Source organism: Rhodococcus sp. I2R (assembly GCF_020889545.1).
Classification (GTDB): Bacteria; Actinomycetota; Actinomycetes; order Mycobacteriales; family Mycobacteriaceae; genus Rhodococcoides.
In genome coordinates this window covers 114,452-308,481 of the sequence record NZ_JAHUTG010000003.1, presented here as the reverse complement: position 1 = coordinate 308,481, position 194,030 = coordinate 114,452, and the positions used below count along the sequence as shown (strand labels likewise).

Annotated in this window: 173 protein-coding genes, 2 tRNA genes and 2 pseudogenes (1 of these 177 cut by a window edge); 99 read left to right on the top strand and 78 right to left on the bottom strand. The window is 63.0% G+C overall.

Annotated features, from left to right (window positions below; all coding sequences use genetic code 11):
• Positions 1–189 precede the first annotated feature (189 nt).
• Positions 190–1,740, bottom strand: a complete 1,551-nt coding sequence (metG, locus tag KVY23_RS04615) for a methionine--tRNA ligase (RefSeq protein ID WP_230555489.1) — start codon at positions 1,738–1,740, stop codon at positions 190–192.
• Between the two features lie 20 nt (positions 1,741–1,760).
• On the opposite strand from metG, the gene KVY23_RS04610 reads away from it, so the two are divergent.
• The 3 genes from KVY23_RS04610 (at position 1,761) to rsmA (ending at position 4,734) form a co-directional block, all read left to right on the top strand.
• A complete protein-coding gene (locus KVY23_RS04610) occupies positions 1,761–2,594 on the top strand; it encodes a TatD family hydrolase (protein WP_230555488.1) in 834 nt (277 codons plus the stop codon).
• A 115-nt stretch (positions 2,595–2,709) separates the two neighbouring features.
• Entirely contained in the window at positions 2,710–3,837 is a 1,128-nt protein-coding gene (locus KVY23_RS04605; protein WP_230555487.1) for a resuscitation-promoting factor, read from the top strand.
• A gap of 21 nt (positions 3,838–3,858) precedes the next feature.
• Positions 3,859–4,734, top strand: a complete 876-nt coding sequence (rsmA, locus tag KVY23_RS04600; protein ID WP_230555486.1) for a 16S rRNA (adenine(1518)-N(6)/adenine(1519)-N(6))-dimethyltransferase RsmA — start codon at positions 3,859–3,861, stop codon at positions 4,732–4,734.
• A 125-nt stretch (positions 4,735–4,859) separates the two neighbouring features.
• On the opposite strand, the gene KVY23_RS04595 is transcribed toward rsmA, so the two are convergent.
• Entirely contained in the window at positions 4,860–5,840 is a 981-nt protein-coding gene (locus KVY23_RS04595; protein ID WP_230555485.1) for a YafY family protein, read from the bottom strand.
• A gap of 79 nt (positions 5,841–5,919) precedes the next feature.
• Here KVY23_RS04595 and KVY23_RS04590 point away from each other — a divergent pair, with 79 nt between their 5' ends.
• The 3 genes from KVY23_RS04590 to KVY23_RS04580 all read left to right on the top strand — a co-directional run bounded on the left by KVY23_RS04590 (position 5,920) and on the right by KVY23_RS04580 (position 9,446).
• Complete coding sequence (locus KVY23_RS04590; protein WP_206510212.1) at positions 5,920–6,855, top strand: 4-(cytidine 5'-diphospho)-2-C-methyl-D-erythritol kinase; 936 nt, start codon at positions 5,920–5,922, stop codon at positions 6,853–6,855.
• Positions 6,855–8,651, top strand: a complete 1,797-nt coding sequence (locus KVY23_RS04585) for an ABC-F family ATP-binding cassette domain-containing protein (protein WP_075837221.1) — start codon at positions 6,855–6,857, stop codon at positions 8,649–8,651. The genes KVY23_RS04590 and KVY23_RS04585 overlap by 1 nt, the downstream gene beginning before the upstream one ends.
• A 63-nt stretch (positions 8,652–8,714) precedes the next feature.
• The gene (locus tag KVY23_RS04580; RefSeq protein ID WP_230555484.1) at positions 8,715–9,446 is read left to right on the top strand and encodes a DUF4166 domain-containing protein; all 732 of its coding nucleotides are present in this window, start codon (positions 8,715–8,717) and stop codon (positions 9,444–9,446) included.
• 57 nt (positions 9,447–9,503) lie between these two features.
• Here KVY23_RS04580 and KVY23_RS04575 read toward each other — a convergent pair whose 3' ends face one another.
• On the bottom strand, positions 9,504–10,136 hold the full coding sequence (locus KVY23_RS04575) for a hypothetical protein (RefSeq protein WP_230555483.1): 633 nt from the start codon (positions 10,134–10,136) through the stop codon (positions 9,504–9,506).
• Between the two features lie 207 nt (positions 10,137–10,343).
• Positions 10,344–12,044, bottom strand: a complete 1,701-nt coding sequence (locus KVY23_RS04570) for a peptide chain release factor 3 (protein WP_206510214.1) — start codon at positions 12,042–12,044, stop codon at positions 10,344–10,346.
• A gap of 196 nt (positions 12,045–12,240) precedes the next feature.
• On the opposite strand from KVY23_RS04570, the gene KVY23_RS04565 reads away from it, so the two are divergent.
• The gene (locus KVY23_RS04565; protein WP_075837217.1) at positions 12,241–13,875 is read left to right on the top strand and encodes a fatty acyl-AMP ligase; all 1,635 of its coding nucleotides are present in this window, start codon (positions 12,241–12,243) and stop codon (positions 13,873–13,875) included.
• Between the two features lie 111 nt (positions 13,876–13,986).
• Here the strand turns inward: KVY23_RS04565 and pth are convergent, their stop codons facing one another.
• Positions 13,987–14,565, bottom strand: coding sequence for an aminoacyl-tRNA hydrolase (gene pth, locus KVY23_RS04560; protein ID WP_139317916.1), 579 nt, complete (start codon positions 14,563–14,565; stop codon positions 13,987–13,989).
• Between the two features lie 90 nt (positions 14,566–14,655).
• On the bottom strand, positions 14,656–15,303 hold the full coding sequence (locus tag KVY23_RS04555; protein WP_230555482.1) for a 50S ribosomal protein L25/general stress protein Ctc: 648 nt from the start codon (positions 15,301–15,303) through the stop codon (positions 14,656–14,658).
• Between the two features lie 239 nt (positions 15,304–15,542).
• Here KVY23_RS04555 and KVY23_RS04550 point away from each other — a divergent pair, with 239 nt between their 5' ends.
• Positions 15,543–17,597: an erythromycin esterase family protein gene (locus KVY23_RS04550; RefSeq protein ID WP_230555481.1), complete on the top strand. Its 2,055-nt coding sequence runs from the start codon at positions 15,543–15,545 to the stop codon at positions 17,595–17,597.
• 20 nt (positions 17,598–17,617) lie between these two features.
• Here KVY23_RS04550 and KVY23_RS04545 read toward each other — a convergent pair whose 3' ends face one another.
• Complete coding sequence (locus tag KVY23_RS04545; protein WP_230555480.1) at positions 17,618–18,199, bottom strand: TetR/AcrR family transcriptional regulator; 582 nt, start codon at positions 18,197–18,199, stop codon at positions 17,618–17,620.
• 60 nt (positions 18,200–18,259) lie between these two features.
• Between KVY23_RS04545 and KVY23_RS04540 the strand changes: the two genes are divergently transcribed.
• Positions 18,260–19,180 (top strand): DMT family transporter, encoded by a 921-nt coding sequence (locus KVY23_RS04540; RefSeq protein WP_230555479.1) that lies wholly within the window; start codon positions 18,260–18,262, stop codon positions 19,178–19,180.
• On the opposite strand, the gene KVY23_RS04535 is transcribed toward KVY23_RS04540, so the two are convergent.
• Complete coding sequence (locus KVY23_RS04535) at positions 19,131–20,300, bottom strand: aminotransferase class V-fold PLP-dependent enzyme (RefSeq protein ID WP_230555478.1); 1,170 nt, start codon at positions 20,298–20,300, stop codon at positions 19,131–19,133. The two genes, KVY23_RS04540 and KVY23_RS04535, sit on opposite strands and share 50 nt — an antisense overlap.
• 114 nt (positions 20,301–20,414) lie before the next feature.
• On the opposite strand from KVY23_RS04535, the gene egtA reads away from it, so the two are divergent.
• The 4 genes from egtA to egtD are packed head-to-tail and all read left to right on the top strand — an operon-like array spanning position 20,415 to position 24,716.
• Entirely contained in the window at positions 20,415–21,671 is a 1,257-nt protein-coding gene (gene egtA / locus KVY23_RS04530) for an ergothioneine biosynthesis glutamate--cysteine ligase EgtA (RefSeq protein ID WP_230555477.1), read from the top strand.
• Between the two features lie 35 nt (positions 21,672–21,706).
• Positions 21,707–23,005: an ergothioneine biosynthesis protein EgtB gene (gene egtB, locus KVY23_RS04525; protein ID WP_374108687.1), complete on the top strand. Its 1,299-nt coding sequence runs from the start codon at positions 21,707–21,709 to the stop codon at positions 23,003–23,005.
• A complete protein-coding gene (egtC, locus tag KVY23_RS04520) occupies positions 22,998–23,732 on the top strand; it encodes an ergothioneine biosynthesis protein EgtC (protein WP_230555475.1) in 735 nt (244 codons plus the stop codon). Before egtB ends, egtC begins: the two co-directional genes overlap by 8 nt.
• A 9-nt stretch (positions 23,733–23,741) precedes the next feature.
• Positions 23,742–24,716: an L-histidine N(alpha)-methyltransferase gene (gene egtD, locus KVY23_RS04515; protein WP_230555474.1), complete on the top strand. Its 975-nt coding sequence runs from the start codon at positions 23,742–23,744 to the stop codon at positions 24,714–24,716.
• A gap of 31 nt (positions 24,717–24,747) precedes the next feature.
• On the opposite strand, the gene KVY23_RS04510 is transcribed toward egtD, so the two are convergent.
• The 8 genes from KVY23_RS04510 to KVY23_RS04475 all read right to left on the bottom strand — a co-directional run bounded on the left by KVY23_RS04510 (position 24,748) and on the right by KVY23_RS04475 (position 32,259).
• Positions 24,748–26,124, bottom strand: coding sequence for an ABC transporter permease (locus KVY23_RS04510; RefSeq protein ID WP_230555473.1), 1,377 nt, complete (start codon positions 26,122–26,124; stop codon positions 24,748–24,750).
• A gap of 2 nt (positions 26,125–26,126) precedes the next feature.
• Complete coding sequence (locus KVY23_RS04505) at positions 26,127–26,906, bottom strand: ABC transporter ATP-binding protein (protein ID WP_230555472.1); 780 nt, start codon at positions 26,904–26,906, stop codon at positions 26,127–26,129.
• A gap of 99 nt (positions 26,907–27,005) precedes the next feature.
• Positions 27,006–27,674: a response regulator transcription factor gene (locus tag KVY23_RS04500; RefSeq protein WP_294634661.1), complete on the bottom strand. Its 669-nt coding sequence runs from the start codon at positions 27,672–27,674 to the stop codon at positions 27,006–27,008.
• Positions 27,671–28,870 (bottom strand): sensor histidine kinase, encoded by a 1,200-nt coding sequence (locus KVY23_RS04495; RefSeq protein WP_230555471.1) that lies wholly within the window; start codon positions 28,868–28,870, stop codon positions 27,671–27,673. The genes KVY23_RS04500 and KVY23_RS04495 overlap by 4 nt, the downstream gene beginning before the upstream one ends.
• A 25-nt stretch (positions 28,871–28,895) precedes the next feature.
• Positions 28,896–29,522, bottom strand: coding sequence for a hypothetical protein (locus KVY23_RS04490; protein ID WP_075837206.1), 627 nt, complete (start codon positions 29,520–29,522; stop codon positions 28,896–28,898).
• A 148-nt stretch (positions 29,523–29,670) separates the two neighbouring features.
• Positions 29,671–30,636 carry a ribose-phosphate diphosphokinase gene (locus KVY23_RS04485; protein WP_206510247.1) on the bottom strand — a complete coding sequence of 322 codons (966 nt, stop codon included), beginning with the start codon at positions 30,634–30,636 and terminating at the stop codon, positions 29,671–29,673.
• 14 nt (positions 30,637–30,650) lie between these two features.
• Positions 30,651–32,135 carry a bifunctional UDP-N-acetylglucosamine diphosphorylase/glucosamine-1-phosphate N-acetyltransferase GlmU gene (gene glmU / locus KVY23_RS04480; RefSeq protein WP_230555470.1) on the bottom strand — a complete coding sequence of 495 codons (1,485 nt, stop codon included), beginning with the start codon at positions 32,133–32,135 and terminating at the stop codon, positions 30,651–30,653.
• A gap of 53 nt (positions 32,136–32,188) precedes the next feature.
• Positions 32,189–32,259, bottom strand: a tRNA-Gln gene (locus KVY23_RS04475).
• A gap of 222 nt (positions 32,260–32,481) precedes the next feature.
• Here KVY23_RS04475 and KVY23_RS04470 point away from each other — a divergent pair.
• The 4 genes from KVY23_RS04470 (at position 32,482) to KVY23_RS04455 (ending at position 38,763) form a co-directional block, all read left to right on the top strand.
• Positions 32,482–33,075, top strand: a complete 594-nt coding sequence (locus KVY23_RS04470; RefSeq protein WP_230555508.1) for a TetR/AcrR family transcriptional regulator — start codon at positions 32,482–32,484, stop codon at positions 33,073–33,075.
• Positions 33,076–33,266: 191 nt separating this feature from the next.
• Positions 33,267–33,905 carry a ScbR family autoregulator-binding transcription factor gene (locus KVY23_RS04465; RefSeq protein ID WP_230555469.1) on the top strand — a complete coding sequence of 213 codons (639 nt, stop codon included), beginning with the start codon at positions 33,267–33,269 and terminating at the stop codon, positions 33,903–33,905.
• Positions 33,906–34,213: 308 nt separating this feature from the next.
• Positions 34,214–37,852 (top strand): transcription-repair coupling factor, encoded by a 3,639-nt coding sequence (mfd, locus tag KVY23_RS04460; protein ID WP_230555507.1) that lies wholly within the window; start codon positions 34,214–34,216, stop codon positions 37,850–37,852.
• Complete coding sequence (locus tag KVY23_RS04455; RefSeq protein WP_075837205.1) at positions 37,852–38,763, top strand: MazG family protein; 912 nt, start codon at positions 37,852–37,854, stop codon at positions 38,761–38,763. Before mfd ends, KVY23_RS04455 begins: the two co-directional genes overlap by 1 nt.
• 350 nt (positions 38,764–39,113) lie before the next feature.
• On the opposite strand, the gene KVY23_RS25250 is transcribed toward KVY23_RS04455, so the two are convergent.
• The 5 genes from KVY23_RS25250 to efeU form a co-directional block, all read right to left on the bottom strand.
• Positions 39,114–39,470 carry a DUF3558 family protein gene (locus KVY23_RS25250; RefSeq protein ID WP_363324669.1) on the bottom strand — a complete coding sequence of 119 codons (357 nt, stop codon included), beginning with the start codon at positions 39,468–39,470 and terminating at the stop codon, positions 39,114–39,116.
• A gap of 106 nt (positions 39,471–39,576) precedes the next feature.
• Positions 39,577–40,218, bottom strand: coding sequence for a dihydrofolate reductase family protein (locus tag KVY23_RS04450; RefSeq protein ID WP_206510227.1), 642 nt, complete (start codon positions 40,216–40,218; stop codon positions 39,577–39,579).
• Between the two features lie 221 nt (positions 40,219–40,439).
• Positions 40,440–41,690 carry an iron uptake transporter deferrochelatase/peroxidase subunit gene (gene efeB / locus KVY23_RS04445; protein WP_230555468.1) on the bottom strand — a complete coding sequence of 417 codons (1,251 nt, stop codon included), beginning with the start codon at positions 41,688–41,690 and terminating at the stop codon, positions 40,440–40,442.
• A complete protein-coding gene (efeO, locus tag KVY23_RS04440) occupies positions 41,671–42,810 on the bottom strand; it encodes an iron uptake system protein EfeO (RefSeq protein WP_230555467.1) in 1,140 nt (379 codons plus the stop codon). Before efeO ends, efeB begins: the two co-directional genes overlap by 20 nt.
• Positions 42,811–42,824: 14 nt before the next feature.
• Positions 42,825–43,646: an iron uptake transporter permease EfeU gene (gene efeU, locus KVY23_RS04435; protein ID WP_230555506.1), complete on the bottom strand. Its 822-nt coding sequence runs from the start codon at positions 43,644–43,646 to the stop codon at positions 42,825–42,827.
• A gap of 268 nt (positions 43,647–43,914) precedes the next feature.
• Here efeU and KVY23_RS04430 point away from each other — a divergent pair, with 268 nt between their 5' ends.
• From KVY23_RS04430 to KVY23_RS04405, 6 genes are all read left to right on the top strand, one after another.
• On the top strand, positions 43,915–44,592 hold the full coding sequence (locus KVY23_RS04430) for a lytic murein transglycosylase (RefSeq protein WP_083667181.1): 678 nt from the start codon (positions 43,915–43,917) through the stop codon (positions 44,590–44,592).
• 128 nt (positions 44,593–44,720) lie between these two features.
• Positions 44,721–46,007, top strand: a complete 1,287-nt coding sequence (gene eno / locus KVY23_RS04425) for a phosphopyruvate hydratase (RefSeq protein ID WP_075837202.1) — start codon at positions 44,721–44,723, stop codon at positions 46,005–46,007.
• A 29-nt stretch (positions 46,008–46,036) separates the two neighbouring features.
• On the top strand, positions 46,037–46,753 hold the full coding sequence (locus KVY23_RS04420) for a septum formation initiator family protein (protein ID WP_230555465.1): 717 nt from the start codon (positions 46,037–46,039) through the stop codon (positions 46,751–46,753).
• Complete coding sequence (locus tag KVY23_RS04415; protein ID WP_230555464.1) at positions 46,750–47,292, top strand: DUF501 domain-containing protein; 543 nt, start codon at positions 46,750–46,752, stop codon at positions 47,290–47,292. Before KVY23_RS04420 ends, KVY23_RS04415 begins: the two co-directional genes overlap by 4 nt.
• Positions 47,289–48,233, top strand: coding sequence for a Ppx/GppA phosphatase family protein (locus tag KVY23_RS04410; RefSeq protein WP_230555463.1), 945 nt, complete (start codon positions 47,289–47,291; stop codon positions 48,231–48,233). Before KVY23_RS04415 ends, KVY23_RS04410 begins: the two co-directional genes overlap by 4 nt.
• Positions 48,234–48,244: 11 nt before the next feature.
• Positions 48,245–48,321 (top strand) — tRNA-Leu (locus KVY23_RS04405).
• A 311-nt stretch (positions 48,322–48,632) separates the two neighbouring features.
• Here the strand turns inward: KVY23_RS04405 and KVY23_RS04400 are convergent.
• From KVY23_RS04400 to KVY23_RS04380, 5 genes are read right to left on the bottom strand one after another with little or no spacing between them, the layout of a single operon-like run.
• Positions 48,633–49,418, bottom strand: a complete 786-nt coding sequence (locus KVY23_RS04400; RefSeq protein WP_230555462.1) for an NAD(P)-dependent oxidoreductase — start codon at positions 49,416–49,418, stop codon at positions 48,633–48,635.
• A gap of 32 nt (positions 49,419–49,450) precedes the next feature.
• Positions 49,451–49,864 carry a carboxymuconolactone decarboxylase family protein gene (locus KVY23_RS04395; protein WP_230555461.1) on the bottom strand — a complete coding sequence of 138 codons (414 nt, stop codon included), beginning with the start codon at positions 49,862–49,864 and terminating at the stop codon, positions 49,451–49,453.
• Positions 49,861–51,246 carry an NAD-dependent succinate-semialdehyde dehydrogenase gene (locus KVY23_RS04390; RefSeq protein WP_230555460.1) on the bottom strand — a complete coding sequence of 462 codons (1,386 nt, stop codon included), beginning with the start codon at positions 51,244–51,246 and terminating at the stop codon, positions 49,861–49,863. Before KVY23_RS04390 ends, KVY23_RS04395 begins: the two co-directional genes overlap by 4 nt.
• Positions 51,247–51,275: 29 nt before the next feature.
• Entirely contained in the window at positions 51,276–52,904 is a 1,629-nt protein-coding gene (locus tag KVY23_RS04385) for an NAD(P)/FAD-dependent oxidoreductase (RefSeq protein ID WP_230555459.1), read from the bottom strand.
• A gap of 32 nt (positions 52,905–52,936) precedes the next feature.
• Positions 52,937–53,869: an alpha/beta hydrolase fold domain-containing protein gene (locus KVY23_RS04380; RefSeq protein ID WP_230555458.1), complete on the bottom strand. Its 933-nt coding sequence runs from the start codon at positions 53,867–53,869 to the stop codon at positions 52,937–52,939.
• A gap of 225 nt (positions 53,870–54,094) precedes the next feature.
• Here KVY23_RS04380 and KVY23_RS04375 point away from each other — a divergent pair, with 225 nt between their 5' ends.
• Together KVY23_RS04375 and KVY23_RS04370 are read left to right on the top strand one after the other, a co-directional pair.
• A complete protein-coding gene (locus KVY23_RS04375) occupies positions 54,095–55,159 on the top strand; it encodes an alcohol dehydrogenase (protein ID WP_230555457.1) in 1,065 nt (354 codons plus the stop codon).
• Between the two features lie 4 nt (positions 55,160–55,163).
• Positions 55,164–56,291, top strand: a complete 1,128-nt coding sequence (locus KVY23_RS04370; protein ID WP_230555456.1) for a helix-turn-helix domain-containing protein — start codon at positions 55,164–55,166, stop codon at positions 56,289–56,291.
• A 77-nt stretch (positions 56,292–56,368) separates the two neighbouring features.
• Here the strand turns inward: KVY23_RS04370 and KVY23_RS04365 are convergent, their stop codons facing one another.
• Together KVY23_RS04365 and KVY23_RS04360 are read right to left on the bottom strand one after the other, a co-directional pair.
• Positions 56,369–57,730, bottom strand: a complete 1,362-nt coding sequence (locus KVY23_RS04365) for an MFS transporter (RefSeq protein ID WP_230555455.1) — start codon at positions 57,728–57,730, stop codon at positions 56,369–56,371.
• A gap of 412 nt (positions 57,731–58,142) precedes the next feature.
• Positions 58,143–59,039, bottom strand: a complete 897-nt coding sequence (locus KVY23_RS04360) for a LysR substrate-binding domain-containing protein (protein ID WP_230555454.1) — start codon at positions 59,037–59,039, stop codon at positions 58,143–58,145.
• A gap of 87 nt (positions 59,040–59,126) precedes the next feature.
• On the opposite strand from KVY23_RS04360, the gene KVY23_RS04355 reads away from it, so the two are divergent.
• The 4 genes from KVY23_RS04355 to KVY23_RS04340 are packed head-to-tail and all read left to right on the top strand — an operon-like array spanning position 59,127 to position 63,540.
• Positions 59,127–60,305, top strand: a complete 1,179-nt coding sequence (locus KVY23_RS04355; RefSeq protein WP_230555453.1) for an acyl-CoA dehydrogenase family protein — start codon at positions 59,127–59,129, stop codon at positions 60,303–60,305.
• Positions 60,302–61,516 carry a CaiB/BaiF CoA-transferase family protein gene (locus KVY23_RS04350; protein WP_230555452.1) on the top strand — a complete coding sequence of 405 codons (1,215 nt, stop codon included), beginning with the start codon at positions 60,302–60,304 and terminating at the stop codon, positions 61,514–61,516. The genes KVY23_RS04355 and KVY23_RS04350 overlap by 4 nt, the downstream gene beginning before the upstream one ends.
• 31 nt (positions 61,517–61,547) lie before the next feature.
• Positions 61,548–62,276 carry a 3-oxoacyl-ACP reductase FabG gene (fabG, locus tag KVY23_RS04345; protein ID WP_230555451.1) on the top strand — a complete coding sequence of 243 codons (729 nt, stop codon included), beginning with the start codon at positions 61,548–61,550 and terminating at the stop codon, positions 62,274–62,276.
• Positions 62,277–62,325: 49 nt separating this feature from the next.
• The gene (locus KVY23_RS04340; protein WP_230555450.1) at positions 62,326–63,540 is read left to right on the top strand and encodes an acetyl-CoA C-acetyltransferase; all 1,215 of its coding nucleotides are present in this window, start codon (positions 62,326–62,328) and stop codon (positions 63,538–63,540) included.
• 704 nt (positions 63,541–64,244) lie between these two features.
• On the opposite strand, the gene KVY23_RS04335 is transcribed toward KVY23_RS04340, so the two are convergent.
• The 4 genes from KVY23_RS04335 to KVY23_RS04320 form a co-directional block, all read right to left on the bottom strand.
• Complete coding sequence (locus tag KVY23_RS04335; RefSeq protein ID WP_230555449.1) at positions 64,245–64,988, bottom strand: TetR family transcriptional regulator; 744 nt, start codon at positions 64,986–64,988, stop codon at positions 64,245–64,247.
• A gap of 52 nt (positions 64,989–65,040) precedes the next feature.
• The gene (locus tag KVY23_RS04330) at positions 65,041–65,826 is read right to left on the bottom strand and encodes an SDR family oxidoreductase (RefSeq protein ID WP_230555448.1); all 786 of its coding nucleotides are present in this window, start codon (positions 65,824–65,826) and stop codon (positions 65,041–65,043) included.
• Positions 65,823–66,815 (bottom strand): NmrA family NAD(P)-binding protein, encoded by a 993-nt coding sequence (locus KVY23_RS04325; protein WP_230555447.1) that lies wholly within the window; start codon positions 66,813–66,815, stop codon positions 65,823–65,825. Before KVY23_RS04325 ends, KVY23_RS04330 begins: the two co-directional genes overlap by 4 nt.
• A gap of 290 nt (positions 66,816–67,105) precedes the next feature.
• Positions 67,106–68,290 carry a serine hydrolase gene (locus KVY23_RS04320; protein ID WP_230555446.1) on the bottom strand — a complete coding sequence of 395 codons (1,185 nt, stop codon included), beginning with the start codon at positions 68,288–68,290 and terminating at the stop codon, positions 67,106–67,108.
• Positions 68,291–68,745: 455 nt separating this feature from the next.
• Here KVY23_RS04320 and KVY23_RS04315 point away from each other — a divergent pair, with 455 nt between their 5' ends.
• Entirely contained in the window at positions 68,746–69,678 is a 933-nt protein-coding gene (locus KVY23_RS04315) for an alpha/beta hydrolase (RefSeq protein WP_230555445.1), read from the top strand.
• 37 nt (positions 69,679–69,715) lie between these two features.
• Here KVY23_RS04315 and KVY23_RS04310 read toward each other — a convergent pair whose 3' ends face one another.
• Entirely contained in the window at positions 69,716–71,011 is a 1,296-nt protein-coding gene (locus tag KVY23_RS04310) for a CdaR family transcriptional regulator (RefSeq protein ID WP_230555444.1), read from the bottom strand.
• A 168-nt stretch (positions 71,012–71,179) separates the two neighbouring features.
• Between KVY23_RS04310 and KVY23_RS04305 the strand changes: the two genes are divergently transcribed.
• From KVY23_RS04305 to KVY23_RS04295, 3 genes are read left to right on the top strand one after another with little or no spacing between them, the layout of a single operon-like run.
• On the top strand, positions 71,180–71,440 hold the full coding sequence (locus KVY23_RS04305; protein WP_230555443.1) for a hypothetical protein: 261 nt from the start codon (positions 71,180–71,182) through the stop codon (positions 71,438–71,440).
• 31 nt (positions 71,441–71,471) lie between these two features.
• Positions 71,472–73,214 (top strand): DUF3556 domain-containing protein, encoded by a 1,743-nt coding sequence (locus tag KVY23_RS04300; protein WP_230555442.1) that lies wholly within the window; start codon positions 71,472–71,474, stop codon positions 73,212–73,214.
• Entirely contained in the window at positions 73,211–74,629 is a 1,419-nt protein-coding gene (locus KVY23_RS04295) for an NAD(P)/FAD-dependent oxidoreductase (protein ID WP_230555441.1), read from the top strand. Before KVY23_RS04300 ends, KVY23_RS04295 begins: the two co-directional genes overlap by 4 nt.
• A 71-nt stretch (positions 74,630–74,700) precedes the next feature.
• Here KVY23_RS04295 and KVY23_RS04290 read toward each other — a convergent pair whose 3' ends face one another.
• Positions 74,701–74,877 carry a hypothetical protein gene (locus tag KVY23_RS04290; protein WP_230555440.1) on the bottom strand — a complete coding sequence of 59 codons (177 nt, stop codon included), beginning with the start codon at positions 74,875–74,877 and terminating at the stop codon, positions 74,701–74,703.
• Positions 74,878–75,055: 178 nt separating this feature from the next.
• Here KVY23_RS04290 and KVY23_RS04285 point away from each other — a divergent pair, with 178 nt between their 5' ends.
• The 10 genes from KVY23_RS04285 to KVY23_RS04240 all read left to right on the top strand — a co-directional run bounded on the left by KVY23_RS04285 (position 75,056) and on the right by KVY23_RS04240 (position 87,751).
• Positions 75,056–75,223: a hypothetical protein gene (locus KVY23_RS04285; protein WP_230555439.1), complete on the top strand. Its 168-nt coding sequence runs from the start codon at positions 75,056–75,058 to the stop codon at positions 75,221–75,223.
• A gap of 466 nt (positions 75,224–75,689) precedes the next feature.
• Positions 75,690–77,111 (top strand): APC family permease, encoded by a 1,422-nt coding sequence (locus tag KVY23_RS04280; RefSeq protein WP_230555438.1) that lies wholly within the window; start codon positions 75,690–75,692, stop codon positions 77,109–77,111.
• Positions 77,112–77,243: 132 nt separating this feature from the next.
• Positions 77,244–78,326 carry a maleylacetate reductase gene (locus KVY23_RS04275; protein ID WP_230555437.1) on the top strand — a complete coding sequence of 361 codons (1,083 nt, stop codon included), beginning with the start codon at positions 77,244–77,246 and terminating at the stop codon, positions 78,324–78,326.
• A 10-nt stretch (positions 78,327–78,336) separates the two neighbouring features.
• Positions 78,337–79,248 carry a dioxygenase gene (locus KVY23_RS04270; protein WP_230555436.1) on the top strand — a complete coding sequence of 304 codons (912 nt, stop codon included), beginning with the start codon at positions 78,337–78,339 and terminating at the stop codon, positions 79,246–79,248.
• Between the two features lie 111 nt (positions 79,249–79,359).
• Positions 79,360–81,279: a primary-amine oxidase gene (locus KVY23_RS04265; RefSeq protein WP_230555435.1), complete on the top strand. Its 1,920-nt coding sequence runs from the start codon at positions 79,360–79,362 to the stop codon at positions 81,277–81,279.
• A 150-nt stretch (positions 81,280–81,429) separates the two neighbouring features.
• A complete protein-coding gene (locus tag KVY23_RS04260) occupies positions 81,430–81,984 on the top strand; it encodes a nuclear transport factor 2 family protein (protein ID WP_230555434.1) in 555 nt (184 codons plus the stop codon).
• A gap of 507 nt (positions 81,985–82,491) precedes the next feature.
• A complete protein-coding gene (locus tag KVY23_RS04255; RefSeq protein ID WP_230555433.1) occupies positions 82,492–83,790 on the top strand; it encodes a Rieske 2Fe-2S domain-containing protein in 1,299 nt (432 codons plus the stop codon).
• Positions 83,783–84,370, top strand: a complete 588-nt coding sequence (locus KVY23_RS04250) for an aromatic-ring-hydroxylating dioxygenase subunit beta (RefSeq protein WP_230555432.1) — start codon at positions 83,783–83,785, stop codon at positions 84,368–84,370. Before KVY23_RS04255 ends, KVY23_RS04250 begins: the two co-directional genes overlap by 8 nt.
• 518 nt (positions 84,371–84,888) lie before the next feature.
• Positions 84,889–86,082, top strand: coding sequence for a flavin reductase family protein (locus tag KVY23_RS04245; RefSeq protein WP_230555431.1), 1,194 nt, complete (start codon positions 84,889–84,891; stop codon positions 86,080–86,082).
• A gap of 289 nt (positions 86,083–86,371) precedes the next feature.
• Complete coding sequence (locus tag KVY23_RS04240) at positions 86,372–87,751, top strand: MFS transporter (protein WP_230555430.1); 1,380 nt, start codon at positions 86,372–86,374, stop codon at positions 87,749–87,751.
• Between the two features lie 234 nt (positions 87,752–87,985).
• Here KVY23_RS04240 and KVY23_RS04235 read toward each other — a convergent pair whose 3' ends face one another.
• The gene (locus KVY23_RS04235) at positions 87,986–89,434 is read right to left on the bottom strand and encodes an aldehyde dehydrogenase family protein (protein WP_230555429.1); all 1,449 of its coding nucleotides are present in this window, start codon (positions 89,432–89,434) and stop codon (positions 87,986–87,988) included.
• Positions 89,435–89,650: 216 nt separating this feature from the next.
• On the bottom strand, positions 89,651–91,147 hold the full coding sequence (locus KVY23_RS04230) for a PAS domain S-box protein (protein ID WP_230555428.1): 1,497 nt from the start codon (positions 91,145–91,147) through the stop codon (positions 89,651–89,653).
• A 137-nt stretch (positions 91,148–91,284) separates the two neighbouring features.
• On the opposite strand from KVY23_RS04230, the gene KVY23_RS04225 reads away from it, so the two are divergent.
• From KVY23_RS04225 to KVY23_RS04210, 4 genes are all read left to right on the top strand, one after another.
• Positions 91,285–92,469, top strand: a complete 1,185-nt coding sequence (locus tag KVY23_RS04225; RefSeq protein ID WP_230555427.1) for an acyl-CoA dehydrogenase family protein — start codon at positions 91,285–91,287, stop codon at positions 92,467–92,469.
• A gap of 65 nt (positions 92,470–92,534) precedes the next feature.
• Positions 92,535–92,897, top strand: coding sequence for a hypothetical protein (locus tag KVY23_RS04220; protein ID WP_230555426.1), 363 nt, complete (start codon positions 92,535–92,537; stop codon positions 92,895–92,897).
• 80 nt (positions 92,898–92,977) lie between these two features.
• The gene (locus KVY23_RS04215; protein ID WP_230555425.1) at positions 92,978–93,736 is read left to right on the top strand and encodes an SDR family NAD(P)-dependent oxidoreductase; all 759 of its coding nucleotides are present in this window, start codon (positions 92,978–92,980) and stop codon (positions 93,734–93,736) included.
• 27 nt (positions 93,737–93,763) lie between these two features.
• Positions 93,764–94,717, top strand: a complete 954-nt coding sequence (locus tag KVY23_RS04210; protein WP_230555424.1) for a PDR/VanB family oxidoreductase — start codon at positions 93,764–93,766, stop codon at positions 94,715–94,717.
• A gap of 47 nt (positions 94,718–94,764) precedes the next feature.
• Here KVY23_RS04210 and KVY23_RS04205 read toward each other — a convergent pair whose 3' ends face one another.
• From KVY23_RS04205 to KVY23_RS04195, 3 genes are read right to left on the bottom strand one after another with little or no spacing between them, the layout of a single operon-like run.
• Positions 94,765–95,391: a response regulator transcription factor gene (locus KVY23_RS04205; protein ID WP_230555423.1), complete on the bottom strand. Its 627-nt coding sequence runs from the start codon at positions 95,389–95,391 to the stop codon at positions 94,765–94,767.
• Between the two features lie 16 nt (positions 95,392–95,407).
• Positions 95,408–95,755, bottom strand: a complete 348-nt coding sequence (locus KVY23_RS04200; RefSeq protein WP_230555422.1) for a hypothetical protein — start codon at positions 95,753–95,755, stop codon at positions 95,408–95,410.
• Between the two features lie 27 nt (positions 95,756–95,782).
• Positions 95,783–97,069, bottom strand: coding sequence for an amidase (locus KVY23_RS04195; protein ID WP_230555421.1), 1,287 nt, complete (start codon positions 97,067–97,069; stop codon positions 95,783–95,785).
• Positions 97,070–97,246: 177 nt separating this feature from the next.
• On the opposite strand from KVY23_RS04195, the gene KVY23_RS04190 reads away from it, so the two are divergent.
• Complete coding sequence (locus KVY23_RS04190; RefSeq protein WP_230555420.1) at positions 97,247–97,852, top strand: TetR/AcrR family transcriptional regulator; 606 nt, start codon at positions 97,247–97,249, stop codon at positions 97,850–97,852.
• A gap of 10 nt (positions 97,853–97,862) precedes the next feature.
• On the opposite strand, the gene KVY23_RS04185 is transcribed toward KVY23_RS04190, so the two are convergent.
• The 3 genes from KVY23_RS04185 to KVY23_RS04175 all read right to left on the bottom strand — a co-directional run bounded on the left by KVY23_RS04185 (position 97,863) and on the right by KVY23_RS04175 (position 100,660).
• Positions 97,863–99,248, bottom strand: coding sequence for an NAD(P)/FAD-dependent oxidoreductase (locus tag KVY23_RS04185; RefSeq protein WP_230555419.1), 1,386 nt, complete (start codon positions 99,246–99,248; stop codon positions 97,863–97,865).
• A 626-nt stretch (positions 99,249–99,874) separates the two neighbouring features.
• Entirely contained in the window at positions 99,875–100,192 is a 318-nt protein-coding gene (locus KVY23_RS04180; protein ID WP_230555418.1) for a hypothetical protein, read from the bottom strand.
• A gap of 27 nt (positions 100,193–100,219) precedes the next feature.
• Positions 100,220–100,660: a hypothetical protein gene (locus tag KVY23_RS04175; RefSeq protein WP_230555417.1), complete on the bottom strand. Its 441-nt coding sequence runs from the start codon at positions 100,658–100,660 to the stop codon at positions 100,220–100,222.
• A gap of 294 nt (positions 100,661–100,954) precedes the next feature.
• Between KVY23_RS04175 and KVY23_RS24860 the strand changes: the two genes are divergently transcribed.
• From KVY23_RS24860 to KVY23_RS04165, 3 genes are read left to right on the top strand one after another with little or no spacing between them, the layout of a single operon-like run.
• Positions 100,955–101,080 carry a hypothetical protein gene (locus KVY23_RS24860; RefSeq protein ID WP_268994708.1) on the top strand — a complete coding sequence of 42 codons (126 nt, stop codon included), beginning with the start codon at positions 100,955–100,957 and terminating at the stop codon, positions 101,078–101,080.
• A gap of 39 nt (positions 101,081–101,119) precedes the next feature.
• Positions 101,120–101,398, top strand: coding sequence for a hypothetical protein (locus KVY23_RS04170; protein WP_230555416.1), 279 nt, complete (start codon positions 101,120–101,122; stop codon positions 101,396–101,398).
• A gap of 55 nt (positions 101,399–101,453) precedes the next feature.
• Complete coding sequence (locus KVY23_RS04165) at positions 101,454–102,425, top strand: NAD(P)H nitroreductase (RefSeq protein WP_230555415.1); 972 nt, start codon at positions 101,454–101,456, stop codon at positions 102,423–102,425.
• Between the two features lie 76 nt (positions 102,426–102,501).
• Here the strand turns inward: KVY23_RS04165 and KVY23_RS25245 are convergent, their stop codons facing one another.
• From KVY23_RS25245 to KVY23_RS25235, 3 genes and pseudogenes are all read right to left on the bottom strand, one after another.
• The gene (locus KVY23_RS25245; protein ID WP_366525961.1) at positions 102,502–102,774 is read right to left on the bottom strand and encodes an FAD:protein FMN transferase; all 273 of its coding nucleotides are present in this window, start codon (positions 102,772–102,774) and stop codon (positions 102,502–102,504) included.
• A pseudogene (locus tag KVY23_RS25240) lies at positions 102,735–102,962 on the bottom strand (FAD:protein FMN transferase); the annotation flags it as partial. The pseudogene KVY23_RS25240 and the gene KVY23_RS25245, both read right to left, overlap by 40 nt.
• Positions 102,951–103,307, bottom strand: a pseudogene (locus KVY23_RS25235) (response regulator transcription factor); the annotation flags it as partial. The pseudogenes KVY23_RS25240 and KVY23_RS25235, both read right to left, overlap by 12 nt.
• A 101-nt stretch (positions 103,308–103,408) precedes the next feature.
• On the opposite strand from KVY23_RS25235, the gene benA reads away from it, so the two are divergent.
• The 6 genes from benA to KVY23_RS04125 all read left to right on the top strand — a co-directional run bounded on the left by benA (position 103,409) and on the right by KVY23_RS04125 (position 113,714).
• The gene (gene benA / locus KVY23_RS04150; protein WP_075838239.1) at positions 103,409–104,803 is read left to right on the top strand and encodes a benzoate 1,2-dioxygenase large subunit; all 1,395 of its coding nucleotides are present in this window, start codon (positions 103,409–103,411) and stop codon (positions 104,801–104,803) included.
• Positions 104,800–105,342 (top strand): benzoate 1,2-dioxygenase small subunit, encoded by a 543-nt coding sequence (benB, locus tag KVY23_RS04145; RefSeq protein ID WP_230555414.1) that lies wholly within the window; start codon positions 104,800–104,802, stop codon positions 105,340–105,342. The genes benA and benB overlap by 4 nt, the downstream gene beginning before the upstream one ends.
• A gap of 21 nt (positions 105,343–105,363) precedes the next feature.
• Complete coding sequence (gene benC / locus KVY23_RS04140; RefSeq protein ID WP_230555413.1) at positions 105,364–108,063, top strand: benzoate 1,2-dioxygenase electron transfer component BenC; 2,700 nt, start codon at positions 105,364–105,366, stop codon at positions 108,061–108,063.
• Between the two features lie 71 nt (positions 108,064–108,134).
• A complete protein-coding gene (locus KVY23_RS04135; protein ID WP_230555412.1) occupies positions 108,135–110,882 on the top strand; it encodes a LuxR C-terminal-related transcriptional regulator in 2,748 nt (915 codons plus the stop codon).
• A 211-nt stretch (positions 110,883–111,093) separates the two neighbouring features.
• Positions 111,094–112,434 carry an aromatic acid/H+ symport family MFS transporter gene (locus KVY23_RS04130; RefSeq protein ID WP_230555505.1) on the top strand — a complete coding sequence of 447 codons (1,341 nt, stop codon included), beginning with the start codon at positions 111,094–111,096 and terminating at the stop codon, positions 112,432–112,434.
• Entirely contained in the window at positions 112,431–113,714 is a 1,284-nt protein-coding gene (locus KVY23_RS04125; protein WP_230555411.1) for a benzoate/H(+) symporter BenE family transporter, read from the top strand. Before KVY23_RS04130 ends, KVY23_RS04125 begins: the two co-directional genes overlap by 4 nt.
• On the opposite strand, the gene KVY23_RS04120 is transcribed toward KVY23_RS04125, so the two are convergent.
• A complete protein-coding gene (locus KVY23_RS04120; RefSeq protein ID WP_075838235.1) occupies positions 113,702–114,472 on the bottom strand; it encodes an IclR family transcriptional regulator C-terminal domain-containing protein in 771 nt (256 codons plus the stop codon). The two genes, KVY23_RS04125 and KVY23_RS04120, sit on opposite strands and share 13 nt — an antisense overlap.
• Before the next feature lie 157 nt (positions 114,473–114,629).
• On the opposite strand from KVY23_RS04120, the gene catA reads away from it, so the two are divergent.
• From catA to catC, 3 genes are read left to right on the top strand one after another with little or no spacing between them, the layout of a single operon-like run.
• Positions 114,630–115,490 carry a catechol 1,2-dioxygenase gene (gene catA, locus KVY23_RS04115; RefSeq protein WP_230555410.1) on the top strand — a complete coding sequence of 287 codons (861 nt, stop codon included), beginning with the start codon at positions 114,630–114,632 and terminating at the stop codon, positions 115,488–115,490.
• Positions 115,491–115,522: 32 nt separating this feature from the next.
• Positions 115,523–116,644 (top strand): muconate/chloromuconate family cycloisomerase, encoded by a 1,122-nt coding sequence (locus KVY23_RS04110; protein ID WP_230555409.1) that lies wholly within the window; start codon positions 115,523–115,525, stop codon positions 116,642–116,644.
• Between the two features lie 15 nt (positions 116,645–116,659).
• A complete protein-coding gene (catC, locus tag KVY23_RS04105) occupies positions 116,660–116,941 on the top strand; it encodes a muconolactone Delta-isomerase (protein WP_230555408.1) in 282 nt (93 codons plus the stop codon).
• A 34-nt stretch (positions 116,942–116,975) separates the two neighbouring features.
• On the opposite strand, the gene KVY23_RS04100 is transcribed toward catC, so the two are convergent.
• Positions 116,976–118,697 (bottom strand): cholesterol oxidase substrate-binding domain-containing protein, encoded by a 1,722-nt coding sequence (locus tag KVY23_RS04100; RefSeq protein ID WP_230555407.1) that lies wholly within the window; start codon positions 118,695–118,697, stop codon positions 116,976–116,978.
• Positions 118,698–118,922: 225 nt separating this feature from the next.
• On the opposite strand from KVY23_RS04100, the gene thiD reads away from it, so the two are divergent.
• Positions 118,923–119,720 (top strand): bifunctional hydroxymethylpyrimidine kinase/phosphomethylpyrimidine kinase, encoded by a 798-nt coding sequence (gene thiD / locus KVY23_RS04095; RefSeq protein ID WP_230555406.1) that lies wholly within the window; start codon positions 118,923–118,925, stop codon positions 119,718–119,720.
• A gap of 132 nt (positions 119,721–119,852) precedes the next feature.
• Here thiD and KVY23_RS04090 read toward each other — a convergent pair whose 3' ends face one another.
• Entirely contained in the window at positions 119,853–121,052 is a 1,200-nt protein-coding gene (locus KVY23_RS04090) for an MFS transporter (RefSeq protein ID WP_230555405.1), read from the bottom strand.
• A 167-nt stretch (positions 121,053–121,219) separates the two neighbouring features.
• Between KVY23_RS04090 and KVY23_RS04085 the strand changes: the two genes are divergently transcribed.
• Positions 121,220–121,687 carry a MarR family winged helix-turn-helix transcriptional regulator gene (locus tag KVY23_RS04085; protein ID WP_230555404.1) on the top strand — a complete coding sequence of 156 codons (468 nt, stop codon included), beginning with the start codon at positions 121,220–121,222 and terminating at the stop codon, positions 121,685–121,687.
• Between the two features lie 10 nt (positions 121,688–121,697).
• Here the strand turns inward: KVY23_RS04085 and KVY23_RS04080 are convergent, their stop codons facing one another.
• From KVY23_RS04080 to KVY23_RS04065, 4 genes are all read right to left on the bottom strand, one after another.
• The gene (locus tag KVY23_RS04080; protein WP_230555504.1) at positions 121,698–122,054 is read right to left on the bottom strand and encodes a thiocyanate hydrolase; all 357 of its coding nucleotides are present in this window, start codon (positions 122,052–122,054) and stop codon (positions 121,698–121,700) included.
• Positions 122,055–122,062: 8 nt separating this feature from the next.
• Positions 122,063–122,767, bottom strand: a complete 705-nt coding sequence (scnC, locus tag KVY23_RS04075) for a thiocyanate hydrolase subunit gamma (RefSeq protein WP_230555403.1) — start codon at positions 122,765–122,767, stop codon at positions 122,063–122,065.
• A 31-nt stretch (positions 122,768–122,798) separates the two neighbouring features.
• Entirely contained in the window at positions 122,799–123,638 is an 840-nt protein-coding gene (locus tag KVY23_RS04070; protein WP_230555402.1) for an SH3-like domain-containing protein, read from the bottom strand.
• A gap of 231 nt (positions 123,639–123,869) precedes the next feature.
• Positions 123,870–124,256 (bottom strand): LuxR C-terminal-related transcriptional regulator, encoded by a 387-nt coding sequence (locus KVY23_RS04065; protein ID WP_230555401.1) that lies wholly within the window; start codon positions 124,254–124,256, stop codon positions 123,870–123,872.
• 236 nt (positions 124,257–124,492) lie between these two features.
• Here KVY23_RS04065 and KVY23_RS04060 point away from each other — a divergent pair, with 236 nt between their 5' ends.
• The 3 genes from KVY23_RS04060 to KVY23_RS04050 all read left to right on the top strand — a co-directional run bounded on the left by KVY23_RS04060 (position 124,493) and on the right by KVY23_RS04050 (position 131,241).
• Positions 124,493–125,752, top strand: coding sequence for a TetR/AcrR family transcriptional regulator (locus tag KVY23_RS04060; RefSeq protein WP_230555400.1), 1,260 nt, complete (start codon positions 124,493–124,495; stop codon positions 125,750–125,752).
• 82 nt (positions 125,753–125,834) lie between these two features.
• Positions 125,835–129,647, top strand: a complete 3,813-nt coding sequence (locus KVY23_RS04055; protein WP_230555399.1) for a hypothetical protein — start codon at positions 125,835–125,837, stop codon at positions 129,645–129,647.
• A 169-nt stretch (positions 129,648–129,816) separates the two neighbouring features.
• Positions 129,817–131,241 (top strand): phenylacetate--CoA ligase family protein, encoded by a 1,425-nt coding sequence (locus KVY23_RS04050; protein WP_230555398.1) that lies wholly within the window; start codon positions 129,817–129,819, stop codon positions 131,239–131,241.
• Between the two features lie 21 nt (positions 131,242–131,262).
• Here KVY23_RS04050 and KVY23_RS04045 read toward each other — a convergent pair whose 3' ends face one another.
• From KVY23_RS04045 to KVY23_RS03990, 12 genes are all read right to left on the bottom strand, one after another.
• The gene (locus KVY23_RS04045; protein ID WP_230555397.1) at positions 131,263–133,014 is read right to left on the bottom strand and encodes a sigma-54-dependent Fis family transcriptional regulator; all 1,752 of its coding nucleotides are present in this window, start codon (positions 133,012–133,014) and stop codon (positions 131,263–131,265) included.
• A gap of 122 nt (positions 133,015–133,136) precedes the next feature.
• Positions 133,137–133,457: a putative quinol monooxygenase gene (locus KVY23_RS04040; protein ID WP_075838220.1), complete on the bottom strand. Its 321-nt coding sequence runs from the start codon at positions 133,455–133,457 to the stop codon at positions 133,137–133,139.
• 27 nt (positions 133,458–133,484) lie between these two features.
• The gene (gene groL, locus KVY23_RS04035; protein WP_230555396.1) at positions 133,485–135,134 is read right to left on the bottom strand and encodes a chaperonin GroEL; all 1,650 of its coding nucleotides are present in this window, start codon (positions 135,132–135,134) and stop codon (positions 133,485–133,487) included.
• 45 nt (positions 135,135–135,179) lie between these two features.
• Entirely contained in the window at positions 135,180–136,205 is a 1,026-nt protein-coding gene (locus KVY23_RS04030; RefSeq protein ID WP_075838219.1) for an NAD(P)-dependent alcohol dehydrogenase, read from the bottom strand.
• Entirely contained in the window at positions 136,202–136,945 is a 744-nt protein-coding gene (locus KVY23_RS04025) for an iron-sulfur cluster assembly protein (protein WP_230555395.1), read from the bottom strand. Before KVY23_RS04025 ends, KVY23_RS04030 begins: the two co-directional genes overlap by 4 nt.
• A complete protein-coding gene (locus tag KVY23_RS04020; RefSeq protein WP_075838298.1) occupies positions 136,942–137,988 on the bottom strand; it encodes an amidohydrolase family protein in 1,047 nt (348 codons plus the stop codon). The genes KVY23_RS04025 and KVY23_RS04020 overlap by 4 nt, the downstream gene beginning before the upstream one ends.
• A 55-nt stretch (positions 137,989–138,043) precedes the next feature.
• Positions 138,044–138,388 (bottom strand): propane 2-monooxygenase effector subunit MimD, encoded by a 345-nt coding sequence (gene mimD / locus KVY23_RS04015; protein WP_075838218.1) that lies wholly within the window; start codon positions 138,386–138,388, stop codon positions 138,044–138,046.
• On the bottom strand, positions 138,385–139,509 hold the full coding sequence (locus KVY23_RS04010; protein WP_075838217.1) for an aromatic/alkene monooxygenase hydroxylase subunit beta: 1,125 nt from the start codon (positions 139,507–139,509) through the stop codon (positions 138,385–138,387). The genes mimD and KVY23_RS04010 overlap by 4 nt, the downstream gene beginning before the upstream one ends.
• A 46-nt stretch (positions 139,510–139,555) precedes the next feature.
• Positions 139,556–140,599 (bottom strand): 2Fe-2S iron-sulfur cluster-binding protein, encoded by a 1,044-nt coding sequence (locus tag KVY23_RS04005; protein ID WP_075838297.1) that lies wholly within the window; start codon positions 140,597–140,599, stop codon positions 139,556–139,558.
• A gap of 85 nt (positions 140,600–140,684) precedes the next feature.
• Complete coding sequence (locus tag KVY23_RS04000) at positions 140,685–142,316, bottom strand: methane monooxygenase (RefSeq protein ID WP_230555394.1); 1,632 nt, start codon at positions 142,314–142,316, stop codon at positions 140,685–140,687.
• A gap of 142 nt (positions 142,317–142,458) precedes the next feature.
• Positions 142,459–143,223, bottom strand: coding sequence for an IclR family transcriptional regulator (locus KVY23_RS03995; RefSeq protein WP_230555393.1), 765 nt, complete (start codon positions 143,221–143,223; stop codon positions 142,459–142,461).
• Between the two features lie 5 nt (positions 143,224–143,228).
• Positions 143,229–144,728, bottom strand: a complete 1,500-nt coding sequence (locus KVY23_RS03990; protein ID WP_230555392.1) for an APC family permease — start codon at positions 144,726–144,728, stop codon at positions 143,229–143,231.
• A gap of 321 nt (positions 144,729–145,049) precedes the next feature.
• On the opposite strand from KVY23_RS03990, the gene KVY23_RS03985 reads away from it, so the two are divergent.
• The 10 genes from KVY23_RS03985 to KVY23_RS03940 all read left to right on the top strand — a co-directional run bounded on the left by KVY23_RS03985 (position 145,050) and on the right by KVY23_RS03940 (position 154,794).
• Entirely contained in the window at positions 145,050–145,631 is a 582-nt protein-coding gene (locus KVY23_RS03985) for a MauE/DoxX family redox-associated membrane protein (RefSeq protein ID WP_206509537.1), read from the top strand.
• Positions 145,632–145,664: 33 nt separating this feature from the next.
• Positions 145,665–146,279 (top strand): redoxin domain-containing protein, encoded by a 615-nt coding sequence (locus KVY23_RS03980; RefSeq protein ID WP_075838215.1) that lies wholly within the window; start codon positions 145,665–145,667, stop codon positions 146,277–146,279.
• 34 nt (positions 146,280–146,313) lie between these two features.
• Positions 146,314–147,018 carry a methylamine dehydrogenase light chain gene (locus KVY23_RS03975; RefSeq protein ID WP_230555391.1) on the top strand — a complete coding sequence of 235 codons (705 nt, stop codon included), beginning with the start codon at positions 146,314–146,316 and terminating at the stop codon, positions 147,016–147,018.
• Positions 147,015–148,328, top strand: coding sequence for a hypothetical protein (locus KVY23_RS03970; RefSeq protein ID WP_230555390.1), 1,314 nt, complete (start codon positions 147,015–147,017; stop codon positions 148,326–148,328). The genes KVY23_RS03975 and KVY23_RS03970 overlap by 4 nt, the downstream gene beginning before the upstream one ends.
• Positions 148,325–149,914 carry a multicopper oxidase family protein gene (locus KVY23_RS03965; protein WP_230555389.1) on the top strand — a complete coding sequence of 530 codons (1,590 nt, stop codon included), beginning with the start codon at positions 148,325–148,327 and terminating at the stop codon, positions 149,912–149,914. The genes KVY23_RS03970 and KVY23_RS03965 overlap by 4 nt, the downstream gene beginning before the upstream one ends.
• A gap of 10 nt (positions 149,915–149,924) precedes the next feature.
• Positions 149,925–150,260: a cupredoxin family copper-binding protein gene (locus KVY23_RS03960; protein ID WP_230555388.1), complete on the top strand. Its 336-nt coding sequence runs from the start codon at positions 149,925–149,927 to the stop codon at positions 150,258–150,260.
• 17 nt (positions 150,261–150,277) lie between these two features.
• A complete protein-coding gene (locus tag KVY23_RS03955; RefSeq protein WP_268994731.1) occupies positions 150,278–150,565 on the top strand; it encodes a biphenyl 2,3-dioxygenase in 288 nt (95 codons plus the stop codon).
• A 31-nt stretch (positions 150,566–150,596) separates the two neighbouring features.
• The gene (locus KVY23_RS03950) at positions 150,597–151,457 is read left to right on the top strand and encodes a methylamine utilization protein (RefSeq protein ID WP_075838294.1); all 861 of its coding nucleotides are present in this window, start codon (positions 150,597–150,599) and stop codon (positions 151,455–151,457) included.
• A gap of 275 nt (positions 151,458–151,732) precedes the next feature.
• Positions 151,733–153,421 (top strand): BCCT family transporter, encoded by a 1,689-nt coding sequence (locus tag KVY23_RS03945; RefSeq protein WP_230555386.1) that lies wholly within the window; start codon positions 151,733–151,735, stop codon positions 153,419–153,421.
• Between the two features lie 137 nt (positions 153,422–153,558).
• Complete coding sequence (locus tag KVY23_RS03940) at positions 153,559–154,794, top strand: YncE family protein (protein WP_230555385.1); 1,236 nt, start codon at positions 153,559–153,561, stop codon at positions 154,792–154,794.
• A 56-nt stretch (positions 154,795–154,850) separates the two neighbouring features.
• Here the strand turns inward: KVY23_RS03940 and KVY23_RS03935 are convergent, their stop codons facing one another.
• The 4 genes from KVY23_RS03935 to KVY23_RS03920 all read right to left on the bottom strand — a co-directional run bounded on the left by KVY23_RS03935 (position 154,851) and on the right by KVY23_RS03920 (position 158,883).
• Positions 154,851–155,513: a GntR family transcriptional regulator gene (locus KVY23_RS03935; protein ID WP_230555384.1), complete on the bottom strand. Its 663-nt coding sequence runs from the start codon at positions 155,511–155,513 to the stop codon at positions 154,851–154,853.
• Between the two features lie 123 nt (positions 155,514–155,636).
• Positions 155,637–156,626: a transketolase family protein gene (locus tag KVY23_RS03930; protein WP_230555383.1), complete on the bottom strand. Its 990-nt coding sequence runs from the start codon at positions 156,624–156,626 to the stop codon at positions 155,637–155,639.
• Positions 156,623–157,528, bottom strand: a complete 906-nt coding sequence (locus KVY23_RS03925) for a transketolase (RefSeq protein WP_230555382.1) — start codon at positions 157,526–157,528, stop codon at positions 156,623–156,625. Before KVY23_RS03925 ends, KVY23_RS03930 begins: the two co-directional genes overlap by 4 nt.
• Entirely contained in the window at positions 157,525–158,883 is a 1,359-nt protein-coding gene (locus tag KVY23_RS03920) for an MFS transporter (protein WP_075838292.1), read from the bottom strand. Before KVY23_RS03920 ends, KVY23_RS03925 begins: the two co-directional genes overlap by 4 nt.
• Before the next feature lie 172 nt (positions 158,884–159,055).
• Here KVY23_RS03920 and KVY23_RS03915 point away from each other — a divergent pair, with 172 nt between their 5' ends.
• Positions 159,056–159,961 (top strand): sugar phosphate isomerase/epimerase, encoded by a 906-nt coding sequence (locus KVY23_RS03915; protein WP_230555381.1) that lies wholly within the window; start codon positions 159,056–159,058, stop codon positions 159,959–159,961.
• A complete protein-coding gene (locus tag KVY23_RS03910) occupies positions 159,961–160,734 on the top strand; it encodes an SDR family NAD(P)-dependent oxidoreductase (protein WP_075838207.1) in 774 nt (257 codons plus the stop codon). The genes KVY23_RS03915 and KVY23_RS03910 overlap by 1 nt, the downstream gene beginning before the upstream one ends.
• Positions 160,735–160,776: 42 nt before the next feature.
• Here the strand turns inward: KVY23_RS03910 and KVY23_RS03905 are convergent, their stop codons facing one another.
• On the bottom strand, positions 160,777–161,454 hold the full coding sequence (locus KVY23_RS03905) for a TetR/AcrR family transcriptional regulator (protein ID WP_230555380.1): 678 nt from the start codon (positions 161,452–161,454) through the stop codon (positions 160,777–160,779).
• 163 nt (positions 161,455–161,617) lie between these two features.
• On the opposite strand from KVY23_RS03905, the gene KVY23_RS03900 reads away from it, so the two are divergent.
• From KVY23_RS03900 to KVY23_RS03880, 5 genes are all read left to right on the top strand, one after another.
• Positions 161,618–162,427: an alpha/beta fold hydrolase gene (locus tag KVY23_RS03900; RefSeq protein WP_230555379.1), complete on the top strand. Its 810-nt coding sequence runs from the start codon at positions 161,618–161,620 to the stop codon at positions 162,425–162,427.
• Between the two features lie 10 nt (positions 162,428–162,437).
• Entirely contained in the window at positions 162,438–163,337 is a 900-nt protein-coding gene (locus tag KVY23_RS03895) for an alpha/beta fold hydrolase (RefSeq protein ID WP_230555378.1), read from the top strand.
• Complete coding sequence (locus KVY23_RS03890; protein ID WP_230555377.1) at positions 163,334–164,866, top strand: FAD-dependent monooxygenase; 1,533 nt, start codon at positions 163,334–163,336, stop codon at positions 164,864–164,866. Before KVY23_RS03895 ends, KVY23_RS03890 begins: the two co-directional genes overlap by 4 nt.
• A 50-nt stretch (positions 164,867–164,916) precedes the next feature.
• A complete protein-coding gene (locus KVY23_RS03885; RefSeq protein ID WP_230555376.1) occupies positions 164,917–165,288 on the top strand; it encodes a DoxX family protein in 372 nt (123 codons plus the stop codon).
• Positions 165,289–165,429: 141 nt separating this feature from the next.
• Complete coding sequence (locus KVY23_RS03880; protein WP_230555375.1) at positions 165,430–166,503, top strand: alkene reductase; 1,074 nt, start codon at positions 165,430–165,432, stop codon at positions 166,501–166,503.
• Positions 166,504–166,575: 72 nt separating this feature from the next.
• Here KVY23_RS03880 and KVY23_RS03875 read toward each other — a convergent pair whose 3' ends face one another.
• The gene (locus KVY23_RS03875) at positions 166,576–167,484 is read right to left on the bottom strand and encodes a fumarylacetoacetate hydrolase family protein (protein ID WP_230555374.1); all 909 of its coding nucleotides are present in this window, start codon (positions 167,482–167,484) and stop codon (positions 166,576–166,578) included.
• A 77-nt stretch (positions 167,485–167,561) separates the two neighbouring features.
• Positions 167,562–168,452, bottom strand: a complete 891-nt coding sequence (locus tag KVY23_RS03870; protein WP_230555373.1) for an alpha/beta hydrolase — start codon at positions 168,450–168,452, stop codon at positions 167,562–167,564.
• A 190-nt stretch (positions 168,453–168,642) separates the two neighbouring features.
• On the opposite strand from KVY23_RS03870, the gene KVY23_RS03865 reads away from it, so the two are divergent.
• Genes KVY23_RS03865 through KVY23_RS03855 form a run of 3 tightly spaced genes read left to right on the top strand, consistent with a single transcriptional unit; the run spans position 168,643 to position 171,465 of the window.
• Positions 168,643–169,857: a CaiB/BaiF CoA-transferase family protein gene (locus tag KVY23_RS03865; protein ID WP_230555372.1), complete on the top strand. Its 1,215-nt coding sequence runs from the start codon at positions 168,643–168,645 to the stop codon at positions 169,855–169,857.
• Positions 169,857–170,801, top strand: a complete 945-nt coding sequence (locus KVY23_RS03860) for a hydroxymethylglutaryl-CoA lyase (protein ID WP_230555371.1) — start codon at positions 169,857–169,859, stop codon at positions 170,799–170,801. Before KVY23_RS03865 ends, KVY23_RS03860 begins: the two co-directional genes overlap by 1 nt.
• 31 nt (positions 170,802–170,832) lie before the next feature.
• Positions 170,833–171,465, top strand: coding sequence for a GntR family transcriptional regulator (locus KVY23_RS03855; RefSeq protein ID WP_230555370.1), 633 nt, complete (start codon positions 170,833–170,835; stop codon positions 171,463–171,465).
• Positions 171,466–171,502: 37 nt separating this feature from the next.
• Here the strand turns inward: KVY23_RS03855 and KVY23_RS03850 are convergent, their stop codons facing one another.
• Together KVY23_RS03850 and KVY23_RS03845 are read right to left on the bottom strand one after the other, a co-directional pair.
• A complete protein-coding gene (locus tag KVY23_RS03850) occupies positions 171,503–172,117 on the bottom strand; it encodes a TetR/AcrR family transcriptional regulator (protein ID WP_230555369.1) in 615 nt (204 codons plus the stop codon).
• A gap of 32 nt (positions 172,118–172,149) precedes the next feature.
• A complete protein-coding gene (locus KVY23_RS03845) occupies positions 172,150–172,923 on the bottom strand; it encodes a triacylglycerol lipase (RefSeq protein ID WP_230555368.1) in 774 nt (257 codons plus the stop codon).
• Positions 172,924–173,007: 84 nt separating this feature from the next.
• On the opposite strand from KVY23_RS03845, the gene KVY23_RS03840 reads away from it, so the two are divergent.
• From KVY23_RS03840 to KVY23_RS03775, 14 genes are all read left to right on the top strand, one after another.
• The gene (locus tag KVY23_RS03840; protein WP_230555367.1) at positions 173,008–174,867 is read left to right on the top strand and encodes a multicopper oxidase family protein; all 1,860 of its coding nucleotides are present in this window, start codon (positions 173,008–173,010) and stop codon (positions 174,865–174,867) included.
• Between the two features lie 53 nt (positions 174,868–174,920).
• Positions 174,921–175,625 (top strand): ABC transporter permease, encoded by a 705-nt coding sequence (locus KVY23_RS03835; protein WP_075838289.1) that lies wholly within the window; start codon positions 174,921–174,923, stop codon positions 175,623–175,625.
• Position 175,626: 1 nt separating this feature from the next.
• Entirely contained in the window at positions 175,627–176,469 is an 843-nt protein-coding gene (locus tag KVY23_RS03830; protein WP_206509556.1) for an ABC transporter permease, read from the top strand.
• Between the two features lie 7 nt (positions 176,470–176,476).
• Positions 176,477–177,625 carry an MCE family protein gene (locus tag KVY23_RS03825; protein WP_230555366.1) on the top strand — a complete coding sequence of 383 codons (1,149 nt, stop codon included), beginning with the start codon at positions 176,477–176,479 and terminating at the stop codon, positions 177,623–177,625.
• A 5-nt stretch (positions 177,626–177,630) separates the two neighbouring features.
• A complete protein-coding gene (locus KVY23_RS03820) occupies positions 177,631–178,650 on the top strand; it encodes an MCE family protein (protein ID WP_206509558.1) in 1,020 nt (339 codons plus the stop codon).
• Complete coding sequence (locus tag KVY23_RS03815; protein WP_268994703.1) at positions 178,647–179,645, top strand: MCE family protein; 999 nt, start codon at positions 178,647–178,649, stop codon at positions 179,643–179,645. Before KVY23_RS03820 ends, KVY23_RS03815 begins: the two co-directional genes overlap by 4 nt.
• Positions 179,642–180,847 (top strand): MCE family protein, encoded by a 1,206-nt coding sequence (locus tag KVY23_RS03810; protein WP_230555364.1) that lies wholly within the window; start codon positions 179,642–179,644, stop codon positions 180,845–180,847. Before KVY23_RS03815 ends, KVY23_RS03810 begins: the two co-directional genes overlap by 4 nt.
• The gene (locus tag KVY23_RS03805; RefSeq protein WP_230555363.1) at positions 180,844–181,992 is read left to right on the top strand and encodes an MCE family protein; all 1,149 of its coding nucleotides are present in this window, start codon (positions 180,844–180,846) and stop codon (positions 181,990–181,992) included. Before KVY23_RS03810 ends, KVY23_RS03805 begins: the two co-directional genes overlap by 4 nt.
• Entirely contained in the window at positions 181,989–183,200 is a 1,212-nt protein-coding gene (locus KVY23_RS03800; RefSeq protein WP_294634715.1) for an MCE family protein, read from the top strand. Before KVY23_RS03805 ends, KVY23_RS03800 begins: the two co-directional genes overlap by 4 nt.
• Positions 183,201–183,294: 94 nt before the next feature.
• On the top strand, positions 183,295–184,476 hold the full coding sequence (locus tag KVY23_RS03795) for an alpha/beta fold hydrolase (protein ID WP_230555361.1): 1,182 nt from the start codon (positions 183,295–183,297) through the stop codon (positions 184,474–184,476).
• Positions 184,477–184,481: 5 nt separating this feature from the next.
• Complete coding sequence (locus KVY23_RS03790) at positions 184,482–185,738, top strand: oxygenase MpaB family protein (protein ID WP_230555360.1); 1,257 nt, start codon at positions 184,482–184,484, stop codon at positions 185,736–185,738.
• A 26-nt stretch (positions 185,739–185,764) separates the two neighbouring features.
• Positions 185,765–186,817, top strand: coding sequence for a lipocalin-like domain-containing protein (locus tag KVY23_RS03785; protein ID WP_230555359.1), 1,053 nt, complete (start codon positions 185,765–185,767; stop codon positions 186,815–186,817).
• Positions 186,814–188,115 carry a homogentisate 1,2-dioxygenase gene (gene hmgA / locus KVY23_RS03780; RefSeq protein ID WP_230555358.1) on the top strand — a complete coding sequence of 434 codons (1,302 nt, stop codon included), beginning with the start codon at positions 186,814–186,816 and terminating at the stop codon, positions 188,113–188,115. The genes KVY23_RS03785 and hmgA overlap by 4 nt, the downstream gene beginning before the upstream one ends.
• Positions 188,115–189,590, top strand: a complete 1,476-nt coding sequence (locus tag KVY23_RS03775; protein WP_230555503.1) for an aldehyde dehydrogenase family protein — start codon at positions 188,115–188,117, stop codon at positions 189,588–189,590. The genes hmgA and KVY23_RS03775 overlap by 1 nt, the downstream gene beginning before the upstream one ends.
• Positions 189,591–189,661: 71 nt before the next feature.
• Here the strand turns inward: KVY23_RS03775 and KVY23_RS03770 are convergent, their stop codons facing one another.
• The 5 genes in view from KVY23_RS03770 to KVY23_RS03750 are tightly spaced (at most 12 nt apart) and all read right to left on the bottom strand, a layout consistent with a single transcriptional unit that may run on beyond the window.
• On the bottom strand, positions 189,662–191,416 hold the full coding sequence (locus tag KVY23_RS03770) for an EAL domain-containing protein (protein ID WP_230555357.1): 1,755 nt from the start codon (positions 191,414–191,416) through the stop codon (positions 189,662–189,664).
• Positions 191,413–192,105 carry a GNAT family N-acetyltransferase gene (locus KVY23_RS03765; RefSeq protein WP_294634719.1) on the bottom strand — a complete coding sequence of 231 codons (693 nt, stop codon included), beginning with the start codon at positions 192,103–192,105 and terminating at the stop codon, positions 191,413–191,415. The genes KVY23_RS03770 and KVY23_RS03765 overlap by 4 nt, the downstream gene beginning before the upstream one ends.
• Before the next feature lie 12 nt (positions 192,106–192,117).
• Positions 192,118–192,483, bottom strand: coding sequence for a DUF1330 domain-containing protein (locus KVY23_RS03760; protein ID WP_075838283.1), 366 nt, complete (start codon positions 192,481–192,483; stop codon positions 192,118–192,120).
• Positions 192,414–193,736: an MFS transporter gene (locus tag KVY23_RS03755; RefSeq protein WP_230555355.1), complete on the bottom strand. Its 1,323-nt coding sequence runs from the start codon at positions 193,734–193,736 to the stop codon at positions 192,414–192,416. The genes KVY23_RS03760 and KVY23_RS03755 overlap by 70 nt, the downstream gene beginning before the upstream one ends.
• On the bottom strand, positions 193,729–194,030 hold the final stretch of the coding sequence (locus KVY23_RS03750) for an NAD(P)-binding domain-containing protein (protein ID WP_230555354.1). The gene runs 1,048 nt beyond the window's last position; the window shows 302 of its 1,350 coding nt (coding positions 1,049–1,350); its start codon lies off the right edge, out of view — the gene reads right to left on this strand; it ends in the stop codon at positions 193,729–193,731. Before KVY23_RS03750 ends, KVY23_RS03755 begins: the two co-directional genes overlap by 8 nt.

Here is a 194,030-nt window from a genome sequence, read left to right as displayed (position 1 = left end):
CGGTCGCGTGTGAACGTTGTCCGTCGAAGCGAGAGCCGACACATCACATGAAGGACAGCCAACGGCGTCAGAGCGAAAACGAGCCAAACTCCCGCCTCAACGAACAACTCCAGTATCACTGAGTGAAAATACATAGCCCTCTATGGATTTTCACTCACATGCGTAGCGCCTACTTGACCTCGTACTCGCCTACTTGACCTCGTACTTGGGAAACACGGGCGACGGAGTGGGCAGAGCCTCGCCAGGGACGATGCGCGCCGTGATGTCTGTGAACTCACGCGCCGGATCGCCGAGCAGCTCGAGGATTCGAGCGGCAGCAGTGGGCATCACCGGCTGAACCAGGATCCCGACGATGCGCAGCACCTCGAGCGTCACGTACAGCACAGTGGCCATGCGATCCGGATCGGTCTTGCGCAGCACCCACGGTTCCTGCTGCGAGAAGTAGCGGTTGGTCTCACCGAGCACCGACCAGATCGCTTCGACCGCCGAGTGCAGGGCCTGGACGTCGAACTCGCGGCGGCAGATGCCGAGCAACGCGTCGGCGCGGGCGAGTAGGGCTTCGTCGTCGGCGGTGAACGCGCCGGGCGTCGGGACCTTCCCGTCCAGGTTCTTGGCGACCATGGTCAGCGAGCGTTGCGCGAGGTTGCCGAGTTCGTTGGACAGGTCGGCGTTCATGCGGGTGACGATGGCCTCGGCGCTGTAGCTGCCGTCCTGGCCGAAGGACACCTCACGTAGCAGGAAGAATCGGAGCGAGTCGAGGCCGAACTCGTCGACGAGTGTGAACGGATCGACGACGTTGCCGACCGACTTCGACATCTTCTCGCCCTTGTTGTTCAGGAATCCGTGTACGAAAACGCGTTTGGGCAGTTCGACGCCCGCGGACATCAGGAACGACGGCCAGAACACCGTGTGGAAGCGGGTGATGTCCTTGCCGATGATGTGCAGGTCGGCGGGCCAGTACTTCTCGAACGTCTCCGACTCGGTGTTGGGGTACCCGACGCCGGTGAGGTAGTTGGTCAGCGCGTCGACCCATACGTACATCACGTGGTCGGGATCGCCCGGTACCTCGACGCCCCAGTCGAATGTGGTTCGCGAGATGGAGAGGTCCTTGAGGCCGCTCTTGACGAAGTTGACGATCTCGTTGCGGCGCGTGTTCGGTGCGATGAAATCCGGGTTGGACTCGTACAGCTCGAGCAGCTTGTCCTGGTAGGCGGAGAGGCGGAAGAAGTACGTGGACTCCTCGGTCCATTCCACCGGCGTCTGCGTCTCGGTGGCGACGCGGGTACCGTCCTCGGCCTGCGTCGTCTCGCCCTCGGTGTAGAAGGCCTCGTCGCGCACCGAGTACCAACCGGAGTACGTATCGAGGTAGATGTCGCCTCGCTCGACCATCTTGGTCCAGATCGCCTTGCTGGATTCGAGGTGGTCGGCATCGGTGGTCCGGATGAAACGGTCGTACGAGATCCCGAGGGCCTTCTGCAGTCCCTCGAAAGCGTCTGAGTTGCGTGCAGCCAGGTCGCGGACGTCGATGCCCTCTTTGACGGCCGTCTGCTGCATCTTCAGGCCGTGCTCGTCCGTCCCGGTGAGGAACATGACGTCGAACCCGTCGAGTCGCTTGAATCGGGCGATGACGTCCGTCGCGATGTACTCGTAGGCGTGGCCGATGTGCGGGGCACCGTTCGGGTACGCGATGGCTGTGGTGACATAGAAGGAGGGCCGTGAGGCATCAGCTGGCGCAGTCATGGTGCGCCTACTCTATCGGCGTGAGCAAAGACCGCCCCGCACCGCCATTGCCCGAACGTCTCGACAGGCTCGTCGATGCGCACACCCATCTCGACGCGTGTGGCGCCGTCGACGCCGCGTCCGTGGCCGCCATCCTCGACCGGGCGGAGTCCGTCGGCGTATCACGGGTGGTGACCGTCGCCGACGATCTCGAGGCCGCGCGTTTCGCCGTCGACGCCGCTCACTGGGATGCGCGGGTGTGGGCTGCCACCGCGATTCACCCGACCCGGGCGAACGTTCTGGACGAGGACGTGAAAGCCGAGATCGAGCGACTCTCTGCCGACGAGCGGGTCGTGGCGGTCGGCGAAACGGGACTCGACTACTACTGGCCCGGCAAGCTCGAGGGCTGCGCGACGGCCCGGGAGCAGCAGGACGGTTTCCGCTGGCACATCGACCTCGCCAAACGGCTCGGGAAAACGCTGATGATCCACAATCGCGAGGCCGACGAGGACCTGTTGAAGGTGCTGTCCGAAGAGGGCGCGCCGGAGACCGTCATCTTCCATTGCTTCTCGTCCGGGCCGGAGATGGCAACTGCGTGCATCGACGCCGGCTACGTGCTCAGCCTGTCCGGGACCGTCAGTTTCAAGAACGCGCATGCATTGCGAGAGGCCGCCAGACTCATTCCCGACGGCCAACTGCTGGTCGAGACCGATGCGCCATTTTTGACCCCGCATCCGTTTCGGGGCGCACCCAACGAGCCGTACTGCCTCCCTTACACCGCACGCGCGCTCGCCGAGATCCGCGGCCAGGATCCAGTGGAGCTCGCCGCGCACGTCACCGCCAATGCCGAACGGGTCTATTCGCTGGGCGTGTGACTGTTACTCAGCGGTGCAGAGTTGCGAGATGTGCACCGATTCGTTACCGTACCGTGACCCGCCCGACGGGCTTGCCGCACGAATAGGTAACGCTCCACAATCCAGGGATTGCAACTTGACCAGTCTTGCTCGCCTAAACAACGCCAGGTCGATGACGCTGTACTTCGTTGTCGCCGCCCTGTTGGCGACGCTGATCGTCGGGGGCGCCACCGCCGTAGCTCGTCACAAAACCGTGACCATCGACGTCGACGGTGAATTGATCACACTCAGCACCATGAGCACCGACGTCAGCGGAGCGCTCTCGGCAGCGGGCTTCGAACCGGACGAGAAGGATCTCGTCGCACCGGGGCCGGACTCGTCCATCTCGGACGGCGAGACCGTCGTCCTGCGGCGAGCACGCGAACTGACCGTCACCATCGACGGAGAACCCGAGCAGATCTGGACGACGGCACTGACCGTCGACGAAGCACTGCAGCAAATGGATCTCGCTGATGACGTGCACGTCTCGGCCTCGCGCGGTGAGCGCCTGCCCCTCGAAGGAACCGACCTCGAGGTGGCACTGCCCAAGCAGGTCACCCTCGTCGACGGGGCAGCACCGGCCGCGCCGGTGACGCTGGCTGCGCCGACCGTCGCCGAGTTCCTCGCAGAGGCCGGCACGCCGCTCGAGCAGGCCGATACCGTCACGCCCGGCCCGGACGAAACCGTCACCGACGGCGCCGAGATCATCGTTACCCGCAACCGCACCGAGACGCGAACCGAGACCACCGAGGTCACCCCGCCCGCGGAGCGCATCGAGGACCCGACGATGAACGTGAGTCGGACCGTCGTCGAAAACCCGGGCGCGCCCGGCATCTCCGACATCACCTGGGAAGTCAACCTCGTCAACGGCGAGGAAGTCGGCCGCGAGAAGGTCGACGAGGTCGTCAAGGTGCCGGCCCAGCCGCAGGTCGTGCGTGTCGGTGCCAAGCCCGGCACCGAAGTACCCCCCGTCGAGAACGGCGCGATCTGGGACGCGTTGGCTCAGTGCGAGGCAACTGGCAACTGGGCGATCAACACCGGAAACGGTTACTACGGCGGCGTCCAGTTCGACCAGAACACCTGGGAGCGTCAGGGCGGGTTGAAGTACGCACCCCGTGCCGATCTGGCAACACGCGAAGAGCAGATCGCCATCGCGACCGTCACTCAGCGGTCGCAGGGATGGGGCGCATGGCCCTCGTGCACGTCTCGCCTGGGCCTCCGATGACGGGTGCGTAGAGTTTCCACAGTGCAGGAAGATGTGAGGCAACCCGTGGCGCTGCTCGGGCCCGCGGAGGTGCGATCCCTCGCCGCAGAGTTGGACGTTCGCCCCACCAAACAACTCGGACAGAACTTTGTGCACGACGCCAACACCGTGCGACGCATCGTCGCGTCCGCGGGCGTCGGGGGAGCGGATACCGTCCTCGAGGTCGGCCCCGGTCTCGGATCGCTGACGCTGGCGCTTCTCGATGTCGCCGACGCCGTGATCGCCGTCGAGATCGACCCCAAGCTCGCCGGGCGGCTACCGCAGACGGCAGCCGAGCGCGCCCCGTCGCGGGCCGGACAACTCACTGTCGTCGAATTCGACGCGCTGCGCGTGAAGGCATCGGACATCCCGGGTGCGCCGTCGGCGCTGGTGGCGAACCTCCCCTACAACGTCGCCGTGCCCGTACTCATCCACCTGTTCTCCGAGCTGCCCTCGCTGCGGACAGCGCTCGTCATGGTCCAGGCCGAGGTGGCCGACCGGCTCGCAGCCGACCCGGGCAGCAAGGTCTACGGCATACCGAGCGTGAAAGCGGGATTCTTCGGGACGGCCAAGCGCGCCGGTTCCGTCGGCCGGTCGGTGTTCTGGCCGGTGCCGAAGGTCGAATCGGGTCTCGTTCGCCTCGACCGCTATCCCGAACCCCCGTGGTCCATGGACGACAAGCATCGGCGCGCCGTCTTCGCCGTCGTCGACGCTGCTTTCGCGCAGCGCCGCAAGACACTGCGCGCCGCCTTGAGCGGCTGGGCGGGTTCGCCCGTGATCGCCGAGCGCCGCCTCCGCGAAGCCGGCATCGACCCCTCGGCGCGCGGGGAAACTCTCGATGCCGCAGCCTTCGTCAGGCTGGCCGGTACGCAGGCCTGATTTGGCACCCCTGCTTTTTGGCATGAATGGGCCATCGCAACGGTTAGACAGTTGTAGTGGTCCATTCATGCCGAAAGGTGGGGCACGAAAGGTGGGGCACGAAAGGTGGGGCACGAAAGGTGGGCTCACGAAGGCGGACGCACACTCGCGCGGTAGCGCTCGCTGAGGAAGGTGTGTCGTTCGGCCACCCGCATGCATTCCGCTTCGAGCTCGGGCGGACCGAGGATGGTGAAGTCGGTGTCGAATGCGCCGAGCCAGTGCGCTATGGACTCCAGCGAGTCGCCGGACAGGGTGACGGTGCATGTCTGGTCGGGTCCGGATTTGACTGTGCCCCAACGCTCGTCGATCATCGGCGCGATGGTCTCGATCGGCGCCTGCAGGGCAATGCTCGCTTGCACCTGGGTGAAGGGTCGGGCTAGCCCAGCCGCGACGAAGGCCGCTGCCCCGCCCTCGGGTAGCGCACGCGCGGTGAAACGAGGACCGGTGGGGACCTTCGGGGTCAACCGGTCGACGCGGAAGGATCGCCAGTCCTGACGCAGCAGATCCCATCCGAGCAAGTACCACCGCGCTCCGGAGCGGACGAGGCTGTACGGCTCCACCTCGCGCCGCGTCTCGGTGCCGTCGTGGGAGCGGTAGTCGAAACGGAGCCGCTCGCGGTTGTGGCAGACCCCCGCGACGACGGACAGGATGCCCGCGTCCACGGCGGAACGGGCTGGGCGGTCGACGACGTCGATTCGGAGGGCGTCGAGCCGATGCCGGATGCGTGAGGGCATCACCTGCCTGAGCTTCGTCAGCGCCCGCAACGACGCTTCGCCGATGCCTGCGACGGCCCCTCCCGCTGCGGACTGCAACCCGAACGCCACCGCGAGGGTCTCTTCGTCGTCGAGCAGCAGTGGCGGCATCTCCGCGCCCGGCCCGAGCTGGTAGCCGCCACCGACACCTGCCGTCGCGTTGACCGGGTAGCCGATCTCCCGGAGCTTGTCGACGTCTCGCCGGACCGTCCGCGGTGTGACGTTCAGGCGCTCGGCCAGGTCCGCTCCGGCCCAGTCTCGGCGTGTCTGGAGCAGGGAGAGCAGCTTGAGCAGTCGTGCCGACGTTTCCCTCATGGATCGATGATCGCAAGAATTGCGGACAGTTGTCGTCCGCGATCAGCGTGGTTCACCATTTCCACTACTGTTGACTATCGTGCTCTCAGTCGTCCACAGCCCCGTCGTAGTCAGGGCACCGTCGAAGGTCAACCTGCACCTGTCGGTCGGTGACCTCCGCGAGGACGGCTATCACGAACTCACGACGGTCTTTCAGGCGTTGTCTTTGTCGGACCGGATATCGGTGGTGCCCTCGCAGGCCCTGCGGGTCATCGTCACGGGTGCGGACGCGAAGTCCGTTCCCACCGACGAGCGCAATCTCGTGTGGAAGGCCGCGGTGCTTCTCGCCGAGGCAGTCGGCCGCGAACCACTCGTCGACATCACCGTCGACAAGGGCATTCCAGTGGCGGGCGGCATGGCGGGCGGCAGCTCCGACGCCGCAGCGACGCTCGTAGCCCTCGACGCGCTGTGGCATCTGGAACTATCTCGAACCGAGCTGACCGACCTGGCGGCGCAACTGGGCAGCGATGTCCCGTTCGTGCTGCACGGCGGCACTGCGGTGGGCACAGGACGCGGCGAGAAGCTACTTCCGGTCCTCTCCCGCAACAGCTTTCACTGGGTCCTGGCGCTCGCGAAGGGCGGACTGCAGACCCCCGCGGTGTTCGCCGAACTCGACGAACTCCGGGCAAAAGGAAATCCGCCGCGACTCGGTGACCCCGAGGCTCTCATGCATGCGCTCGTCAGCGGCGACGCGCACACGCTCGCGCCCCTGCTCGGAAACGACCTGCAAGTTGCGGCGGTGTCGTTGCTACCGCAATTGCGCCGGACGCTGCGGGCCGGAGTCACGGCCGGTGCGCTCGCCGGAATCGTGTCCGGTTCCGGTCCGACCTGTGCTTTTCTCTGCGCCGACGCCGGCACCGCGGTGGCGGTCGGTGCGGAATTGTCCGGTGCCGGCGTCTGCCGCACCGTGCGTGTTGCGAGCGGCCCCGTTCCGGGTGCTCGCGTGATCACTAACGAATCGATTGGTTTCACCTGATGGTCAATCTCGTCAATCTCGAAAACGTCTCCAAGTCCTTCGGCGTCAAACCGCTGCTCGACGGTGTGTCCCTCGGTGTTCAGGAGGGCGAGCGGATCGGCATGGTCGGTCTCAACGGCGGCGGCAAGACCACCACCCTCGAGGTGCTGGCCGGCATCGAACCTCCGGACTCGGGGCGGGTGAGCCGCGTCAGTGGCCTGCGGATGGCCGTGGTGACGCAGCGCGGCGTACTGCCACCCGGATCGACCGTCGGACAGGTCGTGCTCGATCCGTTGGGCATGGCCGAGCACGAGTGGGCCGGTGACTCACGGGTGCGCAACATCCTGACCGGCATCGGCATCGCCGATCTCGGCCCGGCCGGAAGCTCTGGTCTCGACGCCCCCATCGACAACCTTTCGGGCGGTGAGCGACGCCGCGTCGCCCTGGCCGCTGCGCTGGTACAAGATCTCGACCTGCTCGTGCTGGACGAGCCGACCAACCACCTCGACGTCGAAGGTGTGCAGTGGCTCGCTGCGCACCTTGTCGGGCGTCGCAGCGCGCTCGTCGTCGTCACTCACGATCGCTGGTTCCTCGACACTGTCGCCAACCAGACCTGGGAGGTCGTCGGCGGCGGCGTCGAGACCTACGAGGGCGGGTACAACGACTGGATCTTCGCGCGCGCCGAACGCTCCCGCCAGGCCGACGCATCCGAGGAACGCCGACGGAACCTGGCGCGCAAGGAGTTGGCGTGGCTGCGCCGCGGCGCACCTGCCCGGACATCCAAACCGAAGTACCGCATCGAAGCCGCCGAGGCTCTCATCGCCGACGTGCCCGCCCCGCGCGATTCCGTCGCACTCGCCTCGTTCGCTCAGCGCAGGCTCGGCCGGATCGTCATCGAACTCGAGGACGTCAGGCTCGAAACCCCGGACGGCCGTGAGCTCGTCAAGGACTTCACGTGGCGGCTGGCCCCCGGTGAACGAGTGGGTCTGGTGGGCGTCAACGGATCGGGCAAGACGACGCTGCTGCGCACGCTGGCCGGCGAACTCGAGCCGGCAACGGGCAAACGAATCCAGGGCCAGACCGTCAAGATCGGGTGGCTCAAGCAGGAACTGGACGATCTGCCGAAGAAACTGCGGGTGCTCGACGCCGTCAAGGAGGTCGCCGAGCGCATCACCCTGGGGGACAAGGAGGTCTCGGCCGGCCAGCTCGCCGAGCGTCTCGGGTTCACCCCGGCCCGTCAGCGCACGCCTGTCGGTGACCTTTCCGGTGGCGAGCGGCGCCGGCTGCAGCTCACTCGCGTGCTCATGGCCGAGCCGAACGTGCTGTTGCTCGACGAGCCGACCAACGATCTCGACATCGACACCCTGCAGCAGCTCGAGGATCTGCTCGACAGCTGGGCAGGCACCCTCGTCGTCATCAGTCACGACAGGTACCTGATCGAACGCATCTGTGACTCGACGTGGGCACTGTTCGGCGACGGCAAGCTCACCAACTTGCCGGGCGGCATCGAGGAATACCTCCGGCGTCGTGCCGTGATCGCAGCGGAAGCGACTCCGGACTCGCTCACCACCGGCGGTACCACCAGGAAGGCCGTCAAGGACGCGGCGTCGGAGCGGGCTGCGCGCAAGGAACTGAGCAAGCTCGAGAAGCTCGTCGTGCGGCTCTCGGACCGCGAGATCGCGTTGCACGCCGAACTCGCGGAGGCCGCGACCGAGACGAGCAAGTTGGTCGAGCTCGATACCGAGCTGAAGAAGGTTCTCGCGGACAAGGACGTCGCCGAGGAGCGGTGGATGGAACTCGCCGCAGAGTTGGAATGAGGGAGAGCGAGCGGGGTTTGACAGGGAACGCGCCCGGGGTATTACCGGCCTCATGATTACGCCGTGTACACCCCGGATGTCTGCCGAGATGGGTTGCGCGCAATGACCTCGGTGGTGCGGGCTGCGTTGGGCCCGGCGTTCGAGGATCTGCACCCGAAAGTGCAGTGGCGCTTCGGGTTGTCCTCCGCCGACAGCGCATGCCAGTTGGGTGTCGGCGTGATGGAGGAGATGACCCACTCCGCGCTGGTGCCGCCGCCCGTTCTGTGGCTCGGTGGCAGTCGCGGCTTGTTCCCGGCAGGCAAAGCCGCCGATGTGCCGTTCACGGTCGCCAACTACGCCTACGTCGACGACATCGGACGCGAAACTCTGTCCTTCGTTCGACGGTTTTCATTCGTCGGCAAGGCCCAGGGTATGAACTCGGTGATGGTCACGCCTGCGCGAACATCCGGTCGATCCGCTCCGGCGAGCGACGTGGCGCTGGATTACCTCGGGTACCACTCGGACATGGTTGTGCAGACGCGGTGCAGCGTCGAATCCGACGGCGCATTGCTACTGGAGAGCGGTCCGCCCCGCGTGCTGGGTGTGCGGATACCTCAGATTGCGTCCGCACTGACCACGGCACGTGAATGGTGGGACGAGGAACAGCAGCGCCACCGAATCCGAATCGACGTCACCAGCCCGATCCTCGGCACTCTCTTCCATTACCACGGGTGGTTCACAGCAGAAGAACGCCCGTGTGGCCCGTCCGATATCCCCGAGGGTGCGAAACCGACGAAGCTGGTCGAACGGGAGTAAGCCTGCAGCCGACCTCGCCACCCGCACATGGGCAGCGAAGCCGGCGTCGGGAGAAGATCAGCGGTAACCCTTGGCGGGGTTGAGCAGATCCAGGACGATGGTCTGCCCGTTGGAGCGAACGTGGATTTCGGGGTTCTGCAGTCCACCCGAGACGAGGTACTCGCCGAGGAGCTGAAGAAGCTCATCGGGGCCCACGGAGGTATCGGGGGTACGGATGTCACCGGTGCGGCTGCCGAGCTCGTTCTGCGTCAGGCGACCTGCGATGCGCACGGACGCGACACCCATGGCGGTGCGACGGTCCGGTACACCGCTGCGGCCGGCGCTCGTCGAGGCCGATGAGCCGCTGGATGCGTGGGTAGAGCGGCCATTTGTCGGTAGGCCGTGTTCGGAGATCTGATCGCTGGTAGTCACTTCAACCTCGTTCGAATCCTGGGTGGGCTGCTTCGGCGTCGTACTTTCGGGTTCGGACTTCGTTTCGGACATCGGTGCATCCTGCTTTCGCGTGTCGGAATCCGTGTCCGACGGCTCGATGGCCGCGTCGGCTTCCTGGTCGGATGTGGGCGGCGTGGCCGAGTTCGACTCGGGCGTTTCCTCGTCGGAGGCCAATTTCGGGGTCGGTGTACTCAGCCGGTGAGCTGGCACCTGCCCGATCTTGATCCCTGCCAGCGGATAGCTGGAACCCTTTGTCATAACCAAACCCCACGTCGGATGCGCTGAAACCTTTTCGACATCGAGAAACGTACTCGAAGTCCGTTCGGACCATCGAAGAGTAACACCATGCCTGTTTATGTGGGTATTTTGTGGTGCCATTTCGTGTTTACGGCATGAGAAACCGCCGGACGCGGGGTCCGGATCGGTTCGGAATACGAGCAGGTACCTACCTGCTCGCGGGCGCTTCTATTCGCCGGCGGCGACGAGAGGTTCGAGCGTCAACTCGGGCATTTCCTTCTCGATGTACTGAAGCCGCCATTTGTCGCTGACAAGGGCGAGAAGCGCCCCGTCGGTGCGGGTGAACACTTCGACTCCTCGCTGGCGCCCCAGCTCGGTAGCGGACGCGGCGTCCGTGCGGCGGGCCACCGAATACCCGAGCGGCTCCAACCGGGAGTCGACGCCGAACTCGGACTTCATCCGAGCGGTGACGACCTCGAACTGCATCGGTCCCACCGCGGCCAGCACCGGCGAGGCGTCGCCGCGCACGTCGTTGCGCAGCACCTGCACCACGCCCTCGGAATCCAGCTGCTCGACGGCCCGTCGGAACTTCTTGTACTTGTCCGCGCTGTCGACTCGCAAGGCAGCGAAATGCTCGGGCGCGAACGACGGAATCGGCGGGAACTCGACCTTCTTGTCGCTGAAGAGCGTGTGACCGGGGGCGAGTGCGGTCGCGTTGACGAGACCGACGACATCGCCCGGGTAGGCGTTTTCGACGGTGGTGCGCTCGCGGCCGAACACCGTCAATGCGTACTTGGTGGTGAAGGGCTTGCCTGTTTGGGCGTGGGTGACCACCATGCCACGCTCGAAGACGCCCGATACGACGCGCATGAACGCCAACCGGTCGCGGTGGGCGGTGTCCATACCTGCCTGCACCTTGAACACCACCGCGCTGAATGGGTCGGTGACCTCGCGGACGCCGCCGTTGATGTCCTCGCGGCCACCGGGCGCAGGCGCCAGCGCGACGAGGGTGTCGAGGATCTGGCGGACACCGAAGTTCAGCATCGCGGACCCGAAGATGACGGGTGAGGTTTGGCCGGCGAGGAACATTTCCTGATCGTGTCCCTGTCCGCTCGAGACCAGCAGTTCGCTTTCCTCGAGTGCGGTGTCCCAGTCGATCCCTTCCCGCGCCGCGGCGGCCTCGGCGTCCATCAGTTCCTCGGGGGCGATGGTTGCACCGCCCGCAGTCCGGGTGAAGCGGATGTAATTGCCCTGCCGGACATCGAGCAAACCGCGGAAATCGCCCGCGATGCCGACGGGCCAGTACAGCGGCGTCGGCGTCAGACCGATCCGCTTCTCGATCTCGTCCAGCAACTCCAGCGGGTACTGGCCGGGACGGTCCCACTTGTTGATGACGGTGATCACCGGGATACCGAACTGGCGGCACACCTGGAACAGCTTCAGCGTCTGCGGTTCGAGGCCCTTGGCAGCGTCGATGAGCATTACTGCAGCGTCGACGGCGGTCAGTACCCGGTAGGTGTCCTCCGAGAAGTCGGCGTGACCGGGAGTGTCGACGAGGTTGATGACGTTTATCTCGTCTACGGCCGGGTCGACCTGGTAGTTGAACTGCAGCGCGGTAGAGCTCACCGAGATGCCGCGAGCCTTCTCCATTTCCATCCAGTCCGACACCGTCGAGCGGCGGCCCGCTTTGCCGTGGATGGCACCGGCCTCGGAGATGACGCGAGCGTGCAGCGCCAGTGCTTCGGTCAGCGTGGACTTACCGGCGTCGGGATGGGAGATGACGGCGAACGTGCGGCGCCGCGCGACCTCGCCAGCGAGCTCTCGATGCGCGTTCTTCGGCTGACCGGGCGCTGCATCGACAGGGACGGCCGACTCGGCAAGGGCAGAGCTCGTGTCGGACGGAGCGTCTACCGAATCGGGCGTACTCAAGCGAACCTCTTCTGTGAACGTATGGAGCTGTGAACGTATGGATCAGGGGCATTGCTGCTCGTGCCAGGGTACTCGGCGCGTCCGAGGAGGTAACGGTTCCCATCCGGTGCAGGATTGAATAGCTTGAAGGCAGTGTTGTGCACCACGGTGTCTTCAGGTGCAGTGCCGACGATGTCCGCTCGACGAGGAGACGGCTTTGAGCAAGTTCACCGAGGAAATGTTCGCCACGGCCGAAAGCAGTGAACGCGGCCTCGTCACCGGCGAGCCCGACCAACCGCTGCGCCAGTCCTGGGGGGAGATTCATCGCGTCGCCAGGGCCATGGCCGGAACACTCGCCGACGCCGGGATCGGACGCGGCGACGCCATCGGGATCCTCGCCGGCCAGCCCGTCGATATCGCCCCGGCCTGCCAGGCCACGTGGATGCGCGGTGGGTCCGTCACCATGCTGCATCAGCCGACACCGCGCACCGATCTCGCCGTGTGGGGAGCCGACACCGAGACCGTCGTGCGGATGATCGAGGCGAAGGCCGTCATCCTCGGTGCGCCGTTCGACGTCGCCGCACCGATTCTCGAAGAGCGTGGCATCACCGTGCTGAAGATCGAGGACATGCGGTCCGGCACCGAGATCGACCCGATCGAGACCGCCGAGAGCGACATCGCGCTGCAACAGCTGACGTCCGGCTCCACGGGATCGCCCAAGGCCGTGCGCATCACGCACGAGAACTTCTACGTCAATGCCTACGCGATGATCGACCGCATCAAGTTCGACGTCGACTCCGACGTCATGGTCAGCTGGTTGCCCCTCTTTCACGACATGGGCATGGTCGGGTTCCTGACCGTGCCCATGCAGGTCGGCGCGGAGGTCGTCAGCATCACCCCGCTCGACTTCCTGCGGTCACCGCTGCTGTGGGCCAAACTGATCGACAAGTATCGCGGGACTGTCACGGCCGCACCCAATTTCGCGTACTCGCTGCTCGCTCGCCGGCTCTCGCAGGCCGACGACGATCTCGATCTCGACCTGAGCACACTGCGCTACGCCTGGAACGGCGCCGAGCCGGTGGACCCCGAGACGATGGCGACACTGGCCGAGGCTGGGGCGCCGTACAAGCTGGATCCGCTCGCGCTCGCACCCGTGTACGGCATGGCCGAAACGACTCTGGCGGTGTCCATTCCGGACCCGGGACAGGGGCAGGTCATCGACATCGTCGACGCCGACCTCCTCGAGGCGATGGCCCGTGCAGTCCCCGCCACCAAGGGCAACGTCCGCCGGCTCGCGACGCTCGGCAAGATGGTGCCCAATCTCGAGGGCCGCGTCGTCGACAAGGAAGGGCAGGTCCTCACCCCGCGCGGGGTCGGCATCATCGAAGTGCGCGGCAAAGCCGTCACTCCGGGTTACATCACCGTCGACGGACCGGTCGAGACGCAGGACGCCGACGGTTGGCTCGACACCGGGGACATCGGGTACTTCACCGAAGAAGGCCTGGTCGTGGTCTGCGGACGTATCAAGGACGTCATCATCATGGGCGGGCGCAACATCTATCCGACGGACATCGAACGGGCTGCGGCCTCGGTCGCGGGCGTGCGCCCCGGCAACGCCGTCGCCATCCGTCTCGACGCCGGCGACAAGCGTGAGAGTTTCGCGGTTGCGGTCGAGACCAACGACTTTCAGGACCCGGAGGAGGTCAAGCGCATCGAGCGTGACGTGGTGCATGCGGTGCACTCCGAGGTGGGTGTCCGCCCGCGCACGGTTGCTGTGCTCGGACCGGGCTCGATCCCGAAGACGTCCTCGGGCAAGCTGCGCCGCGCCACTTCGGCTGCGCTGCTGGGGTAGGCCCTTCCAGTAGAGCTCGCACCCTTTCTGCGAAGTTCGCACCCCCGCTCGCGTCCGAGAACGGTGCGCAGGTCGGCAAAAGGGGTGTCAGCTCCACTTCGGCGCCGAGGTTCAGCGTGGGTGGACCTGGTTCTGCGCGGCTTCCAAGCCGGCGCGCAAGACCAGTTCCGCCGCGTCGGCACCCTCTTCGACGATGACGCCGAGGTCCTTGCGTTCGGCGGCGGAAAACGGTTTGAGGACATACGACGCGGGATCCATTCGGCCGGGTGGCCGTCCGACGCCGACGCGTACCCGCAGATAGTCCTTGGTGCCGAGGTGCTGCGAGATGGACCGTAACCCGTTGTGTCCACCTTCGCCACCGCCGAGCTTGAGGCGCAGCGTGCCGAAATCGAGGTCCAGTTCGTCGTGCACCACCACGATGTTGGACGGTTCGACCGAGAAGAATCGGGCGAGCGCCGCGACCGGCTGACCTGACAGGTTCATGAATGTCCGCGGTTTGGCGATCACCACCGGGCGCTCGTGCAACCTGGCCTGCACCACGTCGGAGTTCGACTTCTTGTGTGAGGAGAAGCTCGCGCCGATTCGCGCGGCCAGGGCGTCGGCGATCATGAAACCGACGTTGTGACGGGTGCTCTCGTACTGCGGGCCGGGGTTACCGAGGCCGACTATCAGGGCCGCGTCTGTGTTCACGGTGTTCATGTTCCCATCGCCGGTAGCAGACACCGACGCGCCGCCCCCGAAAAAGCGGGAGCGGCGCGTCGGCGAAAGGCAGGGGTGAGATCAGCCCTCGGAGTCCGCGGCGGCCTCTTCCTTCGTCTCGGCCTCTCCGGTCTCGGCGACAGGCTCGGTGCCTTCGCCCTCGGCCTCGAGATCGTCCTCGGACGGTGTCTCGACGACGTTGACCAGCAGGCTCTCCGCGTCGGAGATCAGGATGACACCGGCGGGGAGCGTCAGGTCGCCTGCGGTGATCTGGGTGCCGATTTCCGCGCCCTCGACCGAAACCTCGAGCTGCTCCGGGATGGACAAGGCGTCGGCCTCGATCTCGACGTAGGTCGCGTCGGTGTAGACGAGGGTGCCGGGTGCGGCTTCGCCCTCGACGATGACGTTGACCTCGACGGTGACGCGCTCGCCCTTCTTCAGCACGAGCAGGTCGGCGTGCTCGATGCTGCGAGTGATGGGATGAACGACGACCGACTTGGTCAGCGCGACCTGCTCGCTGCCGTCGATGTCGAGGTAGAGGACTGCGTTGGTGCCGTGGTTACGCAGCACGGACGCGAAGGCGCGAGCGTCGAGTGCGAGGTGGCGGGGATCGGTTCCGTGTCCGTACAGGACGGCCGGGACCTGGCCATCGCGACGAGCGCGGCGGGCTGCGCCCTTGCCGAACTCGGTGCGGACGATCGCCTTGAGATTGTTGACTTCGTTCGACATGTAAAGACAGCTCCTGGATCTTCGGTGGACAAGGCTCGTCGGGGCGGACACGTACGAGCAGGGCCAGGGGCCGAGCCGCGTCGATCACGGTGAATCCTGTGCAGGACCCACCCTCGCCGAGACAACCTGCAAGATCCTACCGGATGATTCTGGGTGAGGGAAATGAGCTTTCCTGATCCTACGAACGCAGGGCCGAAAGACTCTACGCACGGAGTAGGCACCGGAGCACAGTTTCCATCATGGGACGACGTACCGCGGGCAGTGACGCGTCGGGAGCGGCCCCGGCGTTTCGGGACCGGCGAGAGGCCGGTCGTGTGTTGGCAAGGCTGCTCGAGACCTATCGTGGCGATCCCGATGTGATCGTGCTGGGACTCGCCCGAGGTGGGATTCCGGTGGCATGGGAGGTCGCATCGGCGCTCGGGGCGCCGCTGGATGCTTTCGTGGTTCGCAAGATAGGTGCTCCTGGTCGCGAGGAGTTCGCGGTGGGCGCGCTCGCGAGCGGGGGACGCCTGGTGGTGAACGACGACATGGTGCGCGATCTGCGGATATCGGCAGAGCAACTACGTGAGGTGGTCGACCGCGAAGGGCGTGAGCTCATTCGGCGCGAGGCCGTGTATCGCCAGGGAAGACCCCCTGCGGATGTGAGCGGGCGCACGGTCATCGTCGTCGACGATGGTCTCGCCACGGGTGCGAGCATGTTCGCCGTCGTCGATACGCTGCGGACGGCGGATCCCGCGAAAATCGTGGTTGCGGTGCCGGCAGCACCGGAGTCGACGTACCGTGAGTTGTCCGCGATGGTGGACGAGATGGTGTGTGCCACGATGCCATCGCCGTTTCTCGCTGTCGGACAGTCGTTCTGGGATTTTTCCCAGGTCTCGGACGACGAGGTGCGAGATCTGCTGTCGACACCCACCACTGCCACGAAGGGAACCGGGAACGTGGCAGGGGGCAGTGGATCTGCGGTTGACGCGATACGAGCCGTCGCGCTCGATGCACCCAGCGGGGTGCCCTCGACCGAGGCGATACTCGATCTGGTCGGCGGGGCGAATGTTGTTCTGATCGGCGAGAGCTCCCACGGCACTCACGAATTCTATTCTGCCAGAGCAGAAATAACCAAGAGGCTGATAGAGGAGGCCGGCTTCGAGGCAGTTGCTGCCGAAGCCGACTGGCCCGATGCCTACCGCGTCGACAGATATGTGCGCGGCGGCGGTACGGATACCTCGGCGGAGATGTCTCTGCGCGGATTCGAGCGGTTTCCGGGTTGGATGTGGCGCAACACCGTGATGGTGGAATTCACGCAGTGGCTGCGCGATCGGAACGACAGAATCGACGATCCGCGGGCGCGAACCGGGTTCTACGGACTCGACCTGTACAGCTTGCACCGCTCGATGAACCAGGTGGTCGAGTATCTGGATACGGTGGATCGAGCAGCGGCCGACCGAGCCCGAGAGCGCTATGGATGCTTCGATCTCCTCTCGGGTGAGGACGGCCAATCATATGGCTATGCAGCGGCATTCGGTGCGGGCGAGTCGTGCGAGACCCAGGCTGTCGATCAACTCGTCGATCTTCGGGCCAGCGCGGCTGCGTATGCTCACCGCGACGGGCAGATGGCCGAGGACGAACAGTTCCATGCCGAGCGCAACGCCTCGAGCGTGCGTGATGCCGAGGCTTACTACCGAACGATGTTCGGTGGGCGGGTGTCGTCGTGGAATCTGCGTGACCGGCACATGGTCGATACGCTCGATGCGTTGATAACGCATCTCGGTCGCGGAAAGAACTCTCCCGCAAAGGTTGTCGTATGGGCGCACAACTCACACGTCGGAGACGCACGTGCCACCGAAATGGGCGCCCACGGCGAACTGACGGTCGGCCAACTGGTGCGAGAACTGTACGGAAACCGTTGCAGGCTCATCGGTCTGACGACACACGACGGGACGGTCACGGCGTCGAGCACATGGGGCGGTCCGGCGGAATGCAAAGTGGTGCGTCCATCCCTGAGCACCAGCATCGAGTCGCTGCTGCACGAAGCCGTCGGCGAAAGGGGTGCGTTCATGATTCCTACAACGGTCGACGGACGAGTCGTCGACGTGGTGAAACCGCCCCGACTCGAGCGAGCTATCGGAGTGATCTACCGTCCTGAAACCGAAAGACAGAGTCACTACTTTCACGCCCGCGTAGCCGAACAGTTCGATGCGATCATCCATATCGACAAGACCACTGCCCTCGAACCGCTGAATCGGACGAGTCTGTGGGTGGCGGGGCAGGTTCCGGAGACGTATCCGAGCGCTCTGTAGGCATCTTGACGCTCTCGACTTCATCCAGAGGCATCGTGCATGCCGTGGAGAGATCGCGCGATCGACCTGGCCACGTCGATCGCGTCCTCGCGGGCCCCGGCGGTGCTCATGACCACGGCGCCCTCGTGGACGAGAGAGAGTTGTGTGCCGAGGGTCTCGGGATACCCGAAGCCCGCCTCCGAGGCGAGCCGGACGAACAGTGACCTGGTCCAAGCCTTCTCCGCTCGGATCACCTCGAGCGCTGGGTGATCGGTGCCTCCGAACTCCGCGAACGCGTTGACGAATCCGCATCCTCGATGATGTTCACGCATCCAGATATCCAGGGCGTCGTACACCCCGAGGATGCGTTCGGTGCCGGGTTCGAGGGTGGCGATGTGGTCGAGGACGAACTCGCACCACCACTGGTAGCGACGCTGGAGGTAGCGCATGACGAGGCCGTCCTTGGATCCGAAGCGGTCGTACAGTGTCTTCTTCGTGGTCCCGGCTTCCTCTGCGATGAGGTCGACCCCGACGGCCTTGATTCCGCGCTCGTAGAAGAGCTTGCTGGCGACGGTGAGTATGCGCTCGCCCGCCGGCGTCAGCGGACGTTCGGTCATGGTCATGTGTGCCTCCGATCACAGGTGCACTGCGAGTATACAGACCGGTGTGGTTACCTGCTGTCCATGACAAGAACCGACCTGACTGCGGGCATCTCGCTGGTGATCCTGTGGAGTTCCGGATTCATCGGCGCGGAGATCGGCACCGGATACGCATCGGCACACACATTGCTGGCCTGGCGCTACGTCGTCGCCGCGGCGATCCTGTTGGCGTGGTGTTGGTATCGAGGTATCCGGCCGACGTGGTGGGGGATCCGTCGACAAGCCGCAATCGGGGTGTTCGCGCAGTTTCTCTACCTGGGCTGCCTGGTAACCGGCATCGGACTCGGTGTTCCCGCGGGAACGGCAGCCCTCATCGCTGCTGTGCAGCCGCTCGCCGTGGCGGCGTTGTCGAGTCGATTCCTCGGTGAGCAGTTCCCGGTGGGGCGACGCGTCGCGCTCGTGTTCGGATTCGCGGGCGTCTTCCTGGTCGTCGCGGGCGATCTCGGCGGTGGGGCCGTTTCGTGGCCCGTCTATGTCCTCCCTATCGCTGCAATGCTTGCGTTGTCCTACGGGACCGTCCTCGAACGCCGGATGGCCACGACCGAGCCTCTGGCATTGGCGATGTGCGTGCAGAGCGTCGTCAGCGCCCTCCTTTTCATGGCGTGGAGTCTGCTGGTAGGCGACGCGGCTCCGCCGGTGACCGCAGGTTTCTGGGCGGCGGTGGCGTGGGTGGTCGTGTTGTCTACGTTCGGCGCGTACGGCACCTACCTGTTCGTCCTCCGGCGCAGCGGTGCGACGCGAGTGAGCACGCTGCTGTACCTGACACCAGCGACGACGATGGTGTGGGCGTACCTGGCGTTCGGCGACCGGGTCACCTGGCTCGCGATGATCGGTGTCCTGGTCACGCTCGCCTCCCTAGGTGAGTGGAAATCCATAGCCCGTCCTGTATTTCCACTCACAGGGCGCGGAGCGCGTGGATCATCTCGTCCAGTTGCGCGAACGTGACGAAGTAGTGCGGCGACGCGCGTACGACGGCACCGAGTCCACGTTGAGTCATGTCGACGAGCGTGGACCGACGGTGGCTGACTGTCACGGTCACGTTCTTCTCGGCGAGCGCGTCGCGCACGTCGGTGGGAGTTGCGCCGTCGACTGTGAACGAGACGATGCCGCTCTTTCGTTCGCCGAGGTCGTGCACAGTGACTCCGTTCACGCTGCGTAGGGCCGCCCGCAGGTACTCCGCGCGTTCGGCCACCGCGTCCTGGACGTTGTCGATGCCGATATCGAGCAGATAGTCGACGGCGGTCCCCAGAGCCAGCCGTGCTGCGACGTCGCATTCCCAGAATTCGAATCGTGTCGCGTCGGGCGCGAGGCGGTACTCACGCTCGCCGGTCCACTGCGCGCTGTGCAGGTCCAGCGTCGGCGGTTCGAGCGAGGTGGCCAACTCGGGACGCAGGTAGAGAAATCCGGTACCGCGCGGTCCGCGCAGCCATTTCCGACCGGTCGCGCTGAGTGCGTCGACGCCGAGTTCGGCAACGTCGACGCGGATCTGACCAATGGACTGGCAGGCGTCGAGCAGCACCAGTGCGCCGTGACGGTGGGCGAGCTCGGCGACCTCACGCGCCGGGTTGACCAACCCCCCGTTGGTCGGTGCGTGCACGAGCGAGACAATTCGCACCCGGTCGTCGAGCATGTTCTCGAGCGCCTGCAGGTCGATCTGACCGGTGGGGTCGCTCGGCACGAACTCGACGACAGCGCCCACCGCTGCGGCCCGTTGCAGGGCGGCAAGTGCATTGGACGCGTACTCGACCTCGCACAGCAGGATGCGATCACCCTCGGCCAGTGGGATCGAGTAGAAGAAGTCACTCCACGAGCGGGTTGCGCTGTCGCTCAGAGCGATATCCGAGGCCTGTGCACCGATCAAGGTCGCGACGGAGGTTTTGACGGCCGCCAGATCGGACATTCGCTCGTTGGCAGCGCGATAGCCGCCGACGACGGCTTCCCGACGAAGATGTGCGACGGCGGCGTCGACGACGGGTGTCGGTGGCAGCGACGACCCGGCGCTGTCGAGGAACACCGAGGTTTCGGCCGCTGGTGTGTCGTGGCGTATTCGGTCGAGATCGAACATGTCGGCGCCTTCCTGGAGCGGAGAAAGATGTCGGTGCGCTGTGCTGAACTCTTGGCTACTGTCGAAAACAGGCTGTCACAACCCGAGCGGTTCGGGCACGATCAGGAGGCGAACATGTCGTCGAACGAGAAGTCCCTGGAACTGAGCTCGCGGCCGGCCGCGGAGGCCTACGTGTCCAGAGTGTGTTTCAAGCTCGGCCCGCCGCAGTTGATCGGTGCCGAACTCGAATGGTTGACCTGCACCATCGACGGCCACCGGCCCTCGCTCCATCAGATCTCCGCTGCGTTGGGGGAGTACACCCCGCGCACCATTGCACCCGATTCACCCGCCCTGACGTTGCCGGGCGGAAGCGCCGTCACAATCGAACCCGGCGGCCAACTAGAACTCTCCAGCTCACCCCACGCATCGGTGACCGAACTGCAGCGCGCGTTGGATGCGGACGTCCGCGTCGTCAGGGCTCTGATGAGCGCCGCGCAGCTGGGCATGGCGTCCGTACCTGCGGACAGTCGCCGCAACGCCCACCGAATCCTGGCTCTGCCGCGCTATTGCGCGATGGAGAACCACTTCACCACCATCGGGCCGTTCGGGAAACTGATGATGTGCAACACCGCAGCCGTGCAGGTCAGCGTCGACGCCGGTGCGGACCGAGCGGAAGTCGGCCGCCGATGGAGAATGCTCGACGCAATCGGCCCGGCGTTCGTCGCCGCGTTCGCGTGCTCGCCCGAGCTACGCGGCGCCCCCGCGGGGAAGTGGGCATCGCAACGCATGCGCACCTGGCTGGAGTTGGACGCCGGCAGAACACAGGTACCTAATACCGGTGATCCGATTTCGGACTACGCACGCTGGGTGCTCGATGTTCCGCTGCTGTGCATCCGCAGTGACGACGAAAACTGGGCGGCACCTGCCCACGCGAGCTTTGCCGACTGGCTCGACGACGCATCCCTCATCGGACGGCCCGCCACCGTCGCCGATCTCGACTACCACCTGACCACGCTGTTCCCGCACGTCCGAGCGTGCGGTCACCTCGAGATCCGCTACCTGGATGCGCAACCGGAGGGCGGGTGGGTGGTGCCGTCGGCTGCATTCGAAGCGTTGTTGGGGGATTCCGCCGTCACCGACCGGGCGACGGCTCTCGCGCGCGAGACCGAGAATCGATGGGTCGACGCTGCACGCGACGGCTTGTCCGACGCGTCGTTGCGCGAGGACGCCGAGGCACTGTTACGTCTGGCTGCCGAGAACAGCGCGGAGCACAGCGACATGCTGCACGCCGCGGCCGATCGATGCCGCCGCGGCGACCCACCGGCGGCCGATACTGCCCATGGATATGCAACGGACAGTCGAAGCCCGTCGACGTACAAGGAGTCGGTGTGACGAGCACACAACAGTCGAGTTCACAGCAGGCGAGTATCGAAAAACTGAGGAGCACAGTCGAGAATGTCCTCACCCGAAGCCGAGCCCGCAGTGCCGCGCTGACCGAGTGTGTCGACGAAAGGGACCTCCTCGCACAGCATTCGCCGTTGATGAGCCCGCTGATCTGGGATCTCGCGCACATCGGTAACCAGGAAGAGCTGTGGTTGGTGCGTGATGTGGGCGGCCGCGAGGCGGTACGCCAGGACATCGACGAGCTGTACGACGCGTTCAAACATTCCCGTTCCAGCCGGCCCTCGTTGCCGCTGCTCTCGCCGGAGGAGGCCCGCAGTTACGTCGCGACCGTCCGCGAGAAGGTGTGGGACGTGCTCAGTGCAAGTCCGTTGGACGGCCGCAGGCTCGAGCGTGACGGGTTCGCTTTCGGCATGGTTGCCCAGCACGAGCAGCAGCACGACGAGACCATGTTGGCAACACACCAACTGCGTCGCGGCCCGGCTGTGTTGCATGCTCCGGCCGCGCCGCGTGCCCAGATCCGCGCCCAGGGCGAAGTGATCATCGGCGGCGGGGAGTTCTCGATGGGCACCACCTTGGATCCGTGGGCGCTGGACAACGAGCGGCCCGCGCACAGCCGATACGTCTCCGCGTTCGCGATCGACATCGCTCCGGTTACCAACGCCCAGTACGTCGAATTCATCGCCGACGGCGGATACGAGCGGCCCGAGCTGTGGAGCGAGCGTGGATGGGCCCATCGACAGGACGAGGGACTGCGTGCCCCACAGTTCTGGGATCGCGACGCCGACGGCACCTGGTGGCGTCGGGCATTCGGTGTCACGGCACCCGTTCGCCCGGATCAACCCGTAGTGCACGTGTGCTTCTACGAGGCCGAGGCCTATGCGCGCTGGGCGGGCAAGCGTCTGCCCACCGAGGCGGAGTGGGAGAAAGCAGCGCGATTCGACCCGTCGACACGAACCGTTCGCAAGTATCCGTGGGGAGAGTCCGAACCCACCGAGGCGCACGCCAATCTCGGCCAGCGTCATCTCGAACCCGCAGATGTCGGTGCATACCCGATCGGTGCGTCCGCGCTCGGCGTCCAGCAGCTGATCGGTGACGTCTGGGAGTGGACGTCCTCGGACTTCGAGCCATACCCGGGCTTCGAGCCGTTTCCGTACGCGGAGTACTCCGAGGTTTTTCTACGCGGTGACTACAAGGTGCTTCGCGGTGGATCCTTCGGAACGGACGAGGTCGCGTGCCGGGGCACCTTCCGCAACTGGGATCACCCCATTCGTCGGCAGATATTTTCGGGCTTTCGGTGCGCACGGGACGTTCAGGGTGTGTAGGCATCTCGGCTATCTGGGCCCGGTCCGCAGTGTCGGCGGTGTCCTGACCGAGGGCGTCAACTCGTTGCGGGTGCAGTCCTGGGCGCCCAAGGACATGCGCGGCGGCGGCACCATCAACGCCGACGGCTTCGGTGCAGCGTGGTGGACGCCCGCTGGCGTCACCGCCTACCGCAACGCGATGCCGATCTGGTCGGACCCGGCGGTCGACGACGTACTCACCGGCATCGAATCGACGGCCGTGCTCGCTGCTGTCCGGTCCGCCACCGTCGGTATGCCAGTCGAGCGCAATGCCTGCGCCCCGTTCACCGACGAAACATGGGCCTTCAGCCACAATGGCGTCGTCTTCGGCTGGCCGCATGCGATGGCCGAGATCATGTCCGAGGTGCCGGCGGCGGAGATGCTCACCCTTGCCGCGCCGACGGATTCGGCAGCGCTGTGGCTGCTGCTGCGAACCCTGCTTCGCCGGCACGACCCGGAGAAGGCGCTGCGCATGCTGACGGCGCAGGTTCTGTCGGTCTGCGAGAGGCCGCGTCTGAACTTGCTGCTCAGCGACGGCAATGCCCTTTACGCGACCACCCTGCATCATTCGTTGTCCGTGCTGCGCGCCGATGACTCGGTGACTGTTGCCTCGGAGCCCCTCGACGATCGCAGGGGCTGGGTCGGCGTGGACGATCGCAAGTTCGTTCTCGCCCGGCCCGGCCACTTCGACATCTCAGACCTCGACTGAAGGAGAGCAGTGAGCGATATTGCGTTGGATGTCCACATTTCGCCGGAGAGATTGCTGGAGGACCTGCGTGCCGACGTTCGCCAGGGGCTCACGGCGACTCCGAAGTGGCTGTCACCGAAGTGGTTCTACGACGCCACCGGCAGCGCTCTGTTCGAGAACATCACCGAACTGCCCGAGTACTACCCGACTCGAACCGAACGCGCCCTCATCGAGGCGCACGCCTTCGATATCGCGGAGAAAACGGATGCGCCGATCCTCGTCGAGCTCGGCTCCGGATCCTCGGACAAGACGAGGCTGCTGCTCACCGCAGGGCTGAAACACGGATCGTTGGAACGGTACGTGCCGCAGGATGTGTCGCCGTCGGCGCTCGAAGGCGCGATCGATCAGCTCTCGCGTGAATTCCCGTCGCTCGGGGTGCGGGGAATTGTCAGCGATTTCACCGACACGCTGCAGAATTTGCCCGCGGACGGTCGTCGTACCATCGCGTTCCTCGGCGGCACTCTCGGCAATCTGATTCCGGACGAGCGCGCGAGGTTCCTCGCGGACATCGCTCGGGCTCTGGTGAGCGGGGAGTTCCTGCTGCTGGGGGTCGGATTGGTCATCGAGGAGAGCGTGCTTGTCCCCGCGTACGACGACGCAGCAGGAGTGACGGCGCAGTTCAACAGCAACGTTCTCTCGGTGCTCAACACGAGGTTGGGAGCAGATTTCGATCCTCAGCAGTTCGAGCACGTCGCGCTGTGGAACGCCGAGGAGGAGTGGATCGAGATGCGTCTTCGGGCTAGAACCGCCCAGCATGTGCATATCGCGGACCTCGAACTCGATGTCTCCTTCGACGAGGGCGAGGAACTGCGCACCGAGATTTCGGCGAAGTTCCGCAGGGAGGGCATCGACCGAGAACTCGTCGACGCGGGCTTCCGCATCGACGAGTTCTGGACCGATCCGCAGGAGAGATTCGCACTCATCCTGGCGTGCCGGGAGAAGTAACCCGGGACCACGCGGCCGCGCGACCGGTGGCCTAGGAAAGCGCGGCGATCGGGGAGATGGCGTTGGCTCGTCGCGATGGCACCAGCGATGCGCCGAGTGCGAGTAGGCCTGCGCACAGGATCGTTCCCGCTATGACGGCCCACGGGAGCGTCGGCAGTTGCACGCCCGATTGCGCGATCGAACCGAGTAGTGACTGTGCTGCGGCCCAGCCGTAGACGATGCCGAGCAGCAGACCGAAACCCATGGACGCGATCACTATCTGGGCACTTTCCGCGAGAATCATTCCGCGAATCTGTTTGCGCGTGAATCCGAGTGCGCGCAATAGGCCCAGTTCGCGGGTCCGTTGCATGATGCTCAGGAGCAGGTTGTTGACCATGCCGACCGCAGCGATGACGCCCGCGAATCCGATGAGACCGGACATGATTCCCACGGTCACTGCCATCACCTGGTCGAGCGATTCGTCGTCGAACTCGCTCTGCAGCATGGCACGGTAGCTGTACGTCGCGACTGCGAACGTGACCACGAGTGTGACTCCGATCAGCAGTCCCAATGCGGTTCGGGTGCTGCGCTCGGGGTATCGGGTGGCGTTCGCCGCGGCCAACCGTGCAGCCGGAGTGTTTCCGAAAGCGCGTCCGACGAGTCGAAGCACCCACGGCACGATGTGGTGCGCTCCGACCATGATGCCGGTGAACGAGGCCGCGCCGCCGAAGAATGCCACGAGAACGCCTGCGGGCGTGAGGGAGCCGATGAGGACCCCGAGGCCCAGAAGCACTGTGCCACCGGCGATGAGAACGATCGAGAACGTGGCCCGGGCGCGTCGTCGTTCACCGGAGCCGCCGGGAGCGTCGACAACGGCGCCCGTGGCTTGAATGGGTGTCACTTCCAGGACCCGTTTCGCCCCGACGTGCGAGGCCATCCAGGTGGTGCCCACGACGATGACGACCGGCAGGGCCACCAGCGGTTGGACGACGGTGTAGGTGACGTCGGGGAGTGTGCCGGCGGCGACGGCCACAGAGCGGGCGAGGTGGCTCGTCGCGATGCCGAGGATCGCTCCGACGGCGGCTCCGAACAGTCCCACCGAGAGCCCTTCATGCGAGACCGAGCGGCGGAGTTCGCGACCGGAGGCTCCCAGCAGTCGCAGCAGCGCAATGGTCTTCGTCCGCCCGGCGACGATGGTCGCGAAGGTGTTGGCCGTGACCACGGACGCGACGTACAGCGACAACAGAATGAACACCATCGCCACGCAGTACAGCGCCACGGCGACCGCTCCCTCTCCATCGTCACCGAAGATGTCGAGAAGGAACGCTGTCGCCTGAATCAGCACAACGCCGAAGAAGGACGCCAGGGCCGTCACCAGGATGCTGGCTCCGTGATCGCCTTGACCTGTCGATCGTGTCTTCGCAGCCATCCTCATGCTGCACTCTCCATCGCCAACATGTAGCCCGAGATCTCCTGGGCGGTGGAGCGTCCACGCTCGTCGACGATGCGTCCGTCGGCGAGGAAGACGATGCGGTCGGCGTAGCTGGCGGCGACAGGATCGTGGGTGACCATGACGATCGACTGCCCGTATTCGCGGACCGCGGCTGCGAGTAGGCCCAGTACCTCCCGGCCGGTGCGGGAGTCGAGGTTGCCGGTGGGTTCGTCGGCGAAGATCAGGTGTGGACGCGATCCGAGCGCGCGTGCGATGGCTACGCGCTGCTGCTGCCCGCCCGACAATTGATGCGGCAGATGGGCAGTACGTTCGCCGAGGCCGAGTGTGGTGATCAGCTGCTCCACCCAGGCGGCCTCGGTTGGGGTGGGCTCGCGGCCGCCGAGCTCGAAGGGAAGCATGATGTTGGCCCGAATGTCGAGTGTCGGAACGAGATTGAACGACTGGAAGACAAACCCGATCTGACGGCGTCGCAGTGCGGTGAGTGCGTCGTCGTCGAGTTCGGTGATGTCGGTGTCGGCCAATATCACCTGCCCGGAGGTCACGGAGTCGAGTCCTGCCATCACGTGCATGAGCGTGGACTTGCCGGATCCCGAAGGTCCCATGATCGCGGTGAATTCCCCGCGGTGGATGTCGAGAGATACGTCGTCGAGTGCATGGACGGTGTTGTTCGTGTCGTCGAATCGGTCGGTGCCGTCTGGTCTGCCGTAGCTCTTGCGTACGCGCTGCACGCGGGCGACCGGTGAAAGTGTGTTCGTCATGTCATCGACGCTATGGGCCTGAGGCGGCGAAAGAATCAGGCTGCAGTAGTGCACTCGTACATCTCGAGGATGACTTTTCCGGCGCGGAAGTCGTCGGTGTCAGGTCAGTCCGTGCTCGAACGCGTACACCACGAGCTGAACTCGATCGCGTAGACCGAGTTTGGTGAAGATGCGACTGATGTGCGTCTTGACTGTTGCCTCGCTGAGGTATTCGTGCGCTGCGATCTCCGCATTGCTCAGACCACGCGCCACCAATCGAAAGACCTCTTCCTCTCGAGCGGTGAGGGAAGCGAACGCCTTCGGCCTCAGCGGTGCGGGCGGCATGTCGGTGAAATGCTGCAGGAGAGCTGTCGTCGCCGAGGCCGCGATGACCGAGTTTCCCGCGTGTACCGTCCGGATCGCCGCGAGCAGAAATTCTGGATCTGCGTCCTTGAGAACGAAACCGCTGGCGCCGGCCTTGATGGCTCGTGCAGCACTCTCGTCGAGGTCGAACGTGGTCAGTACCAGGATGCGAGGCGGCTCGATGTTGCTATGGCGGGCATTGTCGAGTATCCGAGCCGTGGCGGTGATTCCATCGACGTTGGGCATGCGGATATCCATGAGCATCACGTCCGGCCGGGCGGTTGCCGCCAACGCGATCCCGTCTGCGCCATCGCCTGCTTCGCCGACGAACTCGAGGTCGCGCTGAGATGAGATGAGCATCCGTATGCCTGCGCGAAAGAGCTGCTGATCATCGACGAGTGCCACCGTGATCGGTTGGTCGTTCACTCAAAATTCCCCTTCGTGGTGGATGCGGGGATCCACACGCGGACCACCCACGAGTCGCCGTCCATGCCGCAGGTGCAGACTCCACCGGACAGCGTTGCACGCTCGCGCATACCGACGACCCCGTGCCCGAGATGTGGATGGTCGTCGTGTGAGTGGGATTCGGTGGTTGTTCCGGGTGTGTTCTTCACGATCAGTTCGAGGCCGTCGTGTTCGCTTTGCAGCGTGACCGTCACCGGACGAGTGGAGTCGCCGTGTCGTAGCGCGTTGGTCAACGACTCCTGTGCGATGCGGAAGAGTGCCAATTGCGCAGCAGCACCGACCTGTACCAGATCGTCGCACAGGGTGGCGTCGATCTGCAGCCCGGCGGCGCGCATTCTGTCGATCAACGCACCGAGGTCGGCGAGAGCAGGCGTCGCGAGGTCGTCCTCGCTGTGGCGTAGTTGGCCGAGTAGCACTCGGACGTCACCGAGTGCATCGCGTGCGGTAGCCGAGATCGTGGTGAGGGCGTTGTCGACTGCTTCGGGATCGACGGTGCGCACGTACCGCGCCCCGTCGGCCTGCGCGATCACCACAGCCAACGAGTGCGCGACGATGTCGTGCATATCGCGTGCGATTCGGTTGCGTTCCTGCTCGACGACGATGTCGTTCTGCGCGCGGGCCTGCTCGAGCTCGGCGAGTTCACGCGCGTGCCTCGATTCGATCGCAGTCCGTCTGGCGAAGGACAGTCGGCCGAGTGCCCAGGACAGGCCGAGTGCGGCCCACAGTCCGAACAGGGTGATCGCGAACTGCTCGATGCTGCCCCCGGGCTCGCCTCCTGTGGAGATGAACGGATCAACACTCCACCACGTGAGATAGGCGGCTGCGATCGCGCCACCGAGGATGGCGGAGGCCAATCCGAGGCGTCGTAGAACCCGGTCACCGTAGGCGGCCGTGGCGTACAGGATGCCGAAGACGGCGACATTGGTGGACAGGTTGACGATGGAACCGGCCATCTGAACAACGGCCAGTAGCCACGCCAGAGCCAACGACACTGCCGGTGAACGGCGGCGAAGGGCCAGAGCGACACCGAAACCGATCAGTACCACCAAGCCGGGCGCGCCGACCATTCCGGTGGCGGAGGCGGAGAAGATCAGAACGAAGACGACCGCATAGGCGATGTCGATCGCCTGCGGTGAGGTCAGTCGCTTTCTCAGCACCGGTTCAGCTTAGAAGCGAGGGCGACTAGCTGGTGCGTCGCCGCGCCTTCTCGAGGGCGCCGAGCGTACCCATGATCGAAGCGCGCTGGCGGTCGAGATCCTTCATCCGAGCGCGAGCCGGTAGTCCGGCCGAGCCGTCGAGTGCAGCGATCTGCTCGTCGATGACGGTGAGCTGTTCGAGGAGTTTCTGTCCGCGCGACTGGAGTTCGATCAAATCGACGCCGCTGACGCCTTCCTGCGACTTCTTCGTCGGTGCCTTCGCCGATGCGGCGGTCGATGCCGGTGCTGCAGCTATCGATGCAGCCGCTCTGGGACGCAACGCTTTGCGCACCGCAGCGGGGTCGGGCAGCTTCTCGAGGCGGATGCGGTTGAGTACCTCGCGGGCGTCGCGTGCGGTGACGCGGTACTCGCGTTCTTCCTCGTCGTCGGAGGCGAGGGTGCCGCCGAGGGGACGCAGACCGTACATCCCGATGAAGTGCTTGGCCTCGTCGATGACGGCTTCTTTTTCGCGGCAGAGGCCGCAGCGGGGTTCGTTGCGATACATCTCGATCGCGTCGGTGCTTCCGCACCAGACGCACCCACCTGGGGTCCAACGAGCGATTCTGGCGGTGGTAGTTGCAGCTGGACTGGAGATGGTGTGCGCGTCGATCACGACGATTCATCTTAGGCTACAACGAAACCCGCTCCGCACACCCCTCCCCGTCGAGCAGTGCTTTTCGATCACCGGAGTGACCAAGCTCATTTCGAGGGGTAGGTATGTGCGGAGCGGGTCAAGAAACCGAACGTAAGGTATTGCGGGGCTACGCGGAGCCGTTGAACAGGCTTGTCACCGAGCCGTTTTCGAAGACCTCGCGGATGGTGCGGGCGAGCAGGGGTGCAATCGACAGCTCGGTGAGCGTCTCGAAGCGCTTTTCGTCGGTGATCGGCAGCGTGTTGGTAACCACTACTTCCTTGGCGCCGCAATTCGCGAGACGCTCGGCTGCGGGATCGCTCAGCACGCCGTGGGTGGCGGCGATGACGACGTCGCCGGCTCCGGCTTCCTTGAGCACCTTGACGGCGCCTGCGATGGTGCCACCGGTATCGATCATGTCGTCGATGAGGATGCAGGTGCGTCCTTCGACGTCGCCGACGACGCGGTTGGATTTGACCTGGTTCGGTACGAGGGGATCACGCGTCTTGTGAATGAAGGCGAGGGGAGCGCCGTCGAAGCTGTCGGCCCATTTCTCGGCGACACGGACTCGACCGGAGTCGGGGGAGACGACGGTGATGTGCTGCAGGCTGTACTTGCTGCGGATGTGATCGGCGAGCTGACTGTGGGCGTGCATGTGATCGACGGGGCCGTCGAAGAAGCCCTGGATCTGGTCGGTGTGGAGGTCGACGGTGATGATGCGGTCGGCCCCGGCAGTCTTGAGGAGGTCGGCGACGAGACGGGCCGAGATGGGCTCGCGTCCGCGGTGCTTCTTGTCCTGACGGGCGTACGGGTAGAACGGCAGAATCGCGGTGATGCGCTTGGCCGATCCGCGCTTGAGCGCGTCGATCATGATCAGCTGTTCCATGAGCCAGGTGTTGAGCGGGAACGGGTGGCTCTGCAGAACGAATGCATCGGAGCCGCGAACCGACTCTTCGAAGCGCACGAAGATCTCGCCATTGGCGAAGTCACGCGCGGTCTGAGGGGTGACCTCGACTCCCAGTTCTTTCGCCACCTGCTTGGCGAGCTCGGGATGTGCTCGACCCGAGAAAAGCATGAGGTTCTTCTGGTTGTCCATCCAGTTCGGGGTGGTCACTTCTGTTCGCCGTCCTTTGATTCGTGCGCCTGTGCCGACGCGGCTGCCTGAGCTCGTGCGGCAGCATGTGCTGCCGCTGTGCCCGGGCGCTTCTTTTCCACCCAGCCTTCGATGTTGCGCTGGGAACCAGCGGAGACGGCGAGCGCCCCCGGTGGTACATCGTTGCGGAGCACGGTTCCGGCCCCGGTGTACGCGCCGTCGCCCACGTGGACCGGGGCGACGAACATGTTGTCCGATCCGGTCCTGACGTGGGAGCCGACGACGGTGCGGCTCTTGTTGACGCCGTCGTAGTTGACGAAGACGCTGGACGCCCCGATGTTCGAGTGCTCGCCCACTGTCGCATCCCCGACGTAGGTGAGGTGCGGGACCTTCGAGTGGTCGCCGATGGTGGAGTTCTTGGTCTCGACGAAGGTTCCGACTTTGGCGCTGCTGCCGATGTCGGAGCCCGGTCGAAGATATGCAAATGGCCCGACGGTGGCGCCGGGCCCGATGGTGGACTTGTCTGCCTGAGTGCGCACGACGGATGCGCGCGCACCGACGACGACGTCGCGCAGGGTGGTTTCCGGTCCGACGACTGCATCCTCGCCGACGTGAGTGTTGCCGAGCAGCTGCACGCCCGGTTCGATGCGGACGTCGGCGCCGATGACGACGTCGATGTCGATCCACGTGGTGGCCGGATCGACGACGGTGACGCCGGCGCGCATGTGCTTTTCCACGATGTGGCGGTTGAGAACGCCCGTCACGTGGGACAACTGAACCCGGTCGTTGACGCCCATCACCAGGTCGGGATCGGCGAGCTGGGTGCCATAGACGTGCAGGCCGCTGCTCTTGCTGATCTTGACGACGTCGGTGAGGTAGAGCTCGTGCTGCGCGTTGGCGGTGCTGAGTTTGCCGAGGGCCGAACGCAGCGCCACCGCATCGAAGGCGTAGACACCGGAGTTGACCTCGTCGATCAGTATCTGGGCCGGGCTGGCGTCGGCGTGCTCGACGATCTCGGCGACTTCACCGTCACCGGTACGGACGATGCGGCCGTATCCGTTGGCATCGGCGGGCACGAAGGTGAGCACTGTGGCGGCGGCGGCCTTGGGCGCGCTGAGATGCTCGTCGAGCAGGGCCTTGAGGGTGTGACCGTCGAGCAGGGGGACGTCGGCGGCGGTCACCAGAACGGTGCCGACGAAGTCGTCGGGCAGCGCGCGCAAGCCGCATTGCACTGCGTGGCCCGTGCCGAGCTGCTCCTCCTGTACCGATGTCGTGATGGTTCGGCCCAGCTCGGAGCCGATTTCGGTGACGGATTCGCTCACGCGTTCGCGATCGTGCCCGACGACGGTGACGAGGTGGTCCGGAGCTAGGTCAGCGGCGGCGTAGAGCGCGTGCGCGAGCATCGTGCGGCCGGCCAGAGGGTGCAGTACCTTCGGGGTCTTCGATCGCATCCGGGTGCCTGCACCCGCAGCGAGAACGACCACGGCGGTGTGCAACTGCAACGGATCTCCTTGGCGACATTCGCGAACTAGTTGTGAAAGGCAGATACTTCTCGCTCCGCCGCCAGGACTCGAACCTGAACTATCTGAACCAAAATCAGAGGTGCTGCCATTACACCACGGCGGATCGTGGACCAGCGGTTTCTCCGGCTACCGGTGGCCTGTATCCAACAGACTACGGCGCGGCTCTCCCGCCGAGCGCAACGAGTCTCGCATGAGATGTGGCCGTAGGTCGAACCACTCCCGGTGTTTCGTGCCCTCGTGTCGCACTACCCTTGATGCGGTGGGGGACGAGCGCAAACCATCGGAGGGCCTGTTGACCGAACCCGAGAAGGTGCCACGCGTCCGAATGACAGGGACGCAGCGGCGTGAGCAGTTGATCGAGATCGGCCGATCGCTGTTCGCCGAGCGTGGCTACGAAGCGACTTCCGTGGAAGAGATCGCGGTCCGAGCGAGCGTGTCCAAGCCGGTGGTCTACGAGCACTTCGGCGGGAAGGAGGGTCTGTACGCGGTCATCGTCGACCGGGAGATGTCGACGCTGCTGCAGATGATCACGTCCTCTTTGTCGCAGAATCGTTCCCGCGTTCGCGTCGAACGTGTCGCGCTTGCGCTGCTCACGTATGTGGAGGACCGCACCGACGGATTCCGCATCCTCGTCCGCGATTCACCGGTCGCGGCGCCCGACGGTAAGTACTCGTCGTTGCTCAATGATGCGGTGAGCCAGGTCGGGCACATCCTGGCCAGCGATTTCACGCGTCGCGGGTTCGATGCCGGTTTCGCGCCGCTGTACGCGCAGGCGCTCGTGGGGATGGTGTCGATGACGGCGCAGTGGTGGCTCGACGTTCGAGAGCCGTCCAAGGAAGTGGTTGCCGCTCACGTCGTCAATTTGTGCTGGAACGGACTCACCAATCTGGAGGCCGTCCCGCAATTGGGGGGCGAATGAGCGGTCGATTTTTCCGCGGACACGTTAAAGAGCGGGTAGCGTGTGATTTGCAGTACATTGAGACCTGTATCACACAGGCTCTGGCTACTTGTCCAGACCGGAGCTAGTAGATCAAGGCGAGAATGTCACTGGGTGGTACCGTTCGATCGTAATTTGCGCAGTGACAGTCCAGTATTGCGAAGGCGGATCCAATGGTCAGACAGGCCCGCGCGGAGATAACTCGCGACACCGTGCTGTCGGGAGCCGCAAATGTGTTCCTGCGCCTCGGCTACGCGAATGCGGGCCTCAGCGAAATCATCTCTCAGTCCCAGGTGACCAAAGGCGCTCTCTACTTCCATTTCGGCTCGAAGGAAGAACTGGCGCGTGCCGTCATCGACGAGGGCAACTCTCGGCTCGTGACAGCGTGCAAGCAGTTCAACGACGGCCGCATCCCGGCCCTCGAGGCGGCAATCGGCATTTCCTACATCGTGGTGGATATGTCGGTCAGCGACCCGATGGTGTCGGCGATGTTGCGCCTCAGCCATCAGATCGGTGACTACCGCGGCACGCAGGGCAATGTGATGGCTGGGTGGAGCGAGGCCTTCGACCACCTCGCAGCCAAGGCCATCAAGCAGGGCGACCTCGACGCCGACGCCGACTCCAAGACCATCGGAGCACTCGTTCTCGAGATCTTGACCGGTGCGCACATGGTTGCCGTCGCCACCTCGACGACCGATGAACTGCCCGCTCGCATGGAGCGCCTCTGGTACTACCTTCTCCCGTCCCTCGTGACGCCGGGCAAGGTCGAGTACTTCCGCGAGTTCGCTGCCCGCCGGGTCATCCGCCACTAGCGTCTGGCTCCTCGAGGAAGCTCGAGGCAGCAGTTCGATCAGGCGGGTGTCGATCGGCGTGGTGTCGTCTCGAGCCGGCCTCGTCCTGGTGCATTCGGCCTGAGCTCCCGTTCGGTCCCGGCTGCCGCGAGGTCGTGCTGCTCCCATAGACTCGACCTCGACTTGCCGCACGCCTCATCGGCGTCGGCGTCGTATCAGCGTCACTGCATCATTCGCAGCCGTCGTGTCTACTCGCTTCAGGAGCATCGCTGTTGTCTTCCGATTCCTTGCCGGATACCGCTGCTTCCTCCTCGGCTGCCGCATCGACGATCCTTCCCGACCCGCACCTGGCGTTGTCAGGGCTGGTCGGTCTCGCGCTGAGGGACACCTCGCTCTCGTCCGTCACCGAGGCGGTCGGCGCCGCCGAGCGCACCTTTGTCGGCCCCAACGCGTCCCGGCCATTCGTCACCGCGGCCATCGCCGCCCGCGCGCAGGTTCTCGTCGTCACAGCAACAGGGCGTGAGGCCGACGACCTCACCGCCGAATTGCGCCAGGTGCTGGGCGACGGCGTTGCGCAGTTCCCGTCCTGGGAGACACTGCCGCACGAGCGGCTCTCGCCGAGCGCGGACACCGTCGGGCGACGGCTCGAGGTGCTGCGTCGACTGGCTCGCCCCGAGGACAAGGACTACGGACTGCCGTTGCAGGTCATCGTCACCACCGTCCGGTCGCTGGTGCAGCCGATGGCCCCCGGGCTCGGTGAGATCGAGCCCATCGGATTGAAGGTGGGCGTCGAGATCGACTTCGACGGACTCATCCACCGGCTCGTGGAACTGGCGTACACCCGCGTCGACATGGTCGGAAAACGCGGGGAGTTCGCCGTCCGAGGTGGCATCCTCGACATTTTCTCGCCGACGGCCGATCATCCCGTGCGTGTGGAATTCTGGGGTGACGAAGTCACCGAACTTCGTGCTTTTTCCGTGGCGGATCAGCGATCGCTGGCGGACGTCGAGATCGAATCGGTCATCGCTCCGCCGTGCCGCGAGCTGATCCTCACATCGGAAATCCGTGATCGGGCAGCGGCTCTTGCAGCGGACAATCAGGCCGACGCCGCTCTTGTCGAGATGCTCGACAAACTCTCTGCAGGCATCCCCGTGGAAGGGATGGAGGCGCTGCTGCCGCTGCTACAGCCGGGTGAGCTCGAATTGCTCGCCGACATACTCCCCGCGGGCGCGCATGTTCTGCTGTGCGATCCCGAGCGGATTCGCACACGGGCGACCGATCTTGTGCGTACGGGTCAGGAATTCCTCGAAGCGTCGTGGACGGCGGCGTCCGTCGGCGGCGCGGCACCGCTCGATGCGGCGGCGATCAACACCGAGAGCCTCGGCGGGCTGAGCCTCGATCTCGGGGCATCGGCGTATCGGTCGCTACGTCAGATTCGCGAGTCCGCGCAGGCCCACGGACGGCCGTGGTGGACCATCAGCCCACTCGCCTCCGGCAGCGGCGACGAGGTCGAGTTGGTCGTCGAGTCGATTCCCGAGGTTCGCGGTTCCGAGGAACTGCTGACGGGCGTGTTCGCGATGTTGCGTGCGCATGTGTCCACGGGCGGTCGGGCTGTCATCGCCGTGGCGGGTGCAGGCACGGCTACCCGCATCATGGAACGTCTCGGTGAAGCCGAAGTGCCTGCGGTGCATATCGAATCGGGCGCCGAACCGCTACCCGACGTCGTCAGTGTGCTGTGCGCGACCCTGCACGAGGGCCTGATTCTGCGCGACGCAGGACTCGTGCTCGTCACCGAGAGCGACCTCACCGGTAACCGTGTCGCGGCCGCCGAGGGCCGAAAGATGCCCGCCAAGAGGCGAAATCAGGTCGATCCGCTTGCGCTGGTCGCGGGCGACAGCGTCGTGCACGATCAGCACGGTATCGGCCGGTTCGTCGAAATGATCGAGCGCACCATCGGCGGTGCGCGGCGCGAGTACCTCGTCATCGAGTACGCGCCCAGCAAGCGCGGGCACCCCGGTGACCGTCTGTTCGTGCCGATGGATTCGCTCGACCAACTCTCGCGCTACGTGGGCGGCGAGCTTCCGTCACTGAGCAAGCTCGGTGGATCGGACTGGGCCAACACCAAACGCAAAGCCCGCAAGGCTGTTCGAGAGATCGCCGGAGAACTGGTCCAACTGTACGCCGCGCGGCAGGCCGCCCCCGGTCATGCTTACGGCCCGGACACACCCTGGCAGCGGGAGATGGAAGACGCGTTCGGCTTCACCGAGACGATGGATCAGATGACGGCCATCACCGAGGTCAAGGCCGATATGGAGAAGCCCGTTCCGATGGACCGCGTCATTCTCGGTGACGTCGGCTACGGCAAGACCGAGATCGCGGTGCGAGCTGCGTTCAAGGCCGTGCAGGACGGTAAGCAGGTAGCCGTGCTGGTGCCGACAACGCTACTGGCGCAACAGCATCTGCAGACGTTCACCGCGCGCATGGCGGCGTTCCCCGTGACAGTGAAGGGTCTGTCCCGCTTCACGCACGGTGCGGAGTCGAAGCAGGTCATGGCAGGTCTCGCCGACGGTACAGTCGACATCGTGATCGGAACGCACCGGCTACTGCAGACCGGTGTGGCATGGAAGGACCTCGGGCTCGTCATCGTCGACGAGGAGCAGCGTTTCGGCGTCGAGCACAAGGAGCACATCAAATCGCTCCGCACTCACGTGGACGTACTGACCATGTCCGCCACACCGATTCCCCGTACGCTCGAGATGAGCTTGGCCGGTATTCGTGAACTCTCGACCATCCTCACTCCGCCGGAGGAACGTCATCCTGTCCTGACATACGTGGGTGCGTACAACGACAAGCAGGTCGCTGCGGCCATTCGTCGTGAGCTGCTGCGCGATGGACAGGTCTTTTTCGTGCACAACCGGGTCAGCTCGATCGACAAGGCTGCCAAGAAGATTCGCGATCTCGTGCCCGAGGCCCGCGTTGCCACCGCGCACGGGCAGATGAACGAGGAAACGCTCGAGCGTACGGTGCAGGGATTCTGGCAGCGCGAGACCGATGTGCTGGTGTGTACCACCATTATCGAGACCGGACTCGACATCTCCAACGCCAACACCCTCATCGTCGAACGCAGTGATTCGCTTGGGCTCTCGCAGCTGCATCAGTTGCGTGGGCGCGTCGGACGTAGCCGTGAACGTGGATACGCGTACTTCCTGTATCCGCCCGAGAAGCCGCTCACCGAGACTGCATACGACCGACTCGCCACGATCTCGCAGAACTCCGATCTCGGAGCTGGAATGGCCGTGGCGATGAAGGACCTCGAAATCCGTGGCGCCGGTAACGTTCTCGGCGCAGAGCAGTCCGGTCATGTCGCAGGCGTCGGGTTCGATCTGTACGTGCGACTCGTCGGCGAAGCTGTCGAGGCATACCGTGCGGCCGCCGACGGTAGACCGATCACCACCGATGATGCCCCCAAGGAGGTGCGCATCGACCTACCCGTCGACGCTCACATTCCGCCGGATTACGTCACCAGCGACCGGTTGCGACTCGAGGCGTACCGCAAGCTAGCGGCCGCCGCCGATTCGGAAGGAATCACCGCCGTCATCGACGAAATGGTCGACCGGTACGGCCCTCTTCCAGAGGAGGTCGGCCGGCTCGTCTCCGTCGCGAAGTTGCGCCTGATCGCCAAAGAATACGGTCTCACCGACGTCAATGTCAGTGGCACACAGGTCAAGATCGCACCGTTGGACCTGCCCGACTCCAAGCAACTCCGTCTCAAGCGGCTCTACCCCAGCGCGGCCTACCGCGCGACCACCGGAGTGGTGCAGTTGCCACTGCCCCGGGTGGAGGGCGGCGGCGTCGGTGCCGCGCGGGTGCGCGATGTCGAATTGGTCCAGTTCATTGCCGACCTCATACTGTCCCTCGACAGCAAACCGTCCAGGTCGGTGTTGCTGGAGCAAACTGTGGAGGTGTGATGACGGTAGTGCTGCTCGATCCTCTGCGGCCGACGATGGTGCCCGCCGAGGCCATCGAATTTCTCAGTGGAATAGTCGAATTCACCGAGGAAGTGCCCGTTCGGACGCGCTGGTTGTTCTCCGGGGCAGCGCATGCCGACGGCTCTGCGGAGGTACTCGTCAGCACCGATCCTGGCAATCGAGACGTGCAGGCGCGCATCTCCCGGGGTGAGCAGGTCATTGCGTCGCCGAACCTCCCCGGAGACGATCTGATCGCGGCCGTGATGCTGATGGATCGACTGCGAACCATCGGCGGATGGGAAGCGCAGCAGACGCACGCATCGTTGAGCGGTTACCTCCTCGAGGAAACCTACGAACTACTCGATGCCATCCACAGCGGCAATCTGCTCGATCTCAAAGAAGAACTCGGGGACATCCTCCTGCAGGTGCTCTTCCACTCCCGCATCGCGCAGGACGCCTCGGAGAATGCTTTCGATGTCGACGATGTCGCAGCCGGCTTGGTGGCCAAGCTGACGCACCGAACCCCACATCTCACCGACGGTTCGACCGGTCCCATCGATGTTGCGGCGCAAGAGAAAGCGTGGGAAGAGCGGAAGGCGTCGGAGAAGGCGCGAGAATCCTGCCTCGACGGCATCGCGATGGCTCAGCCCGCTCTGGCTCTCGCGCAGAAGGTGATCGCCCGGGCGAGCAAAGCCGGCCTACCCGAGGACCTCGTACCGGACGAGCTGCGGACCGTGCACATCGGCCTCGACCACAGCCACGGCGGCGAAAGTGCAGAAGACCTGCTGCGCAGAAACGTACTGACCTTCGCCAGCCGTATCCGTGAGGCCGAGCAGTCGGCGAAGAATCACGGCGCCGAACCCGGGCATTTGTCTGCCATCGAATGGATCGAGAACTGGGGTCGGCGGTAGTTCGGGTGTTGGTCGCCCGCCCTTTCGGCATGAATGGCACATTGAAGCTGTCTAGGCGTATGAATGTGCCATTGATGCGGTGGGTTTGCGGTTTGTTGGTGAGCGAATGTCACCTTTGCTCACCTCGAGTGACCGAATGGGGCATTCGTACACTCTGCGTGACTCGGTGTGACATTCGCTGGGTTCGGGGTGACCGACTGTGACATTCGCTCACCGTTGTAGGCCTACTTTGGCCCAGCCTGGCCAATCGCGATCGAATTATCGTGCTCGGTGTCGTCGTATACTGTGAAGAACTTCTGGAAGACCGCCTGCATGTCCTTGACTACTTGAATGTCCTCGGGTGAGTCGACTCAAGGGGGCGGAAGGGACGACGAGATCGCTTCGGTGTGCTTTCGGGCAATCGCGCACAGATCACCCGGGTCCGTCCGCGTGCGCTTCCGCGACGCAGTGAAAGTTGCTACCCCTGATTGGGTGGCAAACGCGATGTCGCATGAGTCCGAGGACTCTGCAACTTCGAGCTTGTATTGGTTCGCGTCGCGGCCATCGATCGTTGTAGTGGTCAACTCTGTAATTCGTTCATCTTTGACTACGTCCTGAACCGTGTGCTTGGGGGAAAAGAAAACAGAGTAGAAGTACCACGCTGGTTGTGACGAACTCTGCCAAGTGCAAATGTCCCAACCTGGAGTTACGTCCTCCTCGTCGCCCAAGAATCTCCTCGACAGGTTGGACGCAAGCCCCCACAGTTCGGTTCCATTCGCGCCGCTGGATCGGGCTGCTTGCGTCAGCGGCGCGAACTCTCCCCGGAACCCCGAGCTACTTCCTCCAGAACAGGTGGTGTTCGACTCCGCTTCGGCTGGGAACGACTTCGTGCTCGAATCGGTCGTCGAGCTCGTCGGGTGATTCCCAGAGCTTGAGCCCCGTCCCGAATTCGATGGGGGAGACCGTGACGTGCATGGTGTCGACAAGATCCGCGTCGAGAAATTCTCGGATGGTGGTGACGCCGCCGCCGAGTCGCACATCGCGGCCGAGTGCTGCTTCCTTCGCCTGCTGGAGCACACTTGCTGGTTCGCCGCTCACGAAGTGGAACGTAGTGTCGGATAGCGTGATCGATGGCCGAGTGTGATGGGTCATGACGAACACTGGCGTATGGAAGGGTGGCTCGTCGCCCCACCAGCCCTGCCATTCGAGATCTGCCCAGGGGCCACGCTGCGGTCCGAACTTGTTTCGGCCCATGATTTCGGCGCCGATGTTGTGGGAGAAATCGCGAGTGAAGTAGTCGTCGAGGCCGCGGCTGCCGCCAGGATCCGTACGGTTCGGCCAGCTCGCGGTGGCGCCGGCCCACGCAAACATCCCCTGATGGTCGAGCCCGAACGGGCTGTCGAAGCTCTGGTCGACGCCCGCGGCGATTCCGTCACGGGAGACCCCGAAATTCTGAACCCGAACTAACTGCTGCATTGCCTACTCCCGCCGTCGATGGTGTCCTACGAGATGCAGACTCGACAACATCTGCAAACTCATCGCCGCGATGGGCTCGGCGAGACCGAATGTGACATTCGCTATCGCCGAGGTGAGCGAATGCGCCATTCGTACACTCTGAGTGACCGAATGTGACATTCGCTCCGGCCCGGCCAAAGTGACCGAATGTGACATTCGCTCCGGCCCGCCCGCAGCAAACCTCAACCGAACAAGGTCGAACCCCAGTAGTCTGACTCGCCCAACCCCGGGGGACACGCGAATACGGCCGATCCGACGTGTTGGATGTATTCGTTCATCGCATCGTTGCGGGCCAGTGCACGCTGCATGGGCACGAACTGGGTCAGGGGATCGCGGCAGTAGGCGATGAAGAACAATCCGGCATCGAGGTGCCCGAAGCCGTCGGACCCGTCGGTGAAGTTGTAGCCGCGTCGCAGAATCTGCACTCCGCCGAGCTCCTCCTTCGAGGCCAATCGCACGTGTGCGGCGGTGTCGATCAACGGCCCGTCGGGGCCCGTCGAGTCCAGGTCCAGCGGATCGAATTCGTCGGAGTAACCGAGCGGTGCGCCGACCCCCTTGCTGCGCCCGATCACCCTTTCCTGTTCCTTCAAGGTGGTCCTGTCCCAGGACTCGATGAGCATGCGGATGCGTCGCGCAACGAGGTATGAGCCGCCGGCCATCCACGGCTGATCGTCGGCATCGGAAACCCACACGAAGTCCTCGAGCAGCGACGGGTCCTCGGCTTTGAGATTCGCAGTCCCGTCCTTGAACCCGAACAGATTCCGCGGTGTGGCCTGTGAGGTCGACGTCGACGAGGTGCGTCCGAACCCCAGCTGTGACCATTTGACCGACACTGTGCCGAAGCCGACACGAGCCAGGTTTCGGATCGCGTGGACGGCGACCTGCGGGTCGTTGGCGCAGGCCTGGATGCACAGGTCACCGCCGGAGCGTCGGGCATCGAGGTTGTCGCCGGGGAAGTGCTGCAGGTCGGCCAAGGAGGCGGGCCGAAACTCGGAGAGTCCGAACCTGTCGAACAGTCCTGGCCCGAACCCGATCGTCAGCGTCAACGACGAGGCCGCGAGCCCCAGGGCCTCACCGGTATCGGTCGGGACCTTGTATTCCCCATCCCCGACGGCACCGTCGGGGAACGTCTCCTCGCCCCGAACCAGCCGCTCGGCCATCTCGGTCCACTCCCGCAGCAGAGCGACGAACTCCTCCCGCGAATCCGTCGTGATATCGAACGCGACGAAATGCATGCGGTCCTGAGCTGGCGTGACGATGCCGGCTTGGTGGTCACCGCGGAAGTCCACCACGTCCGATACCGCATCGGGGGACGAGTTACCAGCCGCATAGCCCCCGACCGCTCCCGCGCCTACCAGCGCCGCGCCGGCCCCGACGGCACCGAAGAGGCGCCGTCGGGAAAAACTGCCAGACTTACTGTCCTGCAACGACACCCTGCACCTGACTCACTTCTGCGGACAGCGCATCGATCTTGGTCGACAGCTCCTGCCTTTGTGGTTCGGTGACGGTGTCGTAGAACACGAAGCCATCACCCTGACGGTATTCGGCGAGTTCGGCGTCGAGTTCGGCGAATCGGGTGTCGATCGCGCTGCCGAGTTCTGCATCGTTCTGGTCGATGATCGGGCGCACAGCGGCAACCGCTGCCTGCGAACCGTCGACGTTGGCCTGGAAGTCCCACAGGTCGGTGTGTGAGAAGAAGTCCTCTTCGCCGCTGATCTTGGTCTTGGCGACCTCGTCGAGCAGGCCCTGAGCGCCGCCGGCAACCTGGATCGGGTCGATGGTGAAATCCTCGGCCTTGATCTTGTCGGCGAGTTCGGCGATGTCGGCCTGCAGTCGGTCGGCCATGGCGTTGGTATCGGGCTGCAGTCCCTGCTCCCACAGATCTTTCTCGATGCGGTGGAAGCCGGTCCACTCGGCGCCGGGCTCGACGTCGGGCTCTCGCAGGTCGATGCGTGGGTCGAGGTCGTCGGGGAAGCTCTCGGCGACAGGCTCGATGCGCTCGTAGTAGCTACGCGTGATGGGGAATTGGGCCTTGGCGGATTCGATGTCGCCACTCTTGACCGCGGCGACGAACTGGGCGACGGTGTCCTGTAGCGCGTCGACCTGGCTGATGACGTAGCGCTTGTAGCCCGTCGCGGCTTCGGCGAGAAGGCCGTCCTCGTCTGCCTGACGCACGGCCTCGCCGGTGACGACGAAGTTCGTGCGGATGCCGTCGCCGACCATGCCTGCCTTGCAGGCGGTTTGGTAGGTGCCGGGGTCGGGCAAAGCCACGATGAGCTGACGCGTCAGGCCGGGGCCGATGTTCTCGACCTCACCCATGACACGATCGCCCTCGCTGTAGACGTAGAACTCGGTGACCTTGCTCCCGTTGTTGGTGATCTGAAACGTCGTGTTGCCCGTGAAGCCCTCGGTCGACGCGACCTCACAGGTGGTGTCGGTTGCAGTGACGGCGATGTCGGCCGCGCTCGTCTCGGACGAGGATTTCTCGGTGCAGCCGGCGAGTGCCAGCGGGAGCACTGCGACGGCGGTCAAAGCGTAGGTGGTGCGACGCATCGATCAGACGCCTTTCATGAGGTGAGTGCGGGTTCGCGAACGCGGACCGGCCGGAGGAACAGGTAGAGCACGACCACGAGGTAGACCACCCAGCCGATGACTTGGAGGACGGTCGGCTCGGGTCGGAAGTTGAAGATGCCGGCGAGAACGGTGCCGTACCAGCTCGAGGCGTCGAAGTGTGCGGTGATGTCGAAGGCGACCGAGCTTCCGCCGGGGATCACACCGCCGATCTGCAGAGCGCGGATTCCGTAGGCGAGGATGCCCGCGGCGACGACGATCAGAAAGATGCCGGTGTACTTGAAGAACACGGCGAAGTTGATGCGGATGGCACCGAAGTAGAGAAACACCGTCAGGATTGCCGCGACGACGATGCCTAGCAGTAGCCCGAGCAGCGGCCACAGGCTGCCGTTAGCGTTCTCCGCATACCCGACCATGAGCAGCGCCGTTTCGATCCCTTCGCGCCCGACGGCGAAGAAGGCCAGCGTCAGGACGGCGATCGGCCCGACGGTCAACGCCCGTTCCATTCCGGTGCGTAATTCACCGGCGATGTCTTTGGCGGCCGTGCGCATCCACAGCACCATTGCGGTGACGATGCCGACGGCGACGAGTGAGGCGAGCCCGGCGATGATCTCGGCGGTGAGGCCGGTGACCGTCGACGTCCCGTAGTGGATGACGAAAAAGACGACAGCAACCATCGCGACGGCGGCGCCGACTCCGAACCAGACCCACCTGAGCGCATCGCGGCGGTCTGCCTTGACGAGGAACGCGACCAGGATCATCACGACGATGCCGGTTTCGAGGCCCTCGCGCAGACCGATCAGTCCGCTCCCGAACATCTGGGTCGTGATCGACGGAGTCGATGCCAAAGAGATGATCGACGGAGTCGAGGCGGCGAGTACGGACACGGGTGGTGCTCCTGGAGATTGCGAAACAAGGGTAGGCGTACCTTAGGTGGCATTGTGGAACATACACCCTTCGCGGCCAGGCAAAAAGCCTTTGACCTGCGCATACTGTCGGCTTTAGGTTTCTATTACTTTCGATAGGCAGGATGGTGGAGTGAAGATCCGACTGCTCCAGCTGCTCGCCGTTGTCGCGGCGGGTTCGATGGTCGCGGCTTGTGGCTCGACGGAACCGCGACGAGCTATTCCCGAGGGCATCCCGCCCGGGCCGGGGACGCCCGTCCCCGTCATCGACTTCAATGCCCCCGGCAGAACAGCCGATCTCCTGCTTGCCTGGGCCGAGCCGCAGGCGGATGCGTTGAAAATCTCGGTTCCCGCACTCGCCGCCTATGCGCACGCTGCCGCGATCATGGCCGACACGTCACCGGGTTGCGGGATCGCGTGGACGACGCTGGCCGGGATCGGTTACATCGAAAGCAGACACGGCACGTATGCGGGATCTGCGGTCGCGTTCGACGGCACGGTGGCACCGCCCATCCGCGGTATTGCGCTCGACGGTGGGCCGGGCATCGCAGAAATTCCGGACACCGATGGCGGGTTCCTCGACGGAGATCCGATCTACGACCGGGCCGTCGGGCCGATGCAGTTCATCCCCGAAACGTGGCGAAAGTGGGGTGTCGACGCCGACGGCGACGGCGCGGCCAACCCCGACAATCTCGACGACGCGGCCCTGACGGCAGCGCGCTATCTGTGCGCCCGCGGCGGCGACCTCCGCACTCCCGAGGGCTGGGAGCGTGGGCTGATGGCCTACAACCAGTCCGGGGTGTATCTGCGGGATGTGCGCGACGCCGCCGCCGCGTACTCGATCGGAACCCACGCCTAACCGTCGGGCGTCGCATGCGGGGACGTCGTGCGAGCGGCTAGTCTGACACCCGGCACAGTCCGCAGCTCGGTCGTCGACGTCCACTGATGAAGTGGTCTCGGCGGTCCCCGTTACTAGGAGAAGCATTCGTGGCCATCATTGAGCAGGTCGGAGCTCGCGAGATCCTCGACTCCCGTGGCAACCCCACGGTCGAGGTCGAGGTCGCGTTGGACGACGGAACCTTGACCCGGGCGGCAGTACCCTCCGGCGCCTCCACCGGTGAGCACGAGGCCGTCGAGCTTCGCGACGGTGGCACCCGCTACGGCGGCAAGGGCGTCGAGAAGGCCGTCAACGCCGTCCTCGACGAGATCGCACCCGCCGTCATCGGCCTCGACGCCATCGAGCAGCGGGCCGTCGACCAGGCCCTTCTCGACCTCGACGGCACCCCGAGCAAGTCGCGTCTGGGCGCGAACTCGCTGCTCGGCGTTTCGCTTGCAGTCGCCAAGGCTGCTTCGGAATCGGCTGGTCTCGAGCTCTTCCGTTACCTCGGTGGCCCCAACGCCCACATTCTTCCCGTGCCGATGATGAACATCATCAACGGCGGCGCTCACGCTGACAGTGGCGTCGACGTGCAGGAATTCATGATCGCGCCGATCGGTGCGCCCACCTTCAAGGAGTCCCTGCGCTGGGGCGCCGAGGTGTACCACTCGCTCAAGTCGGTCCTCAAGGCCAAGGGCCTGTCGACGGGCCTGGGCGACGAGGGCGGGTTCGCACCCGATCTCGCCGGCACCAAGGCCGCGCTCGACCTCATCCTCGAGGCCATCGAGAAGGCCGGTTACAAGCCCGGTCAGGACATCGCGCTCGCCCTCGACGTCGCTGCCACCGAGTTCTACACGGCAGGCACCGGCTACGCCTTCGAGCGTGAGACCAGGTCGGCCGAGCAGATGTCGGCGTTCTACGGCGAGCTCGTCGACGCCTACCCGCTGGTGTCCATCGAGGATCCCCTCGACGAGAACGACTGGGACGGCTGGGTCGCGCTCACCGAGAGCATCGGCGACAAGGTTCAGCTGGTCGGCGACGACCTGTTCGTCACCAACCCGGAGCGCCTCGAAGACGGCATCGTCAAGGGCGCAGCCAATGCGCTGCTGGTCAAGGTCAACCAGATCGGCACGCTCACCGAAACCCTCGACGCAGTCGAGCTCGCGCATCGCAACGGCTACAAGACCATGATGAGCCACCGCAGCGGCGAAACCGAGGACACCACCATCGCTGACCTGGCAGTTGCCGTCGGATGTGGTCAGATCAAGACCGGTGCACCCGCTCGAAGCGAGCGTGTGGCCAAGTACAACCAGTTGCTGAGAATCGAAGAAGCTCTCGGCGACGCGGCGCGTTACGCGGGCGAGCTGGCGTTCCCCCGGTTCAATTACGAGGGATAGTTCAAGCCGAGCGTTACTGAGGTGGATCGATGGCGGCACGACGAGGAAGGCCGGGGACCAGTCCGGGAGGACGTGACCCCCGACCTCGCGGCCGCTCGACTTCGCGGAAGGACCGGTCGGCCGGTGCTGCGTCGGGAAACCAGCGCAGTTCCGGTCAGCCGGCGCCCGAGCCGTCGGATCAGGCTCGTGACGCGGTAGTCGCCGGAAAAGCAGCTCCCCGACGCGTCGAGGCTCGCGCGTCGGCGGGATCGGGTGGTGAGCGGACGTTCTTCGGACTCTCGACGGCCCGGGCCGTGATCCTCGCCGTCGTCGTCTGCGCGTTGGCGCTGACATTGGCGATGCCGCTGCGGACGTATTTCTCGCAGCGCGCCGAACTCGAGCAGGTCCTCGCCGAGGGCGAGGCACTCGAAGAAGAAGTCGCGGCCCTCGAGACGGAGAAGACGCAACTCAACGATCCGACACGTATCGCAGCCGAGGCGCGCTCTCGGCTGCGGTGGGTGATGCCGGGGGAGACGCCGTACACGGTGCAGTTGCCCGGCGACGTCGGTCCGACAGAAGAAGAAGTGGAAGAAGCCAAGAAGGCCGAGGGGCCCTGGTATCGAGGTCTGTGGGAGTCGGCCGTGCAACCGCAGGAAAGCGCGGAACCCGGCCCGCCGCCGCCAGATGCGCTACCACGCGAAGCCGTGCCGGCGCCCGAGCTCGAACCGGCTCCCGCGCCGGAAATAGAAGGAGGACCTGTCGGGTGAGCTCGACTGAGGGTAGTTCTGCAGTATCGCAGGAAGATTTGGACGCGGTCGCGTCCCAGCTGGGCCGCGAGCCCAGGGGCGTGCTCGAGATCGCGTACCGCTCCCCGGACGGTCGTCCCGGCGTGGTCAAGACCGCTCCCAAGCTTCCCGACGGCACCCCGTTCCCGACGCTCTACTACCTGACCGATCCGCGGTTGACCGCCGAGGCGAGCCGTCAGGAGTCGGCGGGCGTCATGCGTGAGATGACCGAGCGCCTCGGCACGGACGAGGCACTCGCAGCCGGCTATCGCCGTGCGCACGAGTCCTACCTCGCCGAGCGAGACGAGATCGAACCGCTCGGAACCGATTTCACCGGTGGCGGTATGCCGGATCGAGTGAAGTGCCTGCACGTTCTGATTGCGCATTCACTCGCCAAGGGGCCGGGGCTCAATCCGCTGGGCGACGAATCGGTCGCTCTCGCGGCCGAGAACTCGTTGCGCGGCAAGGCTATTCCGGCGGACTGGCCGACCATCGATGAACTACGTGGGGAAACAACATGACTCGGGTCGCTGCCATCGACTGCGGCACCAATTCCATCCGGCTTCTCGTCGCCGACGTGAAGGACGGAGTGCTGACCGATGTTTCGCGCGAGATGCGCATCGTCCGGCTCGGGCAAGGCGTCGACGCGACGGGATCGTTTGCGCCCGAGGCGATCGAACGCACACGCGTCGCGCTGGAGGAGTATGCCGGGATCATCCGTGAAACGGGTGCCTCGGCCATTCGCATGGTCGCGACGTCAGCGACACGTGATGCGTCCAATCGTGACGAGTTCTTCGAGATGACGCGGACGATCCTCGATCCCATCGTGTCCGGGTCGGTGGCCGAGGTCATCACGGGCGACGAGGAAGCGCGCCTGTCGTTCGCCGGTGCCGTCGGGGAACTGGACGCCAAGGGTGCACCCTTCGTGGTCGTCGACCTCGGTGGCGGTTCCACCGAGCTCGTTCTCGGCGACGCCAAGGGTGTCCGCGCGGCATTCTCTGCGAACATCGGTTGCGTGCGCTTGACCGAGCGGTTCCTGCACAGCGATCCGCCCACCGCCGAGGAGATTGCCGGGGCCCGCGAGTTCGTCAGAGAGAAGCTGCACGAGGCGTTCGAGGACGTGCCCATCGGTGAGGCCTCCAGTTGGGTGGGCGTCGCAGGCACCATGACGACCATCGCAGCCATCGCCTCCGGTCTGCAGGAATACGACGCCGACAAGGTGCACCTGACCCGCATCTCGTTCACCGACCTGTTCGAGGTGTGCGATCGACTCGTGCACATGACGCGCGAAGAACGAGCGGCGTTGGGCCCCATGCATCCTGGACGGGTCGACGTCATCGGCGGCGGATCGCTCGTGTGCAGCGTGCTCGCCGAGGAATTCGAACGCCGCGGCGCCGTCAGCACCCTTGTCGTCAGTGAACACGACATCCTCGACGGAATCGCGATGTCGATCAAGGTCTGACCCAAAGCTCGGCCCCCATAGCCCAATTGGCAGAGGCAGCGGACTTAAAATCCGTCAAGTGTCGGTTCGAGTCCGACTGGGGGCACCAGAGTCCATATGGATCCGAAAATTTTGGGTAAGCAATGAGTTTCGGCTGGTGCTGTGGACTTCCGTGCACTTCGATGGTTGTGAATGGACAAGTGGCGCAGCGGATTGCAAATCCACTGACCGACCTGAGCCTGCTCGATCGCTACTCGGCTGGTTTGTGCAGCTCAGGGCAGGTCCTAGCGTTGAAATTCGACCAGTTTCAGAAGCTCACTGACACGAGGCTGACACATCTCAGTACAAGCGGAGTTCGATGCCTAATTGACGGTGCACTGGTTGGCTCCGCAACAACGGATCCGATGCCGTCGGACGAAGTTAGAGCCCTCCGCCCGACTTTTCGAGCAATGTGCGCGCGTGCAGGACCGATTCCTCGACGTTGTCGAGGCCTGCGGGAAGCGAATCGACTTCGTTGCGCAGGAGCGCGACGTCCTTGAGTAGCAGGTCGTATTGGACGTCGATGATGTTGTCGCCCATCCAGCTTTGCCCGGTGGATACTCCGATCACGTCGAGCAGTGTGCCTGCGGGCATTCCGAGCTGATCGGCGAGGTTCAGTATTCGTGCGGTCGATGCCAGGTTGTAGGTGGCGAGTGTGTTGTTGAGCAGTTTGAGCGTGGCGGGTTGCCCGTATTCACCCATACGGAACACGTTGCCGGCCATCGCGTCGAGCAGGGCGTCGTCGGCCGATTGGCCCGACGGTCCCGCCAGGAACACCGTCATTGTGCCGTTGCGCGCGCCCTGCGGCCCGCCCGACACCGGAGCCTCGAATACACGCCAACCTGTCGGTGCAGACCCCATTATGTTTCGGGCGTCCGTGGGCGCGAGGGTGGTGTGCACGTACACGGTCAGCGGTTCGGACGTCTGTTCCTTCAATGCCGTGAAGACCGAGGTCACTTGATCGGCCAGCCGGACAGCGATGTGAACGCTCTCGATGGTCGACCAGTCGACCGCCGGGAGGTCGCTACCGGCGGGTGACGTTGTCTCTGTGGACCATTCGCGAACACGCTCGGAATCGAAGTCGTAGCCATAGACATCGTGGCCACGCTGCGCAAGATTGGCCCCGACGTTACCTCCGATGGGACCCAATCCGACTATGAGGCGCATGAAGCTCTCCTTTCGGGAGTGTATGAATCGATCTACTGCGGTTGCGCCGTCGAGGTGATCCCTCGTTCTGCCATCACTGCTTTCAGCAATGTCATCGCGTTGACGACGCGGGGGAAGCCGACGTACGGGATGCAGTGGATGAGTGCTCCGACGATCTTTTCCTGAGTGAGTCCTACGTTGAAGCCGGTGTTGATGTGGAGCTTGAGTTGTGGTTCGGTTCCCAACGCGACGAGCGTGGAGATGGTGACCAGGGTCTGTTCTTGTTGGCTCAAGCTGGTCCTCGAATAGATGTCTCCGAAAGCGAACGAGACTATGTAGTCGGACAATTCGGAGTCCAGGCTGGCGTACGATTCGAGCAATTTGACGTGGTCGAAGGTGTTGGAATGTTCGGTGGAGACAAGCTCCATCATGCGGTCGAGGCCGCGTTGGTAGCGATCGGTTGTCATCGCGTCGCCTTCCCGGGGTTGCGGACGAGCTTCTTGTTGGCGAACTCCGTGAATCCGAACCGGGCCAGCTCGCGGCCGAAACCCGATCCTTTGACGCCACCGAACGGCAGGTCCGGTGCCGTCTTGCTGGTGCTGTTGATCCAGACCATTCCGGTCTCGAGGTCACGAGCTACGCGTTGGGCCTGTTCGGGATCGGAGGTGAAGACGCTCGATGCGAGACCGAAGGGGGAGTCGTTGGCAACATCGATCGCTTCGTCGATCGAGTGGACCCGGTGAACGACGGCGACGGGCCCGAACAGTTCTTCGTCGAACGCACGCATCTCTCGGGTGACTCCGGTCAAGATCGTAGGTGGGTAGAACGCCCCAGCTGAATTCGACGGTGTTCCACCGAGAAGGGCTTTTGCCCCGTGTGCCAACGCATCTCGAACGAGTTCGTCCAGTTCGTCGACACCGGCCTGCGATGCCATGGGTCCGAGTTTCGTCGCGTTGTCTGTCGGGTCGGAGGGATGCCATGTGGACATGGCGGCGGTGAACTTGTCGATGAACTCGTCGTACACCCTGTCCTCGACGAGAAAGCGCTTGGAGGCGGTGCAGGCCTGTCCGCCGTTACCGAGGCGACCGACTGCCCCGGCTTTGGCGGCGGCGTCCACATCCGCATCTCCGAGAACTATGAAGGGGTCCGAGCCGCCGAGTTCGAGTACACATTTTTTCAAATGCCGGCCTGCGACCTCACCGACCGCTGACCCCGCCTTCTCTGAGCCGGTCAGTGACACTCCTTGAATACGCTGATCCGCGATCGTCGCCGCGACCTGGGCCGAGGAGATGAAGGCGTTGCGATACACGCCGGACGGCAAGCCCGCTTCGAGGAAGAGCCGCTCGATGGCCAGTGCCGACTGAGGACAGTTCCGTGCGTGTTTGAGAATGATCGTGTTGCCCAGTGCGATGTTCGGAGCAGCGAATCTGGCGACTTGGTAGTAGGGGTAGTTCCACGGCATAACTCCCACGAGCGGTCCGATCGGCTCGGTCCGTACCACTGCCGTTCCGCCTCCCTCGATGTCGAGAGGCTCGTCAGCCATGAACTCTGCGACATGGTCTGCGTAGTAGCGGTAGATCGAGGCAACCAGCTCTACCTCTCCCAATGCTTGAGCAATAGGCTTGCCCATCTCCACGGTGAGCAGCTTTGCCAGCTCGTCGGCCTGTTCCCGGTACAGTTCGGCGACCCGGGCGAGCACCGAACTTCTGTGCTCGATACTCGTTGTGCGCCAGAACCTGTATGCCGCAGTGTTCTCGGCGATCAGTTCGTCCAACTCGTGGTCGGATAATTCCGAGTAGCGTGCTGATTCCTGACCGTGTACCGGGTCGACGGTGGTGTAGACACCCATGGTGGTCTCCTTATTCGTGTCGGTGGCGGTCAGGCGTGGACGGTGTCAGCGGCGGCGTCGAGCGCGAAGCCCTGATAGCCGTTCTGCGTGACCTCTGCCAGGACTGCGCGGTAGTTGCCGAGCCCGCCCAGGTAGAACAGGACGCTCGGCGTCTTGCCTGGAACGTTGGCTCCGAAGATCCAGGAATCGACCTTGGTGAAGACGGTCATGTTCGCGATATCCGTACAGGTCTGGGTCCACGCCGATTCCGCGTCCGATGTGGGTTCGATGGCGCGTACCCCGGTGCGTTCGGCGAAGTCAATGGTCTCGCTGATCCATTCGACCTGAGTTTCGATGCTCGGGGGAAGATTGGTGAACGGACCGTTCGGACCGAGCACCATGAACCAGTTGGGGAAGTGCGCGGTCGCAACCCCCAGGTAGCTGGTGGGCTGGCCGTTCCAATGGTCGTTGATGTTCAGGCCGCCTCGACCGGTGATGGTCATGCGGCGATAGTTTCCGTCGACCGCATCGAACCCGGTCGCGAAGACGAGCACGTCCATTTCGTGCAGGACACCGTCTTCGGTCACCACGCCCTTGGCTGTGACTTCGCGAATCGGGTTTTCCTTGATCGCGACCGCATCGACGTTCGGGCGGTTGAAGACCTGGAAGTAGCCGTCGTCGCACAGGGGCCTTCTCGCGAACAATCCGGTGGGCGTGAGCTTTCTGGCAGTCTCCGGGTCGTCGATCATCGCGGTGATCTTCGAGCGAATGAACGACGCCGCGGTCTCGTTGGCGTCCTCGTCGGTGGCGATGTCACCGAACGTGCCGAACATGAAGCGGAACCCGCCTCCCTGCTCCCATGCTTGTTCGTAGACCTTCCAGCGTTCTTCTTCGGACACGCTCATCGCTGGAACTGTGGATTCCTCGAAGCCGAACGCCACCGAGGAGCCTTTCACCTGCGTCCATATGTTGTCGTAGTCGGCTTTGACCGCTTCGATCTGCTCGGCGGTCACCACGCGTTTGCCGACCGGCACCGAGTACTGCGGGGTTCGTACGAACACTGTCAGGTGCTCGACGGTGGGAGCGAGAGCGGTGATGACCTGTTGGCCGGTTGATCCGGTGCCGATCACTCCGACACGGCGACCGGTGAGATCCTTGCCTTCGGGCCACGCTGCGGTGTGGATGGTCTCGCCTTCGAAGGTGTCGAGGCCGGGGAGGTTCGGTTGATTGATGGCCGAGAGCAGGCCGACGGCGTTGACGACGTAGGTTGCCCGGTAGAGCTCACCGGTATCGGTGGTCACTTCCCACAGCTGTTCGTCGTCGAGGTACACCGCGGACCGGACAGCGGTGCCGAATCGGAAGTGTCGTCGAAGATCGAACCGGTCGACGACGTCCTCGAGGTAGTCGAGAATCTCGGGTTGCGTGATGTACGTGTGCTTCCACGTGCCGTCCTGCAGTAGGTCACGATCGAACGAGAACCGGTAGACGTGACTTTCCGTGTCGGACAACGCTCCTGGATAGCGGTTCCAGTACCAGGTTCCGCCGGGGCCGCCTGCTTTGTCGAATGCGACTGTGGTGAGGCCCAATTCGTTGGTCAATTTGTGGACGGCGTAGATGCCGCCGAATCCTGCGCCGATGACGATGGCGTCGATGACGGTCGGAGTGGTGTGTGTGCTCATGGTGAATGTCCTTGGTCGAGTGGGGGAGGGGATCAGGCGTGGTACCAGGTGGACAGCTGCGCCAATTCCTGATCGACGAGAGCGGAGCGGCCGGCCAAGAACGGGTAGACGTGCTGCTGGCCCTCCCCGATGGAGAGCGTGACGTCGACGCCGGCAGCTTCGGCGCGTTCGGCGACCCGGGTGGCGTTGTCGAGAAGTGATTCGACGCTGCCCGCTGTGAGATACATCCGTGGGAAACCGGCGAAGTCTGCGTACAGCGGATTCGCCAGGGGTGTGGTGGGGTCGACGGTTCCTCCGAGAACGCCGGCGATCATGCCCTCCAGCAACTCCGATGTGATCAGGGCATCGGTGTCGTTGTTGCTGATCAGTGTCTGACCCTTGTTCTCCATGTCCAACCACGGCGAGAAGGCAATGACGCTGCCGGGGCCGTGTTTGCCTTGGCCGGCGAGGGCCAACGCGATGGCGATGGCGAGGTTGCCGCCTGCGGAGTCACCGATGGTGGTGATGTCTCGGGCTGCGATGCCGGAAGCGACGAGCGCGTCGAAGGCTGCGACACCGTCGTCGACCTGGGCTGGGTGTGGATGTTCCGGTGCGCGCCGGTAGTCGAGCACGATGCTGACCGCCCCGAGAGCTTTCGCGACGTGACCTGCGAGTTTGCGGTGACTCGACGCTGAACCGACTGCGAAACCTCCGCCGTGCGTGTACAGCAGGACCTTGGAGGTGTCTGCTCCCTCCGGCAGGCACCAGATGCCGGGAACACCGCCCACCGTGTCCTCGCGGTACGTCACTCCTTCGGGTTCGACGGTCGGCTGATGCCACTCGTCGAAGATCGAACGCAAGAGTCGGATCGTGAGATCCGGGGTGCTGGACATGATCTGAGACCAATCGGCATACAGCTCGCGCAGCTTGTCGCCGGTGCTGTCTTCGGGCGCAACTGTCGTATTTCCGGAAACGGCGGTACTCATGGGTTCTCCTGGGTTCGTCGGGGCCACGAAGGAAGCAGCCGCGGTGTCGATATGTCGGGCGCGCTACACACTGCCTCGGTTGTGACGGGCAACACTCCCTCTGAACACCAACGTAGGAGCGGAGCGATGGGCGACGGTGTTCCGTTATGAAACAGTCGGCTCCCTGGCGCCATGGACATGATGAGGGAACCGTCACATTCCCTTCCACCGAAGAGGTGCATGTTCATGCGCGCATTTGCAGTGCTGCCCGACGACCCGACAATCCACGACATGGAGGTCCCCACACCGGAGCCCGGTGCGCACGGTGTGCTTCTGCGGGTACTGCGAGCTGGGGTGTGTCACACCGACACGCATCTACGCGAGGGCGGATACGACCTCGGTAGCAAAGGAATGATGAGCATGAAGGACCGCGGTATCGAGTACCCCATGGTGCTCGGCCACGAAGTCGTCGGCGTCGTCGAGCGAGTGGGGGATTCCGTAGAAACCGTCCGCCCCGGCGATGTTCGCTTGATTTACCCGTGGATCGGATGCGGAGAATGCCGACAGTGCCGATCAGGACACGACAACAGTTGCGCCACAGGAAGAAACCTCGGTGTCGCCCGCCACGGCGGATATGCCGAGCACGTTCTCGTCCCCGATCAGAGATACCTCGTCGACATCGATGGCCTCGATCCGAGTTGGGCTGCGACCCTCGCCTGTTCAGGCTTGACCGCGCACAGTGCGGTAGACAAGGTGCTTCCCCTCGAACCGGACGAGCCCGTGGTCGTGTTCGGGGCTGGAGGACTGGGGCTCACCGCTATCGCGATCCTGCGTGCGCGAGGCCATCGGGCGATCTGCGCGGTCGATCGAGCAGAGCAAAATTTGACCCTGGCCCGCAAGATGGGCGCGTCTGCCACTGTCCTGTCCACCCCGGAGACGACGGTGCGCGAACTTCGGGGTGCAGCAGGAGGTGCGGCCGGGGCGGTCATCGACTTCGTCAACAACGGAGCCACCGCGACGCTGGCGTTCGAGGTACTCGCCAAGGCCGGAATCATGGTGCAGGTAGGACTGTTCGGCGGCGAAGTCACCGTCCCCACAGCACTGGTTGCGCTGCGGATGATCCGCATGGAAGGCAGCTTCGTCGGCACTCTCGATCAGCTTCGAGATCTGGTCGGGATCGCGCGAGCCGGACAGATACCGACGATTCCGATAGCCGAACGAGATCTGTCGGCCCACGAGGTGACCCGCGCGCTGGACGAGCTCACCGCGGGCGGCGTTGCTGGACGCATCGTGCTTACTGCTCCACACTAGAAAAATGAGTGAGCGAGCGCACCGCGACGATGCGGTTCGGCGTGCGCGCGAGGACCTGATAACCCAGGGGCTCGTGCGCGCGTCGTTGCCCGCTTCACTGGTCGCGCACGAGATCGAGCAGAGTTGGCGGCGCTCGGTCTCGTTGAGCGTCGATCCGGCTGCCGGTCCTCATATCGTCGGCGAAATCGACCCCGACGCAACCATTCTGCGTGCCGCCGGGCGAATCCTCGATCAGTGGCAGGTCAATCTGACCGATTCTCGGATGACCCTGTTCTTGGCCGACGAAGCCGGACGCATCGTCTCGCGCCGCATCATCGACCCTCAGGACGAGTCCACTCTGGACAGCGCGAATGCGGTGGAAGGGTTCGACTTCTCCGAGCAGGCCCTCGGAACCAATGGTCTGGGTACACCGATCGAAGCCCGGGGTGTGGTATTTGTCCGGGGGACAGAGCATTTCAACGACGCACTCGCATCACTCGCGTGCGCGGGTGCCCCCATCAAGCATCCCATCACGGGCAGAATCGTGGGTTCGTTGTCCATCGCATCTCACGTCGATTCGGCAAGTCCACTGATGGTGTCCATGGCTCGCCAAGCCGGCTACGAGATTTCCGAAGCCCTCGAGTTGATGGCAGATTCGCGGGATCTCGAGTTGGCTCGTACCTACCGTAACCTCCGTACATCGAGAAACCCGGTGCTGGTGATGAATTCGGGGACCGTGATGACCGATCTACCCGCTCTCGCGCACTTCGATGCAGAAGCGCACGCGGGACTGTGGGACACCCTGCGCCGGTATCGCTGGGACGAGGACAGCATGCGCCTCGAACTCCCCACTCTCGGCACCGCAGCGACTGTACGACGACTGGGACGAGCCGGCCAGGACGCAATTTTCGCGCTCGAGTTCACCGATCCCCCTAGTGCACTGTCGACCACTGCAACGACGCAATCGGTGCCACGCGAACCCGCCGCCGCAGCCTCTGCACCGTCTTTCAGCCGGTACGAAGCCGCAGAGCGAGATGCCATCGAAACTGCGTTGTCGGAGGCTGACGGCAACAAGTCCCAGGCGGCAGAACTGCTGGGGATCGGCCGGACCACCCTGTATCGAAAGATGCGGGCGTTGAAGATTCCCGGCTGATCCGGCCGCGTGCGCCTATTGCGGTCGGGCCCATGGACTGGGACCCGACCGCAGAATGGCGCGGTGCAATCGCTGAACTACTGCGGAGTCGTCGCCTCGATGTGGCGTGCGTTGCGCTCGTTGGTCAGGTCGGTAGTTCGTTGACCACCGAGCAATTCCGTCGGAACCGTGGACGTCTCGTTCATTCCGCTCACTGCGATGGCGGCAATTCCGGTTGCAATCGCCGCGAAAACAGCCACGGGTAGCCACCCCATCGGGCCTGGCCGAAGAAGCACCGCGGCGATCAAGGGTGCGAAACCTGCGAGCAGATTACCGAGTTGATTACTGACTGCCATACCGGTGAATCGGACAGGGGCCGAGAACTGCTCGGGAAAGAACGATGTCCACACGCCGTTGTAGCAGGTGAAGAACAACGTCATGTTGACGAACGCGAAGACTGCGATCAACACGACGTCGGTCGTCGAGATTGCCCAGAAGTACCCAAAAACGCTTGTGCCGCAGCCGATCGCGGAGATCAGCATCATCCGCTTCCGTCCGAAAAGATCGGAGAGGTAGCCGGCTGCGGGTATGCCGACGATGGTCAGCGCGATAGCTCCCGAAATGATGGCCAGCATCGTGCTCCGCTCGACGCCGAGCGAGGTCGCATACGAGAGGCTGAACACGGAGAACAGTGTCTGAATCGACGCCATCAGAGTCGCGCCGGCCACGCGAACGACCTCGCGCCAGTGGTAGTTGAACACATCGCTCAGCGGCCGCTTGCGTACCAGGCTTTCCTCCTTGGCCTCGACGAAGATAGGGGTTTCGTCGAGATGGCTGCGGACGTAATAGGTGACAAGTACGACGACCGCACTGAGCCAGAACGGGATTCGCCACCCCCAGCTGTAGAGCATGTCCTCCGGCAGCAGAGCAACGGGCAGGAAGACCAGCGTGGCCATCGAGCTTCCGATGGCATAGCCGACCATGACGAAGCTGCAGAAGAACCCACGTCGACCGGCCGGTGAGTGTTCGACGGTCAGGGTCGACGCACCCGCGGACTCCGCGCCTGCAGAGAAGCCCTGCACGACGCGCAGCGCCACCAGAAGCGTCGGTGCCAGCACCCCGATCGAGTCGTATGTGGGTAGGCATCCGATTGCGAAGGACGCGGCACCCATCATGACCACGGTGATCAACATGACGCGTTTGCGTCCCACGCGATCGCCGAAGTGCCCCATGACAATCGCACCGAATGGACGCGCGACGTACCCGACCGCGAACGTCGCCAGCGAGGCGATCAGTGCGACGGTCGGGTCGCCCGAGGGGAAGAACAGGACGTTGAACACCAGTGCCGCGGCAGCACCGTAGATGAAGAAGTCGTAATACTCGAGCGCGCTGCCGAGCAGTGCGGCAATGGCCGCTCGGCGCGGAGTCATCGCGGGCGGGGGCGATGTGGGTCGTGTCATTGTCGGTCCATCCGGTTGTGTGGGAACGGGTATCGGACGCAGCGGGCTCACGTCAGAGTGGGTGAAGGCAGACGCTGAGGGTTCGCCAGGAAAGTGTCGGGCGTCACAGCTGCTGTAGGTCAAAGCTAGGAGTGCGTCCCAGTTCGCCGCTGTTCCGATCTGAAACACCCGCTCGGCATCGGAATCAACGACCGGGGCCGCCCGACTGCCACCGGCCGTGCATGGTTACCGGTCTTTCGCAAGCAGTCGATCGAAACCTTCTCCACCACAACGTCGCGCGTGACAGGGATCTGGTCGCATTGGTTGACACAGAACGCGGGCACGAAAGTGTGTGGGTTCGGCCGTACGACTCTGTACCGCCGTGTACGTCAGCTCGGTCTGGCGGGTGCTGAGGCGTCACTGTAGGTACTGCTCACGAGTCGCCTTCGTCGAGAGTGACAACCTTGTTCAGTACGACTCGCAGCGCTGGGTTGGTGTTGTCTCTGCGCCACGCGGCCCTCATATCCACATCTGCTGTGGTGTCGTTCAGGGGGACGAACACGACGTGTGGATCGGTTACGTTGCTGGCTACCGAAGCAAGGGTCAGGTGGCATCCCACCTCTGCGGATACCAGAGCGAGGGCGGTCTGGGTGTCGGGCGCGATCTGAACGACGTCGGGGACGAAACCGTGCGCGTCGGCCAACCGGCGTAGTCGATCGGGGAGTACCGATCCTTCGTGTAGTGGCAACGACACGAAGTGTTCCTGCGCCAGCTGTTCGATTCCGATGTGTCGTGCATGGGCCAGGGGATGTGTGTCGGCGAACGCGACGACGAGGTGGTCGGGCATCACGACCTGGGACTCGACGGTGGGCGGAATGACGTCCCATCTACCGAGCGCAATGTCGGTGTCCCCGCCCAGAAGTCTCTTCATGGCCGGCTGGGCGAAGTTCTGGCTCGAGAGTTCGAGTTCGATACCCGGGTGCTGTGACCGAACGAGCCGGGCCAGTCTGGCGACCATGCGGTGTGTCGACACCCCCGCGAACGCGATCCGGACGAGTCCGGTCTCGCCGCCGTCGGCCGATACGACTGCATTCTCAGCGGTGCGCATCGCTTCGAGCACTGCCCGGGCGGGATCTATCAAGGCCTGACCGCTGGCGGTCAATTTCACCGAGCGGGTATTGCGGTCGAACAGGGTGGCACCGAGGTGTTTCTCGAGCTGCTTGATGGTGCGACTCAACGGCGGCTGCGCGACGTGCAGCCGCGCGGCTGCACGTCCGAAATGGAGCTCCTCAGCCACAGCGAGGAACGCGCGAAGCTGTTCTACGTCCACTCCAGATCCTTTGTTGTCGAAATTGGTAAAACAGAAGTACTAATTAAGTATTGGACTGATGGTAATGCAGTAACCGATAGTTGTCCCATGGATACGCTGAATCCCGATGTACCGGATGACGTCTTCGCGGACGTGTTGAAGCAGATCTCCCAGTTCGTGCGTTCGCGTGTCGTGCCGCGTGAACTCGAGATCATGAACACCGATTCGATTCCCGACGATCTGCGGAAACAGTCTGCCGAGATGGGACTGTTCGGCTACGCGATCCCCCAAGAATGGGGCGGGTTGGGTCTGAATCTGATCCAGGACGTCGAGTTCGCGATGGAACTCGGCTACACCTCGTTGTCGTTGCGGTCGATGTTCGGCACCAACAACGGGATCGCCGGGCAGGTGCTCGTGGGCTTCGGTACCGAGGAGCAGAAGGCGAAGTGGTTGCCGGGCATGGCAACCGGCGACATCGTCGCCTCCTTCGCGCTGACCGAGGACGGAGCCGGATCCAATCCTGCGGGCTTGAGGACAACGGCGAAGGTCGACGGCACTGGGTGGGTCATCAACGGCAGCAAGCGGTACATCACCAATGCCCCGATCGCGAACATGTTCGTCGTCTTCGCCAAGCTGGATCCGAAACCGGAGAGCGGCAACGGTATTGCGGTATTCTTGGTCCCTGCCGACACCGCCGGGATCGAGGTGGGCGTCAAGGACGCGAAGATGGGGCAGCAAGGCTCCGGAACGGCCGATGTGAACTTCACCGACGTGCGGGTCGAGGCCGACGCACTGGTGGGCGGCAACGGCGATATCGGGTACAAGGCGGCGATGACGTCGTTGGCGCGGGGGCGGGTGCATATCGCGGCGCTGGCTGTCGGTCAGGCGCAGCGTGCGTTGGACGAGTCGGTCTCGTACGCTGCGGCGTCCACTCAGGGCGGGGAGCCGATCGGTAACTTTCAGTTGGTGCAGGCGATGATCGCCGATCAGCAGGTCGGGGTGATGGCGGGCCGGGCGATGGTGCGTGAGGCGGCGCGGGCGTGGGTGCAGGAGACCGATCGGCGTATCGCCCCGTCTGCGGTGAAACTGTTCTGCACCGAAATGGTGGGCAAGGTTGCCGATCTCGCTGTCCAAATCCACGGCGGTGCCGGATACATGCGTGAGGTGCCGGTCGAACGCATCTACAGGGACGTGCGACTGCTCCGGCTGTACGAGGGCACCAGCGAAATCCAGCGGTTGATCGTCGGCGGTGGCCTGATCAGGGCCGAACAGAAGCGCAACTCGTGAGCGCACCACTCGAAGGCTTCACCGTTGTCGCGATCGAGCAGGCCGTCGCAGCGCCGCTCGCCACCCGTAATCTCGCCGACCTGGGTGCTCGTGTCATCAAGGTCGAACGCACCGACGGTGGAGACCTGGCGCGGGGATACGACCACGCGGTCCACGGCACCGGAGCGCACTTCGTGTGGCTCAACCGGGGCAAGGAATCACTCGCGGTAGATCTGAAGTCGGTGGAGGGATGCGAGATCGTTCGCGGACTGATCGACGACGCCGACGTGTTCGTCCAAAACCTTGCCCCTGGCGCGGCAGAGCGTCTCGGTTTCGGTGCCGACGAATTGCGCACAGCCAACCCGCAACTGGTAGTGGTGAACATGTCCGGATTCGGCAGAGGTGGTCCGATGCAGGACCGGAAATCCTACGACATGCTGATCCAGGCCGAATCGGGCTTGATTTCCATCACTGGAACTCCGGACGAGCCGGCCAAGACCGGAATACCCACCGCTGATATCGCGACCGGAATGTACTGCGCACAATCGGTTCTCGCGGCGTTGCTGCGGCGCGGACGAACCGGCGAGGGTGCGACCATCGATGTCTCCATGCTCGATTCGACCGTGGAGTGGATGGGTCACGCGATGTACACGCAGATGTACACCGGTGCGCAACCTCAGCGCATGGGAGTAAGCCACAGCTCGATCGCGCCGTATGACGCCTACCCGACGCTCGATGGCCAAATCCTGATCGGTGTGCAGAACGACCGGGGCTGGCGAACGCTCGTCTCGGATGTACTGAGCGTGCCCGAGTTGGCCGATGACCCGCGTTTCGCGACAAATGTTCTGCGCGTGCAGAACCGCACCGAATGCGACGCTGTTGTAGCCGCCCGCACATCGCTTTTCGCGACCGTCGACCTGGACGCAAAACTGGCGTCGGCCGGCATTCCTGCAGCGCAGGTCAAGCAGATGGATCAGGTCGTCGCCCATCCTCAGCTCGTCGAACGTGATCGATGGCGAACGGTCGGCACCGAACACGCCACAGCACGGTCGCTTCTACCGCCGGCTACATTCTCCGATCACGAAGCGCCGATGGGCGATGTTCCCGCACTCGGCCAGCACACCCGCTCACTGCTGATCGAATCAGGTCGCGGCCACGACGAAGCAGACGGCCTTCTGCGCCAGGGTATCGCCGTACAGAATTCAGCTTTCGATGCCGACTTCGTCCGATGAGAGTCGGCACCACCACAGAACAGGACTTCTCATGATTTCAGGTCGTACGGCCGTCATTACCGGCGGCGCTCAGGGCATCGGTTTGGCGATCGCCACGATGTTCGCGGATCACGGTGCCAACATCGTCATCGGTGACCTCGACGAGTCGAAGGCCAAGGAAGCCGCGGAAGCTCTGCCAACCCCTGCTGTCGGCGTTCGTTGCAATGTCACGTCCGCCTCCGACGTACAGGCCCTGGTGGACACTGCCGTCGCGTCGTTCGGGTCGATCGACGTCATGGTCAACAATGCGGGAATCACCCGTGACGCGACCATGCGGAAGATGACAGAAGAGCAGTTCGATCAGGTGATCGACGTGCATTTGAAGGGCTGCTGGAACGGTACGAGAACTGCGGCCGGTGTCATGCGCGAGAACGGCGGTGGATCGATCATCAACCTGTCTTCGATCTCGGCGAAGGTCGGTTTCGTAGGCCAGAGCAACTACTCGGCGGCCAAGGCCGGAATTGTGGGACTGTCCAAAGCAGCGGCCAAAGAGGTTGCACACCTGGGTGTTCGGGTCAACGTCATTCAGCCAGGACTGATCAAGACAGCGATGACCGAGGCCATGCCGCAGAAGGCGTGGGATCAGAAGATGTCGGAAATACCGATGCAGCGTGCGGGGGACCCACGTGAGGTTGCCTCGGTGGCGTTGTTCTACGCATCCGATCTGTCGTCCTACATGACCGGCACCGTCTCCGAGGTGACCGGCGGACGTTACATGTAGCCATCGATTCCATCTCTCGTTAGCCAATCCCGCCTGTTAAGGAATCTTCATGCCAGACGCTGTCATCTGTGAACCGTTGCGCACACCCGTCGGACGATTCGGGGGAGTGTTTCGCGATGTGTCACCGCAGCAACTCGCCGCCGTGTTGATCGAAGAGATCTGCGCCCGTACCGGACTGGAGGGCGGTGCCATCGACGACGTCGTTTTGGGACAGGCGTCGCCCAACGGCGAAGCACCGGCTATTGGACGGGTTGCCGCACTGGATGCGGGTCTCGGAATCGATGTTCCAGGTCTGCAGGTCGACCGCCGGTGCGGGTCGGGACTGCAAGCAGTCCTACAGGCGTGCATGCAAGTGCTCACGGGCGGTGGCGATCTGGTGTTCGCAGGTGGTGTGGAAAGTATGAGTCAGGCCGAGTTCTACGCAACCGGAATGCGATGGGGAGTCAAGGCCGAATCGGTAGCGCTGAGCGATCGACTGGCTCGGGCCCGCGTCACTGCGGGAGGGGCACACTTTCCTGTTCCCGGTGGGATGATCGAAACCGCTGAGAATTTGCGAGCAGAGTTCTCGATCAGTCGTGAAGATCAGGACGAACTTGCCGTCCAGTCGCATCATCGCGCCGTGGCCGCGCAAAAGAATGGAGTGTTCGCGGAAGAGATCGTGGGAGTCCCGGTACCGCAGCGGCGCGGTGATCCGATCGTGGTCGATACCGACGAACATCCGCGGGCCGACACCTCTGTCGACAGTCTGGCGAAGCTCCGTCCGATTCGCTCGAAGATCGATCCGGCTTCTACTGTCACCGCAGGTAATGCCAGCGGTCAGAACGACGGCGCCGCCCTCGCCATCGTGACCACTCCTGGGCGTGCAGCCGAGCTCGGGCTACGGCCGATCGCCCGATTGGTGAGTTGGTCGGTCGCCGGTGTACCGCCGCGGACCATGGGAATCGGACCGGTCCCGGCGTCCGAGAAGGCTCTCGGTCGTGCAGGTTTGACCATGGCCGATATGGACGTCATCGAGTTGAACGAAGCCTTCGCCGCACAGACCTTGGCGGTCCTGCGGACATGGGGTATCGAGCCGGACGATCATCGGTTGAATCCGAACGGTTCGGGAATTTCACTCGGCCACCCGGTCGGTGCCACAGGTGGCCGGATTCTCGCCACACTTCTTCGTGAAATGCGGCGGCGTGATGTTCGATACGGGCTGGAAACCATGTGCATCGGGGGAGGCCAGGGTCTTGCTGCTGTCTTCGAGAACATCGGTCAGTAGGAGTGCGTGCTGATCTCGAAGTTGTGGACGCATTTCGCCCAACATTGCTCCATCGGGAGTGAGGCTGGCGGCGGAGTTCGTTGACACAGATGTGGCCTCATCGGACGCGCACAGAAGACTGAGGTGTTCTCCAGATCGGACACGAGTCCATGTGGATACGGGATGGAACATCCTGGTCCGCCCGCGTCCGAGCGATTGTTCTCGTTGACACGAGAGTGACACATCTCGGTACAGATGGGCATGGATTGACTTGCACCTCCATGGACGAAAACTGTTGTGAAGCAATAGAATGTGGATTCACGGGAGTCCATCGGAATCCATCCTTCCGGACTTAAAATCCGCACAGTGTCGGTTCGAGTCCGACTGGGGGCACCACAGTCCATATGGATCCGGAGTTCTGCATCAGGGCAGTGGTTTTCGGGTGGTAGCTTTTGGATCCGCGTGAATCCAGTGTGTTCGTCGTCGCTGCATTTTCGCGTTCGTGCTGCTCGGGGTCAGCGATCGTGCCAAAATGGCCTCTCCGCGCGTGGCTCGGTGTCACGAGGCTGTCACAACTAGGCCTGGCGAAATATCTGCTTTCCTCAACGGAGAATGCCGTCGAGAACTGTCGCCATCTCTCGAATAGCTGCCATCCCCACGATAGGTTGCGCGGTACTGTCCGAATCGAACGGAACATCGAATCGCAGTCTCGAAATGTGTGGTGGTCATTGCTTTTCTTCTTGCGGCGAGACATACGGGTGCGGAATCAGTAGGTGCACCCTTGCGACGAGCTCGAGTGCGGTGTCGCTATCGGCTCCGTCGAATACTGCGGTGTGTATGCCGCGCATGGCTCCGGTGAGGAGGCGTGCGGCCGCGGACAGGTTTGTGGTGCTGTCGATCTGCCCTGCTTCCGCAGCGGCGCGGAGCAGTTCGACGATTGCGTCCACGAAGCTGTCGTGCCAATGTTCAGCTGTTCCTTCGGATTTTGGTACTCCGAGGTTGCGGAACAATACGTGAGTTCGTGGGGTGTCGTAGATGCTCTCGGCGGCGATCCGGAGAAATGTCTGCAGTTGCTCGAGAGGGGTGTCCGGCCAGGTGGCGTCGGCTGATCTGTCGTGGATGCGCCCGATCAGAACGGTGGCCGCATCGTTCACCGCGGCCTGGAACAGCTCACGTTTGGTGGGGAAGTGGTGGAATGCCGTTCTGGGTGCGAGACCGCATCGTGCAGCCACACTTTCGATCGTGATGTCTGCGTAGTCGGCGTGCCGTAGTAGTTCTTGGGTGGCCTCGATGAGTCGTGCCGGTGCGGGCCCGGGTTCGTCTGTGGTCGACGACCCGGCCCAGCGATAGAGCGTGGTGGTGTGGATGCCCAAGGCTGTCGCGACGGCCGTTGGGCTTTCGGATCCTCCGAATGCGCGTGCCACTGCATCCTTGCGGTCTGCGAGTGTGAATCTGGAAACCCTGGCCATGATCGTGACAGTACATTCTCGGGAGAAGCGGGGACTTTGTCGGTTCGAAGACTCAGTGGAGCATTCGCGCGAGGGCGGGCAGGAGAACTCGTGTGGGGACGAGACCTGCCGCGTTGGCCTGGATGGTGTTTCGTCGACCCGAGATAATCTGTGGTCGGGAACGTCTGGAGTCGAGTGTGCGCATCGCTGTGGCAACGACGTCGGTCGGTGTTTGGTAGCTGCCGGTCGCTGCGGCCGAGTCTCCGATGACGTCGAAGAATTCGGTGCGGGTCGGGCCTGGGTTGAGTGCGAACACTCGGACGCCGTGTCTCGCTGACTCGAACCACAGGGACTGGCTGAAGCTCAGGACGAATGCTTTTGCGGCCGCGTACACCGCGAGTGTCGGAACAGGTTGGAACGCAGTCGTGCTGGCCACGTTGACGATGGTTCCTGTCCTGCGGGTGATCATGTCGGGAAGGAAGGCCGAGCAGATGTCCACGACAGCGCGGATGTCGACGGCGACGAGGCGCGCGAAGTCGTCGGCGTCGCCGTCTACGAACGGACCCTGTACGGCGAATCCGGCGTTGTTGACGACCAGATCGATGCGCTCGGGGACGACCTCCCGTAACCGGCGTCCGCTCGCTTCCTCCGACAGGTCCCAGGCCACCGTCCGGCAGTGGATACCGTGGGTTCGCTCCAATTCGTCCGCCAAGGTCGTCAGACGGTCTTCTCGTCGTGCGACGAGAACGAGATCGGAGCCCCGGGCGGCCAACACTCGCGCGAACTCGGCACCGATTCCCGAGCTCGCGCCGGTCACCAGCGAGCGGCCAGGCCGATAGCGAGAACCTCGTCGGTTCATCGGACCGAACCGGCGGGCGTGCGCCCGAGCTCAGCGGCCGAGCGACGTGCAAACTCTTCGTACGACGTGGGTGCGTGTCCGAGCAGAGTCGGGAGAACTGTCAGGTCTCCGGCCGGTAGGCCGTGAGCGTCGTAATGGGTCATCATCGTGCGGTACGCCTCGCGTGCATCTGCCGGCCAGTTCTTCATGTCGCGAGGGTTCGCGGCAGCCTGGGCACCGCGAACGAGGTGACCGACCGAATGCAACTTGGTCGATCGCACGGAATGCCCGACGACCGAGGCGAGTGCGGGCAGCACGTCGAGTGAATTCGTCAGCGACGATGGTGGGATCCGAATGGCGGTGACCCGGTGTCCCAACACGCGTGACCAGATCTCTGCCATCTCGTGGCGCGTGAGTTCCACCGTGGACAGGTCGTACGTGCAACCGGTGTGCGGCGACGGGTCGATCAGGATGTTCGCCGCTGCTTCGGCGACGTCGGCGACATCGACGACACCCATGACGCTGTCCGGTGAGACCGGGTACGGCATGACTCCGGCCTGCAGGAAGTCCCATACTTCCAGGTAGTTCTGCATGTAGTGCGACGGCCTGAGTACCGTGGTGGGGATTCCGCTCTCGCGCAAGAGGCCCTCGGCTATGTCCTTCTGGTGATGGTGCGTCAGCTGATGCAGATTCGGATGGATCACAGAGTGGAATACGATGTGCTGCAATCCATTCGAAGGTGCCGATGCGATCAAATTTTCGATGATCGGTCTTTCGTCGATGATCTGCGTCGGCGCTGCGTGGTAGAGAACATCGGCCCCAGCCAGGGCAGCGTCCAGCGTCGCGGCAGACCGTAGATCGCCTACGACGACCCCCGTCGCCCCATCCCGGCGGGTGGTCGCGGCCTGAACTTCGTTCTTCACGACAGCGCGGATCGGCACATCCCGTGCAGCCAATTGTCGAACGAGCAGACGGGTTACTCCGCCTGCGGCACTGGTCACTGTGATCATCGGACCTCCTCGATGGTGGGCGCGGTGAACCTCGGCGCATTTGCAAATATTGCATAATGAGTGCAAATAAAGCAAGGAGGGTGAGGCGGCGTGGGTGGTGTATCCCTCGCAGGCCATCAGAGCCGTGAGGGCTTGTTTGCGCTGACGGTGCCAGGCAAGTGCGACGGCCGACCCGACGCCCAAGATGGTTCCGCCGACGAACCCGCCGAAGTTGGCCGCAGGCGGGGCCACCAGCGTGACCAGCATGGCTACGACCCCGGCTCGCCATTCCTAGCAGTGACGCGCCTCGCTCACGGCACCTTCGGTGGATTGTCGGGGAGGAGAAGCGCAGCGATATCGTTCCCGATCGGCACGGCGTTGTTGATGTCGGAGTTGGTGGTCGGTCCGGGCGTGACGTACACGACAATGGTTGTCTTCGAACCGGTTTCGTAGAATGCAACGCCGTTGTAACCCCCGAAGGCTGGATTCATGAAGAGCCAGCTGCCGAGATGTACCGTGCCGAACGCGAAGTACCTGTCCGCGGTCAGCGGACCGAGCCCTGCCGTGGAGGCGGCCATCATTTCGTTGAAAAGGTTGTCGGACAGTAATTCTCCGGTACCGAGTGCGCGAACCCAACGGCCGATATCAGTCACCGTCGAGTTCATGTTGCCACTGTTGAGGAACGCCGTGGGATTCCAGAAAGTGGAGTCCTCGAACATGCCGCGCTCGTTCGTGTAACCGTGCAGTATCGGCTCGGTCATCTGGGGTGTCAGCACCACGTTGCTTTCGTTCATGCCGAGCGGTGCGAGAATCTGCTCCTCCAGTAGTTCTTTGAGGGGCTTGCCTGTCGCCTTTTCGAGCACCACGCCGAGCAGACACAGATCGCTGTGTGCGTAGGCAAAGTCGGTGCCCGGTTCGAACAGCGGTGGTCGGGCATTGGCCAACTCGAAAATCTGCTCGGCTGTGAACCCTTCGATCGGATTGGCATAGAACGTTTTCAGAAACTCGGGGTTTGTCACGTAGTCCGAGATGCCGGTGGTGCTGTTGGCGAGCATACGCGGGGTGATTTGATCGGCGCGGGGAAAGTCGGGTACCCACTTGGCGATCGGCTCGTCGAGACTGAGCGTTCCGTCTTGGCTGAGCTGCAAAAGAACCGTCGACAGCATCGGTTCCATGGGCTGGCCGACACGCAATTGCATGTCAGGCGTGGCGGGTACGCCCAGCGGAGATCCGCCCAGTGCGCCGACGACGACTTCCTCGTCGCCGCGCCATACGCCGAATACAGCACCGCTGAGATCGAATTCGGCTAGTTTGCCGCGAACGATATCGACGATCGCCCCGGCATCGGCGTTTGCCACATCAAGTGGTTTCTCGGTCGTTTGCTGATCGGTGCCACTGCGATTGTCCGACCCGCAGGAGACGCTGGAGAACGCAAGAGCCAAGCCGAGCACGGTGATCGCACTGCGCCGCAGCCGACTACGGGTCGACGACCTCATGAGCTTGATCCCTTCGTGCGCAGAGTCAAGTGGGAGTCGCTGCTCACGCAATGTCAGCTTCGACGGGGCAATTTTACCTTCCGCGCAGATCGTGCACATACGATTCGACCACTCGAAAGGCGCATATATCTCACGTCGGCGCGCCGGAGGGTGCCGGTGTCGTCGAAGCTGTCGGCGCGTTGGTGACCTCGGTTGGGATTGGCGACTCGGTGGTCTTGTCGGTGGACTCGGTCGAGTCCCATCGTCGAGCTGGCCCGACAGTGGTTTCGGTTCCGCGGGTCACTGGTGCCCGTCCCGGCCATACTGAGGGCTCATGGCCGGGGGCACAGCCCCTGCACGCGAAACACAATCTTGATTACCATTCAAGACGCTGCTACCTTCTTGAATAGCAATCAAGAAAGCTGGACCCGGTCGATGCCACCGGATCGCCCTCACTTCGACACGAGAGACTCGCCATGCCTAGCAGTGACGCGCCGGCCGAATACTCCCGCAGTGACGAATGGTTCGACTCCGAAGGCTTGCGCTGTGCGGTAGCGGTGTTCCGGCCGGCTGCGGCCACGACCGACACGCCTGCAGTGGTGATGGCTCACGGGTTCGGCACTCCCCGCGCCCTCCGGCTCTACAGCTACGCGGACGCATTCGCCCGTGCTGGGTACACGGTCCTCGTCTTCGACTACCGGCATTTCGGCGACAGTGAAGGCGAGCCGCGCCAGCTTCTCGATATCGCCAAGCAGCAGCAGGATTACCGCAATGCCATCGCGTACGCCCGATCGCTGGACGGTGTCGATTCCCGACGCATCGTCGGCTGGGGCACCTCGTTCGCAGGTGGCCACGTCCTCACCCTGGCCGGTACGGGCGAGAACTTCGCGGCGGTCATCGCGCAGGTCCCACACGTCAGCGGTCCTGCAGCCGTGCGGGCAACGGGCCTTCGCAGCACGCTACGCGTTCTGCCCTCTGCCGTGATCGACCAAGGTCGGGCTGTGCTGAGGCTGTCGCCGCGCTACATCGATTCCGTGGGTCGACCGGGAGATGTGGCAGTGATGACTACCCCCGACGCGATGGACGCACGCGACCGACTCTTTGCTGCATCCGGCCTGAAGGACGGCGACTATCCCGAAAATGTCGCCGCACGAATTCTCCTGAGAATCGGCTTGTATTCGCCCGGTCGCACTGCAGGTGCGATCAGGTGCCCCGCAGTCGTTCAGATCATGTCCGGAGACGCGGTGACCCCGGCTTCGGTCGCGTTGAAGGCGGCATCGAAGATCCCAGGCGTGACCGTTCACATTCACCCCGGCGGCCACTTCGACCCCTACGTGGAACCGATGTTCCCGACGGTGATCGAGGAGCAGTTGGCGTTCCTGAGGACAGCGGTACCCCTCGCATCCTGAAGCATCGACGAATCCCGAAGCCAGATAAAGCCCGGCGTCACTCGGCTCGGGGCGAATCAGTCGCGCTGCCCAGCCACGACTGCAATACCAGTGCTTGTTCGATGTCGAACCGATGCCCGGCGATCGGGTGGCCGAGCATCTGTTCGGCGCTCTTGACTCGGTACTTCACCGTGTTGTAGTGCAGGTGGAGTGTCTGCGCTGTTGCCTTGTGGCTGGACTGATGGTCGAAAAAGGCGCGGAGCGTCTCGCGTAGCCGCCGCGCCAGGTCGGTGTCGTCGGCAAGTGGGCCGAGAGTGTCCCGAATCAACTGACGGGAGCGGGCCAGGTCCGCGCTTGCCAATGCACTGAATGCCAGGCCCGGATCCTCGTACGAGGTGACGATGCGGTCTCCGGGAGCAGCGAGGAGGGCCATGGAACGGGTCTGCTGCGCGTGCAGATGCGAGGTCCTGAAGCCCGTGCTGCCGAATTCTGTTGTGCCCAGGGCTACGTGGGCGCAACCGGATCTGTCGTCGATCAGCTGACGGACGCTGTTCGCATCGAGTCGTCCCGCCCCGCGGCCGGTCGGTATCCACACCCACGCGGTCAGGTTGTCTGCTGCCACGAACAGGGGCGTCGGGTTCTCGTCGAGCGTCTCGCACATCCGGTGGGCCAACTGCTCGAGGGCAGGCAACCCGTCGTGCTCGGATTCAGGCGTGTCCATCCACAAGATCGCTGCGCAGTGGTGGCGGTCCAGTTGATACCCGATTGCCTGGGACGCCTGGTTGTCGTCCGTCGAGCCGGAGTTCGACAGCAGCTCCCGTATGCGGGTTGCTCGGACGTTGTTTCGATTGGCGAGCCACCGTTCGTGTTCGACCTGATATGCGGTGACGACCTGCTCCGAGATCCAGTCGATGTACACCGAGCTGATCGAAACGATGTGGTGCGAAACCTTCAGTCCGAGAATGGGATCGATGGAAGACGCCTGAAGTCTGGCGAAGATTCGATCCAACAGCGTGGTCTGGCCGAGCCGGTAGGCACGCACGAGCGCGGTCACGGGAATCGCATGCTGGGCGAGCCTGCGGGCATATTCCATCGCAGCGGAGGGCGCATGCAGATGGTCCGCCGTGATGCCGTGCTGCAAGACATGAAAGACGGTGTCGACGTTGCCCTCGATACTCGCACCGAGCAGTTCGAGCAGCTGACTGTCCTCACCCAGCTCTGCGATCTCACGTTCGAGAACCGCACGAATGTTGCGCGACTCCTCGACCAGGTGCGCGCTCATCTCGGCAATGACGGACGCGACGACAGCTTCGACTGCAGACTCGGCATGAACGTTGATCAGCGGCGGTTGCACGATATCGACAATAGTCCGTCCGTGAATCTGCTGTTGACCGTTTCTCTGGTTCCGCCTCTTGTCTCCCGGAGACAAACGTGGCCCGAAACTTCATTGTCGGGAGATATGGCCTGCGTCACAAAATGCCCATAGCGTTGTGGCGACCGCTTCCTCCAGTGAAGGATCCCCATGCACCTGCCCGACCTTCTCGATCACCGCGCGGCGATCTCTCCTGACGCGGCCGCCATCGCCGACGATCGAGCATCGCTGTCGAATCGAGACGCCACCCTCACCGAGACCGACATCGAATCGCACGTCCAACGCTCTCTGTCGAAGTACAAGTGGCCCGTCGACACCATTTTCGTCGACGAGGTGCCCAAGAATCCCGTCGGGAAGATCGACAAGCCCTCGCTGCGCCGACGTTTGGTCGCACCCGCAGTCTCCACGTAGCCCCAATTCACCTTCTCCGAAAGGAATCACGATGGGTCTGTTGTCACCGACCCTGCCCGATATCGACCTCGGACAGTGGCGTCGCCTCCCTCAGCTCGAACGCCTGAAAATCCAAGTACAGCACTGGGGCGAACACGGTTTCGGCACGCCCGTCGGTGCCTATCTGTTCTACGTGATCAAGATGATCGCGTACGTCACGATCCCACTGTGGATCATCTCCTCGTCGACACCGGGCCTGGGTTCGCTCTCGGAAATCGGATCGTGGTGGACCCAGCCGATTGTCTTCCAGAAGTTCGTCCTGTTCACCGTCCTGTTCGAGGTCATGGGATTCGGCTGCGGCTCAGGGCCGTTGACGATGCGCTTCTTCCCGCCTGTCGGAGGGTTCACCTACTGGCTGCGCCCCGGAACGATGCGGCTGGCACCGTGGCCGAACCGGGTTCCACTGACGGCCGGTGACACCCGCACTTTCGTCGACGTCATCGCGTACGCCGGTTTGCTCGGAGTCCTGATCTGGGGACTGATCTCCGACGGTGTGCCCGGCGGCACCGGCGCCGCAGGCATGCTCGCACCGGCAGTCCCGATTGCCGTGATCGCGCTGCTGGTGCTCGTCGGCCTGCGGGACAAGACCATCTTCCTGGCCGCCCGCTCGGATCAGTACTTCGTCATGATCATCGCCTTCCTGTTCCCCTTCGTGGACATGATCATCGCGCTGAAGTTGGTCATGCTGGCCATCTGGTGGGGTGCTGCGACATCCAAGCTCAACCATCACTTTCCCTTCGTGGTGGCGGTGATGATCTCCAACAGTCCGCTGTTGCCGAGTACCTGGCTCAAGCGCAAGCTCTACCGCAACTACCCCGAAGACATGCGGCCGTCCACCTTCGCGAAATTCGCCGCCCATCAGGGAACTGTCATCGAGTACGTCCTGCCGGCCATCCTGATCTTCTCGATGAACTCGACGCTGACAACCGTGGTCCTGATCGGCCTGACCATCTTTCACCTGTTCATCCTGTCGACCTTCCCCGCCGGGGTACCCCTGGAGTGGAACCTCTTCGTCATCGGTGCCGCGTGGTTCCTGTTCGGCAACTACTCCGGCAGCGAATACTCACTGTGGAACGCCACGAGCATCTGGCCGTATCTGATCGTCGTCGCGTTGATCGCGGGCATCGTTGTCGGAGGAACCAAGCCGCAGTGGATCTCGTTCCTCATGGGCATGCGCTACTACGCAGGAAACTGGGCCACCAACACGTGGATCATGCGACCCGGCGTCGAGGAGCGGCTGCAAGCGGAGATCGTCAAGTCCGCTCCGATGACGAAGTTTCAGCTGCTCGAGCTGTACGACGAGGACACCAGCGAATTCATGATGCAGAAGTTCACCGCCTGGCGGTCGATGCACAGCCACGGACGAGCGCACATGGGTCTGATCTCGCGGGCAGTGGGCAACCGCGAGGAATACGTCATCCGAGAGGGCGAATTCCTCGCCGGAGCGATACTCGGTTGGAACTTCGGTGAAGGGCACCTGCACAATCAACAGTTGTTGGAAGCGCTGCAACGCAAATGCCATTTTTCCGACGGCGACATCCGTGTGGTGATGATCGAAGGGCAGCCGATGCACCGAGGAACCCAGAGCTACCGAATTGTCGACGCGGCAAGCGGAGTCATCGAGGAAGGAACCGTTGCGGTGTCCGACATGATCACCCGCCAGTCGTGGCTGGACGACACGGAGTCGATTCCAGTGACCGTCACCTCGGTGCCCGACGCGGTGGGTCAACGGTGACTACGGCGACAGTCGTCGGTTCGGGGCCCAACGGTCTCGCTGCCGCGGTGACGCTGGCGATGGCCGGCGTCGAGGTGACGGTCCTCGAGATGGCCGACAAGGTCGGCGGTGGCACTCGAACCTCCGAATTGACCTTGCCGGGTGTGCTGCACGACGACTGCTCGGCCGTGCACCCGGTGGGCGCAGCGTCACCGTTCTTCGCGAGTCTCGATCTCGAGGCCCACGGACTGACGTGGAAGTATCCGGAGATCGATGCGGTTCAACCCCTCGACAACGGCAGCGCCGGGGTGCTGCATCGGTCCATCCCCGACACGGCGGCCGGGCTCGGCGCCGACGGTGATGCCTGGCAGCGGTTCTTCGGGCCGCTGTCGGACCGTTTCGACGACCTGGCAACCGACTTGTTCCAGCCGCTGCTGCACATGCCGCGACACCCGATCACGTTGACCAAGTTCGGACTCAACGCATTGGCACCGGCATCGCTCACCGCCCGGCGCTTCCGTACGCCCGAGGCACGCGCGTTGTTTTCCGGTGTCGCGGCCCACGCGCTCTACCCACTGACCCGGCCGACCACCTCCGCCGTCGGAGTGATGATGATCGCCGCCGGCCACAAGTACGGCTGGCCGGTTGCCGAAGGTGGCTCTCGCGCGATCAGCGATGCCCTCGCGTCGGTGCTCACCGAGCACGGCGGAAAGGTCGAAACCGGCATCAGAGTGACTCGGCTGCAGCAGATTCCGCCGAGTGACATCGTGATGCTCGATCTGTCACCGACCGCGATTGTCGAGATCGCCGGTGATGCCCTCCCGAGGAGGGTGGCACGGCCCTACCGTCGATGGCGCTACGGACCCGGCGCTTTCAAGCTCGACCTCGCCGTCGAGGACGGTATTCCCTGGACGAACGAGAGTGCGCGGCGCGCCGGAACCGTTCATCTCGGTGGCACCTTCGAGAAGGTCGCCGCCACCGAACGCGACGTCCATCGAGGAATCATGCCGCGAAAGCCGTTCGTCCTGCTCGGCCAGCAGTACTTGGCCGACCCCACCCGCTCGCAGGGCAATATCCATCCGATCTGGACCTACGCCCACGTCCCCAACGGCTACACCGGTGACGCCAGCGAGGTGATCATCGATCAGATCGAACGCTTCGCCCCGGGGATCCGTAAACGCATCGTCGCGCGCGCTGTCCGATCGACCACGCAGATGCCCACGTACAACCCCAACTACGTGGGCGGCGACATCGTCACCGGCTCGAACGATCCCGGCCAGGTCGCACTGCGCCCGCGTGTGAGCATCAACCCGTACTGGACCGGCATCGACGGGGTCTACATCTGTTCGGCAGCAACCCCTCCAGGGGGAGGGGTACACGGAATGGGCGGGTACAACGCTGCCCAGGCGGCGCTCCGCAAGGTAGCCGGGAGGTAAGCAATCGACCTGGATCGGGTTCGCCTGTCACAGGTGCCCGTCCCGGGAGCGGCAAAGAAACCCGGGATGGTTCATCTCTCGATCATCATCGCTCCCATGGCGGTCATCATGAGAAACGACCCTGCGGTTTCGACCCGCTTCACGCCGCCGTCGACGAGCACTCTGTCCGATACCACGAGCGCCGCCGAAGCCGCCGCCCATAGGATCAGGACCGCGAGACCAAGATGCGTCGGGGTCGTGGAATGCATCGACACATGTGGTAGTTGTGGCACTGTCGTTGACGGGTGCACGGTGTGTGGGGCGAACGGTGATGCGAGCATTGCTGCACTCATCGCAACGAGGTCGACGATGCATCGCGCGCTTTGCGTAGAAGTGGTGTGAGTCGCGGTCAAGTGCCATGCCGCCGCTGTGCACACCGAAACCTGGATGACGATGCACCACACCGCAGCCGAGGGTGCCAAGCTCGCTGCCAGCATCAGGGTCATCGCGACCGCCATTGCCGCATGTCCGATCATGCCCGCGCCAGCTCGAATTGCCCTGTGCATCAGCGGGATCAAGGATCCCAGGACGCCGACTGTGCTTGCTGCGACATGAAGGGTCATTCCGCGGCACGCCGACTGGACGCGCGATGCGTGCCGCACGCAACGAGCGGCATAGATCCCTCCTGACTGCCAGCGGCTCACTGTGTTCGATTCTGCAGTGGCTTACGATTCTCCGCTTCTCGACACTCGATCACTATCGGGGATTCCTTTACTCCCCTTGGGGTTTCCTGACCGAAACGCTTTGTTTCGCAACGGATAGCGGTGTATTGCTTGATCCGAGCCGCAGACATCACGCAAACAGTTGGCGTGATGTAGAGAAGTGAGTATGGTCGTTTTTTGTCAGACAAAGGTGTCCTAGGTCATACCGAGCGTTCTTCGAGAACCCGTGCAAGAAATCCGGGGGGTTCGCCGGACTCTGCACCGTCCGCAGGCCGATCACAGACACTTTGGCCCTTCAGTTGAATCTCTCCCTCACAGTCATAGCTCGTTCCAGTCGACATCCACAATCGAGGTCAACCATGAGTGAATTACCCATCACTGCTCCGGAGCGAGAACGTGAGGGGCACCGACTTCGAGGAACACTTGGAGTATTCGGAGTCGTTCTTCTCGTCGTTGCCGCAGCCGCCCCGCTGACCGCAATCGGTGGAGCGCTTCCGGTCATGTTGGCCATCGGCAACGGTGTGGCGACTCCGATGACGTACGTCGTGACCGCAGTGGTGCTTCTCCTGTTCAGTGTCGGCTATTCGGCAATGAGTCGGTACGTGGTCGACGCGGGCGCTTTCTATGCGTATGTGACAGCCGGCCTGGGACGCCGAATCGGCACAGGCGGTGCCGGCTTGGCGCTGCTGGGGTACACCGCTATTCAGATCGCAATCTATGCTCTGGCAGCGACGACACTGGGCGATCTCGTCGTCGGCTGGGGTGGTCCGGCGCTGCCGTGGTGGGTGTGGGCAACAGTGCTCGTGGCCGTCGTCGCCTTACTGGGATATCGAAGCATCGATCTGGGCGCGAAGGTCCTCGGTGTGCTGCTGGTCCTGGAGGTCGCGGTGGTCCTGGTTCTGTCGATTGCCATCCTGGCCAAGATCGGGTGGTCTGGAATCGAGTTCGATTCGTTTGCTCCGCAGAACTTCTTCGACGGCTCACCAGGGATCGCGATCATGTTCGCCGTCGCCTCGTTCGTCGGCTTCGAGGCGACGGCAATCTACGGAGAGGAGGCACGCAATCCGAAGCGAACGGTACCGATAGCGACCTATAGCGCCATCGTCCTGATCGCGGTGTTCTACGCCTTTGCAAGCTGGACGATCGTGCTTGCCAACGGCAACGTTGCAGTCGTCGATGCCGCGCAGGAGAACACGTCGGGATTGGTCTTCGACACTGCAGGTCGTTTCTTGGGCGCGGCGGCGTCGGAGACGGTGAGCGTTCTCCTGTTGACCAGTTTGTTCGCGGCGCTTCTGGCTTTCCACAACGCCATTGCGCGCTACCTGTACTCCCTCGGACGGAAGGGCATACTGCCGGCCCGCCTCGGTCGAACCCACGGCCGTCATGGTTCCCCTTACTTCGGCTCGGCAGTGCAGACCGTGTCCGCGCTTGTCGTGCTCGCAGCGTTCGCTCTGGGCGGTGCCGATCCCATCCGGCAGATTTTCAGTTGGATGTCCGGAGTGTCCACGGTGTGCATACTGGTGTTGATGATTCTCGTGAGCGCGTCGGTGATCGTGTTCTTCCGGAAGTGCGCAGAGGACGATCGTCGGTGGCACACGCGGATAGCTCCGGTGCTGGGCGCGATGGGTCTGCTGGGCATACTGGCGCTCGTACTCAGCAATTTCACGACGTTGATCGGAGGTTCCTCCTTCATCGCTGTCGTTCTGCTCGGATCGATCGTCGTTGTGTTCGTCGGCGGGGTGAGTATCGATCGCAGCAGGTCCGATCATGGTAAGTCGTGAGCAGGCAGTGCGGATCCGGTCGAAGGAAACCCACCAGGAGTATCACTCGACTGTCGCTGACTCTACGCGATCAGATCCTGACGCCACTGTCGCACAGTCGAGTTCGGCTTTCGGCGGAATGAGGGAGTCGCGATGAAGTTCGTTCACGACACATTGGGCCAACGGGTGCTGTTCGGGCAAGGACTGGTTGTCGAGCACGTGGGCGCGGAGGCGAGGCGTCTGGGGGCTCGAAAAGTGATGCTGATCGCGTCGCCACGAGAGGATGCGCTCGCAGCGCGCCTGACCGACGTACTCCAAAACGTGGTTCGGATCGACGACGTGCGTCAACACGTGCCTCTCGAACACGCTGTACGGATCCGAGGGGTCGCCCGGGACAATGCCGTCGACCTTTTGGTGGCAGTGGGTGGCGGTTCGGCGACAGGCTTGGCAAAAGCGGTTGCTCTGACGGAGGAACTGCCCATCGTGGCGGTACCCACGACCTACTCGGGTTCCGAAGGAACCAACGTCTGGGGTCTTACCGACGAGGGTGTGAAGCGGACTGGAGTGTCCGCAGCGGTTCTTCCCACCTCCATCGTGTACGACACGGATCTGAGCAGGTCACTGCCGGTGCCACTGTCGGTTGCCAGCGGCCTGAACGCATTGGCGCACTCGGTGGACGCGTTGTGGGCACCGGCAGCGGATCCCATAAACCGCGCTCTGGCGTTGGAAGCGACACGTGCCATCAGCGAATCGCTTCGGCGGATCGTCGTCGACCCCGCCGATGAAGAGGCCCGTTCTTCCGCGCTGTACGGAACGTATCTATCTGCAATTGCGTTCGCATCCTCGGGGCCGGCACTGCATCACAAGATCTGCCATATTCTCGGTGGAACGTACGGTCTTCCGCACGCGGAGACGCACGCGGTGATCCTTCCGTATGTCCTCGCGTTCAATTCTCCGTCTGTCCCCGTGCTGGCAACCCGCTTGGCACGGGCGTTGTCGGACGGCGCTGAGGTCGATGCGGCGCGTGCGCTGGAGGATCTGCGCGTCCTCCTCGATGCACCCCGCTCGCTCGACGCGCTGGGGCTTCCGGAGAGCGTCATTGGCGAGCTCGCCTTGCAAACGTTGTCCGTGGCACCTGCGACGAATCCAATGCCGGTAACCATCGAGAACCTCACCGAGCTTCTGTCTGCGGCATGGGCGGGCGCACCGCTACCGCAGATGATTCCACCGAAATAACGGGAGAGTAATGCCGAACAATACCGCCGAGCAGATAAGTATCGAGCGAGATCTCACCGACCGCGTCGTGTCCTCGTTCGAAGGAACGGACGACCCGCGCCTTCGCGAGTTGCTCGGTGCCTTGGTCGAACACGCGCATGCTTTCGTTCGCGAGACACGGCTGACCGAGGCAGAGTGGACGAAGGCGATCGAATTCCTGACGGCGGTGGGCGATATTACCGACGACAAGCGTCAAGAGTTCATTCTGCTTTCCGATGTGCTCGGCGTGTCCATGCAGACAATCGCGGTCTCCAATCCGGCTGTCCACAATGCCACGGAGGCCACAGTATTCGGGCCGTTTTTTCTCGACGATGCTCCCGAGGTGCCCATCGGGGGTGACATCACGCACGGCGCTGCGGGCGAGCTGTGCTGGTTCGAGGGCACGATCACCGACACCGATGGAAATCTTGTACCCCGAGCGCGAATCGAGGTATGGGAGTGCGACGAGGATGGACTTTACGACGTTCAGTACGGTGACGAGCGGATGGCAGGTCGGTCGTACCTTTACTCGAACGACCACGGCGAATACAGCTTCTGGGGACTCAAGCCCGTGCCGTATCCGATACCCGCCGACGGCCCGGTCGGTTCGCTGCTGTCGGTGACGAAGCGATCCCCACTACGGGCGGCTCACGTGCACTTCATGGTCAGTGCGCCTCGCCTGCGGACACTGGTCACTCACATATTCGTCGAGGGCGATCCGCAGATCACGACCGGCGACAGCGTTTTCGGGGTCAAGGATTCACTGATCAAGACGTTCGTGCGGCACGCTGCAGGCGAGGCTACGCCCGACGGTCGCAATCTGGGCCAGGTTCAATGGTTCAGCACTCGCTTCGACATTGTGTTGGCACCGAGCGACACTGCCGGCGGCACTGCACAGAAGTAATTCGGTTCGGTCAGCCGACCGACACCTGTACCACCAACGTCATCTCGTGGCATCGTGAGACCGATATCGAATGCACGATTGCTCCGTGTGGCACGTGAGAGGAATTCCTGTATGTACAGCTCGCTGTTCGACGCTTTGACGGCGGACGAAATCAGCACGGTCGCGTCGGTTGTGCGTGGAGCGGGTATCGGCGGCGAACGTCCCGGCTTCGGCTCAGTATTCGCGCACGAGCCCGACAAGGCCGATGTCCGCTCCGGTAGGACGGTGACCCGCCGAGCCCGTGCACTCGTGCTGGACCGCACGTCCGCCGCAACCTTCGATGTACTCGTCGATCTCGAAACCCGGTCGGTCGTGAGTTCGGAACAGTTGACCGATGGCGGCGCGCAGCTACTCGGCGACGAAGTGCGGATCATGGACGAAGTCGCACGGTCGGATGCTCGATTCGTCGAGGCACTCGCCAAGCGCGGCATCACCGATCTGTCTCTGGTGCAGTTGGACCCTTTTGGAGTGGGAAACCGCAGCGATCTCGATCTCACCGGCCGACGCATTTGGGCCTGTGTGGTCTACTACCGGCATTTCGCGGAGGACAACGCATACGCACATCCAGTCGAGGGGCTCGTGCTTCTTGTGGACACAGTGCGCGAGGAAGTCTTTGCGGTCGAGGATCACGGTGTCAAACCCATGAATACCACATGTGACAACTACACCGCTGAACACAATGGACCAATGCGCACCGATATCAAGCCACTCGCGATCGCTCAGCCGGCAGGCCCCGGCTTCTCGCTCGACGGGCCGGCGATGTCCTGGCAGAAGTGGCGTTTTCGAATCAACATGCACCCACTCGACGGCTTGGTAATCTCAGGTTTGGAATACAAAGACGTTGACGAGTACCGCTCGATCATGCACAGGGGCTCCCTTGCCGAAATGATCGTGCCTTACGGAATTCCAGAATCGGCGCACTACTTCCGCAGTGCATTCGACGCGGGCGAGTACGGTCTCGGCAAGATGGCGAACTCACTCGTCCTAGGGTGTGATTGCCTGGGCGAGATCACGTATCTCGATGCCGTCATGGCCGACGACGACGGTAATCCGGTGACGATCGAGAATGCGATTTGTATTCACGAGGAGGACGCAGGAATTCTGTGGAAGCACACCGACTGGGTGACGGGCAACGTTGATGTCCGGAGATCTCGAAAACTTGTCGTCAGCTTCATTGCGACCGTCGGGAACTACCATTATGGCTTCTACTGGAACTTCTTCCAGGACGCTCACGTGGAGATCGACGTCAAGTTGATGGGCATCGTGCAGACGATCTCGTACGCGGACGGCGATCTGCCCTCGCACGCCACACCGGTGGCGCCCAACCTGGCTGCGACATACCATCAGCACCTGTTCTCGTTTCGACTCGACATGGAGGTCGACGGGCCGGAGAATTCAGTGTTCCAGAACGACGTGGACAGCGCACCAGTCGGCGAAGCGAACCCGTACGGTAACGCGATCGCGGTGACGAAGACCCCGATCGAGCGCGAACAGGACGGTGACGGCGTCACCAATCCGCAGACTTCTCGAAGCTGGACCGTGGTGAATCCGAACAAGAAGAACAAGTGGGGCTTGCCGGTCGGATACAAGCTTCTCCCCGGTTGGGCGTCGGATACGCTGATCGCGAAGGCGCCGTCACTCATGGCCACCCGGGCGGGGTTCGCCACCAAGAACATCTGGGTTACCCCCTATTCGCCGGACGAGATGCATTCGGCCGGTGATCATCCGAACTCGGATCGCTCGGGCGCCGGACTGCCCGAGTGGACGTCCGCAAACCGCGATGTGAGGAACACAGATCTGGTCTTGTGGCACACCGTCGGTGTCACTCACATCCCACGCTCGGAGGACTGGCCGGTGATGCCGACCGAGGTCGCGAGCTTCATGCTCGTACCGAACAACTTCTTCGATCGCAGTCCTGCAATGGATGTTCCCGATCGGCGTGAGATGCCCAGCGAGGCAGCGGAATCGGACAACGGATCATGTTGCCACTGATGTCGTCAACCATCCGAGGAGGGCGCCGGAATGGGATTTGTGTACATCCACCGGTTCGACCAGCGTCCACCCTGCTAGCGCAAGCGTAGACAACCGCCACAACACGAGGTGGGCACATACTGTCCACTCACTGACTACCTAGGAGTCTTGATGACCGAACCCACGATTGCCCAACTTGCAGCTCGAATCGAGGTGCTGGAGTCCGAGGCAGACATCCGGCGCGCACAGGCACGGTATATGTTTCTGTGCGATACGCCATGCCCGGAGTTCGGTGTCGAGGACGATGCGACGCGTATCGAACTGATTCTCGATCTCTACACCGAAGATGCAGTGTGGGAAGGCGTGGGCGAGTACTACGACAATCAGTTCGGTCGAGTTGAGGGCAAAGATGCCCTCCGTGCGCACTTCAACCGGTTCTGGGGTGAAAAGACCGATCCAGCGCTCTTGCTCAACGCTCATTACCTGACTTCGGAGCAGATCTATGTCGATGGCGACGTGGCAGAAGGTCAGTGGATTCACATGCAGCCGTGGCTGTTCTCCGACGGTAGATCGCTGTTGCGCTCGAGCCGCCTGAACAACGCGTTTCGTAGAGTTGGTGGCAAGTGGCTCATTTCGAGAACACGTACCGAGAACGTGTTCGTCGCGGCGCTGCCTGACAATTTCGCCGAGGCCTACCCGAGCGCATCGGTGCTTCTGAAACCGTAGTGTGTTCACGTAAAGGAATCACCTACGTTCCGATGTGGCATTGCTGATTGGCTGGTCGACCGACTGCTCATAGGCTGGAGACAGGTACCGCAGGAGGATATTCTGCGGCCTTCGTGAGGAGTCCACTACTGTCATGTCGCCCCTGATGCAAGAGTCCTCCACCGGCTGGGTTGTCGCGTTCGTTTCTGCGTTGACGTACTTCGGTGCGCTGCCGATAGACACGCAGGCCGAGATCCACAGAGACGGAACCGATGTCGTCAATTCCGGAGGCGTGTTCCCGCTTCCAGCGCGTCCTTGGTGGATGGTCGCTACATCGTGCGCGGACGGTGGTAGTTCGCCAGCGGCTGCATGCGGCGGACTACATCGGTGTCGGACTGGTCGATGAAGCGGCACCGGGTCTCCCCAGAGTCGCGCTGCTGCGTCCAGGCCAGGTGACGATTGTCAAGGAGTGGGATGTCAGCGGTTTTGCCTTGAGTGCCCTACCTTCGACTTTTTGGAGTACAGAACATGACCATCGAATTCACACCGGACAACGTCTACGAACTCGCACCGGCGGATCTCGTATCTTCGGATCGGGTTGCCGGAAGGATGTACACCGATCCGGATATTTTCGACATGGAGATGAAGAAAATCTTCGAGAAGACCTGGGTGTGGGTTGCTCACGAGAGCGAGATCCCTAGCGCCGGTAGCTTCAAGACGACTCATGTCGGTGGGCAGCCGGTCATCGTTGCTCGCGACCGGAAAGGCCAGATCAACACGTTGTTGAATCGGTGTCGCCATCGCGGTGCCAGTGTCTGTGAAGCTCGAACCGGTGAAGCGAATGGCTTCACCTGCCCGTACCATGCTTGGTCCTACGCGCTCGATGGCCGATTGCGCGGCATCCCGTATCCCGAGGGCTACGAGGGCGTCATGACCAAAGAAGGAATGGGTCTACGTCAGTTGCGTACAGAGTCGTACTGCGGGATGGTCTTTGCGACCTTCGACCAGGATGCCGAGTCGTTGGAGGAGTTCCTCGGAGACGCGCGAGGTTGGATGGACAACTTCTTCAAGCAGGGCGGTGGCTACCCGTTGAAAGTCCTCGGAACACATCGCTTCAAGTTTCGGGGAAACTGGAAAATTCAGTTGGAGAATACAACCGACGGCTACCACTTCCCGATCGTGCACCGCTCGTGGATGGCGTCGGTGGACTCGGAGACCGCCGACATGATGAGCTTCATGAACGACTCATCCTGCACCACTCATGATTTGACGAACGGTCATTCGGTAATGCAGATGGTCCCCGAACACTCGGATCTGGACATCGACGACGGTTCGGAACCGCTACAGGCGCGGTTCGACGGTCTTGTCGCAGAGCTGAAGTCGAAGGGCCTCGACGATGCCGCCGTGCGCAAACTGGTGCGCGCGATGCACGGTACCGGATTCAATCTGAATCTGTTCCCCAATGTATCGATGTCGATTTCGTTCCTGCGCGTGCTGCGGCCGATTTCCGTCGACGAGACCTACATCGAACACGTCGCCCTTGGCCCGGATGGGCCGGCAGAGATCGTCGACCCCGTCAACCGCGAGCGACTGAGGGTGCACGAGCACTTCCAGGGTCCCTTCGGGTTCGGTACGCCGGACGATGCCGAAGGGTGGGACCGTGTGCAGCGCGGTGCTACCGGCGGACCTGATCTCCCGATCATGGTCAACCGCGGGATCGGGCGCGAGACCCAGTCGAGCGAGGGCTGGTCCACCTCGCATGTCACCGACGAGACCGGCATGCGTTCGGCCTACGCCCAGTGGAAAGAGATGATGAGCAATGACTGACCTCCGTGCCGATGCCCCAGTACGCAAGCCGAAACCCAAGCCGGGCGCGTGGGCACCGGGCGTCGATGTCCGCGATCTTCCGGTTGCAATGGTGCCGACAAGCGACGAGCGTGTGGTCCGGAGCCTCGATCTGATCGCTCGTGAGGCCGAGCTCCTCGACCACAAGAACTATCATCAGTGGCAGGCCCTGTATACCGAGACCGGCCACTACATCATCCCGATCGACCCGAACGCGCTGGATTTCGACAACACACTGAACATGGTCTATGACGACGCGAGGATGCGTGCGCTTCGTGTGACACGCATGACGGAGGGATATGCCATCGCTGCGGTCGACTCTGCGATCACAGTGCGGACGACCGGACGTGTCGTTCCCAGTGTCGTGACCGACAAGTCGGTCGAGCTTCGTCTCGGCCAGACACTCATTGCCTACAAGCGTGGGAACCATGATATCTGGTGTGCGAACGTCGATTTCACCATTGCGCTCGGACCGACTCCGCAGGACGATCGAATCGAGCGCAAGATCGTTCGATTGATCGACGGCAAGGACGAGGTCCCGGCCGCCGGATTTCTGCTCTGATGATGTGAGAGACGGGTAGCCGTAGGGGCGGGAATATGAAGGGTGCTCGGGACTTCGAATCTTCGAACTCGGTCACGACATCATGTTCTGCGTCGGGCAAGGTACTTCTCGCCCATCGCCGTGAACGCGATGCAGTCCTGGCTGGCTACGAGAAGCACGGCCTCATGCGGTCCACCTCGCGAAGGTGTGGAAGTGCGAGAACTGGAGTCGGAACTGGCGGCGGTTCTGCAGAACGGACATTCCTCCGAGTGTCAAGAAGTGATGCCCAACTACGGCAGTGTCGCGTGTCCGATCCGCGGCAAGAACGACATATCCCACAGTTTCGTGCGTCAGTTCTCCGGATGGGTGTCGCGGGGTGCGTGATCACTCGCGGCAGTTCACACCACTGTCGGTAAGGGAATCTCCAATTGTCGCAGGCGGATTCGAATCATATCGTCATCGCATATCCAGCGCATGTTTCGTTACCCGGGAACGGGTTCGTGCAGCGAGCATTTCGACGAATGGATGGGAACTTCGACATGTCCGAAACTTCAGCCGCATCAGTGGATGCGCAACTTCTGCGTGAAGTGATGGGCCATTACCCGACAGGGGTGGTCGTCGTCACGGGGTGCGACGACGATGGCGAGATTCTCGCGATGGTCGTGGGTACTTTCAGTTCGGTTTCGCTGGATCCTCCGCTTGTATCCTTCATGCCGATGAAGACCTCGCGTACGTTCTCGAAGATGCGCGAATGCTCGTCTCTGTGCATCAATATCCTTGGTGGAGAGCAAGAAGACGCTGTGCTGACGATCGCGCGCAGGTGGGAGAACAAACTCGACGGTATCGAATGGCATCGCTCGCCGCTCGGCAATCCCGTTCTCGACGACTCCGTGGCCTGGATCGATACTTGCATCTTCGACATCGTCGAAGCCGGCGACCACTGGATCGTGTTGTGCTCAGTCGAGGACATGTCGGTCACCAATGCTGTGTCGCCACTCATCTTTTTCCAGGGCGGCTATGGCAGCTTCGTGTGTACGTCGCTGATGGCGCGCATGGACCATGAAATCCTGCCGGCGATTCACTCCGCGCACTCGGCGCGTCTCGAGGTGGAAGAGCTTGCATCAACGGTCGGTTGCGAAGTCACGGTCTACACGACTGTGAGTCCCGACGAGGTCGCGGCTGTTCTGTCCGCTGCGGGCCCTGGCATCGAAGTCGGCGGTGATTTCGGTAAACGCGCACCGATGGTCCCACCTGTCGGCGACTCCTACTACTTCGCTCAACCGCCGGAGCGGCAGGACGAGTGGGTCGAACGCTTGCGGGGAGTGGACGACGAGCTCAAAGAAGTTCACCGCGAGCGGCTGCACTTCTTGGCCGAGCACGGCTACGTGTTCTCGTTGCTGCCCGCCGAGGAGGGTCGGTCTGCGTACGACGGTCTGCGAGCTGCCACCAATGAGTATGCGACAGGCAGGCTTACACCGTCTCAGGAACGTAGCATTCGCCAGTCGATGGCCCACACGGTCGTGGACTATCGAGTGCGCGAGTTCGAAGACGCAGAAACGTACGATCTCGGATCTCTCGTGCTTCCCGTACGTGATCGAAACGGGGCGTACTCGGGCACCCTCCGGTTGGCGCAGCTACCTTTCGGGGCGACGAAGGCGGATATCGAAGGTTGGCTGAACCGCGCGCGAAAGGTAGTAGAAGTGCTGGAAGTGAAGACTTCGGTCTCGTCCTGAAGGTAGGGAAGCAGAGCGTCCTTCACCGGCATCGTGGTTCGTGGCGGGCGCCCTGCTGGTCGATCGAACAGATCATGGTCGACTTGTCGTTCGTGCACAACATGATTCGTCCGGCACTGGCGGGAACTTCGCCAGGAACCTTTTGCGCCGACCCCACGGTGTGTACAGGAACCCTTATTTACGTGAACTCGCGCTGAAGATTCCGGCCGACTGGCACAAGATACCAAGTGTCCCGCCGCAGGCATCCTCCATTGTCCGGTGACCCACGAATCGAACAGGATTGAACAGCATGTCCGAGAATCTCTCTTCGACAGATCCGAACTCCCCTCCGAAGCGTTCGAGCCTCGGGCGGATCGCGTTCGCCAGTGGTGTCGGAACCTCGCTGGAGTTCTACGACTTTGCCATCTACGGTACGGCGACTGCGCTCGTGTTCACCGATACGTTCTTCCGGACGGGCAACGCTTGGTTCGGAACCTTCATGGGTCTCGCTACTTTCGGAGTCGGATTTCTCATGGCACCGCTGGGTGCAGTGTTGTTCGGATGGGTGGGAGACACCTACGGTCGGAGGCGCGCGCTTCAGCTGACCTTTTTCGGTATGGGTGCGGCAACCTTGCTGATTGGACTACTTCCCACGTACGCCCAGGTGGGTGTTGCGGCACCGGTATGCCTTGTGTTGTTGAGGCTGGTGCACGGCCTCAGCCGTGGTGGCGAGACCGGCGGCGCTGCAGTGCTGGCCATCGAGCACGCTCCGGACCATCAGCGTGCCCGTTACGGTGTCTTCACCGCGCTCGGTTCGCCGGTTGGCACGATTCTTGCGAACGCGACGTTCGCCCTGGTGTTGCTGCTGCCAGCAGACACCGTGCAGGACTGGGCGTGGCGGTTGCCGTTCCTCTTCGGCGGACTCGTTCTGGTCATGGGTCTGTGGGTTCGAAAGGGCGTCCACGAGAGTCCGGTCTTCCAGCGGATGGTGTCCGAGCGTGGCGAGGAGGCAATTCGGAAGCAGGCCCCGTTCCGAGCCGTGGTCAAGGGCAATTGGAGACGGCTCATCCTCGCCGCGGGGGTGAACATCGGATTGAACTCCACGACATTCGTTCTCGCCATATTCATGTTGTCCTACGCCACTGCCGAGGCCCCCGAGGGTCTGGGACTTCCTCGCACCGAGATCGTCTGGGGAAGCATCGCGGCGCTCGTCCTGCACGGTGTCGCGAACGTGATCGCAGCTCTTCTGTCCGACCGGATAGGGCGCCGCCCGGTGATGATAGGTGGAGCACTCGCGTCAATTGCCTCTGTTCTCACGATCTTCCACTTGGCCCAGCTCGGCACAGTGACGTCGGTGAACATAGGCCTGATGATCGGCTTCACGGCTACCGGATTTCTGTTCGGGCCCATGTACACGTACTTCACTGAGCTGTTCCCGAAGGAACAGCGCCAGACCGGAATGGGTATCGCCTTCCACGTCGGCGCAGTTCTCGGTGGCGGTATCGCACCGCTGGTCGCCAACCGTATTGTCGCGTTCACTGGAGATGCGTCGAACATCGGCTACTACCTTGCGGGCGCGCTCGTCGTTTCCCTCGTCAGCCTGTGCGTTCTACCCGAAACTGCTCCGGTTCGTTTGGCCGCACGTAGAGAGGCCGTTGCGGCTCGCGAGAAGACTGCCGTGCAGCCGTGACCTGACACCGTCGATCGCACCCGCTGCCGCGGGTCGTGCGGACCTCCTACTAGGGAGCCGTCGCGACCCGCGGCAGTTGTTGTACGCGGGCATCGACATTCGTGTAGGTGGTGTCGTCAGGCAGGCGGTGTCGTATGGCTGGCGGTCAATCTTCCGGTGACCGAGCGTGTCCGACGACGGCGACCGAGGCCCTCGACCATGTGACGGTCGAGGGCCTCGGTCGGTTCGGTGCGGTCAGAGAATGATGGTGATCGTCTTGGGTTCGGTGTAGGACAGGATTCCTTCGTAGCCGAGTTCGCGGCCGATTCCGCTGGCCTTGACGCCACCCCATGGAAGCTGCGGCGCCAGTGGCGACCATCCGTTGACAGCTATGGCGCCTGCGTCGATCTGCGCAGAGATCAGATGTGCACGCGAAACACTGCTTGTCCATATCGTCGCCGAGAGACCGTACTCGTTGTCGTTGGCCAGTGCGACTGCCTCGTCGTCGGTGTCGAACGGCACGATAATCCCCACCGGACCGAAGATTTCCTGGCGAGCTAGAGACATGTCGTTGTGACCAGACATAACGGTCGGTTGGACGAAGAAGCCTGCCCGGTCGGGAGCCGAACCGCCGGTGATCACCTCTGCGCCCTCACTCTTGCCTTGGGTGATGAAGCCGACTACGCGATCTCGGTGCTTTTCGTTGACCAGGGGTCCCATGGTGGTTGCCGAGTCGAACGGGTCGCCGAGGACCTGCGCCTCTGCGGCGTGCTTCATTCCGTCGACGACGGCATCGAACACGCTGCGATGAGCAAAGATTCGTGTTCCGGCGGCGCACACCTCTCCCTGGTTGGCGAACAGTCCCATTGCACAACCGTGGATGGCGGCCGAGAGGTCGGCGTCGTCGAAGATGATCTGTGGTGCTTTGCCGCCGAGTTCGAGTGCTGTTCGCTTGAAATTCGAAGCAGAGTCTCGAAGGATGGTTCGGCCGACCGCTGTGGAGCCGGTGAACGAGATCTTCTTGATGCCGGGATGCAAGGACAGTGCTTCACCGGCAACTTTTCCGACTCCGGTCAGCACGTTCACGGTGCCGGCCGGAAATCCTGCCTCCGTGACCAATTCGGCGAAGCGAAGGATCGACAGTGACGCGTCTTCTGCGGGCTTGACGATGATCGTATTTCCGCAGGCAAGAGCGGGAGCAAGCTTCCATCCGAGAATCATCAGGGGCGCGTTCCACGGAACGATCGCTGCGACGACGCCGAGCGGGTCGCGTCGTGTGTAGGCGTGCGTCGTTGCGCCCATGTAGCCGTCGTTGGCGATGTAGTCGCCGTTGATCTTGTCTGCCCAGCCTGCGTAGTAGCGCAGCGTCGAGACCAGGTTGGGGATCATCATTGCGGTACTTTGGCCGAGTGGACGACCCATGTCCGCCGATTCTAGTTCTGCAAGTCTGTCGCAGTCACGTTCGACCAGATTCGCCAACGTGTTGAGCAGTAGTCCCTTGTTCGAGGGCGCCATCCGCCCCCATTCGCCGTTGAAGGCTTCGGTGGCAGCTGCGACCGCAGCGTCGACGTCGTAAGCGTCCGCAGAGGCGAGCTCCGCGAGGGGTTGTCCGGTCGATGGGTTCCGGGTTGTGAATGTTTCTTTGCTCGAGCGCCATTGCCCGCCGATGAACAAACCGGTGTGCAAAGTGGAAGTGTCTACCATGCCCTGTTACTCCTTCGTGGGTCGATCGCTCCAGCATCGCGCCGTGTCTGGGTTCGGCCACAGCACGAGGGTGTGCGCGCAGCGGCCGCCGGCGTCGATTGCGGCTCCGGCCAGCGGCGATATCGGTTCGCCAAATCTACTGACGGTGAGAATGAACCTATCGGGACCGTACCGAGGGAACTACTGGACTTTGCCAACCGCGCACTACAGGAACCTTTACTGGGGCGGCGCCTGCGTTGGCTGTTCGGACCGGTCCGCAAGTGGCAACACAAGCTGGACAACAGTCCCGGTCGGTTCGTTCGGTGAATACCTGATCGATCCGCCGTGTCGCTCGACTATGTGTTCGGAAATGATCAAACCCATACCGGCACCGTCCTGCTTGGTCGAGAATCCTCCCGCAGCAAGCCGGTCGGTGACGGGCCCCACCATGCCCTGACCCTGATCCCGGATGAAGACATAGGCATTTCCGTCCAGCTCGTCGGTTTCGACGGACAGTTCCTTGACCTCGGTGGTAGGTTCGACGATCTCCTGCAGAGCGTTGACGCACAGGTTGATGATCACCTGCCCGATGAGGACGCTTTCCCCGTGAATGAAGAAGTTCCTTTCGGGAATCCGAGCGTAGACGCGTACCCCTCGTTCGGCTGCCCTCAGCCGCACGAAGTACAGACTCTCCTGCACGGTTTCGTTGAGGTCCATCACTACCGCGGTGCTCTCGATACGCTGGACGTAACGCTTGACGGATGTGACGATCTCGGCTGCCCGGTGCAGTTGCTTCTCGATCTGGTCGATGCCGTACGTGAGGCTTCGCGTGTCGACGGTGTCCGCATCGATGCGAGCTTTCAACCCGCTGAGGTAGTTGGTCGAGGCAGCCAGCGGCTGTCCCAGCTCGTGGGCCAGGATCATCGCCATGTCGCCCATCGCGTTGTAGCGGCTCAGATATTGCAGGTTGGCTTCCTGGTATGCGTGACGACGCTCCCACTCGACTCGGTCGGTGACGTCGCGAATTGTGAGCACGCGTGAACGCATTCCGTCGTGGGCGACTATTTCCAGTTCACCGGCCAACCATGCCGTCGTGCCGTCGTCTTTGACGATTTCTTGCTGGATCGTCACCGAACTGGTCGCCAGACGCTCGACTACCTGTTCGTGCGAGAGCCTGGGGTCACACCGTCCGAGATCCTCGAGATGAACACCGGCAAGCTCGGAGGGAGTGCGCCCGAACAGTCCGGCGGCCAGCGGTGAAATGTCCTCGATACAATTGTCTTCGTCGAGTACGACGATTCCTGCAGCTGTATGAGTCATGATGCGTTGCAGGGAATCCGACACCCAGGAAAGTTCTTCTTGGAGTTCTATCTCTTCGGCAATGTTTCGGAATTCGACCATGACGGCCAAGCAGTCTTCGAATTCGACGAGTGTGGCTCGACAGTCGGTCAGGAAGTCCGTGCCGTCCTTGGTTCGATACTTCCATTGCTTGCGACTGGAACCGTAGATCACCGCTGCTTGCAGCCATGCCACGCCGAGTTCGCGACGATACTGCCGTTCCTGCGCGCTCATGTGGTGCGCTTTGAGGGGTTTCAACTCCTCGAGCGTGAAGCCGAACATCCGACATGCGGACGGATTTGCCCACAGAATGTTCTTCGAACTCGCCTCGTGGATGAGGATTCCCATCCCCGAGTGCAAGCACATCTGCTCGAAGTCGCGGCGGGTAGGGAACATCCGCGTCACCTCACTCTCGACCGCTCGTACTCCAGGCGTTGCCGTCTAAGGGTTTATTTAGTCGCCACGCGGATTCTCCCGATACCCGCGAAAAGGACGCCTCAATAGCATAGCTCCACAGGGAATTTTCAACCTGAATGGAGACAGGGATGATCACCGAGAGCTCGACTGGTCGGATGGTTGCAGAGCCGGCAGGGCCGGCGCGTACCGCGGCTTTCCATCACGCACTCGATGTGCTCGAAGACCGGAGGGTCGAGTTCAACACGCAACGGTACGTTCCCAAGGACTTCATTGCCCTGCTGAAGAAGGCGGGAATGTATCGCGCTTCGACCCCCGCCGCGTTCGGCGGTGAGCCGTTGCCTCCATCGGAGTTCATGTCCATGGTCGAGCGCATTTCTGCGGTCGATCCGGCTACCGGATGGGTCTCCAGCTTCGGGTCGTCGTTGAACTACTTTGCCGCACTGCCGCTTGCCACTCAGGAGAAGATCTTCGCCGATGGTCCCGATGTGGCCTACGCAGGAGGTCTGTTCCCGATGCAGGAGGCAGAAAAGGTCGAGGGTGGTTACATCTGCTCCGGCGTGTGGCAGTTCGCCAGCGGTTGTCGGGGCGCCGACCTGCTGGGAATCGGTCTGAAGGGCGGGCCGGAAAGCGGTGGACGTCCGTTGACAGCTGTGCTCGACCCGGCCGACGTCGAAATCGTCGACAACTGGGGTGTCGCGGGCATGAAAGCTACCGGTTCGCACGCGATCCGTGTCGATCGGCTGTTCGTCCCCGAAGAGATGACGTTCGTGCGAGGAGGCACTCCACTTGTGGACGAGCCACTGACGCGCTACCCGGCACTTGCCTATGCCGCGCAGGTCCTGGCCGTGGTGACGCTCGGCGCCGCGCGCGGCGCGTTGGACTATGTGCGAGAGGTGGGTTCCTCCCGCACGTCGATCACCGGTGGCACGAGCAAGGGCAACCGTCCGGCGTACAAGTCCGGACTCGCACTGGCGGAGGCAGAACTGCGTTCCGGACGGGCTTTCTTCTACCAGGCCACCGACGAGGTTTGGGCCATGGCAGTGGAGGGCACAACCATCGCGGATGAGAAGGTCGCGATGTTGCGTCTGGCCGCGACCCATGCCGCGCATGTCGGCCGGAACGTAGTTTTGCAGGCATTCGACCTGGCAGGCACCGGTGCGATCTACGAAACGCACCCACTGCAGCGGTATCTGCAGGACGCCATGGTTCCGGCGCAGCACGCGATGTTGCAGACGAACACCTACGAGGCGGCGGGCGCCGTGCTGTTGGGGCTCGAAGCCGGCATTGCCAGTTTTCCCTGATCCTGCTCTCGACCCGACCGCAGGCCTGGACCGTTTCATCGACATCATCGTCAAGGAGTTTCATCATGGCCGACGAGCCACTGCGCACACTGTTCTGCTTCGGAAACAACCAGAACTTCTTCGACCTGCCCAAGTCGGACATCGGGCCGATCTGGGTCGCGACGTCGTCGATGCTCTCGACCCTCAAGAACATGGACGGCGTGGACATCCTCGGGACCTTCGACGACGACGCCCACATGGTCGGGCCGTCCGACGGGTGGCCCTGGACGTTCTACGTACTCGCCGACGTACGTGACCAGCCCACTGTGAGGGCGGCGTGCAACCTCCTACGAACGATCATGGTCGGCGAACACGCGCTGTGGAAGTACTTCAAGGTCGAGGCCCGAATGGGGCGCGAGCTGACCATCAGGGACGACGTCGAGGTCTGATTGCGCCGAGCACATCGGACATCGCAGGACAACGAGGAAGCGCAGGAGTATTCCTCGTACTAGCAAGAGGGTTGGACACGATGACACACGCTTCGAATCATCAAGGTATCGCAGTGGTCACCGGTGCGGCCGGCGGGATGGGAGCGCACATCGCTCGCCGCCTGCATGCCGACGGGCACCGAGTTCTATTGACAGACATCGACGTAGAGGCCGCCGAGGTCGTCGCACGCGTGCTCTCCTCCGACGGTTCCACGGCACGAGCCACCGAGCTCGATGTCGCCCACCGGGCGAACTTCGTCACCGCCCTCGAACATGTCGAAGAGCTCTGGGGAACCCCTACGATCGTCGTGAACAACGCCGCGATCACCAAGACCGCCGATCTGATGACCTTGGGTGAAGACGAGTTCACCGCAGTGCTGTCCACGAACGTCAACAGCATTTTCTTCGGCTGTCAAGTGTTCGGAGCGGCTATGGCTCGCGAGAAGTACGGCCGAATAGTCAATATGGCGTCCCTGGCCGGACAGAACGGCGGCACCGGAACCGGGGCGCACTATGCCGCCTCCAAGGGTGCAATACTCACGGCCACCAAGATCTTTGCACGCCAGCTCGCCGCGGACGGTGTCACTGTCAACGCAATCGCCCCTGGACCGCACGACCTACCGATCGTCAAAGCTACGATCCCACCTGACAAGCTCGACGCTGTGGTAGCTGGTATTCCGGTAGGCAGGTTGGGTAGCGCGTCGTTCATCGCAGACATGGTCGGCCTGCTGACCGCCGAGAACGCCTACTTCGTCACCGGCGCTTGCTGGGACGTCAACGGCGGTTTGTACGTTCGCTGATCATCCCCCTCGCATCAGGAGAATCTCATGGCACTCATCGACGTGATCGTCTCCGACATCGTCAGCGAGACGTGCTCGGTCAAGACTCTGTACCTGGCCAGGGCAGACGGCACGCCCATAGGCAAGTACACACCGGGTGCGCACATCGACGTCGTCGGACCCACCGCAATCACTCGTCAGTATTCACTGTGTAGTACACCGGATTCCGAGGAAACGTTCGCGGTGGCAGTCAAGCGCGAGGAAAACTCACGTGGCGGATCGGTTGCGCTGCACGAGCTTCGACCAGGCGACCGTTTGCAAATCAGCGAGCCGCGCAATCTTCTCCACATCGCCGAGAATGCGCGTCACCATGTACTGATCGCCGCGGGAATCGGAATCACGCCGATGCTCAGTATGGCGAGGTACATGGATGTTCACGACATCGGTTTCGAGCTTCACTACTTCGCTCGGAGTGTGGAAGAGGCGCCATTCCTCCCGATGTTGCAAGAGAAGTGTCCGGAGAAGCTACATGCCTATCTCGGTATCCGACGCGATCTCCAGGAGTCGGTGCTCGATGCTGCCCTGAGCACAGCGCGCAACGACACTCATGTGTATACGTGTGGCCCAGCGGGATTCATGGACAAGGTGCTCGCCCTCGCAGAGAACTACGTGCCGCTGGACAACGTCCACTTCGAGAATTTCCACGCCGTCGAACGAGGGGAAGCCGACGGACCCGAGGTCGCGTTCGATGTGGAACTGGACGGCGAGGTCTATCATGTGCCCGCCGACCGGAGCATCGTCGAGGTGCTGGACGAAAACGGTTGTGACATTGACACTTCGTGCCAAGAAGGTATCTGCGGCACCTGCATCATGCAGGTTCTGAAGGGAAGACCCGACCACCGAGACAATGTACTGAGCAAGTCGGAGAAGGAATCCGGGGAGGTCATCGCGGTATGCGTTTCACGCACCACGGACGCCCGTATGGTGCTTGATTATTACTGAAGACATGTACTTGCCGGCGTCGCTGTCGATAGTCCGCGGTAGGAAAGTTACCGCGCAATATCAACAGCGAAGCGCAAGATGTCTCGTACCAAGGTGCTTACGCTGTCCGCGTCCGTCTTGCTCTTGATGCGCGCTCGATGGACGTCCACCGTCTTGACCGACATAGAGAGCATCCGTGCGATATTCTGGCTCGGCAGGCCTTCGACGACGAGGGCGAGTATTTCTCTTTCCCTCGGCGTCAGCAACGCGACCTTGCGCACGATCGATTGTCTGAGTTCGTAGGTGTGAAAGCGCTCGGCGGCTGCGTCCACACCTGCCTGAACCGCGTCGAGCAGCCGTTGTGAATCGTATGGCTTCTCGAGAAAATCCATCGCGCCGGCTTGGATAGTCGACACCGACATTCTGATATCCCCGTGTGCAGACACGAAAATGATGGCCACGTGCGGAGCCAACTGCTGCAGCTTCTCCTGCAACCGCGGGCCACTCATGTGTGGCATTCTCACATCGAGAACGATGCATGCCGGATGCGATCCGGAGTACGCCGACAAGAATTGGTCGGCGCTGTGACAGATCGTCGGTTTGATTCCGATGCTGCCGAGCAGCCAATCGACCGAGTCGCACAGCTCGGGATCGTCGTCGACGATGTAAACTCTCGCCGGTTGGACATCGCTCATGGGTGTGGACACTCCGTCATTGTCGTCCGCGATTCGCCTCGTGCTGCATCGGGAATGCTGGGGCGTTCTGGTGTTCTTGCGGTGCCGCGTCGGGCCACGATGCGTCCGCCAGCCAATAGTTCATACCGAACGAGCTGACGCGGTGCTCCCACTCCGAGGTGCGCTCGAGCGTGGGTTCCTCACGCCGAACGGATCGATCGGCGGCCTCCGGCCCATCTGCTTCGACTGTCCAGTGGACCCAGTTCAATTCGCGCCCGTGCTCGTCGTGGACGAAGAGGTCGACATGGTGCCACCGATAGTCGAACGTGTCTTCGTAGCACATCAGAAACATGCGGTGCTCGGGGTCGGTCAGCGATGTTGGCATCGTGAGGAGGGTCCTTTCGCGAGAGCTTCAAGATTCCGATGCGGTGCGCATGGCGGGTTCCAACCGAGTCGCCAGGTCCAGCAACTGCATTTCGCTGCCGGGGTACCCGATCAGTTGCAGTCCGAGCGGAAGACCTGAGGTTGTGCGAGCACCAGGGACGACCACTACTGGCGAGCCCAACAGCTGCCACGGTCGGCTGAGAATCGGAGATCCGGTGGCGCCGAGTCCGTGTGGCGCCGCCCCGAGCGCGGCCGGACCGATGACGACGGTGTCTGAGCCGAGCATTTCGCTCAGCAGAGCCCTGGACCGGTCGCGGCGGACGAGAGCTGCGTCGCGTTCGCCCGCGTCGATCCTTCGTCCGCTCTCGACGAGCGAACGCAGCGGCGCACTCAAGTGGTCCCCGTCTTTGTCGAACACCTCCCGCAGGGTCGCGGCAGCCTCGTATGACATGACGGTGATGTGGTCGTTCGCGAGAGTTCGCACATGATCGTCCCATTCGAAGGTAGCGGTTGCGATCCCGACAGTGTCGAGCAACGCAGGCAGGTCCGCGAGTAGTCGCCGCATCGAGGGCTCGACGTCGTCCATGTCGCTGCCGTCCCAGATCAGCGCACTGCCTACCGTTGTCGTCGCTGTGCTCTGTTGTGGCCCGACGAAGGCGGAGTAGGCGTAGCGCAGATCCTCACTCGATCGAGCGAGGATCCCCAGGGAGTCGAGCGATTCGCTGAGACCGGTGATTCCGCTGAGGTCTGTGGTGCCCTGTGAGAGAACGAGACCGGCGGCGCCGCAGTACGAGGCAGGTCGGGTCAACGACCCAGCAGTCTGACTTCCCAGAGCGATGGGCACGACCCCGGCACCGACCGCTGCTGCGGAGCCACTGGACGACCCGCCGGGAGTGTGCTCGGGCGAATGCGGGTTGCGGGTGGGTCCCGGAGCGAAGTAGCCGAATTCGGTCGTGACGGTCTTGCCCTGTACAACTGCCCCCAGCTCGCGAAAACGAGCGACGCACGGCGCATCGTTCGCTACCGGATCCTCGGAGGTGACCGTCGAGCCGGCGCGGGTGGGCAAGCCTTCGACATCGATGAGGTCTTTGACTCCGATCGAAATACCCTTCAGCGGTCCGACATGAGTTCCAGCCGTACGCGTGTCTGCCTGTTCCGCGACATTGTCGGTCAGCTCGACCCAGGCGTGCAGATTCGGTTCTTGTCGCACGATTGCTTCGCGGGTTTGCAGCGCGAGTTCGACCGCGGAGACCGTACCGTTCCCGACAGCGGACACCTGCTCCTGGATGGGGTGATGCCAGTACACCGAACTCACCATTCCTCCTTAGCTCCCGGACTGTCAGTATGCGCTGCCGCGATCGGAGGCGACAGTAAAGGAACCTTGCCGCAGCTGTTGGGATAGTCGCTTCCGCCCGAAAGGCGGGCACGCTGGGCGCTCGACCGGTTGCTACGGTGGCCCTGCGCGACTGCGACGACAGAGACGGAAAACGAGATGCCGAAAGTGGTCGATCACGACGAGCGACGCCGTTCCATCGTGAGGGCGGCGTGGCGTTTGATTGCCGCACGCGGGATCGACGGTGTCAACATGCGCGATCTGGCCGCCGAGGCCGGCTACACCAATGGCGCATTGAGCCGATACTTCTCCGGCAAGGACGAAATACTTCGCTTGGCATTCGAAGTCGTTCTGGAGGAGACCAACGGGCGGATAGAGCGAGCGGTCGCGAAGCAACGGGGTTTGAGTGCGCTGTACAAGATGTGTAGTGAGATCATGCCGCTGACCGAAGAAGCTCGGCTCGAAGCGCGGATCGCAATCTCGTTGTGGCAGCGCGCCATCACCGACAGCACCATGGAGTTGTCGAACAACACCGCGGTCGCACAGTGGCGTGGACGAATTGCCCAGCATCTGCGCGAAGCGGCGGAGGACGACGTGCTGCGGTATGTCGATGCCGACAAATACGCTGATCTGATCATGACAACGATGATCGGCCTCCAGGTGACCGCTGTTCTGGACCGCCCGAGAACCTCGAAGAAGAATCAGTTGGCCTTGATCGATGCGATCGTCGATGGCTGCCGCGTGAGGTCCCACACGGAATCTTGATCGCCCGGCATCAGACTTCGGACGAAAGATCACGCAGCAGAACCCGTGCAGTTCGAATTCCGGATTCGATCGCACCGTCGACCACTACTCCGTTCCATCCCTTGGCGAAGTCGGCTCCGGCGAAACGCAGGCGCGTTCGTGTGTCGTGGAATGCCGTCCACCCGTGAAAGAACTGACCTGATCTCAATGTCGCCCATGTCTGTCCGGACCATTCGTCGGCAACCCAATCATGTCCGCCGCACCCGAGCACCTCGAGTCCCGCTGCCCATACGTCGACCGCCTTCTGTGCAGATGCGATGTCGTCGAAGTCGATTGCAGTGTGGTCGGACCCGAAACCGACCAGGATGGTCGCGTTTTCATCGTCGAGGAACTTTTCGCTGCGGAGCAGCGAAATGGGGTGTTTGCCCGGCGCTCCCGCGATCACCGATTGGTGGCCGGCCACCTTGATCCAAATCTTGAAGCCCGTCGAGTTGGATCCGTCGGCAATCAAGGTCTGCTGTTCGGGTGCCAATTCCGGTTCGAACGTCACATTGCCCAGAGCCCCGATGGGAATGGTGACGACGACCGCGTCGGCCAGGACGATCCTGCCGTCCGCACAGGTCACCGTCGCAGACTGTGCGTCGTGGGCGACATGCACTACCGGGGTTTCGAGGAGGATTCTCCCACTGACATCCGAGGCGAGGGCTTCGTACAGTCCTCGCATGCCGGCTGTCAGCTTGTACCGCAGCGTCTGCTCGTCCATGAGCGCACTGCGGTGGTCACTCAACGAGGCCCAGTGCTTCGCCATCAACGGCGACGCGGTTGCCGTGGAACCTTGATATCCCGCCGACCAGTACGAGTCTGCCAAGTCGATCTGTTCCTGCGTGTACGTCCCGTCGCGTAGGCAGTCGAGAACGCTGCCGGTGTCGGCGGCGAGAAAACGTTCGCGTAGTGCCGCACTCGTACTCGGATCGTTCAGGATCGACAATGGATCATGCGGGTAGGGGAAGAACTCTCGTGACCCCTCGAAGATCTTCTCTTGAAGCGTGCCGAGCGCCACGTCGAGATCGTGTTCGGTCCCTGTGTGCACTGTCCCTTCGCTGACCCAGTACGCGGTCTCGATATCGGGGCTCGGGTGGATATGTTGCGCGTATCGGGTGATCTCGGTCCAGACGAACGGCTGCATCCAGTGCACCCACGTGGCACCCATCTCCAGTTGGTGTCCGCCCAGACGGGTATCGGTCCAGGCGCGGCCTCCGATGCGGTCCCGTGCCTCGAGCACCGTCACTTCAGCGCCAGCGTTTTCGAGTTCTCTGGCCGCGGTGAGGCCCGCGAAGCCTGCGCCGACGACCACGACGCGTGTGCGACGAGGTTGCTGCTCTTCGTTCCACAACGGTCGATCGAACTGCTCGTTCATGATGACAACTTTCTGTTGGGCGCAATACGAATGTCGATGTCAGTGTTGGGCGAGCCTGCCGCGAATTCTGGGCAGGACTTCGCCGCGCAGCAGGCGAAGCCCGCCGTTGACGATCGTGATCGCACCGAGGTACAGCTTGATCGGGTCGACGTTCTCGTTCCGGCTCGGAGGTCACGCCGGGGCGACACCATGACGGGATGTGCGCTGCCACCGGCCATACGCGAGGCCGGCAGTGGCACTTCTCGACCTCGGACCGAGATGACGTCCGAGGTCGGGATTCTGGCTTTGAGGCATGGGCAATCACACATGTAAGTCAACGGTTGTTGATTAAAAATGACGGATGTCTGTTGCCGATCCGGTTCGGCTCGGCAAAGGGACAGTCGTATTCCAGCCATTGCGCCCCGATTGCATTCGGGACGGGTGTAGGGCCTGTCGAATGGCTGCCGACCGGCAGGAACAACTGTGCGCCACATCACGGTTTATGTCAACACTTGTAGTTTTAAAACAGACACGGTGGAGCTTTCGTGTCTCTGCTTCGACGTTGCTTCGCGACCGCGCGACTCAGGCCTGATAGATCGAGTCTTCACCCAGACCGTCGGCGGCAGCCGAGGTAGCCGCGCCGGAAACTATGAGCAGCGACCAGGATCAGCTCTCGTCATCACCGCGACGAGGCACAGTTTCTTGAACTGGTCTCGGTAGCCGGCGGGTAGGTTCTTGGTCGGTTCGGGTGTGCCGACGTTCTCCGAGTTCATCAACTGCAGTGCTGCCCCGTCGTTGTACACCGAGATATCCACCGGTTGTCCGGCCTGAAACCGAATGGCAGCATCGAACACCATCCAGCTGATCAACGGAATTGGCATACTTGTTGCAGCGGCAAGCTCACCGTTGACGATGTCGATCGTGTTCAACTGTGCCGCGAGGTGATCGATTCGTCGAAACCGCACAGGTGCCCGTCCGGCGCCCCTGAGGACTCATGTCTGGGGGCACAGCCCTTGCCGCGTCCGGTTCCAGAACGGGAACAGTTGCGGACTGGTTGCCTCGGGGTGCTCGCGCCGGGCGAGGGTCTCGAATTCCAGGGCTGTTTTGCCGGCAGTGCGGGCGAGCCCGCATGCTTGCAGGCTGAGCTTGGCCGAGGCCGCGAACCCGATTTCGGTGGCGTAGGGGCCCAGCGGGCTCGACTCGATAAAGGATTCGAGTTCGTTGCCCCACCGGTTGTACTCGGACTGGAGACTGTAGTCGCACGCCTGCCCGAAGAGCATGCTGCACGTCGTCGGCTGGCCGTGGATCATGAACGTCTCGTCGGCGAGCGGACGTGGTGTGGTGTCTCGGAAGGAGCTCAACGCCACGAGGAACCCGACGACCGCGAGCGTGCACAAGGTGACGATGATCAGCACGTACAGAATACGTTTCATTTACCCGCACCGTCCGGTTGTGGATATTTCGAGACCGTATATCCATCCATCCTGCCGGATCGGGGAGCGGTGCGGACGAAATCGGGGCTATCGGCGGGTTCGAATCCCGTTGCCCGTCGCACCGGCATTCACCGGATGTCACAGAGCCGGGCGCGGCACTCCAGTTGGGGTGTAGCGTCGACACCGTTGGAAAGCACAACCAGTCCGGTATGAGAGTGGCTGCGCCGCAGCCTGTCATAGAGCCCTCGCACACGGCCGAACACGTCAGTGACCACCGCACCCCCGGGAACCATAATGACCACCGCAGCCCCGCATCGGACGCCGCAGCCGCCCGCCCTGGGGTACGCCCTGCTGTGGGCGTTGCTCAGCGGCCGCGTCGAACTCCTCGCCGACCGCATCCTCGACCCGGCGTCGGCATGACATGAAGAATCCGGTAGACGTCAACGAGAGGACCGACCAGTGCCCGCGCACGTAAGCAGTCACCATCGCCAGACCATCGACAGGGTTTTCCAGCACCCGACCGGTGGCAACATCGAGTGGCGTCAGGTCCTGTCCCTCCTCCAGGCTCTCGGCACCGTAACCGAGGAGCACAACGGCAAGTTCACCGTTGCCCTAGGACCCGACGCAGAAGTCTTCGAGGCTCCGCGTGGCAAAGACATCGACGTGCAGCAAACCGTTGACCTGCGCCGGATGCTCCGACAGGCCGGGTACGCGCCGGACGACGGAACACCCAGCTAGAGAGTGTGTTGGTGACGAGGCGGGCAACATATCAGTGACGAATCGGAGGCCGGATATGCCCGAGGCAGATGTCGTGACGGCAGCGGTGCAGTTGGCGTGTCGCGCCCCGTCTGTGCACAACAGCCAGCCCTGGCGGTGGGTCGCTGATAGCGGCGGGCTCAACCTGTTCGTCGATCCGAGTCGATGGGCTCGCGCAACGGACTATTCGGGCCGGGAGGCGCTGATCAGTTGTGGCGCCCTGCTCGACCATTTCCGTGTCGCGATGCAGGCAGCGGGGTGGACAATCAATGTCGACCGGTTCCCCAATCCCAACAATCTGAACCATGTAGCTGCAATCAGTTTCACTCCCTCGGGCTTCGTCACCGACGGTCACCGTGCTCGCGCCGCCGCAATCGAGCGGCGCAGAACCGACCGGCTCCCGTTCGCTGCACCGACGGACTGGGAACAGTTCGAGCCCATGGTTCGGAGCACATTCTCCGATCGTGACGCCCACCTGGACGTCGTTCCAGACGATGGCCGTCACAAGTTGGCCGATGCCGCCCGACTCAGTGAGTCTCTGCGGCAGTACGACTCGTCCTACCACGCCGAACTGGATTGGTGGACTGCACCTTCCGAGGCAACCGAAGGCATCCCCTACAGCTCGCTGGCATCCGCCACCGAGCGCCAGCACGTCGATGTGGCGCGCGCATTCCCGGTCGGCGACGACAGTCAGCGGCGCCCGAGCATCACAGCGGACCGCTCCACGATTCTGGTGCTTTCCACCGATGACAACACCGGCGGCGATGCGGTGCGCTGCGGCGAAGTGCTCTCGACCGTGCTGTTGGAGTGCACCATGGCCGGCATGGCCACCTGCACTCTGACCAACATCACCGAATCTCCGGGCGGCCGCGAGGTCATCGCCGCCCTGATTGGCCGGACGTCTTATCCCCAGCTGTTGATTCGGGTCGGTCTGACCCCCCAAGCAGAACCTGAGCCTGCGATGACGCCGCGGCGCCCGCTGCGCGAGGTCTTAGAACCTGCAACATAGTCCTGGATGACCTATCTCCCGTGAGCGACTTGCCGGCAGTCTGCGCGAGCGGGCGTGGCAGTTTTCATATTGCGTTTCATATTGCGTACAACCGATAGCCGGCCCAACCTGCGCGGTCGTCGAGCGCAGTGGGATCGATGAACGTCGCCGTGGCCCACACGTCGGCCCACACGAGGTCAGGGCCGGTGACAGTGGCGGATCCCGGATGCTCGACTCCTCGTCCGGTGCGGGGATCGATGATATGCGCGCCCGCGCAGTTGCGCTCGACGTCGCGAGCGCACCGTCGACTACCGGGATCACCTGGGCGATACGTGATCGGTCCGCGGGGTCCTCGATACCGATGTTCCACGGACGGGCGAGTTCGGCCGAGTGCTTGCCGAGTCCGCACACCACGTCTCCGCCGGCGTTGATCGACAATGTCACCTGCTCGAGCGCTCGCAGGCTGTCAGCGGCTGTTCCAACGGCCCACCCTTTGACGAGTCCGGTGCGGTCCCATCCCGCTGCCCCGCTGGGGCCAACGATGGCATTGCGGGTCAAATATTCGAGGAGCGCGAATTCCTTGACCGTAAGCCGAATTTCGGTTCCATTGCAAGCTGCCCGCCTCAGTGCCGGGTCGACGGTGAGGCTACCGACGGACAGAATCGCGGGTCGCTCGGGTGCGCCTCGGCGTACGAGAGCGCGCAGACGTGCTCGCAGAACCGTGAACGAGAACGGTTTGGTCATGTAGTCGTCAGCGCCCAGATCGAACGCGTCGGTCTGGTCGTAGTCTCCGTCCTTGGCCGTCAACATCATCTCCAGTGTCCAGATCTTTCTCTCGCGCAATCGGGGCAGTACTTCGTAGCCGTTCAGACCCGGCATCATGATGTCGTCTTCCACAACCTCCCTGCGAAGAACACCTAGGTCAGGCCTAGGGGTAGCCCTGGTGTGATTGACACCACTAAGTGCGACTGTCGTGTCAGCGACAACACTTATGGAGGAACTCGATGACCGAGATCTTGGATCACCTACAGGCGACGCTCGACAATGCCGTCGTCGACGACGCCGAGGCCGGTGTGTACCGAGCGAATCGCAGCATCTTCACGGACGAAGAAGTATTCGAACTGGAGATGAAGCACATCTTCGAGGGCAACTGGATCTACCTCGCTCACGAAAGCCAGCTGCCGAACAACGGTGACTACTTCACCGTGTACATGGGTCGCCAGCCGGTGGTGATCACGCGCGACAAGGATGGGGGACTGCACTGCCTCATCAACGCGTGCGCCCACCGCGGCGCCATGATCTGTCGGCGCAAGACCGACAACCGCACCACCCTTACGTGCCCGTTCCACGGCTGGACGTTCCGCAACGACGGGACCCTGCTGAAGGTCAAGGACCCAGAGGGCGCTGGCTACCCGGATACATTCGACGTCGACGGTTCGCACAACCTGACCAAGGTCCCACGCTTCGAGAGCTACCGTGGCTTCCTGTTCGGTAGTTTGAACGACGATGTGTCTTCACTCGCCGAGCACCTCGGTGATTCGACCAAGGTCATCGACATGCTCGTCGATCAGTCACCGGACGGGCTCGAGGTACTGCGCGGTGCGTCCACATACACCTTCGACGGCAACTGGAAGGTGCAAGCGGAGAACGGCGCCGACGGCTACCACGTGACCGCGACGCACTGGAACTACGCAGCGACCACCTCACGTCGAAACAACGGTGAATCGAAGAACACCACCAAAGCGCTCGACGCCGGTGGCTGGGGCAAGTCCGGCGGCGGATACTGGTCGTACCCCAACGGTCATCTGTGCCTGTGGACCTGGGCTGCCAACCCTGAGGACCGGCCGCTGTGGGATCAGATGGACAAGCTCAAAGCCCAGTTCGGCGACGCCAAGGGTGAGTTCATGGTCAAGGGTTCGCGCAACCTGTGCCTGTACCCGAACGTCTACCTGATGGATCAATTCAGCACCCAGATCCGGCATTTCCGCCCGATCGCGCCGAACCAGACCGAAGTGACCATCTACTGCATCGCGCCGAAGGGTGAGAGCAAAGAGGCTCGCTCACACCGGATTCGGCAGTACGAGGACTTCTTCAACGCGTCGGGAATGGCTACGCCGGACGACCTCGAAGAGTTCCGTTCGTGCCAGCTGACCTTCCAAGCGACCAACGCGCCGTGGAACGACATGAGCCGCGGTGCCGAGCACTGGCTCACCGGACCCGACCCGGTAGCCGAGGCACTCGACATGCACGGAGTCATCTCGGCGGGAGTCAGGAACGAGGACGAAGGACTGTTTCCTGTGCAGCACGGTTACTGGCGCCGAACGCTTCTCGACGCCGTCGAGCGTCAACGCACATCGGACGCCGCTCGCTCGACGAAGGTGAAGGAGGCCCGAGCATGACTGCCTCCACCACCAGCAGGGAAGCCTCTGTGACCACCGCAGCTACGCGGGTCATCGACCAGACTGCGATCGAACAGTTCCTGTACCGCGAAGCGCGCTACCTCGACGATCGCGAATTCGAGAAGTGGCTCACCTGCTACGCAGACGACGTCGAGTACTGGATGCCCAGTTGGGGCGACGACGATCTACTCACCGAGGATCCGCAGACCGACATCTCGTTGATCTACTACGAGAACAAGGGTGGGCTCGAGGATCGAGTGTTCCGCATCCGAACCGAACGTTCGAGCGCGACGTCCATCCCGGAACCACGGACCAGCCACAACATCAACAACGTCGAGGTGATCGAGCGCCGCGGTGACATCGTGGACGTTCGTTTCAACTGGCACACGATGTACTTCCGCTACAAGACCGTGGACCCCTATTACGGGACCTCGTTCTACACAATCGACTTTTCCGGTGAAACCCCACTCATTCGGCGAAAGACAGTGGTGCTCAAGAACGATTACATCCACCACGTCGTCGACATCTATCACTTCTGACTTCAGAGGGAGTCTTTTCACATGAGTCATCGCGTAGCACTGTCCTTCGAAGACGGTGTGACCCGATTCATCGACTGCGACGACGATCAGACCGTTGCCGACGCTGCCTACAGGTCACGCATCAACATCCCGCTCGACTGCCGTGACGGCGCCTGCGGAACCTGCAAAGCAGTGTGCGAATCGGGTGAGTACGACGGTGGCAACTACATCGACGATGCCCTGACGGAACTCGAAGCAGACCAGGGGTATTGCCTTCCGTGCAGCATGAGCCCGAAATCGGATCTCGTCCTGCAGATTGCGAGCACGTCGGCTGTCGCGAAGACGAAGGCAGCATCACACACGACGACGGTGACGGCCATCGAAAAACTGTCATCCACCACGGTCCGTCTCGCGGTACAGGCGCCCGTAGGCGGATTGACGTTCCTGCCAGGCCAGTACGTCAATATCTCCGTGCCCGGCAGTGGGGACACTCGGTCGTATTCGTTCAGCACGGCACCCGACTCCGACCAGTTCGAGTTTCTCGTCAAATTGACCCCCGGTGGGCTGATGTCGAGCTACCTCTCCGAGCACGCCTGCGTGGGCGAGGAGATCACCTTCACCGGCCCGCACGGGAGCTTCTTTCTCCGGGAGGCCGAGCGGCCGGCATTGTTGCTCGCGGGCGGTACTGGATTGGCCCCGATCCTGTCGATCCTGCGCAAGCTGAACAACGAATCCAGCACGCGGCCCGTGCATCTCGTCTACGGCGCGAGCACGGACGAGGATGTGGTCGAACTACAGGCCCTGGCCGGACTGGCCGAGACGCTCGACTCGTTCACATGGGACTACGTCGTCAGCGATCCGGACTCCTCCGCGCCCAACAAGGGGTACGTCACCAGTCTCATCGAACCGAAGCATCTGAACGACGGCGACGTGGCTGTCTATCTCTGCGGGCCACCGCCGATGGTCGAAGCCGTCCGCAGCTACTTCGTCGACGAAGGCGTCGAACCGACAGGCTTCTACTACGAGAAGTTCGCGCCCTCTTCGCCTCCGACAACGCAGTCGAAGACAGCCGCCCAACCGGGCGTGGCAACCACCGAGCCGGACGTGGAAACCGATCAGCCGATCGAGGATGAACAGCGCAGGACACTCGAACCCGTCGGTTCTGCATCGCGAACTTTCCTCGGCCGCGTCATCTTCGATCGACGTGATCACGCGGCACTGGGGACGGTTGGAAATCCGGTCACGCGCAGCGAAGAACTGCAGACCATGCGCGCAATCGCCGGTCAACGTGTCGCCGGACCCGGTTCGCAGGCAGAGCCCATTCCTCTCGACCAGTACGGTGCATCGTTCGAGAATCCCGATGCGCGTTCCGTAGCGGGGCAGAGGATTTGGGCCGATCGAGAGATCGAACCCCTGGTGGATCGCAGTCCGACGCCGGATGCGGTCACGCCAGCCGACGTGCAGGGCCCGGACGGATACGAGATCGGCGAGGAGCACCCGTCGGTGCACGAATCCGACGCCGTGTTCGAAGCCCGCAGAGCCCTCGAACTGGGCGCCCTGGAACTGGTGATCGGCAGGCTGACCTCGCCGCAGATCGCTGGGTATCGGCTTCTGGCCGAGACCACGACGCGCTACGTCGAGGGCGATCGCTTCCTCGACGCGGCGGCGTACACCGAGACCAACGCGGCTTTTCACGACTACCTTTTCACCCAGACCGGCAACGAACATCTACTGCGGGCGTATCAAGCGCTCGGCGTGAAGGCGGCGATGGAAGAAGCGTTGCGGAATGCGACGTGGTGCGACCCGCTCTGTGCCCAGGACCACCTCGACATCGTCGACGCCTTCGAGGCCGGCGACCGCAAACAAGCGCGGGTGCTGATCGCCGAGCACGCGGAACGGTCCAAGGTCACGATGAAACGGGCGATGCATGAGACGGCGACGGCGAAGCGTCCCAAGTTCGTCTCTCCCGGTCGATTCACCGGAAAATCGGTTCTCATAACCGGCGCGGCGCAGGGTATCGGCGAAACTGTCGCTCGACGAATCGCGGCGGAAGGAGGCGCGCTGATTCTGGCCGACAGGTCCGAACTCGTAGAATCCTTGGCCGAGGAATTGGGTCGAGACGGTGCCCCGGTAACCAGCGTGCTCGCCGACCTGGAGACGTGGGAAGGTGCTGGCGCTGCCGTCGAGTCCGCCCTGGCGGCGCGCGGGCGAGTCGACGTCGCGATTCACGTCGTGGGAGGCACCATCTGGGCGAAACCGTTTGCGGAGTACCCGCCGGATCAGATCCAGAAGGAAATTTCGAGGTCTCTGTTCCCAACTCTGTGGTCGTGTCGAGCGGTGATCGGTCACATGATCGAGCGTGGTCGAGGCACCATCGTCAACGTCTCCTCCGTCGCGACTCGCGGTGTGCACCGCGTGCCGTACGCCGCCGCCAAAGGTGGCGTCAACGCCATCACTACTGCACTCGCATTGGAGGCTGCACCGCACGGAGTGCGTGTGGTCGCCACAGCACCGGGCGGGACCGAAGCTCCACCGCGGCGGGTTGCCCGGGGACCGGCGCCGTCCACCGACGAGGAACAGGGTTGGTACCAAGCCATCGTCGATCAGACGGTCGATTCCTCGCTGCTGGGCCGATACGGCACACTCGACGAACAGGCGGCGGCCATCTGTTTCCTGGCTTCGGACGAGGCGTCGTATATCACCGGAACCATCCTGCCGGTTGCTGGCGGAGACCTCGGCTGAGCAGGCCCACCGCCGTGCCCGCGTTCTTCCGATCGCAAGACTGGCTTCAGCGCGGTGACTACCGTGAGGGGGTGAGCGAGCGGGCGTTGCTGGTTGGGCGCGGCGGGCAGCTGAACCGGCTGGTCGCTGCGGTCTCCGGCATGTCGGAGCACGGTTCGGTGTTCGTGGTTGTCGACGGACCCGAGGGCGTCGGCCGAACCGCATTGCTGGACGCACTGGCAGAACGTCTGAAGGCAGCCGGGGTTTCGGAGGCAACAGGGGTTTCCGGGGCAACAGGGTCGCCTCGGGTGCTGCAGGTGCGCGGTGTCCCGTGGGAGTCCTCCATTCCTCTCGGGATTCTCGGACAACTGGTCTTTGACGGTGAGGTGCGAGCCCTCTCCGGTGCCCAAGCCGCGACGGCCTCGCGGATCGTTTCCTCCCTGCTCGAGCCTTCGGAAGACAGATCACAGTCGACGGTGGTGTTGGTCGACGACGCCCAGGATGTCGATCCTGGCTCGCTGCGAGCACTCGCAACGGCCGTGCGGCACAACAGGGGAGCGCGCTTGGCGGTCATCTGTGCACGCCGACAGCGACCTGCCGGCGATGCGGAGGCACACCAGGTTCTCGATGTCGCCGCGGATCACCGGGTGAGTATGGCGCCGTTGTCGATTGCATCGATCGCGGAGTTGGCAGAGCTGCGCGGAATAGCGCTCTCGGCGTCGTCGGTAGGTGAGCTTGCCCGCCATACCGGTGGACTACCGAAGCATGTCTCTGCGCTGTTGGACGAATTGCCGCGTGAGGTATGGCGTGGCGTTCGACCGCAATTGCCGCCGCCAGGTTTCGTAGACGAGACCGTCCGCGCCGGACTCGCCGAGTGCGACACCCTCGCTCGCCGACTGGTACAGACGATCGCGGTTCTCGGCTCCGCTCAACCGCTGCCGATCGTGTGCTCGATCGCGAACATCGAAGATCCCTGGACGGCGATCGACGCCGCGGAGCGGCGCGACCTGGTGACGGTACAGCACAATTCGTCCGCGGTCGTTCTCGATGCACCGGATCCCATGGTTCGGGCCGCGATTCTCGCAACGATGAGTCGTTCGCTGCGTGCTCAGTTGCACAGAGAGGCAGCGCTCGTCCTGACGGACCGCGCCGATGTCCTCACCCACGTCGCCGCCGCAGACCCACTCCCCGGCGCCGAGATGAGCGAACAACTCGCCGATCTCGCCGGTGAGCGCTCGGCCCGTGGCCAATGGGCAACAGCGGCACAGCTGTTCGAGCTGTCCAGCCGAACGGCAGTGGAGCCGACTTGTCGCGACGACATGATCATCCGCGCAGTCGACGCACTCATCGGCGCGGGCGATGTACGGACGGCAGCAGGACATATCGCCGAGATCGAGAGCCTTCGCGAGACTCCGATGCGAAATTCCGTCCTCGGATACCTGGCGATCCTTCGTGGGAGACCCCACGAGGCCGACGCTCGACTTGCCCGTGCGTGGCAGCTGGTGCGAATTGAGCATGAGCCCGAGATCGCAGCGGTGATCTGTCACCGTCAGGTGCTACACAATCTCGCTCGATGCGATGGCGCGGCCTTGGTCGAGTGGGCCGACCGGGCAGTCGAGTTGGTCGGTGCAGACCACGCGACGGCGGTCGAGGCTCAGGCGATTCGGGGGCTCGGGCTCGGCGGTACCGGCCGAGTTGCCGAGGCGCTCGAGAGCTACCGCGATCTCTGGGGGCACGCCGGCACGGGAGCAGTGGGACAGCGCGTTCAAATGGGCGCGGGATGGCTGCATCTCGCCACGGACCACGTGGAATTGGCTCGTGCAGAACTGGAGTCGGCGTCCCGGACGGACTTTCTCGGTGGTTCCACCCGGATCTCGCTGTGGGCCCTCGCGTGGCTCGCCCGCACCTATTTCGCAACGGGGGATTGGGATGCGGCTCTGCGAACCGTCGGTGACGGAGCAGAGTTGGTGGACAGGTCCGGTGCGGCACTGATCGTGCCACTTCTGCAGTGGACCGCCACACAGATCCACGCGTTGCGCGGCGATTGGGAGTTGGCGGTGAACAGTGCGCGCCGCGGCGACGCAGGGGCGAGGGACTACGAGATCATGCGTGTTCCTGCAGCCTTGGCGCATGCAGCGGTAGCGGAGGCGCGCGCCGACTACTCCGCCGTGCTGCGAGCGCTGGCGCCGCTCACTGACCCGTGGGCACGTAACGACGTGTCCGAGCCGGGGTTCTGGCCATGGGCGGATGTGTACGCCAATGCACTCGTCGTCGAGGGGCGCCTACAGGAAGCCGGAGAATTTCTGGCTGAACACGAGGAGCGAGTTGCTGCCCGAGGCCACAAGTCCGGTGCCGCAAGGCTTGCCTGTGCCCGTGGGCGGCTGCACGGCGCCTTGGGTGACCTCGAGTCGGCACGCGCATCCTTCGACTACGCGCTGGCATTGCTCGCACCGCTTCCATTGGTCTACGACCGTGCTCGCGTCAATTTCGCCTACGGTCAGACGCTACGACGGGCAGGCAAGCGTCGCGAAGCAGACAGCCTGATCTCGGCGGCCCGCGACGGCTATCTGTCGATCGGTGCTACGGCCTACGTTCGGCGATGTGACCGCGAATTGAAAGCCGGCGGGGTACATGCAGTTCTCAAGGATCGCGCGAGCGACACCCTCACGCCGCAGGAGGAAGCAGTCGCAGGCCTGGTCGCCACGGGGATGACGAACCGGGAAGTCGCTGCCGAGCTGTTTCTGTCGGTCAAGACAGTGCAGTTCCACTTGACGCGGGTGTATGCAAAGCTCGGAATCCGTTCTCGCGCGGAACTCGCCGCGGCCAAGGGGCGCGAGTGAGGTGTAGTTCGACCGCACCCTGGGTCAGGGTTGGGTAAACATCTAGTGTGATCCAGGTCAATTCCAGTCAGGATCGAGAGGCCCGTCACAGCTACCGGCTGATCCGCACCCGGAACGGGCTGTATGCAATCAAAAGGACCCCTCGATGCCATCCTCGAACTCACCCTTGCCAGCTTCAGAATCGCCGCCAGCTTCCGTTGCGCCAGAACAGATCAGCTCGGGCGGATGGTCGAGCCGCGAGCACCGGCGAAGCGTTCTGTGGATCGTTGCCCTGTCGACGGTCGCGATCATCTTCGACGGCTACGACCTCGTCGTTTACGGCACGGTGCTTCCTACGCTGCTGGCGGACTCTACGCAGCTCGGGGCGCTCGATCCGGCAACTGCGGGAGCGCTCGGCTCGTACGCACTCGTCGGCGTGCTCGTCGGTGCGTTGCTCGCCGGTGCGTTCGGAGATCGAATCGGTCGGCGCCGAACGATGCTCACGTGCATCGTGTGGTTTTCGGTCGGAATGGCCGCCACGGCGCTCGTGCCGAACATCGCCACATTCGGTGCGCTTCGGTTCCTGACCGGCATCGGTGTGGGTGGCCTCGTGGCCACCGTCGGCGCAATGATCGCGGAGTTCGCACCTGCGGGTAAGCGAAACCTGTTCAACGCCATCGTCTACAGCGGCATCCCGGCCGGTGGAGTACTGGCGTCGATCGCCGCCATCACCCTCGAAGACGCAATCGGGTGGCGTGGGTTGTTCTGGCTCGGCGCACTGCCGCTGGTGGTACTGCTGCCGTTGGCGGTCCTGCGTATGCCCGAGTCACCGCGGTGGCTACTTGCGCGCGGACGAGTGGCGGACGCAGAGTCGGTCTGTGCCCGAACCGGGATTCCGATGCCCGAGGAAGAGGCGAACGAGACTGGCAATCGTGTCGGGTTCGCGGCGTTGGCGCGCAAGCCATTGAGGCGACCGACCGCCCTCCTCGGACTCATGAGCTTTTCCGGACTCTTGCTGACCTACGGACTCAACACGTGGTTGCCTCAGATCATGTCCGAGGCGGGCTACAACGCCAAGGGATCACTGTCGTTCTTGCTGGTCCTCAACGGAGGTGCCATCGTCGGCGGCCTCCTCGCCTCGCGTGTTGCGGACCGAACCGGGCCGCAGAAGGTGATCACCGTGACGTTCGGCCTGGCTGCGCTATCGCTGATCGTGTTGACGGCGAACCTGCAGCTGGGGATTCTGCTGACCGCCGTGGCAGGCGCTGGAGTGGGCGCCATCGGAACTCAAGTTCTCATCTACGGCTTCGTGTCGAATTACTATCCCACCACTGCCCGGGCGGCAGGCGTGGCATGGTGCGCTGGGTTCGGCAGATTGGGTGGGATTTTCGGACCGTTGATCGGTGGCCTGTTGCTCGGTGCCGGCATCGCGTCGTCCACCGCGTTCTATCTGTTTGCCGGTGTGGCTCTGCTTGGCGCCCTGGTGACCACTACGGTCCCCAAGCGACGCGCGGCTCCCCAAGTCACTCCTCCAGCGGCTGCGTCGATGGCAGCGGTCGACCAACGCAGATGAGTACCACCGAAACCGCTGTGCTCCGAAGCGGAATCGAGCGTCCGACCGAGCGGCCCCCGCGCCTCCGCGAACTTCGCGCGGACTTCGGCGGCCGCTACCTCGGTGCCGGCGCCACCGGTGTTCTCTTCTCCGCGACCGGGCCGGTCGCCGTCATCATGGGCGCAGCCTCGGCCGGATCGCTGAGCGCCACCCAGACGGCCTCCTGGATCTTCGGAGTCTTCGTTCTCAACGGCCTGCTCACGATTGTCGCGTCGTGGGTGTATCGAATGCCGCTGGCGTTCTTCTGGACAATTCCGGGAACGGTGTTGGTCGGTCAGGCGCTACCGTCGCTCACCTGGCCAGAGGTCGTCGGCGCCTACATCGTGACCGGTGTGCTCATCGGGGTGCTGGGCGCGACCGGACTCGTAGCGCGAATCATGGCTGTATTGCCGCACCGGGTGGTCATGGCGATGGTGGCCGGGGCGTTCCTGTCGTTCGGAACCGACTTGATTCGCTCGGTGAGCGCCGACGTCGCGGTTGCGGGCACGATGGTCGTGGCCTGGGTGTTCGTCACCCGCTCGGACCGCCTGGGTCCCCGTGTGCCCGCTGTGCTCGTGGCGCTCGTCGCAGGGCTCCTCGCGTTGGTTGTCACCGGCGGGTTCGTCGAACTAGGTGCATCGGAATCGGCCCTGCCACTGCTGGGTCTCCCCGAACTCACCGCGCCCCAGTTCGGTTGGGGCGCGAGCGCGCAATTGGTGATTCCGCTGGCCATCACCGTCATCGCCGTCCAGAACGGACAGGGAGCTGCGGTGTTGAGCGCGGCCGGGCATCGGCCGCCGATCACCGCCGTCACGGTCCTGTGCGGGGTGTGGTCGGTGCTGGCAGCGCCGTTCGGGGCGTTATCCACGTGCCTCGCAGGACCGACGAATGCGTTGATCACTGCGGTAGGGGAGCGGCAACGGCAGTACATCTCGGGAATGACGTGCGGATTCCTCGCCGTCGTGGTGGGGATCGGGGCTCCGCTTCTGGTTCGCGGACTCGAGTCGGTTCCGAGCGCGTTCATCTCGGCCCTTGCCGGTCTGGCGATGCTCGAAGCGCTGCGCAACGCCTTCGTTGCTGCCTTCGGGCAATCCGCCCGCGAATCGCCCCCGTGTCGGTCTCCGCTGGGGCCGTTGGTGACTCTGCTCGTCACTATCTCGGGCGTTCATGCTGCCGGCCTCGGCGCGCCCTTCTGGGGTCTTGTCGCGGGCGTTGCGATCACCTGGCTGATGGACCGGCCGCACCGAAATCAAGACCGATAGCCCAGATCCGCACTGAGGCCGTTCGCGGCGTCGAGGACGTGGGGCAGTGCACCGGTACGGAACTGCTCCACCGTGTTTCGTGCAGTGGAGGTGGAGCAGGCCACGACACCGACGACCGATCCGACTGCGTCTCGAACGGGCGCGGCGACAGAGATGAGGCCCTGCTCCAGTTCCTCCGACGTCAGGGAGTACCCATGTTCGCGCACCGTCACCAACTCGTCGAGGAGCGTTTGCCTGTCGGTGATCGTGCCGGGCTCGAGCTTCTCGAAGTGGGTTGCGTCGAGGACATCGTCGACGACCTCGATCGGAGCCCAGGCGAGCAGCGCCCGGCCCATGGAGGTGGCGTACGCGGGGACACGGGTTCCGACGGACACATTGATCGACATGATTCGGCGGACCGGCACCCGAGCGGCGTAGACCACGTCCGCTCCGTCCAGCACGCCCAGGGACGCGGACTCGTCCGTTTTCTTGGCGAGTTCGACCAGTCGAGGCGTGGATGCGTCCAGCAGAGAATGGGTTTCGCTGTAGTGCTGACCGATGCTCAGCACGCGCGGTGTCAGAGACCAGCGACCGTTCACGCCCGTCACGTAGCCGAGTCGCTGCAGCGTCAACAAGATTCGTCGTACAGCCGGCCTGGACAGGCCGGTCGCACTTGCCAGCTCCGCCAACGTGGGATTCGGCGTCTGCGCGTCGAAAGCCAACAGCACCGCGAAACCCCGTTCGAGGCTCTGGATGTAGTCACGCTCGTTATCGCTCATAGGTTCCCAGTTCTCTTGTGTCGTGATGCGTGTTGACAACCCAGTGTGAGTCGAGGCACAGTGGAGGTACGCAGTGCGGATCGACTGTACGCATAGCGGTCACTCTGGTCAAGCCCCCGGATATCTCACCTTTCGCTTCATCCCTGAGGAGAACTCAATGACAACAGCAGCTCACACCGATGTCACCGCCTCGCCCACTGCGGTCGGTTCCGGTACCGCAGCAACCGACAAGTTCAAGAACGAGCGAGTCTGGGCCGATACGCCGCCTGAGCGCGTGGCCGCCATCGCGAAGGATGCTCTCGCCGCTCTGAACCAGGTGATCCTCGACCACGAGGTCACCTACCCGGAGTACCGCGTGCTCAAGCAGTGGCTCATCGATGTCGGTGAGGGTGGTGAATGGCCGCTCTTCCTGGACGTGTTCATCGAGCATTCCGTCGAGGAGGTGCTTGCCAAGAGCCGCAAGGGAACGAAGGGCAGCATCGAAGGCCCCTACTACATCCCCGGCGCCCCACAGCTTCCGTCCGTAGCAACACTGCCCATGCGCGACGAGGATCGGAAGGTCACTCCGCTCGTCTTCTCGGGTCAGGTCACCGACCTCGAAGGCAACGGACTCGCCGGTGCCCACGTCGAGATCTGGCACGCCGACGACGACGGCTACTACTCCCAGTTCGCGCCGCACCTGCCCGAATGGAATCTTCGCGGCGACATCGCCGTCGACGACAACGGCCACTACGAAATCACCACTATTCAGCCTGCGCCATACCAGATTCCGACAGATGGACCGACCGGCGCCTTCGTCGCTGCGCAGGCTGCCCACCCGTGGCGACCCGCGCATCTGCACTTGATCGTCTCGGCCCCCGGTAAATCTGCGGTGACCACCCAGCTCTACTTCCGGGGCGGAGAGTACGTCGACGACGACGTCGCGACAGCCACCAAGCCGGAACTGATCCTCGATCCAGTTGCAGGCGAAGACGGTAAGAACCACGTCACGTACGACTTCGTTCTCGACCCGGCCTGACCGCACAGAAGAAAGAACAGGAATTAACGCCGATGTCCGATCTGACGATCGATTCCGTCGCCACCACGATTCTCGACGTTCCCCTGGTGCGGCCACACAAGTTCGCCACGACGTCGATGACCGCACAGCCACTTCTTCTGGTTGAAGTACGGACGAGAGGCGGAGTGGTGGGGTTCGGCGAGGGTGTTGTACCCGGGGGACCCTGGTGGGGTGGTGAGTCGGTCGAGACGATGCAGGCCATCGTCGAGAAGTACATCAGCCCTGTACTACTCGGTCGGCGTGTCGACGACGTCACCGGAATCATGCGCGACATCGAGCGGGTCGTGGCAAACGCACGCTTCGCCAAGGCCTCCGTCGACGTGGCGTTGCACGATGCATGGGCGCGTTCACTCGGCGTTCCGGTGCACACTCTGCTCGGTGGTGCGTTCCGCACGAGTGTGGACGTGACATGGGCACTCGGCGCGGCCTCTGCCGAAGAGATCATCGACGAAGCGCAGCAAAAGCTCGACGCGAAGCTCAACTTCAGTTTCAAGTTGAAGATGGGCGCCCTCGATCCGGGCGAGGATACGGATCGTGTGGTCCGCATAGCTCGTGCGCTCGAGGGCAAAGCTGGAGTGCGCGTCGACATCAATGCACGATGGGACCGCCTGACAGCGCTGAAATTCCTACCCAGGCTCGCCGAGGGTGGCGTCGAGATGATCGAGCAGCCGACACCGGCCGACCAATTCGAGGTTCTGGCCGAACTCAATGCGCTGCTACCGGTTCCGGTCATGGCCGATGAGAGCGTGCAGACACCGCACGATGCGCTCGAGATCGTGCAGCGACGAGCCGCCGACATCATCGCGATCAAGACCACGAAGTGTGGCGGGTTGAAGAAGAGCGCGGAAATCGCCGCCATCGCCAAGGCAGCCGGAATCGCGTGTCATGGAGCGACGTCGATCGAAGGTCCGATCGGTACGGCGGCATCGATCCACTTCGCATGTTCGGAGCCGGCAATCGACTTCGGTTCCGAACTGTTCGGCCCGCTGCTGTTCGACGATGAACTCCTGCAAGTCCCGCTGCGGTACGAGAACGGTCAGGTCCACCTACCCGAAGGGCCGGGGCTCGGCGTCGAGCTGAACATGGATGCCGTCAAGACCTGGACACGAAACTGAAGGAACAACAACACCATGGCACTCTTCCACGTTCGTATGGACGTAGCGATACCGCACGATCTCGATCCCGACGTACGGGCCGATATCGTCGCTCGCGAAAAGGCGTACTCACAGCAACTGCAACGTGACGGCAAATGGCCCGAGATCTGGCGCGTTGTAGGTCAATTCAGCAATATCAGCATCTTCGATGTTCGCGATGCCGACGAGTTGCACGAAATTCTGTGGAACCTACCACTGTTTCCGTACATGACCATCGAGGTACTGCCACTCACACGGCACGCTTCCGACGTCAAGTAACGGCCCTTCGAGGCCCGAATTCGAGCGGGAGATTTCAGGGCATTATCTTGTCCAGGAATGGGTTTCGGAAAACTCGGTGTGGGTCGTATGCATCGAATGCCGCGGCCGCGGAGTCCCACTCGCGGTAGCGGGAGGGGAGGGTTTCGGTCAGGAAAGGGAGGTCGGCATGCGACCGGTCGTCTGTGAAGGCCCAGCCCTTGGAGTATTCCGGTCGCATCATCCCGAGTGATCCCGAATAGTGTTGGTGCATCCATTGTTCCATCTCACGGAAGAATGTATGCATGCCGGGAGTGCCCGGGATGGAGACGACGTTCATCCAGATCGCCGTGTCCCATTCCGGGTGCTCGACAATCGGCGACAGCGCCGAAATCGATGGTGAGCCGGCGCTGTCGACGTCGACATCGTAGTCCAATCCGCATAGCCGTACCTCGAACGGCCCGTTGACGGGATACTCGCCCAGCGAACTGTAGTAACCGAGTCGTTCCTCGAGCCAGGTCGTCATGTCGTGGATGATGGTGGCGACGTCTTTGCGGCGGGCGAGGACGACCCCGCCGCCCGCGGTAACGCGGAGCGTCGTCGCCCGAAGGTAGAAACGCGTGTTCTTCGATGTGCCCCAGATGTCTGCGGTACCGGTGAGCGCCAGACCTGCGGTGACTGCGCCGAGCTGGGAAGCCGAAAAGGCCGGCGTAGCGGCACCGATATGCGGCGCGGTGGAACCGAGCCCGTCGGTGATCAGTTCGGGAAGTGTGTCGGAGAAAGCGTAGTTGTAGGGCCCGGTCACTTCCCGCGATTCGATCGGGCGCTCCGGTTCGTCGGTCCACACCTTGAGCCATGGTGCGTCGGTGAACGGAAACCAGATTGCCTCGACGCTTCCCGACGCAGCAAGGAATCGTTCGAAGGTTCGGCCCGGTGCCCCCGCAGGCGCGAACAGCTCTCGCCAGCCGATGTCGAGGATGCTTTGGCACCGCACACTCCGGTCGACGCCTGCCTGGAGGGTGACGGAGGTGATGAACGTTCGTCCGAGGTGGGTGAGCAGTGGCAGGATGCCGGGATCGGATCGAGCGAAGGTACGGGTGGAGTACTCACCTGCGGACTCGTCCCACACGACTGCGGTGAGGGCGGTGACGAGATTGCTGACGGATCCGAAGCTGAGGCCGGGTTCGGCGGTCCGGCCCTCGGCTGGGGCGGTCGCGCCGTGTGCGTCGATGGCAAGTGCGCCGCCGATGGTGATGTCTCCGATGGCGGGGATGCTCGCCCAGCCCAACCCCTCGGCTTCGAGAGCAGTCAGTATGGCAAGCAGACTGGCGCCACCCTGCGCGGTCACCGTGGCCGGGGTTCCCGTCGGGTCGACGCTCACGCCGGTCAAGTGTTTGGTGGTATCGAGAAGGACGACTGCGTCGACGGGGTATCCGGGAACGACGGTCAGCGGACTCCACCCGTGCATCGAGCCGCGAGCCCGCAAGGTGTAGCCCTGCTCCGCAGCCCAGTTGGCCAACTTCACCACCTCGCGTTCGTCGCGCGGTGCGCAGGTCCAGACGCTGTCGAAAGCAATTTCCTTGGACCAGTTCTCGTAGCTCTGTTGATAGAGATCGATGCCGGAGGGGAATTCGGGTGGAACCGGCAGGGTGGCCTCGCCTGCGGGCACAGCCGCCGCCGGAACCCATTCGGAGAACCCGGTGACAGCAACGGCAGCGACTGCTGCCGCACCGAAGAAGCGGCGGCGTGACAGCGCCGCGGGTGCATTCCGTTCGACCACGTGTGAACCTCTCGAGTATTTCGATGCCAGTGGCATCACAATAGAACGAGCGGGTGACGAGGGTGGCGGATTCGACGAAATGGCCGGCCGGGGACGGTGGCACCGACGGTCGAAGTCGACCTTCTGAGGCCGACCGGGTAGTCGGTTGCCATACTGGATCCTCGCGTGCCTGCACCGCACGCTGAGCGAAACGTGGCTCGAAATTCACTGCACGGAGGAGAATCAATGTCTACGATCGCGTACGTCATAGCGGGCTCGGAGGCCACCGGAGGAGCCGGCCTGCAAGCCGACCTCAAGACGTTCGAGCGACTCGGTGTGTACGGCGTCGGGACCATAACGTGCATCGTCTCGTTCGACCCGAAGTCGAATTGGGGCCATCGCTTCGTTCCCGTGGCAAGCCAGGTCATCGCCGATCAAATCGAAGCCGCGACATCGGCGCACAGTCTCGATGTCGTCAAGATCGGCATGCTGGGGACTCCCGACACCGTCTCGACCGTCGCGAGTTCCCTTGCGCTGCAGCCGTGGCGTCATGTCGTCGTCGATCCCGTGCTGATCTGCAAAGGGCAGGAGCCGGGCGCTGCCCTCGACACGGACAATGCGCTGCGGACGGAGATACTGCCGTTGGCCACCGTCATCACGCCGAACCTGTTCGAAGCTCAGACCCTCTCGGGCATGGACACCCTGGACACCGTCGACGATCTGGGCGAGGCGGCGCGTAGGATTGCCGACCTCGGACCGAAGTACGTCGTCGTCAAGGGCGGCGTCGGTCTGGCCGGAGACGAAGCAATCGACGTCGTCTTCGACGGACAGGACGTGACCGTTCTGCGAGCACCGAAGATCGGTGACGAACGGGTCTCCGGTGCAGGCTGTGTGTTCGCCGCCGCGATCACGGCAGAACTCGCCAAGGGTGCGTCCGTGCTCGATGCAGTATCGACCGCCAAGGACTTCGCCCACGCCGGGATCGTGGGTCGGATCACGACGAACGCTCCCTTCACCGCCGTCGGTTGGCGCGATCGCGCCTGACGAGCGCGCATCAGTGCTGACTCGTTCCTATCCACTGGGTAGGAACATCGGTGCGATGTCCGCTAGTTCAAGTCCGCCGGGTTCGGCCCGACGCGGGTCGTTGGTCGTGGGGGTTTCGGCTGGGTGGGTTGATCAGCGGGACGGAACAGTTTGTGCCGCAGCTGCGCCGGACTTCTGCTGTCGGTTGTGTAGCGAGGTCGCGAACAACAGAACTGCCAGGCCGGCGGCGGTGATGACCGCTCCTGCCCAGATGGGGGAGGTGTAGCCGAGTCCGGCGGCGATGGTGATCCCGCCGATCCACGCGCCCAACGCGTTTCCGACATTGAATGCTGCGATGTTGGCGCCCGAGGCCAGCGTCGGCGCGGAGGAGGCGTAGTTCATGATGCGGGTTTGCAGAGCCGGTACCGTCGCAAATCCGAACGCACCCATGAGAACCAGCGAGAGAACGGTCATGATCTGACTGCTTGCGGTCGCGGCGAAGACGATCAGGACCACGGTCAGCATCGCCAGGATCGCGGTGAGCGAGGTGGTCAGAGCCCGGTCGGCGAGTTTGCCGCCGACGTAGTTCCCGGCGAACAGACCAGCACCGAACAACACAAGCAACCACGGAACTGTAGTGGAGGCGAAGCCCGAGACGTCGGTCAGTGTGTAGGCGATGTAGGTGAATGCACCGAACATGCCGCCGTAGCCGAGGATCGTGATCGCCATGGACAGCCAGACCTGAGTCGAGCGGAATGCGGTCATCTCGATACGGAGACCGGTCGCCGGGGCGTCGCCTTCTCTGGCCTTGGTGTCCGGCACGAGGGCGGCGATACCGATCAACGCGATGACACCGATGACGGTGATGGCCCAGAACGTCGATCTCCATCCGAACTGCTGTCCCAGAAAGGTTCCGAACGGTACGCCGAGCACGTTCGCCGAGGTCAGACCGGCGAACATCATGGCAATGGCGCCGGCGCGTTTGGCGGGGGCGACCATGTTCGACGCAACGACTGCTCCGATGCCGAAGAACGCGCCGTGGCACAGGGCCGCCAGGATCCTTCCCGCGAGCATCGCCTCATACGTGGGGGCGAGCGCCGACAGCATGTTGCCACCGATGAACAGAATCATCAGTGCCATGAGCACGCGTTTACGATCGAATCGGGTGACGGCCGCGGTCAGTGCGATTGCGCCGACCGCGACGGACAGCGCATAGCCCGAGATCAGGTAGCCGGCCACCGATTCGGTGACGTCGAACTCGGCCGCGACCTCGGGCAACAGGCCCATGATCACGAATTCCGTGAGTCCGATGCCGAAGCCGCCGACGGCCAAAGCGAGAAGTCCGATGGGCATTCTCAGTCCCTCCAGGAGATGTGTGCAAGTGTTTACCGAGCCGGTAGTACGCGTCTGCAGTAGTTGCATACGCTTGATAGATAGTTGCACACGCGCTCTAAGCGTGCAAGCTGCTAGTCTGTGAACGAGGCATTGTCGCGTTCGATGCGCGCAACACGGAGGTCAATATGGGCATTGCAGATGATGCAGTCGAGATTCGGTCGCAGGGATGGCGGACTCTCGCTGCACTACATGGCGTCCTCGACAACGAACTCGAACGTGCCCTGCAACGCGAACACAAATTATCGGTGGTCGAATACACCGTTCTCGACGCCTTGTCTCGACAGGACGGATGGCACATGCGCATGGCTCAGCTCGCGCGTGCCGCAGCCCTCAGTTCGAGTGCGACCACCCGGCTGGTCAACCGCCTGGAAGATCGGAAGCTATTGCGCCGCATCATCTGTGCGGATGATCGGCGGGGCATCTACACCGAGCTCACCGACGACGGCCGGGAGCTGTTGGACGCCGCTCGACCGACGCATGATTCCACGTTGGAAACGGCGCTGAACGAGGCGTGCGGAACGCCCGAGTTGGCGCCGTTGGTGGCAGCGCTCCACCAACTTCCGGCTTCGCCGATGTACAGCGGCGCTGGCTGAGATCGACGCGTCAGCGTTCGAGTCGCTGCCGGACTGTGGCGAGTCGCAGTTGAAGTTCCTGTTCGTCGATGACGCCGTGTGTCAACAGGGAATGTGCGAGGGCAACCAACTGATTCTCGGGGTAGGGGAGGTCCGAGTACGTCGACGCGGTGAGTAGGTCCTCTTCGTCACGGCGAGTCTTGAAGTCGGGGACCTTTGCGTCGCACGACGAACGGTCGAGGACATCGCAGAGGGCGTCCAAGCTCGTTTTCCACGGCGGAAGAGTGTTGCTCACCCCGTACTTGGCGGTCATCCGAGGCCACACGTGGTCGCGTTGGACGATCTCGCGCAACACGCTGACATCGGGCGGGGGCGCCGAGTTGCTCATGGGGGTGCTCACTTTGCCGCAGGGTGGATTGCCGGACGGGTATCGGTGATCACGTTGGTGGTCACGCCCGGCTTGGGGAGCGCGACGCCGATGAGGCAATCACGCGTGATGATCTCGGTCAATTGGTCCTCGTTCCACCCTTCGGTACCTTCCGGGCGCACCGGCATGACCATGAAGCGGTGCTTCTGATTCGAATCCTGCACTCTGACTTCGACTTCGGCGGGCAGGTAGAGGCCGAACTCGGCGAGGACCTGACGCGGCCAGCGGACGAGGCGTCGCCGATAATTGGGTGTGCGGTACCACTCGGGCGAGTTGCCGAGAATGGGTCGCGGATAGCACGAACAGAGTGCGCAGACGATGACGTGGTGGATCGTCTCGGTGTCCTTCAGTATTTCGAAAGCCGTGAAATCGCTGGGAGTGCCGAAACCGGTCGGTTCGAGCCAATCCACGCCGACTTCCTTGCTGGCCGACATCGGGTCGGAGAGTGCGAGCTGCTCGAACGAGGGATCGAGCCACGCCCTTGCGACCAGGCGCGCCGCTGGCGTGGGGCCGATCTGTTCGGCGAACTCGGTGAACAGACGGTGCTCCTCGGCGGTGAAGATGCCCTTCTCGATGCACAGTTCGCGGAGGGCGATCTCGAGTACTTCGAAATCGGTGACCTCGTCGATCATCGGTGCGACAGTCCGTGCGTGGTCGTGGTCGTGGTCGGACATCGAGCCTCCCGGGCGAGTGATGGGCGGACGCTCAGGCGGTGGCGCGCAGCCAGCGTTCCGGCAGTTCGGTTTGTAGGGTGTCTGAAGTAGTGCCGGTATAGCCGTGCCACAGCTGGGAAGGGTTGAATCGGACCACGTAGAACCACTCCGGGGTCGCGTCCGTGCGATCCCAGGTCTCGTCTTCCGGGGCGGGGCTCTCGTAGGCCACCGCAGCGATCTCGCCTGTCGCGCCTTGGACGTATTCCGGGGTACGGGTGTAGAAGAGCGCAGGAAAATCGTGAACGACGACCGCATCGCCGACGCCGAACTTCGGCGGGCCGGCGCGTCCCGCGAATACCTGCGGATCACCTTTCCCGACGGCGTGAACGTGGTGGGTGTTGCGTTTCACCTGCGAACCGTCGCCCTCGAACTTCGGGTGCGCCTCGGGTAGAGCGCCGTTCAGTCCGCCCTCGTATCGTTTCTTGACTTCTGTCAACCGCTCGCTCAGTTCGGCGGAACTGAGGTACTGCTTCTCGAGGAGTACGCGCGCGACGGCGAGAAGCCACCGCCCGTAGTAGGGCAACCCGAGGTAGACGGCCCGTCCGACGTCGACGTTGCCGATCCGCCTGCGTTCCTCGGACAGCCACACACCGCGCCATGCGAGTACCTCACAGATGACATAGGTCATGTGTTCCCAGTGTTCGTACTCTTTGTTCTCGTACTTCATGGGAGCGTCGGGCTCACCGCCGACGTCGTGTACCGGTTTCATGTATGCCGCGAATCGGGCGTGGTCCAGCAAATCGGGGGTTGGGGCGTCGGGCAGCTCGGGATACGCCGACTTCAAGCGGGCGACGAGATCGAGTTGTTCAGCGCGTACTGACGAATCGGTCATGAGACGAGGCTTTCGTGTTCCGGACGTGCTCGCTGTACAAGGAGACGCGACGACCGGTTCCGGCATCGAAAAGACCCACTCGAAAATTCGATGTCGGTCGCGCGTGCGGTTGCCGCACAGGGGCCGTTGATACCCGTCCACATTCCCACATCGCGAGCGCACGCGTCGACGAATTCGTCAAAGTTCGTGCGGACGTCTGCGAGGCACAGCGGCGCTGGCGGAGGTTCGTCGTCAGAGATCGTCGAGGGTGACTATGCCGTCCTGTAGAGCTCTCGCGACGAGAGCTGCTTTGGTCGGAGCCGGTCGCCCGACATTGGAGTATTTGTCGCGTATGCGGGTCAGGTGGGTGTTGACCGTTCCCAGCGCGATGTGGAGGCGGGTGGCGACACCGAGTTTGGAGTCGCAGTCCAACCACGCTCTCAGTACGGTGATCTCTCGCTCGCTCAGTCCGGGTCTGGCGTAGGTCAGCGCGGGAGTTCCAGTCGACGCTGCCGGGATCGGAATTCTCGGCACACGAGTCGGTGATGCGCCGCGGGAAGGTCTCGGGCCGAGCGGCGATCGGGGCCTATCGGGCACCGTCAGTCCGGCCTGGGCATGGGAGCGATGACTGGTCGGCACTGTGCGTTCTCCTTCATGTCCGAGCGCGTCGACGAGGAGTGTCGGAGTGTCGGAGTGTCCGCAATCTGACCATGGCCGTGAATTCGCTGCAACACAAACGGTTTCGATTCCAGACTCGATACTGGCCTTCCATCTACACCGGACTATAGTTGAAACTAAATTAGGCGATTCGTCCGGTTCGATTGGTATAGTTCTGCATCCATTCCGGTGCAGTTGACGCGCAGAGGCGGTTGTCATTGAACTCCAGGTCGACCCCCCGAGAGCAACTTCTGCAGGCCGGATCGAGGTTGTTGGGTCAGATCGACATGACCGATCTTGCGCGAGCGTTGTCGATCTCGGCCGTCGTGGACGAAGCCGGCCTGTCGCACCAAACCTTCCACAACACCTACCCCGGCAGCTCCCGCGCAGGTGGCACCGGCGGGAAGGAAGCATTCGTCGAGGACCTGCTCGACAACCTCACCGTGAACTACAGCGGCCTCGAAGCCGCTGATTCCAATTCCGTCAAGCCAGGGGAGTTCACCGGGCCGGTCTCGGCATTGTTCGACGATCTGGTGTCGGGGCTGATGCGTCGCCGCCTCATCGCAATACTGCTATCGGGTGACAACGACGGCGCACGCAAGGCTGTCGCTCCGGAATTCGAGCGTTTCGACGTCGACTTTCGGTCCGTGGTGGGCGAGGCGATTCAGTCCCAGGGTGGGTCGGTTCGCCAACCATTGTCGGTGGCAAGCCTGTCCACGGTCCTCGTTGCACTCCTCGACGGTCTCGCGCTCCGCGAGATGCTCACACCCGGAGCGATCGCGGCACGGGATGTCGCAACCGCTACCGAGTCCATCCTGCGGTGGGCAGTCGATCCGCTGCACTCCGATCGCAACACTCCCGCGCCCGAGCCGACCGAGTCCGGCGACGACCTGAATCTGCTTCGGCCCGATCTGGAGGCAGACATCATTGCTGCCACCGAGACATTGTTCGTCGATCACGGGTACTTTCTCGTCACTCTCGCCGATATAGCCGCGGCTGCACGTATCCGCGTCGATGACCTTCGTCGTCTGTTTCCGAGCAAGATCGACATCATCGTCGCCGCCTTGAAGCCGGAGTTCGACCGGGTGTTGCGGTTGCGTCGAGCCGACGAAAAGCTTGGCGTGGATCCAGGTATCGCATTGCAGCGCACGCTGATCTCGGTGGGGGAGTTCGTGATCGGCAATCGGGCGATGAGCTCAGGGATGCTTTTGGCTTTGAGTTTCGAACAGTTGCAGCAGCCGAGCACAGTCACCACCGTGTGGGAGAATCTGTATCTACCGTCGGCAGTCGTCCCCATCCTCGAAAGCGGACGAGCGGCCGGAGTATTCGGCGAGGACGCGCCGGTAATCGAGGTCGCCATCATGCTGACCAACAATGTCCTCTTCCGGTGCCTGACCCGGCCGAACGAGAGCGCTACGGACGTCGTCGACGGGGTGCTTCGGGTACTGATGCCAGGTGTCGCGACGCGGGCGCTATGAGGCAGCCTCGGCTGCCTCGATACGCCTGCCCGACGCGCCGATGACTGCGATCAGCTCCCCAGCACCTGGACACTGGCTTCGCTTGAACAGGTTGTCCTTGCGTCTGCTCGACGACATCGGAACCCAGCGCATCGACGGTCGCGACGTGGGGGACTGGTACGTGCGCCGCGATATCGAGACGGCGTTGCTGGATCGCATACTGGAGCTGGGATCCGAGCCGCAGATCATCGTAGGCGAGGCCGGGCATGGCAAGTCGACGCTGTTGTGGTCGTTGCACCGGGAACTGCGGCAGCACCAGCGATTTCCGCTACTCGTATCGGCCACCTGGCTACAACGCGGCGATGACGGCACCTACATCACCTCGAGCGAGGACATCGTCTCGGCCATCGCCACCCAACCTGGGGCGATACTGCTTCTCGATACCGCAGACCTTTTGCTGCACAGCCCCTCTGCTCGCTACGAGGTCATCGACCTGGTCGATGAGCTGGCGAGAGCAGGGGTACCCGTCGTTCTGACCACCCGACCGCAGGAGGGGCAGAGTCTGCCGCCCAACCTGGGGCACAAAATCACGCTCGGCTCCTATTCTCGAGACAAGGAGCTACCGGCCGCAATCGCGTCATTGATCGCCGAGTTCTCCACCGCCGGCTCTGTCGTGCCGGCAGACCCGGTCGCGGCGATCCAGTCCGCCCGTGCGCGCGGCATGCTGGTCGACGACGTGTGCACCAGTCCACTGCTGCTTCGGCTGCTGTTTTCCCTGGCCACACCGCAATTCCCGCACCTCGAACTCGACGTCACCGGCCTCTACAACCTGTTCTGGTCGCGGCGGGTCATCACCGATCACCGCTCCGGACCGAATGTGCCCGCCGACGGCCAGGGCAACCTTGCGAGCACCGCCGGTTTCTTGGCGATCGCCATGCTGGCGCTGGGAACTCCGGAGCCGCGCGTCGAGGTCCTCGTTCGTCGTGCCGCCCAGGTCGCGAAATCCGGTGGCCACGGAATCGATGAGGCCGCTCTGCATGGCCACGTTCGAACACTCTCGCGACGTGGTGTCCTGATCGCCACCGAAGATCGTGTTCGGTTTCTGCATCAAACGTTCTTCGAATTCGCCGCTGCCCAAGGCCTTGCCGCCCGCGGCGCCGAGGCTGAACTGCCTCGACTGATCGAGCGAATAACTGCGACGCCCGACGATTTGTTTCTCGGCGCCGTCGTCGAACAGGCCCTCGTCATCCTCGGGGCCGACCCGCTGGCCCGTCCCGCCGTCCGCGGGTGCTGCCGGGCTCTCATCGAGACTGCGCATCCCCACCTGATTTCGATCGCCATGACCGCCTGGGCGCATCACCCTTCGATTCTCGAACTCTCGGTCGACGTGGTCGCTCCCGTCACCGATGATCTGCTTCGCCGGTTCCTGCGCACACTGCCGCGCGTGCACAGTCACTCCGCCTCGGTCGCCGACCGCTTGCACGAGCTGTGGTTTCAGCGACCATCGCTTCGTACCGCCATTGCCACCACTGCGGCATACCTCGCCGGACGCGCACCGGACGCGGCCGCCACCCTTGTTCGCCGCACCGGGATGTACACCGAACTCGCCGGTACGCAGCAGGCCTACCTACGCTCGAACAGCGAACCCCGCACCCTGCTCCAGAACCTGGCCCCGACAGCGCCGGATCTCGTCCGCGAAGCGGTCCTCGAGATAGTCGACGGTCTGACCGAGCCGGCGAAACAGGCAACGAACGAGCGGACTCGGCAGGGTAAGCAGACCATCGCACGCTATCTGTACATGGTCGCCGACCTGTGGATTTCGTTGGGGGACGACGAGTTTCTGGACGCACTCGAAGGTGTTGTCGGAGCCGTTCAGGCACGATCCGGGGACAGTGACGCCGAAGTCATCCGCAACGCGCTAGCGGCCGTCATTGCCGCTGACCTTCGTCGCCGGGGTTGTGTCACCGTGGGTTGGCAACGCAGCTGGCTCGACTGGGTGGACGAGCTGTGCTCGAACCTCGAAATGCCTGGTGGAGACCAAGATCCGATCACCGGCGCCCGACTCATCGCAGTCGGCATTGTTCTTCGCGAGTTTCGAGCACCCGACCACGACGATGTCATCGATGCAACTCTCGCCAGGTTGTTCTCACTGTCCGGCGGCGCCGCGCCCAGACAACTCGCCCGCGGTTGCCTCTCCGAAATCCTCACCACAGATTCGCCCGCCCGAACATCTTTGATCGAGCTCCTGTCCGCCTCGCTCGACGGCCACCTGCCCGCCGAACATCAGAACTTCGCACCGGGCGCCGGTTTGTGGGCGGCAGTGACACGTCAGACGTTGAGGGACCCGTCCATTCCCGTCGATGTCGTTCACCGGATCTTGTCGGCTTCGCTGCACACGTACGCCGACGACGACCGATTCTTCACCGCAGGCAATCATGTGGTCGCACTCGCCCCAGTAGCGATCGTGTGGGGTGAGGGCGCCGCAGCTACCGCAGCACGCACCCTTTCTGTCGTCGACGTGAGGAACAAACTCGACCGTCAGGCAGCGAACATCTTTCTCGATGGTGCACGCGATCGCGCCCACCAACAGCCGGACCAGCTGATCCCCGCGGCGTTGGCGATCGCCCGCCATGTCGGTCGCACCGGCACGGTCAAAGACTTGCTGCGGCACGAGGGCAACCACGCCACCCTGCGAGCCCACGCGCCACTGCTGCAACGCTGGACCGAAGAGTTGATCACGAGCAACGACAACGGCCAGCAAGACGGTGCCGACCTGCTCCGCCTGCTCATGGAACAGAACATCGCCACCCCGACGTTGGCCCAGCTGATGTCCTGGTTCGATCGGTCCACCAGCCCGCAAGGCAAAGCAAACCTGCTCACCACGATCGGCATCTGTGCACGCCGGTCGGAGTCGATCGCCGACGCGGTCGCATTGTTCTCGCAATTCGTCACCACGGCAACAACTCCCGAGCCGCGAATCGCACCGAGTCCGGAGATGCGCTCTCAACCGGTCATCGCCGAGGCTGCTCGCGATGCGCTCCTGGAAAGTCTTGCACACCAGACTGGTTCGTTCACGGAGCTGTGGCCGACCATCTACGTGTTGACGTTCGCGCCGCGCTTGAACGGCACCCGTAAGAGCGACGTTGCCGGCCTTCGACACCTGGGCCGGTTCCTTCGTACCGAAGCAGAGACCGGCCACATCGATGAGGCGATCGAGCATCTCGACGCCACGTGCGAAGCGCTTGCCGTACTGGACAGCAACCTCCGCGTCAAAGCCTCCAACAAACTCGAGGGGGCAGTCACGGCGATCCTGCGCCGCGCGCAGGACCGGCACTACGAGCAACTGGCTCGACTCGTCGGCACCGCACCTTCGCAAACCTCTGCGCAATTGATTCACGGGCTACTGGACTCAGCCTTGTTCGCCGACCGCGCGCGCGAACTCGGTCACCACCTGAACATCACCCCGCGCGTCATTGGCATCGGTACCTTCCCGGACATCCTCGTGCCCGTCGGAACAACACCACACCTTCCGCCGGCGTCGGTGCCAGAACACCCAGAACCTCGAGAACCCCCAGAGCTCACTGTGAACGGCCACCAGGCCGCACGAGCAATCGAGAATCTCGCAGATCGGCGGCGAGACCTCGAAAGGGCCACTGACAATGCCTATCACGCGATCAGGCGTCACGCACACAGCGCGAACGACAAGCATCTCGCCTGGCAGCTCTTCGGTAAGTCGCAAGCCACGTTCTACCGACTCAAAGCCGGCCCGAACTGGCGCCCGCCCGCACGCGAGCTGTGTGCGGACATCGACCGGCACGGCGAGGCGATCGGCCAGTCGTTCGGTCTCACCGCGCTTCACCGGAATTTCACCGCCGCGGAACAGGCCGTGGACGACGCCCGGCACTCTCGGCGTTGACAGCCGAAACCAGCTGATCAGAGCGGCTTTCGACGCGCTCGCGCACATTTCCGAACTTCATGAACAGGTGAAGACGGCGGTGTGCGCGGTGAGGTTCTGAAGTCCACATCAGATGTTCCGGCCACCCGTCCGACGCGGCAGCACCGGGACATGATCGAAAGGTCCATCCATGACCACGGCCGACACTCGCGACCCCGTCCACGCCGCACTTGCGCTCGTCCGGTCCATTGCCCTCTCTGTGCCCGCATATCGCCGCTTTCTCGAAGAACACGGCATCGAGGTGGACACCATCAGCACGATGAACGACCTGACGCAGCTGCCGACCACCTCCAAGGACACCTACCGCCGCACCAATATTCTGGCCGACCTTCAGCCCGGACGACCGGAGGATGTCGAAACCATCTCCTGCAGCGCCGGCTCGTCCGGCACCCCGACATTCTGGCCGCGAGGTCAGCGCAGCACCGATCACGGTGCGTCGATGTTCGGACACGTTCTACGCGAGAGTGCCGATACCGAGCGTCGGACGGCCCTGGCGCTGGTGACATTCCCGCTCGGCCCCTACGTCGGGGGGACGTTCATGTACGCCATGCTGCTCGAACTCCGCAGGCGTGGGCACCGATTGTCCATCGCTACGCCCGGCATGGATGCCACAGCTATAGCCGAGGTGGTATCCGAGGCCGGCGAGAGCTACGAGCAGATCGTCATCTTCGCGTACCCGCCGATCGCTCGGGATCTGCTCGATACCTACGGTGACCTTCTGCAACGACACGATGTGGTGATCATCGTCGGCGGCGAACCGGTCAGCGAGGCCTGGCGTTCGCTCGTTCACGAGATGCTCGGTGACAGTGGCGGCGACCGTGTCCGGGTGGTGTACGGGGCGACCGACGTCGGATTCGTCGGTTACGAGACGGCCGCCACGATCGCCATCCGATCTGCGGCCGCGCGCGATCCGAAGCTGAACCAGACCATGTTCGGCGCCGAGTACACCGCCGGAGAGCTCGTGCAGCAACCCGCATTCGTGCAGTACCAACCCGAGTTCACGTACATCGAAGTCGACGCCGACGGATATCTCCTCTTCACCGTCGGGGGAGTACTCCCGCTGGTGCGCTACCGCGTCAACGACCGGGGCGAAACAATGGCCGGCGAAGTGGTACGTGAACGGCTCGAAAACGCCGGATACAGTGCTCTCGCACAAGGAATCGACCCCAACGGGTCCTACCTGTTGGTTCAAGGCCGCACTGATGTCGCGGCGATCTACAGTGCCGTCAACATCTACCCCGACTACTTCCGCCCGGCCGTGGAGCACATCTCGTTGGCGACGCGGCTGACGGGACGCTTCATCGCCCGGTGCGAGGTCGACGAAAGTCAACGCCAGACGCTGGTACTCGAAGTCGAACTACGCTCGCAGCAGCAACCCGACTCGGATACCGCCGAACACGTCAGAGAACTTTCCATAGCCAGCCTGCGACAACTGAGCGCGGAGTACCGCGTCGTCCACGATCAGAAAGGTCGCGACGCCGAACCGGTCGTACGACTCAAACCGTTTCGTTCCGACGGGTTCGTCACCGGCGGGAAGCAGAAGTCGATCCAGTAGCCGACCGGCCGAGCGCGGCCACTAGACGTCGATGCCGAATTCACGGATCTTCCGGTAGATCGTGGCGCGGGACATCCCCAGTGCGTGCGCTGCGGCTTGTTTGTTGCCCCCGTTGCCTTCGAGGCTTTGGATGATCGCATCGCGTTTCATCGCTTCTATCGGTGTGAGGGTCCTTCGGCTCAACGCTCGACACACCGGTGGCAGTTTGTCGACTTCGATCACACCGGATCGTTGGTTCTGCACAACCTGTTGGAGAATCTCGCGCAGCTGAGCGACGTTGCCCGGCCAGCTGTACTTGGTGAGCTGACGGATGGCCGCGGGGGAAAGCGAGACGTCTTGGCCCCGGCTGACCTGCCGCAGGATGTAGGGGATGAGTTTGTGCAGGTCCTCGATTCGATGCCGCAGGGCGGGCACGTGGACGGTGTGGCCGAAGAATGGGAGTACGAGTGCATCACTGTCAGCACTGTGGTCGCCTGTTCCGATGGTCACCCCGATCCATCCCGCGTGCTCACGCCCCTGGATCATGCCTGCAATTGCCCTCTGGTGGGAGTCGGGGAGCAGGTCGACGTCTCGGATGATCAGGCTGTATCCGTCTTGCTCGATCTCGAACTCGAGGCTTCTCATTCTTGCATCCTCGGCGATCAGTTCGGCAGCGGATGTGAAATGTGTTCGAGTCGAAATATGTTGAATAGCAGCCGCTTTGAGTGCGGCGAATCTGCCGCTTCCGCTCTCGCCTGCGACGGCGACCCACTCCTGCTGCCGGGCACAGTGAGCGATCTGCTGGGCACTGTGTCGCCACGATGCGCTGTCGCCGACGATGCCGGGCAGCCCTTTGATGCTGTCGGCGGCCACCGAGGTGATCGTGGTCTCGCTCAGGTAAGCGTGATAGACCGCGACCCCGCGTCGAAGCACGAGGCCGCCGTCGAGGAAGGGGGAGAGCCGTACAGTGTGTCCGCCGGGAAGAGTCAACACGTGCTGGCTTCTGTCGATGGTCATGCTCAGGTCGATTGCATGCTCGATCAGCGCGGCTTGGTCTTGCGGGTCGAGGGTGAGTCGTAGCCGGCGGTTCAAGAGGACGATGTCGTCGCCGAGTGCGAGAACACCGACTTGCTGGGACCGCCGACACGCCTTCATGTAGGTGTTGAGCAGTGCGGTCTGTTCCTGGCTCGATTGCGAGAGCAGCCTGCCCTCGATCTGTGCCGTCGCCGAACGTGCCAAGGTCACCAGCAGCGGTGCCCCCTCGTCCACCCATCCGGTCACGTCGAGAACTCCGACGACCTGGCCGGAAAGCGGGTGAACGATGGGGACGCCGGCGCAGACAAGTCCGCCCAGGCTGTCGACGTAGTGTTCGGCTCCCGATACCAACGTGGGCTGCCGCGTCTCCAACGCGGTTCCGATGCCATTGGTACCTGCGTATTCCTCCGAGTAGCTGAATCCCGGCGCGAGCGTGACACTGTCCAGGGCCCGGAGTAGTTGCTGGCTCCCCGCCGCTCTGGTCAACACGACGCCGTCGGCCGAGGTGAGGATTACCGACACAGGCTCGTCTACCAGGCCATCTGCCAGCTGCCGGAGCACGGGCGCTGCCGCGACGACCAGGGGACTGTCCATATCGGGTTCGCGTACGAACGGCAACTGCAGGCTGTCGGGTGGGATGTTCAACGAGCGTGATCGTTCCCAGGAGAAGGAGATCTGATCCCTGACGGACTCGTCGAATTCTTGCTCCGTGAAGAACTTGTCGCGAGCTTTGCGCAGGTCTCGTGCGTGATTGACCATAACCACCGCCCTACCGGGATCGAGCCGATTGTTGCCGGCCGGCGTCCATGGCCCGAGCAACCCCGACGTCGCACTGATGTCAGATTTTAGTCGCCCCGGAGCGGAGCGTCCTCGTTTTCGGTCTACACAGCAAGCTCATCCATTTTCGACCAGCCTTTCTGGTCGATTACTGTGTTGATTATTTTCGGTGTCTCTTTCAACAATGGGCGCATTGTTTCGAGGCCGTTGCGAAAGTGATCGGATTGAACATGTTCCGATCCTGCTTGTGCGTCTGCGAATGCTTCGACGAGTACGAACTCGTTTGGATCATCCGCAGCGATGCTCCATTCGAACCACAAATTCCCTGGTTCGCTGCGTGTTGCCGTTGTGAACTCTGTCAACTGGTTCAGCCAACTGTCTGAGTGCTGGGCAAGAACTTTGAACTTCACGACGATGAATATCATCGTTCTCCTTTCCGGGAGTATCGGATGTCAGTATATGTTCGATGGACGCACCATTCCTTCGGCGAGATCACCGAATCCCGGTGCCACGATTGCTCCCGGATTGCCGTAAACCTCCTCGACCACCGCAGTTTCGGTGGTGATGAGCAGTGCGGCGATGGAGGCCGCGCTCTCCAATGCCGCGCGGGTGACCTTGAAGGGGTCGATGACGCCGTCGTCGAACATGTCGCCGTATTCGCCGGTGAGTGCGTTGAATCCGTGGCCGAGGGGCAGTCCGGTGACCACCTCGACGACGTCGTCACCCTCGTAGCCGGCGTTGATCGCGATCCACCGAAGCGGTTCGGTGAGCGCCTTGCGCACCACCTCGGCCCCAATGGCCTGATCACCGGTGAACTCGACTTCGGCCAGAGCGCGATGCGACTGAGCCAACGCGGTCCCGCCTCCGGAGACGATGCCCGATTCCAATGCTGCTCGCGAAGCGGCCAATGCGTCCTCTACGCGAAGCATCCGTTCCTTGAGTTCGACGCTGGTGGCCCCGCCGACTCTAACCACTGCTACGCGCCCGGTCAGGCGTGCGATGCGCTGTTCGAGGCTGTCGCGATCGCCATCGATCTTCGACCTCTCGAACTGCGCCTCGAGCTGGGCGACGCGCGCGTCGAGTAGTTTCGGGTCGCCGTGGCCTCCGACGATTGTCGTCGAGTGTTCGGTAACGGTGATTCGGTCGCACGATCCGAGCTGTTCGAGTGAGACCTCGAACAGTTCCAGCCCGGTGTCCTTGGCGATGACCTGGCCACCAACCGAGACAGCGAGGTCCTGGAGCTCCGCGACTCGACGATGTCCGAAACCGGGTGCGCGCACGACGACGGAGAGCATCGTGTTGTGCATGTTGCCGCCGACGAGAAGCTGCAGCGCCGGCCCATCGACATCCTCGGCAATGACGACGAGCGGGCGGTCCGCGCGTTTGGCCGCTTCGATGCTGGGCATGATGTCTTGAACCTGGTTGATCTTCTTGTTGGTCAACAGGATGACCGGATTCTCGTGTACGGCCTCTGCGCGTTCGGGGTCGGTGATCATGTAGCCGGAGATGAATCCGTGATCGAACTCGATACCGTCGACGACATCGACCGACATCCCGAGAGTTTCGCTCTCCTCCGTGGTGACGACGCCCGATTTGCCGACGTACTCGACGGCCTTGGCCACGCACTGACCGATGGTCTCGTCGTCACTGGCCGCCAGCGTCGCGATGCGCTCGAGGTCATCGCTGCCGACGACCTCGACTGCCTGTGCGCGCAACGATTCGACGACGGAGGAGACGGCGCACTCGATTCCGCGTCGCAGCCGCATCGGGTTTGCACCGGCGTCCACTGCTCGCAGCCCCTCCCGCACCATGGCCTGCGCCAGAACTGTGGCGGTGGTGGTCCCGTCTCCGACGACGCCGTTCGTCTTCATCGCTACTTCTTTGACCAACTGCGCGCCCATGTTGGCGAATGGGTTGCTGAGCTGGATTTCCTTCGCGATGGTGACACCGTCGTTGGTGATGGTGGGCGGGCCGGTGAGCTTCTCGAGCACCGCATTGCGTCCCTTGGGGCCCAGCGTCACCTTCACCGCGTCGGCGAGCGCGTTGACGCCCTGCTCCAGTAGGGCGCGTGCTTCGGTGTTGAACCGCAATTCCTTGGCCATGACGTGATCCTTTCGAGTTGGGGTGGTGAGCAGGTGGTGCGGTTCTCAGGGGACGAGGATCGCTCGGCCCCGGACACGCCCCGCGTCGAGATCGTCGAGAGCCCGCTGGAAATCGGCGAGGGGGTACTTGGTGGTGTGCAACGACACCTGGCCGCCCGCTGCCAGTGCCATCAGCTCCTGCAGGTCGTTGTAAGACCCGACGAGGTTGCCGATGAAGTTGATCTCGGTGGAGATGACATCGATCGTTGGGATGTCTATGTTCTCGCCGTATCCGACGACGTAGTAGTTGCCGGCGCGGCGGAGCATGGCAACGCCTTCGCGGGTGGCTCCGCCTTCGCCGACGAAGTCCAGCACTGCTTCCGCGCCGTGGCCACCGGTCAGCTCCAGTACTTCTTTGACATGGTTCCCGTCGGCGACGATCCCGTGGTCGGCACCGATCTGCACAGCCAGATCGATGGCGTCGGGATTGCGATCGAGGACGACAACGTTGACACCGGAGATTGCTTTGAGAACCTGAATTCCGATGTGCCCGAGGCCGCCCGCCCCGATCACGACGCAGGTGTCACCGGGACGGGTGTCCCGCGCAACCTTGGCGGCGGCGTGGTAAGCCGTCAGTCCTGCATCTGCCAGAGCCGCGATGTCGGCGGGTTCGAGCGAATCGTCGATCTTGACCACACTACGGGCCGTGGTGTGAAGGTACTCCGCATAGCCGCCGTTGCGGTCGATTCCCGGGAATTCGCTGTTCTCGCAATGGACATCGTCACCGAAGCGGCAGGCCCGGCACAGCCCGCACGTCACCAGGGGATGCAGAATGACCTTGTCTCCGACCGAGACGTTGCTGACTGCATCACCGACGGCGTGGACCCATCCAGCGTTCTCGTGACCGATCGTGTACGGCAAGCTCACCCCGCTCTTTTCTTCCCACTGCCCCTCGAGGATGTGGATGTCGGTGCGGCACACCCCGGCACCCCCGATGCGCACGATCACGTCGAAGGGCCCTTCGATCTCGGGCTCGGGGATCTCCGCCATCTCCAGATTCGAGTGATACCCCACGACCTGTACGGCTCTCATTGGTTTCTCCTGCTTCTGATGTCGGTGATGTGCGGAAACGCGTCCGCCGGTTCGGTGTCGCTGTAGCGGGTGGCGAGCAGCCCTCTGCAGAAGTGCGAGTTGCCTTCGATCGAGATTCGAACCGACTTGGCGAAGCGGAACTTCAGTGGAATCTGCTCTGGTGGAACCGATTTACCGTTCTCGTCGACGAAGACTCGACTGTTGGGGCAGATGCTCAACCCGAGGGCACTGCGTCGGCGCAGCAGCGCTGTGGTGTACCTGTCGCTCCTGATATCGCGGAGCGTGAGCGTGTGGATACGTTCGATCCCCTCGCCCGTCCGGGCCAGATAGGCGGAAATCGAACGTTCCACCGCAGCCAGATGCGCTTTGCGGCGAAAGGTCTCCCGTAGATCGTCGAGACTGTCGTCGGCCTCGGATCCGAAGGTGCCCCGGTAACCGGCGTCGGCAGCCAGGCCCGCGTTGATCTTGTCGCTGTCGTGATGGTCGTCGAGCATCACTCTGACTCGTCCGATTCTCTCGATGCCGCGGAGAGCATCGAGAGAATCCGAAGCCATCAGGTACGCGAAGTTCGGAGAGCAGAACGCGGTAGGAAGGCGCAGATGCACCACCACTCCGTCGTCGTCGAGCATCACCGATCTGACGAACCCCAGCTCGGTGATCGGCTCGTCGAGTTCCGGATCGGTGACCGTGGCGAGGGCATCGAGGACGTCGGCCGGTGAGCACAGCGCCAAGGTGTTCATGAGTTCACGACTTCCTTCGCCCCTGCAGCGACCTCGACACCTTCCTGACCTGGGTGCCCGGCCGGGCGCAGTTCGGCTGGAACGTCGATGCCGTACAGCGCGGCAGCGTTGGCTCCCAGAATCTTGCGCTTCTGGTCGACGGTGATGGGTGCGTACTCGGACTGCATGTCCTCGGGAATCTGGAAGTCCACCAGCTTCTCGATGAGCCACTTCGGGGTCCACAGCGCATAGTCGCTACCGAAGAGAATCTTGTCCTCGCCCAGCCAGTACAGCAGTTCGCCGATGATCTGCGCGAAGTAGCGCGGCCGGGTGTGAATGAACGGGAGCGCGACGGCCAGTCCGCCGTAGACGTTCGATTCCTGGGTGGCGATCCAGCAGAAGTCTTCGAGGCGAGGGAGTCCGACGTGTTCGACGATGAAGCGAAGGTCGAGGTAGTCGGTGGCGACCTTGTCGACATCGGCGACGTCGAATGCGTCTCGGTCGAGGGGGCGAATCGTCGGTCCCTTGTGGACGTGAATGTTCTTGATACCCAACTCGATGCACTCTTCGAGGTAGCGCCGCGACCAGTGTTCGTCGAGCTTGTATCCGCGGGAGTCCCCGTGCCACTCTGCGGTGTAGAGCTTGACGCCCTGCAGATTCATTCGATCTGCGTCCCTCCGGAGCTGTTCGAGGCCGGCTTCCCCGTTGCGCGGGTCGTACGCGTGGTTGTAGGTGAGTCTGTCCGGGTGCTTCTGCGTCAGCGCGAAAGCATCCTCGGTCTGACCGAAACCCGTGTGGTAGAAGTCGCTGAGCAGCGTGGCTTGGAAGATGGCGTGGTCGACGTAACCGTCGACGAACAGGTCCTTGTAGAGCCGTTCCTCACCGTAGTACTGGTAGGTCTCGTAGTCCCACAGCTCCGACTCGGGGCTCAGGTTCTTGTGATAGTCGTAGAAGCAGTCGATGAACTGCTTGCCGTGAATGTTCTTCTGGTTCTCGGCACGTGCGTCCCAAAGGTGCACATGACCGTCCACGATGAAGTACTTTTCGCCGTTCTTCTCGTACATGTTCAGATCTCCAACTCTTGTCGATTCGGCCCGCGGGATTTACTGGCGATCAAAGTCAGGGGAGCTCGGCGAGGTCGAAACCGATGTAAGCGGCTGCGTCCTCGGGGCTGGCGAAGAGCATCGTCTTGTCGTCGAGGTGGACCATGCGGCCGTAGTGGGTCGAGCTGATCTCCTCGAACACCGATCCATCGAATTCCTGTCCGAGGGCATCGGTCAATTCGTCGTATTCGAAAGACAGAAGCTTGGTGCCGTCGACCCGGATCATCGACGGGTACTCGGTCAGCTCGACGCCGTCCTTGTCTCCCATCACCTCGGCCACAACCCGACCGACCGGCGTATTCATCAGTGTCACACCGCACTTGTTGGAAAATTCCGTGTCCGAACCGAAGTGCATGGTCATCGTGTCAACTCCTTGGGAATATCGAGACCGAGGGATTCGAGCAGAACGGTGAACTTGGCGCTCGCCGCCTCCAAGCTCGTCGCGAACGTGACGGCCTTGTCTGCCGGCTGCGACCAGATGGGCTGCAGAGCCCGAGCGGCGGCAAGACATCTGGGAACCCACACGGCCATCCATTCATCGAACAGCGCGCGGTTGGCCTCACCGTATTCTGGATCGTGAGTGAGCAGCTGGAACAGCGTGCGGGTGTAGTTCAAATCGCGGTCGTAATCGTGCTCACCGGTACCGACGATGGTCGGGGTGATGTAGTCGCCGTTTCGCGCCGAGATCTGCATCACCAGCTCTGTGCGGAAGAGAGAACCGACGAGCTGCTCGAAGACGATATTGGTCGCGAACAACAGCTCGCACCAGTCCGATACCGCTGTCAGCTGTTCCACGACCTCGCGAGTCGGCTGCCACTCGGGTGCGTTCTTCCACACCTCGACGTGTGCGGAACCGTCGAACGAGACATCGGCCTCGGAGAGATCGAGATTGAACAGCGCTAGATCCTGCGCGAACCGCATCTTGTGTGCAGCGTTCACAGCAACGGCGGTATTGATCATGTTAGTCGGTCCCGAACGCTGGATCGAAGTGAACACGTGCAGCGCCAAACCGTTCTCCGCGTGCATCCACGCACCGACGTTGCGTTCGATGAATTTGAGCCACGGGGTGTTCCAGCCGGCGTAGGCGCGCGCTCGCTTGGCGTTGCTCAGGCACAGTTCCACCTGATGCACCACGGCCGAGTTGTTGCGGAAGATGGTCTGGTCCCACTCCTCGTTGGGGTCGAGGAATTCGTGCCAGTTTGACGACTTCGCGACCGTCCAGTCCTGCGGATAGCCTCCCGGGCCGTCGCCGAAGCCGTATATCCAACCCTGGGTCAAGTGCCTCTCGGGGTCCGGCTGCACATCGACGGTCACATCCTCGTACATCGTTGCCCGGCGCTTGGCCGGCTTGTAGTAGCTGTACGTGCGACTCTTCGAGCTGGGGAATTCTTTCGCGCCGGCTTCGGAATCGGTGAACTCGATCTTGGGGAAGCTGCGTTGCTTCGGCTCCGCGGTGGCAGTCGAGTCTTGGGTTGCAGTCATGTCTTGGCCTCTCGGTTGAGGTATGGGCTGGTCTTCGTGAAGCGGTCTAGTCGAATGCCGGGCTGGTGAACTTGTCGTAGAAGATCTGATCCGTCGGAGTTCCGCTCATGTCGAGGTAGGCGAGTGCGGCGTCGACCATCGGGGGCGGCCCGCACAGGTAGACCTCGGCTCTGGCAATGCTCGGCTCCAATCGCTTCACGACATCGGTGACGTTTCCTTGCTCTACCGAAATCGATCCGGAGGATTCGACACCGGCCGCATCCGATACACACGCCACGAAGGTGAAGTCCACCAGTCCATCACCGAGAGCAGTGATTTCGTCGACGTAGAACAGATCGTTCGGGGTGCGTGCGCCATAGTAGAAGTGGACGGGGCGGGTGTTGCCCGCCTCGTTCATGTGGCGGACGAGCGAGAGGATGGGGGCCATCCCCGCCCCACCGCCGATGCACACCACCGGAAGGACGTGGCCGTCCTTGAGAGTCGAGGAGCCGTAGGGGCCGGTCAGAGCGATCTCGTCGCCGACGGAGATGCCGTCGTCGAGCAGGGTTGCGAACTTACCGCCGGGATACTTCTTGATGAGGAATTCGACCCGGTTCGGTGTCGACGGAGTCGATGCCATCGAAAAGGACCGAACCTCCTCGGTTCCCGGTATCCCAAGCTCGGCGTACTGGCCCGGTTTGAAGTCGAACACGGCGGGTTCGATGGGTTCGAGGCAGAGGGCGACGATGTCGCCGGTGACCGATTCGAGTGAGGCGACGCGTGTGGACACGTTCTGAATCGGGATGCCGCCGAGCAGTTCGTCCTCGTCGAAATTGAGCAGTTCGATGGTGCAATCGCTGTATGCCTTGGTGCGGCAGAGCAACACGAAACCCTCGTCCTGTTCGGCTTCGTTGCAGGCGAAGGTCGAGTGGTTCTCCATCTGAATGTCGCCGTCGAGAACGAAGGACTTGCACGCCGAGCAGCGTCCCTCGCGGCAGCCGTGCATCAGGTGTATTCCTTGCCGGAAGGCCGCATCGAGGATGTGTTCGTCCTCGCGGACTTCCATTTCGATATCGACCGGCTCGAAAGTGATTCGGTGGGTGTCGGCCACGAGGGTCTCCTGGATTTCGATGTATCGATCGCGCTGGATGCGGTGGGCAGCGCCTGGATTCAGTCGCTGCCCACCGGGTCTGGAATCAGGCAGGGATCGTTGCGCCGGCGCGGTACGCCGCGATGTGCGCATTGCGCTCTGATTCGGTCATCTGGTTCAGCAGCACATTCGGACTCTGGAAGGTGTTGCCGCGGACATCGTCGAGTGTCCACATCTTCTTCGGATCCAGATCGAGGTGCGGTTGACCGACAAGAGTCCGACCGTCGTCGCGGACGTAACCGAGATCGGAGACGATATCGGCGAGATCCTTGCCGTGGTGCAGTGTCTCCCATTCACGGAAACCGGTCAGACGACCCATGTTCGGGGTGTCCTTGCCCTCGTATTCGCCGCGGAAAGCAACCGCGTCGGTCCAGTAGCAGGTTTCCGAGCAGTAGGTGCGCCACTGGTTGTCGACCTTCTCGACCACCATGTCCTCACGAATGAGGGCTGGAACCATGCACGTCCAGCAGCGGTGCGGGTACTGGTAGCCGACTTCCTCGAACGCGATCGGCTTGTTGATGCCCGGGTAGGCGAGACGGTTGTACTCCTCCCACCACTTGCCGTACTTGCTGTACCAGCCTGGGTACTTGTGCTCGAACCACTCGAAGTCGGTGTCGGTCATGGTGTCGATGCGCCAGTAGTTGACCGGCCAACCGGTGGCGAAGAAGCGCGCGACCTCGTGCACGTAGCCCTTGACGGTGATCCGGTTCCACGCCTCTTCGACCAGGTCGTGGGGGATCGTCAGGCCATATTTCTCGAGCGGGATCAGGTAGCTGCGGTAGTAGTCGTCGTAGATCCACCGCTGCCACATCTCGGCGTAGCTCTCGCGGTCCTTGCGTCGATCCTTGGTGCCGTACTCGATGAACGTGCCGATGGCCGCGTCGACGACGCAGTGGTTGTTCCACCAGGCGTAACGCAGGTCGCGTTCGAGCAGCGGACGGTTGCGCTCGTCGGCCAGGGCCATGAGCAGGATGGAGTAGCCGTTCGAGATGTGCCGCGATTCGTCGGACTGCACCGAGTGGAACACCGTCGGCAGCAGGTAGTCGCCGTTGGCCGCAGCCTCATCTGGCATGGCGACGAACAGGGTGTTGGTGAATGCGGTCTCGGCGACCACCGTCAGGTAGATGTTGGCGGCGGTGATGGCGTCTCCGGTGATGAATCCTTCACCGAACTGGCGGCCGATGGTGCCTGCGTAGTTGTTCGCAAACGCCTTCTCGGTCATGTCGAACCCGGCAGGGTCGATGTAGTTGTTCATGTACAGCTTCTTGAGGTTCATCTGAATCGTCGAGTGACGAACCTCGTCGATCATCTGTACCGCAAGACCGTTGTGGATTTCCGGGTTCGGGACCGCATCGATGGCCATCGGCATCGCACGTGCTGCGGAGATCTCCGGGAACGGGATGATCGACAGAAACAGTTTCTGCCATTCGAGCCAGCGTTGCTGGACCTGGCGGAACATGTTGCCGCGAATCGCGCCGTCCATCGCGCCGTAGACGCGGTTGTCCTTTTCTTCCTCCATAGGGAAGTAGGACCGCATGATTTGCTTGAGCGGGTCCTTCTTCGGTGCTTTCTCGAACGTGTAGTCCGTGCCGAAGCGAGTCGCAGGTGTGGCGAACGTGGGTTCCCACGTCAGCTCCGAGATCTTCGCGTGTGCCTTGGTAAGGCTTTGCCTACTCAATGTGCGCCTCCTGGATGCGAGGTCAGCGGGGTTGCCGGCCTTGTCGGGAAGATGTGCACATGATTGAACACCGTGATGCAGGTCTCATCCGTCTCACTTTGAGACGCAGTTCACACGGCGATGGAGTCGAGCCTCGATGGCTCTAGATCAAACCGACCAACTGCTGCGCCCCCTCGCGCAACAGGAGCTTCAAATCTCGGTTGTCTCGGTTGATTCGCCCCGAGACTCCCTGCAAACACAGTCCGCCCACGACGTTCGAGCCCGGTTCCCGTACGGGCACGGCCAACGCCGCTCGCCCGAGGCGCGATTCCTCGTCCTCGAACGAGACCTCGGTGGCCAGGATCGTGGCCAACTCGTCGTGCAGGGCCTGCTCGCTCACCACGGTCCGAGCGGTCACTGCGCGCAGCGTCGATGTATCGAGGCTGCGCGGGTGGTACGCGAGCATGAGCTTCCCGACGGCATGCGCGTGGGGGTTGCGCATCACCGTCGATGCGGACACCACCTCGTGATCGGGATCGGTGTCCACTATGCGCAACGTTCCGCTTCGGAACGACGCCACGTACACCCCGTGCCGCGTCTCGCCGCGGATGGCGTCCAACACATCGGTCACCGAACGCGTCGGCGCCGATGCGGCGCTGGCGTAGGCCAATTCAGACGTTCGGCGCCCCAGTGCGAAACCGGAGAGATCCGGAACTCGGACCAGGAAACCGTCGGCGACGAGGAAGTTGAGCATGCGGTAGGCCGTGGCCGGCGGGACCTGGGCGTGGGCCGCGATCTGTTTTGCCGTTGCGCCCGCGCCCAGGTGGGCAACTGCCTCCAGCATCGCCAACGCCTTCTGCACAGCCTTCGGCTGCTGCCCACCGAAACCCGATTCTGTTCGACGCCCCCCGCGCTTGTCTGCCACCATCGAAGTCACCGGTGCCGGGCGGGCGTCAGCACCGGTTTGCCGCCCTCGTCCAACGTGAGCTCCGATGAACCCGGCAGCAAATCCGCCGTCTCGACGGTGTCGAACACCCCGATGGAGGCGATGCTCGTGGGTCGATATCGCGACAGCAACGCGTACCAGAGCGCACCGGCTCCACTGAGCGCCGCGAGCCAGATCACCAGAAGCCAGGTTCCGGAACTGGCAGCGTCGGCCGCGGCGAAACCCAGCAAGCCCAATCCGGCTGCGGCGGCGAGCACTCCGCTCAACCGGGTCCACAGCGTGTGCTCACCGATTCGGGACAGGAAGCGCAGTGCGGCAATCGAAACCAAGGTGTAGCCGAGGGTGAGCGCCATCTCGATGACCACGTCATAGGTGGCTATCCCACGACCGTCAGGGTCGTGTACGAGCGCGCCGATCAGGGACGCGCCGACGAAGACTGCAACGCCGATGTATGGAGTCCGGAACGTCGGATGTACCCGTTCGATGGCCGCGGGAATGATGCGTTCGATGCTCATCGAGAACAGCAATCGCGAGCCGGCTTGGGCGAATCCGAGTGTCGACGCAATCCACGAGAAGCACACGCCCACAGTGACGGCCACGACCAGCAGCGGACTCGCCCCGGACTCGATACCCCCGAAGTAGGCATTGAGCATGGTGCCGGCGTGCCCGGTCATCCCCGCCCATCCAGCGAACACGTACAGGCACCCCACCAGGATCGGGGAGATCAGCAAGGTGCGGGTGACGGTCCGCAGCGGGGTGCGCGCCTCGGGTCCGAAGAACGCGGCGCTCTCGAACCCGGCCAGGCTCAACACGGTCTGCATGATGAGGAACAGCACGAAGCCCACCGGAGCGGAGGTCGTTGTCTCGGTGACGTCGACGTGGACGGGAGCGCGCAGGAGCAGCGCGGTGATGAGCACCAGGGTGCAGACCTCGATGACCAGGATGGTGCGGGTGGCGAACCGCACTCCGCGGATGCAGATCATCGCTACCCCCGCCGCGACCATCACGCACGCGAGCATGCTGAACGACGGACCGACCCGAGCGCCGCTCACCTCGGCCACCTGCACCAGGTTCTCACCGGCGTTGGACAGCACCGAGATCGAGACGCCGAGATACCCGACGAACAGCGCCACCCCCGCAGTGAGTGTTGCCCGTTTGCCCAGCCCGTGCGCGACGAAACTGTAGAGCGAGCCCGACGCGGCGAGCCGCGCCGTGAACTGTCGGATGCAGATCGCAACGAGCACCATGATCACCGTCGCGCCGATGATCGCCAGCAGCCCGCCCGCGTTGCCGTGGAACGTCGACATCCACAGGGCGATGAACACCATGCAGGTCGCCGGGGCCATCGTCGAGAGAGACTGCCCGAGCAGATCGAACTGGGTCAGTTGCCGACGACCGAGCACGCCGAGAGGAGAGCGCACCGGATCGACGTTCCGGTCGGTGACGGCGGCTCGGGCCAAAGCGGCCCGCAATGCGCTGGTGTTCATCGGCGTCCTGAGTGCGAGGGATGATGAGAAGAGAATGTAGAGCCGTTCGGTTACTTCCATATTTCTCATGTGACGCGAACCGGACTTTCAAGTGAGAATCGGACGCGAAAACGCTGATCCTAGGCACCCGGAAATGTGGTGGCTGACACACGGTCGACGTCTGAACTGCCCTTGAACTGGGCAAACGTCGACATCTGCGCGCTCACTCGAGCCGGATGAACACGTAACGCGCGGGCATCGTTCGCGTCGCAATCGACTCCCATGATTTGCCTCAGCGAAATCGATGGTCGATTTCGTCGGTGAAGACGAGAGGAGTCCGCGATGCTCTGGGCAGTGGTTTCCAGCGCGGTCGGCGCGATCCTGGTGGTGGCCGGTCTACCGAAGATCAAGGAACCCGAGCGCATGGCCCGCGCGGTCCGTGGCTATCGGTTGCTGCCGGAGAAGTTCGCCGGTGTCGTCGGGAGGGTTTTGCCCGTCGCGGAGGTCGCGGTGGGTCTGGCCCTGATCATCGGCGTCCTCCCGAAAATCGCAGGTGGAGCCGCAGTGGTGATGTTTCTCGCCTTCTTCTTCGGATTGACCGTCAACCTGCTTCGGGGCCGCCGCGATCTCGACTGCGGATGCTTCGCCTTCGCGGCCGGAGCCGACGAGGTTGCCCGAATCGGGTGGTGGCATTCCGCCCGGGCGGCAGTCTTGGCTGTTCTGGCGGCGACCGTGGTCCTCACCCCGACAATCGGGATGATCGATCGCGTCGCCGGAACGCTCGTCGGATTGTTCGTCGTCGGCCTCGTCTGTGTCGGTGTCTACGCCCGGACTTTCATGTCTTTCGGTCGCCGCCCGATCGATGGCTACCTCACCAACGCCTCGATGGAGATGCGGGCCGCCGCGTCCGTCAGCCGCTACTGATTCCCCTCGCCGATCGAAGAAAGGCATCCACAAATGACCACTTTTCTCGTGACCATGGTTCTCGTCCTCACTGCCGCGGTGGCAGTCCAGCTGCTCATGATTCTCGGCCTGGCTCGAGAGATCGGCCGCGTCCAGGTACGTCTGGGCCCGCTCGGTGCTCGCATGATGGACACCGGACCCAAGATCGAGCAGGTGGGCCCGTCGTTCTTCGGACTGACCGATCACATCGGTCGAACCGTCAGCGTCGCCGGCCATCGTGAGCGGCCGCAGCTGCTGCTGTTCACCGCGCCGGGCTGCTCGACCTGCAAATCCCTCCTGCCGGGGATGAAGTCGATGGCCAAGGGTGAGGGCGACATCGACATCGTCATGATCTCCGACGGCACCCCGGAGGAACACGCGCAGTTCCTCGCCGGCGCGGGCCTGGGCTCGGAGTTGAGTTACGTGGACGGCCGTGAGGTCGGTATTGCGTACCAGGTGGGCACCACACCGTTCGGGGTGATGCTCGACGAGCACGGAAAGATCAAGGCGAAAGGACTGTGCAACCACATGGCGCAGGTGGAGAGCCTGCTCAACGCACTCGAATCCGGCACTCCTTCGCTCCAGCACCTCCACACCCAAGCGGCCCAGAAGCACGTCGGCGTCGCGTAAATCTCTCATCCCCTGCCACGAAGCGGAGAGCACAATGGACAATCACGATCACGCACACGACCATCCGGTTTCAGGAGGTGGCACCGAACAGCGATACCCGATCGACGAGCAGACCGTCGCCGAGCAGGCGGAGTGGATGGCCGGACGTGGCGGAACTTTCGCCAGTCGATCCGGACGCCGACTCTCCGAACGGATCTCGCGTCGTTCGATGATCTCCAAGATCGGCCGCTGGACCCTCGGCGCCTCCGGTGTCGCGGTGGTGAGTTCCCTTCCCGTCTCACGGGCCTTCGCCCAGGAGACCCCCGCTGCGCCCGCCGCGGAACCTCTGGTGCCCGAGTACGACGGCAGCAATCCCGCCGAATGCGACTATTGGCGTTGGTGTTCCATGGATGGAACGTCGTGTGCGGCCTGTGAGGGCGGTGGTCTCACGACCTGTGCGCCAGGGTCCAAGCCGGGTGCCGAGTACTGGGTGGGGTGCTGCACCAACCCCGAGGACGGCAAGACCTATCTCATTGCCTACTACGATTGCTGCGGCGCACCCAGCTGCTCCAACGCCTTCTGCGGCGAGCCGGATATGCAGACCACCATGTACAACCCGGTCAGCGGCAGCTTCGACCAAGAGATCATCTGGTGTGTCTCGGATCAGTCGCAGTCCTACACCTGCACCATGGCACCGATCATCGGCGCCGATTGCCAGGCTCGCCCGGCCGTGCGCCCGAAGGTGGGTGCCGGCTCGTGAATCGCAATTCTCGCTCCGTCGCCCTCGCGGCAGCGCCCCTCGCTGCACTTCTCGCTCTCAGCTCGTGCAGCTCGTCCAGTGACGAACCGGCCGAGGAGGCCTCGTCGACCGAGGTGACCTACCCGTCTGTCGACTTCACCACTCCGGGTCCGGGAATCGGCCTGGGATCGGAGGATCAGGAGATCAGCGGGGAGTTCCCGGAGCCTCTCCATGTGGCCGAGATCGATCCGATCGGTGCCGATCAGCTTCTCGGTGTCGAGGGCGGATTCGGTGCACTTCAGTTGACCGTCAACGCCATCGACGCTGCCAGCGGCGAGGTCACCACTCGCGTCGTGGTTGGACCCGGCATCTGGCAACCGGTAATCCATGGGTTCGTCGGTGAATCAGCCAGCGATCCAGCAGTTCTCGCGGCAGAAGTCTGGCGTCCGCGTGGCTCGAGGGGCGACGCCGATTTCACCGTCAGTACCTACTCCGGCAACTTGCTCGAGCCGAAGGAAGTCGCGCTCCCCGACGTGGCCCGAGTCCACTCGCGTGACGGTTCGCACGCGGTCACCTCCGACGGCAAGTATTTCGTCACCTGGGACGACGGCCTGTACGGAATCCGCGTCGTGGATCTGGAGGCCGGCGAGGAATCCGGCGCAGTCCAAATCGTCGGGTGCGGCCCGTTCACCTGGATGGTCGGCAATGATCTCTACAGCGTCTGCGAGGACGACCGAGAGTTGCTGCACGTCAACATCGGCGAGGACGGGGTACCGACCGAGGTGGGCCGGGCGAAGGTCCTGCCCGACGACTTCGTGAGTGCTCGCAATACAACGATGGCTGTCGACGCGGAATCAGCACTGCTCATTGCCGAGAACGGCGACGTATTCGTCTTCGACTTCTCCGAGGGGTTGCCCTCCGAGCCGGTGACGCCCATTGGAAACGCGGGTGACGACTCCGGCCGGTTCGCGGCAAACGCGATCAATGCCGACGCCACCCGAATCGCGGTGACCTACACCGACAGCATTGTTCACCCTGATTCCGGTCGCGGTGGATCTGTCGCAAAGGTGGTGTTGTTCGATGCCGAGAACCTCGCTCCGGTGCGCTCGTACAGCCTTGCCGACATCGGTATCGAAAGCTACTCGTCGATGGCCTACAGCGTGGACGGTGGCACGTTCTATGTGCTCGGCGATGGTGCCGAGGTCGACGGCAGCGCGCCACAGAAGTTGGTGGGATTCGACTCGGCCACCGGTGAGCAGGTCAGCTCCGTCGAGCTGAGCGGCAATGTAGGCGCGGTGACGAGCTTGCTCACCCCTGAGGAGATCGGATGACTCAGCCGGCTACCCGGTTGATGCTCGACCGACGCCGATTCCTGTCTCTCGCGACAGCAGGCGTCGGCCTGGCAGGAATCGGCGCACTCGGTGTGGCCGGATGCAGCTCACAGACCTCGGGCGCATCCGGCTCCACCGAGAAGTTCGACTACATCAAGCCCACCGATCCTGAGATCGCCGCCGCGGAAGCCGCCCGAGCATCCAGCGGTAGCACTGTGGCTTACGCTCTCGCGGCCTCGATGGGCACAGTGGACCTCGGTGGCCGGCTGGTGAACACGTGGACGTACGGTTCGGGTGCCGTGGCGCCCGAACTGCGGATGTCCGTGGGCGAGAAGATGGTGGCCTCGGTGACGAATTCACTGCCCAGCGACACCAGCATTCACTGGCACGGCATCCGTATCCGCAACGATATGGACGGCGTGCCCCCGGTCACTCAGGAACCCATCGCTGCGGGTAGTACTTTCGAGTACTCCTTCATCGCACCGGATCCGGGAACCCACTGGTACCATTCGCATTCCGGGCTGCAGGCCGATCGTGGGCTTTTCGGGGCCCTCATCGTCGAGGATCCCGAAGATGCTTCCGGAGCGGACGCCGACGCGGTACTTGTTCTCGACGACTGGGTCGACGGGTTGGGGACTACGCCCGATGCGGTCATGTCGGCGCTCAATCCCAACCTGCACGGCGGCGGCCATGCCGGGCACGGGGGAGCGTCGACGCCGCTGCCGATCGGGGCCGACGAGGCTGCGGTGGCAGCCTCGTTGACCTCTGCCGGTCACGGTGACTCCGGTGTATTGGGTGGCATGACGCAACACATCGCTTATCCGCTCCACCTGATCAACGGCCGGCCTCCGAACGATCCCGCTGTGGTCGAAGCGTCGCCGGGAACGAGGTTGCGGCTGCGAATCATCAACGCAGGAGCAGAGACTCCGTACCGCTTTGCGGTTGCGGGACATCGCCTCACGATCGTGGCCGTCGACGGGTTCGACGTGGTGCCCACCGAGACCGACGCAATTGTGATCGGCATGGCCCAGCGATACGACGTGATGCTCACGGTTGCGTCGGGTGCGTGGCCGATGGTGGCGGCGGTGGAGGGCCGTCCCGGGTACGCCTCGACGGTGCTGCGCAGCCTCGACGCGGCGCCGTTGGCCGACCCCGATGTGGGCGGCAATATTCCGGAGCTCGGCCGAGAGCTGGTCCTCGAGAGCGCGCTGCGTCCTGCGGAGAAGGTAGAGCTCGCTACCAAGGCGCCCGACCGCGACTACCAGGTGGATCTGCTGCAGGCCGGTGATCGCTACGTGTGGGCGATGGCCGGGCCCGATGCGGGCAAGCTGGTGATGAAGCAGGGCGAGCGGATCCGCATCACGATGAACAACACGTCTTCGATGTGGCATCCGATGCACACCCACGGCCACACCTTCGCAGTGCCGGAGTACGGCGGACTGCGCCGCGACACCGTCAATGTGCTGCCGGGTTCGTCCCTCGCGATCGAGTTCGACGCCGACAACCCAGGTGAGTGGATGTTCCACTGCCACAATGCCTACCACTTCGAAGCCGGCATGACAGCGAACTTGATGTACATCAGATGAGAGGCAATCCATGAAGAGAACAATGATCCTGTTCGTAACGCTCGCCGGCGTCCTCGGACTCACGGCCTGCGGCAGTGAAGCTGTAGCCGACGGGCCTGCCGCGACCGTGCGCGTGGAGAACATGAGCTACTCCCCGGAGTCGGTCACCATCAAAGAGGGAGAGACCGTCGAGTGGATCTTCGACGACAACGGCCTCCCACACGACGTGGTCGACGATGACGGCTTGTTCGAGAGCGAACTACTCACCGAAGGTACATTCTCGTACACGTTCGATGAAGCCGGAACGTATACGTATCACTGCACGCCGCACCCGATGATGCTCGGCACGGTGGTCGTCGAAGCGTGAGAGTACCTCTCGCTCTGATGATGCTGATGTTCGCGGCGGGATGTTCCACCGAGCCAGAGGTGGACGCGACCGTGGTGGTCAGCAATGTTCGATTCGACCCTCAGGAGGTGAGCATCCCGGTGGGAGGCACCGTCGAGTGGCAGTTCGACGACGGTGGCCTGCTCCACGAAGTGCACGCGGACGGCGTATTCGACAGCGGCATCCTCGGCGAGAAGACATTTCGCTTCACGTTCGATTCACCGGGCGATATCGAGTACTTCTGTTCCATTCACCCGTACATGTCCGGAACGATTCGCGTCGGTTGACGTGAATGGCATTCAACCCCAGGGAGAGATCATGACCGCAACCTTCGACCATCCGAGAACGACAACACTCAGTCACACTGCATTGCAACAGGATTTGCCGCAGATTCGTCCCACACTCGAGAGCTCGGTCGGGCTTGGATCGCGCGCGCTGCTCACCGTTTCGGCGGCGGTCGTCGGGGCCGGAGCGGCACTGGCGCTGTCCCCGACGGTGGCCACCGGCCTCACCGGTGCCGTGATCGGGGCGAGTGCCATCACCGCGCTCGCCGCCAACTGGTCCACGTGTGGGATGTCCGTCGCGGGGGTCGTCAGTGCCCCGAAGCAACCCGGTCGCGCCGGATCCTCGACGCCGCTGCGACGCCTCGGTTGGCACGCACTCGGTTCCGTAGCCACCGGTGCGGTGACGGGAGCCGCCATCGGGGCACTCGGCGGACTGGCGTCGAATTCGGTATCGGTCGCGCTGATGCTGGGTGTGTGGGCCGCACTCGCCTTGGCATACGGTCTGCACGAGCTGGGTTTGGTGACGATGCCGACCCCGATGCGCCGTCGACAGCTCCCGCGTCACCTCCGCCGGAGCATGGAGCCGTGGAAGGTATCGCTGTTGTTCGGTGCCATCATCGGCCCGGGTTTCCTCATCTACATCCGGTCGAGCGCGTACTACCTCATGGCCCTCGGCGTCGCGGCGATCGGCTCACCGGCCCTCGGTGTAGCTCTGTTCGTCACCGTCTCGCTCGGTCGCTGCATGCCCAGTGCGTTGGCCATCGTGCACACCCGTCGGGGCGGTTCGATGCCCGGGTTCCTCTCGCTGATGTGCGTTGTGGATCGTCGGGTGCAGACCCTGACAGGGGCTGTGCTCGTCGGACTGGCCGTGTTTGCCGGCACCGTGCTGATCTGAGTGATCTGAGTGATCTGAGTGCCTTTGGGGCGGTCGCGGATTTTCAGCGACCGCCCCGAGCGCTGGTCCCAGAGAGAATCCCGATCCGGCTCTCGGTCTTCGACTCTCCAGAGCATTCCGGTGGCATAGAACACAGGACCGTGTAACAACTCGGCTGCATCGGTGGACAACGCGGTGCGGGTGCAGAATGCTGGAAACCCGGCGACGGCACGCCCCACATATATGAGCACACCCGGACCCAACGAACCGTGCCGTCGAGGATGGTGACGGCAACCGTGGAAACACTTGCTCGCAAACTCGGCCTCAGAACCGACCACCACATCTTCTTCACGTCGGCCGGTCTGACGATCGCGCTGCTCGTGCTGTTCCTGGTTTTTCAGGATTGGGTCGGAAACGCTTTCGGCACCGGCCGCGAATGGATCGTCACCAACCTCGGTTGGCTCTTCATCATCGGCGTGACGGTGTGGTTGCTGTTTCTGATCTGGGTGGCCATCAGCAAGTACGGCCATCTGCGGCTCGGTGAGGACGACGACAGACCCGCGTACTCGAACCTTTCGTGGTTCGCCATGCTCTTCGCCGGCGGCATCGGCACTGTTCTCATGTTCTGGGGTGTTGCCGAGCCGATTTCGCATTTCTCCGCACCCCCCTTCGAGGGTGTAGCGCCCTATAGCGTCGAAGCGTCCCAGGACGCGATGAGTATTTCTCTGTATCACCTGAGCCTGCACACTTGGGCGATCTTCACGTTGCCGGGTTTGGCGTTCGGCTTCTTCATCTACCGATACAAGCTGCCGATGCGTGTGTCCTCGGTGTTCTATCCGATACTGAAAGAACGTATTTCAGGACCGATCGGGAAGACCATCGATGTCTTCGCTGTGCTGGGCACCGTCTTCGGTCTGGCCGTTTCATTGGGGCTCGGCACGTCTCAGATCAACGCCGGTCTCAGTGAGCTCGTCGGCCTACCCGACGCGGTGTGGGCGAAAGTGGTGATCATCGGCCTCCTCACAGTGGTGGCGACGATCTCGATTGCCGTCGGGTTGGACAAGGGTGTGCGCCGGTTGTCGAACGTCAACATCCTCACCGCCGTCGGACTGATGATCTTCGTTCTGATCGCCTCCGACACCGTGTTCTTGCTCCGTCAGATGATCGAGAGTCTGGGTATGTACGCCCAGGACATCATCCAGTTGTCCTTCTGGAACGATTCCATGGCCGAGTTCACCTCGGACGGTGGGTGGGGTTGGCAGGGCGGCTGGACCGTCTTCTACTGGGCATGGACGGTGACCTGGGCCCCGTTCATGGGTGTCTTCCTCGCCCGAATCTCGCGCGGGCGGACAATCCGCCAGTTCGTCATCGGGGTGTTGGCTGCGCCGTCACTGTTCACGCTCGTCTGGTTCGTGATCTTCGGCTGGTCGGCGATGAAGATCGACGGTATCGGCGGCGACGGCGGGCCGATCTCGGAAGCGGTGAACGAGAGTGTTCCGCTGGCCATGTTCGCGTTCTTCGAGAACTTCCCGGCCGCCACCCTGGTTCAGGGCATTGCGGTGGTGGTCGTCGCGCTGTTCTTCGCCACGTCCTCGGACTCGGCATCGTTGGTGATCGACATGCTGTGCTCCGGCGACGGTGATGCCGGTCCGGTGCGGCAACGCGTGTTCTGGGGTGTCACCGAAGGCGCGGTCGCGGCCACATTGATCGTGCTCGGCGGCGAGGCGGGGCTCCAAGCGCTGCAGGAAGTCATCACGGTGATCGGTCTACCGATCTTCATTCTCGTGTCTCTGATGATCGTGACCTTGGTGATGGGTTTGCGCGCAGAACGGGTGAAGGTCCAGCCGCTCACCCACGAACAGTTCTTGACGCACAACGGTACGTCGCCACAAACCGAGTCGGGAAGGGTGCGGTCATCGAACCTGGCCAGAGACTCCGATGACACGGCACCCCCGGACCCGGGCACTGGTGACGACAAAGAGTGAGCCCGGCTCGAACAGCACATCGTGTCGCCCCCAGAACTCGTGTTCATTCACAACGCGATTGACGTCCCCACTTCGTGATTGTGCCGATACTGTTTCGATGGCAGTGTCGGGAAGAATTCGATGGGGGATAGTTCGACGTGAGATCCAGAGTCCGTTCACCGCTCGTTGTCCTCCTCGCCGGGTTGCTCTCGGTTTCTCTGGCGTCGCCCGCCGGAGCAACTCCGTCCGGGCTCACCGATGTACTTTTCGTGGCCAACAATTGGGATGGCACCGCCGACTACATGTCACCGGACGGTGAGCTCACGCAGTACGGTCGCGTCGACGTCGTACCGGACAAGGACGAACGAATCGCCGAGATCTACCGTGACCCGGTCCGCACCGCGTTCTATCTGGGCATTCGGCAACTCGTCGGTGAGGGACACGATCAATACGCCGACGACATGTACACCACCAACGACGGAAGAAACCTCATCGTGTCCCGGCCGAGCTTCGCCGATGTGGTTTCCATCGACATCGAGTCGGGGGCCATCGTCTGGCGTTTCGCCGTGGATGGTCAGCGAGCGGACCACATGGCGATCTCGCAGGACGGCACCGAAGTCGCTGTGTCGGCGTCGACGGCAAACACCGTTCACATCCTCGACACGGTCGACGGCAGTGAGATCGGCCGTTTTCCGACGGGGACCTCGCCGCACGAGAACGTGTACACCAAAGACGGCCGATACATCATCAACGCAAGTATTGGACGTGTCGAAAGTCCCTTCGATGCACCACAATTGGGCGTGACCAAGTTCCCGCGTTGGATGGCTTTCTACGATCGCACGACAGGCGAGGTAGTGCGCAAAATCGACATCGGCACCAAATTGGCGGAGGCGGGACACCCAGGAATGAGCTCGTCGGTCCGTCCCATGACGCTGTCGCCGGACGAGCGCTTCCTGTATCTGCAGGTATCGTTCTTCCACGGCGTCGTCGAGTACGACTTGCAGCAAGACCGCGTCACGAGGGTCGCCGAATTGCCCATCTCTGCTGCCGCTGCCGCCCTTCCTCGTGAGTCGTATCTGTTGGATTCGGCGCACCACGGTATCGCCATGAACGCGTCCGGTACGAAGATGTGTGTCGCTGGGACGATGTCGGATTACGCGACGATCGTCTCGCGCGAGACGCTCACCGCGGGTCCGCTGGTGACCGCGGGCGAGAAGCCGTATTGGTCCACCCGGAGCAACGACGGGCAGTACTGCTTCGTGTCCTGGGCCGGCAGCGACAAGGTGTCGGCAATATCGTTCGACACCGGTCTCGAAGTCGCCAGCACCGCCGTTGGAGACCATCCGCAGCGCATGCGCACCGGAGTCGTCGACTCTGCTCTCCTGGGCTCGTGAGTCTCCCGCGGGGCTACGCGGGGTGGATAGCGCTAGGACCAGGCGGTGAACCGAGGCTAAGCCACCAGGTTGCCGACTGCCCATGTCATGTGGGTGCGGACGGCTAGTTCGGCGTTGTTGGGATCGCCCTCGTCGATGGCGTCGACGATCTCGTGGTGGCGGTCGGCATCCATGTTTCCGACCGCGCGATCACGGCCGGCATACATGATCGACATGCGGATCGAGCCTTCGAGGTTGCTCCAGGAGTGTAGAAGTGTCTCGTTGTCGGCAGAGCGACAGAGCAGACGGTGAAAGTCGAGGTCCGCTTCGATGCGGGCGTCGAGGGTTTCGTCCTTCGGCGCCTTTCCCATCAGGTCCAGTGCCGCTCGCAGGTCAGCGACGATCCGAGCGCGTTCGGCGTGCTTGGCGATCTCGGCGGCGGCGAGCCCTTCGAGGGCGGCACGGACCGAGAAGATGTCTTGGATTTCTTTCGTGTCGAGGTGCCGGACGTGAAGCCGTCCGCGTGCCCCAGTGACGACGAGGCCTTCCTGCTGCAGCTGCCTCAGTGCTTCACGAAGTGTGCCGCGGGAAATCTGCAGTCGCTCTGATAGTTCGGTCTCGACGAGTGCGCTGCGCGGGCGTAGCTCCCCGCTGGTGATGGCGGTCCGCAGAGCGGTGACGGCCTGTTGACGCAGATTGGTCTTCTGCAGTCCGAGAAGTGTGCCGGATTGCCCCACCATGGAGCCTCCTTTCATCGGAGACGAAGTGGTCGTCTCACGGGAGACAGTCAACAGGTAGCTGTCGACAGTGAGTGTACGTGCACACGACGATGTCTTCTCGGACCGCAGAGCCATCGCTGCGATCTACAGTTCGGCCAGAATGCGAGACTCGATGCTCGAGCTGGACAGGCCATAGCGATCGTGCAGGGTGGGCAGCGCGCCGGCCGCGAGGAATTCGTCCGGGAGCGCGATGGCACCGATCTTCTTGCCGAGTCCGCGCTCGACAACGGCGGAAGCCACGGTCTCGAACAGACCGCCGATCTTGGTGTGGTTCTCGGCCGTGAACGCCAGACGGGGTGTATCGAGCTCGGCGAGAACGGTGACACTGTCGAACGGCTTGATCGTGGGTGTGTGCACGACGGATACGTCGACGTTGTGCTTGACGAGGTTCGTCGCCGCCTGGAGAGCACGCATGGTCATCAGACCACTGGAGACGATGACGACGTCGTTGCCAGGCCGGACCACCTTGGCCTTGCCGAGTTCGAAGGTGTAGTCGTATTCGTCGAGGACTGTGGCCACCTTGCCGCGGAGCAGACGCAGGTAAGTCGGACCCTCCGACGCGGCGAGCTGTGGAACGGCTTGTTCGATATCGATGGAATCGCACGGGTCGACGATCGTCAGGTTGGGCATGCCGCGGAAGATCGCGATGTCCTCGGTCGCCTGATGGCTGGGACCGTAGCCGGTCGTCAGACCCGGGAGACCGCCGATGATGTTGACATTGAGATTGGGCTCGGCGATGTCGAGGCACAGGAAGTCGTACGCACGACGAGCGGCGAAAACCGAATATGTCGACGCGAAGGGGATCAGTCCGGTCTCGGCCATGCCCGCGGATGCGCCCAGCAGCAGCTGTTCGGCCATGCCCATCTGGAAAAAGCGCTCCGGGAACGTCTGGGCGAAGATGTGCATGTCGGTGTATTTCGCGAGATCAGCGCTCAGTCCGACGATTTTGTCGTTGTCCTTCGCGGCCTGGACCAGTGCGTGTCCGAACGGGGCGGTGGCGGTGCGCTGACCCGGGTCGACGAACGAGGCGATCATGGCCGAAGTCTTGAGCTTCGGAGGCGTCGTGGTGGTCATGCTCGAACCTTGTCTTCCTGCAGGTTGGTCGGGTCGGTGAAGCGGCCTGTCAGCTCATCGCGGCAGATGCTCCACTCGTGTTCGTCGATGCGCATGAAGTGCGCCTTCTCTCGGGTTTCGAGAAGTGCGACGCCGTAGCCGATCTTGGTGTCGCAGATGACCACCGACGGGATACCGAAGGGTGATGCCGCGGCGCAAGCGGAGTCGAACGCACCGAGAAGCGCGGCGGGGTCGTTGCCGTTCACACGGTGGACGTTCCAGCCCATCGCGGCCCACTTCTCGTGGACCGGCTCGATCCCGAGCACACCGTGGGTGGGGCCGTCGGCCTGCAGTGCGTTCATATCGACCATGGCAATGAGGTTGCCGAGCTTGTGGTGGTGGGCGCCCATGGCGGCCTCCCACGTCGAGCCCTCGTCGAGCTCGCCGTCGGAAAGGAAGTTGAACACGCGGGCGGTCGAGTTCTGGTGCCGAAGGCCCAGGGCCATGCCGACTGCGACTGTCAGGCCGTGGCCCAGGGAGCCGCCGGATATCTCCATTCCCGGTGTGTAGGAGGCCATTCCGGACATGGGTAGCCGGGACTCGTCGGAGCCGTATGTCTCGAGCTCCTCTTCGGGAAGGATGCCCGCGGCAGCCAGGGCGGCATACAGGCCGATGGCGTAGTGGCCGGTGGAGAGAAGGAAGCGATCTCGTTCTTCCCAGTGGGGGTCTTCAGCGCGATAGTTCAGCCGGTCGGCGTAGACGGCGGCGAAGATGTCGGCCGCGCCGAGGGCCTGTCCGACATAGCCCTGGCCCTGGGCCTCGCCCATATCGATGACGTGGTGTCGCATGCGGTAGGCGAACTCCGCGGCCTTCTCGATGCGGGAGCGCTCGCTCTGCGTCGGCGCTGGGGTCGTGATCGTCATGCAAGTTCCTTTGTTTTGACGGGGGCGTGCGCCGGGTGGGGCGTGGTGAGTTCCGCTTCTGCGGCGAGACGGCGTTCGGTCCGTCCCCACGTCTCCTTGGTTGCGACGGCCGAGGCCAGGCCGATGAGTGCGTAGGTGACGAACAGCAGCGCCGGCCCCATCCACCCAATCCAGACGAAGAGCAGCGTGGTGATGAACGGTGTGAAGCCGGACACCATGGCCGAGATCTGGTATGCGAGCGATGCTCCTGATGCGCGGCGCGCAGCGGTGAAGAGTTCGGGAAACCATGCACCCTGTGCGCCGGCGAGCGCGTTCTGGCAGACGGCGTAGGCCAGGATGATCGTCGCAACGATGAAGAAGAAGACGCCGGTGTTGACGAGAAGGAACATCGGGATGCCGAACAGGGCCGCGAAACCGCAAACGCCGAGGTAGACCGGGCGACGGCCGATCCGATCGGTGAGCCTGGCCCACAGCACGGTGGCGAAAATGCCGATGAAAGACGCGATGCACAGTGCGGTGATGGTCTCCGATGTCGAAGCCAGGTTCTGCGTGTGCAGGTACGAGATCATGTAGGTGACGGACACGGCGTATCCGGCGGTCTCGGCGATACGAAGACCGATGCCGCGCAGAATGTTCGGCCAGTCCTGCTTGATCGATTCCACGATCGGGGACTTGGTGACGCCGGCATCCTTGACGTCGTCGAAGACGGGGGACTCGGGAACCTTGGACCTGATGATCAGACCGACGGCGACGAGAACGATGCTGAACAGGAACGGAACTCGCCATGCCCAGTCGCCACCGAGGTGGACGCTACCGAGGAAGACGAGGTTGGCGAGGAGCAGTCCGACAGGGAAGCCGGCTTGGACGATGCCGGTGAAGGCGCCCTTCTTTCTCCACGGAGCGTGTTCGTAGCTCATGAGGATCGCGCCGCCCCATTCTGCGCCGAACGCGAGGCCCTGGATGATGCGCACGACCACCAGCAGGATCGGTGCGACGACGCCCGCTTGCGCGTAGGTCGGTAGGAGTCCGATGGCAAAGGTCGCGATTCCCATCAGGATGAGGGATCCGACCAGAACAGGCTTGCGGCCGACCTTGTCGCCGAGGTGCCCACCGACGATGCCGCCGAGTGGGCGGGCGGCGAAGCCGACGCCGAGTGTGGCGAACGCAGCGAGCGTGCCGGTCACGGAGTTCGAGTTGGGGAAAAAGGCGGTGCCGAAATACAGAGCGGCGGCGGTGCCGAATCCGATGAAGTCGTACGTTTCGATAACGGCACCGACCGAGGATCCGGCAGCGACGCGTTTCGCGTCCTTGGTGCCGTGTACCGGTCCGCGCATTTCGAGAACTTTGTCGCTCATGAGAACGCTCCTGCAGAGGTAGTGGTTCAAAACTCGTCCAGTGACCGTCGACTGTCAACAAGTTGAGTGTGACCCAACACACTGTCACTGTCAACAGTTAACCGGCGACGGTTGACGGTTGACTGGCGCGAGGCTTACTGTGGGGTGAATCACGACGGAGGGGGATTCATCAATGTTCGAATCGCGGTTGGGATGTTCGACCATCTCGTTCCGGCACCTGACGCTCCATCGAGCGCTGGACCAGATCGGGAATCTCGGATTCACCGAAATCGACCTGGGATCACTGCCTGGTGTTTGCGATCACGTACCGCTCGACCTCACAGGCCGGGCTGTAAAGGACGTCGCCGACGCGGTTTCCAAGTCGGGTCTGAGAGTTCGGTCCATCAACTGTGACGTGGGTGATCTCAACGACCCGGCGACGGATCTGTCCAAGTCGTCGCAGTGCGTTGGGTTGCTCGAACTGGCTGCGACTGTCGGTGCCACAGCGCTCGTGTTGCCGAACGGGGCGATCGGACGTACCCCGATCGGCGATCTGGCCACCGACCTGGATCGAGTCGCGGCGAATTTCGAATTAGTGCTCGGGTGCGCACAGGGATATGGAGTCGAAGTGTGGACCGAATCGCTCCATGTGTTCAGGCTCTGCTGCAACTCGATACGTGCCGCCGCCTTGACCTCGCGTCTGAATCCGAGCATCGGGATCGTCATGGACTTCAGCCACATCGTCGCCTCCGGCGGAAACCCCGTTCGCTTCGTCGAGGCTTTCGGTCGGCGAATCACTCACGTGCATGTTCGCGACGCTACGAAAGGTGCGGTTGACCTCGACGGCCCCGAATGCATCGAAGACCCGGGAAACATCAATCTCAGTGTCGGACGAGGCGACGTCGATTTCGGCGCAGGCTTGACGGCGCTGCATTCAGCGGGTTTCGCCGGGCATTTCACGCTCGAGCTCGAGACGCGCGACGTCACCGACGAACACCGACCCTCGGCGACATCCGCCGCCGGGCACGTGATCACCACACTCTTGAATCGATCGACAACCGAGAAGATATCGACAACCGAGAAGATGGAGACCTCATGATGGGCAAGAAGATTCGCACCGCGGTAGTGACCGGAGCCGCTTCCGACAAGGGAATCGGACGCGCCACTGCCGAGCGCTACGCCGAAGATGGTTGGGGCATCGTAGTTCTCGATCTCGACGGTGAAAAGTCCGCGAAGGTCGCCGCAGAAATCGGCAGCAGCTACGACGTCCCGGCTTTCGGACACGCCATCGATGTCGCCGATGAGGCGTCGGTCAACTCTGCCTACTTCCGAGTCAAAGCCGAGGTCGACTCCGGGGCGCTGCCCACTGTCGGTGCCGTCGCCAACATCGCCGGCATCACCTCACCCGTTCCGTTCATGGAGACGACGGTGGAGCTGTGGAACAAGGTATTCGCGGTCAACGCAACTGGAACGTACCTGGTGACCAAGGCGTTTCTGCCGGACATGATCACCGAAGGCTGGGGCCGGATCGTCACCATGTCATCGGTGTCCGCGCAGCGCGGCGGTGGCGTGTTCGGCAAGGTTCCGTACTCCTCCGCCAAGGCTGCCGTACTCGGGTTCACCAAGTCGCTTGCGCGCGAGCTGGAAAACACCGGCGTCACCATCAACGCCGTCACACCGGGAGCTGTCGACACCAACATCCGCGTCGGCAGCACCGACGAGCAGGAAGCGGCTATTGCGCGAGGCATCCCGCTCGGTCGCACCGCCACCACCCGGGAGGTCGCCTCGGTCATTACCTTTTTGTCCTCCGAGGATGCGGCGTACTTGACCGGAACCACGATCGATATCAACGGGGGAAGCCACATGCACTGAGGTGGAGTGCGATTCGGTTCGATGCGGATTCCGTGACGGGGTCTAGGTCGACCCATCGATGTGAGTGGTCTTGAGGCCCTCGATCATGAGGTGTAACCCGAAGGCGAACTCGTCGTCGAGCGGTGCAGACAGGTGATCTGCAACGGCGACCGTGGCAGGAAAGGCGGTGGTGTCCAAAGAGCGGAACCGTCGTACGACGTCGGGGTCGACCGAGTCGTCAGCGATCTGTACCGCAAACCCGAGCACGTAGTGAGCGAGGGTGGTGTAGGTCCGCGCTGCAAGTTTCGGCTCGAATCCCGCTGCGAGCAACCGTGCAATGCACATCTCTCTCTGTATCAGTGCCTGCGGACCGGTCGGGACTTGCTCGATGAGTAGGGGCGCGGCTTTGGCATGGAGTGAGAGGGTGGAGTACATGTGCTGGGCGACGGTATGCAACGCGTCTGGCCATGGCAGGGCGAGAAGTTGTTCGTAGGACATCGACACCGAGCCGAACAGTTGGTCGACCACGCGGGATACGAGTTCTTGGCGATTGGCAAAGTGACGGTAAAGAGTGGCGGTCCCCGAGTTGAGCCGCTGCGCGAGGCTTCTCATCGACAATGCCTGGGCGCCATGCTCGTCCACCAGTTCGAGTGCCGTGGAAACGATGCGCTCGACCGGCATCGCGGGCCTGCCGGGTGCGCGTTTGGCCGACCTTGTCGGCTTCGGACTCTCGTCGCTCATCGTTCTCGTTTCTTCCGTGTACTCGATTCGCAATCCTAAAGGGCGTTCTGCGCCATGTGTTGCCCGGTGTCGATCGCCAGACGGGACTTCGCCTGGCTCGGCGATGACGACTCGTCAGTCGAGCCTTGACAGCTGCGCTCTTTATGGCAACACTGTAACCATTATGGTTGACAGCAACTGCTCATCGCTTAGTCTTCCCGATGATGGGGTTGACATTCGTTACACCCGTTCCGGTTTCGGTGATCGGGTCATCGTCCTACTTCATGGAACTGCATCGTCACTCGAGCACTTCGATTCTCTGGCGCCGTTGCTGGATCCGAACTGGGACGTCATTCGAATGGATCTGCCCGGTTTCGGATGCACGGGTCCTCGCCCGGATCGGGACTACCGGATCCGCACGTATGCGCGAACAGTCTCCCGATTCCTCCGCGAGCTGAACATTCCCCGGCACACGATTCTCGGTAACTCGCTCGGTGGCAACATTGCCTTCGATATGGCTCTCGACCAGCCGGATCGGATAGAGGCGCTCGTGCTGGTCAACGCCACCGGGTACCCGCTCAAGACGCTGCCGAAGGGAATGCAGCTCGCGAGGAAGCCGTGGGCACGCCCCATTTTGCGTCGTTGGCTTCCGCGAAGCGCTGTCGAACGCAGCCTGAGCGACGCGGTGGGCCCTGGCTCATCGATCGTCGACGGCGCGATGATCACCCGCGTGCATCGAATGTGGTCCAAACCCGGCAACAAGGGTGCGTTCGTGGACTTCGTGAACACAGATCAGGTCGACCGAACTGGACAACTCGGCAGCATCACCTCGCCCACATTGGTTCTGACCAGCGGATCCATGCCGCAACGATTCGCCTCGGACATTCCGGGCGCAGTGGAACGGATCCACCCTGACGGTGGTCACCTCCTCCCAGAGGAGCAGCCGGATTGGGTCGCGGACGCCGTCGCAGAGTTCTTTCATCGCCCTCGTTAGGAAGAATCGAATGAAATACTTCGTTCATCGTGCCGAAGACCTCGAGTTCGACGCCGACGCAGGCGGAGAACTGCGTGGCAGCTTCGCCGCGCTCTCCGCAGGTGTGACTCACTTCGAACTCGGTGGTCCGGCTACCGGTGAACTCGTCGTGTTGGTACCGGGTCTGACCGTCCCACTCCTCTACTGGGACGGAGTTGCTCGCGAACTGCATGATCGAGGGTTCCGGACACTCAGCTACAGCGCCTACGGACGTGGATACTCCGAACGTTCGCGGAGTGAATACGACGAGGCAATGTTCGTTCGGCAGCTCGACGACCTTCTCTCGTATGTGAATATCGGCGGCCGTCCTCATCTGGTCGGTACGTCGATGGGGGCACTCATTGCTATGGCGTACGCCGCGGATCGTCCTGAAGCAGTCAGCTCGTTGAGCCTCATCGGGCCCGCTGGAATGTCCACGAAGGCTGCGCTGCAACAGAAAGCACTCGGTGTCGACATGCTAGCGAAACTGGTGGCTCAACGGTTCGGTCGGAAGATCCTGCTCGGTCACCTCGGGCACAACGTGTTGGATCCCGCGTTGGTCGAACCGTTGACGAAGATGGTCGTCGACTGCTTTCGCTACGAGGGATCGATGTATGCGTTCTTCTCGACATTGCAGAACTACCCACTCACCGGCCGCACAGAGCTTTTTCGTCGAATCGGGCAGACCGCGACTCCGACGCTTCTGGCGTGGGGATCCGAAGACGCGGTAACACCGGTCTCCGGATTCGGCCAGGCCAGTGCGTTGCTCCGGCCGGCCATGGCCGAGGTCATCGCTGACTGCGGACACATGGCTCCATACGAACGCCCAGCTCGCACTGCCGAGCTCTTGGCGACCTTCATCGACAACGAACGAGAACGGACCACGTCATGAACGACAACACCAAGCTCGATGTCTTGATTGTCGGTGGCGGCCCCGCCGGCACCACGCTGGGCATCGAGCTGAGACGACGCGGCATCGATGTTCGCATCGTGGACAAGGCTTCGAGCGGCTTCGCCGGCTCGCGCGCCAAGGGTATTCAGCCGAGGACTCTCGAAATCATGGAAGACCTCGGAGCTCTCGACGACATTCTCGACGGCGGATCGCTCTACCCGAGGATGGGAATACATGCCGGGCCGCTGGTCGTGCCCTGGGCAATGATCAAGGTCAACAAGCCGAGCGAGCGCGTGCCGTATCCAAGCACGTGGCTCATCCCGCAACACCGAACCGATCGCGCCCTGCACCATCGTCTGGAGGAGTTGGGAGGCCGCATCGACTACCAGTGCGAGGTGTACGACCTCGAGCAGGACGAAAACGGCGTCACCGTCGAGATCTCGACACCGACCGGTGACGAAGCTGTCCGCGCGAAGTTCGTTGTGGGTGCCGACGGAGGCTCCAGTGTCGTGCGTAAATCGGTGGGAATTGCATTCGAAGGTACGACCGATGAGGAAGATCGCATGCTCATCGTCGATGCCGTGGTCGAAGGTGACTTGAGCCGGAAGTATTGGCATATTTGGCCGGTCGGCGGGAAGTTCGTCGGGGCATGCCCGCTGCCCGATTCGAACTTGTTTCAATGGATGATCAAGCTCGACCCGGACGAGACGCCCCCGACCACTGCTGAGGCGATCACCGGCCGCGTCCGAGCCCGCACCAAGAAGAAGCTCCGGCTCACCGACATCGCATGGCAGAGCGTCTTCCGGCCCAACATCCGTATAGCCGCGAAATATCGGAAGGGCAGGGTTCTGCTGGTCGGCGATGCGGCCCACGTTCACCCGCCCGCCGGGGCACAGGGGCTGAACACCGGTGTGCAGGACAGCTACAATCTCGGCTGGAAACTTGCCGGCGTGCTGCAAGGTGCGTCGGACACTCTCCTCGATTCGTACGAGGCCGAACGCCAGCCCGTTGCAGCGACGGTGCTCGGTCTCGCGACCAAAAAGTACGACGCGATCGCAACGATGAGTCCGGCCGCCCTCGCGCGCGGCAAGGACGAATATCAACTGGCCGTCACCTACAACGGCGGACCGCTGGCATCGTCGGCGAACGCGTCCACATCGACACTTGCGGCGGGGGATCGGGCGCCGGATGCTCGTCTCGATCGCGATGGGACAACGACGAGGCTGTTCGAGCTCTTCCGTGGCACGCATTTCACCGCGATCGCCTACGGGCCGGGTGCTCCAGAAGCGCTCGCGAGCATCGAGTGGCCTACGTTCGGTGCCGAACTACGGACGATCGCGATCGACGCTTCGAATGCCACTGCCGATGACGTTGTCTCCGATATCGATCGAAGTTTCCGGTCTGCCTATGGGGTGTCCCGCCCAACGGCGTTTCTTGTTCGCCCCGACGGATACATTGCGGCGATCGCGCTCGTAGATGAACTCGAGCCGATCACCGCGGTGGTCAGTACTATGACGTCGATGTCCTGACCGATGGACACGTATCGCAATCTCTTGTCACTCTCGAACAAAGGAATCTCATGTCGACTGTTCACGTAGTGCTCCTCGCGGTTTCCGGAGTGCTGACCGCATTGGTCCTGGTGGGCGCGGGCGGAAGCAAGATTGCCGGCAAGCCTGCGATGCGTGAATCGGCCGAGCACTTCTCGATCCCGTGGAACCAATACCGGCTGATCGGATTCGCCGAGATCGCCGGTGCGGTCGGGATCCTCGTCGGCATCTGGCTCAACGGTCTGGGCCTCGTCGCGGGTATCGCGGTGGTTGCCTTGATGGTCGGCGCAGTGGCATTCCACGTTCGGGCCGGTGATGCGATCAAGGGCATTGTGCCGGCCATCGTGGCTCTCGCCATCTCCGCCGTCTACGTTGTGGTGCAGGCTTTCGTACTCTGGGGTTGAGCCTCGACTCACTGGACACGAGTGACACCCGTCTCGATCGGGAATGTCGGGCGCCGCGGACAGGTTGTGCCCCCGAGAGGTTCTGTGCCACGCATGCCCGCGAGGCAGAACCTGTACGCGTGCAAGGAAAGAGGCGAACCAGTGACGTTGTTTTCTCCGTTGACCCTAGGCGATCTGACTCTGCAGAACCGGCTGGTGATGGCCCCGCTCACGCGGGTGCGGTCCGGTCGTCACGGTGTTCCCGGACCGCTGGTGGCCGAGCACTACCGCCAGCGATCCACACTCGGCCTGATCGTCAGTGAGGGCACCTACCCGAGCCATGCCGGTCAAGGATTTCCCGGTCAGCCGGGGTTGGTGACGCCCGAGCAGATAGCCGGATGGCGCGAGGTGACCGACGCAGTCCACTCCGAGGGCGGGCTCATCGTCGCCCAGGTGATGCACGCCGGACGCGTCACACACGCGGCGACAACCGGAGGCCGCGAGGTCGTGGCTCCGAGCGCCATCGCCATCGACGGTGTGACGCGTACCTACGACGGCAAGGAGCCGTACCCCGTCCCGCGGGCATTGGGCACCGACGAGCTGTCCTCGGTGATCGAAGAGTTCGTACAGGGCTCGAAGAACGCGATCGCTGCCGGATTCGACGGCGTCGAGCTGCACGCGGCCAACGGCTATCTGCTGCACGAGTTCTTGTCACCGGCTTCCAACCGACGCGAGGACTCCTACGGTGGATCGCCGGAGAACCGCGCGCGTTTCGTTGCAGAGGTGGTCGAGGCCGTCGCCGACGCCATCGGCGCGGGTCGAGTGGGTATCCGCATCTCGCCCGAGCACAACATTCAGGATGCATTGGAGACGGACGGCGACGACGTACGCGCAACCTATGGCAGTCTTCTCGATCGTATCTCGCCACTCGGCCTGTCGTATCTCAGTGTGCTACACAAGAACCCGGCGGGCGAACTGGTGCAAGACCTGCGCCGGGCCTTCAGTGGCCCTGTCCTGGTCAACAGCGGCTTCGGCGAGATCACCACGCGGGAGGAGGCGCTGTCGATCATGGCTGGCGGCGTCGGCGACGCAGTGGTCGTGGGCCGCCCGGCCATCGCCAACCCCGATCTCGTCTACCGTTGGAGCAGGGATCTACCGCTGAACGCTGTGGACCCGAGCACCTTCTACTCGGCTGGAGCCGAGGGCTACACCGACTACCCGGCGCTGCAGTCGTAGAAGAATCCGAGGACAGAGACGGCCCGCCCCTGACACAGGCGCGGGCCGTCTCTGTAGGCATCACGATGAACGTCAGCCGATGATCTTGTGCTCCACCGTGCCGATGTTGTCCAGAGTCAGGGTGAGGGTGTCGCCGATGCTCAGCCAGTTGCCCGTCTCCATGCCGCTACCGCCGGGAAGCGTTCCGGTACCGAACAATTCGCCGGGAAGAAGCTGCTCGTCCCGAGAAGCGTGCGCAAGCATCTCGCCGAGGCTCCACTGCATGCCGGCGCTGTTGACGCGGCTCACTACCTCGCCATTGAGGGCCACCGTGCCGGTGAGATCGTTGATGCGCGGAAGGACCTCGTCAGCTGTGACGGCGGTCGAGGACATCGATGACCCGAAATGCTTCGACTTCTGCGGTCCGAATCCCGAGCCCATCTCACGTCGTTGTACGTCGCGTGCGCTGAAGTCGTTCAACAGGACGAAGGAGCCGATCGCGGCTGTCGCCTCGGCTGGCGACGCGTTGCGAAGCGGCGCCGACAGGACGAACCCGATCTCCAGTTCGTAATCCAGTGCGCGCGAATACGACGGCATCTTCACCGGGGTGCCACTAGGCACGAACGTGAGGTGATTCGACATGTAGTAGATGGGCTGTTCGTAGAAGAGCTTGGCGGGCTTGAACTTCGGAAAGGGCCTGCCAGTGAGCTTCTCAACGACCGCGGTAGCCCTGAACTGCCCCGGATGGAACCGGCGTACGAGACCGCGGCTCGCGGCGATGTTGTGCTGCTCGTACAGCAGAAAGTCTCGGAACGATACCGGATGGAACGGCAGTGTCAGATCCGAGGACTGTCGATGACGCCGATCGACCGACCGGACCCACTGCTCGTCGAACGGACTGCCACCCAATGCGCTGTTGTCGCCCAGCGTATCCCAGCTACCGTCGCCGTTTTGGTACTCGGCGACAGCCCCGTCGCCGGTGTGTACCCTGCGAAGCTTCATGAACCCCCCGTTTCGAACCGAATTTCCCCCGAAATGCCGATTATGGCGTTCGGGCAGATGCTACATGCCGACTCGGCTCATCCGGTAGGGATCACTCGACGTAGGAATGCCAACTGGTCCGATACGACGCGTTCGAAAGCCTCGCCGACATAGATTTCGAAGTGACCGAATCGGTACACCACGATCTCGCCCTGCGGCGCCGTGGCCGCATGACGCAGTGTTTGCTTGGTCGGCGCAACGGTGTCCGGATTGCACACGCAGAACAGCACCGGAGCGGCGATTCGGCGTGCCGCTCGTCCCGGGAAGTAGCGGAGAATGTCGAACGCGAATCGTGCCGCAACTTCACTTGGAAGCGATGATCCCGGTGGCTGCAGACTCCGATACCCGGCGAGTGCGTCGCGGCTCGCCATCAATGCGGTGCCGCGGTACTCGGCGACGAGCGGTACCGTCACCGGCGCTGCGCCTCGGATGGCGGCGAGGACGTCACGGATCGCCCGCGGTGTGACGCCGATGGTTGTCCTCAGCGGCATCGCCATTGCGGAGGCGAGACCGTCGGTGAAGGGGCCTTGAGACACGACCGCCGCGATATTCCCGTCTGCGGCGGCGGCTTTGAGAACATGACCCCCGCTGAGGGACGAACCCCACAGAACGATCCGGGAGGTGTCCACTCCGTCGAGGGTGCGCGCGAATGCGATCGCTGCGGCCCAGTCGGCGAGTTGCATGCCGATGTGGACCAGTTGCCGCGGCTCGCCGCCACTGGCTCCGAAATTGCGGTAGTCGAACACCAGGCACGCGTAGCCGGCCTCGACGAAGCGCTCGGCATAGGCATCGAGCCGCATTTCGCGGACACCACCGAGACCGTGCGCCATCACGATGACCGGCGCCCTGCTGCCGTCGTTCGGCTCATAGAGCCACGCAGCACACGTGGTCTCACCAGACTTGAATTCGACATCTCGTCGCGTACTCACAGCATCCCCCCGGATATCGGCTACCACCACTGCCGGATCGCCAGCCTGCCTCGAGCGCCGGTCCAGGGCAAGTGCGTCGTGATCGGGGTCTACCGGCCCGGCCCTGGAATCCGCGAAATGTATACAACCATCTCCCACTATCGGGCTATAGTGCTCACGTTGCACAAGAATGTATACAACAGGGAGTGGCATGGCAGAGGAAGGCGCAGGGTCGATCGGGCCCCTGCACGGCCTACGCGTGATCGAAATGGGCCAACTGGTGGCGGGCCCGTTCTGTGGTCAGATCCTTGGCGACCTGGGCGCCGAGGTCATCAAGATCGAGCAGCCGGGCAAGGGTGACCCGATCCGCGAGTGGGGTCGCGCACTTCCGCGGGGGGAATCTCTGTGGTGGTCGGTCATCGGTCGAAACAAGAAGTCGGTAACGGTCGACCTGCGTACTCAGCGGGGGCAAACCGTTGCCGCACGCCTCATCTCACGCGCCGATATCCTGGTCGAGAACTTCCGCCCCGGAACACTGGAACGGTGGGGGCTCGGCTACGAGAAGTTGTCCGCGAACAACCCCGGACTCGTCTTGACTCGGGTGTCCGGGTTCGGACAGACAGGCCCCTACTCTTCCAGGCCCGGCTATGGATCGATCGGAGAGGCGATGGGCGGATTGCGCTACATCGTCGGTGACCCGTCGACGCCGCCCTCACGTGTGGGAATTTCGATCGGGGACACGTTGGCCGCTGTCTTCGCTGCGATCGGAACTCTTGGTGCGGTGTACGAGCGCACCCGTAGCGGACGTGGGCAGGTGGTCGACTCGGCAATCTACGAGGCGGTCCTCGGCATCATGGAATCCATCGTGCCGGAGTGGGTGCTGTCCGGGTATCAGCGTGAACGCAGCGGTGCGATCCTGCCGAATGTGGCTCCGAGCAATGTGTATCCGACTGCGGACGGCGGGTGGATGCTCATCGCTGCGAATCAAGATACGGTTTTCGCGCGGTTGGCGGCTGCCATGGGCAAGCCGGAACTGGCATCGGATCCGCGATTTTCCACGCACGGCTCTCGCGGCGAACGTCAGCAGGAACTGGATGCGCTGGTGACGGAATTTACTCTGACACAACACAGTCGAGAGCTCGAGCGCCTTCTGCTCGCGCACGCGGTGCCGGTCGGCAAGATCTACCGTCCCGCGGACATGGTGACCGACGAGCAATTCATCGCCCGCAAGAGCATCGTCAGCACCGATCACCCGACACTGGGAAGCGTGCCGATGCAGAACGCGTTCCCCAGGCTGAGTCGTACCGACGGTGGCGTGCGGTGGCCTGGACCCCAGCTCGGAGAACACACCCTCGAAATATTGGAATCCGTGGGCGGATACAGTCGAGCCGATATCGACGCCCTGCGTGCAGGCGGAGTCCTGTGATGTTCTCGGATGCATTGCCCGCCTCGGCCACACTCGTGGAAGTCGGTCTGCGCGACGGACTGCAATCGGTGGACACGGTCGTGCGCACCGACGAGAAGTTGGAAATCCTCCAGGGTGTTCTCGATGCGGGTTTCACCACGGTGGAGATCACGTCCTTCGCCCATCCTCGGGTCCTTCCGCAGTTCGCCGATGCCGAGCGCGTCATCGCCGAAGCGCCGCGTGTGAGGGGAGTTCACTACAAGGCGCTGGTGCCCAATCTTCGGGGCGCGCAACGCGCGTGTGCCACCGATATCGACGAGATCGTCGTCGTGGTGCCGGTCGACGAAACCATGGCACGCAAGAACCAGAACGCCACCCCCGAGCAGTTGCTGTCCGAGTTCGAGCGGATCGTGGTCGAAGCGCGTCGATGCGACAAGAAAGTCAGCGTCGCCGTAGCAACGGCGTTCTTCGCGCCATGCCGGGGCCCGGTCGGCGCGGACGAGTTGGACGCGGTCGTTGCGCGCGTGGTGGACGCAGGTGCTCACTCGCTGTATCTCGCTGGTACGACCGGAATGGAAACACCAGTCGACTTCATGGACGGAGTGAGCCGCGTCAAGAGGAACTATCCAGATATCGGGGTGGGTGTTCACCTGCACAATCGCAACGGCCTCGGCTCGGTCAACGCACTCGCAAGTCTGTCCGCCGGCGCGGACTGGCTGGAGGCGTCGTTCGGCGGCCTCGGCGGGGACATGTGGTTTCCGGGTGAGAGGTCCGTTCTCGGCAATGCGCCGATGGAGGATCTCGTGGTGTTGTTCGATGCCCTCGGCATCGAAACCGGCATCGACCTCGATACCTACCTGGCAGTCGGTCGCACGGTGGAACGCTTCACCGGGATCGCGTCCCACTCGTTCGCTTCCCGCGGTGGGACCCGCAAGGACCTCGCTGATGCACAATGGCCCACATGAGAGTTCGGTCGGTCCTTTCCCAGCGGTCGCAGTGTCCACACTGAGCGACGCGATCTTCGGCCTCATCGTCTCGGGCGAGTACGTCAGCGGTGAGAAGCTCAACGAGGTGGAACTTGCCGATCGTATGGGTGTGAGTCGCACACCGATACGCGAGGCGCTCAAGACTCTGGCGAACACCGGTGTCGTAGTCATCGAGAAGAACAAGGGCGCGCGGGTGAGTGAGTTTTCACCCGAATCGGTGATGGCCACCTACTCGACTCGCTCGCTGCTCGAACCCTGCGCCGCGCGGTTGGCCACCGAACATCTCACCGACGAGGACCTCGCGGCTCTTCGCGAATCGGCGGAAGCAATGTTCGAGATGGTCACCGGAGAAGGCGATCTGGCTTCGATTGCGGCGTCGAACAACGAGTTTCACGCGAGCATCCTGTCGAAGTGCCCCAACGCCCGCATGGCCGAGATCTCGCTGGGCATGCTCAAACCCCTTGTGGCTTCACAGACATTCCGAGGGTACTCGTCGGTCGAGTTGGAGCGGAGCGCCCGGCACCATCTCGAGATCGTCGACGCCCTGGAACACCGAGACGGTGAATGGGTCGAGGCCATCATGCGGGCCCATATTCGGGCCGGCTACCACAGTGCTCTGAAGATGCAGACCGGACCGATATGATCTGTGTGCGCAGTGCAGAGACCGTCTCGGTCAGTTCTCACGACCCGGAGGATGCACCTGCGGTCAGTAGATCGAACGTTGCGCGGACCTCGTCGAGAGTCGGGGTGGGGAGGCTACCGCGAGAGTGGACGAAGCCAATTCCGGCATAGACCAGGGCTCCCGCGCGCAGCCGTGCCTGTTCCTCGTCGAAGCCCACTTCCCTCATGGCATCCTGAACCACTTCGAAAATCCTTCGATCCAGCGCGGCCACCGAATCCGCGACCTTCTGGTCGGTTCGGGCCCAATCCCGTACGGCTATTTCGACTCTGCGCGTGTCCTCGTCGATCAGCGTTTGCGCCATTCGTTCGAAGCGTTCTGCTACCGGGATGGTGTCCATGGCATTGAGCCCGCGGACGGTGTCGTTCTGCTTGTCACACCAGCGGTCTGCGATCGTCGTCATCAGGGCGTCGATGTCGTCGAAATGCCAGTAGAAACTACCCTTGGTGACGCCGAGTTGTTCGCACAGTTTGGTGATCTTCACCCCGGACGCGCCCTCACGTACGAGAAGGTCGAACGCGGCACCGATCCAATCGTCGAGTGACAATCTCGTCGTTTTTCTGGACGTCGACTTCTTGGGCGTGGTCGCCCCGGCGGTCTTCGTGCGTGCAGCCATAACAGGGAGTCTATGCGCGGCTCGAGCCCGACTCATGGCAGTGCGCCTATTGCGATTGATAGAACAGCAGGGTCGTGCACGAGGCCGAAGTGATGGGTGGTGTTTCCGGCGTCCACATCCTGAACGATCACCGTCTCCGCTGCGCTGACCTCGGCGGACCGGGGAGGAACCACGAGCCCATCGGTGTCGGAGACGATGTCGGTGTATCGAACGCCCTCGGTGCGCAGGCCATCCGCCTCGAGCGCAGTCAGAAAGTCGGACCCGGCAATCAACTGTCGGCAACCACCGCAGACGGGATCGATCACGGGCTTCTCGAGCGCGAGCACCGCGTCGTACGTCCCGAGTTCTCGGCTGATGGTCTCGATCTCGTTCAACCCGCCGATGTTCGTGCCACGCCACATCGGACCGATCGTGACGAGTGACCGCACCGGAGTGTCGACAGCGCGCTGCAAGTAGTACTGCACCGCGAGCGCGCCTGCTCCGTGCGCGATCACGTCGATATCTCGGCCCCGATAGTCGGCCAGATGAGCGCCGATCTCGTGTGCGCTCTGCTCGAGCGGTGCGAGGCCGGCGACGTTGTCCCACGCGAGGGTTGCCGGCGTGTCGCCGTAAGCGATTGCTTCGACGCAACGATCCGATTCCTGCAGTTGCGCTCGTAGGTCGCGCCACTGCTCGGTGCTGCCGGCCATGTCGTGCACGAGCACGACGGTGCCGCGGCAGTCCTGTGTGCTCGGCAACGCAGCGACCGGTTGAACGGCGGTGAATTGCAGCAGCGACGCTGCGGCCAGAGCTAGATAAATCCTCATAGTTTCCCCGTTCGCTTCCGTGGACGTTCTCCGTACCATACAGTGCGGTATTGACCGATGGTGATCACAGCGGAGGGACGATCCATGCGACGAAAGACCGATCAGCAAGCGCTGATCCGCAGGAGAACGCTCCTACAGGGGCTCGGAGTCGGCGGACTGGCGGCAACCGTCGGTGTCCTGTCGCCGGCCAGTTCGTTCGGCGGCCCGGGATCGGTCGCGGATATCGACAGCCCGCTGCTGTTCCATTCGCCGAAGCTCACTCCGTTCGTGGACCAGCTACCGCGGTTGCCCATCCTCACCGGCACGGACATCACACTGACGGCGAATTCGACGACGCATTCCTTCCATCGCGATCTGCCGCCGTCCAAGGCGTTGGCCTACTCAGGGGCCGACTATCTCGGGCCGACGATCGAGGCGAGAAGCGGAATCGAGACGACCTTCGCGCTCACCAACGAGATGGGGGCGCATCCCCTCGGCAAAGACATGGACATGACCCTGCACGGGATGCAGGAAGACTATCGTCGGCATCCACCTACCGTCATGCATCTACACGGCGGTGTCACTCCCGCCGACAGCGACGGCCATCCCGAGCAGATGATCAGTCCCGGACAAACTGTCACGCATCGGTTCCCGCAGCGCCAAGAGGCCGCCCACATGTGGTATCACGACCATGCAATGGGCTTCACCCGACTCAACGTCTATGCCGGACTGGCCGGGATGTACTTTCTCCGTGACGAATTCGACACGGGCAGAATCGACAACCCGCTCGGGCTGCCCGCCGGAAACTTCGAACTGCCGCTGGTGCTACAAGAGAAGATATTCGAGTCCACTGGACAACAGAGCGTACGTTCGACGGCCATCGTCCCGGAAGGCTCGTGGGAAGGCGGAGCAGTCGGCGACGTCGGCGTCGTCAACGGCAAGATATGGCCGCAGATGTCGGTCTCACGCGGGCTCTATCGCTTCAGAGTCATCAATGCCGGTTCTTACAGCGTGTGGAACCTGCATTTCTCGAACGGCATGCAGTTCTTCGTCATCGGGAATGACGGTGGATTGCTCGACGCGCCGGTGGCTGCCACACATATACGACTCGCGCCTGCCGAAAGATACGACATACTGGTCGATTTCGCGACGCTGGCGGAGGGGGAGAGCGTAGAACTTCGCAACGACGAGGCTCCGCCGTTCCAAGCTGCCGTCATCGGCGCTGTCACGATGCCGTTGTTCTGCCGCTTCGTGGCCGACGGCTCGACTCCATCCGGCGCGCGTGTTCCGAGGACGCTGCGCGGGCCTGCCGGCCCACTTCCGCTTCCCCCGATCGCGACGCCGACGGTATTCCGCGACGTCACCGTCAGTCAGCCATACATCCTGCGGAATCCGCCATCCATCATGACGCTCAACAATCTGAAGTTCTCCTCCGACGATATCGAGAAGCCTCGGCAGGGCACTGTCGAGCAGTGGAACATCATCAACATCACCCCCGATCCGCATCCGATTCACATACACCTCGTGCACTTTCGAATTCTCGGAAGACAGGCGCTTCGGACCGTCGACTATCAGCTCGCACACCCCCAGCCGCCGGTCGGAACGCGCTGGACGCCCAGCGCCGAGGGGTTCGTCACCGGCCCCCTGGTGCCACCGGAGCCGTGGGAATCCGGTTGGAAGGACACCGTTCGTATCGACGGAGGTACCGTCACTCGCATCGTTGTCAGGTTCCCTACGGCCGAGGAACTGGGATTCGATCCGGACGAACCGTTCTCTGCCATGGCGCACATCACCGGTGATGCCCGAACCGGTCAGCCCGGCGCCGCTGCGCATGGCGGGGGAGCGGGGCACGGCGGGGAAGCGGGAGCGCACGCGCACAAGGATTTACAGGGCTATGTCTGGCACTGTCATCTGCTCGATCATGAGGACCACGACATGATGCTGAAGTACCGGGTGGTGCAGTGAACACCACTCTGGATCGAGCGACGAGATCGGTGGGTGAATTCTACGCTCTTGCAATGGATTCGGCATCTGCGCTTCGTCGGCCTTTTCAGTGGCGAGAGTTTCTCGAGCAATGCTGGTTCATCGCGCGTGTGTCGTTGCTGCCGACCGTGCTGATGTCCGTACCGTTCACCGTTCTCGTGGTCTTCACGTTGAACTCGTTGCTGGGAGAGATCGGTGCAAGTGATCTATCGGGTGCGGGAGCAGGTTTGGGCGCCGTCACGCAGATCGGGCCGCTGGTGACTGTCCTCGTCGTAGCAGGTGCCGGTGCCACTGCAATCACAGCTGACCTGGGCTCACGAACAATTCGCGAGGAGGTCGACGCGATGCGAGTGCTCGGTATCGACCCAGTTCAGCGCTTGGTGCTTCCGCGTGTACTGGCTTCGACTGTGGTGGCGGCGCTACTCAACGGAGCCGTCTGCGCCATCGGGCTCATCGGTGGATTCTTCTTCTCCGTCTATTTGCAGAACGTTACCGCCGGTGCGTACGCGTCGGGTATCACCCTCCTGGTCGGATTGCCCGAGTTGCTCCTCTCCGAGGTCAAAGCAGCCCTGTTCGGAATGATCGCGGGACTGATCGCGTGCTATCGAGGACTTGCCGTCGTCGGCGGACCGAGGAGTGTGGGCGAGGCGGTGAACGAAACCGTGGTCTTCTCGTTCGTGGCACTGTTTCTGGTCAACATGCTTCTCACCTCCGTCGGTGTGGCATTGAGTGGCAACTGACATGCTTGACTCCACCCGCGCTCGGGTTCGTCGCCGCACCGCCGCGCTGCTTGGCACCGTCGACTCCGTCGGTGAACTGTCGATATTCGTCGTTCGCGCGCTAGGCTCCACCGTTCGTGCCGCCCGGCTCTATCGCAAGGAGACGCTGCGCCTGATAGCCGAGATCGGGATGGGCACTGGAGCTTTGGCGCTCATCGGCGGTAGCGTCGTCATTCTCGGTTTTCTCACTCTCTTCGCCGGTGCAACGGTCGCAGTTCAGGGCTTCGACTCGCTCGGCAATATCGGAGTCGAAGCGCTCACCGGGTTTCTCGCCTCCTACGTCAATATTCGGGTGGTATCACCGGTGACTGCAGGCGTGGGACTGGCGGCAACGATCGGCGCAGGCACCACTGCACAGTTGGGTGCCATGCGGATCAGCGAGGAGATCGATGCGCTCGAAGTGATGGCCATCAGGTCCATTCCCTATCTGGTTGGTACCCGCATTCTGGCCGGAATCATCGTCGTCATCCCGCTCTATGCACTTGCCGTCGCCACCTCGTTCCTTGCGAGTCGGATAGCGACGGTGACGATTCTGGGACAGTCCCCGGGAGTGTACGACCACTACTTCTCGACGTTCCTCATCCCCTCGGATGTCTTGTGGTCGTTCTTGCAGGCCATTCTGATGGCGATCGTGGTGATGTCGATTCACACGTACTACGGATACTTCGCCACCGGGGGACCGTCCGGGGTGGGCATCGCCACTGGTCGGGCGGTTCGGCTGTCCTTGATCAGCGTGGTGTCGGTAACGCTGCTGATATCGCTTGCGCTGTACGGCAGCGCCCGACAACTTCATCTGGCGGGGTGAGCCGAGCATGAAGAAACTCGCGGCACTTGCGCTGCTACTGGTTCTCGCTGCATCGGTTTTCGGTGCGTATTCGAGTTTCCGCGGCTTGGGCGCCGGCTTCGTGGCAGTCGGAATCGCGACGGACCGCGCCGGGTTGTCGATGAATCCAGGAGCGATGGTCAAGATGAACGGCGTCGAAGTCGGGCGTGTGGCTACTGTCTCTTCCACGGAATCGGGTGCCGTCCTCGAACTCCGGCTGACGCCCGACGCAGCCGCGTCCGTGCCATCGGATGTGCGAGCCGACATCGTGAGCACCACAGTGTTCGGCGCAAAGTTCGTCACACTCTCAGCGCCCGTGGGCCCGGTACTGGAACCGATTCGGGACGGTGCAGTCATCACCGCGGACAACGTGACAGTAGAGACGAACACGGTGTTCGAGTCGCTCACCTCGGTACTCGGGGCGGTCGAACCACACAAGCTCGAGTCGACGCTTGGATCGCTGTCGACGGCGCTTCGAGGTCGCGGCGAGGTCATCGGAGGGTCGATCGACGATTCGGCCGAAGTCTTGGCAGCGCTGGCGCCGCGCGTGAGCGCCATGCAAGACGACATCACTGCGACAGCCGACACAGCGGAAATCTACGCGCAGGCTGCTCCAGACCTGTTGAGCACACTCGAGAATCTCACCACCACCGCAGACACCATTTCGTCCACGAGCGAGGTGTTGGATCGGCTGCTGGCCGGGTTGACCGTGCTCGGCGGCGAGGCAGACGCTGTTCTCGCGGAGAACGAGCACGGGATAGAGACCGTTCTCGACCTCCTACGACCGACGACCTCGCTACTGGCCGAGTACTCACCCGGACTGACCTGCTTCATCCAGGGCGTCGACGTCGCACGTGGACTCGCCGAACCGGTCTCCGGCGGAAACGGACGATCCATGTTGTTGAACTCCACATTCCTGCTGGGAACCGCTCCCTACACCTACGAGGAGAACCTCCCGGTGGTCGCTGCCACGGGCGGACCCCGGTGCGGTGCACTGCCGCAACTGAACCTCGGCGACGTACCGGCACCCTACGTCGTCGCCGAGACAGGCGGGAACGACTTCGACGGCGGTACGACGGCACCGTCCATCGCACCGGACTCCATCCTCGAATTTCTGGTGGGGGGTGGGCCGCGGTGAACCGAATGTCTTTGCCGCAGCTTGCCTTCAGGCTGACGGTATTCACCTCGTCGATGCTGCTGGTGCTCGCCGGATTGACAGTCGTTCTAGGACAGTTCAGATTCGAGGACTACACGAACTACGAAGCGAGGTTCGTGAACGTATCCGGCTTGACGACAGGCGAGATGGTCAGGGTTGCCGGCGTCGAGGTGGGCAAGGTGACCGACGTTCGTATTCAGCCCGATTCGACAGTTCTGGTCGATATCGACGTCGACGCCGACTACACCGTCACAACCTCGACATCGGCTACGATTCGCTACCTCAACCTCGTCGGTGACCGCTATCTGGAGTTGAGCAGTGACGCCGTAGGGACGCAGATCCAAGCAGGCGGAATGATCGATGTCGACCGCACCTCTCCCGCCCTCGATCTGGATCTGTTGGTGGGCAGCTTCAAGCCATTGTTCCGGGCACTCGACCCGGAACAGGTCAACAATCTGTCTGCAGACCTGATTGCGATGTTGCAGGGGCAGGGCGGCACCGTCGAGTCGATATTGATCAGAACTGCGTCGTTGACCTCGACTATCGCGGACCGGGATCTCTTGGTGGGATCAGTGGTGGAGAACTTGAACACGGTCCTGGAATCCGTATCCGGGCAACGCGAGCAGTTCGGTGTGGCTCTCGATCGTGCACAGGGGCTGGCAAGTGGACTCGCTCGCGACAGCTCGGAGTGGGGCACGGCGCTCGAGCGAATCGACACCTCTGCCGCCACGATCACCGAACTATTGGCGGAGACTCGGGATCCTCTTTCCGGGACGATCGCCGAATTGGGACGAACTGCAGCGCAATTGGACGAGGGCAAGGACACCATCGACAGCGTCGCGTCACGGCTTCCCGATGCCTATGCCGCGCTCGCGCGTCTCGGATCCTACGGCGGCTTCTTCAACTACTACCTGTGTGGCTTGAACATCAAGCTCACAGGCCTCGATGGTGAACCGTTCTCGACGCCGTTCTTCGGCCAGACCACGGGAAGGTGCGCAGCGCGATGAGAAGTGGATACAGGGAACGGGATCACCGACGGATCGCCGTGATCGGTACTGCCGTGATCCTTAGCGTCGTACTTGCTTCGATGGGGATCCGTTCCCTACCGATTGTTGCTGGTGGCGCCTCGTACAACGCCCTGTTCGTCGACGCGGGCGGTTTGAAGACGGGCGATCGAGTGGTCGTTTCCGGTGTCGCACTCGGCTCGGTGTCCACAATCGCCATCTCGGGCGCGGCAGTGAAAGTGAACTTCACCATCGAATCGCCGATGCGACTCGGTCTGGAAACGACCGCGCAGATTGCAACTGCCACAGTGTTGGGAGCAAAGGAACTGCGGGTGGTCCCTCGGGGTGACGGGTCGATGGCGGGCGGTGACACGATCGGGATCGATCGAACGCTCGCTCCCTACGATCTGACCGATGCGCTCGGCGATTTCGCCACCACGAGCGATGACATCGATACCGACCAGCTCGCCGACTCCATGCGTGTTCTGTCGGAGACCTTGTCCGATACCCCCGACGACCTGGGTGCGACGCTGGACGGCGTCGCACGTCTGTCTGAAACGGTTGCCTCCCGTGATCGCTCGTTACGCGAACTTCTGGACAATTCCAACACCGTGACCGCAGTTCTCGCCGAGCGAAGCGAACAAGTGAATGCGCTGGTTCTCGACTCCAATTCGATTCTCTTGGAACTCCTCTCGCGTCAACAGACGCTGGATCAGCTCTTTCGAAATATCGACGCGCTCGCGGTGGAGCTGACCGGCCTCGTGGACGACAACCAGGCCGAGATAGGACCCACGTTGGACCACTTGAATTCCGTACTTGCAGTGTTGATCGAGAACAGGGACGACATTGCGCTTGCAATCGAACGCCTCGGTCCCTATGTGACCCAACTCGGTGAGGCCGTAGCCAGCGGACCGTTCTTCAGTTCGTACATTCAGAACTTGATCCCGGGCCAGATAATCGAACCATTCGTCAGCGGCGCGCTCGAGGCAACTCGATGACCGGCGCGGCAACGAGGAACTCGACGAGAAGGCTCTGGAACGGTTGGGGACTGACGCTCGCCGCAGTGGGTGTGCTTGCGGTGGCGTCCTACATCGTGGTCCCGATGGCAACCACTACTACCGTGCAGGCCGATTTCGTCAACACCACAGGCTTGTACGAGGGAGACGACGTTCGCGTCATGGGTGTGCGGGTGGGGTCTGTGGAATCCATCGAACCTGCGGGAGATCACAGCGTAGTGACGTTGTCCGTGGACAAAGGACAACCGGTGCCGGCTGATGCGAACGCATTGATCGTCTCCCCGTCGCTCGTCTCTGCCCGGTTCGTTCAGCTAGCTCCGGCGTACACGGGCGGGGAGAAACTGGCACAGGGAGCGAGTATTCCGATGGCACGAACCGCCGTGCCGGTGGAGTGGGACGAAATAAAGGACCAACTGTCCCAGCTGGCGAAAGCAGTCGGTCCGACGCCGAGCAGTCCGCAGGGGCCGCTGGAGGCATTGGTCGACGTCGGTGCGGCGAACCTCGATGGCGAGGGCGCCTCGCTGCACGAGACGATCACGAATCTGTCCGAGGCGATGGACACCATCGCAGACGGTGAGGGCGATCTGTTCGCGGTGATACGCAACCTGCAGATCTTCGTTACCGCACTGTCGCAGAGTGGGCAGCAGATCGTCACCTTCAACGACCGGATGGCCACCGTGACGGACATATTGAACGGCAACTCCGATGACATGGCGTCGGCGTTGGACAGTCTCGACTTCGCGCTCGGGCGAGTCGAGCAGTTCGTCCGGGACAATCGGGGGCGTTTGAACACGTCGCTGGATGGCCTGACAACAGTGTCGGCCACACTGGCGCAACAGCGCGATGGAATCGAACAGGTCCTGCACGTGGCTCCGACCGCGTTGGCCAACCTGCAGGGCATCTATCAACCCGCTCACAACTCGGTGGTCTCAGCCCTTGCGCTGAGCAACTTCGCGAATCCGATCAACTTCGTGTGTTCGGCGATCGCCGCAGCCGAGCAGGTCGATGCTCAGGAGGGTTCCCGGTTGTGTGTCGAGTACCTGGGCCCGTTGCTCGAATCGGTGAAGATGGACTATCCGCCGATAGCGACGAACCCGACGCGAGGAGTGGGTGCTCTGCCGGACCAGTTGGTCTACAGCCCGCCGAGTTTGGCAAACCTCATGATCCCCGGAGGATCCCGATGACGCGGTGTATCGCGAAGCGTCGGTGCTCGGGGGTGGCGATACGGCCACTGGTAATTCTCGTGCTCTGCCTCACGCTCACGAGCTGTGGGTGGCGCGGGCTCAACTCTCTACCGCTACCAGGTTCTGCCGGGCGAGGGGAGGGTTCGTACGAGATTCAGATCGAGATGCCGAACGTTACTACGATAGAACCTAATTCGCGCGTTCGTGTCGCCGACGCGACCGTAGGGAGCGTGTCGGACATCGCCTTGCGAAACGAGCATGCGTTGGTGACGGTCGTGCTGGAACCTGAGGTCGAGTTGCCGGCCAACGCGCATGCAAAGATCGGCCAAACATCGCTGCTGGGTTCGACCCATATCGAACTGGCGCCCCCTGTGCTGGAACCGGCGATCGGCACACTGGCGCCGGGGGACACGATCCCGCTCGCGCGGGCCGGCGCCTTCCCGACAACCGAGGAGACGCTGGCGTCGGTGTCGCTCGTACTGAGCGGAGGGGGCCTGGCGCAGATCGGTGACATCACGGACTCACTCGACGCCGCGTTGACCGGCAGGGAGGATGCGGTCCGAACAATCCTGGCTCAACTGGACGAGATTCTGACCGGCCTCGACGATCAGAAGTCCGAGATCGTTCGAGCGATGGCAGGGCTGGACTCCTTGGCTTCCGAAGTGGAACAGCAGAACACGGTGTTGAGCGAGGCCATCGACAGCCTCGCTCCGGCCCTCGTCGTGTTGGACGACAGACGTGCCGATCTCACCGACGCCCTTGTCTCGCTCGGGACGTTGGGTGAGACCGCGAACCGGATAGTGGCGGCAAGCGGCGAGGATCTCGAAGCGAACCTGCGTGATCTCGAACCGGTTCTGGCCTCTCTCGCCAATTCCGGATCTTCGCTGACGGAGTATTCCCGCTACTTGTTCACCTTTCCGTTTCCCATCGACACCTATCAGAACGCGGTGCGTGGTGACTACGCGAACGGCGATGTCACTCTCGATCTTCGGCTGGAGACGCTCGACAATGCCCTGCTGCTCGGTACGCCACTGCAGGGCGCACTGTCGGGTCCGGAGGCGATCATCGGGTCGATGCAGCCCATATCGTTGCCCACGATTCCGTCTCTGCCGGACCTGCTCCTTCCATTCCAGGGAGCGCCGTGAAGCTCACTCGTACGATCCGAATTCAGCTCTGGATATTTTGCTGCGTGGCAGTTCTCGCGACAACGTTCACCGCTGTGCAGTACGCGCAGATACCGCAGAGCATGGGGATCGGCCGCTACACAATTGATGTCGAATTGGCGGACGGTGCAGGGTTGTACCCCAATGCCAACGTCACCTATCGCGGCAGGACCGTCGGACGTGTCGTTTCGCTTGCCAAGACCGATTCCGGCGCCCGAGCGACACTGTCGCTCGAATCCTCGCCGAGGATCTCGTTGGACACCGAGGTCGAGGTGCGAAGTGTGTCGGCAATCGGCGAGCAGTACGTGAACCTGTTGCCGTCGACCACTGTGGGTCCGTACTTGGAGGACGGAGCTATCGTTCCGGTGGAGAGGACATCCCTGACCGACGAGGTGGGTCCGACACTGGATCAGCTCGAACAGACGCTGGCCTCGATCGATCCCGACCGGTTACGCACCGTATTGGACGAGAGTTTCGACGCCCTGGACGGTGCCGGTGGCGAGATGCGCGCGCTCATCGACTCCACCTCGACGATCACTGAATCGGCGGCGCACGCGCGCGTCCCGATGTCGACCCTGGTCGACGAGCTGGGCCCGCTGTTGCAGACGCAGGTAGCCAGCGCGGGTGCGATTGCCCAGTGGTCTCGCTCGATGGCAGAGTTCTCCGCGCAGCTGCATGCCAGCGATCCGCAGATTCGTTCCGTCATGGAGCGAGGAGTGCCCTTCAGTCTCGAGGCCACCGAGCTGTTTCGGGATCTACGTCCGACGCTGCCGATGCTGCTTGCGCACCTCACCAGCGTTGAACAGGCGCTCGCGGTGTACAACCCGTCGATCGAGCAGATCCTCGTGCTGTATCCGCCGTTGATCGCAGCCACGCAGTCGGCGGGTTTACCGAATTCCGACAACCCGGCTCAGAACACGTTCTTCGCCAACCAACTGAACGATCCGCCACCGTGCACGACGGGCTTTCTCCCTGCTGATCAACGACGTTCACCCACCGAACTGGATGTTCCACCTACTCCGCCCGACCTGTACTGCAAGGTGGCGCCCGAGAATCCCGCTGCGATCCGAGGTGCACGGAATCTCCCGTGTGTCGAGTATCCGGGCAAGCGTGCACCTACGGTGCAGCTTTGCCGAGACCCGGCCGGCTATTCGCCTGATTTGCAGAACCTGCTGCTTCCACCCGGATGAGGGGCTGGTTGTTCCAGAAACAGGGTTTCCATACCCTACTGTATGGTACGTTCAATTCGAGATCCGAACTACTCATCCGTGAAGGGATGCAGACGTGACGGCAACGACGGTCGAAGAACACTTCCAACGAATTCCGTACCTACCGCCGAGCGACGGCAGGGCCGAGATGCACTCGGGTCTGTCCCGGCACTATCCGATCCTGCACGGCAATCTTGTTGCGCCGGTGGGATACAGCCGCGACATCGGCGTAGTGATGGCGCACCCCGCGTCGAACTTCCTCTCGCACTTCCTGCTCGACGGCTTCGCTGAAGCGGGCATTCCGATCATGGGAATGAACACCCGATACTCCGCCAACGAAGCAGCCTTGATCATGGAGCGGGCCGCGGAGGATCTGGGAGCGGGAGTTCGATGGATGAAGGAGGAGTTGGGCTTCTCCAAAGTAGTGCTGCTCGGATTCAGTGGCGGTGGTTCGCTGTCGGCGTTCTACCAGTCCGAGGCTGAGTGTCCATCGATAACTCGGACACCTGCCGGTGATCCGGTCGAACTCGGTAGGACTCCGCAGGTACCTGCGGATGGACTGATGTTGGTGGGGGCCCACGCCGGTCGTGCCCACGTCCTGCGGCACTGGATCGACCCCAGTGTCGTGGACGAACTGAACCCGAGCCTGACCGATCCGGGGCTGGATTTGTATGCTCCCGATCGCGTCTTTCCGATGGAGAGGGATCGGCTCGCGCACTATCGGGCTGCGCAGACTGCGCGCATCGAGCGCATCGACGCCTGGGCGTTGGAGCAGCTCGAGCACATGCAGCGCACTGGAGACGCCGATCGAGCGTTCGTTGTCCACCGAACCGTCGCCGACCCGAGGTTTCTCGACCTGTCCCTTGATCCGAGTGATCGCGTGCCGGGCAGCATGTACGGAGATCCGCGAAACGCCAACACCGCTGCAGGAGGTCTGGCCAGGTTCTGCACCGTGCGGAGTTGGCTGAGCACCTGGAGCTCCAATCGCACTGCCGCCGATGCGATCCGCAACCTTCCGAACGTGCAGGTACCCGCCGTCGTCATGTGCCTGATGGGCGACCAGGCCGCATTCCCCAGCGAATCGCGCGCGATGCACGCAGCCTTGCCACCAGAGAGCGAACTCATCGAGATGCCGGAGCTCAACCACTACCTGGTGGACCAGCCGACTGGAGTGGACGCCGTTGTTACTCGGCTACGCCGATGGCTGGTGGAGCAGCACCTCATGGAACCACAGGAGACAGGAGCGCCAGTATGGTGACCGAAATGGCAGCGGCAGCCGAACTCGAATGCCCAACCTCGTTCAAGTACTGGGCGAAGCGAGACGAGCCCGGCGCCAGACGGTTTCGATCGATCGTCAAGAGACTGACAGGAACCGACGCTTTCCCAACCGACACGCAGGCTCGCGCGTTCACCGCCGACCTGTTTGCGGGAGACCCCGTCGCGGAGCGCTATATCGACGAGGTGTTCGACGGCCCCATCGGGAGCAAGCGTGGACGCGAGATGCTCGATCAGGCGCTTGTGCACGGCATCGACGCGGTGGAGGACGCCCCCGAGGCAATGAAGGCACTGTTCGCCGAGTTCGAGGATGTGCCGGATTGGGTGAAGCCCGAACTCGTCGAACAGGGCGCGGCAATCTGGCGGCGATGGGGAACGATGCTGTTCGCTATCGCGGGTACCACGACGCTCGGGATGTACACCGAGGCAGCAGTAGCAACCCCGCTCTCGCTGGCAGGCGGTTACGCCGGTGACAATGCTCTGCGCCGCTTCCTCGAGACCAGCAGATTCTGGATCGACGTATCGGAACAGGGCGCCCTGCTCGAACCTGGCTCCAAGGGGCGCGCAACCGCGATGCGAGTGCGTGTGATGCACGTTTCGGTGCGACGGCGGGTGGAGGGGCAACCGGAGTGGGACACCGAGAAGTGGGGTCTGCCCATCAGTCAGTCCTACATGTTGCTGACCCTCATCGGAGGAAGCGTAGCGCCGGCGCTGGCCCTGTGGACGCTCGGCTACCAGACCTCGAAAAAGGAAATCTACGCACTGATTCACTTTCAGCGCTACATGGGATACCTACTCGGTGTACGCGCCCGGTGGTACCCGGAGACAATTCCAGATGTCCTACGCACACTCGCGATGGTTCTCGTCTCTCGAGCGTTCGACGCCGGCGAGCACGGCGCCGAACTGATCGAGTCGTTTCCGGCAGGATTCGCTCCGCGAGACGGGCATCGGGGACTTCGTCGTCTGCGCGAGATGTACAACTATCGCATCTACTCCGCGTACACAACGCTGTTCATGCCGCCCAGCATCCGCAAGCAATACAACTTGCCGCGGGCCTTTCCGTGGATACTGATTCCCATCGTTCGCTTTCCCTTCATCACCGCTCTCGAACTCGTGCGACGCACTGTCCCCGGTATGAACAAAATCGTGGAAAAGATCAACATGCGTCACCGCGAGAACTGGTACCGGGCTCAAATGGACGGTCGCGAAGCGAAATTCGATGCCACCGGCGCACTTCGGCGCTGATTCACCACTAGGACGAGGTAACTCACATGGCCATGAAAATAGTCGAATCCTGGACCGGTCCCGGTCGAAATGATGCCGACATCCGTCGCACGGAGGTCAAGGACAACGCTGCACACCCGTCGTCCAACAAGTACGCGTTCGAGCATTGGTATTTCGACGCGCACCTCGACAATGGCTACATCGTCGTCGGATTCCTGCAGACGCGGGAACTCGTCCTTCGAAAGCCCGGCGTGGAACTGCATGTCTATTCACCCGACGGGACGCGGCGCGAGATCATCGTCCACTACTCGCCGGAGGAGGCGACCGCCTCGACAACCGAGTGCAACGTCAAAATCGGCAAGAACTATGCGTATGTCGATCACGGTACGGGGGACCTGCCTGTACACCGGGTCTACCTGGCGGAAGGTGATCTGGAGTTCGATCTGACGTTCACCAACGAGGTTCCGACGTGGAAGCCGGGTGGTGGGTACACCTCCTACGGTGATCAGGACTTCTTCGCCTGGGTCGTGGCGGCACCCAAAGCCTCGGTGACCGGGACGGTCCGGATCGGATCGGAAACCTTCGAGGCGAAGGGCCGCGGATACGCCGACCACAACTGGGGAATCGGCGACATGAAGCGACTCATCGACCGGTGGTATTGGGGACGCCTGTACGTAGACGACTTCACACTCGTGTACGCAAACGTGTTGACGCAGAAGAAGTACGGGCGACACGAATCCAGGCCTTTGATGCTCGCCCGAGGAGACGAAGTCGTGCTCAGTACCGGAGACACGACCTTGACAGAGGGCCCGGCAGTGTTCGACGAGGTCGGAAACAGAACGTACCCGTCATGGATTCGCTTGCAGGTCCCCGGAAGTGTGGATTTGAGACTGACGGTTCAGCGAGTCATTCATGCTCACGACTATCTGGCCGATGTTCCCCTTGCCGGTAGCGCGATCCTCAAGCCGGTGTTGAACAGGCTTCTCGGCAGGCCGGGGTACTTTCGGTTCAGTTCGACATTCGACTTGACCGTGACCCGGGAGGGGCGCGCGCATCACAGCACCGGAACGACGCTGCACGAGATGGTCGCGCTCAAATGACCGATACGAAGTACCTCCACGGGTTCGGAAACGAGCACCACAGCGAAGCGATTCCGGGATCGCTGGTGTGGGGACAGAATTCTCCACAGCGTGCCCCGTCGGGCTTGTACGCCGAGCAGATGTCGGCGACCGCATTCACCGAACCACGCGAGGTCAACAGACGTAGCTGGGTCTACCGGATTCGGCCGTCGGCGCAGCACCGCCCCTACCTCAGAATCGGCAACGGCAACATCGCGAGTGCGCCGACCTCTGATGGAGTGACGGACCCGAATCGGCTGCGGTGGGATCCGTTGCCCGAGCCACCCGGGGGAACCGACTTCGTCGACGGCCTCTACACGATGGCCGTCAACGGGAGTGTGCTCGAACGCAACGGCATTGCCATCCACCTGTACCACGCGAATGCATCGATGCGCGATCGCTACTTCTGGGACGCCGACGGTGAATTGGTCGTCGTGCCACAGTTGGGTGGACTTCAGCTGCACACCGAATTCGGAGTAGTAGGAATCGAACCGGGGGAGTTCGCCGTCATCGGACGCGGAATTCGCTTTCGAGTGGAGCTCGGTGGCCCCAACGCTCGCGGGTACGTCTGCGAGAACTACGGGACCCCGATGGAACTGCCCGAACTCGGTCCGATCGGTGCCAACGGGCTGGCCCACGCCCGCGACTTCCTCTATCCCACAGCTGCATACGAGGATGTCGAGCGAACCGTAGAGGTGGTGCAGAAGTTCGGTGGACACCTCTGGGCCACCGAATCGAAGCACTCACCCCTGGATGTGGTGGCCTGGCACGGCACCCACAACGTCTACAAGTACGACACCGCGCGATTCAACGTGATGGGCAGTCTCGGATGGGACCATCCGGATCCGTCGATCATGACGGTGTTGACGTCGAGATCGCCGATTCCCGGGCAGGCAAACGTCGATTTCGCTATCTTCCCGCCCCGGTGGAACGTAGCCGAGCACACGTTCCGTCCGCCCCATTTCCATCGCAACGTGATGTCGGAGTTCATGGGCCTGATCACAGGCGTGCACGACTCCAAGGCAGAGGGATTCGTTCCGGGTGGAGCCAGCCTGCACAACATGTGGGGTGCCCACGGACCCGATCAGGAGACGTTCGACAAGGCTTCCGCAGCTTCACTCCAACCGCAGAAGATCGTGGATTCGCTGGCGTTCATGTTCGAAACTCGGCTACCGCTCACCACGACTTCGCTTGCACATTCCGCCGCGCACCGGCAGAGCGACTACGACTCGTCCTGGTCCGGGCTCGGGAGGCACTTCACAACACGAGGGGATGCATGATGGACACTCGAACACAACCGGTTTCGTACGATCTTCCCGAACCGTTGCTTCGGATCGGGGGTGAATCACAGCCTGCGGCCGAGGGGGCTACGTATACGTCGTACAACCCCTCCACCGAGGAGATCGTCACCGAGTTATCGGCTGCGAGTCCGGCGGATGTCGACCGCGCCGTTGCGGCAGCACGTGCCGCGTTCGAGAACGGCGAGTGGTCGAGGACTCCAGCAGCCGAGCGCGGAAAGATCCTTGTGCGGATCGCCGAGCTCATCGAGCGAGACACGCAGACGCTGGCGGCTCTCGAGGCGGTCGAGATGGGAAAGCTGTTCCACGACTCCGTCAACGGAGACATACCTGCAGCCGCTTCGGTATTTCGCCACTTCGCGGGTTGGGCCGACAAAATCGGCGGGGCGAGCATGGCGTTGCCGGACTTCGGACCACAGCGGCGATTCGGCTTCACGATGCGTCAGCCATTGGGCGTTGTCGCCGCGATCACGCCGTGGAACAATCCAGCGCTGATCACAGCCTGGAAGCTTGCGCCCGCGTTGGCCGCGGGAAACACAATCGTCCTCAAGCCGGCCGAGGACGCCTCGCTCTCGACGTTGAAGCTCGTCGAACTGTTCGCCGAAGCCGGACTCCCCGACGGCGTGGTGAACGTCGTCACCGGCATCGGTTCGATTGCCGGTGCGGCGTTGGCGGCGCACCCTGATGTCGACAAAGTCACTTTCACAGGTAGTCCGGCAGTGGGGCAGACGATCCCAACACACGTCGGCGGGAAATTCCGCAAGATCGTGTTGGAGCTCGGGGGCAAATCGCCTCAGCTGATTTTCGACGACGCGGATCTGGCAAGTGCAATGCCGTGGATTGCGATGGGCAACTTCTATCACCAGGGTCAGGTGTGCGCGGCAGGCACTCGCGTGCTCGTGCACCGTTCGATCGTCGACGAGGTGGTCGACGGTCTCGTCGAGGCCGCTGAAGCAGCGAACATCGGGGATCCTTTCGACGAGAGTTCCACCATGGGCACCATCGTCAACAAGAAGCAGCTCGATCGTATCGGGGGATACATCGAATCCGGCAAACGCGAGGGCGCCACATTGATCACTGGGGGCAACTTCGTCGGAGATCGCGGGTACTTCGTACAGCCGACAGTGTTCATGGGACACAACGACCTCACCATCGCCCGCGAGGAGATTTTCGGGCCGGTGGCCACTGTGATTCCGTTCGACACGGAACAGGAGGCGGTCGCCCTGGCAAACGACACGCGGTACGGGTTGAACGCGATGGTCTACACCTCCGACCTCTCTCGTACCCACCGGGTCATCGCTGATCTGAAGGTCGGCACGGTCTGGGTCAACGGCTGGGGCGTACCCGAACCGCAGCTGCCCTGGGGAGGGAGAGACGCCAGCGGAATCGGTCGAGAGCTTGGCTTCGCCGGCGTCGAAGCCGACACCGAGGAAAAGACCGTTCACATCGGTTTCTGACGGACGTTTCTGTCGATACTCCGCTGTGGCGCTCGGGTGAGGGGTCGAGCGCCACAGCGGTATTGGAGTTCTCACCCGATACGCGCGGGTGTACCGATGTGGAATCCCTGCACGTAGTCGACCCCGGCAGCGAGCACCGCGGAATGCTCCGCAGCGTTCTCGATACCCTCGGCGACGACGGTGGCACCGATGCGATGTCCGAACGAGGTCAACGTGGTCACCGCAGCGTGTTTGTGCGGTTGCAGATCGCATTTGTGCACCAGCGAGTAATCGATCTTGATCATGGACGGCTCGAGCTCGATGATGTGCCGCAGCGTGGAATACCCTGCGCCGACGTCGTCGATGGCGATCTCGATGCCGTGAGATCGCAACGCTTGCATCGATGCTCGTAGCGCGTCGTAATCACCGACGAGGTCGTACTCGGTGATCTCGAGCAGTATCCGTCGTCGATCTGCCAGTGGCGCAAGTACCGACGTGATGTCGAAGCTCCGGATGGTTGCGGCGGAGAGGTTGAGGGTGAGGAAGCACCCGTCGGACAGTGCTGGTTCATGGGCCGCCGCGCGGCCGACCGCCGCCAACTCCAGCGCCTCGCCGACCCCCGCGCGCGCGGCACGCCTGAACCACTGCACCGGAGGGCCGAGACCTCGCGGGAAGCGAGAGAGCGCCTCGTATCCGGCGACGTGCAACCCATCGGCATGGCAGATGGGTTGGAATGCTGTATCCGGTCCGCCGCCTGCGATGAGATCGGTGATCCGCGCACGGTCGTCCGCGAGGATGTCATGCTCCTCGGTACCGACCACCTCGGCACGGACAGGGGAGCTCCCCAGCCCCTTGTTTCGATACATCGCCAGGTCCGCCACGGCAATGAGTTGTCGAACGACGGAGCTCGGTCGATCACCGGCACCGATGACTCTGCTGGCGAAGCCGGTACTGGCGGTGAACGGCGTACCTTGGGCGGCGCGATCGAGCACAGCCGCGATGTGGCCATGATCGGCATCGATGTCGTCGCCGAAGTGGACGACGGCGAACTCGTCGCCGCCGAGGCGAGCCGCCTCGGAGTTGGGCACTGCTGTCGCGAGGCGGTCGGCGACGTCGAGCAGGACGCCGTCACCCGCGGAATGCCCGAGCGAGTCGTTGATGGCCTTGAAGGCGTCGATGTCGACCACCGTGACCCCTATTCGACTACCGAGGTCCGAGGAGGCGTCGTCGACGGCATCGAACAGGCCCCGCCGGTTCCACAGCCCCGTCAGCGGATCGCGCTGGGCCCGTTCGGCCTGTCGCCGCAGATAGTCGATGTAGAGCAACAGGAACCCGGGCGTGGACAGCAGTGCGATGTTGATGATGAAGCGGGCGACTACTATCCAGGTGTCCGACCCCTCGACGATGGCGAGCCCGCCCAACACGACGGTAAGCCCGACCGCCGCAAACAGGTGGGCCGCCATGACTCGCCGCGAGGTCGCCACGACGCAGAACAGGGCGATGACCAGGAACAGGGCACACCCCGGTAGAGCAGTCATGCTGGACTCGAACGACAGAAGAACAGCTGCCACACCGACATCGGCGTACACGACGAATGCGACAGCCGCGACCTTGCCCGGCCACCTCATCCGCAGCCACAGCGCCGCGACTGGAATCGACGTCGCGCTCACTGCGGCGACCACCACGAAACCGGTGTCGGAGAGGTGTCCCGACGGCAGGGTCGACGCACCCGCGACTCCGAAAAGCAGTGTGACCACGGCCAGCAACACGCAATTGATGCGCTCGCGCCTACCGCGAGTGTTGGATGCGCCCTTGGCCTGTGCGGTATGTCTCTGGTAGCTGGTCACGGAACCTGAAATCCCCGGAAGGTGACGTGCTTGCGCGTGCGAAATCCCAGTCGCTCGTAGAGGGCGATCGCGGCGGTGTTCGTCTCGGTCGCATGCAGGAACGGACGTTCACCGCGCGCATGAATTCCCCTGACGAGTTCGGTCACCAGGAGTGCTGCGTAGCCCCGACCACGTGACTCGGGCACCGTGCACACGGCGCTGATCTCCGCCCACCCCGGCGGCCGAAGCCGTTCCCCAGCCATCGCGACCAGCTCGCCGTTGTCGCGGACACCGAGGTAGGTGCCGAGTTCGTGGGTGCGCGGACCGAACGGGCCGGGCGAGGTTCGGCGCACCAACTCGAGCATCTCCGGCACGTCCTCGGCGCCGAGTTCGATCGACACACCCGCTACGCTCTGCGGTGGTTCGGGGGGACCGATCATCTGTCGGCCCTCGACCTCGAACACCTGCTCCCAACCGGAAGGTGGTGTTGCGGTGGAGCTGAACATGTCTGCGAATCCGCCGGGCCCGAGCAACTCGGCCAGCTCGTTCCAGCGCTCACCGTGTTCCGAACCGGGTTCCAGTGCAACGAACGTCGCGACGCCCGGTTGATACGTCATGGCACTGCCGACGCGTCGGGAAAGGTGGGCGTGCGCTCCCCGGAGAGCGTTGCCGACCGGATCGTCGAGTGCTGTGATGTGGTGCTTCACCATCGCAGTATGCAGTCAGGCCCACTCTGTGGTGGCCTGCAGTACCGCTTCCTGCAGTGCATCGGTCCGGTACGAGGTGACCTCCTGGTACTCGGGATCGGCGACCATGTCACTGAACGCCTTCCGCGACGGGTACTTCACGAGCAGAACCGCATCCCAGTCCTGCCCGGCCTCCGCGACGAGCACCGTGGAGCCGTCCCCGGCGTAGAGCACCTCCGCGCCGTAGCGGGGAAGGAAGGTCTCGTTCAATGCCTGGGCATAGCGCGCGTACTGCTCACGCCCGCCTTCGGCGAAGCGCAGCAGATTCAGCATCACCACTGGTCCTTCGGTGTCCTCTTCGAGGTAGCGTTTGAGGTCTCTGCCGCGGGGATCGATAGCCATCTTCGTAGTATGGCAAACCGCGCGGCCGTGCCTGCGGCGATCTCGCGATCGGGCGTCGGAATGGTCGCCGCCGATACAGCTGCCGCCAGCAGTCCGATTGCTCCCAGCACGAGGTAGGCGCCCGAGTAGCTTCCGGTCCAGTCGGCAAGCACGGCCCCAGCCCACGGTGCGCATGCCATCGACACGATGATGGGTGCGGAGACGATGCCGTTCAGTCGGCCGTAAGCGGCCGGTCCCCACCGGTCGGTTACGGCGGTCGCTTGCACCAGGGTCAACAGCCCTCGTGCCAATCCTGCACCCACAGCAATCAACAGCAGCGCGAGCAAGGATGTGACGATTCCAAGGACAAGGGTGGTGATCGCCGCTGCCGCGATGACCCACACCGTTCGCGCTCGGGTCTCGGTGAATCGCTGCAGCGGTAGATAGCCGATCCGGCCCACGACTTGGCCGAGTCCACCGAGGCCCAGGCAGACCGCAGCGAAGGCCGAATCGGCCCCATGCTCGAGCGCGAGCGGCACGATATTGAACACGCCCGCGAATGCTACGAATGCGGTGAGGCTCAGAGCGACGGTGAGAGCGATGAACGGCCGGGTGCGAATCGTTCGGTCGACGGAAGCGTGATTGGTCGAGACCGTGTCATGCCCGAGGGCAGGCCAGCGACCGTGCAGGCCGATGAGATGAGCTGGAACAGTGACGACGAGAAGCACTCCGGCCAGCACCAGATAGGTTTCACGCCAACCGAATCGGTCCAGCAGCAGCGCGGCCACAGGAGCGAATACCGTGCTGGCCAACCCGGCGGCCAGGGTGAGGATCATCAGTGCGCGAACACGGTCCGATCCCCACCACCGGGTCAGTGCCGCGAATGCCGGCGGATACAGAACCGCCGCCATAGCGACCCCGGCAATGAACCACCCCGCGCCGAACACCACCAGGCTCTGTGATGTTGCGATGACGACGAGCGCAGGAATTGCAACCACGGATCCCGCCGTCATGACCCATCGGGGACCGTACCGATCGAGCAGCCGTCCGACCGGGATGCCGACCACTGCCGCTACGAGCTGGCCGATCGAGAAGGCGGCCACGATGGAGGTGGTCGACCACCCGGTGTCCGCGGTGATCGCCGGAGAAAGTACGAGGAAGGCGTAGTAGAGAATTCCCCAGCTGGTGACCTCGGTGACGCAGAGAATCGACAATATTCTGCGAGAACCGGGGTGCGGTTTCTCCGGCGACGAGGCGGCAACCTGCTCAGTCACCTCGCGCGGGTGGAGCTCCGAGGCTGATCAACTCTGCGGGCTGTGGTGCACCGCAGCAGCCGCCGCTACCGCCGGCATCGGCATCCGGTTCGTCGAACAGTCCCGCGCCGCCGCAGACTCCGGTGTCCGGCAGAGTCAGCTCGACCTTGCGGGCACCGTCGTGATCGCCGGCGAGTTCCGCAGCGATGCTGCGGACCTGTTCGTATCCGGTCATCGCGAGGAAAGTCGGCGCTCGCCCGTAACTCTTCATCCCGACGACGTAGAGCCCCGGTTCGGGTTGTGTGAGCTCGGCGA

What these genes read in the sequence shown, in the direction of transcription:
- KVY23_RS03995 (WP_230555393.1), bottom strand. Translation starts at nt 143,223, where the DNA reads ATGGTGGCAGACAAGCGCGGGGGGCGTCGAACAGAATCGGGTTTCGGT.
- thiD (WP_230555406.1), top strand. Translation starts at nt 118,923, where the DNA reads ATGTCTACGATCGCGTACGTCATAGCGGGCTCGGAGGCCACCGGAGGA.
- KVY23_RS04090 (WP_230555405.1), bottom strand. Translation starts at nt 121,052, where the DNA reads ATGCCCATCGGACTTCTCGCTTTGGCCGTCGGCGGCTTCGGCATCGGA.
- KVY23_RS03910 (WP_075838207.1), top strand. Translation starts at nt 159,961, where the DNA reads ATGGGCAAGAAGATTCGCACCGCGGTAGTGACCGGAGCCGCTTCCGAC.
- KVY23_RS04470 (WP_230555508.1), top strand. Translation starts at nt 32,482, where the DNA reads ATGACAGGGACGCAGCGGCGTGAGCAGTTGATCGAGATCGGCCGATCG.
- KVY23_RS04080 (WP_230555504.1), bottom strand. Translation starts at nt 122,054, where the DNA reads ATGAGCAACTCGGCGCCCCCGCCCGATGTCAGCGTGTTGCGCGAGATC.
- KVY23_RS04455 (WP_075837205.1), top strand. Translation starts at nt 37,852, where the DNA reads ATGACGGTAGTGCTGCTCGATCCTCTGCGGCCGACGATGGTGCCCGCC.
- KVY23_RS03980 (WP_075838215.1), top strand. Translation starts at nt 145,665, where the DNA reads ATGACCACTTTTCTCGTGACCATGGTTCTCGTCCTCACTGCCGCGGTG.
- KVY23_RS04550 (WP_230555481.1), top strand. Translation starts at nt 15,543, where the DNA reads ATGGGACGACGTACCGCGGGCAGTGACGCGTCGGGAGCGGCCCCGGCG.
- KVY23_RS04555 (WP_230555482.1), bottom strand. Translation starts at nt 15,303, where the DNA reads ATGTCGAACGAAGTCAACAATCTCAAGGCGATCGTCCGCACCGAGTTC.
- KVY23_RS03825 (WP_230555366.1), top strand. Translation starts at nt 176,477, where the DNA reads ATGAAGAAACTCGCGGCACTTGCGCTGCTACTGGTTCTCGCTGCATCG.
- KVY23_RS03760 (WP_075838283.1), bottom strand. Translation starts at nt 192,483, where the DNA reads ATGGCTATCGATCCCCGCGGCAGAGACCTCAAACGCTACCTCGAAGAG.
- KVY23_RS04315 (WP_230555445.1), top strand. Translation starts at nt 68,746, where the DNA reads ATGCCTAGCAGTGACGCGCCGGCCGAATACTCCCGCAGTGACGAATGG.
- KVY23_RS04215 (WP_230555425.1), top strand. Translation starts at nt 92,978, where the DNA reads ATGACACACGCTTCGAATCATCAAGGTATCGCAGTGGTCACCGGTGCG.
- KVY23_RS04430 (WP_083667181.1), top strand. Translation starts at nt 43,915, where the DNA reads ATGGTCGCGGCTTGTGGCTCGACGGAACCGCGACGAGCTATTCCCGAG.
- KVY23_RS04465 (WP_230555469.1), top strand. Translation starts at nt 33,267, where the DNA reads ATGGTCAGACAGGCCCGCGCGGAGATAACTCGCGACACCGTGCTGTCG.
- KVY23_RS04085 (WP_230555404.1), top strand. Translation starts at nt 121,220, where the DNA reads ATGGGCATTGCAGATGATGCAGTCGAGATTCGGTCGCAGGGATGGCGG.
- KVY23_RS03895 (WP_230555378.1), top strand. Translation starts at nt 162,438, where the DNA reads ATGAAATACTTCGTTCATCGTGCCGAAGACCTCGAGTTCGACGCCGAC.
- KVY23_RS04330 (WP_230555448.1), bottom strand. Translation starts at nt 65,826, where the DNA reads ATGAACCGACGAGGTTCTCGCTATCGGCCTGGCCGCTCGCTGGTGACC.
- KVY23_RS03850 (WP_230555369.1), bottom strand. Translation starts at nt 172,117, where the DNA reads ATGGCTGCACGCACGAAGACCGCCGGGGCGACCACGCCCAAGAAGTCG.
- KVY23_RS04275 (WP_230555437.1), top strand. Translation starts at nt 77,244, where the DNA reads ATGAAGTTCGTTCACGACACATTGGGCCAACGGGTGCTGTTCGGGCAA.
- KVY23_RS04110 (WP_230555409.1), top strand. Translation starts at nt 115,523, where the DNA reads ATGTCCGATCTGACGATCGATTCCGTCGCCACCACGATTCTCGACGTT.
- KVY23_RS04420 (WP_230555465.1), top strand. Translation starts at nt 46,037, where the DNA reads ATGGCGGCACGACGAGGAAGGCCGGGGACCAGTCCGGGAGGACGTGAC.
- KVY23_RS04535 (WP_230555478.1), bottom strand. Translation starts at nt 20,300, where the DNA reads ATGTTCGATCTCGACCGAATACGCCACGACACACCAGCGGCCGAAACC.
- KVY23_RS03950 (WP_075838294.1), top strand. Translation starts at nt 150,597, where the DNA reads ATGACCGCAACCTTCGACCATCCGAGAACGACAACACTCAGTCACACT.
- KVY23_RS04390 (WP_230555460.1), bottom strand. Translation starts at nt 51,246, where the DNA reads ATGGGTGTCTACACCACCGTCGACCCGGTACACGGTCAGGAATCAGCA.
- KVY23_RS03845 (WP_230555368.1), bottom strand. Translation starts at nt 172,923, where the DNA reads ATGAGGATTTATCTAGCTCTGGCCGCAGCGTCGCTGCTGCAATTCACC.
- catA (WP_230555410.1), top strand. Translation starts at nt 114,630, where the DNA reads ATGACAACAGCAGCTCACACCGATGTCACCGCCTCGCCCACTGCGGTC.
- KVY23_RS04300 (WP_230555442.1), top strand. Translation starts at nt 71,472, where the DNA reads ATGGGTCTGTTGTCACCGACCCTGCCCGATATCGACCTCGGACAGTGG.
- KVY23_RS03875 (WP_230555374.1), bottom strand. Translation starts at nt 167,484, where the DNA reads ATGAAGCTTCGCAGGGTACACACCGGCGACGGGGCTGTCGCCGAGTAC.
- KVY23_RS04290 (WP_230555440.1), bottom strand. Translation starts at nt 74,877, where the DNA reads ATGCATTCCACGACCCCGACGCATCTTGGTCTCGCGGTCCTGATCCTA.
- KVY23_RS04030 (WP_075838219.1), bottom strand. Translation starts at nt 136,205, where the DNA reads ATGAGAGCCGTACAGGTCGTGGGGTATCACTCGAATCTGGAGATGGCG.
- KVY23_RS04395 (WP_230555461.1), bottom strand. Translation starts at nt 49,864, where the DNA reads ATGACAACCGATCGCTACCAACGCGGCCTCGACCGCATGATGGAGCTT.
- KVY23_RS03930 (WP_230555383.1), bottom strand. Translation starts at nt 156,626, where the DNA reads ATGACCACCACGACGCCTCCGAAGCTCAAGACTTCGGCCATGATCGCC.
- KVY23_RS04235 (WP_230555429.1), bottom strand. Translation starts at nt 89,434, where the DNA reads ATGGTAGACACTTCCACTTTGCACACCGGTTTGTTCATCGGCGGGCAA.
- KVY23_RS03960 (WP_230555388.1), top strand. Translation starts at nt 149,925, where the DNA reads ATGAAGAGAACAATGATCCTGTTCGTAACGCTCGCCGGCGTCCTCGGA.
- KVY23_RS03900 (WP_230555379.1), top strand. Translation starts at nt 161,618, where the DNA reads ATGGTTGACAGCAACTGCTCATCGCTTAGTCTTCCCGATGATGGGGTT.
- KVY23_RS04270 (WP_230555436.1), top strand. Translation starts at nt 78,337, where the DNA reads ATGCCGAACAATACCGCCGAGCAGATAAGTATCGAGCGAGATCTCACC.
- KVY23_RS04335 (WP_230555449.1), bottom strand. Translation starts at nt 64,988, where the DNA reads ATGGCCAGGGTTTCCAGATTCACACTCGCAGACCGCAAGGATGCAGTG.
- mimD (WP_075838218.1), bottom strand. Translation starts at nt 138,388, where the DNA reads ATGACCATGCACTTCGGTTCGGACACGGAATTTTCCAACAAGTGCGGT.
- KVY23_RS04280 (WP_230555438.1), top strand. Translation starts at nt 75,690, where the DNA reads ATGAGTGAATTACCCATCACTGCTCCGGAGCGAGAACGTGAGGGGCAC.
- KVY23_RS04245 (WP_230555431.1), top strand. Translation starts at nt 84,889, where the DNA reads ATGTCCGAAACTTCAGCCGCATCAGTGGATGCGCAACTTCTGCGTGAA.
- KVY23_RS04225 (WP_230555427.1), top strand. Translation starts at nt 91,285, where the DNA reads ATGGAGACAGGGATGATCACCGAGAGCTCGACTGGTCGGATGGTTGCA.
- KVY23_RS04320 (WP_230555446.1), bottom strand. Translation starts at nt 68,290, where the DNA reads ATGAGGTCGTCGACCCGTAGTCGGCTGCGGCGCAGTGCGATCACCGTG.
- KVY23_RS03905 (WP_230555380.1), bottom strand. Translation starts at nt 161,454, where the DNA reads ATGAGCGACGAGAGTCCGAAGCCGACAAGGTCGGCCAAACGCGCACCC.
- KVY23_RS04205 (WP_230555423.1), bottom strand. Translation starts at nt 95,391, where the DNA reads ATGAGCGATGTCCAACCGGCGAGAGTTTACATCGTCGACGACGATCCC.
- KVY23_RS04510 (WP_230555473.1), bottom strand. Translation starts at nt 26,124, where the DNA reads ATGGCTGCGAAGACACGATCGACAGGTCAAGGCGATCACGGAGCCAGC.
- KVY23_RS04485 (WP_206510247.1), bottom strand. Translation starts at nt 30,636, where the DNA reads ATGGACAACCAGAAGAACCTCATGCTTTTCTCGGGTCGAGCACATCCC.
- KVY23_RS03865 (WP_230555372.1), top strand. Translation starts at nt 168,643, where the DNA reads ATGGCAGAGGAAGGCGCAGGGTCGATCGGGCCCCTGCACGGCCTACGC.
- benB (WP_230555414.1), top strand. Translation starts at nt 104,800, where the DNA reads ATGACTGCCTCCACCACCAGCAGGGAAGCCTCTGTGACCACCGCAGCT.
- KVY23_RS03955 (WP_268994731.1), top strand. Translation starts at nt 150,278, where the DNA reads ATGATGCTGATGTTCGCGGCGGGATGTTCCACCGAGCCAGAGGTGGAC.
- KVY23_RS04355 (WP_230555453.1), top strand. Translation starts at nt 59,127, where the DNA reads ATGGATACGCTGAATCCCGATGTACCGGATGACGTCTTCGCGGACGTG.
- KVY23_RS04250 (WP_230555432.1), top strand. Translation starts at nt 83,783, where the DNA reads ATGACTGACCTCCGTGCCGATGCCCCAGTACGCAAGCCGAAACCCAAG.
- KVY23_RS03890 (WP_230555377.1), top strand. Translation starts at nt 163,334, where the DNA reads ATGAACGACAACACCAAGCTCGATGTCTTGATTGTCGGTGGCGGCCCC.
- KVY23_RS03830 (WP_206509556.1), top strand. Translation starts at nt 175,627, where the DNA reads ATGCTTGACTCCACCCGCGCTCGGGTTCGTCGCCGCACCGCCGCGCTG.
- KVY23_RS03790 (WP_230555360.1), top strand. Translation starts at nt 184,482, where the DNA reads ATGGCAGCGGCAGCCGAACTCGAATGCCCAACCTCGTTCAAGTACTGG.
- catC (WP_230555408.1), top strand. Translation starts at nt 116,660, where the DNA reads ATGGCACTCTTCCACGTTCGTATGGACGTAGCGATACCGCACGATCTC.
- KVY23_RS04325 (WP_230555447.1), bottom strand. Translation starts at nt 66,815, where the DNA reads ATGATCACAGTGACCAGTGCCGCAGGCGGAGTAACCCGTCTGCTCGTT.
- KVY23_RS04410 (WP_230555463.1), top strand. Translation starts at nt 47,289, where the DNA reads ATGACTCGGGTCGCTGCCATCGACTGCGGCACCAATTCCATCCGGCTT.
- benA (WP_075838239.1), top strand. Translation starts at nt 103,409, where the DNA reads ATGACCGAGATCTTGGATCACCTACAGGCGACGCTCGACAATGCCGTC.
- KVY23_RS04260 (WP_230555434.1), top strand. Translation starts at nt 81,430, where the DNA reads ATGACCGAACCCACGATTGCCCAACTTGCAGCTCGAATCGAGGTGCTG.
- fabG (WP_230555451.1), top strand. Translation starts at nt 61,548, where the DNA reads ATGATTTCAGGTCGTACGGCCGTCATTACCGGCGGCGCTCAGGGCATC.
- KVY23_RS04050 (WP_230555398.1), top strand. Translation starts at nt 129,817, where the DNA reads ATGACCACGGCCGACACTCGCGACCCCGTCCACGCCGCACTTGCGCTC.
- KVY23_RS04210 (WP_230555424.1), top strand. Translation starts at nt 93,764, where the DNA reads ATGGCACTCATCGACGTGATCGTCTCCGACATCGTCAGCGAGACGTGC.
- KVY23_RS04285 (WP_230555439.1), top strand. Translation starts at nt 75,056, where the DNA reads ATGACGATGCACCACACCGCAGCCGAGGGTGCCAAGCTCGCTGCCAGC.
- KVY23_RS04450 (WP_206510227.1), bottom strand. Translation starts at nt 40,218, where the DNA reads ATGCAGCAGTTAGTTCGGGTTCAGAATTTCGGGGTCTCCCGTGACGGA.
- KVY23_RS03915 (WP_230555381.1), top strand. Translation starts at nt 159,056, where the DNA reads ATGTTCGAATCGCGGTTGGGATGTTCGACCATCTCGTTCCGGCACCTG.
- benC (WP_230555413.1), top strand. Translation starts at nt 105,364, where the DNA reads ATGAGTCATCGCGTAGCACTGTCCTTCGAAGACGGTGTGACCCGATTC.
- KVY23_RS04595 (WP_230555485.1), bottom strand. Translation starts at nt 5,840, where the DNA reads ATGAGGGAAACGTCGGCACGACTGCTCAAGCTGCTCTCCCTGCTCCAG.
- KVY23_RS04070 (WP_230555402.1), bottom strand. Translation starts at nt 123,638, where the DNA reads ATGACCGATTCGTCAGTACGCGCTGAACAACTCGATCTCGTCGCCCGC.
- KVY23_RS04575 (WP_230555483.1), bottom strand. Translation starts at nt 10,136, where the DNA reads ATGACAAAGGGTTCCAGCTATCCGCTGGCAGGGATCAAGATCGGGCAG.
- KVY23_RS03820 (WP_206509558.1), top strand. Translation starts at nt 177,631, where the DNA reads ATGTCTTTGCCGCAGCTTGCCTTCAGGCTGACGGTATTCACCTCGTCG.
- KVY23_RS04045 (WP_230555397.1), bottom strand. Translation starts at nt 133,014, where the DNA reads ATGGTCAATCACGCACGAGACCTGCGCAAAGCTCGCGACAAGTTCTTC.
- KVY23_RS03765 (WP_294634719.1), bottom strand. Translation starts at nt 192,105, where the DNA reads ATGGTGAAGCACCACATCACAGCACTCGACGATCCGGTCGGCAACGCT.
- egtA (WP_230555477.1), top strand. Translation starts at nt 20,415, where the DNA reads ATGTCGTCGAACGAGAAGTCCCTGGAACTGAGCTCGCGGCCGGCCGCG.
- KVY23_RS04025 (WP_230555395.1), bottom strand. Translation starts at nt 136,945, where the DNA reads ATGAACACCTTGGCGCTGTGCTCACCGGCCGACGTCCTCGATGCCCTC.
- efeU (WP_230555506.1), bottom strand. Translation starts at nt 43,646, where the DNA reads ATGTTCGGGAGCGGACTGATCGGTCTGCGCGAGGGCCTCGAAACCGGC.
- KVY23_RS04020 (WP_075838298.1), bottom strand. Translation starts at nt 137,988, where the DNA reads ATGTACGAGAAGAACGGCGAAAAGTACTTCATCGTGGACGGTCATGTG.
- KVY23_RS04265 (WP_230555435.1), top strand. Translation starts at nt 79,360, where the DNA reads ATGTACAGCTCGCTGTTCGACGCTTTGACGGCGGACGAAATCAGCACG.
- KVY23_RS03990 (WP_230555392.1), bottom strand. Translation starts at nt 144,728, where the DNA reads ATGAACACCAGCGCATTGCGGGCCGCTTTGGCCCGAGCCGCCGTCACC.
- KVY23_RS04370 (WP_230555456.1), top strand. Translation starts at nt 55,164, where the DNA reads ATGAGTGAGCGAGCGCACCGCGACGATGCGGTTCGGCGTGCGCGCGAG.
- KVY23_RS04340 (WP_230555450.1), top strand. Translation starts at nt 62,326, where the DNA reads ATGCCAGACGCTGTCATCTGTGAACCGTTGCGCACACCCGTCGGACGA.
- KVY23_RS04190 (WP_230555420.1), top strand. Translation starts at nt 97,247, where the DNA reads ATGCCGAAAGTGGTCGATCACGACGAGCGACGCCGTTCCATCGTGAGG.
- KVY23_RS03860 (WP_230555371.1), top strand. Translation starts at nt 169,857, where the DNA reads ATGTTCTCGGATGCATTGCCCGCCTCGGCCACACTCGTGGAAGTCGGT.
- KVY23_RS03965 (WP_230555389.1), top strand. Translation starts at nt 148,325, where the DNA reads ATGACTCAGCCGGCTACCCGGTTGATGCTCGACCGACGCCGATTCCTG.
- KVY23_RS04220 (WP_230555426.1), top strand. Translation starts at nt 92,535, where the DNA reads ATGGCCGACGAGCCACTGCGCACACTGTTCTGCTTCGGAAACAACCAG.
- KVY23_RS03835 (WP_075838289.1), top strand. Translation starts at nt 174,921, where the DNA reads ATGGATTCGGCATCTGCGCTTCGTCGGCCTTTTCAGTGGCGAGAGTTT.
- KVY23_RS03925 (WP_230555382.1), bottom strand. Translation starts at nt 157,528, where the DNA reads ATGACGATCACGACCCCAGCGCCGACGCAGAGCGAGCGCTCCCGCATC.
- groL (WP_230555396.1), bottom strand. Translation starts at nt 135,134, where the DNA reads ATGGCCAAGGAATTGCGGTTCAACACCGAAGCACGCGCCCTACTGGAG.
- KVY23_RS04120 (WP_075838235.1), bottom strand. Translation starts at nt 114,472, where the DNA reads ATGAGCGATAACGAGCGTGACTACATCCAGAGCCTCGAACGGGGTTTC.
- KVY23_RS04585 (WP_075837221.1), top strand. Translation starts at nt 6,855, where the DNA reads ATGGTCAATCTCGTCAATCTCGAAAACGTCTCCAAGTCCTTCGGCGTC.
- scnC (WP_230555403.1), bottom strand. Translation starts at nt 122,767, where the DNA reads ATGTCCGACCACGACCACGACCACGCACGGACTGTCGCACCGATGATC.
- KVY23_RS03885 (WP_230555376.1), top strand. Translation starts at nt 164,917, where the DNA reads ATGTCGACTGTTCACGTAGTGCTCCTCGCGGTTTCCGGAGTGCTGACC.
- KVY23_RS04375 (WP_230555457.1), top strand. Translation starts at nt 54,095, where the DNA reads ATGCGCGCATTTGCAGTGCTGCCCGACGACCCGACAATCCACGACATG.
- hmgA (WP_230555358.1), top strand. Translation starts at nt 186,814, where the DNA reads ATGACCGATACGAAGTACCTCCACGGGTTCGGAAACGAGCACCACAGC.
- KVY23_RS04200 (WP_230555422.1), bottom strand. Translation starts at nt 95,755, where the DNA reads ATGCCAACATCGCTGACCGACCCCGAGCACCGCATGTTTCTGATGTGC.
- KVY23_RS03935 (WP_230555384.1), bottom strand. Translation starts at nt 155,513, where the DNA reads ATGGTGGGGCAATCCGGCACACTTCTCGGACTGCAGAAGACCAATCTG.
- KVY23_RS04545 (WP_230555480.1), bottom strand. Translation starts at nt 18,199, where the DNA reads ATGACCATGACCGAACGTCCGCTGACGCCGGCGGGCGAGCGCATACTC.
- KVY23_RS03805 (WP_230555363.1), top strand. Translation starts at nt 180,844, where the DNA reads ATGACGCGGTGTATCGCGAAGCGTCGGTGCTCGGGGGTGGCGATACGG.
- KVY23_RS03815 (WP_268994703.1), top strand. Translation starts at nt 178,647, where the DNA reads ATGAGAAGTGGATACAGGGAACGGGATCACCGACGGATCGCCGTGATC.
- KVY23_RS04165 (WP_230555415.1), top strand. Translation starts at nt 101,454, where the DNA reads ATGCCCGAGGCAGATGTCGTGACGGCAGCGGTGCAGTTGGCGTGTCGC.
- KVY23_RS04365 (WP_230555455.1), bottom strand. Translation starts at nt 57,730, where the DNA reads ATGACACGACCCACATCGCCCCCGCCCGCGATGACTCCGCGCCGAGCG.
- KVY23_RS04010 (WP_075838217.1), bottom strand. Translation starts at nt 139,509, where the DNA reads ATGACTGCAACCCAAGACTCGACTGCCACCGCGGAGCCGAAGCAACGC.
- KVY23_RS03975 (WP_230555391.1), top strand. Translation starts at nt 146,314, where the DNA reads ATGGACAATCACGATCACGCACACGACCATCCGGTTTCAGGAGGTGGC.
- KVY23_RS04505 (WP_230555472.1), bottom strand. Translation starts at nt 26,906, where the DNA reads ATGACGAACACACTTTCACCGGTCGCCCGCGTGCAGCGCGTACGCAAG.
- KVY23_RS03775 (WP_230555503.1), top strand. Translation starts at nt 188,115, where the DNA reads ATGGACACTCGAACACAACCGGTTTCGTACGATCTTCCCGAACCGTTG.
- KVY23_RS04040 (WP_075838220.1), bottom strand. Translation starts at nt 133,457, where the DNA reads ATGATATTCATCGTCGTGAAGTTCAAAGTTCTTGCCCAGCACTCAGAC.
- KVY23_RS04540 (WP_230555479.1), top strand. Translation starts at nt 18,260, where the DNA reads ATGACAAGAACCGACCTGACTGCGGGCATCTCGCTGGTGATCCTGTGG.
- KVY23_RS04125 (WP_230555411.1), top strand. Translation starts at nt 112,431, where the DNA reads ATGAGTACCACCGAAACCGCTGTGCTCCGAAGCGGAATCGAGCGTCCG.
- KVY23_RS03920 (WP_075838292.1), bottom strand. Translation starts at nt 158,883, where the DNA reads ATGAGCGACAAAGTTCTCGAAATGCGCGGACCGGTACACGGCACCAAG.
- KVY23_RS04255 (WP_230555433.1), top strand. Translation starts at nt 82,492, where the DNA reads ATGACCATCGAATTCACACCGGACAACGTCTACGAACTCGCACCGGCG.
- KVY23_RS04400 (WP_230555462.1), bottom strand. Translation starts at nt 49,418, where the DNA reads ATGCGCCTCATAGTCGGATTGGGTCCCATCGGAGGTAACGTCGGGGCC.
- KVY23_RS04385 (WP_230555459.1), bottom strand. Translation starts at nt 52,904, where the DNA reads ATGAGCACACACACCACTCCGACCGTCATCGACGCCATCGTCATCGGC.
- efeO (WP_230555467.1), bottom strand. Translation starts at nt 42,810, where the DNA reads ATGCGTCGCACCACCTACGCTTTGACCGCCGTCGCAGTGCTCCCGCTG.
- KVY23_RS03985 (WP_206509537.1), top strand. Translation starts at nt 145,050, where the DNA reads ATGCTCTGGGCAGTGGTTTCCAGCGCGGTCGGCGCGATCCTGGTGGTG.
- KVY23_RS04240 (WP_230555430.1), top strand. Translation starts at nt 86,372, where the DNA reads ATGTCCGAGAATCTCTCTTCGACAGATCCGAACTCCCCTCCGAAGCGT.
- KVY23_RS03810 (WP_230555364.1), top strand. Translation starts at nt 179,642, where the DNA reads ATGACCGGCGCGGCAACGAGGAACTCGACGAGAAGGCTCTGGAACGGT.
- KVY23_RS04380 (WP_230555458.1), bottom strand. Translation starts at nt 53,869, where the DNA reads ATGAGTACCGCCGTTTCCGGAAATACGACAGTTGCGCCCGAAGACAGC.
- KVY23_RS04305 (WP_230555443.1), top strand. Translation starts at nt 71,180, where the DNA reads ATGCACCTGCCCGACCTTCTCGATCACCGCGCGGCGATCTCTCCTGAC.
- KVY23_RS04185 (WP_230555419.1), bottom strand. Translation starts at nt 99,248, where the DNA reads ATGAACGAGCAGTTCGATCGACCGTTGTGGAACGAAGAGCAGCAACCT.
- metG (WP_230555489.1), bottom strand. Translation starts at nt 1,740, where the DNA reads ATGACTGCGCCAGCTGATGCCTCACGGCCCTCCTTCTATGTCACCACA.
- KVY23_RS04175 (WP_230555417.1), bottom strand. Translation starts at nt 100,660, where the DNA reads ATGAAACGTATTCTGTACGTGCTGATCATCGTCACCTTGTGCACGCTC.
- KVY23_RS04230 (WP_230555428.1), bottom strand. Translation starts at nt 91,147, where the DNA reads ATGTTCCCTACCCGCCGCGACTTCGAGCAGATGTGCTTGCACTCGGGG.
- KVY23_RS03785 (WP_230555359.1), top strand. Translation starts at nt 185,765, where the DNA reads ATGGCCATGAAAATAGTCGAATCCTGGACCGGTCCCGGTCGAAATGAT.
- KVY23_RS24860 (WP_268994708.1), top strand. Translation starts at nt 100,955, where the DNA reads ATGACCACCGCAGCCCCGCATCGGACGCCGCAGCCGCCCGCCCTGGGG.
- KVY23_RS03840 (WP_230555367.1), top strand. Translation starts at nt 173,008, where the DNA reads ATGCGACGAAAGACCGATCAGCAAGCGCTGATCCGCAGGAGAACGCTC.